Below are 225807 nucleotides of genomic sequence, written 5' to 3' on the forward strand. Positions count from 1 at the left end.
GCGCCGGGGGACACGGACTTGCGCAAGTTGTGCGAGGCCGATCGGATCGCCGAAGACGTGATGGCCGGCCGCGTCGGCATCGCCGAAGGCCATGCGCAACTGATCCAGCTCGATCGCCCGCCCGGTTGGCGCGGACGCGCGATGCAGGTGTTCGGTTTCGGTCTCGCCTCGGCCGCGGTCGCGGGCCTGCTGCGCTTGCCCTGGCTCGACATCGCAACGGCCGGCCTCATCGGCCTGATGATCGGCGCGCTCGAACTCGCATCGCAGACGCGACCGCGCCTGCAGGAGGCCGGCGATGCGGTCTCCGGTGTGATCGCGGGCTTCGTCGCGATCGCCGTCGCCAGCTTCATCGGTCCTCTGAACCTCAACACGGTGACGATCGCCGCGCTCATCGTGCTGCTGCCCGGCATGTCGCTCACCAATGCGGTGAACGAACTCACCAGCCGCCACCTCGTCTCGGGCACCGCGCGCTTCGCCGGCGCGCTCACGACGGTCCTCAAGCTCACCATCGGCACCGTCATCGCCTTCAAGGCCGCCGAAGTCATCGGCCTGCATCCGGAGATCCGCGGATCGCGACCGCAACCGGACTGGGTGGAAGCACTCGCGGTCGTGTGCGGCGCGTTTGCGTTCGCCGTGCTGTTCCGCGCGGCCCGCCGCGATTACTGGCTGGTGATGCTGGCGGCGGCCGGCGGTTACCTGATTTCGCGCTTCGGCGGACAGGCCGTGGGCGGGCCGGGCGGCGTGTTCCTCGCTGCGCTCGTCACCTCCGCCGCGGGCAACGCCTATGCGCGCTTCTCGCAGCGTCCCGGCGCGCTGATCCGCGTGCCGGGCATCATCATGCTGGTGCCGGGCAGCATCGCGCTGCGCGGCGTGATCAACCTGGTGCAGCAACAGGACATCGGCGCCGGAAGCGACGCCGCGATCGCGGTGATCAACACGCTGATGGCGCTGGTGGCAGGGCTGCTGTTCGGCAACCTGCTGGTCAGCGCGCGGCGCAACCTCTGATCACCGATCGGCGGTCACCTGATCAGGAAATCGTCGACCTTCTTCCCTGCGGCGATCTGCGTGGCCATCCATTTCGGTTGCTGGCCACGCCCGGCCCAAGTTTCCGACGGGTTCTGCGGGTTGCGGTACTTCGGCGCGACCTTGCCGAGCTTGTAACCCTTGGTCGACTTGCGCGCGGGCTTGGCCGCCGTTCCCTTCTTCGCGGGCGCCGACGCGGCGCCGCTGAAGAGTTCCGCCACCGTGTAGCCCTCGGCACGCGCGAGCGCCGTCAGCTTCTTCCGCACCTCCGCGATGGGCTTGCGCTTGTGCAACGTCGTGCGCCGCTTCTTCGCCTGCGCGATGAGCGAGTCGAGTTCCTTGGCCGACAAGCCATTGAGATCGATGGACATGCGGGGCGTGCTCCTTCGCGAGGGTGGGAAACCTGTCAGGCCGTCAGGCGCGCAAGGAGCGCGTCGCGGTCCAGCTGTTCCGATTCTGCCGCAGAACGCGCGCGATATTCGAAGGTCCCGGCGGCCAGGCCGCGTTCGGAGACCACCACGCGATGCGGCACGCCGGTCAGCTCGATGTCGGCGAACATCGCGCCCGGGCGCAGGCCGCGGTCGTCGAGCACCGTGTCGATGCCGGCGGCGTTGAGTTCGCGGTGCAGCGTTTCGGCGGCGGCGGCGACGTTGCCGTCGTTCTTCGGATTGATCACGCACACCGCCACCTGCCAGGGCGCCATCGCGGCCGGCCAGAGGATGCCGTTGGCGTCGTGGTTCTGCTCGATGGCCGCTGCCACTATCCGCGACACGCCGATGCCGTAGCAGCCCATCGCCGGCACGACGGCCTTGCCGTTCATGTCGAGCACGGTGCACTGCATCGCTTCGGCGTATTTGCGGCCGAGCTGGAACACGTGGCCCACCTCGATGCCGCGCGCGATGCCGAGCGTGCCCTGCCCGTCCGGCGAGGCGTCGCCGGCCACGACGTTGCGCACGTCGGCCACGGCATCGGGTTCGGGCAGGTCGCGCACCCAGTTCACGCCGGCGGTGTGGAAGCCGGCTTCGTTGGCGCCGACGACGAAGTCGTGCATCGCCGCGACGCTGCGGTCGGCCACGATGCGGATCGCCTTGCGCGGGCCGATCGGGCCGAGGAAGCCCGGTTCGGCGCCGAGGTGTTCGAGGATTTCCGCTTCGGTGGCCAGGCGGTAGTCCTGCAGGCCCGGCAACTTCGACAGTTTGATTTCGTTGACGACGTGGTCGCCGCGCACGAGCACGAGGACGAAGCCATCGTCGCCCCACACCGCCACCGACTTCACCGTGCGATCGAGCGGAATGCCCATCAACGCAGCGACGTCTTCGCAGGTCTTCTGCGTCGGCGTCTCGATCTTGCGCAGCGCTTCTCCCGCGGCACCGCGCGCGCCCGGCGACACGGCTTCGGCGAGTTCCACGTTGGCGGCGTACTCGGAGCCGTCGGAGAAAGCGATGGCGTCCTCGCCCGAGTCGGCGAGCACGTGGAATTCGTGCGAGGCGCTGCCGCCGATCGCGCCGGTGTCGGCGAACACCGCGCGGAACTTCAGGCCCAGGCGGGTGAAGATGCGCGTGTAGGTGTCGTACATGTTGCGGTATTCGTCGCCGAGCGAAGCATCGTCGACGTGGAAGGAGTACGCATCCTTCATCAGGAATTCGCGCGCGCGCATCACGCCGAAGCGCGGGCGGATCTCGTCGCGGAACTTCGTCTGGATCTGGTAGAAGTTGACCGGCAGTTGCTTGTAGCTGGCCAGCTCGTTGCGCGCGAAATCGGTGATGACTTCTTCGTGCGTCGGGCCGTAGCAGTACTCGGCTTCCTTGCGGTCCTTGATCTTCAGCAACTGGCCGCCGAACTTTTCCCAGCGCCCGGTTTCTTCCCACAGCTCGCGCGGCTGGATGGAGGGCATCAGCAGTTCGATCGCGCCGGCGCGGTTCATTTCGTCGCGCACCACGGCCTCCACCTTGCGCAGCACGCGCAGGCCGAGCGGCGACCAGGTGTACAGGCCCGCGGCGAGCTTGCGGATCATGCCGGCGCGCAGCATCAGCTGGTGGCTGACGACTTCGGCGTCGGCGGGCGTTTCCTTGACGGTGCGGAGGTGGAACTGCGACAGGCGCATCTGGGGGATTCGATCAGGCGGAAAGACGGGCATTTTGCCACGGGCGCGCGCGTCGCCCGGTGCGGGCGCTTGCGTGCGTGCTTATTCGCGGTCGCCGCGGACTTCGATGGCCGGTGCCGCGTCGCGCGGGATGCGCTCGTACTTGCGGCCCTTGGGCGGTTCCTCGGTAATCTGGGTGACGCCGTTGGCGTCGCGCCAGCGATAGAGGACGGGCTCGGCGTCGGCCGCGATCTCGGCGGCCGCCTGGTCCGCACGCGCCTGGCGTGCGCGATCGGCCGCCGGGTCGGCGGGGCCGCGGGCGGCGTACCAGGCCAGCCCCGCGACCGCCGCGAGGCCAAGGACGACCCAGCCCGCCCGCACCTGCATGGGTCAGGGCGCGCCGGGCGGCGGGCAGTTGGACTGGACCGCCGCCGTCATCTGCGCAGTCTGCGCCGTGCGCTCCTCGGGAGTCAGCACCGCGTCGTCCTTGCCGTCGCCGTCGCGGTCGACGCTGACGACGGCGTAGTCCTTCTTCAGCACGTCGAGGTTGTACTGGGCCTGCTTGCAGACCGCCGCGCGGCGCTCGGCGGCGACGGGGTCCTCGGCGGCCGCGCCCTTGGCCGTGCTGGCGGGCGTCGGGGTGGTCACCGGGGCGCGGGAGACCGTGGGCTGCGCGGTGGACACCGGCACCTCGCGGCTCTTGGCGCCCTTGGGCGGCGGCGAGTCGGAATAATGGGTCACGCCCTTGTCGTCCTTCCACGAATACACCGATTGCGCGGAGGCCGAGGCGAACACCGCGGCGGCGATGCAGCCGACACCGAGGGCAAGGCGGAGCGAGGCACGCATGGCATTTCTCCCGGAAGGACTGCGGCCGATTGCAGCACCGCCCCGGGGGCGACGCAAGGACCTGGGTCGCAAGCGCTAAACTCGACCACCATGGAGCCTCTCGAAACAACGCGCCCGCGCGCACGCGGCATCTACCTGCTGCCCAACCTGTTCACCACCGGCGGCCTGTTCGGTGGGTTCTACGCGATCATCGCGGCCTCCCAGGGCGATGTGGAACGGGCCTGCGTGGCGATCTTCATCGCCGCCGTCCTGGACGGCATCGACGGGCGCGTGGCGCGCATGACCAACACGCAGAGCGAGTTCGGCGTGCAGTACGACTCGCTCGCCGACCTCGTCAGCTTCGGCATGGCGCCTGCGCTGGTCATGTACCACTGGGCGCTGTCGTCGATGAAGCTCGACGGCGCGGTCTTCGGCAAGATCGGCTGGCTCGTCGCATTCCTCTATGCCGCCTGCGCGGCGCTGCGACTGGCGCGCTTCAACAGCCAGGTCGCGCAGGTCGACAAGCGATGGTTCATCGGGCTCCCCAGTCCCGCCGCGGCCGGCCTGATGGCGAGCTTTGCGTGGACATGTGACGACCTCGGCTTCAGCGGCCCCGAACTGCGCTACCTCGCCGCGGGCGTCGCCGTCGTGGCGGGCCTGCTGATGGTCAGTCGCGTGCGCTATTCCAGTTTCAAGGGCAGCGGACAAGGCATTCGCAGCGAACGCGTGCCCTTCGCCACCATCCTCATCGCCGTCGCGGCGCTCATCGCCTTGTGGATCGATCCGCCGCGCGTGCTGCTGGCGGCGACCGTGTTGTTCGCCCTGTCCGGTCCCGTGATGTGGTTGCGCCGCCGATGAGCGATCACCGACCTGCCTGGGACGCTTTCCAGCGCGACGTGCTCGACGCACTCGGGCACGTCATGTACGTCGCGCAAGCGCCGCGCGCGCCGGTGGAGTTCGATGCGCCGCCGCTGCTGCGCGCACTCGCGCAAGCCGCGAACGCCCGCGTCGCGCAACTGCCGGCGCTGCCGCCGATGGAACGCCTGCGCACGCCGTCTGCCAAGCGCGCGCTGTGGCCGCAGTTGCGCGCCCTGCGCAAGGGGTCGCGCGCATGAGCGCGATCGCCGTCGACGCCGCGCCCATCCTGCGCCCGATGCGCGAAGCCGACCTGCCTGCGGTCATGGCGATCGAGCAGCGTGCGTATGCCTTCCCGTGGACGCAGGGCGTGTTCCGCGACTGCCTGCTCGCCAACCATCCTGCGTGGGTGCTGGTCGAGAACGGGCACATCATCGGCTATGCGGTGCTGAGCGTCGCCGCCGACGAAGCGCACGTGCTCAACCTGTGTACGTCGCCCGAGATGCAGGGCCGCGGCCACGGGCGCCGTCTGCTCCGCGCGCTGCTGCAACTCGCGCGCGGCCGCGGTGCGCAGCGCGTTTTCCTGGAAGTGCGTCCGTCGAATGCGCCCGCCATCGCGCTGTACCACGACGAAGGCTTCAACGAGATCGGCCGGCGTCCGCGCTACTACCCTGCGCGCGACGGCCGCGAGGATGCGCTGGTCATGGCGCTGGAGTTGTTGCCCGCGGAGTGACGCGGCGGAACGTGAGGTTGATGCGCGGGCCGACGGCGCGCGCGGTGCCGGGAACGGCGTGCAGGTAATTGCGCTGCGTCGCGCCGGACATCACCAGCAGGCTCCCGTGCGTCAAGTCCAGGCCGAGGGACGCGTCGCCGTGGCTCGCGCGGAACCGGAACCGGCGCGTCGCGCCCAGGCTGAGGGAAGCGATCAGTGGTTCGGGCCCGAGTTCGGGCTCGGCGTCGCGATGGAAGCCCAGCCGATCCCGCCCGTCGCGGTACAGGTTCGCGAGCACGCTGTTGAACCCGGCGTGCAATTCGCGTTCGAGCCGCACGCGCACCGGCGCCAGCGCATCGGGCCAGGGATGCGGATCGAAGCGCGTGCCCGAATAGGTGTAGCTCGCATCGCCGATCCAGCAGCTGAGCCTCGGCGCATCCAGCGTGCGCCCGTACACGGTGATGCGGTGGCGTTCCCACGCAAGCCCCGCGTGAAGGGCCTCGAACAAGTCCCACGCCTCCGGCGCCCCGAGCCAGTGGGGATCCAGCAATACCGTCGCGCCCGGGAGATCGACCGCCTGCCCTGCCATGGGCCGTAGAATGGCGGCATTCCACGGAGGCTGCCATGAGTGAAACCGAACGCGACGTCATGGAATACGACGTCGTCACCGTTGGCGCGGGCCCGGCCGGCCTTGCGTTCGCGATCCGCCTCAAGCAGCTCGACCCGAACATTTCGGTCTGCGTGATCGAAAAGGCGTCGACCATCGGCGCGCACATCCTCTCCGGCGCGGTCATCGAACCCGCCCCGCTCGATGCGCTGCTGCCCGGTTGGCGCGACAACCCGCCGCCGATCTGCGTGCCGGCGGGCCACGACGAATTCCTGCTGCTGTCGAAGACCGGCGCAACGAAGCTGCCAGTGCCGCCGCAGATGCACAACAAGGGCAACTTCATCGTCAGCCTCGGTGCGCTGTGCGCGTGGCTCGCGCCGCAGGCCGAAGCGCTCGGCGTGGAGATCTACCCGGGCTTCGCCGCGAGCGAAACGCTGCACGATGCCGACGGCCGCGTGCTCGGCGTGCGCATCGGCGACATGGGCGTGGCGAAGAACGGCGAACACAAGCCCGGTTACACGCAGGGCATCGACATCCGCGCGAAGGTCACCGTGCTCGCCGAAGGTGCGCGCGGGCACCTCACCAAGCGATTGATCAAGCGTTTCGGCCTCGACGCCGGCAGCGATCCGCAGGGTTACTCGATCGGCATCAAGGAACTCTGGCAGGTGCCCGAGGACCGCGTGACGCCGGGCAAGATCGTGCATACGCTCGGCTGGCCCGCGGACAACAACACCTACGGTGGCAGCTTCCTGTACCACCTGGACAAGGGCCGCATCGCGCTGGGTTACATCAGCGGGCTCGATTACCACGATCCGGAATACAAGCCGTGGGAAGCCTTCCAGCAATGGAAGAACCATCCGTCGGTGAAGCCGCTGCTGGAAGGCGGCACGATCGTTTCGGCAGGTGCGCGCGCGATCGTGACGGGCGGTTACCAGTCGCTGCCGAAGGTGGAGATGCCGGGCGCGCTGTTGATCGGCGACACGGCGGGCACGCTCAACGTGCCGAAGATCAAGGGCACGCACCAGGCGATCCGCTCGGCGATGCACGCGGCCGAACATCTGGTCGCATCGCAGCTCGCACCGGAAGGCTTCGACGCGAAGCTGCGCAACTCCGACGTGATGGCCGAACTGCGCAAGGTCCGCAACATCAAGCCGGGCTTCAAGCGCGGCATGTGGTTCGGCCTGCTCAACGCCGCGTGGGAAACCGCAACGGCGGGCCTCTCGCCCTGGACGCTGAAGAACAAGGCGGACTGGAACTCGCTCGACAAGGTGGGCGCGCACGAGGCGCCGAAGCGCGATTACGCGCAGCGCGACCTTGCACCGCGCGACCGCCTCGCCGGCGTGTACTTCGCCGCCACCGAACACGACGAAGACCAGCCTGTGCATCTCGTGGTGTCGGATCCGTCGGTGTGCGTGACGCGCTGCGCCGCCGAATACGACAACCCCTGCACGCGCTTCTGCCCCGCCGGCGTCTATGAAATCGTCGCCGACCCCGACGGCCCGGCGAACACCGGCAAGCGCCTGCAGATCAATTCGGCGAACTGCGTGCACTGCAAGACCTGCGACATCAAGGATCCCTACGAGATCATCACGTGGGTGACGCCGGAAGGCGGTTCGGGGCCGAACTACCAGAACCTCTGACGATGATCCGCGCCCTCCGAAATCGACTTTTCCGGAGACCCACGGCGCCCCGCGTCTCGTTGCCGAGCGTCCGCGAGCGCTGGCTGCTGGTCTACAACTGCCAGGTGCTGGGCCTGGCCAACTGCCTGAACCTGCTCAGCGACGAAATCGAAGTCGAGCACCACGATCCGCACTCCTTCCGCCGCGAGGCCGTCGACATCGGCAAGCGCCTGTCCGGCTTCGATCGCGTGCTCGCATCGCCGCGGTTGCTGGAGCAATCGCCGATCGACCTGGATCGCCATGGCAAGGCCTGGGCCGTGCCGACGATCTCGTTCAACGCCTACCATCCGGACCTGTGCTACCTGCAGCACCGCGGCAACGAGTTGAAGGGACCGCTCGGCGACTACCACTCGCTCATCGCGTTCGCCGCGTTCCGCAGCGGGCTGGATGTCGACGCGACACTCGCGCTCTACGGCCCGGACACCTATGCGAGCCTGGGTTACTTCGCGCGCTGGGACCCTGCGCGCAACGCGCTGCTCGCCAACTTCAGGAAGCACGGCTTCGACCTCGACGCGCCCTTCCTGGAGTGGAGCCGCACCGGCGCCTTCATGTATTCGATCAACCATCCGCGCATCGCGTGCGTGCGCGACGTCGCGCGCAGTGTGCTCGCGCGAGCGGACATCAAGGCCCAGTACAACGACGCATTGCCGCAGGACAACCTCGCCAACGGTCCGATCTTCCCGATCTATCCGGAGGTCGCCAATCGCCTGGGCGTGGAAGGAAGTCGCATGTTCAAGATGGCGGGCGAGTACCGCTTCCTGCACCTGCGGGGCTTCGTGGAAGGAAGCTTCAAGCTGTATCGCGAACACGACGGCGACAACGGCGGCATCACCATCCGCTCCGAACAAGCCGGGCTCCTGGATGCGGCGATGACACTGATCGGGAGGCGCGCATGAGCGGCAATCCGTATTCCGGCCTGCCGGACCACCAGTTCTGGCGGCGCAGCGTCGCGGGCACCGAGCGTTTCCGCTTCGATCCGGTGGTGTCGACGCGCTTCGCCATCGGCCGCGAAGATCGCGTGGCGACCGCGGGCAGTTGCTTCGCGCAGCACATCGCGCGCCGTCTCGCGCGCGCGGGCTTCCGCTACTACGTGACCGAGGCCGGCGAAGCGTTGCCGGCCGCCGAACGCGAGGCGCGGCAGTTCGGCGTGTTCTCCGCGCGGTACGGCAACCTCTACACCGCGCGCCAACTGTTGCAGTTGTTCCAGGAATGCTTCGAAGGGCGGCAGGTCGCCGAACCGGCGTGGCAGCGCGCGGACGGACGCTGGGTCGATGCATTGCGCCCGCAGGTCGAACCCGACGGGTTCGCATCGCCTGCGCAGGTGCAGGCGGCACGCGAGGAGCACCTCGCCGCCACGCGCACGCTGTTCGAAACCTGCGATGTCTTCGTCTTCACCCTGGGCCTGACCGAAGCGTGGGCCTCGCGCACGGACGGCACGATCTATCCGGTCGCGCCCGGCGTGGTCGCCGGCACGCACGATCCGGCGCGGCATGCGTTCGTGAACCTCGGCGTGCACGAGGTGCTCGCCGACATGCAGGCCTTCCTCGCGGGGCTGAAGTCGGTGAATCCACGGGTGCGCGTCGTGCTCACCGTGTCCCCGGTGCCGCTGATCGCGACCTACGAGGCGGACCGCAGTGCGCTGGTGGCCACCACTTACAGCAAGTCCGTGCTGCGCGTCGTCGCGGAGATGCTGTTTCGCGAGCACGCGTGGGTGGACTACTTCCCGTCGTTCGAGATCATCAACGGGAACTACAACAACGGCGCGTACTTCGAGGCCGACTTCCGCAGCATCCGCCCGATCGGCGTGGACCACGTGATGCGCTGCTTCCTGCGCCACTACACCGATATCGGTGCGAAACCCGCCGCCGCACCCGCCCTCGCGGTCGTCCCCGTCGACATCGACGTGGTGTGCGACGAGGAAGCCATCGACCAGGTGCGCGGGCAGTAAGTCCCGGAAACGAAGAAGCCGGCGTCCTTCGACGCCGGCGCCTGCGAAGCACGCGTTCCGAAAACGTCAGCCCGAGATCACCCAGGACTGCGCGGTGACGGTCGTGACCGGCAGCGTCGTCGCGCCATTCGCCGCCTTCCAGATCAGGTTCTGGCCGCTGGCGCTGTTGCGCCACAGGATGTCGTCCTTGCCGTCGCCGTCGAAGTCGCCGATGCCGACCACGATCCATGCGCTGTTCGCGACCGTCGTCATCGCCTGCGTCGTCGCCGAGTTGCCGCCCTTCCAGATCACGTTCGTGCCGTTGGCGTTGCGCCACAGGATGTCGGACTTGCCGTCGCCGTCGAAGTCGCCCGCGCCCACCGCGGTCCACGTCTGCGACACGACATAGGCCAGGCCCTGCGAGGTCGCCGAGTTGCCGCCCTTCCAGATCACGTTGCGGCCGTCGTTGCGGTTGCGCCACAGGATGTCGGCGATGCCGTTACCGTCGAAGTCGCCGACACCGACCACCGTCCAGTCCAGCGCAACCGTCGTCACCGCCTGCGTTGTCGCCGCGTTGGCCGAACGCCAGATCAGGTTCGCGCCCGTGGAAATGTTGCGCCACAGGATGTCGTCCTTGTGGTCGCCGTTGAAGTCGCCGATGCCGGCGATCGTCCACGCCGAATCCGGCACGCCGGACACGGCCATCGCCGTCGACGCGTTGCCCGACAGCCACACCACGTTGGAGCCCATCGACGCATGGCGCCACAACAGGTCGGATTTGCCGTCGCCGTTGAAGTCGCCGGCGCCCGCAGGCACCCAGCCGCGATCGGCCACCGTCGCGGCGGCGATGGTCGTGGCGGAGTTGCCGTTCTTCCAGATCACGTTCGTACCGAAGAACGCGTTGTGCCAGAAGATGTCGGACTTGCCGTCGCCGTCGTAGTCGCCGCGATAGCCCACGCCCGCCACCGGGAAGCGCGGTGCGCGGAACGCCGCCACGACCGGGATCGTCTGGCCGAGTGCGAGCGCCGCGTCGGCCTGGCCTGCGATGCCGCAGCGCTGGCCGCCGCAGAAGGTCAGGCGCGGGTTGGAATAGATGCGGAAGCTGGTCTGGCCGAGATTCGGCACCGACATGACGTCGTAGAAATTCCCGCCCGCCGCGTCGGTCTTGTAACCGAAGGCGTAGGGATAACGACCGAACTCTTCCGGATCCAGGTTGTTGCCGTCGGTATTGCTGTCGTCGTTGTCCGCGGCGGTCGCGCGATCGTGCGCCAGGCCGAGGTTGTGGCCGAGTTCGTGCGCGAGCGTCTCGCTGCGGCACACGCTGCCGTTGCTCGGGAACATGCTGCCGCTCGAATCGCTGATGACCGACAGGCCCAGCGGCAATGCCGAAGCGCCAACGGCCGTCTGCGCACCACCGATCAGCCACGCCACGCCGCAGCTCTGTTGTTCCGGCTGGGTCAGGTTGCGCACGAGCACGGCCAGGTCGGCGCCCGACACATCGCGTGCAGTCAACAGGGCCTGCATCCCGGCGGGGACCGCCGCAGGGGTGCAATTGACACCGCTGTCGGGCAGGTACAGCTGGCCCGCCGCGGCGACGTTCGTGCAGGTCATGCCCGAGAGCTCCATCAGCGCCGCGCGGTTCTGGGTGTTGTCGGCGACATCCACCTGCACGGCGCGCACGAGGCGGAACTGGCCGGCGACGCGGCTGTTGAGCAGCGCCTGGTTGGCGATGTCCACGATGGCGTTCAAGCGCGTGACCGCCTGCGAAGCGCCGCCCAGGCGCGTGGCGAAGGCCGCCGTGTAACCCATCGCGAGATCGACGGTGCTGCCGCCGACCACGGAGGTCGCCCCGCTGCCGGAGAGCGGCGCGGCGGACGCGGTCAGCGCGGACGCCGTCAATGCCGACGACGTCATGCTCGATGACAGCGACGACGCAGCGGTGCGCAGTCCACTCGTGCGCGGCGCGCTGGACATCGGCGCACTCGACATCGGTGCGCTGATCGAATCCGGCGCGAAGACCTGCGGCTTCAGCGCCTGCTCCGCGGCAAGGCGCGCCGAGTCGGTCTGCACCATGTAGGTGTGGCCGCGGGCCGTCGCGATCTCGAGTTCGTCGGTGCCGTTGGGAATCGAACCGAACACGGCCTTCGGGCCGAAGGTCAGCATCGCTTCGGTGCCCGGCTTCGTGCCGGCAGGCCGGCCCACCCATGTCCAGTTGCCATCGCCATGGTCGACGTGGCGTGCGTAATCCAGGCGGATCGGACGCCCGTCGGGCGCCTGCACGACCATGCCGCCATCCTTGATGGCCTGGATGGCGTGCGCTTCGCTGAGCTGGATCTCGCGCCAGGTCGTCGCGCCTTCGCGACGCGGTGCGCGATCGCTGTAAGCGATGAGTTCGCCGCGGTCGGGCAGGTTGGCGATGGTGGATTGCGCACGCGGCAGCGGCGCAACTTGCATGCGCGCCGACGCGGGCGCGCGTTTGGAGTTCGCGGCGGCCGAAGCGGCCTCCTGGCCTGCATGCGACGAGCAACCCGCCGCAAGTCCGGCCAGCACCCCTACGAGGACAATCGAGCGCATGGAAAATCTCTCTGCAATCAGAATGGGGCGTCCTGATTAAGGCAGTGAAGATCACGGCGGCGTGAGGCGTCCGCGCCGGACGCCTGTGGTTTCGTCACGCGTCGTACACGACCCCGGCGAACTCAGCCGTTTTCGTCACGCGGAACAAACAAATCAATCGTCGAAGCGCGGATCGAGGTGCTTCAGGACCGTTGCGGCGAGCTGTTCGGGCGTGCCGGCGACCGTTTCCAGCGTGACTTCGGCCGCTTCCGGCCGTTCGTACGGCGAATCGATACCGGTGAAGTTCCTGATCTCCCCGGCGCGGGCCTTCGCGTACAAACCCTTGACGTCGCGCTCTTCCGCAACGGCCAACGGCGTGTCCACGAACACTTCGACGAACTCGCCTTCACCGAACATTTCGCGCGCCATCCGGCGCTCGGCGCGGAAGGGCGAGATGAAACTGACGAGTACGATCAGGCCCGCGTCCACCATGAGCCTGGCGACTTCGGCCACGCGGCGGATGTTCTCCACGCGATCTTCGTCGGTGAAGCCCAGGTCCTTGTTGAGTCCATGGCGCACGTTGTCGCCGTCGAGCAGGTAGGTGTGCATGCCCATCGCGAGCAGGCGCTTTTCGACGCGATTGGCGATCGTCGACTTGCCCGAACCCGACAGGCCGGTGAACCACACGCAGCGCGGTACCTGCCCCTTGATGCGCGCACGGGCGGCCTGGTCGACTTCCAGATGCTGCCAATGGATGTTCGCCGCGCGACGCAACGCGAAATCCAGCGTGCCTGCGCCGACGGTCGCGTTGCTCTGGCGATCGATCAGGATGAAACCGCCGAGCGCGCGATTGTCGGCGTATTTCTCGAACGCGATCGGCTGGTCGAGGTAGAGGTTGCAGTACGCGACTTCGTTGAGATCGACGTGTTTCGCCGCCAGGCGATCCTGCGTGTTGACGTCCACCTTGTGCTTGATTTCGGTGATCGTCGCGCCGACGGTGCGCGTGCCGATCTTCAGCCAGTACGGACGTCCGGGCAGCATCGGTTGGTCGCCGAGCCACAACAGGTGCGCGGCGAACTGGTCGGCGACTTCGGGCGGGTTCGACGCGGCGGCGATCACATCGCCACGACTCACGTCGACTTCGTCTTCCAGCGTGAACATGACCGCCTGGCCCGCCGTTGCGCGCGGCAGGTCGCCATCGGCAGTGACGATGCGCGCGATGCGGCTGCGCCGGCCCGAAGGCAGCACGGCCACGTCCGTGCCCGGCGCCGCTTCGCCGGCGACGAGCGTGCCGGCGAAACCGCGGAAATCCTGGTTCGGCCGGCATACCCACTGCACCGGCATGCGCAGGCCGATGTCGCGCTCGCCGCGATCGACCTGCACGGTTTCCAGGTGCTGCAGCAGGGGTTCGCCCCGGTACCACGGCATGTTCGGCGAGGGCGCGAGCATGTTGTCGCCCTTCAGCGCCGACAACGGAATGCAGGTGACGTGCGGGATGCCGAGTTGTTCGGCGAGCGCGCGATAGCCCGCGACGATCTCGTCGAACACGCCCTGGTCGTAACCGACCAGGTCCATCTTGTTCACGGCGAGCAGCACGTGGCGGATGCCGAGCAGGGAGACGATGTAGCTGTGGCGCCGCGTCTGTGTGAGCAGCCCCTTGCGCGCATCCACCAGCACGACCGCGAGTTCCGCGGTGGACGCGCCGGTGGCCATGTTGCGCGTGTACTGCTCGTGGCCCGGGCAGTCGGCCACGATGAACTTGCGTTTCTCGGTGCCGAAGAAGCGGTAGGCCACGTCGATCGTGATGCCCTGCTCGCGCTCGGCGGACAGTCCGTCGACGAGCAGCGCGAAATCGATGTCGTCGCCCTGCGTGCCGTGGCGGCGGCTGTCGGCCTCCAGCGCGGCGAGCTGGTCGTCGAACAGCAGGCGCGTGTCGTGCAGCAGGCGGCCGATCAGCGTGCTCTTGCCATCGTCCACGCTGCCGCAGGTGATGAAGCGCAGCAGGTCCTTGGTTTCGTGTTGCTGCAGGTAGGCGGCGACGTCCATCAGAAGTAGCCCTCCTGCTTCTTCTTTTCCATCGACGCCGTCGGATCGTGGTCGATCACGCGGCCCTGGCGTTCGGAGGTGGTGGCCACCAGCATCTCGGCGATGATTTTTTCCAGCGTGTCGGCATCCGATTCGATCGCGCCGGTGAGCGGGTAGCAGCCGAGCGTACGGAAGCGCACCTTGCGCATCGTCGGCACTTCACCGGCGTGCAGCGGGAAGCGTTCGTCGTCCACCATGATCAGCGCGCCATCGCGCTCCACCACGGGGCGCTCCGCGGCCAGATACAGCGACGGCACCGGGATCCGCTCCCGGTAGATGTAGAGCCACACGTCCAGCTCGGTCCAGTTGGAGATCGGGAACACGCGCACCGATTCGCCCTTGTGGATGCGCGTGTTGTAGAGGTCCCAGAGCTCGGGGCGCTGGTGCTTCGGATCCCAGCGGTGCTGGTCGTTGCGGAAGGAAAAGATGCGTTCCTTGGCGCGCGACTTCTCCTCGTCGCGGCGCGCGCCGCCGATGGCGGCGTCGAAGCCCCACTTGTCCAGCGCCTGCTTGAGGGCCTGGGTCTTCATCACGTCGGTGTGCACGGTGGCGCCATGCGTCACCGGGCCGATGCCCTGGGCCAGGCCCTCGGGATTGGTCCAGGTGCGCAGTTCGACGCCGGTCTCGGCGGCGCGGCGGTCGCGGAAGGCGATCATTTCGCGGAACTTCCAGCCGGTGTCCACGTGCATCAGCGGGATCGGCGGGCGCGCGGGATGGAAGGCCTTCACGAGCAGGTGCAGCAGCACCGAGCTGTCCTTGCCGACGGAATACAGCATCACCGGGTTGCGGAAACTGGCCGCCACTTCGCGGAGGATGTGGATGCTTTCGGCCTCGAGGCGGTCGAGGTGGGTGAGGTTGGGTGCTGGCATTCGCACCATTGTAGCCGTGGGCGGGTAAAATGCCGCGTTTTCGGCGGCGTCCTGCCGCGCCCGACTCCCCCAAGAGGAACGACCAGGCGATGAAAATCCTTGTCGGCTACAAGCGCGTCGTGGACTACAACGTCCGCATCCAGGTCAAACCCGACGGCTCCGGCGTCGTGACCGAGGGCGTCAAGCTCTCCGCCAATCCCTTCGACGAAATCGCGCTGGAAGAAGCCCTGCGCCTGCGCGACAAGGGCATCGCAACCGAAGTGGTCGTCGCCACCATCGCGCCCGCCGATGCCCAGGCCCACCTGCGCAACGGCCTGGCCATGGGCGCCAACCGCGCGATCCACGTGGTCGCCGACGGTCCGGTCTCGCCGCTGGCCGCGGCCCGCACCCTGCTCAAGCTGGTCGAGAAGGAGCAGCCGGACCTGGTGATCCTCGGCAAGCAGGCGATCGACGACGACGCCAACCAGACCGGCCAGATGCTCGCCACGCTGTGGGGCCGCCCGCAGGCCACCTTCGCGTCCAAGCTCGAAATCGCCGGCGGCAAGGCCACGGTGGTGCGCGAAGTCGATGCGGGCCTGGAAACGCTCGAAGTGGACCTGCCGGCCGTGGTCACCACCGACCTGCGCCTCAACGAGCCGCGCTTCATCAAGCTGCCCGACATCATGAAGGCGAAGAGCAAGCCGCTCGAATCGATTCCGTTCGCCGACCTCGGCGTCGACGCCGGTGGCGCACTCGAAACCACGCACTACGCCCCGCCCGCCAAGCGCAGCAAGGGCGTGATGGTGAAGGACGCGGCCGAACTGGTCGCCGCACTGAAAGCGAAGGGGTTGCTCTGATGTCCAAGGTCCTGATCGTTGCCGAGCACCTCGACGGCAAACTCAATGCGTCCACGGCGAAGTGCGTCTCCGCCGCGCAGGCGCTGAAGCCCGACTCCATCGACGTCGCCGTGTTCGCGGCCGACCCGTCGTCCATCGCCGCGGAAGCCGCGCAGATCGCCGGCGTCTCGCGCGTGCTTGCAGTGGCGAATGCCGCCAATGCGCATGCGCTCGCGCAGGTGCTCGCGCCGCAGGTAGCGAAGCTCGCCGCGGGCTACACGCATGTCTTCGGTCCCAGCACGACCTTCGGCAAGGACCTGATGCCGTGCGTCGCCGCGTTGCTCGGCGTGTCGCAGGTGTCCGATGTCATGACCGTGGAAGACGCGCACACGTTCAAGCGCCCGATCTATGCGGGCAACGCGATCGTCACGGTCAAGGCGCCGGCGGACAAACCGGTCGTCGCCACCGTGCGCACCGCGTCGTGGCCGGAAGCCGCGCGCGGCGGCAATGCGAACGTGGAAGCGGCCAACGCCGACGCGACGCTGCCTTCGCACACGCGCTTCGTCGGCCTGGCGGCCGGCAAGTCGGATCGCCCGGACCTGCAGAGCGCGAAGCGCGTGGTGTCCGGTGGCCGCGGCGTGGGCTCGGCCGAGAACTTCAAGATCGTCTACGACCTCGCCGACAAGCTCGGTGCAGCGGTGGGCGCCTCGCGTGCGGCGGTCGACGCCGGCTACGTGCCGAACGAACTGCAGGTCGGCCAGACCGGCAAGATCATCGCGCCGGAGCTCTACGTGGCGGTCGGCATCAGCGGAGCGATCCAGCACCTGACCGGCATCAAGGACGCGGGCACGATCGTGGCGATCAACAAGGACCCGGAAGCGCCGATCTTCGAGATCGCCGACATCGGCCTGGTCGGCGATTTGTTCAAGCTGCTGCCGGAACTCGAGCAAGCGCTGGGCTGAGCCGCGCACGCAAGCGTCGAAACCAAACGGGGCGGCCAATGGCCGCCCCGTTTGCATTCCGGACGTGCTGGCGAACGATCAGTTGCCGCCCACCACGTACACCGTCGCGGCGGCGCTGATGGCCTGCGTCGTGGAGACGTTCGCGGACAACCAGATCGCGTTGGAACCGGCCGTCGCGTGCCGCCACAGCACGTCCGAGCGTCCGTCGCCGTTGTAGTCGGCCACGCGCGCCACCTTCCAGTTCTGGTCGGGCACGGTGGCGACGGCGGTCGTCGTGGCGCCGTTGGCGGCACGCCAGACCAGGTTCGCGCCGGTGCTGGTGTTGCGCCAGAGGATGTCCGACGTGCCGTCGTTGTCGAAGTCGCCCACGCCCACGACCGTCCACGCCTGCGCGGCCACGGTCAGCATCGACTGCTGCGTCGCCGCGTTGCCCGAACGCCAGATCGTGTTCGCACCCGTGGTGCTGTTGCGCCACAGGATGTCGGCCGAACCGTCGGCGTTGAAGTCGCCCACGCCGACGATCTTCCACACGATGTTCGCCGTCGTGAGCGTCTGCGCGTTCGCACCGTTGCCGCTGCGCCAGATGATGCTCTGCCCGGTGTTGACGTTGTGCCAGAGGATGTCGGCGTGGCCGTCGTCGTCGAAATCGCCGACGCCCGACACCACCCACGCCTGGCTCGGCACCGCGGTCACCGCCAGCGCGGTGTTGCCGTTGCCCGAACGCCAGATCGTGTTCGCGCCGGTGCGCGTGTTGCGCCAGAGCAGGTCGGCGAAGCCATCGGCATCGAAGTCGCCCGAGCCGACGACCGTCCATCCCTGGTCGGTCACCGTCACCAGCTGCTGCGAGCTGGCCGAGCTCGCACCGCGCCACAGGTAGTTGGTGCCGTTGGCGGTGCTGCGCCACATGATGTCGGCGCGACCGCTGCCGTCGAAGTCGTCGCGCATCGCGCTCTGCGCGATCGACGGATAGAAGCCCGCGATGATCGGTGCGGTCTGGCCGAGGCTGCGCGCGTTGTCGTTGTCGGCCGTGCCGCACGCTTCGCCGCAATACGTGATGCGCGGGTTGGAGAACACGCGATAGCCGGCCTGCGGCGGATCGGCGTCCGGATCGCGGTACGCCATGATCGTGAAGAATCGGGCGTTCTTGTAGCCGAATGAATAATCGAACGCGCCGAATTCATCCTCGTCGAGCACGCCGTTGTCGCCCGCCGCCGTCGTGCGGTCGTGCGCCGAGCCCATGTTGTGGCCGACTTCATGCACGAAGGTTTCGTCGCGGCAGTAGTAGCCATCGTCGGGCAGGAGATCGCCGCTCGAATCGCTGACCACCGACACCGCGGCGTACGCATCGTCTTCCCGCGTGATCGGGACGCGGCCGCTGCCGAGCATCCAGGCGATGCCGCAGCTCTGGTTCTCGGGGTTGGTGAAGATGCGCACCAGGGACATCACGTCGGCGTGCTTGGCCGCGCGTTCGTTGAGCAGGGGCTGCAGCGTCGATGGCACGGGGGCTTCGGTGCAGGAGGTCGGCGCGCAGGTGACGCCGGTGGCTTCGTGCAGTGCGACTTCGTTGTCCGTGTTGTCCGGGTAGTTCAGCGCCACCGAGCCGACCAGGCGGAGCTTGGCGACGATCTGGCTGTTGTTGAACGCTGCGTTGGCGACGTCGACGAGGTAGGTCAGTCGCGTCTGCGTCGGCGAGGCGCCGCCCAGGCGCGCGGCGAAGGTGTTGGTGTAGCCGATCACGACATCGACGGTGGCCGATTCGGGCACGGCGCCGGAAGGCGTCAGCGCCTGCGGGGCGGCTGCAGCGCGCTTCAGCGCGACCTCGCGCGCACCGGCGAGTTCGGGCGGGAGCGCCATGTAGTCGCGACCGTGGGGAAGCTTGCCGGCGGCCTGCATGCGCGCGAGCGCCTTGCCGTCGGTTTCGAGCACGTACGTGCGGCCGCGCGCCGTGGTGATGCGCAACGCAGGCTTGTCGCCGTTGGGGATGGTGCCGAAGACGGCCTTCTCGCCGAAGGTGATGATCGCCTCGGTGCCCGGCTGGGCGCCGTCGGGGCGGCCGATCCAGGTCCAGTTGCCGTCCTTGTGCTCGATGTGCCGGGCATAGCGCAGGCGGATCGGCGTGCCGTCGGGCGCCTGCAGTTCCAGCGTGCCCGTCGCGATCGAACGCAGGGCGTGCGCTTCGCTGAGCGCCACCGGACGCAGCGTGTAGGCGCTGGCGTGGATGGGCTGGGCGTTGGCGTAGTCGAGGAAATGCCCGCGGTCCGGGAGCGACGCGATCGTGCGCGCGGCAGCCTGCGTGGCCGGGGCCGAGCCCTGGGCGCGCGGGCCGGAGGCCACGGACGCGGCGGTGCCGCCGGTCGGTGCATCGTGGGAAGTACAGGCCGCCAGGGCCATGGCGCTGGCGAAGAGAAGTGGCAGGCGCATTAGTTTCGTCCTTTGTATGCGTGTGATCGCTGCGAACCGACGGGTCCTTCCATCGATCCCCCTGTGCAGCCCAGGTCGCTCTCGTGCGGACAAGAGACGTCCCGGCTCGCTAACAGGATTATCCGCAGGGCACTCAAGAAGCAACCTGCATCATGATCACAATCGCCCGATTTGCGCCAAGTGGTTCAGATCGCCCTTCAGGCGGTAGCGATCCGGTTCAGGGAAGCGCCCCGGCCTGGCCCGCGCGCCACTCGGCGAGCATGGCCTCTTCCCATTCCTCGAGGCGGTTGGGGCGCCGGGACCAGGTCCGGCCTTGGCCGACCACCCGCGCGGGCACGCCCGCGACGATCGACAGCGCCGGAACATCCGCGGTCACCACGCTGCGCATGCCCACGATGGCGCCGTCGCCGATGCGCACGCCGGGAAGCACCGCACTGCCGCGACCGAGCCAGACATGCCGCCCCAGCACGGTGCGCTTGCGACCTTCGTTGACGATGCGACCCGTCTCCACGTCGACGATGCCGTGCTGGTCCGCCGTCTGCACGAGCACGTCGTCGGAGAACATGCAGTCCTCGCCGCATTCGAAGTCGGAGTCGTCGCACACGATGCGCGCGCCGTTGCCGCTGGTATGGGCGCCGACGACGACGTTCGACGTGCGCCACAGGTGCAGGTTGAATGCGCCGCGCGTGCCGCGCCCGAACGACACGTTCGCATCGTCGTGCCCGAGGTGGATGTGGACGCGGCCGCTCTCGCAGGCCAGTGCGATGTCGACGCGGTGCACGACGTCCTGGCCGCCGTGCCGCGCGATCTTCAGCTTCAGGCGCCCGGCCATGCCCGCGGCGTTGGCGTCGTCGGACAAGCGAAGGATGCAACCCTCGCCGAATCCGCGCGCATCGCATTCGACCCACGCGGGCAACGCGGAGAAGGCATGCGCGAACATGCCCGCGGGCGTCACAGCACCGGAACGCCGGTCTTCTGGCGAAGTTCGTCCATCGACACGCCAGGTGCCAGCTCCACGAGCTTCAGCCCCTGCGGGGTGATGTCCAGCACGCCCAGTTCGGTGATCACGCGATTGACCACGCCCACGCCCGTCAGGGGCAGCGTGCATTCGGGCAGCAGCTTGTGGTCGCCGCCCTTGGCGGTGTGCTCCATCAGCACGACCACGCGCTTCACGCCCGCGACGAGGTCCATCGCGCCGCCCATGCCCTTGACCATCTTGCCGGGCACCATCCAGTTTGCGAGGTCGCCCTTGTCGGTGACCTGCATCGCGCCGAGGATCGCCAGGTCGATGTGGCCGCCGCGGATCATCGCGAAGGAGTCGTGGCTGCCGAAGTAGCTCGCACCCGCACGCGCGGTGACGGTCTGCTTGCCGGCGTTGATCAGGTCCGCGTCGACTTCCGCATCGAGCGGGAACGGGCCGATGCCGAGCAGGCCGTTCTCCGATTGCAGCCACACGTCCATGCCGTCGGGGATGAAGTTCGCCACGAGGGTCGGCAGGCCGATGCCGAGGTTCACGTAGGCGCCGTCGGTGAGTTCCTGCGCGGCGCGTTGCGCCATCTGGTCGCGGGTCCAGGCCATTACGCGGCTCCCTGGCGCACGGTGCGCTGTTCGATGCGTTTTTCGGGCGTCGCGTTGACGACGATGCGGTCCACGTAGATGCCGGGCAGGTGCACGTGGTCGGGATCGATGTCGCCGACTTCCACGAGCTGCTCGACTTCGGCGATGCACACCTTGCCGGCCATCGCGCACGCGGGATTGAAGTTGCGCGCGGTCTTGCGGAAGACGAGGTTGCCGGCCTTGTCGGCCTTCCACGCCTTCACCAGCGAAACGTCGGCGCGCAGCGCGGTTTCCATCACGTAGTGGTGGCCGTCGAACTCGCGCGTTTCCTTGCCTTCCGCCACGATCGTGCCGAAGCCGGTGCGGGTGAAGAAGGCCGGGATGCCGGCGCCGCCGGCGCGCAGGCGCTCGGCCAGCGTGCCTTGCGGATTGAATTCGAGTTCGAGTTCGCCGGAGAGGTACTGGCGCTCGAATTCCTTGTTCTCGCCCACGTAGGACGAAATCATCTTGCGGATCTGGCGGGTAGTCAGCAGCAGGCCCAGGCCGAAGCCGTCCACGCCCGCGTTGTTGGAGATGACCGTCAGGTCCTTCACGCCCGAGTCGCGAAGGGCTTCGATCAGCGCCTCGGGAATGCCGCAGAGGCCGAAGCCGCCGACGGCGAGCGTCTGGCCGTTGGCCACGACCTCGCGCAGGGCATCGGCCGCGGTGGGATGGAGCTTGCCCGCCCCGGGGCTGCGCTGCGAAGTCGCCATATGGGTCTCTGCGTGGATGCGTTTATGCTACGGGACCGCGAACGACCCCTTTTCCACGATGCCTCCGAGCCCGGCCACCGCTCCAGTCGCCCTGAGCATCGTCTCGACACTTTACCATTCAGTCCGTTTCCTGCCGCGTTTCGTGGATGAGTGCCGCGCCGCGCTCGAGGCCGCCGGCATCGCCGACTACGAGATCGTGTTCGTCAACGACGGCTCGCCGGACGACTCGGCCGCATGGGTGCTCCAGGCGCGTGCGCAGGACCCGCGCATCAAGCTCGTCGACCTCTCGCGCAACTTCGGCCACCACCGCGCCGCGCTCGCCGGCCTGACCTATGCGCGCGGCGAACGGGTGTTCCTGATCGACTGCGACCTGGAAGTCTCGCCCGGCGAACTGCCGCACATGCTCGCGCTGATGGCGGAAACGCGCGCGGACGTGGTCTACGGCGTGCAGGAGATGCGCAAGGGCGGCGCGGTCGAACGCATCGGCGGCTCGCTGTTCTGGCGCCTGTTCAACCGCCTGAGCGACACCAAGGTGCCGGAGAACGTGCTCACCGAGCGCGTGATGAGCCGACGTTACGTCGATGCCCTGCTCGCGCTGGGCGACCGCAACATCTTCCTTGCGGGGATGATGTACTGGGCCGGCTTCTCGCAGGTCGCCATGCCGATCGCCAAGCGCCAGCGCGAAGGCCGTTCGACCTACAACTTCGCGCGTCGCTTCGGGCTGCTCGTGGAGGCGGTGACCTCGTTCTCCGCGCTTCCGCTGCGCCTCACGCTGGGGACGGGCCTGGTGTTCACCGCCATCAGCGCGCTGTTCGCCGCGGAGCTGATCGTCCGCAAGCTTCTGCATCCGGAAACGGTGCTGCTGGGCTTCACCTCGCTGATGATCGTGATCCTCGCCGTGGGCGGGGTCATAATCACGCTCATGGGGGTACTGGGGATCTACGTCTCCAAGCTGTTCGTACAGGCGCAAGGGCGCCCCGCATTCATCGTTCGCGACTACCAAGGCTGAGCAGGACATGCAGAAGGAAGACCTCAACGCTTACAAGGACGCATACCTGGAGTCCTTCCCGTTCTACTGGGACGAGACCGTGCTGCTGGATGCCTATGCCCGCAAGCTCGTCGCCGCGCTCAAGGACCGCAGGCAGGTCAAGGTGCTGAGCCTGGGGATCGGCCGCCAGATGGTCAGCAAGGCGATCTTCGAGAACGTCGACCTTGCGCAGTACCACGTGGTCGAAGGCGCCGAGGACATCATCGAGCGCTACAAGGCCGAAGCCAATCCGCCGCCGTTCGTGCACGTGCACCATGCGTGGTTCGAGAAGATCGAGTTCGACCAGAAGTTCGATGCGATCGAGATGGGCTTCGTGCTGGAGCACGTCGACGATCCGGCGCTGATCCTGCGCCGTTACCGGGAATTCCTCGCGCCGGGCGGCGTGCTGTTCGTCGCCGTGCCCAACGCGCGTTCGCTGCACCGCCTGCTCGGCCAGGCCGCCGGCCTGATGCAGGACGTCTACACGCTCAGCCCGTCGGACCTCGCGCTCGGCCACAAGCGTTATTTCGACACCGCGTCGATCACGGCGATGGTCCGCGACAGCGGGTATCGCGTCGACCAGGTGCATGGCCTGATGCTCAAGCCCCTGACCACCGGCCAGATCCAGTCGCTCAAGATGGGCCGGAACTTCGACGACGCATTGATCGAAGTGGGTTACGGGCTTCCCGAGATCACGAACGGAGTGCTGATCGAAGCCTCGCTCCCGTGAACCAGGCCGCGCCCGTGCGCTGCATCCTCCTGCTGAGCGCCGGCGGATTCCAGGGCCAGGGCCTGTTCGAAGCGGTGCGTCGCATCGATGGCGCGCGCGTCATCGTCGGCGACATCTACGCGGAAGGGGTCACGCGCTACCTGAGTGCGGACTATCGCCGCCTGCCGCCGCTGTCGAAGCGCGATGCGTTCGTCGCGTCGCTGGACGCGATGGTCGAGCAGGACAAGGTGACGGCGATCTTCCCGTCGACCGCGTTCGAACTACCCCTGCTCGCCGAACTGCGCGAGACGCTGGCAGCGCGCGGCGTCGCCGTGGCCGTCTCCTCGTCCGATGCGCTCGCCGTGCTGCTCGACAAGGGCGCCACTGCACGCTTCCTCGTCGAACACGACATTGCCACGCAGGTCCCGGTGGATGCGCGCACGCACGATTTCGCGACGCCCTTGTTCGGTCGACCGCACGGCGGCTGGGGCGGGCGAGATACGCGCCGCCTCGACGACAGCGCGGCGCGCGATCGCCTGCTGGCCGAAGGCGCGCTCGACGATTACGTGTGGACGGAGTTCCTGCCGTCGTTCGAAGAACTCTCCGTCGATTTCGCGATCCGCACCGACGGCACGCTCTCCCCGCTCGTGATGCGCAAGCGTTTGCGCACCTCGGGCGGGTTCGCGGTGATTTCGGAATCGGTGGACGATCCGGTCGCGCTTGCGCTGGCCGAACGCACGGCGCGCGCCATCGCCGCGATCGGCGGCGCGGGCCTGTTCAATATCCAGTTGCTGCACACGCAGCCGGACAACCGCCTGCTCGTGTCCGACATCAACCCGCGCTTCGGCACCTCCTCGGGCCATGCGCTCGGCGAAGGCCTGAACCTGCCGGCGTTCTTCCTCGGCGATGCCGCGCAATCGGGCGCGCGCCATGGGGTCAAGACGGTGCGCAAGCTGCAGGACATCACGGTCGCGCGACTGCCGTCGCGGCCGCAGGCGCTGGTGTTCGACCTGGACGACACGCTGCTCGACCACAAGCGCTGGTTCGCCGCGAAGGCGCTCGCCGCGGGCGATGCGGTCGCGCGCGACTGGGGCGACGCCGAGCTGTTCCGCGAAACGGCGCTCGGCCTGGTCGACGAAGGCGAGCGCAGGCTGTTCATCGACCAGCTCGCGTTGCGGCTGGGATGGACGCGCGCACAGCATGCGCAATTCCTGGACGCGTTCCGCGCCGCGCGCGTGGATGCGCCCTTGTTCGCGGACGTGCCCGATTCGCTTGCCGCCTTGCGCGCGATGGGCTTCATGCTCGCGCTGCTCACCGACAATCCGCCCGCGACGCAGAAGCAGAAACTCGAACGCGCACCGGCCCTCGGCGCCTTCGACGCGATCGTGTTTTCGCAGGACGTCGGCGCGGAAAAGCCCGACGAACGCGCGTTCCATGCCGTGTCCACCGCGCTCCGGTTGCCGCCCGCGCAGCTGTGCATGATCGGCGACAACCTCTTCCGCGACGGGCTCGGCGCGCTGCGCGCCGGCTACGGTGGCGCGATCGTGTTGCGCCGGCCCGGTGGCTTCATCCAACCGCACGAAGACCTCGCGCGCCTGTCCACCTTCGGCGCCGACCCGCGGCTGGTGCATGCCACCGACCTCGTGGTCGCGCGCGAAATCCTGCAAGGCAGCTGACGATGCATCGCGTCGCCATCATCCAGTCGTCCTACATTCCCTGGAAGGGCTTCTTCGACATCATCCACGACGTCGACGAATTCGTGTTCCTCGACCACGTGCAGTTCACCCCGCGCGACTGGCGCAGCCGCAACCGCATCAAGACGCGCGAAGGCCTGCTGTGGCTCACCGTGCCCGCCGGCAGCGACCGCAACCGCCGCATCTGCGACGTGCAGCTGCAGGATGCCTCGTGGCAGGACAAGCACTGGAAGACGCTGGTGCACAGCTACGGCAAGGCGCCGCACTTCGCCACGTACAAGGACTTCTTCGAAGCGCTGTACCTGGGCCGCAAGTGGGAGACGCTGTCGGACCTCAACCAGCACATGACGAAGGCGATCGCCAACGAGTTGCTGGGGCTGCATCCGCGTTTCCGCGATTCGCGCGAACTCGAACCCGAAGGCGCGAAGTTCGACCTGATCCTCGACCTGGTGCGCAAGACCGGCGCCACGCGCTACGTCAGCGGCCCCTCGGCCGCCGATTACATGGACCCGGCGCCGTTCGAAGCCGCGGGCGTGGAGCTGGTCTACAAGGATTACCGGGGCTACCCGGAGTACGCGCAGGCCTGGCCGCCGTTCGAACATGCGGTCAGCGTGCTGGACCTGCTGTTCGCCGTGGGCCCGCAGGCCCCGCACTACATCTGGGGTTGGCGCGAGGCCGCCTGAGCCGGGTACCGGGCGGGCCACGGCCGGGCTATCCTTGCGGCCCGAAAGGATTTCGACACCCGCATGCGAAGCTGGATCGCCTACTGCCTGGTGCTCACGACGGTGTTGCTCACCGTCTCCGGCCAGTTCCTGCTCAAGTGGCAGGTCCTGCGCGCGGGGGCGCTGCCGGCGGACGCGAGCGAACGGCTGCATTTCCTCCTGCGCCTGCTGCTCAATCCCTGGGTGCTGTCCGCCTTCGCCGCGGCCTTCCTCGCCTCGGTGACGTGGATGATGGCGATGACCAAGCTGCAGCTGAGCCACGCCTATCCGATGACCGCGCTGACCTTCGCGCTCGTGGTGTTCGGCAGCGCGGTGCTCTTCCATGAGCCGGTGACGCCGCTGAAGGTCGTGGGCCTGGTCCTGATCGTCGCGGGCATCGTCGTCGGAAGCCAGGGATGAGCACGGCCGGCGGCTTCAGGCCGGAATACTTCGCCGAACTCGCGCGCACGGAAGCGAACAACTTCTGGTTCCGCGCGCGCAACGACCTGATCGTGGACGCCATCCGGCGCAACTTCCCCGGTCGCCGCGACTTCCTCGAAATCGGCTGCGGCACGGGCTTCGTGCTGTCGGGCATCGCGCAGGCGTTCCCCGACATGGCCCTGTCGGGCAGCGAGCTGTTTCCCGAAGGCCTGCCCTTCGCGGCTGCGCGCGTGCCGCGCGCGCGCCTGATGCAGATGGATGCGCGGCAGATTCCGTACCGCGGCGCGTTCGACCTCATCGGCGCATTCGACGTCATCGAACACATCGACGACCACGTCGCGGTGCTGAAGTCGATGTTCGACGCCCTCGCGCCCGGCGGCGGCGCGATGTTCACCGTGCCGCAGCATCCGCAGTTGTGGAGCCGCGCGGACGACATCGCCTGCCACGTGCGCCGCTATCGCCCGGGCGAACTGGAAGCGCTTCTGCGCGACGCCGGTTTCCGCATCGTCGAGACCACCTCCTTCGTGACCCTGTTGCTCCCGATGCTCGCGGCCTCGCGCCTGCTCGGCGGACGCAACAAGGAAAGTCATGGCGCGGAACTCGAACTCCCGCGCCCCCTCAACGCGGCCCTGTACGGCGTGATGCAGTTCGAACGCGCCCTGATCCGGATGGGCCTCCGATTCCCCTGGGGCGGCACCCGCCTCGTGTGCGCAGAGAAACCCGCATGAAGATTCCCTTCAATCGCCCCTTCATGACCGGGCGCGAGCTTTGGTACATCGCGCAGGCGCACGCCAACGCGCACCTCTCCGGCGACGGCCCGTTCACCAAGCGCTGCCATGCCTGGCTCGAACAGGAAACACGGACGAAGAAGGCGCTGCTCACGCAGTCGTGCACCGCGGCGCTGGAAATGTCCGCGCTGATGCTCGACCTGCAACCGGGCGACGAAGTCATCATGCCGTCCTTCACCTTCGTCTCCACCGCGAACGCCTTCGTGCTGCGCGGCGCGGTGCCGGTCTTCGTCGACATCCGCAAGGACACGCTCAACATCGACGAGCGCCTCATCGAAGCGGCGATCACGCCGCGCACGAAGGCGATCTGCGTGGTGCACTACGCCGGCGTGTCCTGCGAGATGGATCCGATCATGGACATCGCCGCACGCCACGGCATCGCCGTGATCGAGGACGCCGCGCAGGGCATCTTCTCGCGCTACAACGGACGCCCGCTCGGCAGCATCGGCCAGTTCGGCGCGCTGAGCTTCCACGAAACCAAGAACGTGATCTCCGGCGAAGGCGGTGCGTTGCTGGTGAACGACCCGGCGGGCGTGGAGCGCGCGGAGATCATCCGCGAGAAGGGCACCAACCGCAGCAAGTTCTTCCGCGGCCAGGTGGACAAGTACACGTGGGTGGACGTCGGTTCGTCCTACCTCCCGGGCGAGATCATTGCGGCCTTCCTCGCCGCGCAGTTCGAAGAGGCTGAAGCGATCACCGCGCGCCGGCTGGCGATGTGGGACCGCTACCACGCGTGGGCCGAACCGCTGGAACGCGCCGGCCGCCTGCGCCGCCCGATCGTGCCCGACAACTGCACGCACAACGCGCACATGTACTACCTGTTGCTGGACGATCTCGCCGATCGCACGCATTTCATCGAAACGCTGAAGGCGAAGGACATCGGCGCGGTGTTCCACTACATCCCGCTGCACTCCTCGCCCGCCGGCATGAAGTACGGGCGCGCGCACGGCGGGATGTCGGTGACCGACTCGATCAGCGACCGCCTCGTGCGCATGCCGCTGTGGTGCGGACTGGAAGAGCACATGGACTTCGTGCTCGAGACCGCGAGCGCCGCGCTCGCACGTTGACGCAGGGATTCGAAGCGGTCAGTCCGCTTCGAAACCGTGGCGCTGGCGGAACGCCGGCGAATACACGTTGAGGTGGTGGTCGCGCAGGAAGACCACCACGCGCACGCGCACCGGCTCCGGCATGCGGCACACCGTGATCTGCGGCATGCACTTGTCGGGGGCGACCTCCGGCTTGTCGGCCAGCGCTTCCATCTGCACCGCCAGGCGCTGCACGTAGGCCTGCTGGTACGGCGCGCGGATCCAGGCCTGACGATCCAGCGGCGCCTGCAACAGCACCAGGCCGAGGCACGCGGCGATCATCGCGCCACCGACGCGCTTCGTGTTGGCGGGATCCAGCGACGGACGGCGCTCGACGTACCAGCACACCGCCATCAGCAGCAACGCGACGACGTGCAGCTGGTAGAACACGATGTAGCGCGGCTGCAGGAACGCGGCTTCGCCGTACTGCGGTACGCGGCCGATGAGCACGCCCGCGCACAGCCCGTAGAACAGCAGCATGGTCGCGACCGCGAGGAACCACGCCGCCGTCGGGCGACGACGCCACGCCTGCCACCAGAACACCGCGTGCGCGACGATGAAGCCCAGGCGCAGCGCCATGTCGACGGCATGCCCGAACGAATGGAAGACCTGCTGCGCCTGCATCGGATACAGCACGCCGGAGGACAGGGGCACGGTCATCGCCAACGCCAGTCGCGGCAACGACACCGCCGCGGCGTGCGGCCCGCCCGCCATCGGGATCGACTGCATGGGCGGCGCGAGCGCCCACGACACGAGCTTGACCGCGATGCACGCGAGCACCATCGCGCCGATCGCGCGCAGCGCGGGCTTCGTCTCGCCCGTGCGCAGGCCGTACAGGCCCGTCGCGAGCGCCGCGGCGATGACCGCGATGACACCGCCGCCGTCGGAGACCAGCGTCACGGCGAACACCGCCACCACGATCGGCCACGCGCGCGCGCCTTCCAGTGCGCGCCAGGCCGCCAGGTACAAGGCGAAGCAGCAGAACAGCGCGACGAAGGCCAAGGTCAGCAGGGGCCACTCGAAGATCTCGCTGGTGTTGAGCGAGACATACACGGCGCACATCGCCACCCATGCCAGCTGCACCGGCCAGTCCGCGAAATCGCGGGCCGGGGTGGCGCGCTTCAGCGCCACGCGGAACAGCCACAGCGTCGCGACGGCGAAGGCGAACCCGATCCATGCATCGACCGACAGGTCCACGCCGAACAGGCGATAGTTGAGCAGGAGCAGGAGCTTGTGGAAGGGCAGCGCGTGGTCCATCGCCGAACGCTTGGCGAAGAAATCGCCGAGGGTGAGCTGCCCGTCCACGTACTTGCGCAGGAAGACGTCGACGAAATACCACGCATCGCTGATCACCAGCGGATTGGCGACGGTGGCGATGAACACCACGGCATGCACGAGCGTGGCCGCCACCAGCGCCCACGCCACTGCGCGCGGCCAGTGCGACGGAAGGGCGCCGACGGCATCCCCCGGGGCGGGCGCGAGCGACGGGTTGCGCATGGCATTCGGGTCCAGGGTCCGGGGTGGCCGCGATTGTATAGGCGCGAGGTGGCGAGGGCCTCCCTGCACGCGCGGGCGATGCAGTGCCCGGTGGTAGACTTGCGCGCCGCATCCGCCTCGCCGCCCAATGGATTTTCCCGCGATGCGTTCATTCGCCCCGCCGCTCAAGGACTGGTCCCGCTCCTTCTCGCTGCACGGCCTGTGGGTGAACCTGGCGCTGGAAGACCTGCGCGACCGCTATCGGCGCACCGTGCTCGGGCTGACCTGGATCGTCTTTTCCTTCGCGCTGTTCGTCGGCGTGAAGATGTTCGTCTTCGGTCCGCTGAACGCGGCGTCGGTGTCCGAGTTCGGCGTGTACGTCACCCTCGGGTTCGGCCTGTGGACCTACATCAACGCGATGGTGACCGACGCCTGCACGGCGTACATGCATTCGCGCGCCTGGATCCTGGGCACGTCCACGCCCTACCCGGTCTACCTGCTGCAGGCCATCGCGCGGAACTGGATGATCTTCGGGATGATCCTGCTCGTGATGGCGGCCTCGCTGTACTGGAACCCGAAGCCGATCACCATGAACGCCCTGTGGGCGCTCCCCGCACTGGCGATGTACCTGGTGTCCTCGGTGTGGGTGTCGGCGATCCTCGCGCCGTTGTGCGCGCGCTGGCGCGACCTGTACCAGACCGTGCAGACCGGCCTGCGCCTGGTGTTCTTCGCCACGCCGATCCTGTGGATGCCGCGCAACTTCGATCGCCTGGCGACCATCGCCGAGCTCAATCCGATTTCGCATTTCATCGCGATCGTCCGCGACCCGCTGATGTACGGCCGCGTGCCCGTCGACAGTTGGACGCTCGTGCTGGTCACCAACGCCGTCGGCCTGCTGGCCGGCGCGGTGGTCTACGCCAGCACGCGACGCCGCCTGCCGCACTGGATCTGACATGCACCTGGAAGCCGACCACATCACGCTCGACTTCCCGCTCGCGCAGGGCGGTCACAGTCGCGGCGCCGTCGCGGGCGGACCGCCGCTCGGCGGACGCCTGCGCCAGGAAGGCCGCAGCACGTTCGTGCGCGCGCTCGACGACGTGTCGTTCAAGCTGGAAACCGGCGACCGCCTCGCGCTCGTCGGCCACAACGGTTCGGGCAAGTCGACCCTGCTGCGCGTGCTCGCCGGCATCTACCACCCGGATCGCGGGCACGTGTCGAGCAGCAGCCACGTCTCGGGCATCTTCAACATGTCGCTCGGTTTCCGGCAGGAAGCCACGGGCTATCGCAACCTCGTGCTCAAGGGCCTGATGGCCGGGCGCTCGCGTGCCGAGATCGAAGCGGCGCTGCCGGAGATCGCGGAGTTCACGGGCCTGGGGCCCTACCTCGACATGCCCCTGCACACCTACTCGCAAGGCATGGCGATGCGCCTGGCGTTCGCGGCGACGACCGCGTTCTCCAACGACATCCTGGTGATGGACGAATGGATCGGCGCGGGCGATGCCGGCTTCCAGGAAAAGATCATCGCGCGCATGACCGATTTCCTGCATGCGTCCACGATCGTCGTCGTCGCCTCGCACAGTGCAAGCCTGCTGCGCCGCCTGGCGAACAAGGCGATGTGGCTCGAACAGGGCCAGGTGCGTCGCGTCGGCGGGCCCGAGGTGATCGACGAATACGAAGCGGCGGCCAGCGTGGTGGAGCTTGCCGCGCCGCTGCGCACGCACGTCGCGTCGGGCAGTGGCCTGTGGGTCGCGCGCGAAGGCCTGGAGGCGCCGCACCTGCTTTGGAACTTGCGGGGCGACGTCAGCGGCCTGCAGTTGCGCGTGCAGGAACCGGGCCGCGAGGTGCTGGTGGTGCGTGCGTCGGTGGCGCGCTGCGGCGCGTGGCCGTTCGCGCCGTGGGTGCGTCCGGGCATGCGCTTCGAGATCGCGCGCCCGCACGAAGAGCCCGTGATCTCGCTCGTGACCGACGACGCCTGCGCGGCCTGATCCTGTCGCAGGCGCTCAGCGCGCCTCAAGCAATCCCTTCAACCGTTCGCGCGCACTGCCGCGCGAGGTGACGCGGCGCGCGTAAGCCAGGCCCGCGTCCGACAGGCGCTGCCACAAGGCATCGTCTCGCAGCAGCGCGATCACGTGCTCGGCCAACGCCTCCGGCGTATCGCCGACCAGCACGTCCTCGCCCGGCGACAGCAGCATCCCTTCAGCGGCCACCGGCGTGCACACCGCGGGCACGCCCTGCGCCAGGCTCGCGGCCACCTTGCCCTTCGCGCCGGCCCCGAAGCGCAACGGCGCGATGGTCATGCGGCGGCGTGCGAGGAATGCGTCGAGGTCTTCGACGAAGCCGACCGCGCGCACGCCTGGCACGTCGCCCAGGGCGCGGACGTCGGGCGTCATGTGGCTGCCGACGATATCGAGCCGCGCATCGGGCACCGCCGCGCGCACGAGGGGCCATGCGGTCTGGACGAACCAGCGGATCGCATCGGCGTTCGGCGGATGGCGGAAGCCACCGACGAAGCACACACCGTCGCGACCGGCGAGCGGCGCGATCGCATCGGAGGGCTCGCACACGAGCGGGAACAGGGCGATCTCGCGCCCCGGCAGCGCTTCCTGCAACAGCGTGCGCTCGTAATCCGAATGCACCAGCGCGACATCGACCTTGCCGACCACCTCGAGTTCGCGCTCGCGCGTCATCAGCGCCGTGGCGAGCGCATCGGCGCTGCCGGCGAGTTCGGCTTCGCGCATCTCGCGCAGCCAGTGCATGTCGGCGTTGAGGAACAGCACGCGCGCGTCCGGATAACGGCGGCGCAGCAGGTCCAGGTGTTTTTCGCCAACGCCGAAGCGGTGCAGGAAGATGACGTCGAACGGTTCCTTGCGCGCGACCACGAAGGAGGCCATGCGCGAATGCGCCGGATGGTAGATGGCTTCGATGCCGCGGCGCTGCAGCGCGCGCGTGGGCTCGCCGACGTGCGCGAAGTTGTCCTCCGGAACGAACGTCACCTTGCACCCGGCCGCCACCATGCCCTGCAGGATTTCGTCGGCGACCACCGAACCGGCATCCTCGTTGGGCGTCGGCGTGGTCTTGTCCACGAACAGCACGCGCCTTGCGACGGCGCGCTCCTTCTCGAGTTCCGGCTGGTCGGCGTTCTCGCGATGCGTGGCGAGCACATCCGCCCAGCGTTCGCGCAGCTTGCGCAGGTTCTCCACCTGGTAGGCCTTTACGCCGGAACCGAGGTCGGTGCCCGAGCTGATGCCTTCGAAGTGCAGCAGTTGCGAGAGCGGCTGCACGACGGTGCGCAAGCCGGCGGCGCGCACGCGGAACGCGAGGTCCGCGTCTTCGGCATAGGCCGGCACGAACAGTTCGTCGAAACCGCCCAGTCGTTCCCACAGCGCGCGCGGCAAGGCGATCGATGCGCCTGACACGTAGTCCACGTCGCGCCGGTAGCAGAATTCGGGGCGGCGCGGATCGGCCAGTCGCCCGTAGTTCCAGGCCGAGCCATCGCGCCAGACGATGCCGCCGCATTCCTGCAGGCGACCGTCGGGGAAGATCAGCTTCGACCCGGCCAGGCCGATGCGCGGGTCGGAATCCAGCGTGTCGACCAGTTCGTCGAGCCAGCCCGGCAGCACCAGCGTGTCGTTGTTGAGGAACACCACGTGGCGGCCGCGCGCCTGCGCCGCCGTCGCGTTGCAGTTGCGCACGAAGCCCAGGTTCTGCGCATGGCGGATGTGGCGCACGCCGGGCAATGGCAAGGCCAGCGCGGCGGCGGTCGCGTCGTTGGAACCGTCGTCGCCGACCAGGATCTCGATGCGATGGCGCGTTGCGTGCGACAGCAACGCATCGATGCACGCGAGCGTGAACGGCACCTGGTTGTAAACGGGCACCACGATGGAGACATCGGGAAGCGCGTCGTCGCCGGCGACCGGTGCGCGCGGCGTGCGCGCGGCGATGGCCTGCGCCCAGCCGACCGCTTCGGCTTCGCTGCACGCGAGGCGTTCGGCACGGCGCGTGGTGTCCGTCGAAATCGGCAGGTGGTAGCGCTCGATGCGCGCGATCGTGTCGGCCGTGGTGGCCGCATCGAACTCGGCGGAGAGGAAGCGGCGCAGGCCGGCATGCGATCGCTCGCCGGGCTGGGTGGGCTGTTCGCCGATCGCGCGCACGATGGCGCGCGGGAGGAGCGGCCGTCCGTCGTTTCCGCCTGCCGCATGCTGCGCGACGCGATTGGCGAAGCGCAACGGGCGCGTGATCTTCCAGCTTCGGCTGCCGAGGATGACGGCGAGTTCGCGCCGCAGTTCGTCGCCCTGGCGGACGAACTCCGCCAGCTCGGCGCGCAGGGTTTCGCATTCCAGGTCGCGCTCGGCGTAGTCCGACTGCGCCTTGTGCAGCATCGCGTTGATGCGGTCGATTTCGATGAGGTGCGCGTCGTCTTCGAGGCGAACCGTGTCGAATTCGCGGCGCAGCGCTGCCTCTTCCTCGCGGATCGCCAGGATCTCGTGGTTGAGGCGCGTGATCTCGCGTTGCGCCGCGGCCTGCGCGGCCTGCAGACGCGCGTCGGTTTCGCGGTACACCTGCAGCGCGGTGTTGCGTTCGTCCAGCGCGACCCGTTCTGCCTCCTGCGCGGCGAACAGGCGATGCGTGCGGTCCTGCAGCAGGGGACCGGCGAGGTTCGCCAGTGCGCCCAGCGCGTCGCGCACGGGAGCGAGTTCCGCGGTCGACGGGCGTTCGCCGCGCGCGGCGCGTTCGAACCACGTCCACACCGCATCCGCCCACGCAGCGACGGTGTCGGCCACCACGACGTCCCTGGCTTCGGCGCGGGTCTCGAGCAGGAAATCGCGGATCGCGTCTTCGTCGGGCGCCTGCGGCCACTGCACGTGCTGCTCGGCGGCGATGCGATCGGTGGTCGCGCGCCAGTCCTCGAGCAGCTCCGCGTAGGTCACGCAGGTCGCGCCTTGCGCCACCGCGTCCGCCGCGACGAGACCGTAGGACACGTAGAGCAGCGCCGCACCCTGCGCGCTGCATCCGTCGCGACGCACGAGCGAATCGACGACTTCGCGCCACGGCCGCATCATCACCACCCACGCCGGACGCACGCCCTGTGCCTGCAGCACGCCAGCCCAGAACGGTTGCAGCAGCGTGCAGCGCGGATCCTTCACGACGCTCAGCGGTGCGTCGCCGAAGTCCTCGTCCAGGATCCGGCGTGCGTCCTCCGCGAAGGCGGCGTAGGCCCCGGGCGCGGCAGGCAAGTGGAACGGCGCGAACGGGTCGTCCCAGGCCAGGTCGAACGCGGCCAGCACGCGGTCGTCGAGCGCGACCACCGCTTCGGGTTCCCAGTAGCCGCTCTGGTTGCCGGCGTTGGCGGGCAGCACCCGTTGCGGCAAGCGCGCGCCGCGCAGGGACAACACGCGCGCAAGCGCGGACGTGCCCGCGCGGTGCATGCCGAGGATGAAGAGCGAGGTGCGCGCCATGGAGGTGCGTTCCACGTCAGACGACCGATCGATCCGCACAGTAGTCCAGGAATCGTTGCTTCACGATGTCCCAGGCCTCCGCGTCCGCGTGCGCCCCTCCCGGCTGTGCCGCGACGAGTTCGTACACCGACTGCGCGCGCTGGAACTGCGCGTTGTCCTTCAGCAGCTCACGGTTGCGCGCGCGCTTGTCGTCCACTTCGGAAGAGTTGAGCTTCTCCCCCAGGGGCAGCAGGCAATCGGGCGACCATGCTTCACCGAGGAACTCGCATACCTGCCGGAACAAGGCTTCCGGATCGCCCGCGATGCGTTCGAACGGCAGGCGGAACACGCGATCGCCGCCCAGGCCGCGCTCGGCGTACCAGGCGTTTTCCGTGTGCTGGATCCAGGTGTCCAGGCCCTGCTCCAGCGCCTGCGGTTCGGCACCGACCTTGTCGAAACCTTCCAGCGACGTGGCCACGTCGTCGGGGCGACGCAGGTTATGGATGAAGCGCGCGTCCGGGAACATCTCCGAGAGCGCCCAGACGTAGTGGCTGTTCAGGGGCGTGCCGTCCACCCAGCGCCGCTTCGGATCGACGCCCGTGCGCTTGAGCTGCATCGGGTTGGCGGACAGGTTCTGCGGCACGCGCCACGCGGGATCCTGCGCGGCCGCGCCGTACAGGCGATCGACGCGCCGGGCGAAGGCGTCCTGCACGACGGCCTCCACGGTTTCGCCCACGCGCTGCATGAAACGATCCACCGGATAGTCGATGTTCGACAGGTGCGAGAAGCGACCGCGCTCGGAGCCCTTGCGATGCGAGAGGAACGCACCGACGCCCATGCTCGCGATCCACGCCGTTTCGGGCATCGGCTGGATGTTGGGGTGCTGGCCGAGCACCCACGTGGTGATCGACGTCCCCGAGCGGGGGGCGCCGATGATGAAGATGGGACGTGCCTGCTCCATGGCGTCGCGGACCATCAGGCGAGTGCTTGCGCCAGGTCGCGACGGAGGTCTTCGAGATCCTCCACGCCCACGCTCAGGCGCACGAGGTTGTCGAACAAGCCCAGTTGCGCGCGGCGTTCCGGCGGGATCGACGCGTGCGTCATGATCGCCGGATGGTTCACCAGGCTTTCCACGCCGCCGAGCGATTCGGCGAGCGTGAACAGCTTCGTGCGTTCGCAGAAACGCTTCGCGCCTTCCAGGCCGCCTTCGACGAACACGGTGACGATGCCGCCGAAGCCCTGCATCTGGCGCTTGGCCAGTGCGTGCTGCGGATGCTCCGGCAAACCCGGATACAGCACGCGCTCGATGCCCTTTTGCGTCTGCAGCCACTGCGCGAGCGCGAGTGCATTTTCGCAATGCGCGCGCATGCGCAGGTGCAGCGTCTTCAGGCCGCGCAGGGCGAGGAAGCTGTCGAACGGCCCCTGCACCGCACCGATGGAGTTCTGCAGGAAGGCGAGCTTCTCGCCGAGTTCGGCGTCGTCGCCGACCACGAGGATGCCGCCGACCATGTCCGAATGGCCGTTGAGGTACTTGGTGGCCGAATGCATGACGACGTCGGCGCCCAGTGCGATCGGGCGCTGCACGATCGGCGAGGCGAAGGTGTTGTCGACGACGACGAGCAGGCCGCGCTTCTTCGCGATCGCGGCGATGGCCGCGATGTCGACGATCTTCAGCAGCGGATTGGTGGGGGTCTCGATCCACACCATCTTCGTGTTCGGGCGAATGGCGGCTTCGAACGCGGCCGGATCGGTCAGGTCGACCCAGCTGAAGTCCAGGCCGGCGCTGCGGCGGCGCACGCGTTCGAACAGGCGGAACGTGCCGCCGTACACATCGTCCATCGCCACGACGTGGTCGCCGCTGTCGAGCAGCTCCAGCAGCGTGGAGGTCGCCGCCAGGCCCGAGCCGAAGGCGAAGCCGCGCGTGCCGCCTTCCAGGCCGGCGATGCAGCGCTCGTAGGCGAAGCGGGTCGGGTTGTGCGTGCGCGAGTACTCGAAGCCCTGGTGCACGCCAGGGCTGGACTGCGCATAGGTCGAGGTCGCGTAGATCGGCGGCATCACCGCGCCGGTCGTCGGGTCCGGCGACTGGCCGGCATGGATGGCCAGCGTGCCTTGACCGTAGTGCTTCGCGTCGCCTTCGACCTTCATCCGATCCGTCCCGATATGCTTGAAAACGAGCGGCAGTCTAGCATCGGGGCCGCTGGACGCAGCCTTACTGGACCCGCCTGCGGAGCCAGTTCAGCAGGTCGATCCGCGTGATCAGGCCGAGGAAATGCGGGCCATCCGTGACGATCGCCACGTGCCCCCGGTCGAAGACGGGCAACAGCGATTCCACCGGCGAGCGCACGTCCAGGATGTCCAGCTTGGAGACCATCGCCGTGGACACCGGGTCGCGGAAGCGGGCCTCGTCGCCGTACACATGCAGCAGCACGTCGGACTCGTCGACGATGCCGACGATCTTCTCGCCGTCCATCACCGGCAGCTGCGAGACGTCGTAGAGCTTCATGCGCTGGTAGGCGGTGACGAGCAGGTCCTTCGGGGCGACCACCACGGTGTCGCGGCGCGAATACGGACGCAGGATCAGGTCGCGCAGGTCGCCGTGCGATTCGCGTTCGAGGAAGCCGTTGTCCAGCATCCAGTAGTCGTTGTACATCTTCGACAGGTACTTGTTGCCCGTGTCGCAGACGAAGACGAGCACGCGCTTGGGCGTGGTCTGCTCGCGGCAGTACTTGAGCGCGGCGGCGAGCAGCGTGCCAGTGGAGGAGCCGCCGAGGATGCCTTCCTTCGACAACAGCTCGCGCGCGGTGAGGAAGCTTTCCTTGTCGGTGATGGCGTACGCCTTCTTCACGCGGGTGAAATCGGAAATCGGCGGCAGGAAGTCTTCGCCGATGCCTTCCACCATCCAGCTCGCCGACTTGTCCGAGAGCGTGCCGCGGTTGATGTATTCCTCGAGGATCGAGCCGACGGGATCGGCGAGGATCAGCTCGGTCTTCGGCGAGTGCTGCGCGAAGCAGCGCGACAGGCCGGTCATCGTGCCGGAGCTGCCGCAGCCGAAGACGATGGCGTCGAGGTCGCCGTCGAGCTGGCGCAGGATCTCCGGGCCCGTGCCGAATTCGTGCGCGGCGGGGTTGTCCGGGTTGCCGAACTGGTTGATGAAATACGCGCCGGGCGTTTCGCGCGCGATGCGTTCGGCCATGTCCTGGTAGTAGTCCGGATGGCCCTTCGCGACGTCGCTGCGCGTGAGCACCACCTGCGCGCCCATCGCCTTGAGGTTGAAGATCTTTTCGCGGCTCATCTTGTCGGGGACGACGAGGATGAGCTTGTAACCCTTCTGCTGCGCAACGAGCGCAAGGCCGATGCCGGTGTTGCCGGCGGTGCCTTCCACGAGCGTGTCGCCGGGCTTGATGTCGCCGCGCTTTTCCGCGGCTTCGATCATCGAGATGCCGATGCGGTCCTTGACCGAGCCGCCGGGGTTCTGGCTTTCGAGTTTCAGGAACAGCGTGCACGGGCCGGTGTCGAGATGCTGGGCCTGCACGATCGGCGTTTGTCCGATCAGTTCGAGCACGGATTGGTGGATCGGCATGGGACGTCCGGCGAATGCCGCCTTGCGCGGCAGGGACGCCCATTATCTTTCAAGTTCGATCTTCGGAGCTTCCGAAGATTTCCATCGCGGGCGACAGCGGGCGGACGAGGAACGCCCGCTGCCGCCCGCGACGGCTGGGCCGTTGCTAGTGGGCGGAAGCAGCGTACATCGTGGTCAATCGATCCTTCGCCGCGAGCTTCTCGCGTTTCATCCTCGACAGCGTGAGGTCGTCGATCGCAAGCACGCCGAGTTCGGCGTCCAGCACCTGCTTGTCGAGTTCCTTGTGCCGCTGGTACAGGGATTTGAACTCGGGATTGGTCTTCATCATCGCGTCGAGTTCTGCCTGCGGTTGCCCTTCGAACATGTCAGCCTCCTTCGGATCGCACACTCAGGGGTAAACAAAAACGCCCCGCGCAGTTGCCTGCGCAGGGCGTTCGTGGGTGCGGGGCCTGGGGTCGATATCGCGGGTTGCCGGGGCATCCTTCCGGTCGCCCGCCCGGAAGGATCTTCCGGCGGCGCGCTCCTCGGATGCGGGCGTTTGGGTCATCGGCCTCGGCTCTCGTGGGCCCGGGAACACAGGTCCCCGGGAAACCGACGCTACTCCTCCCGGTTGGCCGCGGCAAGGGCTCCGACGATGCCCGCACGGGCCTTGCCGACATTCGGCAAGGCACCGTCAAGCGATTGAAAACAAAAGGTTATTTGGACGAGACGATGATCTCGACGCGGCGGTTGCGCGCGCGTCCCGAAGCGGTGCTGTCGTCCGCAACCGGAGACGCTTCACCCAGCCCGGCGGACTGCATCTTCGACTTGGGGATGCCGCCCGCGGCCAGCGCATCGCGCACCGCATCGGCGCGACGCTGCGACAGCTTGAGGTTCGCATCGGCCTCGCCCTGCCCGTCGGTGTGGGCTTCGATCTTCACGCGCGGCACCGGGCCTGCCTTGAGGTAGGCGGCGAGCGCCTTGAGGCGGGTCTTGCCCGAACCGGACAACGTGGCGCCGGAGGCGAAGGCATCGCTGGCGAGCGTGAACACTTCCCCGCGCGAATCGCGCCTGGACGGCGGCAGCGAGGCGCCGGCGGTCAGCTCGGCCTCCTGGCGGGCGAGCGCGGCTTCCTTTTCGCGGGCGGCATTGAGCTTGGAGGTCTGGTCGCCCGTGACGTCGAGGATCACCTCCTCGGCCTGCTGGCGCGCGGCGGATTCGGCCTGCACCGAGTCGCGCAGGCGCTGGGCCTCCTCCATCTGCACCTGTGCCTCGAAGCGCAGGCGCTCGGCCTCCTGGCGGGCGCGTTCGGCATCCTGGCGGCTGGCTTCGACCAGCAGTTCGCTGCGCTCGCGGTCCAGGCGATCCACTTCCCGCTGCGTGGCCGCGGTGTGCGCGGCGGTTTCGGCGGTCTGCACGCGGGCCGTCGCGACCTGCTGGGCGTGGGCCCGGTCGCTCTTGCGCACGTTGGGCAGCGCATCCACCGACTGGCGCGCCTGCAGCCGTTCGTAGGCGGCCAGGCCCTGCAGCCGTGCATCCGCATCGAGGGCGACGAGCCGCTGCGAGAGCACGGCCGCGACATCCTGGCCCGGCCCCACGCCCGCCGCCTCGGGCCATTGCGGCGCGGAGGGGGCCGCGTCGTCCGCGCCCAGGTTCAGGCGCTGGCGCAGGCCCGCGATCTCGCTCCGGTGCTGTTCGTAGTCCGAGCCGGTGGTCGCGGCCCGGCTGCGGGCGAGCGCGAGTTCGGCATCGGCCGACGCGGTTTCCGCGAAACGCCGCGCGTCGTCGTCCTTGCCGCTGGACATCGCCGATTGCGCGGCCGTCAGTGCGTTGCGCGCCGATGCAAGCTCAGCCGATGCGTACTGGTCGGCGTCCGCGCTTTCGGCGCGCGACACGGCCTGCTGCGCGGCCGACAGTTCGCCCGTCGGCGGAGGCAGGCTGGCACAGCCCGACAACGCCGATGTGGCCAGCGCGACTGCGATCACAAGGCCGCGCAGGCGCGCGTGTTGCGTTACAGCGATATGTGCGAAGCTTGGACGCATAGGGGTGCCGTGTCGGTTCGAGGGGTTTGAACGCACGGCCATTGTGGAAATCCCGCGCCGCGCTTGCAAACGCCGGCTGCGGTCCTGTCGGAATAGAGGGGTACGCGCATGGACATCGGCTATTTCCTGAAGCTGATGACGGAGAAGAACGCTTCCGACATGTTCCTGACCACCGGCGCGCCGGTGTACATCAAGGTCGAAGGCAAGCTCTATCCGCTCGGGAACACCGGCCTGCCCACGGGCATGGTGAAGAAGATCGCGTACTCGCTGATGGACGAAGGCCAGGTGCCGCAGTTCGAGCGCGACCTGGAGCTGAACATGGCGATCGCGCTCCCGGAGTCGGGCCGCTTCCGCGTGAACGTGTTCAAGCAGCGCGGCGAAGTGGGCATGGTGATCCGCGCGATCCGCAGCGTGATCCCGTCCATCGAAGAGCTGCAGCTGCCGCAGGTGCTGAAGGAAATCATCATGGCCCCGCGCGGCCTGGTGCTGATCGTCGGCTCCACCGGTTCGGGCAAGTCGACCACGCTCGCTTCGATGATCGACTACCGCAACAGCACTTCGCCGGGCCACATCCTCACCATCGAGGATCCGATCGAATACCTGCACAAGCACAAGAAGTCGATCGTGAACCAGCGCGAAGTCGGCCTGGACACGCACGCCTTCCACAACGCGCTGAAGAACGCGATGCGCGAAGCGCCGGACGTGATCCTGATCGGCGAGATCCTGGACGCGACGACGATGGAAGCGGCGATCGCCTTCGCCGAAACCGGCCACATCTGCCTGGCGACGCTGCACTCCAACAACGCCGACCAGACCATCGAGCGCATCCTCAACTTCTTCCCGGAAGCCGCGCACAAGAACGTGCTGATGAACCTCGCGCTGAACCTCAAGGCGGTGGTCTCGCAGCGTTTGGTGATCGGCGTCGATGGCCGCCGCATCCCGGCGGCGGAAGTGCTGATCAACACGCCGATGATCCGCGACCTGCTGCGCCGCGGCCAGGTGCACGAGATCAAGCAGGCGATGGAAGAGTCGCTGGAAGCGGGCATGGAGTCCTTCGACCAGTGCCTGTTCCGCCTCGCGAAGGAAGGCAAGATCGACAAGGAAGCGGCGTTGCAGGCCGCGGACTCGCGCGACGGCCTCGCCCTCAAGTTCCGCCTGTCCGAAGGCGCGACCGGCGAACACGATCCCTACGCGGACGTCTTCGACACCCGCGTCGGCTGAAGCCTCAATGCTTCTCGGGTGCGTCCGGCTGGTTTTCCGGACGCGCCGCATCGAACGCCGGTAGCGCCAGGCACGCCGCTTCGATCCGCGAAATCGTCGGGAAGCGCGCGATGTCGATGCCGAACCGCCGCGCGTTGTAGAGCTGCGGCACCAGGCACACGTCCGCGAGCGTCGGCAGCGCGCCGTCGCAGAACTCGTCGGTGGACGGATGGTCCACGAGCATGGCTTCGAAGGCATCCAGCCCTTCGCAGATCCAATGGCGCACCCATTCGTCGCGCTCGGGCTGCGGCACGTGCCACTCCCGTTCGAAGTACTGCAGCACGCGCAGGTTGTTGAGCGGATGCACGTCGCACGCAATCACCTGCGCGAGCGCGCGCACGCGCTGGCGGTCGCGCGCGGTGGCGGGCAACAGCGCGGGCGCGGGCCACACTTCATCCAGGTATTCGAGGATGGCCATCGACTGCCGCATCATGCGCTGGCCGTGTTCGAGCACCGGGACCAGGCCTTGCGGATTGGCGGCGCGGAACTCGGCCCCGTGTTGTTCGCCGCCGTCGCGCAGCAGGTGCACGGGGGCGATCTCGTATTTCAGGCCCTTGAGGTTGAGGCCGATGCGTACGCGATACGCGGCGCTGGAGCGCCAGTACGAAAACAAACGCAACCGATCGTTCACTGCCCCACCGTCCCCACGGGCGCCGCTCGGACCGCGGCAGCGCCCACATTAACGGGAGGCCGGCGGGCACGGAAGCCCGCCGGTACCTTCGATCAGACCGCCGGGGTCTGCCGGTCGATGCGCTGGTCGATGGCGCCGAAGATGCTCTTGCCCGCGGCGTCGAACATCTCGATGCGCACGCTGTCACCGAAGGACAGGAAGGGGGTGACCGGCTTGCCCGTCTCGAGGGTTTCCACGGTGCGCTTCTCGGCGAAGCACGAGGCACCCTTGGAGGTGTCCTCGTTGGCGATCGTGCCGGAGCCGACGATGGTGCCCGCCGACAGCGGTCGCGTCTTCGCCGCGTGCGCGACGAGCTGGGCGAAGTCGAACTGCATGTCCACGCCCGCCTCCGGCGCACCGAACCACTGGCCGTTCACGTGCGTCACCAGGGGCAGGTGGACCTTGTTGCCTTCCCACGCGGCGTCGAGTTCGTCGGGCGTGACGAACACGGGCGAGAGCGCGGAGCGCGGCTTGGACTGCAGGAAGCCGAAGCCCTTGGCGAGTTCGCCGGGAATCAGGTTGCGCAGCGAGACGTCGTTGACCAGGCCGACCAGCTGGATGTGCATCGCCGCGCGTTCGGGCGAGACCGCCATCGGCACGTCGTCGGTGATCACCACGATTTCCGCTTCGAGGTCGATGCCGTAGGCCTCGTCGACCACCTTCACCGGATCGCGCGGGCCGAGGAAGCCGGCGCTGGTGGCCTGGTACATCAGCGGGTCGACGTAGAAGCTTTCCGGCACTTCGGCGCCGCGCGCGCGACGCACGCGTTCGACGTGCGGCAGGTAGGCGCTGCCGTCGACGAATTCATAGGCGCGCGGGAGCGGCGCGGCCAGCGCGGCGACATCCAGCTCGAAGGCATCTTCGGCCTCGCCTGCATTCAGTGCGTCGGACAAGGCATTGAGGCGGGGCGCGGCGTTCGACCAGTCTTCCAGCGCGCGCTGCAGCGTGGGCGCGATCGCGGTGGCGCGCACGGCGCGCGTGAGGTCGCGGGAGACGACGATGAGCGTGCCGTCGCGGCCGCCTTCCTTGAGGGAACCGAGCTTCATGCGGGGACTCTTCCGAACGCGTTGAGCCGCGCATTGTAATCGCGCAAAAGAAAACCCGCCGGCTTTCGCTGGCGGGTTTCCTGTTTGGCAGCCCCGGATGGATTCGAACCACCGAATGCCTGAGTCAGAGTCAGGTGCCTTACCGCTTGGCGACGGGGCTTTAGTGCTGCTTGTTGCTTCGGGCCGCGATTGTATCGCGGATTCGAATCAACGCTTCGAGAACTGCGTGGCGCGGCGGGCCTTGTGGAGGCCGACCTTCTTGCGCTCGACTTCGCGGGCGTCGCGGGTCATGAAACCGGCCTTGCGCAGGTCGGACTTCAGCGACTCGTCGTATTCCACGAGGGCGCGCGAGATGCCGAGGCGGATCGCGCCGGCCTGGCCGGTGGTGCCGCCGCCTTCGACCGTCACGATGACGTCGAACTTGTCGGTGGACTGCGTCAGCTCGAGCGGCTGGCGCACGATCATGCGGGCGGTTTCGCGACCGAAGAAGTCTTCGATCGAACGCTCGTTGATGGTGATGGTGCCCGTGCCCTTGCGCAGGAACACGCGGGCCGTGGAGGACTTGCGACGGCCGGTGCCGTAATTCTGCTGGATCGCCATGTCGTTACCTTAGATGTCCAGCGGCTGCGGCTGCTGGGCCGTGTGCGGATGGTTCGGGCCGGCGTACACCTTGAGCTTGCGGTACATGGCGCGGCCGAGCGGGTTCTTCGGGAGCATGCCCTTCACGGCAGTCTCCAGCACGCGCTCAGGATGGCGCTCCAGCGCCTGGGCGAGCGATTCGGTCTTCAGGTTGCCGATGTAACCGGTGAACCGGTGGTACATCTTGTCCTGCATCTTCTTGCCGGTCACGTGGACTTTCTCGGCGTTGATCACCACGAGGTAATCGCCGGTATCGACGTGCGGGGTATAGACGGGCTTGTGCTTGCCGCGCAGGCGGCGTGCAAGTTCGGAGGCGAGGCGACCGAGGGTCTTGCCTTCGGCATCGACCACGTACCAGTCACGCTGGACGGTCTCGTTCTTGGCGCTGAAAGTCTTCATGCGTAACTCGTTTGGGTACATGGTCGGGCTGGTTCAGGCCGTGCTGCCGTGGCCGGAACGTTGCCGCGCGATGTAGGGGCGGAGCGAAAAGAGGCGGAATGATAGCCGCGGGCCGGTTGGCCCGCAACCCTGGGGACCCTCGCCCTCAGGCGGCCGTGGTGGCGGCCGGCACCCGGCGGCCGCGTAGCGGCGCCGGGGCGAACAGGGTCGCGCCCGCGAAATAGAGGACCCGCAGCTGGTAACCGCGCGGGGAATAGCCGATGAACACGGCTCCCGTGCGCTCGCCCACCGCCTTGGAGAACTGGGCGTTCAGGCCCGGGTTCTCGATCTCCAGCAGCACGCCGAGGCTCTCGGGCTTCTCCCGGTTGCCCGCTTCCAGGATGGCGCAGGCCTCCTGGAAAAAGGGCAGCGCCTGCTGGTGGCCGCGCATTTCGGGCGCGAAGAACTGGCGGAACAGATACGTCGGCTGGCGCAGGCGCGGGATCACGCGCAGCACCGCGGTGGCCACGCCGCACAGCGCGCCCTCCGCGTTGCGCGCGATGCACACCGCCTGCGGCGCACGCAGCTTCGCGCGCTCGGCGTCGGGGATCGCGCCGTGGCGCATCCAGAATTCGACGAGCTCGGCCTGCAGTTCCGGCGTGACCTTGCGCCAGACCTGCGTGGTGGTGAAGTCCTTCGCCTGCTTGCGTGCCACGTCAGTTGGCCTTCGTCTTCGGGGCGGGCGTGGCGACGGCCTGCGCTTTCGCGGCGACGCGGATGAAGTCCACGTATTCCTTGAAGTCCAGGCTTTGGTTCTTGTCCTTGTCGAAGGCCGACAGCATCGGCGCGTTCTTGCCGGCGCGCTGCACGAGCGCGAGCTGTGCGTATTCGCCGGCGTCCAGGCGCCCATCGTGGTTGGCGTCGTGGCGCTGGAATTCGATGCGCAGGCGTTGCACGGCGATCGCTTCGCGCGTGTCGTCGTAACCGTCGCGGAATTCCTGCGGCGACAACACGCCGTTCTTGTCCTTGTCCCACGCGGCGAAGACCGCGTCGGGGTCGACCGGCTGCATGGCCTGCGCCGGACGCGCCGCCGGCTGCGCGGCATTCTGTGCAAAAGCGCTGGATGCCGCGATCAGTGCGATCGAAGCGAAGATGATGCGGGCCTTCATGCCACGACCTCCGGCTGCGTTTCGGGTTCGAACGTGATCAGCTCGCGGATCTCCGCCGTGCGCAATCCGATCATCATCGGATTCACCACGCCGGGCAGGAAGCTGATGTCGAAGATTTCGCTGATGTCGCCTTCGAAGCGGATCCAGTTGAGCACGTCGCCGTTGGCCAGCGACACGATCTGCACGCCGCACCACGGCTCGGCGTCGCGCTTCTTCAGTTCTTCGTCGAGCTGCAGGCCTTCGAAGCGCTGGTTGCGCGGCTTCGACAAGCCCACCGCGGCGACGTTGCCCACGATCGACAAACCACGCAGGAAGCCCGGGAACCACGCCGTCGGCACGAAGGACTTCGTCGCGAAATCCACGTAGCCCAGGTGCCCGGTGCCCGCGTTGAGCACCCACAGCTTGCCGTTGGCCCAGCGCGGCGAATGCGGCATCGACAGGCCTTCGCACACGATCTCGTCGGTGGTGACGTCGATCACCACGCCGCCGCTCATGCGGCGATCGCGCCAGCCATCGACGGCATCGGACTTGCACACCGCGGTGACGTACTTCGGCTGGCCATCGACCATCGCCAGGCCGTTGAGATGGCAACGATCCTCCGGCGCCAGCTTGCTGATGAAGGGCGGCTTCCAGATCGGCTTGAAGCTGTGCGTCTGGCTCAACTCGGCCAGGCAGGAATACTTGGTGTTGACGAACACCACGCGCCCGTCGCTGCGGATGCCGAGCTCGTGGATGTCGAGGTCGCCGATCGTCTGCGCATTGCGCGGGACGTAGCACTTGTCGAACTTGCCGTGGATGGTTTCGTTCGGGCGCAGCACGTTCTCGAAGCGCCACAACTGGTAGAGGCCGCCGAGGTAGATGCGCTGCGCGTTGCCGACGATGCCCATCGCGCGTTCGAAGATGCGTTCGAAGAACGACACGCGGCCTTCGCGATCGCTGCCGACCAGGTACACGCGGCCGGTCTGGTAGGAGGAGATGGCGAGCGAAACGCGATGGGTCGACAACCACGTCGCCAGGCCGCGCGAACAACTCTTGTCGACTTTCAGCTTGGTGAGATCGACCGGCGGCTTCTTCTGCGCCGCACCCTGCCCACCGCCCTGCCCTTCGGCGGGCGCCTGCTCTTGACTGCTCACTGACGTCTCCGGATTCCCCTGCCCTTTTCCGACACTATGGATCGGATCGCGGCTCCGGGGCCAGCGATTTTCGCCGGCATTTTGCTGAACGCGGGCCCGGTGGATGGTCCCTAGGTCACCACCCACCGGACCTGCGCATTACCAGGTGTAGCGAAGCCCGACCTGGCCGCCGATGACGCTGTCGACCGCGCCGCCGTCCATCCAGTTCAGCCCGCCGTACAGGTGCATGCGACCCATGTTCACGTCGGCGCCGAGTTCCAGCAGCGCGCTGGTGCCCTCGATGCTGGTGCCGCCAGTGAAGGTATTGGCGATGGCGAAGTCCGACTCGCCGTCGAACTCGCGGATCGCGCTGAGCGTGCCGTACGGGGTCCAGCTGCCCTTCTCGGTCTTGAAGGTCTGCTGCAGCGACAGGCCGGCGCGGAAGCGCGAGCTCGTCAGGCCGTCGGTGGTGAAGTCGCCGAGGTCGCCGTGCACCGCGTCGATGTTCTGCACCGTCATGCGCGTGTACTGCACCTGCGGCACGAGCTGCAGGCCGCCGCCGGAGGTCCAGACGTTCCAGCCGCCTTCGAAGTTCAGCGCACCGACGTCGCCGCCGATGTTGCGCTGGCCGCCGAAGGACTTCATGTCGGCCTCGAAGTGCATCCAGCGATACGACAGGTCGGCATACATGCCGTTGTCGCCGAGCCAGGTCAGGTAGCCGCCGATCGTGTCGCCGTCGAGGTCGTCCGAACCGATGCCGTTGGACAGCGACTGCTTGCCCTTGGCCGTCGCGAGGCTGCCGCCGATGAAGAAGTGATCGGTGACCAGTCGAGTGAAGCCCGCTTCGATGCCCGTGTTGGTCTGGTCGAAGCCGAAGTTGCCCTGCTGCGGCAGGTTGTCCAGGTGGAAGTCCGGATCGATCGAGCCCTTGTCGCGGAACACGCGCACCCAGGCGCCGACGTCGTTGTCGCCGACCTGCGTGAACACGCCCAGGCGCTGGCGGAACGTGCCCACCTGCGAGGCCATCAGGCTCTGCGCACCCGGGGCGATCGACGCGGCCGTCGTGCCCGTGTCGTTGATGCCGTCGAAGCTCAGGGCCAGCTCGAAGATGTCGGCCTGCGCGTTGTCGGTGCTCAGCCGCTCTACCACGTTGACGCCTAGGTTGAGGAAGTTGTTCGCCGAGAACAGGACGTTGTCGATCGAGAACGTGCCCTTGGTGAACTGGCCCGCCTGCGAGTCGCCCGTGACCATCACCACCGGGATCGCGATGTCGCCGCCGGTCGCCGGCAGGTCGAGCACGTTGACGTTGATCAGCTGGTGGCTGGCATTCAGCACGTTGCCTTCGACGTACAGCATGTCGGAGGTGCCGTGCAGCATGCTGACGTCGACGTTGATCGCACCGTCGCCGGCGAAGTCGCCGCTGACGGTGAGGATGTCGTCCGGCGCGCCGTCGAGGAAGGAGATGGTGCCGTCGTTGACGAAGGCGTTCGGGTTGAGCACGGCGATGGGCGCGTTCACCGCGAACATCTGCGCCGGCTGGGCGAAGGGCGTGACCACGCCGGTGCCCATGTCGATGCTGCTCTCGCCGTCCACCGCGAGCATGCCCGCGTTGTGGAAGCTGTTGCCCGCCGCCGAACTGCTGCCCAGCGAGATCGCGGTGTCGTGCATCACGATCGTGCCGCCGGCTTCGTTGACGATGCTGTCGTCGCCGTCGCCGAAGTCGGTCGAGTGGTCGAGCACCTGCCAGGTGCCGCCGTCGTGGTTGGTGAACACGTCGTCGCCGGCGCCGAGGAGCATCGCGCCGAGGACATTGCCGGTGTTGCCGATGTGTTCGATGCCGGCCCCGCCCACGATGGCGAAGCTGTTTTCCAGCGCGCCGTGGGCGATCAGGCTGCCCGCGTTGTCGACCGTCGAAGTGCCGCTGACCTGCAGGACGAGGGCGGCTGCCACTGCACCCGTCGCGGTGATCTGCCCGCCGTTGTCCACCGACACATCGCCGTCGGCTTCCAACAGCGCACCGAACGCGCTGCCGTCGGAGGTCGCCGAAATGTCGCCGCCGTTGCTCAATTGTGCGCGTCCGAGGGCGGCCACGCCCACGGCAGATTGGGCGGCCGTCGCGAACACATGGCCTGCGTTGTCGAGCGTGAGCGCGCCGTCGGTGCGCGCGACGATGCCGGCGGCGTAGTCGTTGCCCAGCGCGTGCACCGTGCCGCTGTTGCCGACCGCCAGGTCGCCCACGTTCGAGTACGCCGCGATGCCGTAGGCCGAGCCGGTGCCCGGCGTCGTCACGGTGATGTCGCCGCCGTTGTCGACCACCAGGCTCGCCGCGCCGTATGCGTAGATGCCCGACGCGTCTGCGTCGGCACCGGTGACCGAGACGTGCATCGTGCCGCCGCTGCTGACGTTGACGTCGTTGCCGACCGCGTCGATGCCGACGCCCCAGGCGTTGCCGGTGGCCGTGATCGCACCGTCGCCATGCACGTCGACCGTATCGCCCATCGCGAAGATGCCGCGCGCAGTGTTGGTGTCGCTGGTGGCCGTGATGCTGCCGTCGTGCGCCACGGTGATCGTGGGCGCCACCGAATCGTAGAAGCCGCGCGCGTCGATGCCGGTCGCATCGCCGTTCGCCGCGGCGACCGTGATGCCGCCGGTGTTGGACACGCCGAGCGCGCCGTCGTAACCGGAGAGCTGGATGCCGATGGCGGTGTCGTACGCGGTGACGGACATCGTGCCGCCGTTGGTGACGGTGGCGTCGCCCGACATCACGTAGGCCGCGATGCCGATGCCGGTGCCGCTGGCCACGTCGATCGGCTGCGGGGCATTCGCGCCCGCACCGGTCTGCACGACCGTGAGCGTGCCGCCGTTGTCCACGGTGAGCGCGCTGCCCGCCTGGGCGCCGATGCCGACCGCGGTCGCGCCGCCGTGCACGGTGATGTCGCCGCTGCTGGAGACGTCGGCGGTTGCGCCACCCACGTAGATGCCCATCGCGTTGCCATAGTGCGTGGAGACCGCGATGTCGCCCGTGTTGGTCGCGGTGGCGCTGCCGCCGGCCTCCGCGAGCACGCCGACGACGTTGCCGTATTCGTTGCCGCCGACCGTCACGTGGCCGCTGTTGTCGGCCAGCGCGTTGCCGTATTCGGCCGAGGCGCGGATGCCGAAGCCTTCCGCCTGTGCATCGATGCCGATGTCGTTGCCGCTGTGGACGGTCGCATCGCCGTTGTTCGACTGGGCCAGGATGCCCACGCCGTACTTGCCCGCGACCGTGATGTTGCCGCTGCCGTCCACCAGGACGTCGCCGTACTGCGACTGCGCGACGATGCCCGCGCCCTGGATGAAGGCGGAGACCGTGATGTCGCCGTCGTTGGTCACGTGCACGTCGCCGTGCTGCGAGTTCGCCTGGGTGCCGAGGCTGACGAGGCCGTCGCGCACGTCGATCAGGCCGCCGGCCGCGTTGCCGACGATGACGTTGCCATCGGCCTGCGCGATCACGCCGGCCGCCATGCCGTATTTCTGTTCGAAGTTCGCTGCCGCGTGGATGCTGCCGCTGTTCTGCACGTCGACCGTGGCGCCGTCGAAGCTGCCCTGCGCGTAGATGCCGATGGTCTGCGTGGTGCCCGAGACGTCGATGTCGCCGGCATTGGTCACGCCGATGGCGTAGCCGCCCGCGCCGATGCCGATCGCGTTGCCGTTGTACGACGTCGCCGTGATGCTGCCCGTGGCCGTGTTGGACGCGGCGGTGGTCGAGTAGCCGAACGCGTACACGCCGATGGCGGCGCCGTTGTAGGCGAGCGCGTCGACCAGGCCGTCGTTCGCCGCGATCGCTTGGTCGCCGTAGGCATACATGCCGATGGCGTCGCCGTTCAGGCTGGTCGCTTCGATCGAGGCGCAGTTGCAGTTGGTCACCGTCGTCGTGCCGTACGAGTAACCGTACACACCGAAGGCCACGCCACCCGCGGTCGCGTGGATGTCGCCGTCGTTGATGACCTTCGCGCTGTTCGCGCCGTAGGCGAAGATGCCGTTGGCGCGGCCGTTGGCCTGCGCGGTGATGTCGCCGTGGTTGGTCGCGTTGACCGCGTCGCCGGCGGTCGCTTCGATGCCTGCGGCCCAATTGTTGCCGTAGGCGGTGATCGTCCCGGTGGCGTTGTTGTCCACCGCAACGTCGTCGCCGGCACCGGCGAAGATGCCGTCCGCGATGCCGTATTCGCTCGCCGCGTACAACGCACCATTGTTGGTGACGAGCGCATCGACGCCCGCATCGACGGTGATCGCGAAGGCGTTGCCGTACATCGACTGGCCCTGGACCAGGCCCGTGCTTGCGTTGGTGACGGTGGCGGTGCCGACCCGGGCCGAGGCGCGGATGCCGAACACCTCGCCGTAGGACAGGCCCGAGCTTTCGCCGGCATTGGTGACGCTCGTGTCGCCGCCGTTCGAATACGCCAGGATGCCGCCGCCGGCGTAGCCGCCGAAGCCGCGGATGATGCCGGTCGCATCGTTGGTGACGCTCGAGCCCGTGAAGCCGCCCGAGATCACGCCGTAACCGTAGCCGTTGACGGAATGCGCGCTGATCGAACCGCTGTTGTGCACCACGGCCGCGCCGGAATCCGAACGCGACCACCCGCCGTAGGAGCTGGCGCCGCTGTACGTGTTCACGTCGCCGCTGTTGTCGATCGACGCGGTGCCGCCGTAGAGGGTGCGCGCGATCATGCCGCGGTCGAGCGCGCCGCCGAAGGTCTCGATGTCGCCGGTGTTGACGACGTTCGCGTCGCCGTACAGCGAGATGCCCCATGCACCGACCGCGGCGTAGGCGGCGTAGGCGCCCAGCAGGCCGTTGTTGGTGACGTTCGCTTCGCCGGTGTAGGTGATCGCCTGGATGCCCAGGGCCTGGTCGGCGTAGGCGACGGCGATCAGTTCGTGGTTGTTCGTGACCTCCACGTCGTTCCACTTCGTCGCGGCATAGATGCCCGTGGCGCTGTAGGTGCCGATCGCATGGATCACGTAGTCGTTGGTGACCGAGGCCAGGCCGTTGTTGGTCTGCATCGCCACGCCGTAGGCGATGCCGTCGCGCCCTTCGGCATAGGCCAGTATCGCGCCGGTGTTGGCGACGGTCGTGTCGCCGTCGGCCGAGATCACCAGCACGCCATAGGCGCTGCCGCCGCCCTGCGCGCGGACGAAGCCGTTGTTGAAGACGGAGGCTTCCAGGTCCGCGGCGGCGACGATGCCCTGCACGTCCGCATTCGCGCCCATCGCGTAGACCGCGCCATCGTTGGTGACGCTCGCCGTGCCCTGGTAGGCGCGCGCGATGGCTTCGATGCCGCTGGCGAAGACATCGCCGTAGGCGTAGGCCAGCCCTTCGTTGGTCACCGTGGCGGTGCCGCCCTCGCCCGAGTTGCGCGCGAGGATCGCGGAGGCGATGGTGCCCTCGGCGTAGATGGCGCCGCGGTCGTTGTCGACCGACAAGGTGCCCGTGCCTCGCGCGTCGACGCCCGTGGCGTACACGCCGTCCGCATTGATCGTGCCGCTGTTGTGCACGTCGACGTTCGCGCCGTTGGCGAACACGCCGAACGCGGTGCCGTAGCTGCCGCCCGCATGCGCGTCGATCGAGCCGCTGTTGTCGACCGTGAGGTCGCCGCCGAGCGTGAACACGCCCGCCGACAGATAGTTGGAATCGGAGGTCAGCGCACCGGCGTTGGTCAGGTCGACCACGTTGCCGGCGGCGAGGATGCCGGCCGCGTAATCGCCACCGGTGGCCGCATGGATCACGCCATCGACCTGGTTGTCGACGTGCACGTTGTCGCCCGTCGCGTAGATGCCGTACGCCGCGCCGTAGGTCCCGTAGGCGCCGACCGAACCGTCGTTGGCCACGCTCGTGCTCGTACCGCCTTCGGCGTGGATGCCGGTCGCGGTGAGGAAGACGGAGTTGGCCACGATGTCGCCGGTGTTCGTCGCATCGACCTTGTCGCCGAGCGCGAACATGCCGTAGGCGTTGCCCAGGGCCGAAGCCGCGAGGCTGCCGCTGTTGCTTGCGGTCGAGTCGCCACCGCCGAGCGAGCTCGCCACCAGGGCGTAGGCCCAGTAGTTGCCGTTGACGTTGATCGTGCCGCTGTTGTCGGCGGTCGCGTGGCCGTCGCCTGTCGAGATCGCCGACAGGCCGGTCGCGTAATAGGCATCGACCTTCATCGTGCCGTCGTTGGTGGCCGTGGCGTCGCCGCTGCTCGAGAGCGCGTATGCGCCGACGCCAAACCCGAAGCCGGCCGCGCTCACGGTGATGGAACCGGTGTTGTCCACGCTCGCGTTGCCGGCGTCGGCAATGGACCACGCGCCGAGCGCGCGACCGTCGATTCCGGTCGACGTTGCGGAGATGTCGCCCGAATTCGAGATCGCGCTGTCGCCGGTGCCATAGCTGTACAGCGCAATGGCGAGGCCGTTGTCACCCGTGGCCGTCGCGTTGACGATGCCCGTGTTGGCCATCGTCGAGTCGCCGTTGATCGCTTGGAAGTCGGCGCCGATGGCCAAGGTGTAGCCGACGGCATCGAGGTCCCAGCCGTTCGTGACGTCGATCGAATCGCCGACGATCAACAGGCCGATGGCGTAACCATCCGGCGAGTACGCCGAGTAGGAGAAGCCCGGGAACGTGACCCCCGAGACGGGGGAGCCGGGGAAGATGAAGGAACGCCCGATATCGTTCGCCGCGAGCTGCAGGCTCGGATCGGCGAGCGAGGCGTGCAGGTCGAACACGCCTGCAACCACGCTAGTCGGCATGTTCGCGTCGGAGACCGCGGTCAGGTCGACGACGGTCGAGGGAATCTGGTGGTTCGCCAGGTCCGCCAGGGTCGTGCGTTGTGCAGAGAGCAGCGGGGGCGCCGAGGGGGTTTTCGCCTGCGGGGTGCTCGCGAGTGCCGCGCCGGTGCCCGAGAACGCGAGGGCGGCTGCGGAGAGCGTCAGGACACTGCGGATTGCGCGAGAGACGGGCGAAACGTTGTAGCGACGAACCTGTTGCGAGCCGCTACGCGGCGCACGAATGCGATCGTTCTTCAAGTTGTTCCCCTGATTGTTTTACGGCCCGCCCGTTCGCAATTCCCCTGCGGTACGGACGGCCAACCCCTGCGGCCGGGGGGGCTGTCGACCCACCCGTTTGCCGAGTCTATACGCGGAGTGATTCACAACGGAATAGGGACGCGCTACCACCCGGAGCGTGACAGGGTTCATGGAACTGAATGTCCTCACCCCCGGGACCGATCTGCGCGGGCCGACTACACTGCCCGCCATGGAACGCCGCCTGAGCCTGATCGACCGCCTGCTGGCGGATACCCAGAACGCCCTCGGCACCGTCTTCGGCGCCCCGTCGGCCGAGCGCGACAACCCCGCCGGCGACCGCGCGGACGTGGTGCTCGACGACGCCGAACGCCGGCACGCCGCCGGCCTGATGCGCATCAACCATGTCGGCGAGGTCTGCGCGCAGGCGCTGTATGTCGGCCAGGCCGCCGTCGCCCGCGACCCGCAGACCCGCGCCGCGCTTCTCGCCGCCGCCTCGGAAGAAACCGACCACCTGGCCTGGTGCGCCGAGCGCCTGGCCGAACTCGATGCGCGCCCGAGCCTGTTCAACCCGCTCTGGTATGCCGGCAGCTACACCATCGGCGTGCTCGCCGGCCTGCGCGGGGACGGCTGGAACCTGGGCTTCGTGGTGGAAACCGAGCGCCAGGTGGAGGCGCACCTGCACGAGCACCTCGAAAAGCTCCCGGCCGCCGACCTGCGCAGCCGCGCGATCCTGGAGGTCATGAAGGAAGACGAGGCCCGCCACGCCGACAAGGCCGAAGCGCAGGGTGCGCGCGTGCTGCCGCAACCGGTGCCGACCCTGATGGCCGCCGCCTCGAACCTGATGAAGTCGATCGCCTACCGGATCTGAAGGAACCTGGTCACTCGACCAGGTTTCGCCCGTGGTAGAGCTCTTCGATCTCGCGCTTGAGCCGCGCCTCGATCTTCATGCGCTCCTTGAACGACAGGTTCTTCGCCTTCTCCTCGAACAGATAGTTGTCGAGGTCGAATTCCTTCAGGTGCATCTTCGTGTGGAAGATGTTTTCCTGGTAGACGTTCACGTCGAGCATCTCGTACCGCGAACGCACGTTCTTCGCCAGGTAATCCTGGATCGAATTGATCTTGTGGTCGATGTAGTGCTTCTTGCCCTTGATGTCGCGGGTGAAGCCGCGCACGCGGTAGTCCATCACCACGATGTCCGATTCCAGGCTTTCGATCAGGTAGTTCAGGGCCTTCAGCGGGGAGATCACGCCGCAGGTGGCCACGTCGATGTCGGCGCGGAAGGTCGCGATGCCGTTGTCCGGGTGGGTTTCCGGATAGGTGTGCACCGTGATGTGCGACTTGTCCATGTGCGCGACCACCGCTTCGGAGATCACGCCCTTGGCCAGGGCCTTCTCCACGACGGGCTGTTCGCTGATGAGGATCGTGACCGACGCGCCCTGCGGGTCGTAGTCCTGGCGCGCGACGTTGAGGATGTTCGCGCCGATGATCTCCGCCACGTCCGTGAGGATCTGGGTCAGGCGGTCGGCGTTGTATTCCTCGTCGATGTACTCGATGTAGCGCCCGCGCTGCTCTTCGGACACCGCGTAGCACACGTCGTAGATGTTGAACGACAGCGCCTTGGTGAGGTTGTTGAAGCCCTGGAGCTTCAGGCGCGGCAGCGGCTTGACCATCGGTCGGGATCCCATGGGTACGGCGAGGGGGTGCCGTCGAGGGGCGCGATTATGCGGCATGCGGCCCGGCAGGAGCATCGCGCCGCGTGCACGAAGTATTCCGCTGGCTGAGCTTTGGGCCTAAGCTCCGGCTGATCCCCCATCCCCCGAGTCCGACGCCAGCGCCCATGAGCCCATCCCTGACCGCGCACATCACGCCGCTCCGTCGCACCGCCAGCCCGCTTGCGCCGGATAGCCCGACGCTCGAGCGCTTCCTGGCCCAGTGCCACCGCCGCCGATATCCCACGCGCACCGACGTCTTCCGCCCCGGCGATCCGGCCGGCACCCTCTATTACGTGGTCAACGGCTCGGTCAGCATCATCACCGAGGAAGACGACGGCCGTGAATTGGTGCTCGGCTACCTCGGCACCGGCGAGTTCGTCGGCGAGATGGGCCTGTTCATCGAAACCGAGCGGCGGGAAGTCGCGCTGCGCACGCGCACGCCCTGCGAGCTCGCCGAGATCAGCTACGAGCGCCTGTATCAATTGCTGCTCGGCCCGCTGGTGCAGGACGCACCCAAGATCCTCTACATGATCGGCGCCCAGCTTTCGCGCCGGCTGCTGGACACCAGCCGCAAGGCCGGCCGCCTCGCCTTCCTCGACGTCACCGACCGCATCGTGCGCACGCTGCACGACCTGGCCCGCGAGCCCGAGTCGATGAGCCATCCGCAAGGCACCCAGTTGCGCGTCTCCCGCCAGGAGCTCGCGCGCCTGGTCGGCTGCTCGCGCGAAATGGCCGGCCGCGTCCTGAAGAAGCTGGAAGCCGAGGGCAAGCTGCACGCCCGCGGCAAGACCGTCGTCCTCTACGGGACGCGCTGAAATGGGCGGCGCCGTCGCATCCGAAAATTTCATCGGGGTGCGCGGCGTCGAACCGGACGACGCGGCCGCGGTGGCCGCCTTGCTCGACGTCCTCGGCTACCCGTGCACGGAAGCCGAGGCGCGCGAGCGCATCGCCCACTTCCGCGAGGACGCACGCCAGTTCCTGCTGCTGGCGATGTCCAACGGCACGCCCTGCGGCCTGGCCGCGATGAAGCTCAATTACTCGCTCACGCGCGGCGCCGACGTCGCGCGCATCACCGCGCTCGTGGTCTCGCCGGAATCGCACGGCCAGGGCATCGGCCGCCGCTTGCTGCGCGAGGTCGAAACGATCGCCCGCCGCAACGGCGCGATGCGGCTGGAAGTCACCAGCAATCCCTCGCGCACCGGCGCGCACGCCTTCTACCACGCGTGCGGTTACAGCGACGGCTCGCGGCATTTCTACAAACCGCTGGGCGAGTGACCCTCAGTCGCCGCCGCGGTCGGCGCAACCCCAGTTGAGGATCGGCGTCCCCGGCGGCAACACGCGCCGGAACATGTCCACGCGCCCGCGCTTCGGATTCACCACCACCGGCGCGCGCGCGGCGAGCAGCAGCGGCAGGTCGGCGGCGCTGTCGGAATAGGCGACGTCGATCGGACCGTGCCCGGCCGCGCGCACCATCCGCATCTTGTTGTCGTGGTGGCAGTGCTCGCGTGTCACGAGCCCGCCGAGGAACGGACGCGACAGGCTGCCGATCACCGGCAAATCCTGGTGCGCGACGAAATCCAGGATAGCGCGCGCGAGTTCGGGCGGTGCGCCCGTCGCCACCAGCACCTCGTCGCCTGCGTCTCGATGCTTCTGCAGCACGGTCAGCGCCTTCGGCAGCAGGCGCGCGCGGATGTTCGCCGCATCGTCGGTGACGTACTGGTCGATCAGCGCATCGAGGTCGTGCCGCGCATGCGTGCCCAGCGTGCCGATCCACAGGAAGCCGGAAATGCCGAAGCGTCGCGTCGGCAGGAAGGCGACCAGCGGCAGCAGGACCGGTGCGGCGAGGATCGCCGCCACGCTGCGCCACGCACTCCGCTTGAGCAGCCAGCCCACGAGATGGCTGCCGGAGTCGCCGTCGTAAAGCGTGTGGTCGAAGTCGAAGACAACGAGCTTCCCACTCACGCGAACAACTCCCGCAACGCCGTGCCCGGATCGCGCTGGCGCATCAGCGCTTCGCCGACGAGGAAGGCATGCACGCCCGCATCGCGCATCCTGGCGACGTCCGCACGCGTGGAGATCCCGCTTTCCGTCACGAGGATGCGATCGGCTGGCACCGCATCGCGCAGGGCGAGCGTGGTGTCGAGGGAGACATCGAAGGTGCGCAGGTTGCGGTTGTTGATGCCCAGCAGTGGCGCGGGCACTTGCAGCGCGCGCTCGAGTTCGTCCAGGTCGTGCACTTCGACCAGCACGTCCATGCCGAGGTCGAGCGCGAGCACCGTGAGCTCCGCCATGCGGCGGTCATCCAGCGCGGCCACGATGAGCAGGATGCAGTCGGCGCCCAGCGCGCGCGCCTCGTACACCTGGTATGCGTCGATCGTGAAGTCCTTGCGCAACACGGGCAACGCGCAGGCCGCACGTGCCTGTTGCAGGTAGGCGTCGCTGCCCTGGAAATGATCGACGTCGGTGAGCACCGACAGGCACGCGGCGCCGCCGGCTTCGTAGCTGCGCGCGATGGCGGCGGGATCGAAGTCGGCGCGGATCAGGCCCTTCGACGGGCTCGCCTTCTTCACCTCGGCGATCACGGCGGGGAGATCGAGCGCGCGCTTGGCCCGCAGCGCCTGCGCGAAGCCGCGCGCTTCCGCTTGTGCGAGCGCCGCTTCGCGCACCGCTTCCAAGGGTCGTTCGGCGCTGCGCTCGGCGATCTCGACCGTCTTGCGTGCGAGGATGGTGTTCAGCACGTCGCTCATGTCATCCCTTCGTCGGCTTGCCGTACGCGCGTTCCACGCGCGCCACACGCAATTCGAAATGCGCGTACCAATGCTTGCGACCATGCGCGCGCGTTGCGGCGTGCTCGGCCTGGTGTTTCCAACCTGCGATGGCGGCTTCGCTCGCCCAGTACGAAACGGTGATCCCGAATCCATCGGCGCCGCGCACGGTTTCCACACCGAGGTAGCCCGGCTGCTGCGCGGCGAGTTCGACCATGCGGTCGGCGGCGGCGGCGTAACCGGCTTCGTCCTCGCCGTTGCGCAGGGAGGAAAAGATCACCGCGTAGTACGGCGGTTCGGGGAGCGAGGCGAAGGGATTCATGCGGGCATGGAGAGCGTTTGCGTGGCGGCGATGAACTGATCGAGTTTGGCGCGCGCCGCACCCGACGCCAGCGTGCTGCGCGCGAGCGCGATGCCGTCGGCGATCGAATCGGCAAGGCCCGCGACATACAAGGCCGCGCCCGCGTTGAGCGCGACGATCTCGCGCGGCAAACCCGGCGTGTCGTCGAGCGCGGCGAGCAGCATCGCTTTGGATTCCAACGCATCTGCCACGCGCAGGTTGCGCGAGGCGGCCATCGCGATGCCGAAATCCTCCGGATGCACTTCGTATTCGCGCACCACGCCATCGCGCAGCTCGCCGACCAGCGTGGCGGCGCCGAGCGAGATCTCGTCCATGCCGTCGCGACCCCACACCACCAGCGCGCGTTCGGCGCCCAGTTCCTGCAGCACGCGCACCTGGATGCCGACGAGATCCGGATGGAACACGCCCATCAGGATGTTCGGCGCATCGGCCGGGTTCGTGAGCGGCCCGAGGATGTTGAAGATGGTGCGCACGCCCATCTCGCGGCGCACGGGCGAGACGACCTGCATGGCCGGATGGTGCAGCGGCGCGAACATGAAGCCGATGCCGGTGCGTTCGATGCTCGCGGCCACCTGCTCCGGCGCGAGTTCGATGTGCGCACCGAGCGCTTCGAGCACGTCGGCGCTGCCCGACTTCGACGACACGCCGCGCCCGCCATGCTTGGCCACGCGCGCGCCGGCCGCGGCGACGACGAACATCGACGCGGTGGAAATGTTGAACGTATTCGCGCCGTCGCCCCCCGTGCCGACGACGTCGACCAGGTGCGTGCGATCGCGCACTGGCACCTTGCGCGCGAATTCGCGCAGCACCGACGCCGCGCCCGCGATCTCGCCGACGGTCTCCTTCTTCACGCGCAGCCCGGTGAGGAGGGCCGCGGTCATCGTCGGCGACACCTCGCCGCGCATGATGGCGCGCATCAGCTCGACCATCTCGTCGTGGAAGATCTCGCGATGCTCGATCGTCCGTTGCAGCGCTTCCTGCGGCGTGATCGGCATGGTCGTCAGCGTTCCAGGAAGTTGCGCAGCAGCGCGTGGCCGTGCTCGGTCAGGATGGACTCGGGATGGAACTGCACGCCTTCCACCGGATGCTCGCGGTGGCGCAGCCCCATGATCTCTTCGAAGCTGCCGTCGGGATGCTCGGTCCATGCCGTGATCTCGAGGCAATCCGGGAGCGTGTCCTTCGCGACCACGAGCGAGTGGTAACGCGTGGCTTCGTAACCATCCGGCAGGCCGGCGAACACGCCCTGCCCTTCATGCCGGATGCGCGAGGTCTTGCCGTGCATGATCGTCTGCGCGCGCACCACGTCGCCGCCGTAGGCCTGGCCCAGACTCTGCAGGCCGAGGCACACGCCGAACACGGGGATGCGCGGGCCGAGCTCGCGGATGACGTCCAGCGACACGCCCGCGTCGTTCGGCGTGCCGGGACCCGGCGAAATCATGATCCGCTCAGGCGCGAGCCTGTCGATCTCCGCCACCGTGAGCGCATCGTTGCGCACGACCTTCACTTCCGCCCCCAACGTCTGCAGGTACTGCACGAGGTTGAAGGTGAAGCTGTCGTAGTTGTCGATCATCAACAGCATGGAGGAGGGACGAAGCCGCGGGCCGCCTGGGCCCTCCATGATGCCCGTTCGCCGCCCGGGCATCACGTTTCGCTCGCCCGACCGTCCTACCACGCCGCGCCGCGCGCCGGCCTCCCCCGGTTTGGGGGAGGTCCCTGACCAAAGATTCCGCTTCAACTCACCCTTCCAATGGGAGGGGGGAGGTTGCAGTGAGGTCTTTGAACAACACAACAAAAGCGCCGACGCGAATGTCGAAGCGCCTGCTGGGCACGGTGATCGCGGCATCGCTGGCGGCAATGGGGACTGCCGGTGCGGCCGAGATCAAGACCAGCAACCCGGACGTCACCATGCGCTGGGACAACACGCTCCGCTTCAACCTCGCCCAGCGCGTGGAAGGGCAGGACGCGAATATCCTGAATAGCGCGAACTACGACGACGGCGACCGCAATTTCGACAAGGGCCTGGTCTCGGCGCGCTTCGACCTGCTGTCCGAGTTCGACTTCATCTGGAAGGACCGCTACGGCTTCCGCATCAGCGGCGCGGGCTGGTACGACGCGGCCTACGAGGACCTGGACAACAACCACCTGGTCTCGTCCAACCACATCGTGCAGGACCGGCAGGCCCTGGGCCTGTCCCACCAGACCGACAACTACTTCCGCGGTCCGGGCGGCGAAATCCTCGACGCCTTCGCCTTCGCCAAGTTCGACATCGGCGACATGCCGGTCAACGTCAAGGCGGGCCGCCACACCGTGTTCTGGGGCGAAGCGATGCTCAGCCCCGTGCACAGCCTGAGCTACGGCCAGTCGGCGCTCGACCTGGGCAAGCAGTTCTCCGTGCCGGGCACCGAGGCCAAGGAACTGTTCCTCCCGCGCAATGCCGTCTCGATCCAGCTGCAGGCGACGCCCGAGCTGTCCTTCGCGGCGCAGTACTTCCTCGACTGGGAGCAGGCGCGCATCCCCGAAGCCGGTTCGTTCCTCGGCTTCAACGACTACCTGCTGCGCGGTGGCGAGTCCTTCATCTTCGGGCCGGCGGCCGTCACGCCCCGCAATCCCAACGGTGTGAACCTGCTGCGCCGCGGCGCGGACGTCACCCCGGACAAGACGGGCGATTGGGGTGTCAACGCCCGCTGGAGCCCGTCGTGGCTCGACGGCACGATCGGCCTGTACTACCGCGAGACCGCCGACATCCTGCCGCAGGGTTACGCCCTCCCGGCCGTGCGTCCGGGCACGCCGGCCGCCCTGTGCTCCGCGCTGGGCCTGACGCCGCTCGGCGCGACCACCTGCTACATCAATCCGTCGGCTGCCACCGTCCCGCAGATCCTCTCCGGCAACATCGGCCAGTACGGCACCGCCTACGCGGACGGCATCAAGATCTCGGGCCTGAGCCTGTCGAAGAACCTGTGGGGCACCAGCGTCGGCGCGGAAGTGAACTACCGCGAGAACATGCCGCTGCTCAGCGACACGTACAGCGTGTTGCCGGCTTCGCTGGCGCGACTGGCACCCGTCCTGCCGGCCGGCACGCTGTTCGGCATGCCCGAAAGCGGCAATTCCGGCGGCGCGCGCGGCAACACCTGGCACGGCGTGCTCAACACCTTCTCGACGTTCTCCGAGAACAGCGTGTGGGATTCGGCGAACCTGATCGTCGAACTGACCTGGAACCACTGGAGCGACGTCACCCAGAACGCCGGCGTGTTCAAGGGTCGCAGCAACTACACGGTGGTCGGCCCCAACGGCGCGCTCGTGACGCCGCAGGACAAGGTCACCAAGGACTTCTACGGCATCGCGTTCAACTTCACGCCGACGAAGTTCCAGATGTTCCCCGGTGCCGACATCTCGATGCCGATTTCCTTCTCGCGCGGCCTGAGCGGCAACTCCGCCGTGCTGCTGGGCGGCAACGAAGGCGCCGGCAGCTACTCGATCGGCGTGGCGATGGACCTGCAGTCCAAGTACCGCTTCGACCTGAAGTACGTCGACTTCATGGGCGACACCACGCTCAACACGGCCGGCGCCATCAGCTCCAACGCGGGCGCCAATTCCCTGCTGACCGACCGCGGCTTCCTGGCCTTCACCTTCAAGACCACGCTGTAAAGGAAACACACGATGACATTCACGAAAACTCTCCTGGCAGGCGCGCTGCTGACCGTGGTCGGCGCCGCCCATGCCGGCGTCGGAGCCGAGGAAGCCAAGCAGCTCGGCACCACGCTCACGCGCGTGGGCGCAGAACCGGGCGGCAACGCCGCCGGCACGATCCCGGCCTACACCGGTGGCCTCACCACGGCGCCGGCCGGTTTCAAGGCAGGCAGCGGCATCCGCGTCGATCCGTTCGCGAAGGAAAAGCCGCGCCTGGTGATCACGGGCAGCAACATGGCGCAGTACGCAGGCCAGCTGACCGTGGGCACGCAGGCGCTGCTGAAGAAGTACCCCGATTACAAGATCGAGGTCTATCCGACGCACCGCACCGTCGCCCTGCCCGATCGCGTGCTGGACAACACGCTCGCCAATGCGACGCGCGCCACCACCAGCAACGGCGGCCTGGGCATTTCCGGCGCCATCGGCGGTTATCCGTTCCCGATCCCGAAGACCGGCTTCGAAGCGATGTGGAACCACCTGCTGCGCTACGTCGGCGTGGCGAGCACCTTCAAGTACGACAACTGGAACGTGGACGCCTCCGGCACGCCGGCGCTGGCCACCAGCGGCAAGCTGTTCGTCGAGTACCCGTACTACGACCCGAAGAACACGCAGCCCGCGCAGGAAACCGACGTCTACTTCCGCACCAAGATCTTCTACAACGCCCCGGCGCGCCGCGCCGGCGAAGCGTTGATGGCGGTGGACGTGGTCAACCCGCTCAAGCGTCCGCGCCGCGCGTGGTTGTACCTGCCGGGCCAGCGTCGCGTGAAGCTCGCGCCGGACATCTCGTACGACACGCCGAACCCCGGTACCGCCGGTTCGGCGACGTACGACGATGCGTGGTTGTTCAACGGCGCGATGGACCGGTACGACTTCAAGCTCGTGGGCAAGAAGGAAATGCTGGTCCCGTACAACGACTATGCGCTGACCTACCACAACAAGGCCGCGGACGTGACGAAGCCGCACTTCGTCAACCCCGACCTCGTGCGTTGGGAACTGCACCGCGTGTGGGTGGTGGAAGCCACGCTCAAGCCGGGCAAGCGCCACATCTACCACAAGCGCACGTTCTATCTCGACGAAGACAGCTGGACCGCCCTGGCCGCCGACCAGTACGACGCCAACGGCAAGCTGTACCGCGCTTCCTTCGCGCACATGTCGCCGAGCTACGACACGAAGACGCCCAACGCCGAAACGCAGGTGTTCTACGACCTGACCTCGGGCGTCTACAACATCAGCTTCCTCATGGGTCCGTACGAAGGGATCCATTACAGCGATCCCATGCCGGCGAAGGAATGGTCGCCGGATGCGCTGGCGGGTGCCGGCATCCGCTGAAGCTGATCGCAACGCGCTAGACGTTCACGGCCTGCGGCGGCCATGCGCCGCCGCAGGCTCTCTTGCTCAAGAAGTCCTCCCATGCACACCCCCGCATTCCGACTGGCCGCACTGGCTGGCCTTGCGACCCTGCTGGTCGCCTCCATCGCGCCCGCGCACGGCTTCGTCGACGTCCTCGATCAACCTGCCGCCACCAGCGCGCTCGCATCGCAACGCTTGCTGCTCGCCACCGCAGTGGCAGGCAAGCGCCTGGTCGCCGCCGGTGCGCGCGGCCACATCATTTTTTCCGACGATCTCGGCCGGTCCTGGCAGCAGGCGAAAGTGCCCGTCAGCGCCGACCTGACTGCGCTGCATTTCGTCGATGCGAAGTCGGGCTGGGCCGTCGGCCATGAAGGCGTCGTGCTGCACACGCGCGACGGCGGTGCCACCTGGACGCTCCAGCTCGATGGCCGACGCGCCAACAAGCTCGTCCTGGATCGCGTGCAACACCTGCCCGCCGGGACCGATCCCACCGTCCTCGAAGCGCTGAAGTCCGAAGCCGATCGCGCGATGAGCGACGGCCCGAGCCGGCCGTTCCTCGATGTGTGGTTCGCCAATGCGCGCGAAGGCTACGTCGTCGGCGCCTACAACCTGATCTTCCACACGCGCGACGGCGGCGAGAGCTGGGAACCCTGGGTGGATCGCACCGAGAACCCGCGCTTCTACCACCTGTATGGCATCCGCGGCGGCAGCGACGGCGTGTACGTCGCCGGCGAGCTAGGCCTGATGCTGCACCTGGATCCCGCCACCGGCCGCTTCGCCGCGGTGCAGACGCCGTACGAGGGCAGCTACTTCGGCCTGCTCACCAAGCCCGGCCTCGTGCTCGCCTACGGCATGCGCGGCACGGCGTACCGCTCGCGCGACGGCGGCGCGCATTGGGAGCAGGTGGACACCGGCATCACCGCTTCGATCACCGGCAGCCAGGTGTTGCCGGACGGCCGCCTGCTGCTCTGTTCGCAGGCAGGCGATGTGCTGGTGAGCGATGACGACGGCGTGCACTTCCGCCGCGTCGCGACCAAACAACCGATGCCGTACACCGGCCTCGCCGTCGAAGGCGACGTGCTGGTCCTCAGCGGCCTGCGCGGCGTGCGCGTCGAATCGATCCGTCTTCCGAGGTAATGCGCTTGAACACGTCCCCTCCCCGGCTCGACGAGATGCCGGTCGTCCGCTCGATCGAGGACTTCGATCACCGCTCCGGCCACGTGTTCGAGCGCGCGATCTTCAACAACCGGCTGTGGATCGTCCTCGCCTGTGCGCTGCTGACACTGCTGCTTGGCTTCCAGGCCACGAAGCTGTCGGTCAACGCCGGCTTCGAGAAGATGATCCCTCACGGCCACCCATATATCCGGAACTACCTGGAAAGCCGTGACAGTTTGCGCGGTTTGGGCAACTCCGTCCGTGTGGTCGTGGAAAACACGCAGGGCGACATCTTCGACCCGCAGTACCTGGAGACGCTGAAGCAGGTCAACGACGAGTTGTTCCTGATGCCCGACGTCGACCGCGCGTGGATGAAGTCGATCTGGACGCCCGCGGTGCGCTGGAGCGAGGTGAACGAGGAGGGTTTCGTCGGCGGGCCGGTGATGCCCGACAACTACGACGGCACGCCGGACTCCGTGGATGCGCTCAAGCTCAACATCCGCCGCGCCAACATCGTGGGCAACCTCGTCGCCAACGACTTCCGTTCCAGCATGGTGTTCGTGCCCCTGCTCGACAAGAACGCCGACACCGGCAAGCCGCTCGACTACCACGCGTTCTCGAAGATGCTCGAGCAACGCGTGCGCGCCAAGTACGAAACCGCCGGCCACGGAAAGATCAAGATCCACGTGATCGGCTTCGCGAAGCTGGCGGGCGACCTGATCTCCGGCCTCGTAAAGGTCGCGAGCTTCTTCCTCGGCGCTGCGATCATCGCCGGGCTGATCATCTTCTGGTACACGCGCTGCGTGCGCAGCACGGTGCTGGTGGTCGCGTGCTCGATCGTCGCCGTGGCCTGGCAGCTCGGCCTCGTGCGCCTGCTCGGCTTCGACCTGGATCCGTTCTCCGTGCTCGTGCCGTTCCTGATCTTCGCGATCGGCGTGAGCCATGGCGCGCAGAAGATGAACGGCATCATGCAGGACATCGCGCGCGGCACGCATCGCCTCGTCGCGGCGCGCTACACGTTCCGTCGTCTGTTCCTCGCCGGCCTCACCGCGCTGCTCGCGGACGTGGTCGGGTTCGCCGTGCTCATGTCGATCGACATCCCGGTGATCAAGGAACTCGCGCTCACCGCCAGCATCGGTGTCGGCGTGCTGGTGTTCACCAACCTCATCCTGTTGCCGGTGTTGCTGTCCTACGTCGGCGTCAGCCCGAAGGCGGCCGCGCGCAGCCTGCGCGAAGACGACGAACAGGCGCAGGGTCGCGGACTCGGCAAGTTGTGGAACGTGCTGGATCGCTTCACCGAGCGCCGCTGGGCCACAGCCGCGATCGCCTGCGCGGTGGTGCTTGCCGTCGGCGGCCTGTGGGTCAGTCGCGGCCTGCAGGTCGGCGACCTCGATCCGGGCGCGCCGGAGCTGCGCAAGGATTCGGTGTACAACCAGGACAACGGCTACATCACGAAGAACTACGCGCTGTCGAGCGATCTGTTCGCCGTGATCGTGCGGACGAAGAAGGACGCCTGCCTCAACTACCGCACGCTCGTACAGGCCGATCGCCTGGGCTGGGCCTTGCAGCAGGATCCCTCGGTGCAGGCGACGGTCTCCCTCGCCGATGCCGTGCGCAACATCACCGCCGGTTCGTTCGAAGGCAATCCGAAGTGGATGACGATCAACCGCAACCAGGACGTCATCAACTACTCGGGCCAGCAGGCCACGGTGCTCAATCCCGATCTGTTCAACACCGAGTGCTCGGTGCTGCCCGTGATCGCGTTCCTGTCCGACCACAAGGCCGAATCGCTCAAGCGCGTGAGCGCCATCGCGGAGGATTTCGCCGCGCGCAACAACGACAAGGACGTGACGTTCAAGCTGGCCGCCGGTTCGGCGGGCATCGAGGCGGCGACCAACCAGGTCGTCAGTCGCGCCAGCCGTTCGATGTTGCTGTACGTGTACGGTGCGGTGGCGCTGCTGTGCTTCGTCGCCTTCCGCAGCTGGCGCGCGGTGATCGTCGCGGTGCTGCCGCTGGTGCTCACCTCGATCCTGTGCGAAGCGCTGATGGTCGGGCTCGGCATCGGCGTCAAGGTCGCCACGCTGCCCGTCATCGCGCTCGGCGCCGGCATCGGCGTGGACTACGCGCTGTACCTGCTCAGCGTGCAGCTGCGCAAACAGCGCGACGGCCTGCCGCTCGCCGCCGCCTATCGCAGCGCCGTGATGTTCACCGGCAAGGTCGTGGCGCTGGTGGGCATCACGTTGGCCGCGGGCGTCATCACGTGGGCGTTCTCGCCCATCAAGTTCCAGGCCGACATGGGCATCCTGCTGACCTTCATGTTCGTCTGGAACATGATCGGCGCCCTGGTCCTCATTCCCGCGCTCTCGCATTTCCTGCTGCGCAAGGTGGAGGCCTGACATGCTCGGACTGATGCAGGAACACAAGCTGCTGGTGTCCTCGCTGATCGAACATGCGGCGAGCTGCCACCCGGGTGCGGAGATCGTCTCGCGCACCGTCGAAGGCCCGATCCATCGCAGCACCTACGGCCAGGTCCGTCGCCGCGCGCAACGCCTCGCCAATGCGTTGGAGGCCCTGGGCGTGCAACGCGGCGAACGCGTCGCCACGCTGGCCTGGAACGGTTACCGGCACATGGAGTTGTATTTCGCCGTGTCGGGCATGGGCGCCGTGCTGCACACGGTCAACCCGCGCCTGTTCCCGGAGCAGCTCGAATACATCATCGGGCACGCCGAAGACGCGGTGCTGTGCTTCGACCTGGGCTTCCTCCCGCTGGTGGAAAGCCTGGCGCCGCGCCTGTCGAGCGTGCGCGCCTTCGTGGTGATGACGGATCGCGCGCACATGCCCGCGTCGTCCCTCCCCGATCTGCTGTGTTACGAAGACCTGCTCGCAGCGCAATCCGACGACTACGCCTGGCCCGACCTGGACGAAGGCACGGCCGCGTCGCTGTGCTACACCTCGGGCACCACCGGCATGCCCAAGGGCGTGTTGTATTCGCACCGTTCGACCGTGTTGCATGCCCTGGGCGCGTGCACGGTCGACAACCTGGCGCTCTCGCGCGACGAAACCGCATTGCTCGTCGTGCCGATGTTCCATGTCAACGCCTGGAGCATGCCGTACGCCGGCGCCATGAGCGGTGCCAAGCTCGTGCTGCCCGGGCCTGCGCTGGATGGTGCGAGCGTGTACCAGCTGCTGCGGGACGAAGGCGTCACGCTGGCATTGGGCGTGCCGACGGTGTGGATGATGTTGCTGCAGCACGCCGCGTCCAATGGACTGGCGCCGTCCGTCGAACTGGCGCTGCGTCGCGTCGTGATCGGCGGCGCCGCCGTACCGCACACGATGATCGAGTCGTTCGAACGCGATTTCGGTGCTTCGGTCGTGCACGCATGGGGCATGACCGAAACCTCGCCCGTGGGCACCGTGTGCAACCTGTTGGCCAAGCACCGCGCGCTCCCGCTGGAACAGCGCTTGCCGGCGCAGGCGAAGCAAGGGCGCGCGGTCTTCGGCGTCAGCCTGAAGCTCACCGACGACACGGGTCGCCGCCTGCCGCACGACGGCGAGGCCGCCGGTCACCTGAAGATCCGCGGACCGTGGGTCGCGCGTGCGTACTACCGCGAGGAAGACGCACCGATACTCGACGAGGAGGGCTACTTCGATACCGGGGACGTGGCCACCATCGATGCCGATGGCTACATGCAGATCACCGACCGCTCGAAGGACGTGATCAAGTCAGGCGGCGAATGGATCTCCTCCATCGCGCTGGAGAACGTCGCGATGGGCCATCCGCTGGTCGCCGAAGCCGCCGTCATCGGCATCGCGCATCCGAAATGGCAGGAACGCCCGTTGCTGGTCGTCATCACCAAGCCGGGCCAGGTGCTGGAGCGGGAGACCGTGCTGCGTTATCTCGATGGTCGCGTCGCGAAATGGTGGCTGCCCGACGATGTGGTGTTCGTGGCGCAACTGCCGCACACCGCGACCGGCAAGCTGCACAAGGCCAGGCTGCGCGAACAGTTCCGCGACTATCGATTCCCGGACGGATGAAGCGCGTCGAGCCTGGCGATCAGTTCCAGGGACCGTGACCACACGCCAAACCCCGCCGCCGGATTGAGATGGCCGACGGGGCCGAGGTCTTCCAGCACGCTGCCCCATGCGTTCGCGAGCGTCTGCGCGCGATCGAACGCACAGAGCGGATCGTTTGTGCTCGCCGCGAGGATGCTCGGAAACGGAAGCGGCGTGCGCGGGATCGGCAGCCAGCCGTGTTCGCGCAGGACGTCGGTCGTCGGATAGGCCGGCGGGAACGGGGACTCGACGTCCGCGGGCGTCGCGAGCAACGCGCCCTTGATCGGACGCCGTGACTGCAGCGCCCAGTGCGCCACCATCATCACGCCCGCACTGTGCGCGACGAAGAGGATCGGGCCCTCGATCGCACGCACCGCGCAGTCCAGGGCTTCAACGCGTGCGGCACGACTGAGCTTGTCCGTTTCCAGCGGCGGAACGGTGTGCACCTTCGACAGCTTGGCCGCCAGCAACGTCTGCCAGTGATCGGGCACGTGCTCGCGCAGGCCGGGAACGATGAGGACGGTGGCGTCGGTGATCATGCGGCGGCCTTGTGCATCGCCATCAGCAGGAGTCCGGGATCCTGCGCACCGGACACGGTCACTTGGCCGTTGAATGCGTAATGCGGTACGCCCGCGACCCCGGGCGGCGAGGAAGCACCAGCCGGCGTCGTGTCGTCACGCAGCACGGCGGGCACGCCGACCTCGGCGGCCAGCGTCCATAGCGTCGCGGCATCGCCGATATCTTCGCCCCGCTGGAAATACGCGGCAAACAGGCGCTCGAGCAACGCGTCGTACAGGGCCGGTTGGCGCAGGGATTCCACGCGGCGCAGCAATCGATGCGCACGCGCCGTGTTGGGCATGCGCCGGATCCGCGCGAAGTCGAGCGACAGGCCGACACGATGCGCGGCCGCGACGACTTGTTGCTGCCGCTGCTGCACCGCATCGGCGGAACCGAGTCGGCGCTGGTAGAACTCGGCGAAGGGCAGCCCCTGCTCCGGCACGTCGGGCAGCAACTGCATGGGATGCCACACCGACTCCACCGCGATGGCCGGCGCTTGTTCCGCGAATCGGCGCAAGGCCTCGGCGAGCTGGCGTTTACCGATGAAACACCAGGGACAGATCAGGTCGAAGTGGATGCCGATCGCGAGCCGGGCGGGATTGCGCGCTCCGCCATCGCTCACGTCGTGGCCTCCACGCCCACGCCAAACGTCTGCAGCGGACGCCCCACTTGCTGGACGTCGGCGAGGTAATGGCGCTTGGCGAAGAAGAACACCGATGCCGCAACCACGCTGATCAAAGGCACCAGCTGGAACGCAACCGACAGCCCGAACGCATCCGCGAGCACGCCGGTGACCAGCGGCCCCGCCGCGAGGCCGAGCAGATTGTTGACCAGGGTCAGCATCGCGAACGCGGTGCCGTGGATCGGCGTCGGCGTGAGGTTGGCGACCATCGCACCGGCCGGGCCACTCGTGCCGGCGGCCATGAACATCCCCAACGCGACCATCACCAACTGCAGCGTCCCGTGCGGCAGCGCGAACGCCAGCGACAGCAACACACAGCAGGACACGCTGCAGGCGATGGCCAGGCTGAACTTGCGCGACGGTGCATTGCGGCACAGGCGGTCGCTGAGCATGCCGCAGGCGACCATGCCCACGCCGCTCACCAGCACGATCATGGCCGACACCGCGCCTGCAGCATCCGTGGCCATCGCGTAGTAGCGATTGAGGTAACTCGGCATCCACACGATGACGGTGCCGCCGACGAACAACTGCAGACCGCTGCCGATGTACGCACCGATCACCGAGCGCGAGTTGACCAGGCTGCGCAAGGGAACGCGCGCCGCTGGCGTGGTCGTCGCGCGCGGTGCATCGGACGGTGCGATGCGCTTCTCGCGGACGATGATCGGATACAGCACCGCCAGCACGAGGCCGAACAACGCCATCGCCGCGAAGGCCCATCGCCAGCCAAGGTGCGCGGCCACGGTGCCGCCCAAGGCCATGCCGAGCACGGAACCGAACATGCCGCCGGCCATGAACGCACCGGTCAGCGTGGCCCGCATGTGCTTGGGGAACACCGACAACACCACCGCGACGCCGACGCTGCCGTACGCCGCTTCACCGACGCCGACGAAGAAGCGCGCCACCAGCAACTGCGGATACGCCTGCGCGAGCCCGCAGGCCAGCGTCGCCAGGCTCCAGACGATCGCCATCAGCGTCAGGCTCCTGACGCGCCCGAAGCGATCGGCGAGCAGCGACAAGGGGAACGTCAGCACGCCTACCATCAAGGCCACGATGCCGCTCAGCAATCCGAGCCGTGCATCGGACAACGCCCACTCGTGCTTGAGCAGCGGGAAGACGGCATTGAGCACCTGCCGCGACATGTAGTCCGACAACAGCAGGCCGAAGCTCAGCGCGAACACGACCCAGGCATAGCGGCGCGGAATGCGTGCGCCGGGATCGTCGTTGCCAGCGTCGGGAATGGAGTAGTGGGCCATGGGGTGCGACTCAGGCGGTCAACGGAACGCCCTTCCAGAAGGGCTTGCGGTTCGGGGCGAAGCCGTTCTCGGCCAGCGTTTCCTCGGCGCTCTTGTAGAAGGTGCCGATCTTGTAGATCTCGCGCGCTTCGTTCGGCGTGGCGATGTCGCGGCCGAACTCACGCGAGATGCGGACGAGCTGTTCGATCTGTTCGATGCTGCCCATCTTGCGGTCGCGGCGCTGCGTCCAGATGTTGTCCTCGTTGCCGCAACGCACGTGCAGGCCCATCGCGATCGCCATCATGTTCAGCGGCAGCACGTTGAGCATCGACGACTCCAGCGTGAGCACCGAACCATCCGGGCAGGCGCGGACGAAGTTCGCCAGGTTGTAGATGTTCGGCGCGTCGAAACCGCCGCCGATGGCCACCCACGTCAGGATCAGCGGCACGTTGCAGGAACCGCGGCGCATCATGCGCTCGACCGTTTCGATCTGCGTGATGTTGGCGAGCTGGAAGTGCGTCTGGATGCCCTTGGCGGACAGGCGGCGGATGTGTTCCTCCACCCATTCCGGGCCCGCGGGAATCGTCATCTCGCGATACGCGCGATAGCCTTCCGGCGTGCCGAGGCTCGTGCCCTTCAGGTCGGCTTCGCACATCTGCTCGACCACGTTCATTTGGTTCGTGTTGATGGCGATGGTGACCTGGTCCGGCGTCGGTTCCAGTTCCGCCAGCATGTGGCGCGTGTCGTCGGACAACCACTTCGCCACGGACCCGTCGCCTTCCGGCGAGAACGAAATCGAACCGCCGACCTGCAGGATCATGTCCGGCACGCGCGCGCGGATGCCCGCCAGCAGTTCGTTGAACTTCGACAGGCGCTTGGAGCCCTTGCCGTCGAGTTCGCGCACGTGCAGGTGCAGCACGGTGGCGCCGGCGTTGTAGCAGTCGACCGCCTTCTGGATCTGGTCTTCCATGGTCACCGGGATGTCTTCCGGGAAATCGGACGGCATCCACTCCGGGCCGTAGGGCGCGGCGGTGATCACGAGCTTCTGCTGGTTCTCGGGGAACAGCGATCCATCGAGGAAGTGCATGGTGTTTTTCCGTTGCGGGTCAGTAGGGCACGTCGCCGATGATTCCCGCGCGCTCCATCTTTCGATGGCAGGGCGGGTAATCCATGACGGCGTAGTGCTGCGTGCTGCGGTTGTCCCAGATGGCGACGCTGTCGGGCGACCAGCGCCAGCGCACCTGGTATTCGGGAACGTGGGCCTGGCTGATCAGGTACTGCAGCAGGTGCTGCGCACCGGGTGCGTATTCCTGGCCATGGCGCACGTTGTCGGGCGTGTGGAAGTTGGTGAAGTGCGTGGTGAAGGCGTTGACGAACAGGATCTTCTCGCCGGTGTCCGGATGCGTGCGCACCACCGGATGCTCCGCATCGGGGAACTGCGCCTTCAGCGCGAGGCGCTTTTCGATCGGCATCGCCGCGCCGAACGTCGCTTCGATGCTGTGCCGCGCACGCAGGCCCGCGATCTGTTGCTTGATGTGTTCGGGCAGGTTTTCGTAGGCGAGGGCCATGTTGGCCCACATCGTGTCGCCGCCGGACGGCGGACATTCCACGCAACGCAGCACGCAACCGAACGGCGGCGCGACGCGCCAGGTGGCGTCGGTGTGCCACGCGTTCTCGTAACGATCGTTGGGCTTGTCCGGCGACTTGTAGATCTGCACGAGACCCGGATGGTCCGGGTCGCTGCCTGCCACGGGGTGGTCTTCGAGTTCGCCGAAGCGGCGTGCGAAGGCCACGTGCTGGGCGCGCGTGATCTTCTGGTCGCGCAGGAACAACACCCGGTGCTTCACCAGCAACTGGCGAAGGAAATGGAACAGGTCGTCGTCGTGGATGGCGTCGGCCAGCCAGATGCCGGACACCTCGGCTCCGATCGCACAGGTCAACAAATCGATGCGCATGTCGGCGTTCCGGTCAGATGACGAAAATCGACGAGCCGGTCGTCTTGCGCGACTCCAGGTCGCGATGCGCCTGCACCGCATCCTGCAGCGCATAGCGCTGGTGGATCTCGATGCCGATGCGGCCCGCGGCGACGTGGTCGAACAGCTCGCCCGCCAGTGCGGCCTTCTCCGCCGGATCGGCGATGTAGTCGTGCAGTGCGGGGCGCGTCAGGTAGAGCGAGCCCTTCATCGCGAGCATTTGCGGATTGAACGGCGGGATCGGTCCCGACGCCGTGCCGACGCACACCATCAGCCCGCGGCGCTTCAGCGAATCCAGCGAGCCTTCGAACGTGCTCTTGCCGACGCTGTCGAACACCACCGACACGCCCGTGCCGTCGGTGATCTCGCGCACGCGCTTGGCGACGTCTTCATGCGTGTAGTGGATGACGTGGTCGCAGCCGTGCTGGCGCGCGAGTTCGGCTTTCGCTTCTGTGGAGACCGTGCCGATCACGTTGAGGCCGAGCAGCTTGGCCCACTGCGCGACGATCAGGCCGACACCGCCCGCGGCGGCGTGCAGCAGGATCCAGTCGCCCGGCTGGAAGGCATGGATGCGGCGCAGCAGATAGGCCGCGGTCAGGCCGCGCATCGTCATGGCGGCGGCGGTTTCGCAACCGATGGCCTCGGGCAGCTTGATCAGCGGCGCGGCCGGGACGAGGCGCTCGGTGCTGTAGGCGCCGAGCGTGTTCATGAAGCCGGTGTAGGTCACGCGGTCGCCCACGGCCACCTGGTCCACGCCCGGGCCCACCGCCTGCACCACGCCCGCCGCCTCCACGCCGATGCCCGCCGGGAGCGGAATCGGATAGGTGCCGTTGCGGAAGTAGGTGTCGGCATAGTTCAGGCCGACCGCGATGTGCCGCAGGCGCACCTGACCGACGCCGGGCTCGCCGACTTCGACCGGCTCGTAGCGCATCACTTCGGGCCCGCCGGCCTCGGAAAATCGTACTGCGTGGGGCATGCCTGTCGTCTCTCGCAAACCGCTTCGTTGCGATCGACTATAGGCAAGGGGGGTGCGCGGCTTTTACCAAACGGCGACAATTACTTGTCATTTCGTGACAGCCGACGAGGCCTCGAACCCATTCATGAGCACCCTCATCCGCGCGGCCACTTTGAAGAACTATTTCGAGGTGGCGCAGCAGCTCGACCTCAATCCGCAGCCCTTGTTGCAGGCCGCGGGCTTGAGCCGGGCGATGCTGGCCGATCCGGAACGCCGCATCCCGGCCGCCGCCGCAGTCAGGCTCCTGGAAGACTCCGCCCATGCGAGCGGATGCGACACCTTCGGCCTGCGCATGGCCGAGTCGCGGCAGTTGTCGGACTTCGGCGTGGTCAGCCTGCTGCTGATCCACCAGCCCACGCTGCGCGACGCGCTGCTGGCGACGATGAAGTATCGCCACCTGCTCAACGAGCTGTTGGCGATCCATGTCGAAGAGCGGGGGCGCACGGTCGTGATCCGCGAAGAGTTCGTGCCGGATGCGGGCACCGCGTCGCGCCAGGCGGTGGAACTCGCGCTCGGCGCGCTGCATCGCCTGTGCGGTGCGCTGTTGGGCGCGCACTGGAAGCCGCACGCGGTGACCTTCACCCACGCCGCGCCCGAGAACGCGCAGATCCATCGTCGCGTGTTCCGCTGCGCGCTCGAGTTCGATCGCGAGTTCAACGGCATCGTCTGCGAAACCGCCGACCTGAATTTCCGCAACCCGTCCGCCGATCCGACGATGGCGATGTACGTCAAACGCCTGGTGGAATCGCTGCCGGCGCCGGCGCACCGCTCCATCGCCGCCGACGTGCGCAAGGATCTCTACATCCTGATGCCGATGGGACAAGCGACGATCGAACAGGTCGCGCGCGGCTTGGGCATGAACGTGCGCACGCTGCAACGGCGGCTGGAAGATGCAGGCGACACCTTTTCGGGCACGCTGAACTCGGTGCGTCGCGAACTCGTGCTGCGTTACATGGAAAACCGACAGTACTCATTGCAGGTCGTCGGCCGGCTCCTGGGGTTTTCCACGCCCAGTTCGTTCACGCGGTGGTTCAGCGCCGAATTCGGCATGGCGCCGCGCGCGTGGCGCAACGCGGCGCGCTAGGGGGTTGGCCGGTCGCCTGCTGCCGCTTACGTTGCTTGGCATCGACGCCGCCATGCGAGACCGACCATGCGCCGCACCGCCCGCCTTCCGATCAGTGTCGCCCTCGCCGCCTTGCTGGCGATGCCGGCCTTCGCCCAGCACCAGGGCCACGATGCCGGCGCGATGCCACTGCCCGACGCCAGCGCGGAACGTGGACTCGGCACGCTGACCTTCCCGACGTCCACGCGCGTGCCGCAGGCACAGGCGGCCTTCGAGCGCGGCATGCGTTGGTTGCACTTGTTCGAATACGAACAGGCGCAGGCCGCCTTCCTCGAGGCACAGCGCCTGGATCCGGGATTCGCGCTCGCCTACTGGGGCGAGTCGATGACCTACACCAATGGCATCTGGCGCATGGATGACGTGGACGGCGGCCGCAAGGCGCTGGCAAAACTCGGCCCCACGCCGGCGGCGCGTGCCGCGAAGGCGCCGACGGCACGCGAGAAGGCGTTCCTCGACACGGGCGAACGCCTGTCCGGCCCCGGCACGCTCGACGAACGCCTGGCAGGCTTCCTCGCCTCCGCCACTGCACTCGCGCAAGCCTGGCCCGACGACGACGAAGCACAATTGCTCCGTGCGCTTGCACTCCTCGGCGCAGATCCGAAAGGCCGGAACGATACGAACTACGCCGAATCCGCAAAGCTCTCGCGCGCCGTGCTGACCCGCAACCCGCGCCACGCGGGGGCCGCGCATTACCTCATCCACGCCGTCGACGATCCCGCGCACGCCGCCGAAGGGCTCGATGCAGCACGGACGCTCGAGGACATCGGCCCGGCTTCCGCGCACGCGCAGCACATGACCTCGCACATCTTCTTCGCGCTCGGCCGCTGGGACGACGCGATCGCCGCGAACCGCGAAGCCAACCGCATCGACGAACAGGCCCGCGCGGCGGCGAAGTCCCTGCCCGTGCGATGTGGCCACACCTACGATTGGATCCAGTACGCCTATTACCAGGCAGGCCGCGTGCGCGAAGCGCGGCAGACGCTCGCCGATTGCATCCACGACATGGGCGCCGTCCTGGCGAAGATGGTGATGAAGACGGAGATCCCGGCCGAAGCCATCACGATGCACCAGTTCGAGCTGGGCGACTCGCTGCTCGGCCTGCACGCCACCGCGCTGGTCGAAGGCGGCAAGGACGGCACGCGCGACGCGGCGTATCGCGTCGACACCGGTGGCAACGGGCGGTTCGGCGCGCGCGATGTGTTCGCGCGCGGCTATGTGGCCGCACTGAATGCGGACTACGCAGGTGCGAAGGACCTCCTGGCGCAGTTGCGCGCCACGGCCGCGCAACCCGTGGCCGCCAACGAGTACGACCCCCACCTCGGCGAAACGCTCGGCGTGCAAGCCGACATGCTGGAGGCGCTGATCGACGCCGGCGAAGGCCGCATGGACGCCGCCATCGCCCGCGTGCGCGAAGCTGCGAAGCGGAACGATGCGATCCCCTTCCAGTTCGGCCCGCCGATGACCGTCAAGCCGCCGCATGAACTCGCCGGCGAACTGTTGCTGCGGCAAGGCAAGCCGGCCGAAGCGCTGGCCGAGTTCGACGCGTCGATGAAGACAGCACCGAATCGGGCGCAGACGCTGCTCGGGCGTGCAAATGCGCTGAAAGCGATGGGCGACACCGCGGGCGCCGACAAGGCATTCGCGCAACTCGCCGCGCAATGGCACGCGGCGGATGCCAAGCTGCCCCCGGAGCTCGGAACGCGCTAGGGCAACAACCCGAGCAACCGCGCCCGCTCCACCGCATGGTGGCGCGAGCCTGCGGACAGCTTCACGAACAGGCTTTTCAGGTGCGACTTCACGGTCTCGCCGCTCACGTCGAGATCGCGCGCGATCGCTTTGTTCGGCAAGCCCTTGCGCAGCAGCGCCAACACCTGGAATTCCTTCGCGGTCAGCAGGCCATCCTGCAGCGGCCGGTCGGGGATCGGCGGTGCGACGCGACCGGGAACGCCGCGCGACTGCGAGAGGAGCCCGACAGCAAGCGGATGCGTATCGGCCGCCAGGCGCGCGTGGCCCCCGATCGCCGCGAGTTCACGCGCTTCGCGCAACAACGAGGGCGCGCTCTTGTCGCCCCGCTTCGAGGCGACGATCGCGCGCAACACCTTGGTGCGTTGCACGTCCCCGTCGCGATTGAGGGATTGCGCGAGCGCGTCGGCCAGCGCGAGATGCGCGTCGGCCTCGTCCAGGCGATCCAGCGCAAGTGCGGCTTGTGCGCGCGAGAACATCACGACGAGGCGATAGCCGGCGCGCAGCGGCAGCCGGTCCGTCGCGTCGAATTCCGGCGCCATCGCTTCGAGCGCCACCAGCAGCCGTGCCATCGCATCCTTGCGGCCGCGCACGGCATGCAGGCGCAACTGCTCCGCCAAGGCGGCTACGCGCAGGCGCGGCCATCCGCGCCGGATCCCGATGGCATCCAGGGCCTGCAACGCAGCATGCGCGCGCGCCTCGTCGCCTTCCTCCGATGCGATGCTCGCCAGCGTGCGGTAGGCGCTGAGCACGTTGTCGGGGAAGCCGCAGCGCTCGATCACGTCGAGCCGGCCGCTGAGCAAGGTGCGCGCCTGCATGAGGTGGCCGCGCTCGTAGCACGCCAGCGCCACGAAGGAGGCATGCAGGCTCGCGATCATGCCGCGTCGCCCGTGTTGCTCCGCATGCAGCAACGCCGGCATCAATGCGACCTCTGCGCGCGCGGGATGCCCGTCCCACAGATGGCTCAGCGCGACCAGCATGCGGCCGAACGCAGCCGACAGTCGCACCGTGCCGCTTTCTCCGTATTGCGACTCCTGGGCGACCAGGGCGCGCACTTCCAGCGTGTCGCCCTCGTGCAGCGCGAGCACGGCGCGCGAGTTGAGCTCGGCCATCGCATGCAAGGGGCCGATGCCTTCCTCGGCGGGTTGCGGCCATTCGGCGAGGAACCGCGGCAGTTGCCCCACGCGGTCGGCGAACAAGGCCGACACGACGCCGATGCGCAAGGCCATCGCGCGTTCGCGTGGCGTGATGTCCGGCTCATCGAGCACCGCGTGCGCAATCGCCAGCGCCTGGTCGTTGCGCTCGCCAAGTGCGAGCACCGACGCCGCCACCAGGCGCAGCTCCGTGTCGCCTTCGATCATCGCCTCGGGAAGCCGTTCCAGCCACTCGCGCGCTTCGGACAGCATGCCGTTGGTCGCAAGCGCCCACAGTGCGCGTGCGGCGTATTCCTGCGCGAGGGCTTCGTTGCCCGCGGCCAATGCGTGCGTGGCGGCTTCATGGAAGCGGTCGCGTCCGGCATACCAACGCGACGCTCGGCCGTGGAGGGTCGCGCGCTCGCGCGGCGGCAAGGCCTCGAAGCGGCTGAGCAGGAAGTCGCGCGCGAGCGGTTGCAGGCGCATCCACTCGATGCCTTCGTCGACGACCATGAGGGGCGTTTCGCGCGCAAGACGATCGAGCATCGCGCGCGACTGCCTGCTGCCGGTCACCGTCTGGAACAGGTCCGCGTCGAAGTGTTCGAGGATGGACGCGCGAACCAGCGCATCTTCCATGTCCGACGGAAGATGCGCGAACAACGACGTGACGAAGTACTCTTGCAGCGCACCGCGTCGCGCGGACAACGCGCGCGCGGCGCGCGCCGGATCCGGCTCGCGTTCGATCGAGGAGATCGCGAGCTGCAGGCCGATGGCCCAGCCTTCCGTGGCATCGTGCAGCAGCGCGCGGTCGTCGATCGTCAGCCGATCGCCGAGGCGTGAGGCGAGGATGGCATCGGATTCGGCGAGGCGCAGGCGCAGGTCTTCGATCCCGAGCGTCGCGCACGCGCCTTTCGCCACCAGTTCGGACAGCAGCACCGGCAAGGCCACGCGCGAGCCGATCGCGACATGCAGGTTCGGCGGCGCGTTGAGCAGCAGGTATTGCAGCACGCCGCGCACGGTGTCTTCGGGCAGGCGCTCCGCATCGTCGATCACCAGGCCGACGGGGGCCCTGCGTTCTGCGATCGCGGCGAGCAGCAAGGTCATGCTGGCGTAGACATCGCCGCGGCCGGCCGCGCGTTCGTCATCCGCTTCGAGTTCGAGCACGCCACCCACACGCATCGCATGGCGGAGCGCCAGCAGGAATCGCACGGGGCGATCGGCATCGCTTGCCGAACACCATGCGACGTGGGCGCCGACCGCCAGCCAATCGCGCCGCCATTGCAGCAACACCGTCGTCTTGCCGAAGCCCGCGGGCGCGATCACCACCAAGGCCGTGCATTCGTGCTGGCGTTCGCGCAACAGATGCGCGCGCTGCAGCGTCGCGCCCGGCATCCGCGGCGGCGTGGCCTTCAGCACGAATTCGGACACGTTCATGCGGCGCGAGCGTACCGGTTCATCCCCAGGGCTGCACCTTCAGTCGCGCGGCAGCACCATCGTGAACGTCGTGGCCCCATCCGCGGAATCGGCGCGGATGCTGCCGCCATGCGCAGTGGCGATCTGGCTGACGATGAACAAGCCGAGGCCGAGGCTCAGGCGCTCGGTTTCGCCCTGCGCGACGCCACCGCGCCGGAGCGGTTCGAACATCAGGTCCAGCGTGTCGCGCGAGATCGGGGCGCCGACATTGCCGACGACGACTTCCGCATCGGTCCCGCGGTCGCGCACCTCGACGCGGATCTGTCCGCCGCGCGCGCCGTATTTCGATGCATTCACCACGAGGTTGGCGAGGGCTTCGCGGACCCGCGGACCGTCGAACTTCCCTTGCACGGCCGCCTCGGCGCGGTACTCGATGCGGGCCTCGGGCATGGAAGCCTGCAGCAGTTCGATTTCTTCCCGACAGCCGTTGGCCAAATCGACCTCGGTCCGTTCGATCTCGAAGCCGACCCCAAGTTGCGCGCGGTTGTAGACCAGCAGCTTGTCCAGCAACTCGCCCATGCGCCTGCCGCTGCGGATGAGGCGCTGCGCCGCCGTGGCGACCGGTGCATCCACGGCCATGCGCGCGATCAGCTCCGAGGTCATCAGGATGGCGCTCAGCGGACTGCGCAGATCGTGGCCGAGCACGCCCAGGAAGACATTCCGCCAACGCTCGACCTCTTCCGCGTAATGGCCGACGGACTCGGCGATGGCTTCGTCGATCGCCTCGTTGAAGCGGGTGACCTCTTCCGGCGATGCCGATGCGGCGCCGGGCGAATCCGCCCACAGCCGCAGCACCGAGGCGCGCAATGCGCGGTATTCCGACACGAGGTGGGAAATACTGAAGCCGCTGTGCGCGCGGAACAGCGCGTGGGTGCCTGCCGCGGTCCTGGGGGCACCCAACGCCGCCAACGCGCGCCCTTCGGATTTTTCGATTTCCTCGGCGCGCGTCTGCGGCATGCGCAGGTCCGTCACGATCGCCTCAACGATGTCCGGGAGGTGGTCGCGCAATGCGACCTCGTCCAACGGCGTGCCCACGTCGACGGACCTTGCGAACACCATCGCGTGGTCGACGATGGTGTCCGAATTGCGCTCGATGAAGTCCGCCAAGCCCGTGGTCATGTCATCGCCCCTGTGCCGGAAACCGCTGGCGCATCCTAGCCCCCTGTCCGGCGGGGCCTCGTCACGCGTCGCTTTGCGAGGCGTCGTCGCGCGCCGGTTCGTCGGGTTCGCGGCCTTGCGCCTGCGGCGCGGGGCTGCCGGTCGCCTGGATGTCGCGATCGATGTCGGCCTTGCGCTCGGCTTGCTGCGAGGGCGGCTGCGAATCCACTTCCTGCCCTTGTTGGCCCGGCGCGGTCTTCTGGTCCTGGCGGCCCTGGTCCTGGCTCTGGTTCTGTCCCATGTCCTGCTCCTGGTTGGATGCGATGTCGATGCGACGCCGCCCACCACGATTGCGCTTTGTCGCGTCGTCGCGATGCATGCGCGCGCGACCTGAATGGTCGCGCGACGCAACGCAGCCTGAACCCTTCGGCAGGAGGCGCGCGATGTGGCGCTAGCCGCCCGATTTCGCCGGCGCCTGCACCTCGTCGTACGTGCCCACGAGTTCGCCCTTGGCGATGACGTGGCCGGCCGCGGCCTTCAGCAACGCATCGCGGTCGGCGCCTGGCGGCAGATCGAGCGTCGTGTCGAGCGCGTAGATCTCGAAGTGATAGTGGTGCGGTCCATCCGACACCGGCGGACGCGGGCCGAAGTAACCCGCATTCCCGGTGCCCGCCCTGCCCTGTCGTCCTGCGCCTTTGCCTTCCGCCAACGACGTGGTCGTCGCGGGGATGTTCCAGGCCACCCAATGCACGAAGGGCGTGGGCGTCGGCGCATCGGGGTCTTCCACGATCAGCGCGTAGGACTTCGCACCTGCGACGGCCTCCCACTTCAGCGCGGGCGAGACATTCTCGTGGTACGCGCTGTACTTCGCGGGGATCGCCGCGCCAGCGCGGAACACGGGCGAGGTCACGGTGAGCGTGCCCTGCGCCCATGCGCCGGAACTCGCCAGCGCGCACACGATGAGGAGGATGCCTTTCCTAAACATGGTGCGCCTCATTCGGGGAGCGTTTCGCCGCTTCCGCCCAGGTCCGCGGGGAAGTCCTTCATCTTCGGCAACCCATCCTTCATCGGCAGGACCGTGTCGGCGTAGTTGACGTGCACCGCAGGCACGAACTTCAGCGTCGGCAGCGTGGCTGCATACACGTCGATCAGCTTGGCCGGCGGATGGTTGGTCATCAGATGCCCGCCGCACTTCGTGCAGTACTGGCGATCGCTGAAGTCGGTCTTGCTGAAGTGGCCGACGAACTCGGCGCCGCGCGTCACGCGCACCGCATCGGGCTGCCAGAGCGTGAAGGCATTGACCGGTGCCGCCGACCAGCTGCGACAAGAATTGCAGTGGCAGAAACCCATGGCCACCGGCGCACCGGTGGTTTCGACTTCGACAGCGCCGCAGAAACACGCGCCGCGATACGTATCGCTCATGACGATCTCCTGGGGGAAGGACGCCGTGTCGCCGGCGTCGTGCGGTTCGATTCGAGGGTCTGCATCGCGCTGTCGAAGGCGCGCAGCATCGTGGTCGGATCATCGAGCGCCCAGGCGACGAAGCTGCCGCCTTCGAGCGCGCCGAGCAGCAGGTGCGCGGCTTCGCGCGATGCGATCTGCGGCGACAGGGTGCCTGCCGCGATGCCTTCGTCGATCTGCGCGACCAGCCAGTCGAGATGCAGTTGGAAGAAGCGCTCGAGCACGGGCTTCATGCCTTCGGGCATGGCGTCGCGTTCGGCCGACAGCGCGCCGCACAGCGGCAGCAGTCCGCGCTCGATGCCTTCGAAGAACAGACGCGCGTACGCACGCAGTCGTGCGCGCACGTCGGGTTGCGTGGCCGTGAGATCCGCCAGCGTGGCGACGAACTTCGCGAGGTATTCGTCGACCAGCGCCGCCAGCAAGGCTTCCTTGGTCGGGAAGTGGTGGTGGATGCTCGCCTTGCGGATGGCGATGCGTTCGGCGAGGTCGGCGTAACTGAAGGCCGCATAGCCCCGGGTCCTCAGCAGGACCTCCGCTTCGGCGAGCAACCTGGCGCGCGTCTCGGGCATGCAGCTATTTGCCTACTAGTAGGTAGGCGCGCGCAAGTGCTTAAAAATGAGGGTTATGGCTGAGCCTGGCGCGCAAAAGGAAACCCGGCCGGAGCCGGGTTCCTTTCCAAAGGCGCGGGCCTCAGGCCGCCTTGCCATACCGCAGGTCGAACCGATCCAGTTCCATCACCTTCGTCCATGCGGCAACGAAGTCGTCGATGAAGTGCTTGTCGCCATCGCTGGCGGCGTACACCTCGGCCAAGGCGCGCAGTTGCGAATTGGAGCCGAACACCAGGTCGGCCATCGTCGCGGTCCACTTCACCTTGTCGGTCTTTCGATCGCGTCCCTCGAACACACCGGGCTCGGCCTCCGACGGCTTCCACGCAGTGCGCATGTCGAGCAGGTTCGTGAAGAAGTCCGTGGTCAGCGCGCCCGGGCGATCGGTGAACTGGCCGTGCTTCGTGTTGCCCGTGTTCGCACCGATGGCGCGCAGGCCGCCGACGAGCGCGGTCATCTGCGGTGCGGTCAGCGTGAGCAGGCTGGCGCGATCGATGAGCGCGACGGCGGCGAGTTTCTCGGCGCCCTTGCGCGCGTAGTTGCGGAAGCCATCGAGCGCGGGTTCGAGCACGCGGAAGGACTCGACATCGGTCTGTTCCAAGGTCGCGTCCGTGCGGCCCGGCTTGAACGGGACGTTGACGTCGTGGCCGCCCTGCTTCGCCGCCGCTTCCACCGCCGCGCTGCCACCGAGCACGATCAGATCGGCGAGCGAGACCTTCTTTCCGAATCCCTTCTGGATCTTCTCCAACGCGGACAACACCTTGTCCAACTCCGCCGGCTCGTTCGCTTCGAAATTGCGCTGCGGTTCCAGGCGGATGCGCCCACCGTTCGCGCCGCCGCGCAGGTCGCTGCCACGGAACGTCGACGCCGACGCCCAGGCCGCCTTCACCAACTGCGGCACCGTCAGGCCCGATTCGAGGATCTGTTGCTTCAAGGCCCTGATGTCGGCATCGTCGATCAGCGGATGATCGAGCGCGGGCACCGGGTCCTGCCAGATCAGGTCTTCTTTCGGCACGAGCTTGCCGAGGTAACGGATCTTCGGCCCCATGTCGCGATGCGTGAGCTTGAACCACGCGCGCGCGAAGGCATCGGCGAACTCCGCGGGATTGGCCATGAAGTGGCGCGAGATCTTTTCGTAGGCCGGATCCATGCGCATCGCCATGTCGGCGGTGGTCATCATCGGCTGGTGCAGCTTGCCCTTGACGTGTGCGTCGGGAACGTTGCGGCTGGCATCGCCCTTCGGCTTCCACTGGTTCGCGCCGGCGGGACTCTTGGTGAGTTCCCATTCGTTGCCGAACAGCGTTTCGAAGTAGCCCATGTCCCACTTCGTCGGCGTGGACTTCCACGCACCTTCGATGCCGCTGGTGATCGCATGCTCGGCCTTGCCGCTTTCGAAGGTGCTCGACCAGCCCAGGCCGAGTGCTTCGATGTTCGCGCCTTCCGGTTCGCGGCCCACGTGCTTCACGTCGCCCGCGCCGTGCGCCTTGCCGAAGGTGTGGCCGCCGGCGACGAGCGCCACGGTCTCGTAGTCGTTCATCGCCATGCGCGCGAAGGTTTCGCGGATGTCGATACCGGACTTCACCGGATCCGGATGGCCGTTCGGGCCTTCCGGGTTCACGTAGATCAGGCCCATCTGCACCGCGCCGAAGGGATTGGCGAGTTCGCGCACGCCGCTGTAACGCTCATCGCCGAGCCACGTGGATTCCGGGCCCCAGTCGATCGGTTGCGGTTCCCACACGTCTTCGCGGCCGCCGCCGAAACCGAAGGTCTTGAACCCCATCGAATCCAGCGCGACGTTGCCCGCCAGGATCATCAGGTCGGCCCACGACAGCTTGCGGCCGTACTTCTGCTTGATCGGCCACAGCAGGCGACGCGCCTTGTCGAGGTTGCCGTTGTCCGGCCAGCTGTTGAGCGGCGCGAAACGTTGTTCGCCCGAACGCGCACCGCCGCGACCATCGAAGATGCGATACGTGCCGGCGGCATGCCATGCCATGCGGATGAAGAACGGACCGTAGTGGCCGTAATCGGCGGGCCACCAGTCCTGCGAATCGGTCATCAGCGCAGTGAGGTCCTTCTGCACCGCGTCGAGGTCGAGCGTCTTGAATTCGGCCTTGTAGTCGAAGCCTTCGATCATCGGGTCCGACAGCGCGGCATGCTGGTGCAGGACATCGAGGTTCAACTGGTCCGGCCACCAATGGGAGTTGTTGCGGGTCTTGCGATGGGACATCACCGGGCACTTCGATTCGTCGTTCATTGGGGGAGCTCCTGACGTAGCCAGTGGATGGTCAACAGGTCGAAGTTAAGCCGCCGTCCGCGATCGGGAAAATCGAATGATCGAATCGAGGCGATAGGCCGGTTGAATCGCCGCGGCGACGCTAATGGCCGAGTTCGGCCGCCAGCGTTTGCACCAGGCGCTGCGTGGACATCGGGCGCACGCGCGGCGCGCCCTCGCCGGCCCATTGCGCGCCCCATCCGCTGGAACCGGCGGCCTTCGCGGCCGCGTGCAGGGCTTTGCCCGCGTCGTAGGCGATGGGGTAATCGGGGATCGCGTCGGGCGCGACGTCGTCGCCCAGGCGGGTGAAGTCGTTGCGCAGGCAGCGTGCGGGGCGGCCGGAGATCGCGCGTGTCATCTGCGTGTGGTGTGCGTCCTCACCCAGCAGGCGCGCGCGATAACCCGCATCGGCCAGCGACTCATCGGTGGCGACGAACGCCGTGCCGAGCTGCGCAGCGCTCGCGCCGAGGGCCAGCATCGCCGCGATGTCGGCGCCGTCCATCAAGCCACCCGCGGCGACGATGGGCAGCGACGCGCGTTGCGCCAGCGTGCGCACGAGGTCGGCGGTCGTCATCCGTGCGTCGTCTGCGTCGGGATCGAACACGCCGCGATGCCCGCCGGCTTCGAATCCCTGCGCCACGATCGCATCGAGCCCTGCCGTTTCGATCGCGCGCGCCTCGCGCAGGCAGGTCGCCGTGGCGAGCAGCACGATCCCCGCCCCGCGCAGGCGCACGATCTGGTCCGTGCGCGCCAGGCCGAAATGGAAACTCACCACGCGCGGGCGCTCCTCGCACAGCATCGCGCACATCGCATCGTCGACGAGGAAGGAGGTGTAGACCTCGCGGAGTTCTGCTGGGGGTTGCGCGTGGAAGCGTTCGAACTCGGGCTGCAGGCGCTGCAGCCAGGCCGCTTCCCTGTGCGGATCGACGCGCGCGGGCCGATGCGTGAACACGTTGACGTGTAATGGCCCTGCGCTTGCGGCCTTGAAGGCGCGGATCGCCTCGCGCGCCTGGTCCGCCGTCATCGCGCCGACGCCGAGCGAGCCCAGGGCGCCCGCGTTCGAAGCCGCCGCAGCCATGGCCGGCGTCGACACGCCCGCCATCGGCGCCTGCACGATCGGCAGGCCGATCCCGAGCCTGTCCAGCAAGGCCGCGTTCGCCATGGCCGCCATCATGCCCTGAAGTATGCTGGCCGCCCCATCACGCAGCGACGCCCCATGGACGCCACCGCCCTCATCCACGCCTATTACGACGCCTTCAATCGCGGCAACCGCGAAGGGATGCTGGCGCTGCTGACCGACGATGTCGTGCACGACCTCAACCAGGGCGCGCGGGAAACCGGGCGCGAGGCGTTCCGCGATTTCATGGCGCGCATGGACCGCTGCTACACGGAGCAGCTTCGCGCGATCACGGTGATGGTGAACCCCGACGGCAAGCGCGCCTCCGCCGAATACATCGTGCATGGCGTGTACAAGGCGGACGACGAAGGCCTGCCGAAGGCCACCGGCCAGATGTACGTATTGCCGGGCGGCGCGTTCTTCGACATCCGCGACGGCCGCATCGCGCGCGTCACCAACTATTACAACCTCGGCGACTGGATCGCGCAGGTGCAGGGCACTCGGTGAGTTCAGTGCGCGTCGACGCGATGCCGGGGCCCGCGATCGGCGAGCACATCGCCGACATCGCACAGCTGCGCATCGCGGTGTTCCGCGAGTGGCCGTACCTGTACGACGGCGACCTCGGGTACGAAGCGACGTACCTGTCGACCTACACGCGCGCGCCGGACAGCGTGGTCGTGTTGGCCTTCGACGGCGATCGCCTCGTCGGCGCCTCCACCGGCCTGCCGTTGGCCGACGAGGACGAGGAATACAAAGCGCCGTTCCTCGCGAACGGCCTCGACGTCGAGCGCGTGTTTTATTGCGGCGAATCCGTGTTGCTCCCCGCCTATCGCGGGCGCGGCCTCGGGCACGCCTTCTTCGACGCCCGCGAGGCGCATGCGCGCGCGCTCGGGCGTTTCGACACCATCGCGTTCGCGGCCGTGGATCGCGAAGCCGGCGATCCGCGCCGCCCCGCTGGCCATCGCGGCAACGAAGCGTTCTGGGACAAGCGCGGCTACGCGCGCCATCCGGGCATGACGATGCACCTGGCGTGGAAGGAAATCGGCGAGGCGGCCGAAAGCGAGAAGCCGCTGACCTTCTGGATGCACCCCTTGGAGGCGACCGCATGAAAGTGGCCGTCGCGAAATATGCGGTCGGGATGCCTGCGGACTTCGAGGCGTTCGCCGCGCGCCAGCGCGCGATGCTGTCGGAGGCCGCGCACGCGGGGGCACGCATTGCGGTGTTTCCGGAATACCTCGCGCTGGAACTGGCGGCGACGTTCGAAGAACGCATCCGCAGCGACCTCCGCGCCTCGCTCGCCGAACTGCAGGTCTTTCGCGATGCCTGGCTTGCGCTGTACGCGGATCTTGCGCGCGAGACGGGCATGTTCCTCCAACCGGGCACGTTCCTCGTCGACATCGGCGACGGGCACTATCGCAACCGCGCGTGGTGGTTCGCGCCCGACGGTCGCCGCGGCTTCCAGGACAAGCTGCAACTCACGGCGTTCGAGAAGGAGACGGGCGTGATCGAAGGCGGCGACGCGCTGCACGTGGTCGACGCGCATGGCCTTCGCCTCGGCATCAGCGTGTGCTACGACAGCGAATTCCCGTTGCCGGTGCGCGCGCAACGCGATGCGGGGGCGCGCTTGTTGCTCGTGCCCAGTTGCACGGATACGGAAGCCGGCGCGCGCAGGGTCGAAGTGGGCTGCCTGGCGCGCGCGCTCGAGAACCGCGTGTTCGTCGCGCAATCGGTGACCGCCGGCCTCGCGCCGTGGAGCCCGGCCCTGGACGTGAACACCGGCGAGGCCACGCTCTACGCGCCGATGGACCGCGGCCTGCCGGCGGACGGCATCGTCGCGCGCACGCGCGGGCACCAGGCCTGGGCGGTGGCGGACCTCGACTTCGATGCGCTGGAGGCGAGCCGGGCCGAGGCGCAGGTGGCCAACGACTTCGATTGGCCCGGGCAACTCGCACCGGGATTGCGGCAGGCGCGCATCGAGGACTAGAAGGCGTCCGGCCCGTAGAATACGCACGTGGCCACGCCCGTCCTCAATCTGAACGAACTGCGCCGCGGTTGCGCGCACTGTTCGCTCCAGCAACTGTGCTTGCCGGCCGGCATCGGTCCGGACGCACTGAAGCAACTCGATTCGATCGTGCGTCGGCGCCGGCCCGTTGCGCGCGGCGAATCGCTGTTCCGCACGGGCGATGCGCTGGAGTCGGTGTATGTCGCGCGCGACGGTGCGTTCAAGACGATCGCGATCAGCGAGGATGGCGAGGAGCGCGTGGTCGGCTTCCATCTGCCGGGCGAACTGATCGGCCTCGACGCGCTCGGTGCGGACCGCCATCGCTGCGACGCCATCGCGCTGACCACCGCGAATGTCTGCGAAGTCCCGTTCGACCAGCTGGCGGACATCGCGTCCCAAGTGCCCGGCCTGCAACAGCAGTTGCTGCGCGTGATCGGACGCAGCGTCGGCCGCGATCAGGACCACCTCGACATGCTCGTGCGCCGGCAGGCCTCCGAGCGCATCGCCCTGTTCCTGCACGGCCTGTCGGAACGCTTCCGCCACATCGGACAATCGGGCACGCAGTTCCGCCTGCCGATGAGCCGCGAAGACATCGCGCACTTCCTCGGCCTCGCGCTGGAAACGGTGAGCCGCGGATTCACGCGCCTTCAGGAAGACGCGGTGATCGCCGTCGACGGACGCCACGTGGAAATCCTCGACATCGCCGAACTGGATCGGCTCGCGCACCATCCGGAAGCGCCCGACGCGCGTCGCCGCGGCACCGCCTGATCAGACGACGCTGCGGCAACCGAGCGCCGCGAGCGCGCCGTGCACCAAGGGCACGTGCACCAGCCACGGCCCTGCGAGCGTTGCCAGTCCCGCGAACAGCACCAGCATGCCCGACGCCGTGCGCCACGCGCCGCGTTGCAAACGTTGCCCGAGCCGCGCGCCTGCCCAGGTGAGCGGCCACATGACCGGCAGCGTCGCCAGGCCGAACGCGGCCATCGTCAACGCGCCATGCCAGGCACTCGCCTGCAACCACGCGGCGAACAACAGCTGCGTGCTGAGCCCGCACGGCAACCACCCCCACAACACGCCGAGGGCGATGCGCTTGCCCGGCGTGTCCGCAGGCAACAGGCGCAACTGCAGCGGGCGCATGCGTTGCCACAACTTGCCGCCCGGCACGGAGAGGAATGCGAAGCGCCCGCTGCGATCGAGCAAGCGCAGTGCGGCGAGCACCAGCACGATGCCGACCGCGGCGCGCGACGCGACGATCAGCCACGGCATGCGCGCCACGCCGAGCAGGGCCTGTCCGAATCCGCCGACCAGCGCACCGGCGAGCACGTAGCCCCCGATGCGCCCGAGGTTGGGCTGCAACGCCGTCCACGCGCCGCCGCGCTGGCCCATCGACACGCTCGTTGCGATGCCACCGCACATCGCCGCGCAATGCGCGCCGCCGAGCAGGCCGGTGAGCATGGCGCCGACGAGCACGATCCAGTCAGGCGTCATCCTGATCGCTCCTTGCCGGAGGCGGAGGGGGTTCGTCGTCGTCGACGAGGATGGACAGCGCCGGCGTGTCGAGATCCTCGAACTGCCCGCGCTTCACCGCCCACGCGAAAGCCCAGATCGCCGCGATGAGCAGGACCAGGGCCAGCGGCACCAGCAGCAACAGCACGCTCATGCGGCCACGCCTTCGCGCACGCGCGCCAGGCGCAGCGCGTTCAAGGTGACGGTGAGCGAAGACAGCGCCATGCCGAGCGCCGCGATCCACGGTGTGACCAGGCCCATCGCCGCGATCGGCAAGGCCAGCAGGTTCCAGCCCACCGCCCAGGCGAGGTTCTGGCGCACGATGCGGCGCGTGCGGCGTGCGAGCGCGATGGCGTCGGGAATGCGATGCAATGCGGGCGTGGCGAGCACGAGATCGGCGGCGCGTTGCGCGAGCGCGGCGCCGTCGCCCACGGCGATGGACACGTCGGCGCCGGCCAGCACCGGCGCATCGTTGAGGCCATCGCCCACCATCGCGACGACGCGGCCTTCGGCCTGCAAGCTGCGCACGCGCGCGAGTTTGTCTTCCGGGGTTTGCCGCGCGTGGGCGTCGGGCAGGTCGAGCGTCGAGGCGAAACGCGCGACCGCGGCTTCGCCATCGCCGCTGCACAAGTGCAGGGACAAGCCCTGTGCACGCAACGATGCCAGCGCTTGCGCGGCATCGATGCGCGGGGCTTCGCGCACTTCGAATCGTGCGCGCGCGTGCGCGCCGTCGCCGAGCCACAGCGCGCCGTCATCGGTAGCACCCGCGGCGAAGCGCGCGTGGCCCAGGCACCATTCGCGGCCGTCGACCACGCCGCGCACGCCCTGCCCCGCAACGCTGCGGACCTCGGTGGCACGCAGGCCCTCATGCGCGAAGGGCGCGAACATCGCGGCCAGCGGATGGCGGCTGTCGCGTTCGAGCGCGGCGGCGATGCGCAATGCGTGCTCGCGTTCCATGTCGTCGAACGTGGCGACGTCGACCAGCGACGGCGTCGCGTCGCCCAAGGTGCCGGTCTTGTCGAACACCACGTCCGTGACGCGCGCGAGCCGCTCCAGCGCATCCGCGCCGACAGGCAACACGCCCATCCGCGCGAGCGATCCATTCGCCGCGGTCAGTGCCGCCGGGATCGCGAGCGACAACGCGCACGGGCAACTGATGACCAGCAGGGCGAGCGTCACGTCGAGCGCGCGGTCCGGTGCATGTGCGCGCCAGGTGAAATAGACGATGGCGGCGACCACGAGCAGCGCGGCAACGAATCCCATCGCCACGCGATCCGCGGTGCGCGCGATGGTCGGCCGATGCGCCTGTGCACGCTCCACCAGCGCCGCAAGCTGCGACAAGCGCGTTGCCGCGCCGATCGCGCCCACGCGCATCCGCGCAGGCACTTCACGACACGCCGTGCCCGCGAACACGGGATCGCCCGCCTTCTTGTGGACCGGCCGCGATTCGCCCGTCAGCAGCGATTCTTCGAACCAGGCTTCATCGGCGAGCAGCGTCCCGTCGGCCGGCACCGCATCGCCGGCCGCGACGCATGCGACATCGCCGGCCTCCAAAGCTTCCAGCGGAATCGCTTCGCGCGATCCATCCTCGCGCTCGCGCACCGCGAACGCCGGCCGCGCACGCGCCAACGCATCCACGCGCGCACTCGCCGCGCTGCGCGCGCGTTGCTCGAGCATGCGCGCCGTCAGCAGCAGGAAGACGAACATCACGGCCGCGTCGTACCAAACGTGCGGGCCGCCGGTCAGCGTTTCGAACAGGCTCGCCCCGTAGGCGAGCAAGGTCGATGTCGCCACCAGCGTATCTGCGCCCAGGCGGCGCTCGCGCAACTCGCGCAGGCAGCCGGCGATGAACGGCCAACCCGAATAGAACACCACGGGCGAGGAGATGAGGAACGCGATCCAGCGCAGGAAGTCGCGCATGGGGATCGACATCGTCGCGTTCGTATCCAGGTACAGCGCTTCGGTGAACATCATCGCCTGCACCGCGCCCAAGCCCGCGATGCCCAGGCGCAGCAGTGCGCGGTTGCGCTCGGTGATGCGTGCGCGCTCGCGCTCGGCGCCGGTCGCGAGCCACGGGCGATAGCCCAGCGACATCAAACGACGCAGCGGGCGTGACAAGGGCGTGCGCGCGGGGTCCCACGCGATGCGGATGCGACCGGTGACGGCGTTCGCCGAGACTTCGATGACGCCGGGCTCGCGCATGAGCGCGCGATCGATCAGCCAGGCGCAGGCGGCGCAGCGCATGCCGTCGGTGAGCAGCACCATCTCGCGCCCGCCGGGCACGTTGCGTGCGTGCGCGGCCAGGATGTCTTCGCGATCCCAGCAGGCGAGCGCCTCACCCGCCGGCTCGACGCGGCCCGCGTGCCCGCTGCGCAGCTTGTAGTAATCGGACAGGCGCGCATCGCGGATCCATTGCGCGGCGGCCGCGCAGCCGTCGCAGCAGAAGCCCCGTTCGACCCCATCGATGGCTACGCGCGGCGCGTGCGGCGCCAACGGTTCGCTGCAATGGAAACACGTGGCCTCGATGGACGGCGCCTGCGCGACGCTGGCGGCGACGGTGTTCATGGCGATGCGAGCGAGGGCCGCAGCGGCGCCTTGTTCGCGTGCGCAGGCCAACGTCCCAACAGGCGCCAGCGGCGATCCAGCGGCGCCAGTTCCAGATTCCAATCGTGCGTGGCATCGAGCGATGCAAGGTGGCCGCTCCATCCATCGGGCGTCGCGACGAGCGTGACGCTGCGATCCTCCGCTTCGCGCACGGGATGATGCAGGCGCAGTTCCAACCGTGCGCCGCGATCGAAGCCCGCGGTGCGCGGCACCACGACGATCCGATCGCCCATGCGTTCGACCGCCGCGGCCAGGCCCAGGCGTCGCGCTTCCAGGTCCGGCGACAGATCGGCCACCTGCACTTGCGCGACGTGCTGCACGGGATCGGCCACCGAGTCGATGGTGTCTTCGGCGAAGAACAGCAAGGCGAACGCCGCGACCACGGACAGCGCCGGCAGCGCAACCAGCAGCCACACCAGCGGTTCCCGCCAGGGCGAACGCGAGGGCGTGTTCATGGCGACACCGGACCGAAGAAGGTGCTGTCCGCATGCGCCGTCGCCGGACGCTCGCCGCCGACGGCGCTCACTTCGAAACGCAGGTTCTTGCGGCCGACCACGCTTGCGGGCGCGGCCACGGTCACCGGCACCGAGGCGACTTCGCCCGCCGGCACCTGGATGTCGGCGGCGTTGCGCAGCACCAGCTCGGGCGTCGCGGACACGATCCGCACGCGGAAGCGCTGCGCCGTCTCCTGCTTGTTGGCGATCTTCAGCGTGTAGCCGTTCTCGATCCCCTCGGCCGTGGTGCGATACAGCGTGTTGCGATCCCGCAGTGCTTCGACGGTGAACGGGCTACGCGTGGCGACGCCGAACACGAAGCCGGCCACCACCGCGAGCAGGAGCGTGGCATAGATGAACACGCGCGGCCGCGCCAGGCGCGTCTTCTTGCCGTCGACCGCGTGCTGCGTCGTATAGCGGATGAGCCCGTGCGGGAAGCCCATCTTGTCCATGACCTCGTCGCAGGCGTCCACGCACGCGCCGCAGGCGATGCACTCGTATTGCAGGCCGTTGCGGATGTCGATGCCGGTCGGGCACACCTGCACGCACATCGTGCAGTCGATGCAGTCGCCCAGTTGCTCCGGTTCGAACTTCGGCAGAGGTGCCACTTCGCCCGGTTCGAACTGGATCGTGCCGCGTGCGTGCAGGCTGGCGTTGGCCGCGGAAGGATGCGCGGCGGCGCGGTGCACGTAGTCGTAGGCCTGGGCGAGCGGCAACAGCCCGCGTGCGCGTTCCAACGCACTCTTCAGCCCGCGGCGACGCGGGCCGCGCGGTTCGCCGCGCATCGGGTCGTAGGCGATGAGCAACGTGTCGCGGTCGAACATCGCGCCCTGGAAGCGCGCGTAGGGGCACATGTACTTGCACACCTGCTCGCGCAGGAAGCCCGCATTGCCCCAGGTCGCGAAGGCATAGAACAGCACCCAGAAGGTTTCCCACCCGCCCCAGGCGAAGGGATACGCGCGCGCGGCGAGGTCGCGGATGGGCGTGAAGAAGCCGACGAAGGTGAACCCCGTCCACAGCGCGAACACGATCCACGCGATGTGCTTGGCGCCCTTGCGCACGAGCTTGCGCGAGGACCACGGTGCCGCGTCGAGCTTCATGCGCGCGCTGCGATCGCCTTCGATGCGGCGCTCGATCCACAGGAACACTTCCGTCCACACGGTCTGCGGGCATGCGTAGCCGCACCACAGCCGTCCCGCGATCGCAGTGAAGAAAAACAGGCCGATGCCCGCGACGATCAGCAACAAGGCGAGGAACAGGAAGTCCTGCGGCCAGAACGTCAGCCCGAACACATGGAACTTGCGCGCCGGCAGGTCGAACAGCACCGCCTGCCGCCCGCCCCAGCGCAGCCACGGGAACGCATAGAACATGCCCAGCAGCCAGAACACCGCCAGGATGCGCAGGCGCGAGAAGCGCCCGGACACATCGCGCGGATACACCTTGCGTTCGCTGACGTAGAACGCTCCCGCCTCTTCGACGAGCGCAAGGTCGATCGCCTTGGACATGGCTCAGGGCCCCGGCAGCGGTCGGTTGAAACGGCTTCCCGGCCGCAGCAGCCACCACGTGAACAGGCTCGACGACGCCGTCGCGATCCAGAACAGGAAGAACCCGATCGTGTAACCGAGCTCGCGCCCGATCGGCGCGTCGGGGAAGGTCATGTCCCGCAACTGGATGGGATCGACGAAGGCGAAGAAGACCATCGTCGCCACGCCCGCGGCGAAGAAGCTCGGCCAGGCGATCGCACCGATGCGATGCGCGAGCGGGCGCGGCGGATGGTCGAAGGTCGCGTTCATTGCGCGGCGCCCGCGCGCGCCGTCGTGGGCGGATGCGACAACGAGTACACGTACGCCGCGACCAGGCGTGCCCGCGTTTCACCAAGCAACGCGCGATGCGCCGGCATCGTGCCGTGGCGTCCCTTCGAGATCGTCGTGATCAGCGAGGCGGTGTCGCCGCCGTACAGCCAATAGTTGTCGGTGAGGTTCGGCGCACCGATCTCCTGGTTGCCCTTGCCATCCTTGCCGTGGCAACCCGCGCACACGTTCTCATACAGCGGCTTGCCTTGCGCGGCCGCATAGTTGTTCTGCATCAGCTTGTCGGGATCGGACATCGCGCGCACGTAGGCCGCGACGTCACTGACCGCATGATCGCCGCCCATGCCCGTCAGCACCTTGCCCCACTCGGGCATCACGCCTTCGCGGCCGTCGAGCACCGTCTGCAGGACGCGATCGGGCGAGCCGCCCCAATGCCAGATGTTGTCGGACAGGTTCGGATAGCCCACCGCGCCCTGCGCCGAGGAACCGTGGCAGGTCGCACACGTGTTGCTGAAGATCGCGCGCCCCAGGCGCCGCGCAGTCGCATCCTGCGCGAGCACGTCGATGGACTTGCCCTTGTACGGCGCGAAGGTCTCTTCGAGCTTCGCATCGTCGGCGGCCTTCTGCTGCTCGTACTCCGTCTTCGAAGACCACTTGCCGTAACCGGCCATCGCGCCCATGCCCGGGAACCAGAACAGGTACCCGATGCCGAAGGCGAGCGTGATCCAGAACAGATTGATCCACCACTTCGGCAGCGGCTTGTTGTACTCGGTGATGTCCTCGTCCCAGTAATGGCTGGTGTCTTCCGGCTTCGGGTCGCCGGGGCGGCGCTTGGCCGTCCACCACAACAGCCACGCACAGCCGACGAGGTTGAACACGACGATGGCGATCACGTACACCGACCAACCGGAGGTCATCACGGCGCATTCCCTCCCTCGTTGTCGTCCGAAAGCGGCACGCGTGCGGCCGCATCGAACGTCGCGCGGCGACGCGGGCTCCACGCCCACGCCCATCCGGCGAGGAACACCACCAGCAACAATGCAGTCACGATGCCGGCCACCATGTCAGTTGCCCCTCGGAGCGTGTTTGCCGAGGCCTTGCAGGTAGGCGACCACGGCATCGAGTTCGGTCTTTCCGCGCACATCGTTCGGCGCATTGGCGATCTCCGCATCGGTGTACGGATCGCCCAGCGTCTTCAGCGCCTGCATGTGCGACTTGATGCGATCACCATCGACCGGCGCGTCGGCGAGCCACGGGAAGGACGGCATGTTCGACTCGGGCACCACCGAACGCGGATCGATCAGGTGCACGCGATGCCAGTCGTCCGAGTAGCGGCCGCCCACGCGCGCCAGGTCGGGACCCGTGCGCTTGCTGCCCCACTGGAAGGGATGGTCGTACACCGATTCACCGGCCAGCGAGTAGTGGCCATAGCGTTCGGTTTCGAAGCGCAGCGTGCGTATCATCTGCGAATGGCAGTTGTAGCAACCTTCGCGGATGTACACGTCGCGGCCGGCGAGTTGCAGCGCCGGATAGGGCTTCACGCCCGGCAGCGGCTGGATGGTTTCGGCCTGGAACATCAACGGCACGATTTCCGCCAGGCCGCCGAAGGACACGACGACCGCGATGAGCACCGCCATCAGGCCGATGTTCTTCTCGATCCGCTCGTGCGGGTTGTGGGGCGCCGGGACGGAAGGCTCTTTGGTTTCCATGCATGCAGTCTCAGGCGGGGGCTTTGGCGGTGGCGGCGAGGTCGCCTGCGGGCGCCTTCGCCATGGCGTAGGTCTTCCAGACGTTGAAGGCCATCAGGAACATGCCGGAGAGCACGAGCGCGCCGCCGCCGAAGCGCACCAGGTAATAGGGATAGGTCGCCTGCAGGCCTTCCACGAAGCTGTAGGTCAGCGTGCCGTCGGGATTGGTGGCGCGCCACATCAGGCCCTGCATGACGCCGGCGATCCACATCGCGACGATGTAGAACACCACGCCCAGCGTGTGCAGCCAGAAGTGCGCGTCGATCCACTTGATCGAATACATGCGCGGCGCACCGAGCAGCTTTGGCAGCATCGCGTAGATGGAACCCACCGAGATCATCGCCACCCAGCCGAGCGCGCCGGCGTGCACGTGGCCGACCGTCCAGTCGGTGTAGTGCGAGAGCGAGTTGACCGTCTTGATCGACATCATCGGCCCCTCGAAGGTGGCGATCATGTAGAAGCTGATCGCGACGATGAGGAACTTCAGGATCGGGTCGGTGCGCAGCTTGTACCAGACGCCCGACAGCGTGAGGATGCCGTTCAACGCACCGCCCCACGAAGGCGCGAGCAGGATCAGCGAGAACACCATGCCCAGCGACTGCGCCCAGTCCGGCAGCGCCGTGTACTGCAGGTGGTGCGGGCCCGCCCACATGTACACCGCGATCAGCGCCCAGAAGTGCACGATCGACAGGCGATACGAATACACCGGGCGCCCGGCCTGCTTGGGCACGTAGTAGTACATCATCCCGAGGAAGCCCGCGGTCAGGAAGAAGCCGACCGCGTTGTGGCCGTACCACCACTGCACCATCGCATCCACCGCGCCGGTGTAGACGATGTAGGACTTGTCGAAGCTCACCGGGATCGCGACGTTGTTGACGATGTGCAACAGCGCGATGGCGATGATGAAGCTGCCGTAGAACCAGTTCGCCACGTAGATGTGCCGGCCCTGGCGCTTGGTGATCGTGCCGAAGAACAGCACCGCGTAGGCGACCCAGACGATCGTGATCAGGATGTCGATCGGCCACTCGAGCTCGGCGTATTCCTTGCCCTGCGTCATGCCCAGCGGCAAGGTGATCGCAGCCGAGACGATCACCGCCTGCCAGCCCCAGAACACGAAGCTGGCGAGCTTGTCGGAGATCAGGCGCGCATAACAGGTGCGTTGCACGACGTGCAGCGACGTGGCCATCAGCGCACTGCCGCCGAAGGCGAAGATCACCGCGTTGGTGTGCAGCGGACGCAGGCGACCATAGGACAGCCACGGAATGCCCTCGGCCAGCGTCGGCCAGTACAGCTGCGCGGCGATGAACAAGCCGACGCCCATGCCGACGATGCCCCAGAGGATCGTCGCGAGCGAGAACTGGAGGACGACCTTGTCGTTGTAGACCACGGGTCGCCGGACTTCGGCGGGCTGCACCACTCCGGCCGCTTGCACAACGTCGCTCATGATGCCCCCGCTTGTGAATGTGCGCAGTTTTCCGGTCTTACGGCCGCTTCGCCTTGATCCGAATCAAATTGGCCCCGCCGACTGGAGGGCGGAGCGATCGGGATACTGGATTCAACGAAAAAACGCGCCGGGGCGGACACGTTCTGGCACGGGCGTTGCTGGGCCTTTACAACTGCTTGCGCACCGCCTCCACGAAGGCGGGATCCGGCTTGGCGCCGACCTGCTCGGTGCGGGCGACGATCCGCCCGTCCGCGTCCAGCAGCACCAGCGCACTGGTGTGGTTGAAGTTGCCGTCCGCCAGCTCCCGATAGCGCACACCGAGAACACCGGCCACCTTGCGGACGTCGTCGGGCGCGGGCGCGGCGAGGGTCCATTGCGTGGGGTCGACGTGGCGCTCGGCGGCCATCGCGCGGAGCTTCTCCGGCGTGTCGTGCTTCGGGTCCAGGCTGATCAGTACGACGCCCACCTTCGCGCGCTCGGCAGGCGACAGCGCGTGTTCGACGGCCTTGCCGCCTTCCACGATCAGCGGGCACATGTAGGGGCAGGACGTGTAGAACATCGCGACCACGCGCGGCTTGCCGCGCAGTTGGCTCCAGTCGTTCTTCTTGCCCTGTGCGTCGGTCAGCGGCAGCGCGAGCCTGTAGACCGAATCGCTGGGCAAGGGTGCAGGCTTTGCAGCCAGTGCCAGCGTCGTCGCGCCGAACAGCAGCAGCGCGGCGACGACCGCGTTCATTCGCTTCATGGAGCGCTCCTCGCGCATCGGAATCCCAGGTTGGTGGTGGCGTCGTGGGCCTCGAGCGAGGACAGCATCGCCACGCGCATCAGCACGGCGTAGTTCTCGCGGTCGTCCATCGACAACGCACCCGCGCCGCAGAATTGCTTCTTGTCCGGATCGCCCTGGTCGCGGTTGTCGCCGGCGACCAGCAAGGACGAGAAATCGTCGGTCCATTCCCACACCAGGCCGTGCAGGTCCTGCACGCCGTAGACGTTCGGCGCCTGCAGGCCTGCGCGCGGCAACGCCTGGTTCGACGGACGCGAATACCAGGCGAGGATGCGCTCGCGCCACGCGGGATCCTTGCGCGCATCGCGATGCGTTTCGTCCGCGGCCGCCGCGAATTCCCATTCGAGCCACGTCGGCAGGCGCGCGCCGATGGAACGGCAATACGCATCGGCGGCGAACCAGCTCACCCAGGTGACGGGTTGGTCGGGCTTCGCATCCGGGCCGAGTGCATCGGGGGCTGCCCAGTGCTGCAGGTAGCGCGTTTCGGCGAAAACCTCCGGCACGCGATCGCGTCGCCATTCTGGATGCGCGCGCACGAACTCGAGGAACTGCCCGTTCGTCACCGGCGTGCGCATCAGCGCGAACGGCGCGACGCGCGCCGGCTTGCCCTTGTAGTCCTCGTACCGCAACGCAGTGCGGAACGATCCACCCGGCAGGCCGACATAACGCGGCGCCGTGGCGCCTGCGATCGCTGCCCCCGCAGCGATGCAGGCGAACACGAGGCAGCCGGCGAGCGTCGCGCGCATCTCAGTGCTCTTCGCCGCCCGTGCTGGCGGTCGCCTTCGCGCGGATCGCGGCGGCTTCTTCCTTGGTGACCTTGCCGCCCGGATTGCCCCAACTGTTGAGCACGTAGGTGGCGATGTTCGCGACCTCGTCGTCCGTGAGCTGGCTCATCGGCGGCATGACCGAGTTGTATTCCTTGCCGTTGACGGTGACCTTGCCGGTCACGCCATGCAGGATCGCGTTCGGCACGCGCTTGGGATCGCCTGCGATGTAATCCGACTTCGCCAGCGGCGGGAACACGCCCGGCATGCCCGCTCCATCCGGCTGGTGGCAGGTGGAACACGTGCCGGCGAACAAGGCCTGGCCCGCCTTCACCTGGTCGTCGACGGTCAGCGCACCGGTGGTGGATGCTTCGGATGCCTTTTCCACGGCCGCGAGGCTGGGCGCCGCGCGATCGCCGAGGTACACCGCATCGACTTCCTTGCCGGAATAGATGTCCTTGCGTTCCGGCCCGTCGGCCTTCAGCACCGCGAGTGCGCCCTTGTTGAAGGCGCGGAAGATCGAGTGGTCGACCAGCATGTAGCTGCCCGGCACTTCGAGGTGGAAGTCCATGATCGCCGCACCGCCCGCAGGGATCAGCGTGGTCTGCACGTTCTCCTGGAAGTGCGTACCGCCTTCCAGCCACACCTTGTCGAAGATTTCGCCGATGACATGGAAGCTGGACACGAGGTTCGGGCCGCCGTTGCCAACGTACAGGCGCACCGTTTCACCGGTCTTCGCCTTCAACGCCTGGTCGCCAGTGAGCGCACCTTCCTTGCCGTTGAACAGCACGTAAGTCGGGTTCTCCGCGATCGCCTTTTCCATGTCGAAGGGCTGCAATCCCTTCTCCCGATACGCGCCCTTCGTATAGAAGTCGCCCTGCATCACGTAGTACTCGCGGTCCACCGGCGGCATGCCTTCCGGTGGTTCGACGAGGATCAGGCCGTACATGCCGTTGGCGACGTGCATGCCCACCGGCGCGGTCGCGCAGTGGTAGACGAACAGGCCCGCGTTGAGCGCCTTGAACGTGAAGCGCGACACATGGCCCGGTGCAGTGAAACTGGAGGCAGCGCCGCCACCCGGACCCGTCACGCCGTGCAAGTCGATGTTGTGGGGCATCTTGCTGTCCGGCATGTTGCGCAAGTGCAACACCACGGTGTCGCCCTGGCGCACACGGATGAAATTGCCCGGCACGGTGCCGCCGAAGGTCCAGAAGGTGTAAGTCACGCCTTCCGAAATCGGCATTTCCTTTTCGACGACGTTGAGTTCGACGATCACGCGCGCCGGCGCTTTCCGCCCGGTCGGGGGAGGCACCATTGGTGGCGAGGTGAGTATTGCTTTCACGTCGGGGCCTTGCGGCGGGCCGAAGTCGCCTTTCAGCGAGCCGCCGGTGTCGGTGCTCGTCGCGACGGGCGTAGTCTCCTTACCGCCGCAGGCGACCAGCGCGAGCGCGCAGGACGCGGCCAGGATCAGGGTGCGGAAGCGTCGTGCCATGGTGGTTTCCCTTTTCGGGGCGAATGCCCGATGGATGAAGGATGCCGCCGCTTGGGGCGGCGTTTCCTGATCCAGATCAACCGCAGTTACGTTTCAAACCGGCCACCCGCGGCGAATTGATCAGCGTCAAGGCCGTGCTTGCGCGGGAGGCCGACCGTATGCGCATCCAGAACGGAGAGCCGTCATGCGCACCATGCGTTCCTGCCTCATCCTTGCCGCCTGCCTGCCGTGGTGCGCCCATGCGCAGGACGCCGGCAAGCCTTCCATGTTCTCCACCGAGTGGAACGTGCGCCTGCGCCACGAAGCGGTGGACGACGCCGCGTTCGCGCGCGACGCCGATGCCACGACGTTACGCCTGCGCCTGGGCCTGCGCGCGAACTTCACCGACCACTGGTCGGCGCTCGTCGAAGGCGAAGGCATTGCCGCAGGCGGCAGTTACGACAGCACCGCCAACGGACGCCGCGGTTATCCGGTGATCGCCGATGCCGAAGGCGCCGAACTCAACCAGGCACTCGTCGCGTGGAAGAACGATCGCCTGTTGGCGATGGTCGGGCGGCAGCGCGTGCAGTTCGGCAACCAGCGCTGGGTGGGCAACAGCGGCTGGCGCCAGAACGAACAGACCTTCGATGCGCTGTCTTTCGAAGGCAAGTTCGCCAACGACTGGAGCGTGCACTACGCCTACCTCGATCGCGTGCATCGCGTGAACGGCGACAAGGCGATCGATCCCCTGGCGCGCGAACGCAATCTGTCGACGCACGCCTTCGATCTCGCCTGGATGCCGAAGTCGATCCAGCTGCGCGGCTATGCCTTGCTGCACGACGACCAGGACGTGGCCGCCGCTTCGACGGCCACGTACGGCCTGCGCATGACGGCCAATCGCTTGCGCGATGGCCACGGCCCGTCGCTTGCGGCGGAATACGCGCACCAGAGCGACTGGGCCGACAACCCGCTGTCCTTCTCGCATGCGTACTGGCTGGTCGAACCGGCGTATGCGTGGGGCGAGACCAGCGTGCGCGCGGGTTGGGAACACCTGGGTGGCAACGGCCGGCACGCGCTGCAGACGCCGCTCGCGACACTGCACCCCTTCAACGGCTGGGCCGACAAGTTCGCCAACGCGACGCCGCCGGGCGGCCTCGACGACACCTATGCGAGCGTGACCACGAAGGCCGGCTGCGCGAAGTGCGAGTGGATCGTGGCGTGGCACGACTATCGTGCCGACAACAGCAGCGGCAACGTCGGCGGCCACTACGGCAGTGAATGGAACGCGTCCTTCGGCTTCCCCATCGTCGAGAAGCTCAAGGGCCTGATGAAGGTGGCCGACTACAACGCCGACACCTTCGCGCGCGACACCACCAAGCTGTGGTTCCAGCTCGAGTGGCAGCACTGAAGGTCAGCAGGGAATCGGCGGAAGCAATGCGTGCGCGGCCTTCGGATCCAGGCCGCGCGCCTGCAGCCACTTCGGATCGAACAGAGTCTGCGCATAGCGCTCGCCGCGGTCGCACAGCAGGCTGACGATGCTGCCCCGCTCGCCGCGCGCCTGCATGTCGGCCGCGATATGCAGGCAGGCCGCCAGATTGGTACCCGACGAACCGCCATAGCGGCGGCCGAGCCAACCTTCGAGCCACCACGCGCCCGCGATGGATTCGACGTCGTCGACTTCCACCACCGCATCCACAATGTCGAACAGGAAGCCCGGCTCCACGCGCGGGCGGCCGATACCTTCGATGACCGTGCCGCGCGAGGCGCGCACGGATGGATTGCGCGTCCGCCAGCCTTCGGCGAACGCACCGCCCGTGGGCTCGGCGACGCACAAGCGCGTCGAGAGTCCCTGGTAGCGCAGGTAACGCCCGATGGTGGCCGATGTGCCGCCGGTGCCGGCGCCGCACACGATCCACGCCGGTTCCGGGTCCGGTTCCAGCGCCATCTGTCGCAGGATCGATTCTGCGATGTTGTTGTTGCCGCGCCAGTCGGTCGCGCGCTCGGCGAGTGCGAACTGATCGAGATGGCAGGCGCCGTTCGCCGCATGCCAGGCGGCGCGCGCATGCACGTCGTTGGGATCGTCGACGAGATCGCAGGTCCCACCGAGCGCCTGCACATCCGCGATCTTGCGCGGCGCGGTGCAGGCGGGCATGACGGCGGTGAATGGCAGGCCGAGCATGCGCGCGAACCAGGCTTCGGAAATGGCGGTGCTGCCCGACGAGGCGTCGACGACGGCCTGCCCTTCGCGCAGGCGCCCGTTGCACAGGGCATACAGGAACAGGGAACGCGCCAGGCGATGCTTGAGGCTGCCCGTCGGGTGCGCGGCCTCGTCCTTGAAGTAGAACGCGATGTCCGGGAACGCCGGCAGGTCGAGCCGCAGCAGGTGCGTGTCGGCCGAACGCGTGGCTTCGCGGCGCAGGCGTTCCACCGCTTCGCGCACCCAGTCACGCTCCGGGCGCTTCATCCGAACCACCAATGTACGAGGCCGAGCGGTTGGTGGGAACGCGCGGTGGCGTAGATCGAAGCGAACACAGCGAGCGCGGCGAGGTAGGACAGCACGCGCATGCCCGTCGACTTCGCGCCCCGCATGGCGAACACACCGAGCACCACGTAGGACACCACGAGCCCGAGCTTCACCCACAACCACCCGTTCGCGAAGGTCGCGTGCGGCAGGATCGTGAGCAGCATGAGCGCCGCGGTGAGCAGCGCCGTGTCGATCGAATAGCTCAACCAGCGCACGGGCGCGGCATTCGGCCAACGCGCACCCGCGAGCGAAAAGCCACCGCGCAACGCGAACAGGCTGCCGCTGAGCAGCGCAACGAAGATATGAAAGAGCTTGATCTGGAGATAGAAGGCTTCCATCAGCCCGGCTTCCCGTCGATGCGCGGCGCGAGATAGATGCGGCCCAGGCGCACCACCCAGGGCCCCAGCGCAATCAGCCATCCGAGCGCGGCGATGGCCTGCCAGCGCATCGGATCGTCGGTGACCTCCGCGGCGATGCGCAGGATGGCCACGAGCTGCAGTGCTGCGAACGCGAACCACGCCACCGGCGGCATCACCAGCGGACGCCCGGAATGTCCCTGCGTCACGCGCGTCACCATCGCCACCAGCACGCTGCCGAAGAAGCCGATGAACAAGGCATGCGCCGGCGCGCGGCCGAGCATGTACACGCCGGTCAGCAGGTAAGCGACGCTCTGCGCGAAGTAAAGCGCGAAGGTCACCGGCAACCACGCCAGTCCGAGGAAAAGCACCAGCAGGATGCCCGGCGCGCGGCCACGCGGCCACCAGCGCCAGCACACGTACGTGGTGAGCACGAGCAAAGGCAGGTCCGCCGCCCACGACCACGCGTAGGCATGGAACAGTTCGAGCACCAGGTGCAGCAACACCAGTCCGAAAAACGCCGCAAGCAACCACAAGGGTCGCCACGGCGTGTATCCCTGCACCGCGTTGCCTGCGAAGAACGGAAACATGCGATGCGCGACCGTCAGATACATCGGCAACAGGAAACCGAAGGTCCCGAGCTTGATGCTCGCGAAGGCCCACATCGGCGAACCGCCCGCGATGAACATCGCCCACGCGCACAAGCCGATCCAACCGAGCGTGAGGGCCGCCAGCGCCGAGCGCGCATGCCACGTCGTCCCGCGTTCGCGCAGCACCAGCGAGGCAAGCAACACCAGTCCCCACGTCCATCCGGCGAGGGTCATCGCAAGCCCGACCACGATGCCCGGCGCCCAACCCAGCACGCCGCACAAGGTCGCGATCTGCCCGCCGAACACGCCGATGCCGACGGGCACGTAACGTACCCGCGGCAAGTCGGGCAAGCCCATCCAGCGCGGGAAGACCGTCAACAGGAAACCAAACACGAAACTCGCGAGCACCTGGTACTGCATGACGATGGCATGCAGCCAGCCCGCGTACTGGGCCGGCTGCACCATCTGCAAGACCTCGGGCCAGCGTGCCGAGACCAGCCACGCCGCCCACCAGGCCATCGCCAGGAGCACATTCCCCGCACCGATGAAGAACATCATGCGATGCGGGGCTTGCAGCACGTGTTGCATCAGCCTTCGACCTCGGGCGCACCGCCCTGCACGCGCGCCGGCTTCGGCGCGACCCACAGGCGGAACACGAACCAGCACAGCGCGAGCGCACCGACGCTGAAGATCGTGTCGCCCGGCACGCGCATCCACACCAGCATGTCGATGATCGGCTGCTGCATGAACGCTTCGGAGCGCGCGTAGGCGTAGCCGTGCTCGAGCGTGGCCAGCAACTGCAGGATGCCCAGCGGCAACAGCGTGAACAGCGCCATCATCGTCAGCCCGATGTTGAAGCACCAGAAGGCGACTTTCAGCGGGCGCGTGTTCCAGTGCATCTGCCCGCGCAGGCCGCGCATGCAGAACAGCATCAGCGCGATCCCGAGCATGCCGTATACGCCGAACAGCGCGGTATGGCCATGGAGCGGCGTGAGGTTCAGGCCCTGCATGTAGTACAGCGACAGCGGCGGATTGATGAGGAAGCCGAACAGGCCCGCGCCCACCAGGTTCCAGAACGACACCGCGACGAAGAACAGGATCGGCCAGCGATAGCGCGCCATCCACGGCGTGGCATGGCCGAGCTTGTACGAGTGATAGGCCTCGAAGCCGATGTAGGCCAGCGGCACCACTTCCAGCGCACTGAAGCTCGCACCGAGCGCCACCACCGCCGTCGGTGTGCCGACGAAGTACAGATGATGCAAGGTGCCCAGCACGCCACCGGACATGAACACGATGGTGGCGAACAGGGTGGCCGTCGTCGCCGACTTCGCTTCCACCAGGCCCAGGCGCGTGAAGATCAGCGCCATCACCGCGGTGGCGAACACTTCGAAGAAGCCTTCCACCCACAGGTGCACGAGCCACCAGCGCCAGTACTCCACTTCGGAGATGTGCGTGTGCTCGCCCCACATCAGCGCCGCGCCGAAGAACAGGCCGATGCACACGGTGGAGAGGAACAGCAGGCCGACGATCGCCTTGGTGTCGGTCTTCGGTCCACGCAGCACGGGCCACAGCGCGCGTCCGACGAGCGTGAGCCACAGCAGCAGGCCGATGAACAGGAACCACTGCCAGAAGCGGCCCATGTCCGCGTATTCCCAACCCTGGTGGCCCCACCAGAAGTTGTTCGCCAGGCCGAGCTTCTGCATCACCGCCAACCACTGGCCCGCGAAGGCGCCGACGACGATGACGAGCAAACACGCCCAGAGGAAGTTCACACCGAGTCGTTGGAACTTGGGTTCGTGCCCCGACAGCGCAGGCGCGATGTACAAGCCCGTGCCGAGCCACGCAACCGCAATCCACAACACTGCCAACTGTGTATGCCACGTGCGCGTGATCGAGTACGGCAGGATGTCCGACAACTGGAAGCCGTAGGCCTGCTGGCCTTCGACCTGGAAGTGCGCGGTCATCGCGCCGAGCAGGATCTGCACGAGGAACAGTGCGAGCACGGTCCAGAAGTACTTCGCGGTGGCGCGCATCGAAGGCGTCACGCGCAATGCCGCCAGCGGATCGCTGCTCGGGATCGTGTGCGGCTTCTCGTTCGCGTGCGAGCGCGCGTGGTGCCAGCCGAGCAGGCCGATGCCCGCGATCAGGAACAACACGCTGAACACCGACCACAGGAACAATGAAGGCGGCGGCGTGTTGCCCACCAGCGGTTCGCTGGGCCAGTTGTTGGTGTAGGTCACCGCCTTCGCACCCGGGAGTGCCACGGCGTCGGCGGGTCGCTCGGTGCCGGCGGCCCAGGCGGTCCACCAGAAGAACGCAGTGAGCGCGCGACGATGTTCCGCATCGGGCACCGTGTCGTTCTTCATCGCGTAGGCTTCGCGCAGCTTCTGCGTGGTCGGATCGTTGCCGAACAGGCTCTCGTAATGCGCCGCGACGTTCGAAATCGCGATCACGCGCTCTTCCGGCAGCAGGATCGTGCCGGTCTTCGCATCGAAAGTGTTGTGGCGGAACGATTCCTGCAAGCGCCCGCGCAACGCCGCCTGGCGCTCCGCCGGCAGCTTGTCGTACGACGGCGCATCTTCCTGTCGCGCCCACAGGTCGAGCACCGCGACCGCTTCGCGATGCAACCAGTCGGCGCTCCAGTCGGGCGCGACGTAACCGCCGTGTCCCCAGATCGAACCGAGCTGCATGCCGCCCATCGATTGCCAGACCTGGCGTCCGCGTTCGATGTCGGCACGCGTGTAGACCACCTGGCCGCTGGTGCTGGTCACCTGTTCGGGGATCGGTGGCGCGGTGCGGAAGATTTCCCCGCCCGCCCACAGCAACACCCCGAACGACACGACGAGCAATGCGGCCAGCCCCAACCACAACTTGCGGGTACTGCCCATGTCACTTCTCCCATTAGTGCACGCGTGCATGCTCCGCGCGCGCAGGGGGAAGCGCCTTGACCGGGATCAAGTCCGCAGAATGGGCGCCGCGAGGTTTTCCAGACCGGCGCGGTCGGCGATTTCGAGCTCGCGGCGCTCCACGCGCACCAGCCCGTCCTGCTGGAAGCGACGCAGCACGCGACTGACGGTTTCGGGCGCCAGGCGCAGGTAGTTCGCGATGTCGGTGCGCGGCATCGTCAGCTGGAAGCGGTTCGGCGAGAAGCCGCGCGCGGCGAGTCGCCGCGACAACCCGATGAGGAAGGCCGCCAGGCGCTGGTCCGCCGACCAGTCGCCGGCCAGCAGCGCCGCCCGCCCGATGTCGCGGCTCAGCAAACGGAAGAGTTGCCGCTGCAGGCCCGGCACCTGCGTGGCGAGCACGGCGATCTTCGGGAAGGAGAAGCGGCAGAGCATGACGGTGTCGAGCGCGATGGCATTGCACGGGTAGTGCTCGCCGTCGATCGCATCCAGCCCGATGACTTCGCCCGGCAGGTGGAAGCCGAGCACGTGTTCGTGGCCATCGCGGTCGACCACGTAGGTCTTCACCGTGCCCGCGCGCACCGCCGCGATCGCGTCGAAATGATCGCCCTCGCGGAACACATGCTCGCCCGCATGCAGCGGGCCCACGTGTTCGACGAGGACGTGCAGGTCCATCAGGGCGCTCTTGTCCATGCCCTGGTCGAGGCAGGCCTGCGAAAACGCGCAGGTCGAGCAGAAGCGGAGCGTATCGCCGTCGTCCGCGAGCACCCTGGCGTCGGTGCGCGGGAAGGCGACCCGGTTCGAATTCGAATCAGGGGTCGTGGTCACGGCGTTGCGCTCCGCCACGTCAGATCGCGCGCGAGAAGCGCGGCGTGGCCACGGGGTTCGGCTCGGCGAGGTATCGGTCGAAGCACATCGCGATATTACGCAGGAGCAGGCGGCCGCGGGACGTGGCGACGATCCGGTGGCGTTCCACCCGCACCAAGCCGTCCTTCTCGAGCGGCGCCAGCTTGCGCAGGGATTCGGCGAAATAGTCCGCGAACACGATGTCGTAGCGCCGCTCCAGCGCATCGATCGGAATCGTGCCGTGGCACATCAGGGCCTGGATGAGGTCGGCGCGCAGCTGGTCGTCTTCGCTCAGGCGCATGCCGCGGAATACCGGCAGGCGGCCTTCGTCCAGGGCGGCCTGCCAGCCCGCGAGGTCGCGCGGGTTCTGGCTGAAGGTCTCGCCGACGTGGCTGATGGCGCTCACGCCCACGCCGATGAGGTCGCTGTCGGCGTGCGTGGTGTAGCCCATGAAATTGCGGTGCAGCCCGCCGCGCGCCTGCGAGGTGGCGAGCTCGTCGTCGGGCAGCGCGAAGTGGTCCATGCCGATGTAGACATAGCCCGCGTCCGTCAGCTTGCGGATGGCGAGTTGCAGCAGCGCGAGCTTGCCTTCCGGATCCGGCAGGTCGGCGGCGATGATCTGGTTCTGCGCGCGGAACAGGTTCGGCATGTGCGCGTAACCGTAGACCGCGACGCGATCCGGGCGCATGGCCGCGACGATGTCGAGCGTGGTGCCGAAGCCTTCGAGCGTCTGCTTCGGCAGGCCATAGATGAGATCGACGTTGACCGAGCGGAAGCCGTTCGCACGGCACGCCTGGATCACGGCGTCCGTTTCCTCCACGCTCTGCTCGCGATTGACGGCCTTCTGCACCGCGATGTCGAAGTCCTGCACGCCCAGGCTGGCGCGGTTGAAGCCGATGTCGGCGAGCACGGCGATGTCGGCCGGCGTGACGTGGCGCGGATCGAGTTCGATCGACAGGTCCATTTCGCGCGCGTCGCCGAAACGGAAGTGGCCGCGCACCGTCTCCACCACTTCACGCAATTGCACGGGCGAGAGGAAGTTGGGCGTGCCGCCACCGAAATGCAGCTGGATCAGCTCGCGGTCGCGGTCGAAGCACTGCGAGACCAGGTCGATCTCGCGGAACAGGCGCGCCAGGTAGGCTTCGCCGCGCGCCTTGTCGCGCGTGATGATGCGGTTGCAGCCGCAGTAGAAGCACGGGCTTTCGCAGAACGGCACGTGCACGTACAGCGACAGGCGGCGCGGGATCGGATCGCCGTTGCTCGCCGCGGCCGCTTCGCGGAACTCGCGCTCGCCGAAGCCGCCGTGGAAATGCGGGGCCGTGGGATACGAGGTGTAACGCGGACCCGGCACGTCGTAGCGGCGCAGCAGGTCGGTGTCGCAGAGGGTCGGGGCGATGTCCATGGCGCCAGACTAGGCAGCGCGCGGGGCACCCGCCTTGATCCGGATCAAACGCATGCCGCGTTCATCCGGCCCCCTCATCCGCCACAGCCGCCGCAACATTCCGAGGCCAGGCGATGCACGCTCGCATGGGGTACGGCGACGCCGGCGCGGGCCAGGACGGTGACGATGTCGTCCTCGACGAGGGACGTGGAGAGTCGCAGGCGCCCCAGGTTGTCGACGTCCACCAGCGCGGCGGGATCGAGCATGCACAACACTTCGCCGATCGATTGCGCCGCGGCGCCGGCGGCGATGGAGGTCACGAGGTACTGCATGGGCGGGGCTCCACGGATGAGGTGGACGCACAGTGCGGATTCCCCTGCCCCGGCGCGCTGATGCAGGTCAAGCGCACATGACTTCGGGACCGATGACTTCTGCCCCTGTGTGCCACCTCGCGCGATTGCTTCAATGCCGCATTCGACACCGGGGATCCACCATGCGTCCTGCTTTCGCGCCGCTCTTCGCCGGCACGGTCCTGCTCGCCCTCGCAACGCCCGCCTTCGCCCAGGCGCAGCCCGACGGCCCGCCGCCGCAACCGGTGGTCACCACGGTGCCGCCCGCGAAGGATGCCGACGTCGCGACGCTCGATGGCCTCATGGCCGCGCTCTACGACGTGATCTCCGGCCCCGCCGGACAGGCGCGCGACTGGAACCGCATGCGTTCGCTGTTCATCCCCGGCGGCCGGATGATGCCGGTCGGCGGCAAGACGAAGGACGTCATCGGCATCCGCCTGATGACGGTGAACGACTACGTGGCGACGTCCGGTCCGCTGCTCCTCGAGAAGGGCTTCCAGGAACGCGAACTCGCGCGCAAGGTCGAGCGCTTCGGCAACATCGCCACCGTCTTCAGCACCTACGAAGCGTACATCCTGGCGGACGGCCACGTGCTGCGCGGCATCAACACGCTGCAGCTGATGTTCGACGGCAAGCGCTGGTGGATCGTCTCGCTGATGTGGCAGGCCGAGTCGCCCGACCTGCCACTGCCGAAGGCCTATCTTCCCGAAGGGAAGTGATTACCAGCGATAGACGAACCCGAGCTTCAGGCCCGCATCGATGAAGTCGACGTTGCCGACGAAGTGGCTCTTGCTGGCATCGGCGCTGATCTTGCTGCGCGTGTAATCGAGCGAGAAGCCCGCCTGTTCCCACGGGAAGTATTCGACGCCGATGCGGCCGAAGGTCACGTTGGCGTCGACATCGTTGATGTTCGCCTTGAAGTAGCCGACGTCGGCGCCGATGCGCCACGGACCGTGGCCGCCGGGCGTCCAGCGCCATGCGCCACCGAGCGTGATCGACGGCAGGTCCGCCGAGGCTTCTTCGCGGAAGCCGGCGCCGACCTGGTTGCCGTTGGCATCCACCACCATCTGCAGCGACAGATCGAGGCGATACCAGATCAGGCCGACGCGCGGGCCGAGCGCCCAGTTGTCGCGCTGCCCCGCCCACCAGACGTAGTACGCCTCGTAGGCGTCGATCCCCGCGTGCGCGTTGACCGTACTGTTGACCGGATATAGCGTGTCCTGGAACTCGATGTTGCGCGTGATCGTGCGCGTGGCCTTGGCATCGTCCGTGTAATAGGTGAGCCCGAATTCGTGGCTTTCCCACGGACGCCAGGTCAGTCCGACGTACGCGATGGTCCCGCTGTCGTCGAGGCCGAAGTCCTTGTGGATGTCCACGTCGGTCCCGCGCGCGGTGCGGCCGTCGGCGCGGACGTTGGTGTCCCACGAGGTGATGTAGCCGCCGATGCGGGCGCTGAAGACGTCGAGCGGCTCCACTGCGCGCGCCTTCGTCGGTGCGAGCGCGAGCAATGCCAGCGTGAGCGGTGCGAGAGCTGCTGCGGTCCTCATGACGCCTCCTTCGTAATCGGACATGGGAAACAACGTGGGGTCCGGCATTGCCCGGACAGGCCGGCCGCCCGTTTGCCATCGGTCATGGCGTCCGGTCCCGGGGTTCGGCCGCGATGTGCAGGCTGACCAGCCGCGCCACCATGACCGCCAGGTACAACTGGCCGAAGACCGCCTCGAAGACCGCGATACCGCGCGCCACGGGGGTGACCGGCACGATGTCGCCGTAGCCCAGGGTCGCCAGCGTCACGAAGCTGAAGTAGATGCCGTCGGGCACCGCCAGTCCGCCCGCGATCGGTGCACCCCCCGACAGCACCGACCCGGGCCATGCATGGTCCACCACGGCCCAGAGCGCACCGAGGAAGACGCCGACAAGCAGGTAGGCATTCAGCGCGGCCATCAGGTGCTGCATGTCCACGCGCCGGCTCGACATCGCGTAGCGCACCGCGCGCGCGGCGGCGAACAGGGCGATGGCCGACCACAGTGCGAGCGTCGCGGGCCCCGCGTCGCCGACGCCGCCGCCGATCGGCGCGAGCCCGACCAGGATCGTCGCCATGACGAAAACGAAGAACGCACGCGCCACGGTGCGGTCGCGCATCGGCGCGAGCGTGGTCGCCAGCAGCGTCAGGCCGAGGCAGATATTGAGGACGTGTCCGCTCTTGCCGGTCGCCGCGAGTACGGGCCCGAGCGCGATGGTGGCCACGAGCATGAAGAACAACACGACATGCCGGTTGCGCCCGAGCCAACGCAATGCAGTGGCGAAAGGCGTGCGCATGCGTCATTCCGGCGCGTGCGGCAATCCGCTCACCGCTGCGCCCCGGATGGCGCGGCCTCCGCGTTCGCCGCAGCATCGCCCTGCACGAAGTCGCCCCCGAGCGCGAGGTGCAGGTCGACGCGGCGCACGAGGCGTTCGCGGCGCACCGCCAGCAGCGCGACTTCCGCCGCGTTGGCGGAGAGCTGGCGGTTCATCACGTCGCGCAGGTCCGACTTGCCGATGCGATAGGAGGTCTCGGTGAGGCCCGCCGCGCGACGACTGTCTTCGGTCGCTTCGCGCAACAACTGCTCGCGGGTGGCGAGCGTGTTTTCGTTGTCGAGTGCGGTCTCCACTTCGTCCAGCGCCTGCAGCGCGAGGCGGCCGTAGTTGGCGATCGCTTCGTGTTGTTCGGCGGTGCGCAGGGCGACGTTGCCCGTCAACTGGCCGCCGAAGTAGATCGGGACGACGGTCGTTGCGCTGCCGCTCGCGGTGGTTTGATCGACCGAAGCCGCCACCCGCGACCGCCTCGAGACGCGACCGTAACCGGCGGAAATCCCCAGCGTCGGCCAGAACGAGGCCTTCGCTTCGCCGACCAGATCGAACGCGGCGGCGACGCGACGCTGTGCGGCGACCAGGTCGGGCCTGCGGTCGAGCGCGTCCATCGGCATGCCCGTCGGCACTGGGCCGGGGAACGCATCGAGGTCCTCGCGGGCTGCGATCGCGGCCGAGGGATAGCGTCCGACCAGGATCTCCAGCGCACGCAGCGCACTGCGGTGCGCAAGTTCCACCTGTTTCGCTGCGTCCTCGTAGTTCGCCTGGCTGGCGCGGGCCGCGAGCACATCGGTTTCGTTGCCGGCGCCCACGCGCAGGCGATCGTTGCTCAAGCCGACCAGGCGTTCCGCGTCGCCGGCCATCGTGTTCGCGAGCTTCACCTGTTGGGCCGTTTCCGTCGCGACGAACCACGCGCGCGCGACGGACGCCGCCAGCGATTGGCGCGCGAAGCGATAGTCCGCGCCCGACGCATCGCGTTGCGCGATCGCCGCGTAACGCGCGTAGCGCAGGCGACCCCAAAGATCGATTTCCCAGGTCAGTCGCAGCATCACGCCGCTGAGCATCGCGACGAGATCCGATACGGGCTTGGAGCCCGCACGTCCAAGGATGCCGATCGCAGGTTTGAGTTGCGCCGTGGCGAGGTCGACTTGTGCATCGGCCTGTTCGACGCGCGCGGCCGCAATGGCGAGGTCCGGGTTGTTCGCGAGCGCCTCGTTCACCAGCGCGTCGAGTTGCGGATCGCCGAAGGTCGCGAGCCAACCCGCTTCGACCGGCGCCGGGTTCGCCTGCATGGACCAGGCCTGCGGCACCGCTACATGCGGAATCGCCAGCGCGCGCACGTCTTCCGCCTTCGGTTCCGGCTTGGTCACGCATCCGACGAGCACGGTGGCCCCGAGCCCCAGGATCAACGATGCGCGGCATCGGCCCATGGCGATGGCCTCAGTGCAGCTTCAGCACGAGCAGGTCGAGCTTCGTGCCGACGCGCAGGATCACCTTGCGGATGATGTGGACCATGTGGCCGTGCTCGGTGTACACCGCGCCAACACCTTGCGCACCCATCGGCAGGAAGGTTTTCTCGTCGCGGCCCGATGGAATCAGGCGCACGGCGAACCGGCCCGGCGGGATCGGGTTCGTGCCCGTCTGCGGGACCGTGCCGGACAGCGGCAACTGCCCCGTGCCGGACGACCAGACGATCGAATCCACGGTGGCCTTGATGATGCGGTTGGGGAAGGTCTTCAGCGCGATCTCGGCATCGTTGCCCGGCTTGATGTTGCGCAGCTCGTTCTGCGTGTACATCGCCAGCACCATCTGCTCGTTCTCGACGTAGGACATCACCGGCACCAGCGGGATCTGCGCCGCGTAGGAACCGACACGCAGCTGCAGGTTCACGACCGTGCCGTCGGCGGGGGCGCGGAACACCGTCTGGTCCAGCTCCCACCGCGAATACGCGATCTGCGCCTTGAGCTGCTCGAGCGCGGCGCGCGCCTGCGCGACTTCCGACAACTCGCCCTGCTTCGTCTTCGCCGACAACTTCTGCTGGACCTGCGACGTGTTGGCGGCGGCCTGTGCGAGGTCGGCGCGCATGCTCTTCACGTCGGTCTGCGCCTGCTCGTAATCGAACTTCGTACCCGCCCCGGTGCCGGACAGATCGCGGGTCTGGCCCTCGCGCTTGATCGCAAGCTCCAGCTTGGCCGCCAACGCGGACTGCGTGGACCGCGCAGACTTCAGCTGGTCGCCCAGTTCACGCTGGTAGGCCTCAGCGGTGTCGAGCTTGGCGGTGAACTCGGGCACCTTCGATTCCAGTTCCGACAGCTTCTGCTTGAACGGCTCCGGATCGATGCGGAACAGCACCTGCCCTTTCTTGATCGGCCGATTGGGCTCGATCGGCACTTCGATCACGCGCCCCGTCACGCGCGGCGTGACCTGCACGACGTAGTTGAGCACGCGCACGTCGGAGGACGACGGCGCGACGACATTGAGGTACAGGATCAGCGCCGTCAGCGCGAAGATCGGCAGCGTGATGACGATGACCTGGCTGATGAAATTCCACGGCAGCCATTTGAACTTGAAGAAGATCAGCCAGACGATGCCGGAGTAGATGAGGAGGAGGATGATTTCCATCAGGCGCCTCCGTCCCGTGGCCCTTGCGTGCGGGCCTGCGCCTGCGCGCTCGCGGCGGCCAGCTGCATTTCGAGCGATGCGATGCGGCGGCGCAGTTCGGCAACATCGTCGGCAGGCGCGACGGGTGCGCGCGCGGCGACCGCGACGGGCGCGGGCTCGTCCTCGGGTTCCAGGTCCGGCGGCGAGAGCGACACCGCATCGCCACCGTGCCCATGCTCGTCGTGCTTGTCGGTGCCGTACGCGAGCTTGTGCAACACGGGTTTGGTGTAGGCCCACACCCATGCGATCGGCCACAACATGCCGCCGAACACCAGCGAAAGCAGGCACACGATCTTGATCGCCGCCAACTGCGGATGGTGGCGCTTCTCCGCGATCTTCTCCGGCATGATGTGGACCCACCAGAACGCCGCGATGAGCACCACGGGCACGATGATGATCGCGATCCACGCGATGACATTCGCCGCGGTGTCGAGCGCATCACCCGAGAGCAGCGAGGCATGCGCAGGCGATGGCAACGCTGCAGCGAGCAGCGCCATTGCGAGCAGCGGCGACGCAATGCGCCTTGTGTTCGCAGCCACGAATCTCTCCCTGCACGCAGGGCGGTGATGCCCAACGGACGGTCGGGATGCTAGGGCGGCGTTCCGCGCGCGGGATATTGCCCCTTGGGGAGGGGTGTCCTTCTGTCCGCCCTCACAATTGACCTCGTCCGTTCGGGTGAAGGGACGGCGTTGGCTTCTTTGCTATTGAGGAAACGGAATTTCGAACCAGCACGACCACGATACCGAGCGACACGTCGAGACGATGGGTCACATCAGAGATCGATTCGGAAAGTCGAGCGTGCAGGACCTCGCAGTGGATGCGGGGTCCGGCGTCGTGCACCCGGCGCGCAACAGCGTGAAGGCGTTGTTGACGGCGCCCGTGCGCGCGCCGGTGGTCTGCATCTTCCTTGCGATCGCCACCCTGGCCGTCCTCGGCTACGAGGCCGTGTCGACGCCAACCGGTGAATTCGAGCAGCGCTGGACCTGGCTCGTCATTGCCGTCCTCGCCGGCGCCTTCGTGTGGATGGCCTGGTTGCTTCGCGAACGCAGCCGCGCGCTGGAGCAAGCTCAGCGGTCGCTGGCGGTCACCGCCGGCAGTGCCAGCGTGCTGCGCGGCATGGTGCGCGAGGCCAGCGCCGATCGTGAAACCACCGAAGACCTGCATGCGCAGCTCGATGCAGAGCGCCGCCGCCACGAACGTGAATCGGCGATGCAGCGCGACGAGCTCGCCCATCTTTCGCGAGTGGCCATGCTGGGCGAGCTGTCGGGCGCGCTCGCGCATGAGCTCAACCAGCCGCTGTCGGCCATCCTCAGCAATGCGCAGGCCGCGCAGCGCCTGCTGCGCCTGGACCCGCCCGAGCTGACGGAGATCGGCGACATCCTCGCCGACATCGTCATCGACGATCGGCGTGCGGGCGAGGTCATCCAGCGCCTGCGCACCTGGCTGCGCAAGGAGCACGTGGAGCACGTGCCGCTGGCGGTGAACGACATCGTGCTCGACACGTTGCACTTGGTGCGCAGCGACCTGCTGCACCGCGGGATCGACGTGCAGCTGGAACTCGCCGGCGACCTGCCGCGCGTGGCGGGCGATCGGATCCAGTTGCAGCAGGTGCTGCTCAACCTGGTCCTGAATTCCTGCGATGCGATGGACACCGTGCCGCTGCCGCGCGTGCTGCGCGTAAGCACGAGCGAGACGGGCGGCGGCGCGCGCGTGGATGTCGTGGATCGCGGCGCGGGCATCGCCTCGACGATCCTGGCGACCATGTTCAATCCCTTCGAAAGCACGAAATCCAGCGGGCTGGGCATGGGCCTGGCGGTGTGCCGCACCATCGTCGACTCGCACGGCGGCCGCATCTGGGCAGACAACCTGCCCGGCGGCGGCGCGCGCGTGAGTTTCGAATTGCCGGAGATGCCGCGATGACCCAGATGACGTCCGCCCCGCCGATTCCGCTGGTGCGCCTGGTCGACAACGATCCGCAGCTGCTCAAGGCCGTCGCGCGCCTGCTCGGCGCCGCGGGACTGCGCACGCAGGCGAGCACGTCGCCCCAGGAATTCCTGTCGCATTACGACGCTTCGGTGCCTGGTTGCCTGGTCCTCGACCTTGCGATGCCGGAAGGCAGCGGCCTGGACCTGCAGCGCTCGTTGATCGAACGCCAGGTGGACCTGCCGATCGTCTTCCTCTCAGGCCATGCGGACGTGGCCGCCAGCGTGCGCGCCATGAAGGACGGTGCGCTCGACTTCCTCACCAAGCCCGTCGATGCCGACGACCTGCTGCTCGCCGTGGACCACGCGCTCGAACTCGACCGTTCGCGTCGCGCGCAGCTGCGTGAAGAACAAGCCCTGCAGGACCGCCTGGCGACACTGACGCCCCGCGAGCGCGAAGTGTTGCCCTACCTGGTCTCGGGCAAGCTCAACAAGCAGATCGCCGCCGAACTCGGCGTTGTCGAAAAGACCATCAAGGTCCATCGCGCGCGCGTCATGGAGAAGCTCGGCGTGCATTGCCTCGCGGATCTCGTTCGCCTCGCAGCGCGCTTGCGCGTTGGTCCAACGGCCAATTGAAGGACCCCCACCCGGGGTCTAGCGTCCCGCCAATGCCGGGGCGCACGCCAGTAGTCGCTGTGGTCGAGGACGAACAGCCCGTCCGGCGCGCATTGCAACGCCTGTTGCGCGCCTCGGGTTTCGACGTTCGCCTCTTCTCCACGGGAAGCGAGTTCATGGCGCACCTGGAAGGCATCGATTGCGTGATCCTCGACCTGCACCTGCCGGGCATGTCGGGTTTCGAAGTGCAGGAAGCGTTGAGCGCATTGGGCGCCTCGCTCCCCGTCGTGGTGCTCACCGGCAACGACACCCCCGCCAACCGCACGCGCAGCCTGGCCAATGGCGCACATGCGTACTTGTGCAAACCCGTGGACGACAAGGTGTTGCTGGACGCGCTCCGGCCACTGACGTCGACCGCCTCCATGCAGTGATGCGACCCCCTCGCGCATCACGCCCACCGAGGTTGCCATGAACGATATCGTCGAACCGAAATCCGCCACCCTGTCCACCGTGTTCGCCGCCGCGATTTCGCGCGAAGACCAATGGCGGCACCTGAATGCCTACGCGCGTGCATGGGCCGACGCGGCACCGGGCGAGGCGCGCGAGAAGATGCGCGGCAAGGCGCGCGAGCTCCTCGCCACCATCACGCGGCTGGAGCACTGCTGGGCCTATCCCGGCGCCCGCTTGCTGGATGGGATGCGCGATGCGCTCGCGGGCGGCGAAGCCAAGGCGTTCGCGCGGCTGGTCCAGAAGGTGTCTGGTGCATTGCTGAGCGGCGACTTCCGCCGCGACGAGCATGCATGGGAGTCCGGCGCCGACGGCGAAGGCCGCCTGCTCGACACGCTGCCGCCCGACCTGGAAGGCGGCGCGCAGGCCAAGCCCTACTTCGAAGTGCTGATCGTGACGCCGACGGATTCTTCGACCTGGCTACGCTCGAACGAAGAGCTGCGCCGCATGCATCGCCCGGACGATCCCTTTGATTACGCGCCGCTGCACGTGGGCAGCTTCGAGGACGCCGCGCTCGCGGTGATGGTGAATCCGAACATCCAGTCGGTCGTGCTGATCGACGGCTTCCAGTACGCCTCGCGCCACGACCTGCCGGACCTCAAGGACTTCCTGTCGCGCAATATGCATGTCGACCGCGATTCGGTGGAACCGGGCAAGCTCGCGACCTATCTCGCAGGCGCGATCAAGGACTTCCGCCCCGAACTCGACCTGTTCCTGCTCTCCGACCGCTCGCCCGAACACCTCGCCGCCAGCGACGAAGCCGCGCCGATCCGCCGTGTGTTCCACCATCTCGAAGAGCCGATGGAACTGCACCTGGCGATCCTCGACGGCATCAAGGACCGCTACGAGACGCCCTACTTCGACAACCTCAAGAAGTACGCGATGCGGCCGATCGGCACCTTCCACGCGCTGCCGATCGCACGCGGCAAGTCGGTGTTCGGATCGAATTGGATCCGCGACATGGGCACCTTCTACGGCACGAACATCCTGTTCGCCGAATCCTCGGCGACCACCGGCGGGCTCGACAGCCTGCTGGAGCCCACCGGCAACATCAAGAAGATGAACGAGGCCACCGCGCGCGCGTTCGGCGCGAAGCGCGCGTACCTGGGCACCAACGGCACGTCGACGTCGAACAAGATCGTCGTGCAGGCGATCTGCAAGCCGGGCGACATCGTCGTCGTCGACCGCAACTGCCACAAATCGCACCACTACGGCTTCGTGCTGACCGGCGCACAGCCGTACTACGTCGAAGCCTTCCCGCTCGTGCAGTACTCGATGTACGGCGCGGTGCCGCTGCGCACGATCAAGAAGGCGCTGCTGGACTGCAAGGCCGAGGGCACGCTCGATCGCGTCAAGGTCATCGACATGACCAACTGCACCTTCGACGGCCACATGTACAACCCGCGGCGCGTGATGGAGGAATGCCTGGGCATCAAGCCCGACCTGGTGTTCCTGTGGGACGAGGCCTGGTTCGGCTTCGCGCGCTTCAGTCCCTTGCACCGCACGCGCACCGCGATGGGCGCGGCGGCGGCGCTCACGCGGCGCTATCGCAGCGAGGCCTATCGCAAGGAATACGCGGCGTACAAGGAGAAGACCGCGAACCTCGACGACAAGGCACTGCTCGACACCAAGCTGATGCCCGACCCCGACAAGGTCCGCATCCGCGCCTACCAGACCAACTCGACGCACAAGTCGATGTCGGCCTTCCGCCAGGGTTCGATGATGCTGGTGTGGGACGAGGACTTCCATGAAGTCGAAGGTCCGTTCGAAGAGGCCTTCTTCGCGCACACCTCCACCTCGCCCAACCTGCAGCTCATCGCCTCGCTCGACCTGGCGCGGCGGCAGATGGAGCTGGAAGGCTTCGCGCTCACCATGCGCATGACGCAACTCGCGCTGCGCATCCGCGAGACGATCAACAACCATCCGTTGATCTCGAAGTATTTCCATGTGGCGACGCCCGCCGACATGATCCCGGCCGAGTTCCGCGAATCGGGCATCACCGATTACGGCCCGCCGCACGGCTCCTGGGCGGACATGATCGAGGCCTGGCGCAACGACGAGTTCGCACTCGACCCCACGCGCATCACGCTGGTCTGCGGCGCCGCCGGGTTCGACGGCACGCAGTTCAAGGGCATGCTTTCGGAGAAGTTCGACATCCAGATCAACAAGACCTCGCGCAACAGCATCCTGGTGCAGACCAACATCAACAACACGCACAGCGATGCGGCGTTGCTGATCAAGGCGCTGGCGGATGTCTCGCGCGACATCGAGTCGCGCCTGGCGCAGGAAGGCAAGTCGGGCCGCGACGTGTTCGATGCGCGCGTGAAGTCGCTGATGAAGGACGTCCCGGACCTGCCGAACTTCAGCCGCTTCCACGACGGCTTCCGCGACAACGCGAAGGCGAAGAGCAACGAGGGCCACATGCGCCCCGCGTTCTTCATGGCCTACGACGAGGACAACTGCGAGTTCGTGCGGTTGGCCAGCGACGAAGTCGACAAGCGGCTCAAGGAAGGTCCCGAAATGGTCTCGGCCAACTTCGTGATCCCGTATCCGCCCGGCTTCCCGATCATGGTGCCGGGCCAGGTGATCACCGGCGACACGATCACTTACATGCGCAAGCTCGATGTAAAGGAAATCCACGGCTACCACGCCGCGCAAGGCCTCAAGTTGATCAAGCCGTCCGCGCTTTCGGGACGAACCCACACCTCCAACCAGTAAGGAGGACGCGCCATGCAAGGCTTCTTCCAGTTCCTCGCGGACAACCCGTACATCCTGCTGTTCTTCACCGTCGGCATGGCGGTGTGGGTCGGCAAGTTCTCGGTCAAGGGCTACGGACTCGGCATGGTGGCCGCGGCCGTCGTCGTCGGCGCCGCGCTCGCCACGTGGGCCTCGACCTACGGTGTGAAGTTGCAACTCGACAACTTCGCCAAGTCGCTCTTCTACTATTTGTTCATGTACGGCGTGGGGTTGCGCGTCGGTCCGGCGTTCTTCAACAGCCTGAAGAAGGACGGCATCACCTTCACCATCCTCGCGGTGATCTGCGCGGTCCTGGGCCTCGGCCTGGTCGTGCTGACGTCGAAGTGGTTCGCACTGCCACCGGGCGCCGCGGGTGGCGTGCTCGCGGGGTCGCAAACGATGTCCGCGGCGATCGGTACCGCGGAGATGGCCGTGGAGCAAGGCGCGTACAAGATGCCGCCGGGGTCCACCGCTGAACAGATCTCCGGCATGATCGCGCTCGGTTACGGCGTGACCTACATCTGGGGCACGGTCGGCATCATCCTGGTGTGCAAGTACCTGCCGCGCTGGTGGGGCGTGGATGCGCGCAAGGCCGCGAAGGAATACGAAGCGGCGCACGGCGTCCGCAACGTCGACGATGCGGGCATCACCGGGTATCGCGCCGGTGGACTGCGTGCGTATCGCCTCGACAATCCTTCGACCTCCGGGCAGAGCATCGCGCAACTGCGCAAGGTGTATCCGCAGTATCGCGTCGCCAATGTCGTGCGCGACGGCGCGGCGCTCGGCGCCGATCCGGACATCGTCCTGCAGAAGGGCGACGTCATCGCGCTTGGTGGGCGTCTTGAAGACCTCACGGCGAACCTCGGATTGATCGGTGCGGAAGTCCCGGATGCCACGGCGCTGAACATCCCGCTCGACCAGGCTGAAGTGCTCGTCACCAACAAGGCGCTGGAAGGCAAGCCGCTGGTGTCGTTCGCGCAGGAAGCCTTCGCGGGACAAGTGGGCATCAGCCGAATGGAACGCAGTGGCGAACCCTTGCCGCTCGGCACGGACACCACGCTCAAGCGCTTCGACGTGCTGTACCTGACGGGCCTGAAGAGCGCGGTCGACAAGATCGCCGCCCAGTTCGGCCAGATCGCGCGGCCGAGCACGTCGACGGACCTGCTGACGCTGTCCGCGGGCATGGTGGTCGGCCTGCTGATCGGCAAGATCAACGTGCCGGTCGGCGACTTCTCCGTCGGTCTCGGCAACGCGGGTGGACTGCTGCTGTCGGGCATCCTGGTCTCCTCGGTCGTTTCGCGCCTGCGTTTCTTCGGCAGCACGCCGAATGCCGCGCGCAACATCCTCGAAGACCTCGGCCTGGTCACGTTCATCGCGATCGTGGGCATCAACGCCGGTGCCACGCTGCTCGAGCAGCTGACCGGTGCGGTCGCCCTGAAGATCTTCCTCGCCGGCTTCATCGCGAGCACGATCCCGCCGTTCGTGACCTGGGCGATCGGGTACCACTTCTTCAAGATCAACCCGGCGGTGCTGATGGGTGGCGTGGCGGGCTCGCGCTCGCACTCCGGCCCTGCCCGCGAGGCAGCGAAGGAGATCGACAGCACCGTGCCGTGGGTGGGCTTCCCGGTCGGTTACGCGGTGTCGGGCGTGCTCTACACCGTGTTCGGCTACTTCGCGATGGTGCTTTCGCAATGAGCGCGGCGCACGACAACGCGCGTCGCGTTGCGTGCGGACTGGCCGCGGCGGGCTTGCTCGCCACGGCCACCGCGGCCGCGCAGACGACCACGACAACGACGACCACCACGACGCCCCCGGGAGACCAGACCGAAGACTCCACCGAACAGGGCCACACCAACATCGACACCGCGTTCGGCACGCAAACCCACGACGAGTGGGTGCGCGAAACGCGCCGCAAGGCGTTCGAGGACACCGACTGGAACGTGCAGCTGCGCTCCTACTACCTGGACCGCAACAAGTACGACGACAGCGAAAGCGAGGCCTGGGCCATTGGTGGATCGGCAGGCTTCAAGACCGGTTACTTCCGCGAGCGCGTGTCCTTCGGTGCCACGGCCTATCTGTCCGCACCGCTCTACGCGCCGGACGACAAGGACGGCACGCTGCTGCTGAAGTCGGGACAGGACGGCTACGCGGTGCTCGGCGAGGCCTACGCCGAAGTGCTGTTCACCGACGACATCCGCCTCACCCTCGGCGCACGCACCTTCGACACGCCCTACATCAACAAGAACGACAGCCGCATGACGCCGAACACCTTCCTCGGCGCGGTTTTCCAAGGCCTGCACGGCGACAAGGAAACGGGTGAGTGGCGCTGGGGCGGTGGCTATATCGACAAGATCAAGGAGCGCAATTCCGACAAGTTCGTGTCGATGTCCAAGGACGCGGGCGCCGACATCGATCGCGGCGTGTACGCCGGCGGCGTGAACTACACGCGCGGCGAGGCCTCGATCGGCGCGGTGGAGTACTGGAGCAGCAATGTCATCAACATCTTCTACACGGAGGCCAAGTACGGCTTCCCGATCGTCGGCAACGCGAAGCTGAAGTTCGCTGCGCAGTTCTCCGACCAGCGCAGTGTCGGCGACAACCGCCTCAAGGGCTACGACTTCAGCGCGCAGCAATGGGGCGCGAAGGCGGAGTTCGCGGCGGGCGGTGCGTTGATCACCGCGGCCTACACGAACGCGCACGGCAACGCGGACATGCAGGCGCCCTGGAGCGGCTACCCGGGCTACACGAGCGTGCAGGTCGAGGACTTCAACCGCAACGGCGAAGATGCGTGGCTGATCCGCGGGCAATACACGTTCCCGAAGCACACCGGCATGAGCGCGTACGTGCTGTACGTGGCGGGCTCCGACCCCGACGCCGCGAGCGCTTACAAGCGTGGCGAGACGGACTACAACGTGCAGTGGTCACCGCCGGAAGGCACGCTGAAGGGATTGATGGTCCGCCTGCGCTATGCGCACGTCGCGCAAAGCGATCCCGGCGACACCGATCTCAATGATTTGCGCGTGATGGTCTTCTACGACCTTCCGCTTTGAAAAGGAGGACAGCCATGGAAACGGATCGAGTGCAGGCACCCGCGCGCCGGGACCGCAGGCTCGCGGCGATGCGCATGACCGCGCTGGCCGCCTGCGTGCTCGCGGCCATGCTCGCGCTGCAGGCGCGCGCCTCGCCGCAGACTGCGCCGCCGACGGAGTACACGTCGTCCTCGACGCAGGCGTCGTCCGCGCAGGCTTCGACCACGCAGGCATCGGCGACGAAGAACGAAGTGTTTTCCAAGGACGAGATCGCACAGATCGTCGCCCCCGTGGCGCTGTATCCCGATTCGCTGCTGGCGCAGGTGCTGATGGCGTCCACCTACCCCGGCGACATCGCCGATGCGGCGGCGTGGTCCAAGGCGCACGACAAGGTGAAGGGCGACGACGCGGTGAAGGCCGTCGCGCAGGAACCCTGGGATCCCAGCGTGCAATCGCTCGTCGCCTTCCCGCAGGCCCTGCAGATGCTCGGCTCGGACATCGCCTGGGTGCAGAAGCTCGGCGATGCCTTCCTCGCGCAACCCAACGACGTGATGGCGATGGCGCAGGAACTGCGCAGGAAAGCGCAGGATGCCGGCAACCTGAAGTCGAACGAATACCAGAAGGTCATGCAGGAGCCCACGACGGTGCCGGGATCGTCGGAGAAGACGATCGTCATCGAATCCACCAATCCCGATGTCATCTACGTGCCTTCGTACAATCCGACCACCGTGTACGGCACCTGGGGCTATCCGTATTACCCGCCGTACTACTACCCGCCGTCCGCGTATTGGTATCCGGGCGCGGCGTTCGGCGCCGGCCTCGCGTGGGGCATCGGCATCGGCATCTCGGTCGGGATCTGGGGCGACTGCAACTGGGGTGGCGGCGACATCAACATCAACAGCAGCCGCTACAACGAGTTCAATCGCAACATCAATCGCGGCGACCGTCAGATCGGAGACCGAGGCAACGGGAAGTGGCAGCACGATGGATCGCGCCGCGACGGCGTGCCCTACCGCGACCAGGCCAGCCGCGACAAATACGGCAATCGCCAGGCCGGCGGTGAAGGGCGCGATCGCTTCCGCGGCGAAGACGCCGGACGTTCGCAGCAACGCGACCAGGCACGATCGCAGATGGAACGCCAAGGCTTCGAGCCTGCGCGCAACAACCAGCAGGCGCGCGATCGCGCATCGACGGCGCAACGCGATCCGCGTTCATCGCAGATCGGCGGCGGCGGCGTGAATCGCGGGCCGGGCGGGTCGGCCTCGCCGTCATATCGCCAGAACGGCGCGAACAACATGGGCTCGCGCGATGCGGCGCGGGGTTCCGGTGGCGGCGGCTACAACGGGTCGTACAGCGGATCCCGCAACAACGCGTTCTCGGGCGCGAGCAATTCGGGTGCCTCGCGGCAGGCGGCCAGTCGCGGTCGTTCTTCGGGGTCCAGCATGTCGCGCGGCGGCGGCGGCGCCGGGCGATCGATGAGTCGTCCCTCGCGGGGCGGCGGTGGAGGGCGGCGTCGATGAACACGAAACGGACTCTTCGAATGGCCCTGCTCGCGGCGATGGCGTGCGCATTGCCCGCCTTCGCACAACAGGCCTATCCCACGCCGGAAGCCGCGGGCGATGCGCTCGTCGCCGCGCTGGGCACGACCAAGGCGGACGAAGCGAAACTCGCCAGCCTGCTCGGCAACGACTGGCACGACTACGTGCCCGAAAACAGCGTCGACCGCGAAGACGTCGATGCCTTCCTGAAGAAGTACCAGGAGTCGCACAAGTACCAGGCGGGCGCCAATGGCGAGATGACCCTCGTCGCCGGAAAGGACGACTGGGAACTCCCCGTGCCGCTGGCGAAGGGCAGCGACGGTTGGCATTTCGACATGAAGGCAGGCGCGAATGAAATCCGCCTGCGTCGCATCGGCCGCAACGAACTCGATGTCGAACAGGCCGTGCGCGCCTACCAGGATGCACAGCTGGATTACGCCGAATCCGACCACGACGGCGACGGCGTGCTCGAGTACGCGCAGCAATTGGTGAGCACCGACGGCAAGCACGACGGCTTGTACTGGGCCCCCGACGATAGCGGCGAGATCAGTCCTCTGGGTCCGCTGTTCGGCGACGACACGCCGAAGGGCGACTACCTCGGTTACCACTACCGCATCCTGAAAGCGCAGGGTCCGTCCGCACCGGGTGGTCAGTACGGCTACATGCTGGGCCAGAACATGAGCCGCGGCTTTGCGCTCGTCGCGTGGCCGGCCAAGTACGGCGATACCGGCGTGATGACCTTCATGATCGGCCACGACGGCCAGGTGTTCGAACGCGACCTGGGGCCGAAGACCGAAGACCTCGTGCGCGCGATGGCGAAGTACGACCCGGACAGCGCGTGGAAGGAAGTGCCGGATACGCCGCCGCTCGCGGCGCACTGAGTGGATCGGGCGGCCGTCCATGCGACGGCCGCTTCCTTTTAGGGCGAGCGCCCTTCCCAACGCGCCTTCGGCACGACCTTCGCCGACTCGGGATCGCCTTCGTAATGCGGCGTCATGATCTGCACGTTCGCATCGTTGAACGCATCCTGGATCTGCGCGTGCAACTCGCTCAGGATGGGCCAGCGCTGCTGCACGTCGGCGATGCGCACGCGCAAGCGATACTCGATGCCGAAATCCGAAAGCGCGGTCTGCAGCACCAGCGGCGGCGGGTCGGCCTGCACGCCCTGCGTGGCATTCGCGGCCTGCAGCAGCAAGCGCGTGACCTGTCGCCACGCTTCGTCGTAACCGATCACGACGACGGCCTGCAGCCACATCCCCGGGCCATCGGCGGCGCGCGAGAGATTCTCCAGCCGATCTCCGAGCAGCACGTTGTTGGGAAAGCTGACTTCCACGCCCATCGGCGTGCGGATGCGCGTGGTGAACAAGCCGATCTGCTGCACGATGCCTTCGACATCGCCCGCGCGCACGACATCGCCGACCGCCATCGTGCGTGAATACAACAACGTGAAGCCGCCCGCCGCCTGCCCCACGATGCTCGATGCACCGATCGACACCATCAGACCGACGAACACGCTCAGGCCCTTGAACGCATCCGTCCCCGCGCCCGGCAGGTAGGGATAGGCCATCGCGATCGCGAACAACCAGATGATGACGACCACGATCTTGCGCGTGGGCTCGGCCAGCTGCGAATCGATGCCGATGAACTGGAAGCGCCCGTGCTGCACGCCTTGGAAGGTGACGCTGATGGTCTGCGCGACGAGACGGCCGGCGAGCAGGATGACGAACGCGGTGATCAGGCCCGGAATCGAATGCAGGATGGCGCTGCCCCACCGGCCGAGGCGCCCGCTCATCCACTCGGTCATCGCACCCGCCCACGGCTGCGTGTACGAGAAGTGCGAGAAGCAGAAGCGCAGCCACTCCTCCATCACGACGATCACGAAGACCCAGGCGATGAAGCGCCCGAGCCCCCGTCCGCTCGCCGCGAACGCCATGGCCACCTGCCGCGTGTTCGGGCTGGCGATCTTCGACAGGCGTGCTTTCACATAGGCGTCGACCTGCCGGCGGATGCGCACGGCGATGAAGCGGAACAGCCACAGCACGACCAGCGCGATGAGCGTGGCGATCACCATCCAGCCGATGCCGCGCAGCACGCGCTGCGGTGCGCGCGCCGTTTCCGCGGCCTGCACCGCATCGTTGAGGTGCGTGAGGATTTCGGCGCGCGCTTGGTCCATCGTCTGGCCTTCCAGCGTGTCCAAGTCGCCGGGCGTCACGACGGCGACGAGTTGCCCGTCGAGCAGGACGATCAGGCCCTGCGGCGCCATCTGGTAGCTGGCCTTCGCAACGCCGGGTTCTTCGACGATGCGCTCGATGTTGTCCTCCGCCGCGCGGGCGCGCCGCTCGGGCGGGTTGCCGAGGAAGCGCGAACGGAAGGTGACGATGTCGCGGTTGAAGAAATGCGCGGTGGCGGTGGCGGCCGGCGCCTGCACCGTGGCGGGTGCAGCCATGGTCGTCGCCGGCGCGGCGGCATGCGCGAGGCCGCAGGCGAGCGCGAACACCGCGAGCACGCGGCGGACGAAAGCGATGGGGGCATGCACGGTCATGGCAAAGGAGCCAACGCGACCCGGCCGCTTTCACGGCCGACCGCCCGGCGCCTGCCGACCCGCGGGGTTACAAGCCTTTCGCCGCCTCCGCCACGGCGCGGAACAGCGCCCTGCCCTTGTTCATCGTCTCCTCCCATTCCTTTTGCGGATCGGAGTCGTGGACGATGCCCGCGCCGGCCTGCACGTGCAGGCGGCCGTCCTGGATGACGGCGGTGCGGATGGCGATGGCGGTGTCGGCATCGCCGTTCCAGCCGATGTAGCCGACGGCGCCGGAATACACGTTGCGCTTGATCGGCTCGAAGTCGCGGATCACTTCCAGCGCGCGCACCTTCGGCGCGCCGCTCACCGTGCCCGCGGGGAAGGTCGCGCGCAGCACGTCCGCGTAAGACAGGCCATCCAACAGTTCGCCCGTCACTTCGCTGACGATGTGCATCACGTGGCTGTAACGCTCGATCACGAACTGCTCGCCCACCACCACCGTGCCCGGCTTCGACACGCGACCGACATCGTTGCGGCCCAGGTCGATGAGCATCAGGTGTTCGGCGCGCTCCTTCGGATCGGCCAGCAACTCGGCTTCCAGCGCCGCGTCTTCTTCCTGCGTGCGGCCGCGCGGACGCGTGCCTGCGATCGGACGCACGGTGATCTCGCCGTGTTGCAGGCGCACGAGGATCTCGGGCGAGGAACCCACGACCTGCGTGCCGCCGACGTCGAGGAAATACATGTAGGGCGAGGGATTCAAGGCGCGCAGCGCGCGATACACATCCACCGGGCGCGCCTGGAACGGCACCGACAGGCGCTGCGAGAGCACGACCTGGAAGATATCGCCCGCGCGGATCAGCGCCTTGCTCTTCTCCACCGCGTCGATGAAGCCTTCGCGCGTGAAGCCGGAGACGAAGTGGCTTTCGTCCAGCGCCGCAGGCACCAGCGTTTCGGGATACGCCGTCCCGCCGTGGCGGAGGCGATGCGTGAGCGCATCCAGTCGGCGGTTCGCGCGCGCCCACGCCTGCGGCTCGGCCGGGTCCGCGTGCACGATCAGGTACAGGCGGCCCTTGAGGTTGTCGAACACCGCGAGCTCTTCGCTGAGCATCAGCAGGATGTCGGGTGTGCCCAGCTCGTCCGGCTTGTCGTTCGCATCGGCCAGGCGCTCTTCGATGTAACGCACGCATTCGAAACCGAACCAGCCCACCAGCCCACCGGTGAATCCCGGCAGCCCCTGCAATGCCGGCACGCGGTGCTCCGCACGCAGGCGCTCGACTTCGGCGAAGGGGTCCTCGACGTCGCGCATGCCCGCGAGTTCGCCGTGCTCGGTGACATACAAGGTGTTGCCCGCGAAGGCATACACGCGCCGCGCCGGCAGTCCGATGATCGAGTAACGCCCGAAGCGTTCGCCGCCTTCGACCGATTCGAACAGATAGGTATGCGGACCGTCCGCGAGCTTGAGGTACACGGACAAGGGCGTGTCGAGATCGGAGAACACCTCGCGCACCACGGGGATGCGCGTGTAACCCGCGTCGGCGAACTGCTGGAATTGTTCGAGGGAAATGGTCACGCGGGCGTCACACCGGTCCGGGAGAATCGAAGGCCATCGCAAGGACGACGGACGGAAGCAGGATCGCTTCCACGAGGGCCGATGCCGCAAGGCATCGGCCTTTGCTTTTTTACTTGCGCGTGGCGGCGACCGCGTCCTTCATGCGCTTCACGACATCGGCGTATTCGGCCTGGCCGAAGATCGCCGAACCGGCGACGAAGGTATCCGCGCCCGCACGGGCGATCTCCGCGATGTTGTCCGGCTTCACGCCGCCGTCGATTTCCAGGCGGATCGGCTTGCCGGTGGCATCGATGCGTTCGCGGATGCGGCGCAGTTTTTCCAGCGCCGAGGGAATGAAGGCCTGCCCGCCGAAGCCGGGATTCACCGACATCACCAGCACCATGTCGAGTTCTTCGAGGACATAGTCGAGCACGTCGATCGGCGTCGCCGGATTGAGCACCACGCCCGCCTGGCAGCCGTGCGACTTGATCAACTGGATCGTGCGGTGCACATGGCGACTTGCTTCGGGATGGAAGGTGATCATCGACGCGCCGGCCTTCGCGAAGTCCGGGACGATGCGGTCGACCGGTTCGATCATCAGGTGCACGTCGATCGGCGCGGTCACGCCATGCTTGCGCAGCGCTTCGCACACCAGCGGGCCGATGGTCAGGTTCGGCACGTAGTGGTTGTCCATGACGTCGAAGTGGACCCAGTCGGCGCCGGCGCGCAGGACGTTGTCGACCTCCTCGCCGAGCTTGGCGAAGTTCGCCGAGAGGATGGACGGGGCGATCACAGTCGATTGCATGGCGTCAGGGTCCGTAGCTTGGGGTCAGCGGCGCTTGCGCAGCGCCTGGATGCGGTCGTAGGCGGCATTGATCTCGCCGGCGCGGGCGGCGGCCTGGCGTTGCAGGTCGCTGGCCGCGTTGGCGAGGCGGTCGGGGTGGTACTGGGCGATCAGGCGGCGGTAGGCCAGGTCGATCTCCGAATCCGTGGCTTCCTCGGTGAGGCCGAGCACCCGGTACGGGTCCTCCTTCGGGCCGCTGAACCAGTCGCGATCCAGCGCATGGCCGATCAGCAGGCCGATGAGGAGCCCGAGCAGCGGGTTGGACCGCAGGAGCGCGGCCCCGGCGAAGGCGCCGAGCAGCTTTCCGTACCAACGATTCATGCGCGCAGTCTACAGGCGCGCAGCCGGGGGCCGGCGTACACTACGGCGCCCTGCGTCAGAGTGGCTGCGCTTGGCGATGTCCTTGTCGACCCGACCCTCCCTCCTCCAGGCCGACCTGCCCGGGCTCAAGCTCCGGCACCGCGGCAAGGTGCGCGACGTGTTCGAGCTGCCGGGCGACCGGCTGCTGATCGTGGCGACCGACCGCCTTTCGGCCTTCGATGTCGTGCTCCCCGATCCGATCCCGGGCAAGGGCGAGATGCTCTGCCAGATCAGCAACTTCTGGTTCGACAAGACCAGCGCGCTCATGCCGAACCATCTCACCGGCGTGGACGTGGCGAGCGTGCTGCCCGCGGGTGTCGATGCCTCGCTGTATGCGAAACGCGCCGTGGTCACCAAGCGCCTGAAGCCGGTGCCGGTGGAAGCGATCGCGCGCGGTTACCTGATCGGCAGCGGCTGGAAGGATTACCAGCGCACCGGGCGCGTCAGCGGCATCGCGCTGGCCGACGGCCTGCGCCAGGCGGAACAACTGCCGCAACCGATCTTCACCCCGTCGACCAAGGCCGCCGTGGGCGACCACGACGAGAACATCGACTTCGACACGATGGTGCGCATCGTCGGCGCCGACCTCGCCGAGCAGGTGCGCGACGCCACGCTGCGCCTGTACGAATATGCACGCGACCATGCCGCGGCGCGCGGCATCATCCTGGCCGACACCAAGTTCGAATTCGGCACCGATGAAGACGGTCGCCTGTACGTGATGGACGAAATGCTCACGCCGGATTCCTCGCGCTACTGGCCTGCCGACGAATACAAGGTGGGCATCAGCCCGCCGAGTTACGACAAGCAGTTCGTGCGCGATTACCTGGAACAGGTGGGCTGGGACAAGACGCCGCCGGGCCCGCGACTGCCGGCCGATGTCATCGAACGCACGCGCGCGAAGTACGCCGAGGCGCTGCAGCGCCTGGCCGGGATCTCGGTCGACTGATCACAACGGGAGGCGCCATGGACACCGTGCATGACGACAGCGCTTTGCAGGCGCGCCCCATCGACCGTTGGTTCGACAGTTATTCCGGCGACCACCGCAACACCATCAACCAACGCATCCACGTGATCGCCGTGCCGGCGATCCTGTGGAGCGTGATCGCGCTGCTGTGGTGCATCCCGGTTCCGCCGGGCGGCTGGTTCCGCCCCGGCATCTTCGCGGGCCTGGCGATGGTGGCCGCGGCGATGTTCTACCTGAAGGCCTCGCGGATGCTGGGGCTGTGGATGGTCGCGGTGTTCGTCGTCATGGGCGCGGTGACGTGGTGGCTGTATGCCGCCTTCGGTGCGCGCACGGTGTTGTCGCTGGCGATCGGCGTGTTCGTCGTCGCCTGGATCGCACAGTTCATCGGCCACAAGTTCGAAGGGCGCAAGCCCAGCTTCCTCACCGATCTCACCTACCTGCTGATCGGTCCCGCCTGGGTGGTCGCCAAGGGCCTGCGCAAGCTGGGCATCGCGTGGTAAACGGCGCGCAGGGCGGCGGCCTGCGCGGCCGCGATCTCGCGCTCGTGCTCGTGATCTGCGTTGCATGGGCCTGCAACTTCCTGACCTCCGCCTTCGCGCTGCGCGAGATTCCGCCGTTCCTGTTCACCGCGGTGCGACTGTCGATCCTCGCGCTCGCGCTCGTCTGGTTCGTGAAGGCACCGCCGGCCGGACAGTGGCCGCGACTGATCGCGGTGGCGCTGTGCAACGGCGTGCTGCATTTCGGATTGAGTTTCTGGTCCTTGCACTTGGCCGGCGATCTCGCCTCGCCTGCGATCGCGATGCAGAGTTACGTGCCCATGGCGGCCCTGCTCGCGTGGTGGTTGCTCGGCGAACGTTTTGGTTGGCGCACGGGCCTGGCGATCGCGATCAGCTTCGCGGGCGTGCTGGTGCTCGGCTTCGATCCGATCGTGCTCGATTCGCCGATCTCGCTCGTGCTGATGCTGGTGTCCGCGGTGTTCCTGGCGATCGGCACCGTGCTCATGCGCGGGCTGAGCGGCGTCAACATGATCAGCCAGCAAGGCTGGACGGCGATCATCAGCGTGGTGCCGCTGCTGTTGCTGAGCACCGTGTTCGAACCGGGCAACTGGCATGCGCTGCGCGAGGCCACGTGGATCGGCTGGGGCGGCGCGGTGTATTCCGCGGTGTTCGCCTCGATGCTCGGGCACGGCTTGTATTACGTGCTCGTGCAGCGCCATCCGGTCGCGCAGGTGACGCCGTGGCTATTGCTCGCGCCGATGCTCGCGGTCGTGCTCGGCCTGGTGTTCTGGGGCGACCATCCGGGCCCGCGCCTGTGGATCGGCGGCGCGATGGTGCTCGGCGGCGTGCTGATCATCGCGCTGCGCGCGCTGGCGAAGATGCGGCCCTTGCAGGTGCCGGAAGAGATCTGACGGGTCAGCGGCCCGTGCGGAGGTCGCGCAGCAATCCGTTGAGCCAGGTCGCGCTGTCCATCTCGCGGCCATCGGCCAGGCGCACGCGATAGGGCTTGCCGCTCATCGAGGATCGGGAACCGAGCACGTCGATGAACTGTTCCGGCGTGCGCACCTTGGCGCCCGCGGCCTCGCGCTTGCGCTGCAGGTGCGCGGCGGCTTCGGTCGCGGTGTATTCGCTGCCGTTGCGGATGAAGACGACGCCCTTTGCGTGGGCGACGCGATCGATCAGGGCATCGATCTCCGCGGCGGGCGTGCGCGCGCTGGTCGCAGCGGGTTGGGCGGCGTGCGACGCGAACGGCAGGCCGGCGAGGAGTGCGGCAATCAGGATGAAGGTGCGCATGCGGGGAGTCTGCGGGCGCGTGTTCAACGCTGCATGAACATCGCCGCGGTCGGACGGAAGGCGCGGGGCGCGTAGCCGAAATCCTGTTGCGCGGGCGCGAGGTCGAACACCAGGTCGCTGCGCATGCGGGCGACGGCGGCATCGCCGAAACCGCCGATGCGCCCCATCGCGTGGGCGCCGAGCAGGGCGAGGCCGAACAGGGGGCCGGGAACTTCGTACAAGGTCGGGGGCGGATCGAGGACCGCGAGCACGCGTTGCACCATGTCGCGGTAGGCGAGGCGTTCGCCCCCCGGCAAGGCATAGGCCTTCCCACCCGCGGCCGGCGCATCGCACGCGGCGAAGGCGGCCTGCGCGAGGTCGGCGACATGCACGGGCTGGCGCAGCCCCTTCGCACCGCGCGGCAGCACGAAGCGACCCCAGCGATGCGCGAGCGATGCGATGCGCGTGAGCGTGTGGTCGCGGCCGACGCCGTACACGAGCGTGGGGCGCAGCATCGTGGCCTGCGCGCCGACCGACGCAGCGCGATCGAACACGCGGCGCTCGCCCTCGCGCAGCCGTTCGGCGACTTCGCGTTCCTTCGGATCCGACGATCCGCGCTTCACGTCGATGCTCGTCGATCCGAAAGCCACCACGCGCGGGCATTCGATCGCGGCCCGCGCATACCACTGCGCGAATGCGTCCAGCGGCCCGCAACTGAAGATCGTATCGACCTCGCGCGGCGCGCCATCGAACGCAGGCAGGCTGCCTTCCAGCCAATGCAGGCCCGGGCGATCGCGCTGCGCGTGTCGCGACACGGCGGTGACGCGCCAGCCATCCGCTTCCAGCAGATCGATCAGCGGCTCGCCGATCTGTCCGGTCGCGCCGAAGACGAGGGCATGCCGCACCTCAGGGCTCCGCGCGCTCGGGCAGCACGGCGCGCAACCACGCGATGCCGAGCACGGCCGAGATGACCGAAGCGACGAAGATGCCGAGCACGGCTTCCTCGTAGCGCACCGCGTCCACGTAGGCCAGCGAACCGATGAACAGGCTCATCGTGAAGCCGATGCCGCACAACAGGCCCAGGCCGAGCATCGCGCGCACGTCCATGCCGCGCGGGAACGGCGCCCAACCCAGCGCGCGCAAGGCGAGCGCGGCGCCGACGATGCCGATCGGCTTGCCCACCAGCAGGCCGAGCGCGATGCCCAACGGCAACTTGTCGAACGCCTGCGAGACTTCCAGGTCGCCGAATTCGAGCCCGGCATTGAAGAACGCGAACACCGGCAGGATCGCGAAGGCGACCCACGGATGCAGCGCGTGCTCCAGCGTTTCCAGCGGCGAGTGCTCGGTGGCATCGTCGATCTTGTTGCGCTTGTCGACATGCGGAATGAGCAGGCCGGTGGCGACGCCGGCCAGCGTGGCGTGCACGCCGGATTTCAGCACGCACACCCACAGCACCGCGCCGATCGCCAGGTAGGGCACCAGCGATTTCACACCCAGGCGGTTCATCGCGAACATCGACACGATTGCCGCCACCGCGAGCGAGAGCGCCCACACCGACAGGCCATGCGAATAGAAGACCGCGATGATCACGATCGCGATCAGGTCGTCGACCACCGCGATCGTCGACAGCAACAGCTTCATCCCGATCGGCACGCGCGAGCCAAGCAGGGCGAGCACGCCCAGTGCGAACGCGATGTCGGTGGCCGTCGGCACGGCCCAGCCGCGCATGGCCGAGGAGTCTTCGCTGTTGAGCGCATAGAAGATCAGCGCCGGCACGGCGACGCCCGCCACGGCGCACACCATCGGCATGATGACCTGCGCGCGCCCGGCGAGTTGCCCGCCCACCATTTCGCGCTTGATCTCCAGCGCGACGAGCAGGAAGAAGATCGCCATCAGGCCGTCGTTGACCCACAACAGCAAGGGCTTGGCGATGCCCACGTTGCCCGCGCTGACTTCCACTGGCAGGTCGAGCAGCGCGTGGTAGGTCTCGCGCCAGGGCGAATTGACGAAGAGCAGCGCGACCACGGCCGCGACGATCAGGACGATGCCGCCCGCCGCCTCGTAGCGGAAGAATTCGGCGAACGCGCGCATGGCGCGTGCGAGGACGGGCGCGGGGACGTTCGATGCGGTCATGCGCGGGAGTCTAACCGCGACCCGACGCGATCAAAGCGACCTCGCTACCAGCACGAACGCAAGCCATGCCGCGTAGGCAACGACCAGGATGCCGCCTTCCAGCTTGCTGATGCGCAGGTCGCCGCGCAGCATCGGATACAGCGCGAGTGCGAAGACCACGGCCGCGGGCATTTCGAAGGCGACGAAGGACGCAGGCAGGGGCAAGGGACGAAACGCCGCCATGCCGCCGAGCACGAGCGTCAGGTTGCACAGGCTCGATCCGATCACGTGGCCGACGACCAGTTCACCCTGCCCGCGCCGCGCCGCGAGTACCGCCGCCGCGATTTCCGGCAGCGCCGTGCCGATGGCGACCGGCACCAGGCCCGTGAGGAGCGGTCCCATGCCGAGCGAGGCGCCGACTGCAGGCGCGCTGGACACGATCCACTTCGCGCCGTAGCAAAGCACGATCGCCGCGATGACGAATCGCGCGATGTTCATGCCGAGTCCGCCGCGCGTCTCGGAGTATTCGTCGAGCACCTTGCGCACTTCGTCGCTGTCGCTGCGCGAACGCGCGAAGGCGAAGGCCACGACGGCGACGAACGCGAGCAACAGCAGCATGCCGTCCATGCGCGACAGCACGCCGTCGTAGCCCAGCCCGATCGTCGCGATGCCGAGCACGATGAAACAGACGAGCAGCGGCGACAGCGCGCGCCAGCGCACGACCAGCGGCGCGGTGAGCGCGGCCAGGCCGAGGGTCAGGCCGAAGTTGACGAGGTTGCTGCCGACCGCGTTGCCCAGCGCCAGCGACTGCGCGCCGACGAAGGCCGCGCGTGCATTGACGACGAGTTCGGGAATGGAGGTCGCGAAGGCGACGAGGACCAGGCCGGTGGCGAACGGCGACAGCCCGTAGTGCTTCGCGAGCCCGTTGGCTCCCTTCACCACCGAATCGCCGCCCAGCATCAGGAACGCGAGGCCGAGCACGAAAAAACCCCAGACTTCGAACATCGGCATCCCTCCGGTGGACAAGGCGGTGCGAGTCTAACGTCAGGAACAACCTTCCACGTAATCCACCTGCGGAGGCACGCCGACGCGCCAGGCGGTCGCCTTCCCCTGCGCGTCGAGCTCGAACAGGATCACGCCCGGCCCGCCCTGCGGATCCATCGCGCGCAGGTTGAGCGCGCCTTCGACGTACTTGTGCTTCTGCTCGGTGATCGCCGGGTACAGGCGATGCAGCTCGGCCTTGTCCATGCCCACGCGACCACCGCCGGGCGCGGCGATCTCGGGAACGCGCACGTCGATGCGCCCGAGCTTCGATGTTTCCATCATGAAGGCGATGCGATATCCGCTTTCCGTGCGTGGCTGCGGGAAGAGGTAGTAGCAGCCGTTCGGTTCGGTCTGCGCGCCTTCCAGATCCCTGCCCCACGCCTGGCGGACCTGTTCTTCGCTCGCGCCCCAGGGCGCGGGGCCGAAGCCATTGAAGGTGATCGCGCCTTCGGCGGGCATGGGGCCGGTCGCGGGCGGCGCCACGGTGGTGGCTGCGGGCGCCGCGGTGGTGACGGCCGGGGGCGCGATGACCGTGGCGGCCGTGGGTGCGGCAGCGGTCGACGACGCAGGCGTCGTTGCGCTCGGGGCTTCGCGCCCCGTGCAGGCGGTGCAGGCGATGGCGAGGCTGGTCGTCAGCAGCAGGGCGCGCATTCGAATCTCCTTGGTCGAATGCGCGGAGCCTACAGGGCGCGTGTCAACGCGGCGCCACGAAGTGCTTCTTCAGACCGGTCCAGCAGTGCTGGTAGTCGCGCTGGCGGTGCGCAGCGTCCATGGCCTGTTGCGTCGGGCGGATCACCGCGCGCGTCTCGAACATGAAGGCCATCGTGTCCTTGATGACGTCGGGCTTGGCGAGGTCGGCGTTCGATGCTTTTTCGAACGTCGCCGCATCCGGCCCGTGGCCGCTCATGCTGTTGTGCAGCGAAGCGCCGCCCGGTGCGAACCCTTCTGCCTTCGCGTCGTACACGCCCGTCACCAGGCCCATGAATTCGCTCGCGACGTTGCGGTGGAACCACGGCGGGCGGAAGGTGTCCTGCGCGACGAGCCAGCGCGGCGGGAACACGACGAAATCCAGGTTCGCCGTGCCGGGCGTATCGCTCGGCGAGGTGAGCACGGTGAAGATCGACGGATCGGGATGGTCGTAGCTGATCGAGCCGATCGTGTTGAATCGGCGCAGGTCGTATTTGCACGGCGCGTAGTTGCCGTGCCAGGCCACGACGTCGAGCGGCGAATGGCCGATCGATGCGCGCCACAGGTGGCCCTGGAACTTGGCGATCAGTTCGAATTCGCCTTCGCGGTCTTCGAAGGCCGCGTTCGGCGTCATGAAGTCGCGTGGATTGGCCAGGCCGTTGCTGCCGATCGGACCGAGGTCCGGCAGGCGCACCAGCGCACCGAAGTTTTCGCACACATAACCGCGCGCTTCGCCATCGGGCAAGGCAACGCGGAAGCGGATGCCGCGCGGAATGAGCGCGATTTCCTGCGGCTCGATGTCCAGCACGCCGAGCTCGGTTTCGATGTGCAGGCGGCCCTGCTGCGGGACGATCAGCAGCTCCGCATCGGCGTCGTAGAAGTAACGATCGGCCATGTCGCGGTTGGCCGCGTACAGGTGGATGCCGACGCCATGCTGGCTCGCGGCCGAGCCATTGCCGGCCATCGTGAAGAGGCCTTCGATGAAGTCCGCCGACGCCGACGGCATCGGCAGCGGGCTCCAGCGCAACTGATCGGGGGACACCGGGCCATCGCCGAAATCATTGTGGAAGCGAGGCTGGACGAACGCTTCGAACGTTCCGTGCATCGCCGCCGGACGCATGCGATACAACCAGCTGCGGCGGTTCTCGCGACGCGGCGCGGTGAACGCCGTGCCGCTGACCTGTTCGGCATACAAGCCATGCGCCACCTTCTGCGGCGAGTTGCGCCCGACGGGCAAGGCGCCCGCGACCGCTTCGGTGGCGAACTCGTTGGCGAAGCCCGTCTGGTAACCGGTCGATTGCATCCTCGTCCCCTTCGAGTGCGTTCTTACAGCACGCCGCGGCGCATCTGGTCGCGTTCGATGCTCTCGAACAACGCCTGGAAGTTGCCTTCGCCGAAGCCTTCGTTGCCCTTGCGCTGGATGATCTCGAAGAAGATCGGGCCGATGGCGTTCTGCGTGAAGATCTGCAGCAGCTTGCGCTGCTTGGTTTCCGGGTCGGCGTCGATCAGGATCTTGTTTCGCGCCAGGCGCGGCACGTCTTCGCCGTGGTTCGGAACGCGCTGGTCGATCACGTCGAAATAGGTTTCGGGCGTGTCGAGGAATTCGACGCCCTGCGCGCGCATCGCTTCCACGGTGTCGTAGATGTTGTCCGTGAAGCACGCGATGTGCTGGATGCCCTCGCCCTTGTAGGCGTCGAGGTATTCGTTGATCTGCGACTTCGGATCGCTGGATTCGTTGAGCGGGATGCGCACGACGCCATCCGGCGCGGTCATCGCCTTGGACACCAGGCCGGTCTTCGCGCCCTTGATGTCGAAGTAGCGAATCTCGCGGAAGTTGAACAGGCGCTCGTAGTAATCCGACCACTTCTGCATGTTGCCGAAGAAGAGGTTGTGCGTGAGGTGGTCGATGAAGGTCAGGCCGAAGCCCTTCGGGTTTTGGTCCGCGCCCTGCACCGGCAGGAAGTCTTCGTACATCGAGCCCTTGTCGCCGTACTTGTCGACCAGGTACAGCATGCAATCGCCGATGCCCTTCACCACCGGCGCGTCGACGGCCTTGGACTGCGGCTTGTGCGAAATCGCTTCGCCGCCGTTGCCAAGCACGACCTTGCAGACTTCATCGGCCGGCTTCTTGAAGCGGATCGCGAAGCCGCAGGCGCTCGGGCCGTGCGCGGCCGCGAAATCGGCGGCGAAGGAATCGGGATCCTCGTTCACGAGGAAGTTGACGCCGCCCTGGCGGTACACCGTGATCGGGCGGGTCTTGTGGCGCAGCACGGCGGTGAACCCCATGCGGCGGAAGTAGTCGTGCAGCATGTCGCCCTGGCCCTGCGGCGCGGCGAACTCGACGAACTCGAACCCGTCGATCCCCATCGGGTTCTCGAAGGTGGTGACCTGCATGCCGAGGTTGGGCTGGGCGTTCATGGCATTGTTCCGGCTGAACTGAAAGGTGGCATCCTACACCCCCATAGTTTCAGATGAAACCATGAGCGCTGAACCGACCAAAACCAGCGTCCCACCCAGCCCGGAGGACCACGCCGAGCTCGACCTCGACCGGTTCCTGCCCTACCGGCTGAGCGTCCTGTCCAACCGCATCAGCCAGGCGATCGCCCGGCTTTACCAGGCGCGCTTCGGCTTCGGCATCACCGAGTGGCGGGTGATCGCGGTGCTCGGGCGTTACCCCGAGTTGAGCGCGAATGCGGTGGCCGAACGCACGGCGATGGACAAGGTGGCGGTGAGTCGTGCGGTGGCGCATTTGCTCGAGCGCGGGTTGCTGACGCGCGAGATGCACGGCGACGATCGCCGCCGTTCGGTGCTCACGTTGAGCGAGGCGGGCATTCGTATCTACGACGAGATCGTGCCACTCGCATTGGGCCGCGAGCGCAAGTTGCTCGCGACGCTGGATGCGGAGGAGCGTCGGCAGCTGGAGCGGATCCTGGAAAAACTCGCGAACGAAGGTTTGCCCGCGATGCTCGAATGACGCCGTTTTAAAAGCGTCATCGGCTCCGGGGAGGCCGGACCGACCCGCCCTCGGTTATCGCGCCTGTCGGAGCGCCTTCAAGCCGCATCCATGCAACCGGAGCTCCGCCCGGGTGGCCATCCATGGCCGCCCTGCAGTCGCGACAACCGAGTGCGTGCCGGTCCTCCACCGCGATTTGCGAGTGCGCTGCGTTAGATGCTTTTCACCGAAGCCGCAGAAGGTGAACTGCGGTGGAGGCCTGGCACACGCTCGATGGGCATGACTGCAGCCCCGCCATGGATGGCGAGGCGGGCGGAGCTCCGGTTGCATGGATGCGGCTTGGAGGCGCTCCGACAGGCGTGCCCATCGAGCGGGTGACAGGCCGTCCTTCCGAAGCCGAGGCTTTTGCTCTCCGCTACCACCGCCCCAAAACGTTCAACTCAGCCCCGGTGTAGATCACCTGGTATGCAAGCAAGCCGACTGCGAGCACCTGCTGGACGCGCCTGCTTTCCGAACGCATGCCGACGATCACGCCGACCGTCGTCGTCGTGAACCAGATCAGATACAAGGGACGAAACGCCCATGCACTGCTCTTCACCCAGGAATCGAGGATGTCCAGCACGTTGGCGACGATGATCATCGAGAAGAACCAACGCCTGTCGGCCATGAACCACGCGTAGGAATCGTCGAGGTCCTTCATGCCGCGCGGCACGAGGATCACCGCGAGCAGGAACAGCACCATCGCGTACACCAGGACGAACAGGTACAGCCCGTACGTCCAGGTCGTGCCGAGCTCGTCGAATTTGAACTCCCACCACCAGAACGACACGATCCACACGAGCACGTAAGCGGCCCACGAGAGGAAGACCACTTCCAGGTGGATCGGTTTGCCATGCCCGCGCAGCCGGTTCACCGCGACGCCGAGCGCAGCGAGGATGTGCCCGATCGCCAGGCCGACCACGATCGACACCGGCGCCATCACGTAGTCGAACTGGTTGTTCACCGCTGCCCCCGCGCAGGTCACTGCCGGGGGAACGTGATGCTCAGGCTTTCTCGGCCAACACCTTCGTTGCCGCGTTGCGCCCGGCCGCACCGCTGATGCCTGCGCCGCCATGCACGCCGTTGCCGCACAGGTACAGGCCATCGATCGGCGTGGCGTGGTTCGACCAGCCCGGCAACGGGCGCATGAAGAACATCTGGTCGAGGATCAGCTGGCCGTGGTTGAGGTCGCCTTCGGTCAGCGCGTACTCGCGTTCCAGGTCCACCGGCGTGAGCGTGCGGACTTCGCGGATCGAGGACTTCAGCGAAGGGAACTGCTCCGCCAGCGTTTCGATCGCGATGCGTTCGACTTCCGCGTGCGCGTCGTTCCAGTTGGTGCCGCGCAGTTTGTACGGCGCAGACTGCATGTGGATCGAAACGACGTCGCCTGCGGTCGTGACTTCCAGGTAGGGCTTCTGCGCGAGCTCGCCGTACTTCGCCGCGTCGAACGCGCGCTCCAGGTACTTGAGCGTCGGCGCCAATGCGAGCGTGCCCGCCGGAATGCCATGACTTCCGTCCGTGCGCAGGTGCACCTTCGCCAGCGAGCCGCGCATCTTGATCGACTGCACGTGCCAGACGAATTCGGTCGGCAGTTCGGGCGCGCCGACGAGCTTCAGCAGCGTGTTGCGCGGATCGGCGGCGGAAAACACGTTCGCCGCGCGGATCTCTTCACCGTTCTCGAGTTGCACGCCCGCCGCGCGCGAACGCTCGACGAGGATGCGCTTCACGCCCGTGGCCGTGCGCAGCTCGCCGCCGTTCGCCTTGAGCGCCGCAACCAGCGCGTTGGCGATCTGCGCGCTGCCGCCCGCGCGATGCGCCAGGCCGCCGCGGTTGAGCCAGTTGTGCATCAGCGTGTAGCCGGTGCCCGCCGACATCGAACCAAGCGTGAAGCCATGGATGCCGACCGCGGCGATGGCGGCCTTCAGTTCCTCGGATTCGAACCACTCTTCGGTGAACTCCACCGTCGACATCGACATCATGCGGATGACGCGGAACATGTCCTTGCCACCGAGGCGACGCAGGGTCCATGCGAGCTTCGCCAACGGCCAGCCCTCGGCCAGCGTGACGTGCGGCAGGCGCGGCATCGGCGTGCGATACGCAGCGTCGAGGAACGCGGCGGCGCGGTCCATGAAGGCGACGAACTCGGGCCAGCGCTGAGCGTCGTTGGCGGAGAACTGACGAATGGATTCGCGCGTGGCGGCTTCGTTCGCCGTGTCGAGCACGAGGCGGCGGCCATCGGGCAGCAGCGAGACGTAAGGCGCGGGCTTGCCGGTCGCGAGCCCGTGCTTCGCCAGGTCTAGGTCGCGCACGATGTCCGGGCGCAACTGTCCACCGGCATGCAGCGGATCGAAGGCGGCGCCGTCGAACGCTTCACCTGCGAGCTGTCCGCCCGCGCGATCGCGCCGTTCGAGCACCAGCACCTTCCTGCCGGCCTTCGCGAGGTAGTTCGCAGCGACCAGGCCGTTGTGGCCCGCGCCGACGATGATCGTGTCGTACTGCTTGTTCGCGCTCATCGTTTACTTCCAATCCTTGAGGACTTCCTGTGCGGCCAGCTTGCCGGCCGCGCCCATGACGCCACCGCCCGGATGCGCGCCGGACGCGCCGAAGTAGTAACCCGGCAGCGGCGTGCGGAAATCGGCCCATTGCGGCGCCGGGCGCAGGAAGAACAATTGGTGCAGCAGCAATTCGCCGTGGAAAATGTTGCCGCCCGTGATGCCGGCGATCATCTCGATGTCCTTCGGCGTGATCACCTGCTTGCCGACGATGGCGCGGCGGATGTTCGGCGCATAGCGCTCGATGGTGGAGATCACCGTCTCGCCGAAGGCATCGCGCTTGGCATCGTCCCAACCGCCTTCGATGTCGTAGGGCGCGTACTGCACGAAGCACGACATCACGTGGTGGCCCGGAGGCGCCATGTCGCGGTCGATCATCGAGGGGATGATCATGTCGATATAAGGGTTCTTCGCGAACTGGCCGTACTTCGCTTCATCGTAGGCGCGTTCGATGTATTCCATGCTCGGGCTGATCGAGATCGCACCGCGATGCAACGGGCCTTCGCCCGGCAGGCAGGTGAAGTCCGGCAGCTCGCTGAGCGCGATGTTGACCTTGCCGGACGAGCCGCGCACACGGAAGTTCTTGATCTGCTCGACGAACTCGCCGGGCAGGTGCTTCTGCTCGACGAACTGCAGGAAGCTGCGCTTCGGGTCGGCGGCGGAGATGACGACCTTCGCCTGCAGCTCATCGCCGTTGGCCAGCGCCACGCCCGCGGCGCGGCCGCCCTTGACGATGACCTGCTGCACGGAGGCATTGGTGCGGATCTCGACGCCGAGCGCACGCGCGGAACTCGCGATCGCCTGCGTCACGCCGCCGTTGCCGTTCTTGCAGAAACCCCAGGCGCGGAACGCGCCGTCGATCTCACCCATGTAATGGTGCAGCAGCACGTAGGCCGTGCCCGGCGAATTCGGACCGAGGAAGGTGCCGATGATGCCGCTCGCCGACTTGGTGCCCTTGAGCGGATCGAATTCGAACCAGTCGTTAAGCAGGTCCGCCGCCGACTGCGTGAGCAGCTTGGCGATCTGGTACAGCTCCTTTTCCGACAGGCTCTTCGCGTACTGGCCGACCTTGAGCATGCGCAGCATGTCGCGCGGGCTCATCGACGAGGGATCCGGCGGTACCAGGCCGAGGATCGGTTTGATCGCCTTCGCGGCGCGCGCCATCACGCGGCCGTATTCGTCGCTCGCTTCGGCATCGCGCGGCGAGTGGCGATACAGCTCCTGACGCGTCAGGTCATGGTCGTCCCATGCGGCGAGGTAATCACCGTTGTCCATCGGCGTGACCGTGCTCGGCAGCGGCAGGATCTTCAAGCCGTGCCGCGGCAGTTCGAGGTCGCGGATGATCTCCGGACGCAGCAGGCTGACGACGTAGGAGAACTGGCTGAAGCGATAGCCGGGGAACGGTTCGGCCGTGACCGCGGCGCCGCCGACGACTTCGCGGCGTTCGAGTACGCAGACCTTCTTGCCCGCGCGTGCGAGGTAGGCCGCTGCGATCAGACCGTTGTGGCCGGCGCCGATGACGATGGCGTCGTATTGGTTGCTGCTCATTTCTTCTTCCACTCCGGCTCATAGAACGGCAGCTTCACGACCTTGCCAGGCGCCTGCAGGCGCTTGTGCTCGACGGTGACTTCCATCGTCAGCGCCGTGCCGGGTTCGTAATACGGTTTCTGCAAATGCACCAGCGCGATGTAGGTCTTCAGCACCGGCGACCACGTGCTGGTCGATGCATAACCGACCTGCGTTTCACCCTGCTTCACCGGCAGGCTGCCGCGCACCGCCATCGCGGGAATCTGCGGCGGCAAACCGACCTTCGCGAACAGCGGCTCCATGCCTGCCCAATCGACTTCGAAGCCCATGAGCTTCCACGCCGAACCCGCCTTCTGTTCGCGCTCCAGCGCGCGGCGGCCGACGAAGTAACCGGGCTTGTCCAGATGCACGGCCCAATCCAGGCCCATCTCCAGCGGCGAGGATTTCTGGCCTTCGATCCACGCGTGGTTGGCCGCGGTGTAGTCGACGTCGATCATGAACAGACCAGCCTCGACGCGCGCCATGTCCATCGCGAGGATGCCGCAGGGCACGATGCCGTAGTCGCGGCCCGCTTCCATCAGCGCATCCCACACCGCCAATGCGTCGGCGACTTCCATCCAGATTTCGAAGCCGAGGTCGCCGGTGTAACCGGTGCGCGAGATCGTCACTTTCTTCCCGGCGAGCGTGTTCTCCATCACCCGGAAGTACTTCAGCTTGTCGAGCGTCTTGCCGCACACCTTGTTGAGCACGGTGCGCGCTTTCGGGCCCTGCAGGCTCAGCGCGCCCATCTTCTCGGTGACTTCGGTGATCGACACGTCCATGCCGACCGCGTTCATCGACAGCCAGCGCAACGAGGGCTCGGCCGACGTGAGCCGGAATGTCTGCTCGCCCAGGCGCGAGATCGTGCCGTCGTCGAGCAGCTTGCCTTCGTCGTCGCACCAACCGGTGTAACCGACCTGGCCGACGGCCATCTTGCCGATGTCGCGCGGCGTGAGCTTGTCGAGCAGGCGCGCGGCGTCGGGGCCTTCGATCATGTACTTCATCAAGGGCGAGACATCGATCAGCGCGACCGCGTCGCGAATCGCCCAGTACTCGCGTTCGACATGCAGGTCGTAGGAGCCGACCACGATGTGGCCGGCCCAGCGCCGCCAGTTCTGCGGCAGGCTGAGCTTCGACGTGCGCTCGTGGAAGGGCGTGTGTTTGAGCTGGAACATCGGGTTTTTGATTCCGGAATGGATCAGGGGTGTTCCGACATTTCGCAGGAACTGGTGCGGTGCGCGCGCACGGTGGGCGGCACCACGGTGAAATCGCCGGACAGCGCGTGCAGGTACCAATCGACGAAACGCTTGGGCGTGTCCTCGAATTCGGGATGTTGGGGGCCCGGCTCGAAGAAGCGCGAATTCACGCCCGCGGCATTGAGCGTCATGATCCGCTTGTCTTCCAGCGTGGTGACGTGCCACAGCCACACCAGCTTCTCGCGGTCGTAGTCGACGCCTTCCACCGCATCGCCGTTGACGAACCAAACGATCTCCATGTCCGTCTTGTCCTTCCCGAAGGGGACGTAGCGGAACAGGATGCAGTGGTCCGGGTAGTTGAGCATGTAGGTCAGCGGGCCGAGCTGGTAGTCGCCCGCGCCGCCGTCGTAACCCTTGAACTCGCCCATCAGCGGCGCGACCGGCGTGCCGTCGCGGCTGCCCGTCACGTAGCCGTCGAACAAGGCATAGCGGCTCGTGTAGACGCAGGACCCGAAGCCCGGCGCCTCGCGGAACATGCGATACAGCGCTTTTTCGATGTCGTGCACGCCGGTCTCGCGCTCGGCGCGTTCCCACATCGCACGGTTGATCGGCGCGACGACCGCTTCGCGTTCCTTGAAGGTGTGGAGCTTCGAGTACGCACGATGCGCGGTGTCGCAGTGGTAGCACTCGAGGTAGTTGCCCAGCGCGATCTTCCAGTTCGCGTCGACCGAATAGGTCTCGCGGTGCGCGATCTTCGCGTTCTCCAGGCGATACGGGCCAAGCTGCGCGTCGAGCTGCGCCAGCGCGACGTTGTAGTCGTAGGCGTCCGGATCGAAGTTGATGAAGATCAGGCCGAAGCGCACGGCCACGCGCGCCTGCTTCAGCCCGTGGTCTTCCTTGCGGAATTCCGGCATCGCATCCATGTGGCGCGCTGCGCGCAGGCTGCCGTCGGTGCCGTACACCCAACCGTGGTACGGGCAGACGAAGGTCTTGCAGCTGCCCTGTCGTTCTTCGCATACACGCGAACCGCGGTGGCGGCAGGAATTGATCAGCGCGCGGATCTCGCCATCGTTGCCGCGCGCGACGATCACCGACTCCTCGCCGATCTCGTACAGGAAGTAATCGCCCGGATTCGGGACCTGGCTGACATGCCCCGCCCACAACCAGCTCTTGAAGAACAGGTTGTCGAGCTCCTGCTGGTACACCACCGAGGAGCGGTAGAAGTACTGCATGAGGCCGGCGTCGCGGTCGCGCATCTGCACGGCCACCGCTTCGCCCATGCGGGCGTGGTTGTCTTCGCTGTCGGCGACGAAAGTGTTCATATCTTCAGGATTTTAAGCCACTGCGGCTTCGCGGCGGCGACGCAGGAGCATGAGCACGTAGAGCGGAAGGCCCGCCGCCGCGAGCACCAGGCCCAGCATGAAGGGCTCGTGGCCCAGGCCGACGAAGGCGAAGGTCGCGTAGCCGGCGCCCAGCAGCGCGATCGGCAACATCCCGCGCACGCCGGCCTTGTCGCCGCGATGCCACAGCACCGCCAGGGCGAGCGAGCAGCACAGGTACAGGGGCAGGTTCGCCGCCGTCACCACCTTGGTGAGGAAGGTGAAGCCCTCCACCAGCGACTTGCTGTAACTCATCAGGACCATGCCGGTGCCGAGCACACCGGTGACCAAAAGCGCGATCGCAGGGGCGCCGCGGCCGTTGTTGCGCGCCAGCACCTTCGGCATCACGCCGTTGACCGCCATCGTGCGCGTGAGCTCGCCGACCAGCAGCGTCCACCCGTTGAGCGCGCCGAGGCCGCTCACGACCACGAACAGCGCGAGCCAGCGCCCGACGCCCGCACCCGCGAAGCGGTCCATCACCATCGCGAACGGCGCCGTGGCGCTGGCGAGTTCTTCCTGCGGGATCAGCATCATCGGGACGGTCGACACGATGATGTAGACCACGGCGGTGAGCACCGTACCGGCGACCGTCGCGCGCGGAATGGTGCGTGCGGGGTCATGGACGCGCGAGGCCGGCACGGTGGCCGACTCCAGGCCGAGCATCGCGAACAAGGCGATCGTCGAGGCGGTGACGATATCGCCCAGGTGCACGGGCGCGGTCGGCGGATGCGCGGTGTAGACCGCCGGCTGCGTGAGCAGCAACCAGATGCCGAGCAACGCGACGGCCACCATCGGCACGAGCTTGAGCGCGGTGGTCACCACCTGCACGCGGCCGCCGGTGCGCACGCCGAACAGGTTGACGATGACGAAAAACCACAGCAGCGCCAGCGCGACCAACGCCGGCGACATCGTCGCCACGGCGGGAAACACCGAGCCGAGGTAACCGACCACGCCGGTGGCGATCGCCGCGTTGGTGATCCACAGCGACACCCAGTAACACCAGATCGACAGGAACGCGGGGATGTCGCCGAGCGTCGCGCGGATGTAACCGTAAGGCCCGTCGGACTGCGGCATCTCGCGCGCCAGGCGCGCGAAGACCCGCGCGAGCGCCACGCAACCGAGCACCGTGACCAGCCACCCGATCGTGGCATTGAACCCGTAGGGCGCCAGCGATGCCGGCAGGAGGAAGATGCCGATGCCGATCGTGTTGCCCACCACCAGCGCCGTGCACATCCAGAAGCCGAGCTTGCGCTGGCCGTTGTCGATCTCACTGCTCATTGCTTACTGCCCCTGTTGCGGCGGACCGCATTCATCCGGGCCGTCGCAGACCCGCTTGCCATTCTGGATCACGGCCTGCACGAAGCGCAGGGTCTCGATGTTGGAAAGCGGATCACCCGTGACTGCGATCACGTCCGCCGCCTTGCCCGGCGCGATGGAACCCAGCTCTTTTTCGCGCCCGAGCAGCCGCGCCCCGTTGATCGTCGCCGACTGGATGGCCTGCATGGGCGTCATGCCGTAGCGAACCATGTAGGCGAACTGGCGGCCGTTGTCGCCGTGGGGATACACGCCGCTGTCGGTGCCGTAGGCGATGTTGACGCCCGCGGCCACGGCCTTGCGGAAGCCGTCGCGCTGGGTCTGGGTGGTTTCGATGTTCTTGCGCAGCGTTTCTTCGGACCAGCCCTGCGCGCGTCCCACGGTGTCGATGTAGTCGCCGTTGTAGATGTCGGCGACGAGCCAGGTGCCGTGCTGCTTCATCAGCGCGATGCCTTCGTCGTCGATCAGCGAGCCGTGTTCGATCGAGCGAACGCCCGCGCGCACGGCGTTCTTGATGCCTTCCGCGCCATGCGCATGCGCGGCGACGAAGCTGCCGTGGCGCGCAGCCTCTTCCACGGCGGCGCGGATCTCGTCCTCGGTGTATTCCGGCGTGCCCGGTTCGGTGCCGGCGGTGAGCACTGCGCCCGTGGCGATGACCTTGATGAAGTCGGCGCCGTGGTCGAAGAGATAGTTCACCTTCGTGCGCACCTGGTCCGCGTTGTCGGCCACGCCGCGGCGGAACTCGTCCGGCACCACGGTGCCCTTCGGCAAGCCGGTGACTTCGCCGCCGCCTCCGGTACGCGTTATGTAGGCGCCCGCCACGAACATGCGCGGCCCGGGGATGTCCCCGGCCTTGATCGCATCGCGCAACGCCACGTCCGCGAAGCCGCGGTACACGCCGACATCGCGCACGGTGGTGAAGCCCGCGCGCACCGTGTCCCACGCGTTCTTCGCGCCGATGAAGGCATCGCGCACCGGCGTGCTTTTCAGGGGAAGACTTGGATCCTTGGTCTGGATCTCGTCGGCGATGTGCGTGTGCATGTCCATCAGGCCGGGCAGGACCGTGTACTTCGTCCAGTCGATGACCTTTGCGTCGCGGCCGGCGGCGTCGGACCACGGCGTCACGCTGACGAACTTCCCGTCTTCGATGCGGATGGCGCGATCAGTCAGCACCTCGCCCTTGTCGACATCGACCATGCGGCCGGCGTGGATGACGATCGGTTGCGCGGCGAAGGCGCTGGTGGACAGCGTGGCCGCGATGGCCAGCGCGAGCGTGGACAGCAGTCTGGTATTCATTTTTTCCCTGGAGAGTAACGGCCGTACTGCTTGAGGAGGCGCACCAGCGCATCGTGCGGGATCGCCTTGGCGTAATGCCCACCTTCGCCGCGCATGTCGCGGGCGGCGACCATCGCGTTGACGATGGCTTCCTCCGTTGCCTGCACGGTGCCTTCGAACAGGCCATCGAGGTGATCGTTCCCGATGAATTGGGCCTGGTTGATGTCGGCGCCCGCGGCCGCCGCGGTATTGGCGGTCGAGAACGCAACGAAGATGTCACCCGAACCGTTGCCCGCGTAGCTGCCCATGCGCGCCAGCCCCATGCCCGCGCGCTTGGCGATGCGCTTGAGCTGGTGCGGCAGCAACGGCGCGTCGGTGGCGACGACAATGATGATGGAGCCCGTGTCGCCGCCTGGAAGCGCGTGGCCCGCGCTCGCGAGCGCCGGATCGGTGTACACGCGATCCGCGCGCAGTTTCTGGCCGACCGGCACGCCGGCAATGCGCAGCGTGTCGCGCACGCCGTAATTGGCCTGCACGAGCACGCCGACGGTGTAAGTCGACTTGCCGTCTTCGGACGGGATGCGGCGCGAGGCCGTGCCGATGCCGCACTTGAACTCGTGGCAGATCATGCCGGTGCCGCCGCCGACGTTGCCTTCCGCCACGTCGCCATCGTTCGCCTCGCGCAGGGCCTGCGCGACGTGTTCGGGCTTCACGTGGAAGCCGTTGATGTCGTTGAGGTGCCCGTCCCAGGTTTCCGCGACCACGGGCAGCGACCACCAGTAGCCGCTCGCATCCGCACCGCCGGCTTTCACGCGCTCGGCGATCACGGCATCGCGCACCACGCCGACGCTGTGCGTGTTGGTCAGCATCACCGGGCCTTCGAGCTGCCCGGACTCCTCCAGCCATGCGGTGCCGGTCATCTCGCCGTTGCCGTTGAGCGCGAACCAGCCGCCGAAGACCGGCGTGTCGAAGCTGCCATGGCCGCGCGGCAGGATCGCGGTGACGCCGGTGCGCACCTTGTGCCCGTCGGCGAGATCCTCGATGAGCGTGACCTGCCCGACCGTGACGCCCGCGACATCCGTGATCGCATTGCGCGTGCCGGGCGTGCCTTCGAAGGGAACGCCGAGTGCGCGCGCGCGTTCGGCGGCGAACGCGGACATGCTCGCCGCAACGGCGATGGCCAGCGTGAGGACGCGCAGGCGCATGTGCATCACTGGGCTCCCTTCAGGAATCGCGAATACCAAGCGAGGTTCCGCATCATGCGGTCTTTCAGGTAGCTCGGCACGGTGAGGCCGTGGCTTTCGCCCGGATAGACGACCAGCTGCGTCGGCACGTTGCGCGAGCGCAAGGCCTGGTACATCTGCTCGGCGCCCAGGCAGGGGACGTTGGCATCGGCTTCGCCGCACTGGAACAGCGTGGGCGTGGTGATGCGATCGGAATGCAGGAAGGGGAAGCTGGCGCGATCGTACTGATCGCGGTTGCCCCAGGGCGTCCCGAGCTCGAGCTCGTATTCGCGGATGTACTGGTCGTGCCCGTACATGCCGTACATGTTGGAGGCGCCCGCGCCGCTGATCGCCGCCTTGAAGCGCGTGTCGGTGGCGATCACCGCATTGGTGAGGATCGCGCCGTAGCTCCACCCGCCGATGCCGAGGTGGTCCGGATCGGCGATGCCCATCCCGACGACGTGGTCCACGCCGGCCAGCACATCGCGCGCGTCGACGTTGCCCCAGTCGGCATAGATCGCCTTCGCGAAATCGAATCCGCGCCCCGAACTGCCGCGCGGATTGAGCGCGACGACGACGAAACCATTCGCCGCATAGACCTGCCAGTCGGGCATGAACTCGCGGGAGAACTGGTACACCGGGCCGCCGTGCAGCCGCACGATGGTGGGATAGCGGCGGCCTTCGACGTAGCCGATCGGCTTGACGATGAGGCCGTCGAGTTCGACGTCGCCGTTGCGATACGTGAAATGCTCGTATGGGGCGAGCGTGCGCTTCGCCAGGATTTCGTTGTGGTCGGCGAGCGTGCGCAGGCCCGAAGGTTCGACGGCCGAAATGCTGTACGGGTGCAGGTCATCGCCACCGAGGACCACGATGCGGCCGTCGTGCGACACGTCGAGGTCGTAATCGAAGCGCTGCCCGCTCGTCACCGCGGTGACCTTGCCGTCGGCGAGATCGATGCGCGAGAGCAAGGTCACGAAGTTCTGTTCGACCAGCGCGTACACGCTCTTGCCGTCCGGCGACCAGCGCGGCTTGGTGAAGCAACGGTCGATCGGCGCGGGAATGCGTTCCTGCCCCGTCGCGAGATCGACGATGGCCAGCTGCCACGGCGCGTAGTAGATCCACTTGTCCTCACCGCTGCGCAGGTAGGCGATCTGCTTGCTGTCGGGACTCCAGGTCGGGCGGGTTTCCCAGTACGGGTCGAGGTCGGAGCCGGTGAACGTGGTGAGCTGCCGTTCCTTTGCGCCGGCCTTGGGCTCGACGACGTAAATGTCGTAGTTGAGGTGACGATCGGGATCGACGCCGCGCTTGGTCACGTAGGCGAGCAGCTTGCCGTCCGGCGACCACGCGGGCAGTTGCTCGTCGTGCGCACCGGGCGTGAGCACGTCGGTCTTGCCGGTGGCGATGTCGAAGACGTAGAGATGATTGCGACGCTGGTCCAGGTAACCCACGCCGTCTTCGCGGAACTGGTAACGCTCGGTGACGATCGGCGGCGGCTGCTTCGGCTTCTTCGCACCGAAGGGCCGCTCCGGATCGCGCGCGATGAAGGCCAGGCGCTTGCCGTCCGGCGACCACACGAAGTCGGCGATGCTCTCGCCGAACTTCGTGAGCCGCTTCGGCTCCCCGCCACCGGCGGGCATCAGCCACACCTGCGTCGTCGCGTCTTCGCCGCCGCGATCGGACAGGAACGCGATCGACTTGCCATCGGGCGACCACTGCGGGCGCGATTCGTCGAACTTCGGCGTCTTCGTCAGACGGACGCGATGGCTTCCGTCGTAATCGACGCGCCACAGGTCGGACTGGCTCTGGTCGTCGGGCAGGTTCGCGGACGTGGCCGTGTACACGATCGTGCGGCCGTCCGGCGAGAACGCGGGCTCGGTGAGATCCACCAGGCGCGCGAGGTCGTCGGCGCCGAAGCGCGTGGGTGCGTCCGCCGCGTGCGCGGACCAGGCCAGCAAGCCGACGAGCAAGCCCCATGCACGCATCAATGTTCTCCGGCCATCTTGCGGAACTTGTCCTGCGCCTCGCGCAGGTACGCAAGTGTCGCGTCCTTCTCGGCGGCGTCGTTGTAATCGTCGCGGGCGGAGGCGGCTTCGATCACGCGATCGAGCCACGCGACGAAGTACGTCGCATCGGCGCGCGCGTCGGGCGCGGTGCCCTGCAGCCACACCGGATTGGTGGTCGCGTACGGATACAGGTCGAGCACGGCCGGATCGGCGATGTCGTTCCATGCGCGCAGCAACAGCCAGCCGCCGCGTGGCAGTTCGATTTCGCCTTGCGCGTCGAAGTGCGTGCGATCGCCGGTGAGATCGAAGCGCTGCACGACCTCGCCGTTGGACACGAGCTCCAGGTGATCCACCGACACCGGTGAACGCAGCGCCACGCGATACGGCACCTTGCGCCCCGCCGCGATCGATTCGCCTGGCTTATGGCCATCGAGCAGCAAACCCAGCAGCGGTCCATTGCTGGCAAACCCGTGGCCGGCCTTCAGCGCCGCGAGCACGTGGTCGTCGTCGAGCTTGCCGTCCGTGTCGAGGAACACACGCACCAGCCCCACCGGACCGCGCAGCGATGCGTAGTTCGCCATCGTGTCCGAACCTGCGCCGGCGGGCAGGTGGAAGCCGAGGTTCAACAGGCGATACCAGACGGTCGCCGTCGACTTGTGGTCGGAGAACCCGAGCACTTCGATGTAATCCACCTTGCCGTGCGCGACATCCGCCGGCAGTCCGTGGGTGATCACCGGATCCTTCGCGGGATCGGGCACGGTGTCGAACGGATGCACGTAACCGACCACGCCGCCCTGCGCGTGCGCGAGGTCGGCGATCGTGCCGTTGTGCGGGAACGGGCTCGCCATCGCCGTGTGGCGGTAGGCGGCGAAGTCCGGCGTGATGTAGTGGTCCTGCAGGTGCAGCAGGCCGAGGTGGCCCCAGAAGCTGGTGTGGAATTCCTGCGCGTGCGCGATGCGCGGCCGCGTGTCTGCAGTTGGCTGGCCGAAGTACGCGATGTCAGGGATGCGTTCTTCCTTGTTGACGATCAGGTTCTCGACCAGGTCCAGGTCTTCGGCCTGCGCCTGCCACGCCAGGTGCGTCGGCGTGTTGCGGTAGTGCCCGCCGTAGTTCATGTGCACGTGCAGGTCGGCGCTGACCCAGTGGCCGAAATCGCGCGGCAAGGGTTGCGCGACGAGCGCGACCTGCAGCGGCGTTTCGCGTCCTGCGGCAAGGGTGACGTGCTGCTTCCAGATCGCGTGTGCGAAGCCGTGCTGCACGGTGACGTCAGTGGCGCCCGCGGGCACGTCGAGCGTGCAGGGCGAGGCGCAGTGGAAGTAGTGCACTTCGGTCGCGAGTTTGTCGCGGTCGAAGCCATCATCGGCATGCATCCACGCCGCGTCGGGCGCATGCGCGCGTGCGTCGCTGCCCATCACGGAGACGCGCGCCGGCACGCGTTGGCCGGCCTCGTCCTTGATATCGAGCGTGAGGCGCGCGGTCGGCGCCAGCGTGCGCCGGCGCTTTGCTTCGATGACGCGGCTCGCGCCGCCGAGCGGCTCCATCACGACGAGCTCTGTATTGCCGTCCGCCCCTGCGTTACCGATGTAGGCGATGCGCTTGCCGTCGGGCGACCAGCGCGCATTGCGGCGTTCGCTGTCGCCGAAGGTGAGCGGCAGCGGCGCGGCGCCTTGCACGTTCGTCAGCCACAACTGGTGCGTCTGGCGCCCGTGGTAGCTGGCGAACAACACGCGCTTGCCGTCGGGCGCGAACTCCGGTCGCGCATCCCAACTCGTTTCCTCGGACAGCAGCTTGCGTCGCTGGTCCGGCGCATCGACCGGCACGACGAACAGATCGCCCGTGCCCCAGCCGATTTCCGGATTGGACACGTACAGCAGCGAGCGGCCATCCGGCGACCACGACGGATTGATGGCGTGGTCGAACGGCGAGTAGTAATACCGATCCAGCGTGGTGCGGCGTTCGCCGAGCAGCGGGTGCGGGTTGTGCAGGCCGTCTTCGCCGATGTCCGCAATGAACAGGTTGAAGTGACCCGTGCCTTCGGTGGACACCCAGGCGATGCGCTTGCCATCGGGCGACAGGCGCGGCTCGACGTTGACCGCGTTGCCCTGCGTCAGCGCATGCGCGCGGCCGCTGGCGAGGTCGAGTTGCCACAGCTCCGTTCCCTTGCCGTCGTAGCGCGAGAACACCACGCTGCGGCCATCGCGCGCGACGTCGGGCTGGTAGTCGTACGCACCGCTGGCATGCGTCAGTTCGACCGCCTCGTCGTCGCCGATGCGCTGGCGCCACAGCGATCCGGCCATGCTGTACACGAGCGTGTTGCTGTCCGGCAGGAAGCTCGCCGACGACGGTCCCGTGGTCAGCTGCGGCAGGTACAACTCGCGCCAGTAATAGTCGTGCGGCAGCTTGATCTGCTTGAGCACGGGCTCGCGGCCACTGGCCGCGGCCACGGCCGATGCCAGCAGAGCGACAACGACCGTCGCTCTCCGGATGCGCATCCCCCCAGTGCGCATCCCGTCAGGCCCTGCGGCCGTCGAGCGCTTCGGCGAGGCTCGTTCGCAAGAGCGCGAGCGCCTCGTCGATCTCCTCGCGCGTGACGTTGAGCGGCGGCATGAAGCGCACCGTGCTCGCACCGCAGGAGAGCAGCAGCAGTCCGTTGTGGAAGGCGCGGGTGATCACGTCGTCGCACAGCGCGCGGGCCGGCGTGTGGGCCGCATCGCTTTCCACGAGTTCCATGCCGATCATCAGGCCCTTGCCGCGCACCTCGCCGATGCACGGGAAGTCGCGCTGCAGTTCCTGCAAGCCCGCCAGGAAGTGCGCACCGACCGTGGCGGCGTTGCCGACCATGCCGCCTTCCACCAGGTCGATCGTCGCGTTGGCCGCGGCGCAGGTGATCGGATTGCCGCCGTACGTGTTGCCGTGCGCGCCGCGCTTCCACTGCGAGATCAAACGCCTCTTCGCGACCATCGCACCGATCGGCAGGCCCGAGCCCATGCCCTTCGCGAGCGTCATGATGTCCGGGGACACACCCCAGTGCTGGCTCGCGAACATGCGACCCGTGCGGCCGACGCCGGACTGCACTTCGTCGAAGATCAGCAGGATGCCGTGCTCGTCGCACAGCGCGCGCAGGCCGGCGAGGAAGCCGTCCGGCGGCACGATGTAACCGCCCTCGCCTTGCATCGGCTCGACCAGGATCGCCGCGACTTCCGACGGCGGCACCGAGCGTTCGAACAGCATGCGGATGTAATCCAGCACCGCGGCGCCCTGGTCGTCGCCGGCGAAGATCGGGCGATACGGATTCGGGTACGGCACGTGCGTCACGCCGGGCATCGTGGCGAAGAAGCCCTTCTGCTGCGTGTACTTGCTGGACGTGAACGCGAGCGAGCCCATCGTGCGCCCGTGGAAGCCGCCGAGGAAGCCGATGAAGCGCGAGCGCCCGGTGACGTAGCGCGCGAGCTTGATCGCCGCTTCCACCGCTTCGGTGCCCGACTGGCACAGGAAACTCATCGCCGGCTCGCCCATCGGCGCGATGCGCGCGAGGCGTTCGCCGAGGCCGACCATCTGCTCGTGCCAGTAATCGCTGGAGATGTGCAGGAATTTGTCCGCGGCGTCCTTCACCGCCGCGACGACCTGCGGATGCGCGTGGCCGGTGCTGCACACCGCGATGCCGGCAGCGAAATCGAGGAAGCGATTGCCGTCGACATCCCACACTTCGGTGCCGCGGCCATGCGACATCACGAAGGGATAGTCGCGCGGATACGACGGCGAAATCACTTCCGCGTCGCGTGCGATCAGCGCGCGCGCGTTCGGGCCAGGGAGTTCGGTGCGGATGTGCGGATTGGACATGGCGGGGGACATGCGGGTCATGGGGTCACTCTCGTCTTTGCGCCGGCCGGCAGGACGACGGGTTGTGCATGCGCCGCGCGCGTGCGGGCATGCAGCGCGCGCAGCGTGTTGAGTTCGTGGTCGGTCGGCGGCGCCAGCGTGTCGATGACGTCGGCGACGGCCAGCGGCCAGCCGACCGCGGCGCGCGCTTCTTCGACGGTGGCATCGGCGAACAGCGCAGTGAGTTGCAGCTCGTCGGTTTTCGGCCGCGGCGCGAGGATGCCGAAATCGGTGATCACCGCACGCGGGCCGCCGCCCCGCGCATTCGTGCGCGCGCGCGCGCCACCGCCGGTGCCGAAGCCGGCGCTCGTGCAGAAGTCGAGTTGCTCGACGAAGCTGCGCGGCGTGGCCTTCGCCATCACGAAGGTCTCGCGGGCGTGCGCGGCGATCTCGGGCGCACCGCCTGCGCCGGGCAGGCGCGTCGCCGGATGCACGTAGGGGCCGATCACGGTGCTGTTCAAGTTGCCGAAACGATCGACCTGCGCGGCACCGAGGAAGCCGACATCCACGCGCCCGCCCTGCAGGTAATGCGAGAACACTTCCGGCAAGGGCACGACGAACGCAGCGGTCTCGGCCAGTTCGCCGTCGCCGATCGACAAGGGCAGCACGTCCGGGCGCGTGCCGATCGTGCCGGATTCGTAGATCAGCACGATGTCCGGCGCATGCGTGAGCCGCGCCAGGTTGCACGCCGCACTCGGCAGGCCGATGCCGACGAAGCACACGCAGCGGTCGCGCAACATGCGCGCGGCAGCGACGGTCATCCATTCATCGCGGGTCGCCTGCATCATGCGGCCCTCTTCTCCAGGCTCGCGAGGAAGCCCGCGTGGTCGGCGGTCTCCAGCACGTGGCGTTGCATCCATGCCTGGAACACTTCGCGATTGCGGGCGATCGCATCCCACTGTTGGTAGAAGGCGTTGTCGCGTCCGTAGAAGCCATGCGCATACGAGGGGTAGGCGCCACCCGGGCAATGCACCACCGCGCTGACGATGAAGTGCGGCAGCACGATCGCGTTCATCGCCGGCGACAGCGTGTCGACGATTTCTTCGACGGTGACGATCACGCGCGAGGCCGCCATCGCAGCTTCGCGCAATGCACCGACGATGCCGTGCAGCGCGACGTTGCCCGCGCGGTCCGCGCGTTGCGCGTGCAGGATCGTGACATCGGGATTCAACGCGGGCACCGCGGCCAGGCGCTCGCCGGTGAAGGGACATTCGACGCGGCGGATGCGTGGATTGACGTGGTCCAGGTCGTTGTCCAGATACCCGCGCAGCGTGCCGAACGGCAGGTGCGCCGCGCCCGCGCAGAAGGCCGCGGCCATGCCGGCGTGGCTGTGTTCGTCCAGTTCCAGCGGACGCGGCCACGCGTGCTCCACCGCATCGCGCAAGCGATGCAGCGACCCCACGCCCGGATTGCCCCCCCACGAGAACGTCAGCTTGCGCGCGCAGCCCATGCCGATCAGCTGGTCGTAGATCAGGTCCGGCGTCATGCGGATCAGGTGCAGGTCGCGCTTGCCCTGGCGGATCAGCTCATGGCCGGCCGCGAATGGAATCAGGTGCGTGAAGCCTTCCAGCGCCACGCTGGCGCCGTCGGCGACATGGGTCTGGATCGCTTCGCGGAGCGAGGTCACAGGCATCGTTGCGCGCTCACTCCACCACGGTGCGCGACTGCTCGCGCAGGTATTGCTGCAGGTAGTAGAACGAGGCGATCGCCTTGCCCGTCGAACCCGATCCCTTCCATCCACCGAAGGGTTGGTAGCCGGGCCATGCGCCCGTGGTCGCGCCCTGCGGGCGATTGGCGTAGGTCACGCCCGCTTCGATGTGGTCCTGGAACCACGGCACTTCGCCTGCGTCGCCGTAGAAGCCGGCGGTCAGGCCCATGTCGGTGTCGTTGGCCAGGCGCATCGCGTCGTCGCGATCGCGGTAGCGATGCAGCATCACGATGGGCAGGAACATCTCCTGCTTCCACAGCGGATGCGCAAGATCGGCCTCCGCAAGGACCGGCTCGACGTAGTACCCGCGCGCGGCATCGGCATTGCGCAGTTGCTTGCCGCCGCGCAACAGCTTCGCGCCGCCGGCTTCGAGGTCGAGCACGAAGCGCGCGTAGTTGGCATACGCGGAGGCGTTGACCACCGGGCCCAGCCAGTGCTCGCGCTTGCGCGCATCGCCGATGTTGATCGCGTCGATCTGCGCCGTGAGTTTTTCGATGAGCGCGTCGGCGACCTTTTCATGCACGTACAGGCGGGAAAGCGCCGAACATTTCTGCCCGCCCATGCCGAAGGCCGAACGCGCGATGCCGGCGGCGGCGCGATCCAGGTCGGCGTGTTCGGTGACGATGCAGGGATTCTTGCCGCCCATCTCGGCGATGCACGGGCGCGGATACGCACCGCCCGCCATCTTCTGCAGCAACTGGCGGCCGACCGGCACCGATCCGGTGAAGGTGATGCCGGCCGTCAGCGGATGCTTGGCCAGCGCTTCGCCGGCTTCGCTGCCGGCGCCCGACAGGTAATTGAAGGTCCCGACCGGGAAGCCCGCATCGCGCAGCACTTCGGCCAGCAGGCGCCCGGACCACGGCGTATCGGTCGCCGACTTGAAGACCACCGTGTTGCCCGTGACCAGCGCCGCTGCGACGGGACCGCCGGCGAGCGCGAACGGAAAGTTGAACGGCGCGATCACGACCCACGCGCCATAGGGGCGCATGACGCTGCGATTGTGCGAGGCCACGCCTTCGATCGGATCGTCGGGCAGCGGATGGTCGAAGCCGGAATGCTTTTCGAAGTCGTCGGCGTAGTGATGGAAGAAGTCGACGGTTTCCTGCGCTTCGCCCAGCGCCTCCATGCGGTTCTTGCCGACTTCCAGCGTGAGCGCCGCGGCGATGTCGTACACGCGCTGCTGCATGAGGTCGCCGGCTTTGCGCAGCAATGCGGCGCGTTCGGCGACGGGCAGCGCGCGCCATGCGGGATACGCCGCGTTTGCGGCGCGCATCGCGGCATCCACGTCGCCGGCATCAGCCAGCGGGAATTCGCCGAGTGCCACGTTCGTGTCGATGGGGCTGTGCTTGGTCGCCCAGGCAGCGGGCTGGCGATCCGCGCCGCCCACGAACAACGGATGGCGCTGGCCGAACATGGCTTCGAGCCTGGCCAGGGCCGCCTCGAACTGCACGTGCATTTCCGCCGGCGGGTTGAACATCGTGGCGTAAGTCAGGCGAAAGCTCATGTCGGCGCCTCTGCGGAACGTGTTTCGGGGGATGGGGTGAAGTGGCGCGCCAGCAGGCGGTCGAGCAGCGCGATCGCATCGGCGAGTTCGGCGTCTTCGATGACCAGGGGCGGCGCCAGCAGGATCAGGTTGCCGCGCGTGGCGAAGGACACGCCCGCGGCCATCGCTTCGTCCACCAGCGCCTTGAGCGCAGGCGGCGTCTGCGGCCACGGGGCCAGCGGTGCGCGCGTGGCGCGGTCGGTGACCAGTTCGATGACCGCGAACAGGCCGTGGCCGCCGCGCACGTCGCCGATCACCGGGTGTTTGGATTGCAGGCGCTGCACGGCGGTGAGCAGGTCCGCGCCGCGCGAACGCGAGCGTTCGATCAAACCTTCGTCGGCGTAGGCCTGCATCGCGGCGACACCGGCCGCGCAGGCGAGCGGATGCCCGCAATACGTCAGGCCCGTGTAGAGCATTTCGTGTTCGATGCGCGCGGCGACATCGCGGCTCAGCACCACGGCGCCGAGCGGCAATGCCGCACCGGTCAGGCCTTTCGCCAGCGTCATCATGTCCGGACGCCCGGCCTCGCCATGGCGTTGCCAGGCGAACCACTCGCCGCAACGACCGAAGGCGCTCATCACTTCATCGGCAATCAGATACACGCCGCGCTCCGCCGTGGCACGACGCAACGCAGGCCAGTACGTGTCCGGCGCGACGATGCCATTGGTGCCCGCATTGGGTTCCATGAGCACCGCGGCGACCGTGTCGGCGCCGAGGATGTCGATGCGATCGGCGACGGCCTGCGCCGCGCGATGGCCGCATTCGTCCGCATCGCGCGTGCCGAACGGGCAGCGGTACGCATACGGCGGCGGCACGTGCTGCACGCCGAAGGCACTGGCATCGACCTGCGCCTGCGTGCGCGAATCCCCCGACAACGCCATCGCCAGATGCGTCGCCCCGTGGTACGAGCGATCGCGTGCGAGCACCGTGCCGCGCGGCCTGCGCGAGGCCTGGCGCGCGATCTTGACGGCGTTCTCGTTGGCATCGGCGCCGCCGAGCGTGAAGAACACGCGGCCGCCTTCGAAGCCCGAACGTTCGAGCAGCATCGCGGCAAGTTCGGCCCGCGGTTTCGCGCCCCAGGCATTGCTGACGAAGCACAGGCGCTCGGCCTGTTCGCGGATCGCCGCGACCAGGCGCGGATGCTGGTGCCCGAGGTTGCTGCACTCGGCCAAGCTGCTCATGTCCAGGATCGAGCGCCCATCGGCCAGGTGCAGCCGGGCGCCCTGGCCGCCGACCACGGTCGGCGCATTCCAGTCGGCCTGGACCGACCAGCTATGCAGCACCGACGCGCGTTCGTTGATGGTCATCGACCGGAACACCTCGTATGGCGACTACGTGGGCATTTGTGCGCTATGCGCACTCACTGTGCGTATTGCGCACCACTCTATGGAGCCCTTACCCTCGGCGTCAATCCACCGCAAACAGGGATGCCAGGGACCAGCATGGCCAAGGCAGTGCGCAACGACCCGACGTTCGAGGACAGCCGCGATTACGTGCAGTCCCTGGCCCGCGGCTTGTCCGTGCTGCGTGCGTTCGATGCGGAGAACACACGCCTGAGCCTGGCCGACATCGCCGCACGCACCTCAATGTCGCGCGCCGCTGCGCGTCGGCTGGTGATGACGCTGGAACACCTGGGCTACGTGCGCAGCGGCGGCCGCGAATACGTGCTGAGCCCCAGCGTGCTCGAGCTCGGCTTCGGCTACCTCGGCTCGCTCAACCTCACCGACCTCGCCCAGCCCCTGCTGGAAGATCTCGCGCGCACCGTCAACCAGAGCAGTTCGATGGCGGTGCTGGAAGGCCAGTCGATCGTGTACGTGCTGCGCGTGCCGGGCCGCCGGATCATGAGCGTGACGCTCGGGGTCGGCGCACGCTTGCCGGCGTTTTCCGCTTCGATGGGGCGCGTGCTGCTGTCGGGCCTGGACAATGCCGCGCTCGACCAGTGGATGGGCGACTGCCGGCCGATCGCGCACACGCCGCATACCGTCACCGATACGCGCCGGCTGCGTCGCATCGTCGACGAGGTGCGCGCACAGGGGTACGCCTACGTCGAACAGGAACTCGAACTCGGGTTGTGCTCGGTCGCCGTGCCGGTGCACAACGCCGATGGCCGCATCGCCACGGCGATCAACGTGAGCATGCCCTACCACCCGGATGCCGGGCGCGAGGCGCTGGCCACGGTCCTGCCGCAACTGAAGCTCACTGCATCCGCCATCGAGCACTGCATGCCGTCGCATCGCCTGCCCGCCGTGAGCCCGTGAGCCGGGCCGCATGAAGGGGGCGCGCGCGGTCTATCTCTGCGACGGCGTGCGCACGCCGTTCGGCCGCTATCGCGGCGGCCTGTCTTCGATCCGCACCGACGATCTCGCGGCACTTCCGCTGCGGCAGTTGATGGAACGCCATCCGGGGCTTGCCGAGAAGATCGACGAGGTCATCCTCGGGTGCGCCAACCAATCCGGCGAGGACAACCGCAACGTCGCCCGCATGGCGGCGTTGCTCGCGGGGCTGCCCGTGTCGGTGCCTGGCGTGACGGTGAATCGCCTGTGCGCCTCGGGCCTGGAAGCGGTGGGCCAGGCGGCGCGCGCGATTGCGCTCGGCGAGGCGGAGCTGGTGCTGGCCGGCGGCGTGGAAGGCATGTCGCGCGCGCCCTACGTGATGGGCAAGGCCGACGTGCCGTTCGGGCGCGAGCAGAAACTCGAGGACACCACGCTGGGCTGGCGCTTCGTCAATCCGGCGATGGCGGCGCTGCACGGCGTGGATTCGATGGCGCAGACCGCGGAAAACCTCGCGCGCGAACACGGCATCGCCCGCGCCGACCAGGATGCATTCGCATGGCGGTCGCAGCAGCGCGCCGCGCGCGCGATCGCCAGCGGTCGCCTCGCCGAAGAACTCATGTCCGTGGGCAAGTGCGTCGCCGACGAACAACCGCGCCCCGACTCCACGCCGGACAAGCTCGCCACGCTCTCGCCCCTGCTCGGCGCTGACGGCACGATCACCGCAGGCAACGCCTCCGGCCTCAACGACGGCGCCTGCGCGCTGTTGCTCGCCTCCGAAGAGGCCGTGGCACGTTTTGGCCTGGTGCCCCGTGTCCGCGTGCTCGGCATGGCGGCCGCCGGCGTGCCGCCGCGCACCATGGGCATCGGTCCGGTCCCGGCCATCGGGCGATTGTTCAAACGCCTGGATTGCAACCTGGAGGCCTTCGATCGCATCGAGATCAATGAAGCATTCGCCGCGCAGGTGCTGGCCTGCACGCGCGCCCTGGGGCTGGCCGACGACGCCGATCGGGTCAATCCGAACGGCGGCGCGCTGGCCCTCGGGCATCCGCTCGGCGCAAGCGGTGCACGATTGGTGCTGACAGCGATGCACGATCTACAGCATGCTGCACGCGACCGGGCCCTGGTCGCGATGTGTGTCGGCGTGGGCCAGGGGGTGGCTTTCGCCATGGAGCGCGTGCGATGAACACGGTGTCCGAAACGACTGCTTCGCTCGATGTCGCGCTGGCGCATACCTCGCGCCTGCTCGGCACGGACCCTGCGCTTGCCGCTGAACAGGCCAACGAGATCCTGCGTGTCGTCGGTGCGCATCCCACGGCCACGCTGTTGCTCGGGCTTGCCCTGGATCGGACGGGTCGCGCGGACGAAGCCCTGGTGGCGCTCAAGCGCGCGGTCTCGCTCGATCCTGCGCAGCCGGGCGCCTGGCTCGCCCTGGCCGACCACCTGGCCGCGACCGGCGACGCCGCCGGCGCCGATGACGCCTACGTCCGCTACGTGGCCCGCGCCAATCGCGACCCCGCCCTCATGCAGGCCGGCGCCGCGCTCGCCGCCAATCGCCTGCCGGAAGCCGAGTCGCTGCTGCGCGCGCGCCTGGAGCGCCTGCCCACCGACGTCGCCGCGATGCGCATGCTCGCCGAACTCGCCGCGCGCCTGGGCCGCAGCGAAGATGCCGAACACCTGCTCGCGCGCGCACTGGAACTCGCACCGGGCTTCCACGCCGCGCGCCAGCACTACGCGCTGGTCCTGTACCGCGGCAACAAGCCGACCGAAGCGCTGGCGGAAGTCGACACGCTGCTGCGCCTGGACCCGAACAACCCCGGCTATCGCAACCTGAAGGCCGTGGTGCTGTGCCGCATCGGCGACTTCGCGCCCGCGCTCGAGATCTACGCCGACATCCTGCGCCAGCATCCGGGCCAGACGAAGATCTGGATGAGTTACGGGCACGCGCTCAAGACCGCCGGACGCCAGGACGACGCGATCGCCGCCTATCGTCGTTGCATCGCGCTCGATGCGTCCTTCGGCGAAGCGTGGTGGAGCCTGGCGAACCTGAAGACCTTCCGCTTCGAAGCGGACGATCTCGCGCTGATGCGCCGCCAGCTCGCGAACGAATCGCTCGCCGTCGAACACCGCCTGCACCTCGGCTTCGCGCTGGGCAAGGCGCTGGAGGACACGGAAGCGTTCGCCGAATCCTTCGCGCATTACGACAAGGGCAATGCGCTGCGCCGCGGCCAGCTCATGTACACGCCCGAAGACAACACCTCGCGCGTGCGCAAGATCAAGCGCAGCTACACGCGCGAGTTCTTTGCCGAACGTGCAGGCAGCGGCTGCCAGGCCGCCGATCCGATCTTCATCGTCGGCATGCCGCGCGCCGGCTCCACGCTGATCGAACAGATCCTCTCGAGCCATTCGGCGGTCGAGGGCACGATGGAACTGCCCGAGATCATTTCGATGACGCGCGACCTGCGCCGCCAGGTCGACGCCGGGCAGGCACATCCGTACCACGACGCGCTCGCCGCGCTCGACGGCGACGCGCTGCGCGCGCTCGGCGAGCATTACCTGGAACGCACGCGCATCCACCGCAAGACCGGTGCGCCGCGTTTCATCGACAAGATGCCGAACAACTTTGCGCACATCGGCCTGATCCAGCTGGTGCTGCCCAACGCGAAGATCATCGACGCACGCCGGCACCCGCTCGCGTGCTGCTTCTCGAACTTCAAGCAGCACTTCGCCCGCGGGCAGGCCTTCAGCTACGGGCTCGACGACCTCGGCCGCTATTACGCCGACTACGTCGAGCTCATGGCGCACTTCGACGCCGTGCTGCCCGGCCGCGTCCATCGCGTGGTGTACGAGCGCATGGTCGAGGACACCGAGGCCGAAGTGCGCCGCCTGCTCGACTACTGCGGCCTGCCGTTCGAAGAGCAGTGCCTGCGCTTCTACGAAAACGACCGCCCTGTGCGCACCGCGAGTTCCGAACAGGTGCGCCGGCCCATCTATCGCGACGGCGTCGACCAATGGCGCCATTACGAACCCTGGCTCGAACCGCTGAAGGCGGCGCTGGGCCCCGTGTTGGAGGCATACCCCGAAGCACCGTTCTGAGCCACTTCGTTTTGTTCAACTATCTGGGAGGGAGTTGGATGCATCGTTCACGTCAGACACCGCAGCGCAACCGGGCGAACCTGACCCGTTTGCCACTCGCGGCCGCGATCTACCTCGCCTTCGGCACTGCGTTCGCGCAGGACGCCGCGGCGCAGCAGGATCCGGCACAACAGTCCACGCAACCGGCGACCACCACGCAGACCGCGCCGGCGCAAAAACAGGCGGTGCTCGAAACCGTCACCGTCACGGCGCAGAAGCGTACGGAAGACGTCCAGAAGGTGCCGATCAGCATCCAGGTGCTCGGCCAGCAGAAGCTCAACGAGCTCGACCTCCAGGACTTCAGCGACTACGCGCCCTTCATCCCGGCCTTGTCGTTCGACACGGGTGAAGGCGGCGGCTCGGTGCCGTACTTCCGCGCGGTCGCCAGCGGCGAAAACAGCAACCACTCCGGCCCGCAGCCGAGCGTGGGCGTGTACCTCGACGAACAACCGGTGACGACCATCGGCGGCGTGCTCGACGTGCACCTGTACGACATCGACCGCGTCGAAGCACTCGCCGGCCCGCAGGGCACGCTGTACGGCGCAAGCTCGCAGGCCGGTACGCTGCGCATCATCACCCGCAAGCCCGATCCGACCGGCTTCTCCGCCGGCTATGCGATCGGCGCGAACGGCATGACGGGCGGCGACATGGGCTGGGGCCTGGATGCCTTCGTCAACGTTCCCTTCTCCAAGGACATCGCGCTGCGCGTCGTCGCCTGGGACAAGAAGGACTCCGGTTACGTCGACAACGTCCCCGCCACGCGCACCTTCCCGTCCTGGAACGCCGATTCCGGCGGCAATGGCACCATCACCAACGTCGGCACGGTGGCGGAAAGCAACTACAACGACGTGTTCACCCGTGGCGCCCGCGCCGCGCTGCGCTTCAACATCGGTGAGAACTGGACCATCACGCCCGGCGTGATGACGCAGAAGCAGGACTCCTACGGCAACTTCTCCAGCGACGACCACCTCGGCCGGTACAAGGTCAACAAGTACTACCCCGAGTTCGCGCACGACGACTGGACGCAGGCCTCGCTGACGGTCGAAGGCAAGATCGGCAACTTCGACCTGACCTACGCCTACGCCCACCTCAAGCGCGACATCGATTCGGCCGCGGACTACTCCGACTACTCGTTCTGGTACGACACGCTGGACGGGTCCGGCGCGTACTTCTACGACGACTCCGGCGCGCTGATCAATCCGTCGCAGGTCATCTGGGGCGACGACCGCTTCACCCTGTCGAGCCACGAACTGCGCATCGCATCGCCCGCCGACCAGCCGTTCCGCTTCGTCGCCGGCCTGTTCTGGCAGAAGCAGACGCACGACATCCTGCAGCGCTACCTGACAGTCGGCGACCTGGCCACGCCCCTGGAAGTGGCAGGCTGGACCGACACCATCTGGCTGACGCAGCAGGGCCGCCGCGACCAGGACGACGCGATCTTCGGTGAAATGTCGTACGACTTCACCGATCACTGGACCGGTACCGTCGGCGCGCGCCACTTCAGCTACGACAACAACCTGCGTGGCTTCTTCGGCTACAGCGATGGCTACAGCAGCCACTACGGCGTGGCGCTGTGCTTCAACGACATGCAGTTCCGCGGCGCGCCGTGTGTGAACCTGGACAACACGGTCAAGAAGAGCGACACGGTCTATCGCGCGAACCTGACCTACAAGTTCGACGACCACAAGCTGGTGTACGGCACCTGGTCGGAGGGCTACCGTCCCGGCGGCCTGAACCGCAACGGCACCGTTCCGCCGTACCTGCCCGACTACCTGACCAACTGGGAACTCGGTTGGAAGACGACCTGGCAGGACAATCGCCTGGCCTTCAACGGCGCGATCTTCCAGGAGAACTGGGACGACATCCAATACTCGTTCCTGCCTCCGAGCGGCTCGGGCCTGACGGTGATCCGCAATGCAGGCAACGCACGCATCCGCGGCATCGAAATGGATGCGAACTGGGCGGCGACCTACAACCTGCTGCTCAGTGGCGGCATGGCGTTCTACAAGGCGGAGCTCACGAAGCCTTACTGCGGTTTCAACGACCTCGCCGGCAATCCGGTGAAGGAGTGCCCGGCCGGCACGGTCAACCCGAACGACCCGAACGATCCGGATGACGATGAGATCGTCGACGGGCCGCAGGCGCCGGTCGGGACGCGACTGCCGGTGACGCCGCGCTACAAGGGCAACCTGACGGCGCGCTACTCGTTCGACATCGGCGAGTACGAGTCCTACGTGCAGGGTGCCGGGGTGTATGTCGGCGATCGCCGTGCGGCGTTGATCCGCGAGGACTTCGACGCCTACGGCAACCTCGCTGCGTACACGCAGGTCGACTTCGCGGCGGGCATCCGCCGCGGCAACTGGTCGATCGATTTCTTCCTGAAGAATGCGTTCAACGAAGCGGCCCAGCTGTCGCGCTTCTCGCAGTGCGCCACGGACACTTGCGGCTTCCAGCCGTACACGGTCCACAGCGCACCGCGTTCGTTCGGCCTCCGCTTCTCGCAGGAATTCTGAGTCGCACCATCGCCGGCGGCGGCTTCGGCCGCCGCCGGTTTTTTTCAGCCTGAAGGAACCACCCCATGTCCCGAACGTTGTTGAGCGCGCTGATCGCGCTCGCGATCGCCGCGCCCTGCGCCGCCGCCACCAATGCGAAGACGACCCTCACGCCGGAACAGGCGCGCGGGCGCGAGATCTACAGCAAGCTGATTTCCTACAAGACCTCCGAAGGCAACGGCCAGGTGCCGGTGATGGCGGCGTGGCTCGCGCAGCAGTTCCGCGACGCCGGCATTCCCGATGCCGACATCCACCTGTTGCCGGTCGGCGAGACCGCGTCGCTCGTCGTGCGTTATCGCGGCGACGGCACGGGCGGAAAACCCATCCTGCTGATGGCACACATGGACGTCGTGGCCGCCGATCCGAAGGACTGGACGCGCGATCCGTTCACGCTCATCGAAGAGAACGGCTACTTCTTCGGTCGCGGCACCAGCGACGTGAAGGATGGCGTGGCCACGTTGTCGTCCACTTTCCTGCGCCTGAAGAAAGAGAAGTTCGTGCCCACGCGCGACCTCGTCATCGTCTTCACGGGCGACGAGGAAACGCAGATGGCCACCACGCAGGACCTGGTGAACAACCACAAGGACCTGCTCGACGCCGACTACGCGCTCAACTACGACGGCGGCGGCGGCACGCTCGAAGAGACCGGCCAACCGCGCACCTACAGCATCCAGACGGCCGAGAAGACCTACGCCGACTACGAGCTCACCGTGCACAACCCCGGCGGCCACAGCTCCTGGCCGCGGCCCGACAACGCGATCTACCAGCTCGCCGATGCGCTGAAGAAGGTGCAGGCCTACAAGTTCCCGACGATGTGGAACGACACGACGCTGGCGGAGTTCACGGCCGAGGGCAAGGTCGCGCCGGGCGAACTCGGTGCGGCGATGCGCGACTTCGCGAAGAACCCGCGCGACGAAGCGGCGGTCGAACGCCTCACGCGCGACACCTCGCAGATCGGCCGCACGCGCACCACGTGCGTGGCGACGATGCTGCGCGGCGGCCATGCGAAGAACGCGTTGCCGCAGTCGGCCGTGGCGAACATCAATTGCCGCATCTTCCCGGGCGTGGCGATCGAGGACGTGCGCAAGACACTGCAGGAACAGGTCGGCCCCGGCGTGGAAGTCACGACCACCGACCATCCGACCGCGAGCGACGCCTCGCCGCTGCGTCCGGACGTGATGGAAGCGGTGACCCGCGCGATCCACAAGATCCACCCGGGCGTGCAGGTCGTGCCGAACCAGGCGTCCGGCGCGAGCGACGGCCTGTACTTCCGCGCGGCCGGCATCCCGACCTACGGCGTCGGCGGCATGTTCATCAAGGACAGCGACTCCTTCGCGCACGGCCTCAACGAACGCGTGCCGGTGAAGGGCTTCTACGATGGGCTGGATTACTGGTACGCGCTGATGAAGGACCTGGGCGGCAAGCACTGATCCCCGCTTCGATCCGGAAAAGAAAAACGGCGGCCAATGGCCGCCGTTTTTTTGTTGCGCGTTTGCCGCTGCGTTACTTCACGCCGTGCATCAGCTTCTGGATCAGCGGAGCCACCAGGAACAGCGACACGCCACCGATCATCAGGATGATGAAGCCCTGCGTGTAGCTCGCGTTCGCCGAGGCGACGGTCATGCCCGTCTCGCCGCTCGCGTGGCTGGCGAAGATGCCCGACAGGTTGTTGCCGATGCCCGTGGACAGGAACCAGCCGCCCATGCCGAAGCCGACCAGGCGCACCGGAGCGAGCTTGGTGGTCATCGACAGACCGATCGGCGACAGGCACAGCTCACCCACCGACTGGATGACGTAGACCATGAACAGCGTCCAGAACGGAATCTTGCCGGCCGCATCCACCATGCCCGACAGCGCCGCCATCAGCAGCAGGAAGGCCAGGCCGTTGAAGATGATGCCGATGCCGAACTTGCGCGGGATGGACGGGTTGTTGCGGCCCATCTTGATCCACGTCCAGGCCACGATCGGCGCGAGCGTGATGATCGCCAGCGAGTTCACCGACTGGAACCAGCCCACCGGGAAGATCCAGTTGAACATCTCGCGGTCGACGATCTTGTCGGCGAGGAAGTTGAAGGAGCTGCCGGCCTGTTCGAAGAAGCACCAGAACAGGATGTTGAAGGTGAAGATGATCAGCATCGCGATGGCGCGGTCACGGGCCACGGGGCCTTCGCGGAAGCCTTCGACCAGCAGCATGCCGCACAGCGCCAGGAACATCACGGTCAGCACGTACTGCAGGTTGCTGGCGTCGATCGCCAGCAGGAAGTAGTACACCGGCACGGAGAGGATGCAGAACAGCAGCACCCACAGCACCTTGCCCTTGCCGCCGTCGCCTTCCGGCGGACGGCCGATGCCACCGAGCTGGCGGCGGCCGAACCAGAACCACACCAGGCTGATCAGCATGCCGATGCCCGAGGCGATGAACACCGACTTGTACTGCGGCATCGCGGCAGTGCCGAACACCATGTCGGAGAGGATGCCGGTCAGGATCGGCGCGATGAACGCACCGGCGTTGATGCCCATGTAGAACAGGGTGAAGCCCGAGTCGCGGCGTTCGTCGCCCTGCGCGTACAACTTGCCCACCATCGTGGAGATGTTCGGCTTGAACAGGCCGTTGCCCGCGATCACCGTGGCCAGGCCGATCTTGAAGATCGTCTGGTCGGGCCACGCGATCATGAACAAGCCGGCCGACATGACGACCGCGCCGAGCAGGATCGATCGCTGGTAACCGATGATGCGGTCGGCGATGTAACCGCCGAAGATCGCCGCGGCGTACACGAGCGCGAGGTAGGCGCCGTAGATCTTGCTGGCCGGGGCTTCACCCTCGCCGGCGCCGCCGTAGAACTGCTGCACGATGTACAGCGTGAGCGCCCAGCGGATGCCGTAGAACGCGAAGCGCTCCCAGAACTCCGTCATGAACAACATCCACAACGGCCTGGGGTGCCCCAGGACCTGTCGGAATTCCGGAATAGGCGCGGGTGCGCCCGTCGTCGCCGCTGTACTCATGCGGTGGCCCCTGTAGTTCGAATCGTGCGGTCGCTAGCCGGGATGGCAGGACATCCGGGCGAGCATCACCGACCCGCCGCGCGCGCGTCAAACCTCTGCAATGGCTTGCTGCATTGCAGCAGGAAGCTGAATTGGGGTCAGTAAGGCTTTTCGCCGGGCGGAAGGCCAATGACGGTGCGCACTTCGAACAGCTCCGGGAAGAACGTGAGTTCCAGCGCCTGCTTGAGGAACCCCACGCCGCTCGACCCGCCCGTGCCCTTCTTGAACCCGATGATGCGCATCACCGTGCGCATGTGGCGGAAGCGCCAGAGCTGGAACTGCGACTCCAGGTCCACCAGGTCCTCGCACAGGTGGTAGGCCTCCCAGTGCTCGCGCGTGTTCTCGTAGATGCGCTCGAACACCGGGACCAGATCGGGCGAGAAGGCATGCGGCTGCGACCAGTCGCGGTCGAGGTGGTGCGCCGGCACCGCGTGGCCGCGGCGCGCGAGGAAACGCAGCACCTCGTCGTACAGCGCCGGCGCTTCCAGCACGTTGCGCAGCTCGGCCTGCCCCTGCGGATCGTGCGCGAACACGCGCAGCATCGAGGCGTTCTTGTTGCCGAGCAGGAATTCGATGGTGCGGTACTGCAGCGACTGGAAACCCGACGAAGGCCCGAGGATTTCGCGGAATTCCATGTATTCCGACGGCGTGAGCGTCTCCAGCACCGACCACATCTCGGTGAGCTGGCGGATCACCTGCTTGCAGCGCGCGAAGATCTTCTGGCACGGGTCGAGGCGGTCGGCGCGCAGGTGTTCCAGCGCCGCGCTCAGTTCGTGAATGAGGAGCTTCATCCACAGCTCCGAGACCTGGTGCTGCACGATGAAGAGCATTTCGTCGTGGTGCGGCGGCGACGACAGGGGCTTCTGCGCATCGAGCAGGCGCCCGAGCTGCAGGTAGCCGCCGTAGGTCATGCGGCCTTCGAGGTCGGTGTGGATGCCCGCTTCGAGCGGGCGCAGGTTGTCTTCGGTGCTCATGCGGAAAGGGTAGCGCACCGACGCCCCGGCCGGCCCCCCACGTCATCCGCTTGCAGCGGCAGCGGGTATCATGCGGGGCTCTGAGTCGCCCAGGGATCGAAGTCCGCATGACCCTCGCCGCACAGTTCCAGATCGAGTACCTGCAGTACCTCGGGCCCGACGGTAAACCCGTCGCCGAACTGCCGCAGGCGTTCCGCGACCCGGCGGCGCTGGTGCCGCTGTTCAAGCAGATGTTGTACGTGCGCACCTTCGATGCGAAGGCCATCGCGCTGCAACGCACCGGCAAGCTCGGCACCTATGCCGCGTGCCTGGGCCACGAGGCCACGCACGTGGGCATCGGCGCTTCGATGCAGCCCGACGACGTCTTCGCCCCCAGCTATCGCGAATACGGCGCGCAGTTCATGCGCGGCGTCAAACCGCGTGAAGTGCTGATGTACTGGGGCGGCGACGAACGCGGCAACGATTTCTCCGGCCCGAAGCACGACTACCCGTGGTGCGTGCCGATCGCCACGCAGTGCCTGCACGCCGCAGGCGCCGCGCTCGCGTTCAAGCTGCGCGGCGAGAAGCGCGTGGCCGTCACCTGTTGCGGCGACGGCGGTTCTTCGAAGACGGATACGTACGCGGCGATCAACTCCGCCGGCGCGTACACGCTCCCCTTCATCCAATGCATCATCAACAACGGCTGGGCGATCTCGGTACCGCGCAATGCGCAGACCGGCGCGCAGACGCTCGCGCAGAAGGGCCTGGCCGGCGGCCTGCATTGCCTGCAGGTGGACGGCAACGACCTCATCGCCGTGCTCGAAGGCATGCGCCGGGCCATCACCCGCGCGCGCAACGGCGAAGGCGGCAGCTGCATCGAGTTCATGACCTACCGCCTGCACGACCACACCACCGCCGACGACGCCCGCCGCTACCGCGGCGAGGACGAAGTGAAGGCGGCCTGGGCCCGCGAACCGGTGATGCGCCTGCGCAATTACCTCGTGTCCGCCGGCGCCTGGAACGAAGCGACCGAAGCGGCGTGGATCGAGGAGTGCGCCAAGCTGGTCGACGTGGAAATCAACGCCTACCTCGAGAGCAAGGTGCAGCCGGTGACGGCGATGTTCGATTACCTCTACGCCGAGCTGCCGCCGGATTTGCAGGCGCAGCGCGACGCGGCCATCGCTTTGGAGGGTCGCGGCCATGGCTGAGCCCGCAGCAATCACCCTGATCGAAGCGATCACGCAGGCGCTCGCGTATGAAATGCGCAACGACGACACCGTCGTCGTGCTCGGCGAGGACGTCGGCGTCAACGGCGGCGTGTTCCGCGCCACCGCCGGCCTGCAGGCGACGTTCGGTTCGCAGCGCGTGCTGGACACGCCGCTGGACGAGACCACCATCGCCGGCCTCACCGTCGGCCTGGCCTCGCAGGGCATGAAGCCCGTCGCCGAAGCGCAGTTCGACGGCTTCGTGTATCCGATGGTCGACCACATCATCTGCCACGCGGCGCGCTTCCGTTACCGCACGCGCGGCCGCCTCACCTGCCCGATGGTGCTGCGCGTGCCGTGGGGCGGTGGCATCCGCGCACCGGAGCATCACTCCGAAGCGAACGAATCGATCTTCACCAACGTGCCCGGCCTGCGCGTCGTGCTGCCGTCCTCGCCCGCGCGCGCCTATGGCCTGCTGCTGGCCGCGATCCGCGATCCGGATCCGGTCATCTTCATGGAGCCCAAGCGCATCTATCGCCAGTACAAGGAACTCGTGCCGGACGATGGCGAGGCGCTGCCGCTCGACGTCTGTTACGTGCTGCGCGACGGCACCGACGTGACCCTGGTGACCTGGGGCGCGCAGGTGAAGGAGTGCCTGGAAGCCGCCGAAGCGCTCGCGAAGGACGGCATCAGCGCCGAAGTCATCGACGTCGCCACGCTGCGTCCGCTCGACTTCGCCACGATCGCCGAATCGGTGAGCAAGACCGGCCGCTGCGTCATCGTGCACGAAGCCCCGAAGACCGCGGGCTTCGGCGCGGAGATCGCCGCGCGCCTGGCCGAGGAATCGATGTTCGACCTCGTCGCGCCCGTCGAACGCGTCACCGGCTACGACACCCACATCCCGCTGTTCCGCCTCGAGATGAAGTACCTGCCGAGCGTGGACAAGATCGTCGCCGCTGCCAAGCGCGCGATGGCGCATTGAGGAAGCCCATGGCCACGAAACAGTTCCTGCTCCCCGACCTCGGCGAAGGCCTGCCCGACGCGACCATCGTCGAGTGGTACGTGAAGGTCGGCGACACGATCAAGCTCGACGACAACCTGGTGTCGATGGAAACGGCGAAGGCCGTCGTCGACGTGCCCTCGCCGGTGTCGGGCAAGGTGCTCAAGCTCGCCGGGGGCGCAGGCGACGTGATCGTCACCGGTTCGATGCTCGCCGAATTCGAAATCGATCCGTCGATGCCGCAGCGCGCGGAAGGCCAGGACACTGGCCACCACCACGGTCCCGCGAAGGGCGCCGGTGCGCACGTGTCGAACGACAAGGTGGTCGCCTCCGACGAAGGCGGCGTGATCACCGAAACCGACAAGCCCGCGCCGAAAGCCGAGCGCGAAGACAGCGGCACCGTCGTCGGTGCGATGCAGTCGTCCGATGCGGTGCGCAGTGAAGCGGCCGTGGCCGTCGGCGGCGTCAAGGCGATGCCGGCCGTGCGTGCGCAGGCGCGCAAGCTCGGCGTGGACATCGCGCGCGTGCGCGCCACCGGGCCCGATGGCACGGTGACGATGCAGGACGTGAAGAACGCCGCCGCCGATGGTTCGGCGAAGATCGGTGCGGCCGCGCCGGCACAGCGCGCTGCCGCGCCTGCACCTGCCGCCGCGCCCGCGCCCGTCGCTGCACAGCGCTCGACGATGTCGATGGGCGGCAAGCCCATGCGCACGCAGCCGCCGGGCGTGCAGGCCACCGGCCAGCCGGAACAGCTCAAGGGCGTGCGCCGCAACATGGCGCGCGTGATGGCCGACGCGCACGCGAAGGTCGTCCCCACCACGCTCAGCGACGACGCGGATATCCACGCCTGGGCGCCGGGCAACGACATCACCGGGCGTCTCGTGCGCTCGATCGTCGCCGCCGCCAAGGCCGTGCCCGCGCTCAACGCGTGGTTCGACGGCGAGAACCTGACCCGCACGCTGCATCCGCACGTGGACATCGGCATCGCGGTGGACACCGACGACGGCCTGTTCGTCCCCGCGCTCCGCAACGCGGACATGCTCGATGCGCGCGGCGTGCGCGAAGCGGTCAATCGCCTGCGCACGCAGGTGGAAGACCGCACGATCCCGATGTCGGAACTCACCGGCTACACGATCTCGCTGTCGAACTTCGGCATGTTCGCCGGCCGCTACGCGACGCCGGTGATCGTGCCGCCGTGCGTGGCGATCGTCGCCGCGGGCAAGGGGCGCCACCAGATGACGCCCGTGATGGGCGGCTTCGAATCGCACCGCGTCATCCCGCTGTCGGTCACCTTCGACCACCGCGCCTGCACGGGCGGCGAAGCCGCGCGCTTCCTGAAGGCCATGCTGGACGACCTGGCGAAGCCGAACTGACGGAGACACCGCGATGGCGCACCGCAGCCGCCTTGCCGGATTCATCATCGATTGCAACACCGACGACCACGCTGCGGCCGCCGACTTCTGGAGCCGGGCACTCGGCTACCCGGTCGGCGAGCACGAGATCGAGGGCGATGCGGAATACACGTCGCTCTCGGCCACGCCCGCCGATCTGTACATCTCGGTGCAGAAGGTCACGCATCCCGCGCGCGTGCACCTGGACATCGAAGCCGACGACCAGGACGCGGAAGCCGCGCGCCTGGAAGCGCTCGGCGCCAAACGCATCGGCTGGGTGAAGCGCTGGTGGGTGATGGAAGCGCCGACGGGACAGCGCTTCTGCGTGGTGAAAATGCATCACCCCGAAAAGGGCGCGACGCCGAACGACTGGTGAGCCGCTAGCGCGGCCTGCCGTTAGCGAGGAGTGTCGTCGGCGACGACGCGATTGCGCCCGCCTTTCTTCGCGCGATACAGCGCCTGGTCCGCGCGTTCGAACACTTCTTCCGGCGTATCGCGCGCCGTGCCGTCGGCGATGCCGACCGACACCGTGACCGGCACCGGCAACTTCAGCGCTTCGACTTGTGCACGAATGCGCTCGGCGATTTCCGCGCCGCCATCCAGGCGCGTGTTCGGCAGCACCACGAGGAATTCTTCGCCGCCGTAACGCGCGGTGACGTCCGTCGTGCGCACCGAACGCGACACCGCGTCGGCGACCGCAGCCAGGGTCCGGTCACCGAACAGGTGGCCCTGCCGGTCGTTGATCTGCTTGAAGTGATCGATGTCCAGCACCGCCAGCACGTAGGGCGATTCGGCGATCTGCCGCTGCGTTTCCGGATGCGCGCGGAAGCGCGCCAGGCCGGCGCGGTTGAGCAGGCCGGTGAGGGTGTCGTGCGTGGCGGCGTATTCGAGGTCGTCGTGGCGGCGCTGCAGCGCATCGCGCGCGTGTTCGGCGCGGCGCGCGACGGCGTCGCGTTCGTCGAGCAGGCGGCCCTGTTCGAGCATGTAACGGCGCAGCTCGATCAGGTGCTGCACCTGGCGCGCGAGCAGGCGCAGGCCATCGATCTGTTGTTCGGTGAGCGTGCGCGGCACGGTGTCGCCGACGCTCACCACGCCGAGCGGATGGCCCTCGGGGCTGAGCAGGGGCACGCCGGCGTAGAAGCGCGGGCGCTTGCCGTACAGGCGACGGCGTCGTGCGAATTCGCGATGCATCGCGAGGTCTTCGATCACGCAGGTCGCGCGCGGCGCCTCGATGGCGTGTTCGCACACCGAGCCTGCGCGCGCGATCTGTTGCTGGTCGATGCCGACGCTCGCCTTGAACCACAGGCGGTCGCGGTCGATGAAGGAAATGGCGGCCGCCGGCACGTCGCACAACATGGCCGCCAGTCGGACGATGTCGTCGAAGGCCTGTTCCGGCGCAGTGTCGAGGATCGCGTAGCGGTCGAGCGCCGCCTGGCGCTCCGCTTCACGGGCATCGAACTGGATCATGGAAGGAACGGCGGACATGGGGGGACGCAGGGCCTGGGGGTCTCAGGCATCCTGCCGAGGCGGTTGGGGGGGAACCGAGGGGCGCGATTTTACGGACGCCCTCCCCGTGAAAAGGCGCTCAGCGTCGCAACAAACGGTGCCGGAGCCAGAACGCCAGCCCCAGGACCGTGAGGAATGCCCCGTACGAGACGGACGTGCCGAAAATCTGCTGCCACATCTTCCCGTAGCCCCGGTCGGCCCAGCCCATCCCCCAGTGCAGGACCATCACGAAGACGGCCACGGAGATGCCGAGCGCGGCCGCGTCGAAGGTCCGGCGCCACGGCGGGCGCGGCTGGCGCGGGTACAGCCAGTAGAGCACCGCGAGGATGGCGAACCAGGGGGCGAACAGCAGCGCCGCCAGGTTCCCTTCGAAGAAAGAATTCATGCCGGCGCGCGTGGTGTCAGGCGCTTTCCTCGGCGAACTGCGCGAGGGCCGCGCGCAGCTCGTCGAAACTGCCGCCGGCGGGGATGCGCCCGATGACGCCGTCGCCGAAGCGCACCGTGCCCTGGTCGGCATCGAGCACGAAGCTCGCGCCGGCATCCTGCTTCGCCTTCGCGACGAGCTGGCCTGCGTCGCGCGCGGACTCGAAGCCTTCGCTCTGCAGCAGCACGCGCTCGCCATCGACGAGCTTGAAGTAGAAGCGACCATCGGCTTCGCGATACTGCTTGAACGTCGGCGCCGTGCGCTTGCTCGCACGCGCGTCCTTCGCGTCGCGCGGCTGCGCGGACAAGTCGCGCAGGCCCACGGCTTCGCGCAGTTGCTTCAGCAACGGCGTGGCGTATGCGGCCCGCAAGCGTTGCGCACCATCGCGCAGCAGGTGCTCGATGTGCGCGGGATTCGCCATCAGCGCTTCGTAACGTTCGCGCAGCGGCGCGACTTCGCGGTCGATGCGTTCGAACAGCATCGTCTTCGCGTCGCCCCAGGCAATGCCGTCGGCAAATGCCTTGCGCATCGCGGCCACTTCGTCCGCGGACGCGAACGCCTGGTAGAGCTGGAACAGCGCCGAATCCTGCGTGTCCTTCGCCTCGCCCGGTGCGCGCGAGTCCGTCTTGATCGCGAAGATCAGCTTCTTCAACTGCTCGCGCGGGGCGAACAGCGGGATCGTGTTGTCGTAGCTCTTGCTCATCTTGCGGCCGTCGAGGCCGGGCAGCGTGGCCACGTGCTCTTCGATCGCCGCTTCCGGCAGGGTGAAGTGCTCACCGTACAGATGGTTGAAGCGCTGGCCGAAGTCGCGCGCCATTTCGATGTGCTGCACCTGGTCGCGGCCCACCGGCACCTTGTTGGCGTTGAACAGCAGGATGTCGGCGGCCATCAGCACCGGATACATGAAGAGGCCGGCAGTGACGCCTGCATCGTCGTCCAGTTGCTCGACGCGATTGCGGTCGACCGACGCCTTGTACGCATGCGCGCGATTGAGGATGCCCTTGCCCGCAACACACGTGAGCAACCACGTCAGCTCCGGGATCTCCGGGATGTCGCTCTGCCGGTAGAACCACACTTTGTCGGGCTCGAGGCCGCACGCGAGCCAGGCCGCGGCGATCTCGAGCGTGGAGCGCTGCACGCGCGCCGGTTCCTGCACCTTGATCAGCGCGTGGTAGTCGGCGAGGAAATAGAAACTTTCCACGTCGGCCGCGCGGCTCTCCGCGATCGCCGGGCGGATCGCGCCGACGTAGTTGCCGAGGTGGGGCGTGCCCGAGGTGGTGATGCCGGTCAGGACGCGGGTGCGGGGGGCTTGCTGGGTCATGCGTGCAGTTTACCCGTGCGCCCAACCCCGCCGCGCGCGGCCGCGCGTTGGACTCGGCACCCTCCACGAGGACCACCGCCATGTTGCGCCGCCTGCTGCTGCTCTCCGCCCTCATCGCCGTCGCCGGATGCCCGTCGGGGGCCTGGGGTCGCTCCCTCGTCGACATCGACATCGTCGACCGCGACACCGGCCAATGGCTGCCGGAAACGCCCTTCCGCGGCGACACCTGGGTGGCCGGCGCGCCCGGCCATCGCTATTCGGTGCGGCTGACCAACACGACCGGCGAGCGCGTCCTCGTGGTGCTGTCGGTCGATGGCGTCAACGCAGTCACCGGGCAGACCGCCAATCCTTCGCAGACCGGCTATGTGCTCGCGCCTTGGCAGAGCACCGAGATCTCGGGCTGGCGCAAATCGATGGACGACGTGGCGCAGTTCGTCTTCACCGACCTGCCCGATTCCTACGCGGCGCGCACGGGGCGCCCGCGCAATGTCGGCGTCGTGGGGATCGCGGTGTTCCGCGAGAAGCAGCCCGTTGCGTACTACGAGCCGCAGCCGATGCCGCCTCCGTCTCCGTATCCGCGCGATGAAGCCGGCGCTGCACGCGAGTCTGCGAAAGCCGCCGCACCCGCGGCACAGGGTCGCAACGAATCCGATGCGCTCGCACGCCAACTCGGCACCGGCCACGGCCAGCGCGAATGGGCGCCGGTGAGCCACACCGATTTCGAACGCGCGTCGCGTTCGCCCAGCCAGGTCACACAACTGCGCTATGACGACACCGAGTCGCTGATCGCGATGGGCGTGCTGCCGCGACCGTATCCGTATTACTCGTGGCGTCGCGAACCGCGTGCGTTCCCGGAAGGCTTCGTCGCGGATCCCCCGGGCGGCTGATGCAAAAAAGAAACGGGCCGGTGGCAGAACCGGCCCGTTTCCCCTCTCCGCGTCCTTGCCGGCGGCGAACTCCCGGACACCGCCCTGCTCCTGTTGGAACTCCTCGTCGTCAGGCCATCAGCAATGGCTGTCCTTGCAATCCTCGGCCTTTTGCTCGACCTTTTCGCCCGCCTTCGAGACGTCCTTGCCCGCACCCGCGACGGTGTTGCACGCGGTCAGGGCATGCATGGAAAACAGAGCGAACAGCATCAGCGCGAAGCCGCGCTTGAGTGAAGAAGTACGCTTCATTCGAATCTCCTTGGCATTCGTCCGGACGACACTCCGCCGTCCTTGCGAACCATGGAAACAAAGGGGGGCGTGAAGCCCGCGTCGAATCGCCGCTTGCGGGTCGTGAACCGTTCAGTCGCGCATCAGCGTCGATTTACCGAACAGGCTTTCGACAAGGTCGACCGCGAGTTGCGCCGTCGCGTTGCGCGCATCGAGCAACGGATTGAGCTCGACGATGTCGAGCGAACCCACGCGCCCGCTGTCGGCGATCATCTCCATCACCAGCTGCGCTTCGCGATAGTTCGGGCCGCCAGGCACGGTGGTGCCGACGCCGGGGGCGATGCTCGGATCGAGGAAGTCGACGTCGAAGCTCACGTGCACGTGCGTATCGGCATCCACGCCATCGAGTGCTTCTTCCATCGCGCGCTTCATGCCGACTTCGTCGATGTAGCGCATGTCGTACACATCGAGCCCGTGTTCCTTGACCAGGCGCTTCTCGCCTTCGTCGACGGAACGGATGCCGATCTGGCGGATCTCGCTGGGCTGCAGGGCGGGCGCGCTGCCGCCCAGGTGCGTGAGTTCGCGCGGGCCGAGGCCGCACAGGCACGCGACCGGCATGCCGTGGATGTTGCCCGAGGGCGTGACGTTGTGCGTGTTGAAGTCCGCGTGCGCGTCGAGCCACAGCACGCGCAGCTTCTTGCCCGTCTTGCGGCAATGGTTGGCCACGGCGGTGATCGAACCGACGCCGAGGCAATGGTCGCCGCCGAGCAGGATCGGCATGCGCCCCGCCTCGAGCTCCGCCGACACGGCCTCCATCACCACGCGGTTCCAGTCGGTGACCTCGCGCAGATGGCGATACCCGTCGTTCGGCGGCTGCCAGGGATTGCGCGGACCGTCGAGGTTGCCGCGATCGACGACATCGATGCCGCGCGCGACGAGGGCGTCGCCGAGGCCTGCGATGCGCAGCGCTTCCGGCCCGAGGCCGGCGCCGCGATGACCAGCGCCGATATCGGTCGGCGCGCCCAACAGCGTCACGGGGGGATAGGTGCGGCTCATGCCGCGGATGTTACTGCGATTCGCGGATGGGCTGCGTCAGGCCCGGAGGCGGCCGCACGCATTGCAGCGGCCCGATGTGCGCGTCGGGTAGGTGGCACCGACGAGGAGGAACATCAGCACGACGCGCACGCGTTCGCGCCAGGGAATCTGGAACTGGTGCGTGCCGCAGGCACAGGTTTCGTCGGGGGCCGACGGTGTCAGGTAGCCCTCGTCGACGAGGTCCTGCTCGAAGTCGCCGCGATGGTAGGCGGCGAGCACGTCGCGCGCGCGCGGCGCGTCTTCGTCGGGCACCTGCAGCGCCGTGCCGCCGAGGGCGAAGGCCATCGGCCAGTCGACCATCGAGAGCTGGTCGTTGGAGACCGACGCATCGATGCCTTCGGCGATCAGGCGCCCCTTCACCACGTGGGCTTCCCACGGGTCCAGGAAACGTTCGATGGTGACGGTCATGCGTCGCCTCCGAATGGTGCCGGCAGTCAGAATCGAACTGACGACCTACCGCTTACAAGGCGGTTGCTCTACCAACTGAGCTATGCCGGCGTTGCGCGGCATCTTAGCGCAGCGTCGTGCAGTCCAGCGGTTTGGTCTGCCGGGCCGCGATGTCCTGCGCGATGCGCGCTGCGTCGAACGTGCCCACGGCGCCGACATCGATCCAGCCTTCCGTCGCCACGTCCCCGACGGGCGCGACCTGCGACGGGAAGCCCGCGGCCTGCAACTGCGCCTGGCGGCGCTTCGCGCTGTCTTCGCTGCCGAATCGGCCCAGGGCGACGCCGTTCTGGTCCGGCCCGCTCGGCATGACCAGCAGGTCGTTGATGCCGGCTGCAACCATGCGGTCGACCAGGGCCTGCGCTTCATCGTGTGTCGGAAACGGCGGGACGAAGACGCGCCATGCGCGGGGTGTTCCCACGGCCACCTCGCGCACGCGCGCCACGGCGACCTGCGATTGCAGGCGTTCGTGTGCACGGCGGAGCAACGCAGGATTCGTGTACGGCCCGAAGGAGACGCATTGCGTCGGGCCCTGCTGCGCCGCGGCCGCGGTTTCGGCGCGCACGAGCGTCGAGGCTTCCGGCAGCTTTGCAGCGCGCGCGACGGCCGGCGCTTCCTTCAGCAGTTGCAGGCGCGGCACGCCTTGCGGCATTTCGATGCGTGTTTCGTGCGCCGGCGGCGCGCGCAGCGCCCACCACGCGGCAACACCGAGGTTGATCACGACCAGGAACACGAGCAGCGCGCGATACATCATGCGGGCTGCTCCAGTGTCGCCCAGCGCGCGAGGCCGTCGAGGACGAGCGAAGGGTGGAGTTCCACGTGCGGAACGAACGCGCGCAATGCGTCCGCACCGCCGCCATGCAGCAACACGCGCGGGCGCACGCCGAGCAGGCGTTCGGCTTCGTGCGTGCTGCGTTCGATCAGCGCGACGGCCGCGCCTTCGCAACCGGAGGCCAGGGCGTCTTCGGTGTCCTCTGCGAATTCGGCGTACGCGCCGCCGCTCGGCGGAAGCTGCGCGGCGCGCGCGTGCAGCGCCTCGCGCATCAGCGTGGGCGACGGCGCGATGCGACCGCCGCGATGGCGCCCTCCGTGGTCCACCAGGTCCAGCGTGAGTGCGGTGCCGACGCCGACGATCAGCGCGGGCCACGCGTTGCGCGCCCCGACCATCGCGAGGAAGCGGTCGACGCCCAGCTTGTGCGGGTGCGCATAGGCGATGTGCAGGCCGTCGAAGCTGGCCGTCGTGCGTGCGATGGCGATGCGGCGGAAGCGTTGTTCCAGGGCTTCGATCAGCGCCACGCGCGAGGCTTCCGGCGCGACGCTCGCCACGTAGGCGACATCGCCCCGTGGCAGGTCGTCGAAATCATGGGGTGCCAGCGCATGCACGTCGCCCGCGTCGCCGCCACGCCGCAGCGGCGCGCACTTCAGGCGCGTGTTGCCGAAATCGAAAAGCCAGGCCTGCGTCATGCGCCGCGCATCCGAACGCTCACTTCGCCGGAGTGGAGCACACGCACCGCGCCGCCGTCGAGGCGCACGCGCAAGGCACCGTCGGGCGCGAGGCCTTCCGCGACGGCGGTCGCGGTGCCGTCGTGCAGATGGACGTCGATCGCGCGTCCGGCCAGTGCATCCAGGGGTGCGTAGCGCGCGAGGAAGGGCTCGAGTCCCTCGCGATCGAAATCCGCGAGCGCGGGCAACAGGCGCGAGAGCACCGCCGATGCGATCGCGTTGCGCGCATGCGTTCCGCCGAGCGCGTCCAGATCGCACCAAGGTTGGTCGATGTCGCGCGCGAAGGCCTCGGGCATGTGCACGTTGAGGCCGATGCCGATCACCGCGCGCACCGGGCCGCCGTGTTCGCCGCCGCCTTCCACCAGCAAACCGCCGAGCTTGCGCAGCCCGCCCGGTTGCTCGACGACGAGATCGTTCGGCCACTTCAGCCGCACGTCGCGATGGCCGCAGGCATGCAGCGCTTCGGCCACGACCACGCCGGCAACGAGGCTCAGGCCGCCGAGGCGTGCCAGGCCACCGCCAAAGTGGCGGGCGACCGACAGATACAGATGGGCCGCCAACGGCGATGCCCAGGTGCGACCCCGTCGGCCGCGGCCGCCGGTTTGGCGCTCGGCCAGCAGGACTTCGGCGCCTTCGCGGCGCAGATCCTTGTTGCGCCGCAGCAGTTCGGTATTGGTGGAGTCCAGTGACCAGGCCACTTCCAACAGGGCCAATTCTTGGGTCGCAGCGGGCGTGAGATGCGCGCGGATGGCGTCGGCGTCGAGCAGGTCCAGCGGGCGCTCGAGTGAATAGCCCACGCCGGCCTGCGCCGAGATGCCCACGCCGGCTGCGCGAAGCGCCTCGATGCGCTTCCAGACCGCGGTCCTGCTCGTCCCTGCCTCGCGCGCGAGCAGGTCGCCGCTTGCGGGACCGGCGGCCAGTCGAACCAGGAGCGCGCGGTCGTCCATGCGGTCGCTTCGAACGTGATGGATGTGGGGATGCCCGATTATGACGGACCGGCTCCCCCGGCCGGGTTGCAACTTTCTGCGCCCGGGGCGCATCCACGCTATAGTCCGGGGCGCAGTGCCCCTGGCATCGCACCCCACCCAGGACCTCCTCCATGTCCCGTCGTCTCGCACTCTGCTTCCTGTTGCTGCTCGCCAGCACGAGCGTCTCCGCGCGCGACTACCGCATGGCCGGGCCGAACGGTGGCGGCGGCAGCGGTACCGGCAGTTGCTCGGAAGCCACGGCCGACGACACGTCGGACGTCACCAACGCCATGGCCGACGCCACCAAGAAGCCCGCCGCGAAGCCGCAGGTCACCGCGACCACGACGCGCAAGCCGGTCAAGGTCACGCCCGCCGCGCGTGCCGAAGCCGACAGCGCATCGCGCCTGACCGCCCCGCGTTGGCACAGCTTCCTGCCGGGCATGTTCCGCTGATCGACTGATCAGCCTTGCGCGACTGGTTCCGGCGCTTACTGCGCCCACCTGCCCTCGATGACGCCCCGTGGCAACGCGCGATTGCGCGCGTGCCTTTCGTTGCGGCGCTCGATGCCGAACGACAGACCAAGCTGCGCGCGCTCGTCTCGCGCTTCCTGCACGAGAAAGCGATCACGCCGATCGGCGAACTCGCGCTCGACGACGTGCAGCGCATCGAACTCGCGGCCCTGTGCTGCCTGCCGCTCATCGAATTCGGCGAGGAAGGCCTGCACGGCTGGTCGCAATTGCTCGTGTACCCCGATGCGTTCCGCGTCAATCGCACGCACGAAGACGCGGCCGGCGTGCTGCACGAGTGGGACGACGAACTGATCGGCGAAGCCTGGGAAACCGGTCCGGTGATCGTGTCGTGGGCCGACGTGCAAGCCGACCTGGCCTCGCCACGCGATGGCTTCTGCGTCGTCGTCCATGAAATCGCGCACAAGCTCGATGCGCTCGATGGCGCGCTCGATGGCACCCCGCCGCTGCCGCGCGCATGGCAACGGCAGTGGGCCTCCGATTTCCAGCGCGCGTTCGACGACTTCGGCAAGCAGGTCGATCGTCGCAGGAAGACCGCGATCGATCCCTACGCGGCCGAAGCGCCGGAAGAATTCTTCGCGGTCTGCAGCGAATACCACTTCAGCGATCCGAAGGCGCTGCGTGCGTCGTTTCCCGATGTCGCGTCGCACCTGGCCCGGTTCTACGGGCCGTCTCCCTTCGCCTGATCAGAGCCCCGGCGGCAGGCGCACTTCGAAGCGCGCACCGCCCAGTTCTTCCGAACGTTTGACGTCCAGCTCGCCGCGATAGCCGCGCACGATGTCCTGCACGATGGCCAGGCCGATGCCGTGGCCCTGCACGCGTTCATCGCCGCGCACGCCGCGCTGCAGGAGCGCGGCGACGCGATCGGAGGCGATGCCCGGGCCGTCGTCGTCCACCGCGAGCAACAGGCCGTCGCGACGCCCCGGCGTGCGTTCGCCCACGCGCACGGTGAGCAGCACGCGCGAGTGCGCCCACTTGAACGCGTTCTCCAGCAGGTTACCGAGCAGTTCCTGCAGGTCGCCCGGTTCGCCGTGGAAGCGCGCTTCCGGGTCGAAGTCGAATTCGCACAGCACCTTGCGCTGCGAATACACCTTTTCCAAACCGCGCACGATCGACTCCGCGTGCGATTCCACTTCGATCGGCGCGGCGAACAAGGGATGGCCGCTCGAAGCCGCGCGCGCGAGCTGGTAGGACACCATGTCATTCATGCGCCGCAGCTGCGTGGAGACTTCTTCGCGCAGCTCGTTTTCCGGCGTCGGGTTGTCCAGGCGCGCGCGCAGCACGGCGAGCGGTGTCTTCAGGCTGTGCGCGAGGTCGGCGAGCGTGTTGCGCTGGCGGTCGAGGTTCTCGCGCTCGCTTTCGATGAAGGCGTTGATGCTTTCGGTGAGCGGTTCGAGTTCGCGCGGATGGCGTGCGCTCATGCGCGCGAGCTGGCCGCGCTGCACTTTCTTCAACTCGGTCTCCACCAGGCGCAGGGGCCGCAGGCTCCAGCGCACGATCAATGCCTGCAACAACAACAGCACCAGGCCCGCGCCGCCGAGGTAGCCCCACAGCGCGCGGCGGAACACGAGGATCTGCTGCGAGAGCGCACTCGTGTCCTCGGAGATGTAGACGGTGTAGGGGAATTCGGCCTGGGGGCCGTTCTCCGCCCAGACCAGGCCACGGCCGTAGCGATAGATCTCGCCGGCTTCGCCGTTGCTGCGCGTCATGCGCAGGGGGCCTTCGAAGCGCTGCACGGCCGGCGCGAGCATCGTGCCCATCGGCAACTCGGGGCCCTGCGCGGACGGCGAATCCCAATGCCCGGCGGGCAGGATCACTTCGGCATACAGGCCGCTGCCGGGGCGTTCGAAGCGCGGTTCGGGCGGTGTGTCGGGCACGTAGAGCGAGCCGTCGCGCAGGAACTCGATGCGGCGCGTGTATTCCAGCGCGTAGCTTTCCAGGCGCGTGCGCAGGTTGCTTTCGGCGGTCTCCAGGAACGCGCGGTCGAGCGCATAACCGGCGAGCGCGAGGAAGGCGACGAGGCCCAGGCTGGCCGCGAGCAACTGGCGGGACTGCAGGGAACGCGCGCGCCAGCGATCGTCGAACAGCCGGCCTTCGCTGGGCCTGCGCTCAGACGCCATCAATCGATCCCCTCGAAGTGGACGCGCCGGCGCTGGCGCGGGCAGCGTCCATGGTACGCGCAGGCGTCAGTCCCCGGTGCGGGGAATGGCGAAACGATAGCCGCGGCCGCGCACGGTCTCGATCGGCTTGAGCTCGCCCTCGGGGTCGAGCTTCTTGCGCAGCCGGCCGATGAAGACCTCGAGCACGTTGGAGTCGCGGTCGAAGTCCTGCTGGTAGATGTGCTCGGTGAGGTCGGCCTTCGAGACCAGTTCGCCGGCATGCATCATCAGGTACTCGAGCACCTTGTATTCGTAGCTGGTGAGGTCGACGTTGGCGCCGTTGACGGTGACCGTCTGCGCGGCGAGGTCGAGCACCACCGGGCCGCATTCCAGCGTCGGCTTGCTCCAGCCCGCGGCGCGGCGCACGAGCGCATTGATGCGCGCGAGCAGTTCTTCGACGTGGAAGGGCTTGACCAGGTAGTCGTCGGCGCCCTGCTTCAGGCCTTCGACCTTGTCCTGCCAGCTCGAACGCGCGGTGAGGATGAGCACCGGGAATTTCTTGCCCTCGTCGCGCAGCGCCTTGATCAGCTCCATGCCGGACATCTTGGGCAGGCCGAGGTCGATGATGCCGAGGTCGAAGGGGACTTCGCGGCCCATGTACAGGCCTTCCTCGCCGTCCTGGGCGGAATCGACGGCGAAGCCTTCGCGCTTCAGGCGCGCAGAGAGGGTTTCGCGAAGCGGTGCTTCGTCTTCGACGAGCAGGATGCGCATGGTGACTCCGTGTCTGCGTGGTCGTTGCGACCGTTGGTTCAGAGGTTGGGGTCGCCGTCGTCGTCGGAGCGTGTACGGCCGCCTTGCGGTGGCTTGCCGTTGCGCTTGCCCTGGCTGCGCTGCTGCGTTTGCTGCTGCTGGCCCTGGCCCTGCGTCGCCGGATCATCCCAGTACACGCGGACGCGACCCTTGTCGTCCACGATCTTCACACGATTGACGTCGCGCCCGTCGTACTGCACCTGCTCGGCGCTGAGCACCTGACCGCTGCGTTCGGCGCGGCGCACCGACTCGGACAGGCCCTGCTGGTCCTGCTGCGCATGCGGCGGCGCCTGCTGGGGCCGCTGCCGCTGCGGTTGCGGCGGGGGCGGTTGCGGATGCGGCTTCGGCTTCGCCCACGCGACGGTGCTGGCCATGGCGAGCGCCAGGGCCAACGACAGCGGCGGCAGGGAACGCGACAGCGACATGCGGCAAGGCCCTCGGGATGCGGTGGGGTCTGCCGGAAGCAGACTCTGCCAAAGCGGCGCCATTCTTTGAATCAGGCGGTGAATTGGGTCTGAACTTTTCCTTCACCTCAAGGGGGCGTTCATGGCCGGTCACGCCCCGGTTCGCGTTTGCCGGCCTCAGAAGACCTCGCCGACGCAGCAGCGGAGGGAGCCGCCCGCCGCTTCGATCGCGGCCATCGGCACGGTTTTCAGGGCGAACCCCGCATGGGTGATCGCCGCGCGCGTGGCCGGCGACAGGGTATTGGCGGCCCCTTCGCTCATCCATGCGACGTCGTGGGACAGCGCGATGGCGTTGCCGGCGAACCCGGCATGCTCGGCATCCGACAACACGATCGCGTGCGGCGCATAGGCGACGGCGATCGCCTCCACGACCCGCTCGTCGGCAAAGCCGCGCGGACACACCAGCGCCGCACGGCCGGCCAGGACCGCGAGCACGACATTGGTGTGGTACTCGCCCGGGGCGAGGTCGAACATCAAGGTCGCGCGCAGGCCGAAGGCCTCGTGCATCGCACGCGCGCCGTCCTCGTCGCAACGTTCCGACAGGCCGCACCAACCGATGCCGCGCGCGCGGTCGATCACCAGCGCGCCGGTGAGTTCGCACGCGTGCGGCTGCAGCGACAGGTCGATCTCCGCGTAATCGAGCACGCCGGCGAAGAAGGCGCGGATGTCCTCGCGCTGCGCTTCGCGCTGGCGCACGGGGTGGCGCATGCGCCCGACGATGTAACGCCCGTTCGCCGCGGTGGCGAAGACGTTGTTGGGGAACAGCGCGTCCGGCGCTTCCGGATCACCGGGGAAGCAGATGGTCGGTACGACCTGCGCGAGCGCGCGATGCAGTTCGCGATGTTCGTGCGAGGCACGGGCGGGGTCGAATGCGGCGTGCGAGGCCATGTAGCGATTGTCGGTCGCGGACTCGGAGGCCAGGCGGAAACCGTCCGGCGCGACGAGGAACGCGGCGCGCGCGGTCGGCGGCCCGAAATCGTGCGCGAGCGTGCGCACGTGGCGGGAAAAGGCGTCGATGTCGCGCGTGATCATGCGGCGACCACCGGTGCCTGCGTCAGCGCGATCGCACGCTCGACCAGGGACCAATCCGCGCCGGGCTTGTGCGCGCCCTCGCTCAGCACCTGGCGGAAGGCGCGACCGCCGCGTTCCGCCGAGAACAGGCCCAGCAGGTGCCGTGTGATGTGCTTGAGGAAGACGCCGCGCGCGAGTTCTGTTTCGACGTAGGGCCGCAGCGCGCGCAACAGGTCCGCACGCGTGCGCAACTCGCCGCCAAACCAGGCGACATCCAGGCGATGCAGCAGCCAAGGGTCATGGTATGCCGCGCGACCGAGCATCGCACCGTCGACATGCGACAGGTGCGTCGTCGCTTCGCTCTCCGTGGCGATGCCCCCGTTGACGATCACCTGCAACGCGGGGCGCTCCTGCTTCAGGCGATACGCCCAGTCGTAACGCAGCGGCGGCACTTCGCGATTCTCCTTCGGCGACAGTCCTTGCAACCACGCATTGCGCGCATGCACGACGAACATCCCGCAGCCTGCGGACGCGACGGTGTCGATGAAGGCGATGAAACGATCGAAGTCGTGGTCGTCGTCCACGCCGAGGCGGCACTTCACCGTCACCGGCACATCGCACGCTGCAATCATCGCCGCGACGCTATCGGCGACCAGCGCCGGTTCGCGCATCAGGCATGCGCCGAAACGACCGGCCTGCACGCGATCGGACGGACACCCGCAGTTGAGGTTGATCTCGTCGAAGCCGTGTTCCGCGCCGATGCGCGCGGCCTGCGCGAGCAGTTCCGGCTCACTGCCGCCCAGCTGCAACGCGACCGGATGCTCGATCGGATCCATCGCCAGCAATCGCGCACGATCGCCATGGATCACCGCGTTGGCATGGACCATCTCCGTGTACAGCCGCGCATGCGGCGCGAGCACGCGGTGGAACACGCGGCAATGCGTGTCCGTCCAATCCATCATCGGCGCGACGGAGAGGCGGAGCTGCTCGGCGGGGATGGCGGCTGCGTCCATGGGAGGCGCAGTTTACCGCGCGAACGCGAATTGACGCGTCGATGCAGTATTTCTCCTATGAACCATGGGGCAGATGCCCTCGCGGACAATTGTTCGCCCGTTCCGCACTGCGGTTTTCTGGACGCACGACAAATCCCTGTCGCGGAGAAAACACACCATGGGTCTCGATCTCGAGTACTTCGAAAAACGCGTGCGCAGCCTCGAGGCGGCGCTTCATCGACTGCAGGCCGACCTGGAGGATGCGCACCGCATCGCCGGCGGCATCGTCAGCGAATACAAGACGTGGCGGCAGAACGAAACACCCACGCGCGAGCTGATGTACCGCCGCCTGGACGAGCTGAAGGAGATCGGCCGGCCGCGCTGTGTGTTCGCGAAGACGCTGATCTTCGAATACGGCGTTTCGCGCACGAAGGCCTACCAGATGGTGCGCGATTACCTGCACCCGGCCACCACGCACATCGCAATGCCGTGAGCACGCGTGGCGCCACGTGCATCGTCCCGGTCCGGCGTCGGCACGCCGTCGCCCCTGGGGACAATGTCGCGGCCCGCGCGCCCTGTGGTGTCCTGCACTCGCCCGGTCGCATCCCCAAGGTGTCCTCCGGGCGGGAGCCGAAGACGCGCAGAGCGGGCCACGCGCCCGAAGCCCGTCGGCCGGCGCAGACCCCTCTCTCTCCCTGAACTGCGCCGGCGGCTCTCTCTTGTTTCCTCGCAACGCACAGCACGAACTACCGGTGGATCGCGTGATCCAGGCGACGATCCACCGGTGGCTGCGCAAGGCCTGCATCGACAAGCACGATCATCCGCTGCGTTTCGTCTCGCTCACCAACGGCGGCTTCTATCTCGCGCCTTGCGTGGGCGCACTGCGGATCCGCATCGACGCGCAACGCAACGACGTGACGATGTCCGGCGACGCTGCCGGCATCGTCGCCACGCTGCTTGCGCTGTGCGCGCTGGGCCATGGTGATCATTACCGTCGATTGCGCGCCTATGCGGGCGACCACGTGGAGTCCACGACGATCCTTGCCGCAGTCGACTGACTCAGTCGGATTCCCACACCATGTAGACGTCCGCGGGCGCGTAATGCGAGCCGGGCCGCGGTGCGGGCCGATGGCGGAAGCCCACGCTTTCGTACAAGGCCAGGGCCGGCGCGAGCTTGCTGCTCGATTCCAGGAACAGTTCGCGCCCCTCGAGCGTGCGATAGGCGTGCAGCGCGCCGTCCATCAGCAGGCGGCCGATACCGCGCCCCTGGAACGCGGGGTCAACGGCCATCTTCGTCAACTCGTACACGCCCTCGCCTTCATGCTTGAGCGCGACCGTGCCGATGGCGCGGTCGCCTTCATCGATGGCGAACAGCACGCGGCCACCGTCGGCGAGGATGTGCGTCTCCGGATCGGACAACACTTCGCGGTCGATCGCTTCGACGACGAACCAGCGTTCGAGCCAATCGATGTTCAGGCGTGCGAAATCCGCGCGCCAGCGCGGATCGAAATCGACGATGCGGATCATTCGTGGGTCAGGTGCGCAAACGCGGCAGTGGCGGCATCGCGATCATTGTCGTCGAAAGGCACGAGGCGGAGCGCCTCCACGGTCCCCGCGTCCAGGCAACGCACGTTGACGTCCACGCCATCGGGATGGCTGCGCGGGATGTAGAAGCTCTTCACGCCGCAGACCTTGCAGAAGCGGTGCTTCGCCGCGCCCGTGTTGAAGGTGTATTCGGTGAGCGCGTCCTCGCCCGAGACCAGGCGGAAGCGCGCGGCCGGCACGATCAGGTGCAGGAAGCCGGTCATGCGGCAGATCGAGCAGTTGCAGTCGAGCGCTTCGATGTGGGCCGGTGCCTCGACTTCGAAGCGCACGCGGCGACAATGGCAGCCGCCGCGATGCACCACCCGATCGGGGGAAGCGGGGTTCATTTCTTGCCGTGGCCCTTGCCGTTGCCGTTGCCATGACCCTTGTCATTGCCATGGCCGTGACCGTTGCCGTGGTCTTCGCCCTGGTCGTTATCGCGACCGTGGTCGTCGTGGTCGTAACCCTTGTACTTGTGCTTGTCCTTGCCGTGGTTCGGATACACGCGCTGCAGTTCGGTATCCAGCACGATCGGGCGCGACCAGCGGTCGTACACCGGCACGAAGCCCTGCTTCAGGCGATGGAACTCCGGCGAGCCGGGCTTGATGCCCATCTGCTTGGCGATGTTGCCCCAGCCGTTGCCGCGGTCGCGGTCGTAGGCGTCCACGACGTAGCGGCACGGGCGCCCGATGATCGACGCGATGCTGCACGCCATGTAGACGTCGCCCGGCGTCCAGCGGCGCGGGCCGAGCAGTTCGACCACGAGGTCGCGCGGCGCGCCGTGGTAGCGCACGAGTTCGTCGACGAAGGGATCGCGGTAACGCGAGCCGTAGCGATTCATGTCGCCCAGCGTGTTGTCGATCCAGATGTCCCCGGTGCGCGGATTCCACCCGACGGTCTGGGCGTGCGCGGCGCCGGCGGCGCCGGCCAACGCGAGCGCGAGTGCGAGTGCGACACCCTGCAAGGTGCGGTGCGACATGGTCCCCTCTCCGATGTGTCCCTGTGTGGCGCCTAGTCTGTGCGCCCTCGATGAATGCGCTCTGAAATCGGCGTCACGGAACCGGCGATGCGGTCACAGGTTCGGAGGCCCGACGGGCGACAGCGTCCGGCCCGCCCCCGCCGCGTGGCCGCGACGATCGACGACGACCAGGTTGCCCGCACCGTCAATGGCATACAGGCGCTCGCCGCCCGTGCTCGATTGCAGGCGCAGGATCCGGCCGTCGCGGCGCCAGCGTCCCTGTTCGCGAAAGTACTCGGTGCCCTCGCCCGCGAGGAAGGCTTCGACCAGTTCGTACTGCGCCACCACGCCGTTGCCGTGCTGCAGGCGCAGGCGCGTTTCGATGCCGTCGCAATCCGCGCAGGCGAGCGTGCCTTCCCATGCGAGTTCGGTATCGGGGGTGTCGAAGCGCGGCGCGGGGCCGGCGGACGTGGACGGATCGGCACGTTCACCGCAACCGGCTGCCGCCGCGGCGACGAGCGCGGCGAGAAGGAAGGACCAGCGGCGCGGAGCGGCAGTCACGGGGCCATTGTGCCGCACATCGCGTGCACGCCGCCGTGACCGGGGCGGGCACAGCATGGTGCCGTCACAGGGGGTGTCCCATGCGCCTGCATCTCTCGCCGCTTCCGTTCCTCCGCCGACATGCGTGGGGACTGGCGGTGTTGTGCGTGTTGATCACGGTGTACTTCGCCGCCGTCGGCTACGTCGGCGAGCGCTTGCGCAACGATCTCGGGCGCGCGTACAAGGCCGTGCCCTCGGTGGAGGATCACGGCCATCGTTCCGATTGATGCGGCGTCGCTTACTTCTTCTTCGAGCTGCCCGCGGCCGAAATCGTGAACTTGCCGAAGGAGATGCCGAGGTCCCAGCCCTTGCCGGTGCCGGCGAGCGCGAGTTGCACTTCGCCCTTGGTCATCACGTTGGCCGCCGAGGACTTGGACGCGCCCGCGCTGGCTTCCGCCTGCGCATAGCTGCCCAACAGTTCATGGATGTCCTTGACGCCGGAGAACTCACCGGTGCCGTTGATGCTCGACTTGCCGAACGCCAGGCCACCGCCCTTGGCGCTGATGGACACGTTCAATTTCTGGCCGTTGTCGCAGGTGATCACGCCCGTGCCGGAGGCCGTCTTGTAGAACGCGGACCAGCCCGACGTCGAGAAGTGCATCTTGCAATCGGTCTTCTTCTGCGCAAACGCAGCCGGCGACGCAAGGGCGAGGGCGAGCGCGGCGCAGGCGAGGAGGCGGGTCATGGTGCGGACTCCTGTCGAGGGGAGTTGGAGGCTAGCACTACGGCCGTTGAGGCGGCACGAAGGCCAGCTCAGCCGTGGGGTCAGTCGTCGTCCCGGTCGTGGTCGTGGTCGCGGTCATGGCCGTGCCCGCGGCCGTCCCAGCGGCGGCCGTCGTAACGGGTGACGTAACCGCGGTTGTCGTAGCGCGGGTCGTAGTACTTCACCGTGCAGTTGCCGCTGTGGCTGCAGGTGACGCGGCGCGCGGTATTCGCGTAATCCGGATCCCGGTAATAGACATTCCCGTAGTACGGGACGCGACCGCCCTCCACGCGCACGAGGCGGTAATACACGGGGCGACCATAGCGATCGCGCACGACGACCAGGCGGTCGTCATCGCGATAGTTGCCGTAACGGTAATAGGGCTGGCCACCGCGCAAGGCGACATCGGCGGCATCGACCAGCACGCGCGTCCACGTATTGTCCTGGGCGTGCGCGGGAATCGCAGCACCACCGAGGCCCAAACCCGCCGCGAGCACGGCGGGTGCCATCCAGCGGGACAACGTGATCATGGTGTCTCTCCCTGTTTCGTCGGCCCGCCCTCATGGTGGGCCCGTGGCCGACGATGCGGCGGGCGCGGTGAACGAGATTGCAACCGAAGCGGGGTCCCACACGCGTGGCAAAGGCCGCGCTAGCTCCCGTTCATCGAAGCGGCGGCGCGCACGATGTCGGCCACCGCGGCGGGGAGTCCCGCGGCATCGTCGACCTTGCGAAGGCGCGGCGCATCGTGCGCCACGTCGGCCTCGGCTTCGTGCGCCCAGGTCACGTGGTAGGGCATGTACACGCCCCACCCGCCCAGTTCGAGCACGGGCGCGATGTCGCTGCGCAGGGAGTTGCCGATCATCGCGAACTGCGAAGGCGCCAGGTCGAACTCGCGCAGCACGCGCGCATAGGTCGGCGCATCCTTCTCGCTCACGATCTCGATGCGGCGGAACAGATCCGCCAGGCCCGACTGCTTCACCTTCGCTTCCTGGTGGAACAGGTCGCCCTTGGTGATCAGCACGATGTCGTGGTGTTGGCCGATCGCTTCCACTGCTTCGCGGATGCCGGGCAGCAACTCCACCGGGTGCTGCAACAAGGTCTTGCCCATCGCGACGATGCGATGCAGGTCGTGTGCGGTGATGCGACCGTCGGTGATCTCCACCGCGGCTTCGATCATCGACAGCACCATGCCTTTGACGCCGTAGCCGAACGAAGCGAGGTTGCGCTTCTCCACTGCGTACAGGCGCTCGTGCACGCGTGCGTCGTGGAGGTCGACGTAATGGCCGACGATGCGTTCGAAGTCGCCTTGCGCGCCGCGGTAATAGTCTTCGCTGCGCCAGAGGGTGTCGTCGCCGTCGAAGCCGACGAGGCGGATGGAGGCGTCTTCCATGGACGATGCGCGCGTGTGGGCGCGCCAGTTTACGCGCGTGGCGCGGGCGAAAAAAACGCAGGACGGGCGAGCCGTCCTGCGTCCTGGACCAAGGTCCGCGGTCTGCCGGTATTACGGTGTGGACGGCGGCGTCGCGGCCGTCGTCGCCGCAGGCGGCGCGGTCGAATCGGCCGGCATCGACGAGCTGGACGTCGACTCGGTCGAATCCTTGGACTTGCCCGAGGCGCAGGCCGCCAGGGACATCGTTGCAACCACGAAAGCCGTGGCGGTGAGGGTGCGAAGCGTAGCGTTCATGGAAGTCCTCTAGCCTGGTGAGCGGATGTCATGCGGATGTACCTGGTGCATGGATCCGGCCGGCCCCCAACGGGAACCGACCGGATGTGCGCCGCTTGTGCGAGCCGCAAACATTCGCGCGGCCCGGCCGGAGGGTCGACGCGATGCGTCAACCGCCCGAACGCGGAGTGGCTGCCTTGCCGTTCGCGGCGAGGTACGCCTTGTATTCGTCCTGCGTCAGCTGCCCGTCGGCATTGGCGTCCGCTTCGGTAAACGCCTTCGCCAGGCTCTGCACCGCCGCAGCCTCGGTCACGCTGAGCGTGCCGTTCTTGTCGGTGTCGAGGTCGGACCAATTCTTCTTCTGCGGCTCCGCAGAGGAGGACGGGGTCGCCGGGGTGGCCGGGGTCTGGGCGGTCGACTGGTCCTTCGACCAGGCATCACCCGACTGCGAGGCGTCGCCCTGCGTGCCCGTGGGCTGTTCGGTGGTGGTGGACGTCGTCGTCGTCGACTGCGTCTGCGTCGTCGGCTGCGGCGTGGCGCTCTGCGGGGTCGCGCTCTGCGCGAAGGCGAGCGGGGCGGCGAACGTCAGCGCGAGGGCGAGGAAGAGGGGCTTGCGATTGATCATGTCGTCGGTCTCCATGGGGGATGTCGCGCATCGCTGCCGGTGCCTCGATGCGACGGCGCCCACCATGCAACGCTCCGTCTGAATCTCCACGAGGGCGCAAAACGCGCCTCCACGCGGCATTAACCAACGGCCGCCCGAATTGCGTTAGCGGGCGCACTTTCGCCCGATTCATGTCGTCGTGGCGCGAATTCACATTTCCCTTCGTGCGCTTACGAAAGTTTCACCAGCGGCATGCACGGCCGTTAATGGACCGCCCCCAAAGATGGTCGCCAAACCCCGCCCCCACCGCCCATCCGAGGACGCCGCCATGACCACCCCGCGACAGACGCCGCGCAGCAAATCCCGCAACATCGCTGCGCGCCGCGGTGCCCAGCCGGCGGAACCGCAGAGTTCGACACCGCCGCTGGAACGTCCGGGCGACGCGGATCGCCAACGCACCGCGACCGAGTCGCCGTCGCGGCACATCCGTCTGTCGTTGCGCGAGGAGGAAGGCGACGACACGGCCACCCGGCATTGAAAGCGGGTTCATGAAAAAGGCGCCGGGGGGCGCCTTTTCTCATTCACTCACTGCGTCGCGGGCTTGCCCTCGTCCATCCTGCCTGCCGCTTTGGACTGCGCGCGATATTCCGCATCGCTGACGAAGCCGTCGCCGTTCGTATCCATCGCCTCGAAGTCGCTCGCGTTCTTGCCGGATTCGGCGGCGCTCACGCGGCCATCCTTGTCGGTGTCCAGGCCGGAGAAGGATTCATGCGTGTCGACCTGCGGCACGTCCGCCTTGGTCGCGCCTTGTGCGGTCGTCGGCGGTGCAGGCTTGCGCGGCGCGTTGAACTCGGCGCTGGTGACGCTGCCATCGTGGTCGGTGTCCATGCCGTGGAAAGCGAGCGCGAACGCAGTATCGGCGTTGGCTTCCGCGGCGCTGATGCGTCCGTCGCGATCGGCATCCAGTCGCACGAACGCAGGATCCTGCGTCCGCATGGTCTTCTGCTCCTCGACCGTGCGTTCCTGCGGCGGCGTTTCCTGTTGTGCGAGCACGCCCGCGGGCAAGGCCAGCAGGCATGCAACCAAAGCGGATGTCCCGTTCATCGCCGCGCTCCTCGGAAAGCACGTGCGCGGTGTAGCGCCGCGCGCGTGGAGGGCGGGTCAAGTGGCGTCGTCTTCCGCGGAGGCGGTGACGATGGGATCGCCGTCGACGTCGAAGCTCACGGCGATCGAGATGGGCCGGCAACACACCTGGCAGTCTTCGATGTAGTGCTGTTCGACGGGGCCGCCCTCGTCGAACGGCACGTCGAGGAGGATCGTGATGACCTCCCCGCAGTACGGACACGCGATGTCGGTGCTCGGCAGCATCGAATCAGCGGCCGGCGCCGCCCAGGAAGTCGTTCTTGCCTAGCGGCGCGCCCGCTTCGCGCAGGATCGCGTAGGCGATCGAGGCGTGGAAGAACAGGTTCGGCAGCACGAAGCTCGTCAGGTAGCCGAAGCCGTCGAAGTTCAGATCGCCGGCGCGGGTCTTGAACGAGATCGCGCGCGAGGCCGCGTCTTCGAACTGATCCGCCGCGAAGCCTTCGATGTAGTCGATGCAGCGATCGATGCGGGCGTACAGGTCCTCGAACGTCTTCTCGTCGTCGGGGAAGGGCATGGGCTCGGTCGCGGTGAGTCGCGCGCAGCAATTCTTCGCCATGTCCGTGGCGATCTGCACTTGGCGCACGAGCGGCAGCATGTCCGGCATCAGCCGCGTGGCGAGCATCACCTCGGGTGCGATGCCTTTCTCCACGATGAACTTCTCGCCGATCTGCAGGACGCCGCGCAGGTTGCGCAGCGCGCGCACGAACACGGGCACGGAAAACTGATGCATCGAATGGACCATCACGGGGCTCCCGGGGGGCCACCATGGCCCCGAAGCCGCACAGCCTACGCGCGCGTTACGAAAGCGCCAGTCACGATCCTGGGTTTGTCTGTCCCAACCAATGGCCGGCCGGCTGCGGTCGCGCGAAGTGGTAGCCCTGCCCGTAGAGGCAGCCCATGCTCCGCAATACGGCGGACTGCGCTTCGCTTTCGATGCCTTCGGCCACGATCTCCACGCCGAGCGCATTGCCCAGCGCCAGGATGGCCTCGACCAGCGCCGAGCTGCGCGGCGCGGTGCCGTGCGCAAAGGGGGCGACGAAGCTCTGGTCGATCTTGATCATGCGCAGCGGGAACCGATGCACGTGGCCGAGCGAGGAATAGCCCGTGCCGAAATCGTCCAGCGCCGCTTCCACGCCCGCCTCGCGCAGGCGATGCAACGTGCGGACCACGGTTTCCGGATCGCCGAGCAGCGTGCCTTCGGTGACTTCCAGGCGCAGCGCATCGGCCGGGAATCCGATCTCGCCCACCAGGTCCAGCAAACGGCCGGCGAAGTCTTCGTGCTGGAACAGGCGCGGCGAAACATTGAGCGTGAGGTAGCGTCCTTCGTCGACCAGCAATCGCCCGCTCTCCAGCGCCAGGCGGAACATGCGCCAGTCGATCGCGCCGATCAGTCCGCTGTCCTCGGCCACCTTCAGGAAAGCGCCCGGGTTCAGCACGCCGCGTTGCGGATGGTGCCAGCGCAGCAGCGCTTCGTAGCCGACCACGGCTTCATCGTGCAGCTGCACGATGGGCTGGAACCAGGGTTCGAACTCGTCGTGCAACAACGCATCGCGCAGGGCCTGCTCGAGATCCAGGACGTCCATGGCGCTCTGGTGCATCGCATCGTCGAAGAGCACGAAACGATTGCGGCCCGCTTCCTTCGCGCGGTACAGCGCGACGTCGGCATCGTGCAGCACGGCATCGGCGTTGGCGTAGCGACCCGGCATCGCGATCGCGATGCCGATGCTGCAGGACAGCTGCAGCTCGCGACCGGCCACGCTCACCGCCGGCTGCAGCGCGCGCAGCACGCGTTGCGCCACCTTGGACGCGGTCTCCGGTTGCTGCACGTGCTCCAGCAGCAGGATGAACTCGTCGCCCGCAAGGCGCGCCACCACGTCGGGCTCGCGCACGCAGGCCGCCAGGCGTTCGGCCACCTGCTTGAGCAGGACGTCGCCCGCGCTGTGGCCCAGGCTGTCGTTGACCACCTTGAAGCGGTCGACGTCGATGTAGAGCAGGCCGAAGCCATGGCCGCCTTCGCGGCGCAGCCCGGCCACCGCGCGCTCGATGCGATCGCGCAGGTAGATGCGGTTGGGCAGGCCGGTCAGCACGTCGTGCATGACCTGGTGCTGCAGTTGCGCTTCGATCTGTTCGCGCACGGCGATCTGCTCGCGCAGCTCGAGGGTGCGCGCTTCCACGCGATGCTCGAGTTCGGCGTTCGCCTGGCGCAGCAGCTCCGCCGCGCGCCGGCGCTGCAGCGAGCTGCCGATCTGGTAGGAGACGAAGGTCAGCAGTTCGGCGTCGCGTTCGGTGTAGGCGTTGGTGTCTTCGTAGCTTTGCACGGCCACCACGCCGATCGCGCCTTCGGTGCTCAGCAAGGGCGCGCCAAGCCACACCTGCGTGGGGGCGCCCATGATGAAGGCATCGGCCTCGCCCGCATCGACCATCGCCTGTGCGGCCGCGCGGGTGATCAGTTGCGGCTTCTGCGTGGCGAGCACGTGTTCGGTGAGTCCGCGGCTGTAGGTGCGCGCGTCCCAGTCGTGCTCGTGTTCGTCGGCCGCGTAAGGGAAGGACACGGTGGCGCCGTCCTCGGAGAGCAGCGCGATGTAGAAGTTCTTCGCGTCGATCAGCTCGCCGACGATCGTATGCACGTGGCGGTAGAAGCTCTCGCTCGACTCGTCCAGGCTGGCCAGCGCGGCGATGCGGTACAGGGCGGCCTGCAGGCGCTCGCTGCGTTTACGTTCGGCGATCTCGTGGCGCAGGCTCTGGTTGGCCACCTGCAACTGCTGCGTGCGCTCGACGACATGCTGCTCCAGCTCCGCGCGTCCGCGCTTGCGCTCCAGAGCCGTGAGGATGTGCTCGGCCACGAAGGCGAGCAGCGACATCTCCGCGGTCGTATAGCAACGCTCGCCCGTGTAGCTCTGCACCACCACCACGCCCTTGACCTCGCCATCGCGCAGCATCGGCACGCCCAGCCAGTCGCTGCTGTCGGCGCCGTGGATCTGCAGCGGGCCGGAGACCTGTTCGCGCAGTTCCTCGGTCACGCCCATCAACGGGCGCTTGTCGCGGGTGAGGTACCAGGTCAGGCCCTGCTCGATGCGCGCGAGCGGGATTTCCATGCCGGCCGTCAGGTTGAGCTCTTCGTCCACGACGTCGGCGAAGTACAGGAAGCGCAGCGTGTCGCGCTCGCGGTCGTGCATCGCGATGTAGAAGTTCTCCGCGTACATCAGGTCGGAGACGATGCGGTGCAGCCCGCGCAGCATGTCGGGCATGTCCAGGTCGGAGCCGGCCATGTCGGCGATGGCGTACAGCGAGCGCTGCAGCTTCTCCGCCTGCTCCAGGCGCGAGACGCTTTCCTCCATGCGCTGGCGGTCGAGCAGCTCGGCCAGGCGGACGCCGACCGCGGGATGCGGCGCATCGTCGCCGGGGCAATGCACGATCGCGACGACGCTTTCGCCATCGTCGTGCAGCACGCGCGGGTGCACGTCGTCGCCGCCCACGCGATGGTGCGCGAGCGCGATGTTGGCTTCCGCCAGGATGCGCGCGTCCGCCACGCCTTCGGGCCACGTCGCGATGTCGCGGGGCCAGCGGGTCGACCACAGCACGCAGGCCCCGCGGGCCTGCCAATGGGGATGGGCCTCGAACCAGGCCGCCACGGCTTCGGCCGGCGAACGCGCACGCAGCAGCGCACCGGCGAGGACAGCGTCCTCACCGGGCAGGGTCGAAACGGATCCGCCGAACTTCGCGGTCATGTGTGTGGTTGCTTCCCCCCGAAAGCCTGCCACTCGTGGACCGTCACGCGAGCGCGCCCTTATCGGGCTTGCCCCGGTGTCGAACTGTGGACGAAGTCACTTCCCCCCTGCAACCCACCGCACGGCAGCGGAAGGCCCCAGGACGCATCGTCACACCCTACAGACCGGGGGGAGGCGAGCGTGCCCCCCACGGTGGGGAGGGCGCATGGACCGGAAGGCGAACGACGCGGAACCCTCGGGCATTGCACTGGGCGTCGCCCTGGATATCGCCCTCGAATCGGAACTCGAGTCGCTGGATCGCGAAATGCCGCGCATCCAGTCGACCGCCACCGACCTGTTTGCGCTGGCCACGGCGTGGGCCGAACGCCATGCCGCGATCCTGGCCCGCACGCCCCCGTCGATGCGCGTGGAGATGGAAGCCCGCCTGCACCGCATCGGCATTCGCTGGGGCGTGGTGAGCGGTCCCCGCATGACCGCGCAGTTCCCCGCGCTCGGCTTGCCCAGGAAGCGCATCGTGCCGCGCGACGACGAGGCAGCCTAGTCGGCGCGCATAGCCGCGCTCAGATGTTGCGCGGCACCGGCTTCTTCAGCGCGCTGCGATAGCGCGCATACAGCGCCTGCACCTTCTCGACGTAATCCTCGGTCTCCGCGTACGGCGGAACCCCGCCGTAACGCGCCACCGCACCGGTGCCCGCGTTGTAGGCGGCGGCGACGAGCGCAAGGTCGCCCTTGTACAGGCGCATCAATTCGCGGATATGGCGCGCGGCGCAATCGATGGACTGCGCCGAGGAATACGGGTCGGTCACGCCATACGCGCGCGACAACGCCGGCATCAGCTGCATCACGCCCTGCGCACCCTTCGGCGAGAGTGCGCGCGGATTGAAGTCGCTCTCCGCGTGCGCGATCGCGCGCAGCCATGCCTCTTCCACGCCGGTTTTCTTCGCCGCCGCGATGAACTGCGCGGCGAACACGTCCAATCGCGGCGTCCCGAGTTCACCGAGGCCTTCGTGCGCCCATGAATCTCGCGGCGCGTGCAGGCGATACGGCTCGGCGACTTCCTTCCACCCGGGCATCCTGCGCGTGCTGTAGACCGTTACGCCGTTGAGGTTCTTCGCGTAGACGTTGCCGCGCACGGGCCCTTGGTCGCCCCAGAAGTTCGGGACCTTGGCCTTGCGGTCGTTGACGCGCTTGGGCTTGCAGCGCGAACCCGGCTCCGGCGCGGTCGACAGGCTCAGGCGGTTGTCGCGCAGGCACTCGTACACGGTGCGCGCTTGCGCGCCGCCGAGCGGCAGCAGGCAAAGCAGTCCGGCGAGGGCAAGGCGGACGTGCATGGCCCGCCATCAGAGCGGGGAAGCGTTCAGCGTCGCGTGAAGGCCGTGTGTGCGGCGCAGCATCCGCCTTCAGCGGGCTGCGCAGCGTTCGCATTGCGAGGGCACCACGAGCGGCGGCTTGCCCGGCGCGGAGAGGCTGGCGGAATAACGGCGGTGCACCGGATCCGACAGGTCTGCCGTTTCGAGGAAGTGCTGGCGCGCATCGCCCTTGGCGCGATCGCCCTTGCGTGCGAGCCACCAGGCGCGCAGGTACCACGCATCGGCCCACGTGGACCATTGGGTCACGAGCCCCTGCGTGCACTTGTCGGATTCCGCCTTGTCCCCTGCACGCAGCGCGACCTGGCACAGGCCCAGCACGGGCCACGCATCGAGCGGATCGTGCAGCATGGCGCTGCGGTAGGCCGTGCGTGCATCGTCCCAGCGCGAAGTCCTTTGCGCGAGGTCACCGCGCAGGAACCAGGCTTGCGCATCCGTGTCGTCGTGCGCCAATGCGAAGTCGAGGTCTTCGCCCGCGCCCGCGAGATCTCCCGCCGCCATGCGCAGTCGTACGCGCGCAAGGCGATAGCGCGATTCGAGCGGGGCGAAGCGCAGGGCCTGCGACGACCACGCGAGTGCGTCTTTCGGATACTCGTACTGAAGACGCAAGGCGAGCGCCTGCATGAGATCCGTGTCGGGTGCGAGATCCAGCGCCGCGCGCAGGCTCCTGGCATCGCCTTCGATCCGCGCACGGTTGATCGCGGGGGTGTTGCGCAACACGCCGAGCAAGGGATTGTCCTTTTCGTGCGCTGCCGCGGCATCGGCCACGTCGTTCCAGTCCTTCGGACGACCACCCCATTGCGGCATCACCGTGCCTGCCCAGGCCCAGAGCACGCGATAGGACGCAGGATCGAGGTCGCGGCAACGCGCGACTTCCTTCTCCTGCAGCGCCGCGTCGCCCGTCATCTGCGCGACGTGCATCAGGCCTTTGCACGCGGGGCTGAGCCGGGGATTGAGCGCGAGTGCGCGTTCCAGTTCCTCGCGAGCCTTGCCGGCGAGATAGCGCATCTCCCGGGTGCGCTGCTCGTCGGCGAAGTTGGACACGCGCCAGGCCGCAGCGACGAACCGCAGTCCCGCGGCGGTGTGCGCGAAGGCGCTGTCGGGTGCCGCATCGATCCACAGCTCCGCGGCGAGGCGGGCATTGTCGCGCGCGTCGAAGACATCGAATTGCGCGAAGAGCTGGTCGCGTTGCGCAGGATCTGCGTACTGCGCCGCCAGCAACGCAGCGAAATCCTTCTCGAGCGTGGCGACCTCGCCGAACTCGGCCAATTGCGTGATGTCCTCGAGGGAATGTTGCGGACGACGATCGAGCGCGCAACGCGCGACGACCTGTTCCCGCGGCCAATGCGTCCCGGCGGGATCGGATTGTGCGAGGCAACGCTGCTCGAAATCGATCCCACCGATGTCCGGCGTCGGTGTCTCCGCCGCGCCCGCCGTCGTCCAGGCGAGCGCGAGCCCGAAGCACATCCCCATGCGCATCCTGCGATCCATGTCCCTTCCCCTTGGTGGCAGCGCCGTCAGCGGCGCGACTTGCATGGCTTTTCCAGCGCCTGCTTGTAGCGATCGTACAAGGCCTGCACCTTCGCGACGTACTCGATGGTCTCACGATACGGCGGGATGCCGTTGTACTGCGCCACCGTCCCGATGCCCGCGTTGTAGGCCGCGGCGACGAGTTCGAGGTCGCCGTTGTAGCGGCGGACCAGTTGCCTGAGATGACGCGCGCCGCCGTCGATGGACTGCGCGGGCGAGAACGGATCGAGCACCGCGTACTCGCGCGCGACTTCGGGCATCAGCTGCATCACGCCCTGCGCGCCCTTGCTCGAAACCGCCTTGGCATCGAAGCCGCTTTCGGCGTGCGCGAATGCGCGCAGCATCGCGTCTTCCACGCCGGTGCGCTTCGCGGCGGCGCGGAACTCCGCGGAATACGGCTTCAGTTGCGGAGGACCCAGTTGGCCGAGGCCCACGTGCGCAGGCGAGCCCGGCGGCGTTTGCACGGTGAAGGCGAGCACGGGGACCGCGCCGGGTAACTTGCGCGTGCCGTACACCGTCCTGCCGTCCTGCTGGCGCTCGTACAGCGTGCCCTTCACCACGCCCAGGTTGCCCCAGAGATTCGGCACTTTCGCCGGATCGTCCTCGAAGTGCCTGGCGACGCACTTCGAACCGGGCTCCGGCGCCGTGGAGAGGCTGACGGTGCCGTTGCGCGTGCAGCGATAGACGGTGCGCGCGTGCGCGGGCACGCTCAGCGTGGCGGCGAGGACGACGACCAGGCAGGCGGTGGAACGCATGGCGCGGAGACTAGCGCATGCGAAGGTGTGGCGATGTTACGAGCCCTCCGCCTTCGCCGGCGCGCCGGCGTCCGCGGTCTCCTCGTCCCGCCAGTAGTGCTCATGTTGTCCATCGAGCAAGCGCATGCGATGGCGCTCCACCTTCTTCAACTGTCCGGGCAATTGCGTCGTGCGCGTGGACTCGTACATCTCCACCACGCCCGTCGGGCGGTGGACGACGATCAGGCCTTCGTCGGCGATGTCGAGCGAAGTGACTGCGTCCTTGCCGGTGTTATCGAGCTTCTTCCCCGCGAGCTTCTCGCTGATCGCGAGCGCGGCGACCGCGGCCTTCTCGGGATCGATCTGCATATCCCACGCAACGAACAGATCCTCCGGATCGTCCGGCGACACCGACATGGAGAACGTGAGCTTGGCCGGGAACGCGGGCCCGCCGAACGGGTTGGGCAGCGCCGTCTGCACCTCGTAGGACTGGTCGGGCTCGATCTCCAGCCCGTGGAAGCCGTCGTAATCCTGGATCTGGCGCGTGAGCAGCGCTTCGACGTAAGCGGGCGTCAGCATGCGATCGAGCGCAGCGTCCGTGTTCGCCTTGGCGGTGGCACGGGCTTTCTCGCGCGCCTTCGGGTCTTCGATCTGCGCCATCTGCGATTCGATGGCCACGAGCAGCGTCGGCGCCGTCACGGCGCGGATCTTCGCGATCAGCGTGTCCAGGTTGCGCACGCCGGCATAGGTGCCGTCCGTGGCGAGCTTCACTTCCAGCGGCACGCCGGAAAGCGCCGCGATGGTGGCGCGCTGTTGGATCGCCTGCGCCTGGAGGGCCGGCGGACCTTCGAGCACGTCGTAGGTACCGTTCTCGCTCGACCACACCTGCACGAATCCCGCGTCCGACGCCTCCGCAATGCGAACGTGCGTGGTGTCCGTCGCGCGCGTCCGCGACGTGGCGCCGTCCTTCACTTCGGTGGCCGTGTCCTCGGTCTGGTAGGACAGCGCGACGCCTTGCTTCCACGGCAGCACCCATTTCACCTTGGGCGCAGCCTGCGCAGGTTCATCGGCAAAGGCGGGCGTTGCGAGCACGCACAGCAGTGCGAGCGCGAGGGTGTGAAGACGCATTCGAAATTCCCCGGATAGCGCAGCGGCGACAGGCCGGTGCCCGCGTATTTTACCTTTCTTCAAGCCCCCTTCATGCGCGACGCGGCAAACAGGGATGCATCGACAAGGGAGATCGCACGTGCCACGCATCGCCATCGCGCTCCTGCTGGCCCTGTTGTCCACGGCCTGTGCCACGCGCCCGGCCAGGGAAGCCACGCCGCCGCCCGAGCCCATTGCGCTGCCGCCGCCCACCGAGACCCGCGGCAAGTTCACGCTGGAGGCCGACAAGCTCGATACCTGGAACGCCGTCGGCCAGATCCTCGTGAACACGCCCGGCGTGAGCTACGAAGGCCGCTCGCAGATGATGGATCTGTACACGGTGCGTTACCGCGACGTGCCCTTCCTGATCCTCACGCGCGCGTTGCTGCTCTCCGACACGATCAAGAAGACAACGACTTTGGTGACGGCAACGACGCTGCAAGGGGCGCCGATCGACAGCGACGCCGTGGTGGAGTTGCTGGCGAAGCTGCAGCGCGACCTGCCCGCGGAGATCGTCAGCGTGCAGGAGCGGCAGAAAGCGGAAGCGCGCGCGAAGAAGGCGCAGAAATCCAAGGCACACAAGAAGAAGGCGAAGAAGACCTGAGGTTACTGCGCCTTGTCGTCCACTTCATGCAGGAACTTCAACAACCCGGCGAAGTACGCCTCCTGGTCGTCGTAGTAGGCGCAGTGGCTTCCGTTCGGCAGGTAGAGGTATTCGCCGTGCGGCAGCTTCTTGCTCATCATCTCCATGAACTTCGGATCCATGGTGTCGTAACGCGCGCCGATGACCAGCGTGGGCACGGTGATCTGCTTCAGGTCTTCCGTGCGATCCCAGTCCACCAGGAGGCCGCTGGCGCCGAGTTCGCTCGGTCCCTGCATCGGCACGTACACCTTCTTGTTGAGGTGCTTGGCGAAGCCGCGCAGCACGGGCTCCGGCCATTCGGCCATCGAACGGCGCAGGACATGGTGTTCGTAATGCGGCTGCAGCAGTTCTTCGAAACGCGGGTTGTCGTAGTCCTTCGCCGCGTCGAGCTTCTTCAGTTCCGCGAGCGCCTCGGGGCCGAGCTCCGGCATCAGCACCTTGCTCGCGTATTCGTTGTACGCGGGGATGCTGGACATCATGTTCGAGATGATCAGGCCCTTCAGGTGATCCTGGTGCTTGAGCGCGTATTCGATGGCGAGCATGCCGCCCCACGAATGCCCGTAGAGGTAGAAGTTGTCCTTGTCCAGGCCGAGCGCCTTGCGCACCTGCTCCACTTCATCGACGAAGCGGTCGATCGTGAGCAGGCGCGGATCGTCGGGCTGGTCGCTGTAATACGAGCCGAGCTGGTCGTAGTAGTAGTACTCCACGCCGTCGGCAGGCAGGAAGGAATCGAACACCTCGAAGGGCTCGTGCGTCGCACCCGGGCCGCCATGCAGCAGCAACACCTTGATGCGCGGGTTGTTGCCCGTGCGCTTGGTCCACACCTTGAAGTCGCCCGCCGGCGTGTGGATGGGGATCATGCGCACGCCGCCCTGCCACGCGTCGGGGTGCCCGGCGCGGTCGTGGTACTGCTGGAGGGTCGGCGTCTCGCCGGCGAACGCCGACGCGGAAAGCAGGAGCATCAACGCGAACAGGAAGCGGCGCATGGCGGATCCTTCGGGCGTCGGCGGGGTGTGGGTCGGTTCGGGGGGATTCTAGTCAGCTCGCTGCGGTGCAGCAGGCAGGATGACCGAGTACGCGAGCGTCGTGATCTTCCACCCTGCTTTGGTCCGCACCATCAGCCAGCACTCCTTGCCCCAATTGGTCTTCTTGCCATTGGAGAGGAAGCTGTAGTCGAAGGTGACCGTGGCGACCTCGCCATCGGTGTCGATCGTGATGTTGTCGAAGGTCTCTTCGCTCGCGTCCTTGCTGTTGGCGATGCCGTCGATGAACTTGGTCGGATTGTTGTCCGGCGAGAACTTCGCCTTCATCGCCCCGGGTCGCTTGGCCGCACCTGCGCCAGGCTCTTGTCGTCCAGCACGCTTTGCCACGGCTGGTCCGGCTGCACGAACAGCGCGAGGAAGCGCTCGCGGTCCTTCTGGATGATCGAGATGCGGAAGGATTCGACGACGGCGTGGATGTCCGGGTGGTCGTCTGCTGCGCGCGCGGGAGAGAAGCAGAGCGCGGCCGCGAGCGAAATGACATGCAGGGGATGGCGCTTCATAGCGATTTGAGCAGCCAGTACAAGGCGGCGCAGTTGAACACGACCGTCGCCCAGAACGCCAACTGGAAGGAACGCTTGCTCGACTTGTGGCGAAACACATCCTGCGCGACCAACGCGCCGGGCCAGCCGCCGACCAGGCTCATCGCATGCAGCGTGTTCTCCGGCGTGCGCCATTCGCCGCGCAGCGCCGACACCTTGTCGCGCCAGTACATGGAATACGCCGCCAGGCTCGTGGCGGCATAGAGCACGGGCACGAACGCCGGGACCTTCGCGAACCACCAAGCCACGCCCAGCGCCAGCGCGAACACGAGCGCCACGGTCTTGCGCGGGAACACGCCGGAGGCTTTCGGCATCGCCCGCCTCGACGGCGCAATCGCGAACCGCACCGCCACGGCATTGGCACGCCGCTGCGCATCCCGCTCGACCTTGTACGAGATCAGGTCGCCTTCGTTCGGCCTGCGCGGCAGCCGTCCGAACGCCTTGACGTGGACGAAGGCGCGATCGCCGCCGCCATTGGGCTCGACGAAGCCGTAGCCCTTCTGGTCGTTCCAGTTGGTAAGGCGTCCTACGTAGCGCATGGGAATCCGTCGGCATCAGGCCGGGGTCGGATTCTAGTCGGGCGCCGCCGGGGCGCCATTCGAAAAAGTCGCGGGCTTTCAGAAGCCCCAGCCCGCGATCAACCAGACTGCCAAGCGCGGCGGAGGGGGTCACTTCCGCGGCGCTTGCCGGATCACTGCCTCGCGACGATCGTCAGCCCGCTGTAGGACATGGTGCCGACCAACTTGATGTAGTACGTCCCCGCCTGCGGGGCGGTGATGCGGATCGTTTCCGAATTGCCGGTGCGCACCGAGCGGAACTGGTACGCGGCGGCGCTCGGCGCGGCGTTGAGACTGGCGTACATCGAGGCGTCGCCGATGCCGCCGAAGGTCATGAACGTCACGGGCACGCCGGCTTGGGCGACGAACTTGTAGAGCACCTCGCCTCCGGTCGGGGCACCCTGTGCCGCGAGGTTGGTGTTGTTGAACAACTCGGTCGCGTCCAGGCAGGTCTGCGTCTGCGGATTGCACGGCGGCAGCAGGGCCTTGGCCAGGGCATTACTCGCGTCGAGGATGCCGACACCGATCGTCTGCGTGGCCGGGATCGACACCGGGAACGCGCGGGCACTGCGCTTGAGCAAGGCTTCCATCTCGGCCGGCGTCATGGGCGCACGGCCTGCATTGGCGAGCGCGCTCTGCACCAGCGCCACCGTAGCGCTGACGTGCGGCGCCGCCATCGACGTGCCCGCCATGTAGTAGTACGCGGGGCCCGTGATCGGATCGAGGTTGGGCGCTGTCGTGCTGCTGTTGCCCGCCTGCAGGATGTAGCCGTTGGGCAGGCCGTCCGCGGTGGGATCGCCACCCGGTGCTGCGATATCGACGTTGGCACCGTAGTTCGAATACGACGCCTTGCCGCCGTTGATGCGCGACGCGCCCACCGTGACGACGTTCTGGCAGTTGGCCGGCGAATACAGCGAAGCATCGGCGGAGGAATTGCCCGCGGCCACCACCACCACGGTGCCGCGCGCGACGGCGCCGTTGATCGCGTCCTGCGTATAGGTTTCGCAGGGGCCGTAGCCGCCGAGGCTGAGGTTGATCACCTCTGCAGGCGTCGGATTGTTCGGCACGCCGGTAACGGTTCCGCCGGAAGCCCAGGTGATCGCATCGGCGATGTCGGAGGTGTAGCCACCACAGCGGCCGAGCACGCGCACTGGCAACACCTTGGCGTTGTGCGCAACACCGACGACGCCGATGCCGTTGTTGCCCACTTCCGCGATGGTGCCCGCGGTATGGCTGCCGTGCCAGCTGCTGTCCTTCGGGCCGGTGTAGGGGCCGCAGTCGTCGGTTTCCGTGTAGTTGCCGTTCGCGTAGTCGCCGTAGTCGAGGGCGCCCGGCACGCGGTCGTTCGTGGCGCGGCGCGACACGAAGCTGTCGGTGATGAAGTCGTAACCCTGCAACAGGTTCGCGCTGAGGTCCGGATGCGGCACCACGCCGGTGTCGAGGTCGGCGACGATCACGCCATCGCCCTTCGACGTATCCCAAGCCACGTCGGCGCGAATGCCGCCGTTGGCGTTGTACAGGTTCCATTGCTGCGTGATGTAGGGATCGTTGAAATCCCACCACGCGGTGGGCCGCATCATGCGGTCGACTTCGACGGCCTGCACGGTCGCGTCGGCCTTGAGCTGGGCGACGATCTTGTCCAGTTCCGCCTGGGTGAGCTGGCGCTCGAGCTTCATGAGGTCGCGGCCGCCCTTCAGCGCGCGCACTTTCGTGGCGCGCATCGGCGTGGTCGTCTTCGCGGCGGTGGACACGCGCAGGTTCGCGCGCGCGGCGGCGGCCTCGACGATGGAGCGCTTGCGCGCATCGTCGGTGGGCGCGACCACGCTCGCGCGGTAGGTGACGATCAGGCGCGCCGAGCTGCGATTGGTGGCCGTGCCCGCGTTCTGCATCGGCATGACCTTGGGCTTGTTGACCACGCCCGCGGCGAATGCGGGCGTGAGCACGGCGATGGCCATCAGGCCGCCGGTCAGGGCCTGGGTGAGTTGCTTCTTCTGCATGACTGCTGGATTCCCCGAAAATGTGTGTGGTTACCAACCGAAGCCGGCGCCGACGCCGACCGACGTGTCGTCGCCGCTCACCGCGCCACCGAAGGTGACCGTGGCGCGATCGCTGATGGCGCGCTGGTAACCGATCGCCAATGCGGCCTGGCCGCGTTGCGCGCCGATGCCGACGCCTACGCGGTTCTGCGTGCGCACGCCTGCGGCACTGGTGGCCATCGTCAACATCGCCGCGCCCATCGCGCCCTGGCGGTCGATGCGCTTGTCCTGTTCGCCGAGGCGATGGTCGACATCGGTGCGGATCTGGTTGAGGTTGTCGTCCCACGCGGCGAAGCGCGCATCCGTGTAAGCGTTGGCAGAGTGCAGGGTCTGCGTCGACTTGGTGTCGGTGTAGGTGTGCGACGACGCCAGCGTGGCGGCATCGCCTGCATCGGCGACCGCCTTGGCTTCGGTGACCGCCGTATCGACCACGCCCGCGACCTGTTGGTCGGTGTAGGCGTTGGACTGGGAGACCGCGGTGCCGATGGCGTTGTTGGCAGTGGCCAACGCGGTGTCTGCAGTCGCCTGCGCCGTGCCTGCGGCGTTCAACGCGGCATCCGCCGTGGCCTGTGCGTTGTCGGCCTTGGTCTCCACCGTCGTGAGCTGATCGAGGTTCACCGCATCGGTGCCCTGCGTGCCGGCGGCGACGTTTGTGATCTGGCGCGCGATGGCCGTGTGCGGTGCGCCCGTGACTTCGTCGCTCCAGTCCGCGGATGCGCCGACCGACACGGTGTTCGCGCGATCCGCGACGGACCCGGCGCCGATCGCAACGCTGTTGGTCCCGGTGCTCGTGACTTGCGCGAAGTGACCGATCGCGACGCCGTAGTCCGACTGCGCCCAGGCATTCGCACCAAACGCCACGCTGCCCATGTTGCGCGCCCACGCGTTGTAACCGACCGCCGCGCCTTCCCAGTTCGCTCCGGATTCGCTCCCGACCGCCGTGCCGTTGACGACGATGTTGCCGAGGTCGGCGTGTTCGTCGTTCCAGTCGGTGACCGTCGAGTGATAGCCCACCGCGGTGTTGCCATCGCCATTGGCGAAGGAATACGAGCCCAGCGCGGTGGCCGCCACGCCGGTGGCATTGGCGGTGGAACCGAGCGCCGTGCCGAAGAAGTCGGTCGCGAGTGCAGCGTTGCCGAAAGCAGCGCTTTCCCAACCGTTGGCCGCGCTGAAGGAACCGATAGCCATCGCGAACGGCGAACCGGTGGAGGCGTTGCCGCCGATTGCCATGCTGAAGAAGCCCGCGGCGTGCGAGTTGCTGCCGATGGCGACGGCGCCGGAGCCTTCGGACCAGCTCATCGCGCCGAGCGCCACGCCGAACCCGTAGTCGGAGCGCGCGCCGGCGCCCACCGATGTCGTGGCGGCGTCGTTGGCCTGTGTGTAGTAGGTCGTGCCGTCCCAATTGACGTAGGCCCCGCCGATCGCGGTCGCCCCGGCCGCACCCGCATAGCTTTGCGACCCCACGGCCAGCGCGTTCTCGCCGACGGCGGTCGCGTTGAAGCCGAAGGCGCTGGCCCAATTGGCGAAGGACAACGCACCGGCGCCGAAGGCCGAAGCGCCGTCGCCGATCGCGTTGGAGGACTCGCCGGCCGAGGTGGCTTCTTCGCCTTCCGCGTAGGCGCCGGCGTCGTCAGCCGGATCGGGCCGGCCGGTGGCCTCGAATTTGGACTGCGCCAGCGCCGGCAGCGCGGTCGCCGACAGGATGGTCGCCAGGGCCATGGCCAGCGCCCTCATCGGAAGGGGACCGGATGGCACGGCGCGGATCGGCGCACTCCCCTGCGCCGGGTGGACAGACTTGTTCATCAACGTGGTTTCCCCAGGTGTGTTCGAGACGCGCGGGCAGGGCCGCGGCCCGCCGAACTCTGGGCAAGCCCCGCATTCAAGTCATCCACACTTCCTTCGCAAAATTTCGCGAAGTTTTGCGCCAGAATCGGCTTGGGGATTCGGGGGAAGTGAAAGCATGGTGCGTCGTACCTGGACTGCCGCGTCCGCGTGGCTCAACCGCGTGCCGATCCGCGACCCGGTCGATCGCAAGAACGCGCCCTTCATGCAGCTGGTCCTGCTGTTCTTCGGTGTGTACCTGCCGATCAACCTGTACTACTACCTGGTCGTGTCCGACTTCATCAGTCGCGCGCCTGCCGTGTCGACGGCGCTCAACGCGGCCACCGATCTTGCGATCATCGCGTCGGCGTGGACGGGTTTCTATTTGATCCGCCGCGGCCAGTTGCGGAAGGGGGTGATGCTCTTCCTCGGTACCGTGCTCGTTTCGTTGACCGTGGTGTTCCTCCAAACCGGGCTGCGCGGGTTGGTGATCGACACCACTTATCCCGTGTTGTCGCTAGCCATCGGCGGTTTGGTGCTGGGGCGTGGTGCGTTGTGGAAGGTGTTCGGTTCCCTCGTGTTGATGCTGGCCCTTGGCGCATTGACGGATCTGTTCCGTCACGCCGAACCGGCCCACGCGTATGCGCCGAACTGGGCGATGTCCGCGTTCCTGCTGTACGGGATGATCACGATCGTGCTCGACCGCACCATCCTGGCGCTGCGCAGCAGCCTGGATGAAAGCGTGTCGAAGGGGCGCGCGCTTGCAGATGCGAACCTGCGCTTGCAGCGCGAGATGGCCGAGCGCGAGCGCGCGCAGTCGCAGCTGATCCATGCGCAGAAGATGGAAGCGGTGGGGCGCGTGGCGAGCGGTGTTGCGCACGATTTCGACAATGTGCTCAACGTCGCGCTGGGATACGCGGTGGGACGCGAGCGCATCGCCGATCGGGGAACGTCGGCGTTGATCGATGCGCTGGAAGGCGTCGAGTTGTCGGTGCGTCGCGCCTTGTCGATCAGTCGCAAGCTGCTCAACTTCGGACGCCAGGACACCAGCCGGCCCGAAGTGTTCGATGCGGTGGCTGCGCTGCGCGAACTGCAGCCGATGTTGCGGCAGTTGTTCGGTGCTGGAACGCGTGTGTCGCTCGACGTGGGCGACGACGTCCTGCTCGTGCGCATGGATCGCGGGCAGTTCGAACTGATGGCATTGAACATCGCAGCGAATGCGCGCGATGCGATGCCGGAGGGTGGGCGCTTCATTGTGGGTGCGCAGCGCGCACAGGACGGCACGATTGAACTGACGTTCGGCGACACCGGCTGCGGCATGCCGGAATCGGTGCGGATGCGTGCGTTCGAGCCGTTCTATACGACCAAGTCGATGGGCAGCGGCACCGGCCTGGGCCTGGCGGTGACGCAGGACCTGGTCAGGGAGATGGGCGGTTCGATCGATGTGGCGAGCACGAGCGAGGCAGGGACGACCTTCGCCGTGCGATTGCCGCTGGTGGCCGCAGCCGCCTGATCAAGCCGCGAACAGGAAGCCGATGCCGCGTGTGGCGACCAGCGGCAGCGTTGTATCCGTCTGCACTTCGGCCTTCTTGCGCAAGCGATGCACGAGGGCATCCAGGCGGCGTGCATCGAAGTCGCGGTCGTTGCCTGCCAACGCGTTCACCAGCGTTTCGCGCTCCACGGGCTGTCCGCCGGCGGCGAACAAGAGCTGCAGCACGCAGCGTTCAGGCGCCGTCAACGCCATCAACGCGCCATTGGGCGCGACCAGGCACCAGTCGTTGGTTTCGAGCTTCCAGCGCCCGGATGCGGCGGGAGCAGCGTCGGCGCTCGCCGGCATGGCGCGCGCCGACAACCGGCGCGCGAGGCTGTGCAACGTGGCGGCGAGGATTTCGCCATCGACTGGCTTGGCGAGGAACGCATCCGCACCATCCGACAGCGCGCGCACATGCTTGTCGGCACCGCTGTTGGCGGTGAGCATGACGATGCCGAGTCCCGGCAGCGACGCGCGCAGGTGGCGGATGACATCGAGCCCGTTCTCGTCGGGCAGGCCCATGTCGACGAGCACGATATCGAATGTTTGCCCGACCATCCGGCGATAGAGTTCCGCCGCGGTTCCCGCGCCCACCGCATCGAGCCCGTAGTCGCGCAGCGTGGGCAGAAGGAACGATTCCCGCACGAGGTCGTCGTCTTCGAGCACTGCGACGCGGAAGACGGCGCGGGTGGGATCAGGCGGGGACATAGAGGCAGGGCCGGCAAGCGGGTTTACCCAAATTGGGTAACAAGATACCCAATTTGGGTAAGCACCCCCACGCGGCCAGGCTGTGGCTACCCTTCCCCGATCGTCCCCGTCCGCACCTCGCCGCTGCGCTCGAAGCGGGTGATCAGCACGCCTTTGTCCGTCGTGGACGAGTGCGCCAGCGTAAACGCCGATGCTTGCGCGTCCTCGCCGAACAAGCGCTTCCCGTGTCCCAGGACCACCGGAAGGATGATGAGCCGCAGCTCGTCCACCAACCCGGCCGCGAGCAGTTGCCGCACCACTTCGCCGCTGCCTTGCGTCAACAGGTTGGCACCGTCCTTCTGCTTGAGCGCGCGAATCGCATCGGCGATCCCGCCTTCCAGCGCACGACTGTTCTGCCAATCCAGCGTGCCGGGGCGATGCGTCGCCACGTGCTTGCACACCTTGTTGAACTTGTCGGCGACGAAGTTCTTCGACTCCGGCGGCACGCGCGGCCAGTACGACGCGAAGATGTCGTAGGTGTGGCGACCCAACACCAGTTCGAACGGTTGCGAGAACAGGTCACGGATCGCCTGGGCCGACGCATCGTCCCAGTAAGGCGCGGTCCATCCACCGAAATGGAAGTCGCCGCTGATGTCCTCCTCGGGTCCGCCGGGCGCTTGCATGACGCCGTCGAGGCTGACGAACGCGGCAACGATGAGCTTGCGCATGGTGTTGTCAGGCGGCAGCGCCACCTTCCTCCGGCGGCGGCTGCAGCGTCACCGCGAGTGCTTCCAACTCGGCGATCGCGGCTTCCAGGCCGTCGTAGAACTGGCCCTGCCTCGTCATCAGGTCTTCGAACTTCCCGGCCTGCTTCAGCTTGGAAAGCTCGCCGTCGAACAGCAGCCACTGCGTCGTCAGCAGCTCCACGTTGTTCTTGGAGTAGTGCCGCATCTCCTTGAGCTGCAGCACCGTGTCGTTCACGTGATCCAGCGGGGTCTTGGTGTCCGCGGTCATGGCGGCCTCCTGGGTGGATCGATTGCCCCGCAGGGTAACCATGGGCGGCGGTATGCCCGGTGAAACGGTGGTTGCCGCGCGTCTAGACCCGCTCGACTGCAGCCTTGATGTCGTTCAAGTCCTGCAGGATCGCGTTCCTCGCAACGCCCTTGAACAGGAGCCCCATCGGGATCGACATCAGTCGTGCTGCGAATCCTTGCGGCTGCGAGTCGTGGGCGCTGGTCAATGTCATGATGCCGTCGCGCTCCGTGATCGCAACCGTGGTCAGGAACACGAAGCCGCCATCTTCCGCGCGCGTTCGGTAGTACGAGTTCTCGACGGCCTCGGTGATCCACTTTTCCGCCGTCGCAGGCTTGCCGAACAACATGCGGGTCTCTCGCCACCGCATTCCAACGAGTCCGCTTGCGGGCGTTTCGAGCATCTCGATGCGCTCGATTCCTTTCATGAGTCGAGCGGCATTCGCAATGTCGGTAATCGCGACCTGGATCCGTCGATGCTGAGCTTGGCTTCAACGCGCATGTGAGTCCCCCGTGGTACGGCTCAGCTTAAGCAAAGCGGCGGATGCGCAACAAGCGTGTAGTCGACTAGTCTTTGCGGTCGCGTTGTCGAAAGGGAGCACCCCCCATGCGCCCGCGTCCTGTTGTGCTCTTCGCGCTTGCCGCAATCGGCACGCACTTCCCTGCAACGTCCGCATCGGCTGCCCCGATGCAGATCTACGGCGCATGGCACTGCTCCAACGATACCTGCGACTGGGCCACGCCGCGCTCGGTGACCGAGTTCGATGCGATGAACCACTGGCTGATCGATCGCGGCGATGGGCGTCCATCTGTCAACGTCATCGTGCTCAGCTTCGTGCATCCGCTGAAGCTGCTGAACCAGACAACGGATGCCGCCACGCTCAATGGCGTGCCCCGCGGCATGACGCCGTCGATCGTCAACTACTTCGCCAGCCGGAACATCCGCGTGATGGTGTCGATCGGCGGCAGCAACTACGCCGACGCGTGGAGCCAGGCCCTGGCGCAGGACGCCACGATGCTCGGATTGCGCGCCGCGCAACTGGCGACGCAACTGGGCGTCGGCATCGAGATCGATTACGAAGAGGACAACAATCCGGACCTCGCAGGGCTGCAGGACTTCATCACCGCGTATCGCTCCGTGATTCCGTACGACGCCACGGGCCGCAACAAGACGGCGCGACTCACCATCGACCTGGCGGCCGGCGACCAGTGGCTGATCGATCTCGGTCGCAAGGCCGCCACCGACTGGCTGCGCACGAACAGGCCCGTGCTCGATTACGCCAACGCCATGGTCCCGGACAAGCAACCGACCGCGGCCAACGCCATCGCGAACTGGAAGGAGCATGTCGTCGGCAAGCCGCTTTACGTGCCGGCCTATCCGCCGGTAGCGCCGGCCAAGCTCACCGCGGGGCTCTACCTGGCAGGCAGCACCCGAGTCCGCCCGGAGTGCAATCGGTTCTCCAAGTCGCTGCAGAAGTCGACGGGTAATTTCGTGCAGACGGTGGCGCCCAACGGCGCCGGAACGACAGCGGGACTCTTGGGCTTCATGTTCTGGGCGGCCGAACGTCCCTCGGGCGGCGTGACGACGCAGCCGCCCAACAGCTGCGAAGGCGGGATGGGTGTCGGGGCCAGGACCTACAACATTCCGATTCCGATGCCGGCGTTGCGGCAACAGTGAGCTAGCGGGGCGTCGATGCGCCTTGCGACCGCGGCGTCAAAATCGCCAATGCCACTGCCACGATGAAAAGCGCCGGCACGTCGCCTGCCATGTGCCCCATCTGCCCGGGCTGCGTGAACGACTGCACCGCCATGACGGCGCCGTGCACCACGCTGGACCAGATCGCAAACCAGATCAGGCTGAGGTTGGCCAACGGATCGCGTGCGGCGCGGATCAGGAACACGCCGAGCGTGGCGTACACACCCACGATCATCATCGGATAGGGCGAATACCCGACGTGCCAGGCCCAACCGGAGGGCCAGAACAGCATCAGTGGATAGAGCGCGAGGCACGCAAGGCCCGCCAATACCAGCGCAATGCGCAAATACCTGAGTCGATCGACTGCGGTCATGGCGAACTCCTCTCCGGCGTGGCCAGGGTAGCAAGACTAGAATGCACGTCCCCGTTTCCCGCAAAGTCCCCGCATATGGCGCTCAAGGCGACCGTGATCAAAGCCGAGCTCCAGCTCAGCGACCTGGATCGGCATCACTACGCGACCTACCCGCTCACCCTGGCCCAGCATCCGTCGGAGACGGACCAGCGGCTGATGGTGCGCCTGGTCGCGTTCGCGCTGTTCGCCAGCGAGCGCCTCGAATTCGGGAAGGGCCTGAGCAACGAGGAAGACCCCGATCTCTGGCGGCGCGATTACACGGGCGACATCGAGCTGTGGATCGACCTCGGGCAACCCGACGAGTCGCGCATTCGCAAGGCCTGCGGTCGCGCGCGCCAGGTCGTCGTCATCAACTACGGCGGTCGCGCCGCCGACTTGTGGTGGGACAAAAATGCCTCCGCGCTCGCGCGACTTGGCAACCTCACCGTCATCGACATCGACGCGGCTGCAGTCGACGCGCTGGCGGCGACCATGCAACGCAGCATGCAGATCAACGCGCTCATCCAGGACGGCGAGCTGCAGTTGATGGGCGACACCGGCACGGTGGTCGTGCACGCGCGCAAGCGCATGGCTTCGTCCACGCAAGCGACCTGATCGCGGGCCTCGGGCATGAGCGCGCATTTCGACGCCTTGATCGTCGGCGGCGGCGCCGCCGGACTGATGTGCGCGATCTCCGCAGGCCAGCGCGGCAAGCGCGTGTTGGTGGTCGAACATGCCAACCGCGTCGGCAAGAAGATCCTGATGTCGGGCGGCGGGCGCTGCAATTTCACCAACACCGGCGCGACGCCCGCCAACTACCTTTCCGCCAACCCGCATTTCTGCAAGTCCGCGCTCGCGCGCTACACGCCGTGGCATTTCATCGACATGGTCGAACGCCATGGCATCGCGTACCACGAGAAAGAGCTGGGCCAGTTGTTCTGCGACGAATCGTCCAAACTGATCGTGAAGATGCTGCTGGACGAGTGCGCAGCCGCGGGCGTGCGCGTGGAGACCAGTTGCAGCATCGAACGCGTGAGCCACGGCGATAGCGACGAGGCGCGGTTCCGTCTGCACACGACGCATGGTGTGTTTTCCGCGCCTGCGTTGGTCGTGGCGAGTGGTGGCCTGTCGATCCCGAGTATGGGCGCCAGCGGCTTCGGCTATGAACTCGCGCGGCAGTTCGGCCATGCGGTGTTGCCCACGCGCGCGGGCCTCGTGCCGCTCACGCTGAGCGGCAAACACCAGGAGCGCCTGGCCGATCTCAGCGGCGTTGCGTTCCCGGTGACTGCGCAATGCAATGGCACCAGTTTCAGCAACTATCTTCTGATCACGCACCGCGGCGTCAGCGGACCGGCGATCCTGCAGATCTCTTCGTTCTGGCAAGCGGGCGACGACCTGCGCCTGGATCTGCTGCCGGGGCAAGACGCGTTGGACACATTGCAGCAGTGGCAACGCGATCGCCCGGCCGCGGAACTCAAGACGGTACTCGGCGACGTGATCCCAAAGCGCTTCGCGCAACGCCTGTGCGAGCACTGGCTGCCCAATCGACCGATGAAGCAGTTCAGTGCCCCGCAGTTGCGCGAGATTGCGCAGGTGCTGAGCGACTGGGCGTTGGTGGCGAGCGGCACCGAGGGCTATCGCACCGCGGAGGTGACGCTCGGCGGCGTGGATACCGACGAACTGTCGTCGAGCACGATGCAGTCCAAGCGCGTGGCCGGGCTGTATTTCATCGGCGAGGTGGTCGACGTGACCGGGTGGCTCGGGGGTTACAACTTCCAGTGGGCCTGGGCGTCGGGGCGCGCGGCGGGCAACGCGCTGTAGTCGTCGGTAGCCGAACGCTTCTTCGAACGCACGGGCCGAGCCCCTCCGTAGTTTTACTTAGCCCCGCTCCGTGAAAGCCCCGAGGCGTGGCCCCGAGTGCTTACGCATGATGGCGCTCTGACCAACGACGTTGTCGGAGCAGGCCATGACCCGCATCGCTTTGTTGTCTTGCCTTGTCGCGCTGGCCTTCGGCCCGGCCGCCTGCAATCGCAGTTCGACTGAAGCAACGCCGGCCACTGCGTCGACGGCTGCGTCGGCACCGTCCACCGCGCAAGCGAAGACACCCGCCTACACCGACCAGGACATCAGCGACGCCTGGATCTATCTGCTCGGCCGCCTGCTCGTCCTGCGCCAGCAGAAGGCGGACCTGGCCGAAGGCTGGAAGTGGAACACGATGGTTCATCGCAAACCCGGCGCCGTGGATTGGCCGAACCCCAATCTCGATGTCGCCTACTCCGAAGCCTGGGTCGCCGTCGACGAGAACAGCTGCACCATCGTCACCGTGCCGAAGATCACCGGGCGCTACTACACCGTGCAGTTCCTCAACGGTTGGGGCGAGACGGTCGCGAACATCAACGAGCGCACGCAGGCGGCGCATCCGTCGGGCGACTTCGCGGTCTGCCTGAAAGGTGCAAACGTCACTTTGCCGCCGAACACGACGCGCATCGACGTGCCAGTGAAGTACATGCGCGTGCTGGCGCGTGTCGAACTGGGCGACCACTGGGACGAAGCCACGGCGTTGCAACACAAGTTCGGGATGCGCGCGACAGGCACGCCCACGCCGCCAACGCTGCCCGCCAGTCCCGACTTCGACGTGCAGCACCTGCCCGGCGTGGAAGCGTTCGAGAACGCGCCCGCGATCCTCGACAGCGAACAGGACATCAACGCCGGCATGGAAGGCGTTGCCGCGAAAGTGCGCGCCATCGCCGAAGGCATCCGTGATCCGGCCGAACGCGCACGCGTGGACAAGGTGGTGCGCGAGAAGGCGATGGCTGATCTCGGCAAGGCCGGGGCGCTCATCGGCCATGGCACCACCAGGGACGGATGGGTGCGCCCTGCCGTCGCCGGCACTTACAACGACGATTGGCCCGGCCGCACGCTGGTCAACATGGGCGGCATCTGGGCGAACCGGATGGACGAGGTCATCTATTACAAGTCGAGCATGGATGGCACCGGCGCGCAGCTCAACGGCGACCACGTTTACACGCTGACCTTCCCGAAGGATGCGCTGCCGCCGAAGTTCGCGGACTACTTCTGGTCGGTCATCGCGGTCGATCCGGTCCACGCACGCGTGCTGCCGAATCCGAAGAACCGGTTCCTGCTCAACCGCGAGACGAACCCGAAGCCCAATGCCGACGGCTCGCTGACACTGTTCTTCGCAGCAGACAAACCTGCGGACGCGCCCGATGGAAACTGGCTGCCCACGCCGAAGGGCCAGGACTATCGGCTGACATTCCGCTTCTACGGGCCGAAGGGTGGCGTCGCGGATGGCACCTACTACCCGCCGCCGCTGGTGAAGCGTTCCTGATGAAGCCGCTCGCGTCGATGGCGTCGTGTGCGCTCGCTGCCGCATTGGCGGCGTGCGCTGGCAGCGCGGTCGAACGCAGCGCGCCACCTCCCGCCGTCGCGCCGGTGCCCGAGTTGAAGCCCGGCGTGCCTGCGGGCTACCTGGGACGTGCGCTGCCCGACAGCCTCGCGCTGGTACCGCCACCACCTGCCGCGGGTTCGCCTGCATTCGCGCAGGACGAAGCAATCCACGCTGCCGCGCAAAAGCTGCGCGACGGACCACGCGGCGCGCTGGCGACTTCCGACGCCGACCTGCATTTTCCTCATGCGCCCGGCGCCTTCGACTGCGCACTCGGCACATCGATCACGCAGGAGGCGACGCCGCGCCTCTACCTGCTCATGCAACGCACGATGGTGGACGCCGGCATCGCGACGTATCGCGCGAAGGACCATTACAAACGCGAGCGCCCGTTCGTGCATTACAACGAAGGCACGTGCGCGCCGGGCGACGAGGCAGCGTTGCGCAACGATGGCTCCTATCCGTCGGGCCACACCTCGATCGGATGGGCCTGGGGCCTGATCCTCGTGGAGATCGCGCCCGACCGCGCCGATGCTTTGCTCGCGCGGGCGCGTGCGTTCGGCGAGAGCCGCTTGGTGTGCAACGCGCACTGGCAGAGCGATGTCCTCGCGGGGCGCACGGTGGCCGCCGCCGCGGTGGCGCGCCTGCATGCGGATCCCACCTTCGTTGCCGACGTCGCGGCGGCACGTGAAGAGGTGCAACGTGCCGCGCCCATCGATCCATCGAAGTGCACCGGCGAGGCAGCGCTCGACGCGCCGATCGCGGGCGTGCTTTAGCAAACCAGGAGCGAACACATGCCCCGGAACTCCGTCCTCGCCTGCGGCGCCGCCCTGGCCCTGCTCGCCGCCGCCACCTTCGCTGCCGACAAGGTGCCTTCCGTTCCCGTGCATTTCGAGAAGGGATCGAGCAGCGCGTCGATGAAGGGCAGCCTCTCCGGCTACGACAGCGTCGAGTATTCGCTGGGCGCGAAGGCCGGGCAGACGATGACGGTCAAGATCACCGGCAGCAGCAATGCCAACTTCAACGTCTTCGCGCCGGGCGAAAAGCCGGGCGCGTCCACCGCGATCGGGACGGGTTCCGTCGGCACGGATTGGTCCGGGACACTGCCGAAGTCGGGCGACTACACCATCCAGGTCTTCCAGATGCGCGCCTCCGCGCGTCGCGCGGAGGCGGTGCCGTTCACGATTGCGTTCGAGGTTCGATGAAGCTGCGGCGTGGCTAGTGCAAAGCCTTGAACGCCGCACGCATCTCCGATGCGAAGACCAGCGGCTCTTCCCACGCCGCGAAGTGCCCGCCCTTCTTCGCTTCGTTGAAGTAGACGAGGTTCGGGTAACCGCCCTCCGCCCAGCGCCGTGAGGGCTGGTAGATCTCGCCGGGGAAGACGGTGAACGCCGCGGGGATGGAGAACTTCTTCGGACCGAAGTACGGCGGCTTGTTGTCCCAATAGCTGCGGGCCGAGGAGACACCGGTGTTCGTCAGCCAATAGAGGGTGATGTTGTCGAGCACGTCGTCCCGCGTCAGCCGCTCCGGCGGCTGCCCTTCGGTCGGCGTGCGCATTGCCGCGAGGACCGCGGCTGCTGGTTGATCGTCGCCGTCGCCATGGTCGATCAGCCAGGCTGCGAGTGCGACCGGAGAATCCGCGAGTCCGTAGAGCGTTTGCGGACGCGTCGCCATTTCGATCGCGTAGCCCGCGTTCTTGACGAAGAAGCCCTGCAGCTTCTGGAGCGCGGCTTTCTCCTGGTCGGTTATGTCGGACGGCGGCGGTGCGCCGGTCTGGATCGTGTTCGACACGTTATCCGGAAGCGCGAACAGGAAGTTGGTGTGCACGCCCACGAGTTCCGCGGGCGCTGCGACCGCCATCGCGTCCGTGATCTGTCCGCCGACATCGCCGCCCTGCGCGACGAAGCGCGTGTATCCCAGGCGCTTCATCAATTCGACCCACGCGCGCGCCATGCGCGCATGATCCCAAGTCACCGTCGGCTTGGAGGAGAACCCATAGCCGGGGATCGACGGGATCACGACGTCGAAGGCGTCCTCCGCAGTGCCACCGAAGGCCGTGGGATCGGTGAGCGGGCCGATCAACTTGATCTGCTCGATGATCGAGCCGGGCCATCCGTGCGAGATGATCACGGGCAGCGCGCCCTTGTGCTTCGAACGCACGTGGATGAAGTGGATGTCGAGGCCGTCGATCTCGGTGACGAACTGCGGCAAGGCATTGAGCTTCGCTTCGCACTTGCGCCAGTCGTAGTCCGTGGCCCAGTAGCGCGCGAGTTCCTGCAGCGGGCCGAGCTGTACTCCCTGCGAAGTGTCCGTGACGTTTTCCTTTTCCGGCCACCTGGTCGCATTGATGCGACGCTTCATGTCGACCAGCTGTGTGTCGGGCGCTTTGAAGTGAAACGGACGAATGGCGCTACCGGCACTGGTTGTTGTTGCTTGTTGACTCATGGCTGCGTGTCCTCGCCGGGAAGGCGAAGACGCCGCGCGACGACACTAGGCCGCGCGCCGCACGGTCTGCGTCGCACCGGTGATGGTGGGGGGTCCATGCAGGGTCTGCCTTCAGGCGTGCGGCAGATATCACCTGCTTGGGTCGCAATCGGCTGTCTGACGGATTAGCTCACTTCGGCAAGTAATCGTTTGCCTCGACCAACTCCACCCCCGGCGCCTCGACGATGCACTGCCGCAACAAATACGCGTGCCCCTCACCGTAGAACACCACCGCGCGCCCACCCGCCGGCAGCGACTGCAGCAACCTGGCGCAGATCGCAAGATTGCGCGCATACCACGCACCGACCAGGCGCGCACCCGGCTGCGTGTCGCCATCGCCATAGCGCAGCATGTCCACGTAGAACCCATGGTTCTTGAGCGCGCGCTCTGGTGAGTTCATGTAGCGAAGCACCGATCCGATGCTGCCCTCGCGCACGCGCTCGCTGAGGTTCTGCACTTCGTGCCCCGCTCCCGCCAGCGCCGCATCCAATCGCGGTGCCATGCCGTGGCTGCTGGCGTAGGCCTTCACCGGATCGAACGGAAATTCCCCTTGCACGTCGATGCCGTGCACGCGCTCCAGCTCACGCAACTTCGCCAAGCGGAATCCCAACTGCACGACCTCGTTGCGCGAAGGCGGCAGCTTGCCGGCGCGGAAGCTCGCGTACTGCTCGTCCGTCTGCGCCTGCGGCCACTCCACCATGACCTCGGTCGGCGCGAACTTCGCAAGCGATGCGGCAACGGCGGCCAGTTCCTTCTGGCGTTTGTCCGTCAGCACGTCGTCGACCTGGACGTTGAAGACGTCGCGTCCCGGGTTGTCCAGGTGGAAGGTGCCGACGATCATGACTTTCGTCGGCGCCGGGTTCGCGGCCGTCTGTGCCGACGCATCGCCAGCGGCGATCAGCGCGCAAAGCAGCACCACCATCCTTGCGAACATGCGGGCACTCCTGCCAGGCGAGCGCGGGATTCTACTCGCCGAGCGACACGATGACATTGCCGACGGCCTTGCCGCCTTCCACCAGCGCATGGGCATCGGCGATCCGTTCCAGCGGAAGTTCGGCCGCGATGTTGTGCTGCAGGGCTCCGCTGGCGAGCAGGGCGGTCAACCCATCGATGGCACGCCGCCTGTCGCGCTCGGACAGGTGGTACACGATGAAGAAGTGGCACGAGATGTTCTTCAGGATGCCGGGCACGAAGGGCACCTCGACCATGGGGTGGCCGCTGCCGTAGATGACCACGTCACCATCGCGCGCCAGGAGGTCGAAATCGAGGGTGGCGTTCGCCGCGAAGTCGACTTCGATGATGCGATCAACCCCCCGCCCGTCCGTTGCCACGCGGATTGCTTCGCGCACGTCGGCGCGACGGTAGTCGATCGTCGCGTCGGCACCGGCGTCGCGCGCGAGTGTCGCCTTGGCTTCATTGCTGACGGTCGCGATCACCTGGGCAGCGCCCGTCAGGCGCGCCATCTGCACCGCGTAGTGCCCGACCGCGCCTGCGCCGCCGGCCACGAGCACGCGTTTTCCCTCCACGCCGCCGTGCATGTGCACGGCGTGGTACGCCGTCAACGCCGGAATACCGAGCAGCGCACCGACCTTGAGGTCCACGCCATCAGGCAACCTGACCGCCTGTTCGGCGGGCACGACGACGAACTCGGCCGCAGTGCCATCGGGCCGTCCCCAGGCCGCATTCCACAGCCACACGCGCTCCCCGACGCGCGCGGGATCGACGTCCTCGCCGACGGCATCGATGTGCCCCGCGCCATCGCTGTGCGGCGTGATCCGTGGAAACGGAAGCACGGCAGAGCGCGTGCCGGCGCGCGACTTCGTGTCGGACGGGTTCACGCCGGACCATTGCACGCGAACGCGCACGCAGCCGCGATCTGGCTCCGGTCGCGCAAGCTCTGCAATCGACAACACCTCGTGTGCAGGTCCTGTGCGTGTGTAGATGGCTGCGCGCATGTCGCAGGAATCGTACGCGCCGCTGCAGATGTCGCAACAGCCCCTTGTCGGTGATGGAACGACGCGTTAGCGTTCCGAACATGACGTGGGCGCGCGCACTGTCGCTTGGCTCTGCCCTGTGCGCGGTCGCCTGCACCGCGCACGCGCAGGACGCGCTCCTGGGCACCGTGCTGGAAGAACCCGGCAACGCCGGACTGGGCTTCCTCTTCCGCACCGAGACGTCCCCGTACATCGGTGCCGACCACCGCGACGACTTCCTGCCGCTATACCTCTACGAAGGCGAGCGCTTCTTCCTGCGTGCGAACCAAGTCGGCGTGCGCGTGTGGCACAACGACACGATGGGCTTCGAAGGATTCGCGGAGCGGCGCCTGGAAGGCTATCCGGAAGACG

218 protein-coding genes and 2 tRNA genes (2 of these 220 only partly in view) are annotated in these 225807 nt (G+C 67.4%); 74 read left to right on the top strand and 146 right to left on the bottom strand.

Going from position 1 to position 225807, the window contains the following annotated elements; translation table 11 throughout:
* On the top strand, positions 1-1005 hold the 3' portion of the coding sequence (locus LVB87_RS02150; RefSeq protein ID WP_232899276.1) for a threonine/serine exporter family protein. The gene continues 282 nt to the left of window position 1, outside the view; 1005 of the gene's 1287 nt are visible here — the last part of the coding sequence; its start codon lies beyond the left edge, outside the window; its stop codon occupies positions 1003-1005.
* A gap of 14 nt (positions 1006-1019) precedes the next feature.
* On the opposite strand, the gene LVB87_RS02155 is transcribed toward LVB87_RS02150, so the two are convergent.
* The 4 genes from LVB87_RS02155 to LVB87_RS02170 form a co-directional block, all read right to left on the bottom strand.
* On the bottom strand, positions 1020-1394 hold the full coding sequence (locus tag LVB87_RS02155; RefSeq protein WP_232899277.1) for an H-NS histone family protein: 375 nt from the start codon (positions 1392-1394) through the stop codon (positions 1020-1022).
* A gap of 35 nt (positions 1395-1429) precedes the next feature.
* Positions 1430-3127 carry a proline--tRNA ligase gene (locus LVB87_RS02160; protein WP_232899278.1) on the bottom strand — a complete coding sequence of 566 codons (1698 nt, stop codon included), beginning with the start codon at positions 3125-3127 and terminating at the stop codon, positions 1430-1432.
* A gap of 81 nt (positions 3128-3208) precedes the next feature.
* Entirely contained in the window at positions 3209-3493 is a 285-nt protein-coding gene (locus LVB87_RS02165; RefSeq protein WP_232899279.1) for a DUF4124 domain-containing protein, read from the bottom strand.
* 3 nt (positions 3494-3496) lie between these two features.
* Positions 3497-3952, bottom strand: a complete 456-nt coding sequence (locus LVB87_RS02170) for a DUF4124 domain-containing protein (protein ID WP_232899280.1) — start codon at positions 3950-3952, stop codon at positions 3497-3499.
* A 90-nt stretch (positions 3953-4042) separates the two neighbouring features.
* On the opposite strand from LVB87_RS02170, the gene pssA reads away from it, so the two are divergent.
* The 3 genes from pssA to rimI are packed head-to-tail and all read left to right on the top strand — an operon-like array spanning position 4043 to position 5519.
* Positions 4043-4789 (top strand): CDP-diacylglycerol--serine O-phosphatidyltransferase, encoded by a 747-nt coding sequence (gene pssA, locus LVB87_RS02175; protein ID WP_232899281.1) that lies wholly within the window; start codon positions 4043-4045, stop codon positions 4787-4789.
* Positions 4786-5046, top strand: coding sequence for a hypothetical protein (locus LVB87_RS02180; RefSeq protein WP_232899282.1), 261 nt, complete (start codon positions 4786-4788; stop codon positions 5044-5046). Before pssA ends, LVB87_RS02180 begins: the two co-directional genes overlap by 4 nt.
* Complete coding sequence (gene rimI / locus LVB87_RS02185) at positions 5043-5519, top strand: ribosomal protein S18-alanine N-acetyltransferase (RefSeq protein ID WP_232899283.1); 477 nt, start codon at positions 5043-5045, stop codon at positions 5517-5519. The genes LVB87_RS02180 and rimI overlap by 4 nt, the downstream gene beginning before the upstream one ends.
* On the opposite strand, the gene LVB87_RS02190 is transcribed toward rimI, so the two are convergent.
* A complete protein-coding gene (locus tag LVB87_RS02190) occupies positions 5488-6087 on the bottom strand; it encodes an alpha-ketoglutarate-dependent dioxygenase AlkB (RefSeq protein ID WP_232899284.1) in 600 nt (199 codons plus the stop codon). The genes rimI and LVB87_RS02190 overlap by 32 nt on opposite strands.
* Positions 6088-6122: 35 nt before the next feature.
* Between LVB87_RS02190 and LVB87_RS02195 the strand changes: the two genes are divergently transcribed.
* Genes LVB87_RS02195 through LVB87_RS02205 form a run of 3 tightly spaced genes read left to right on the top strand, consistent with a single transcriptional unit; the run spans position 6123 to position 9732 of the window.
* Positions 6123-7745, top strand: coding sequence for an electron transfer flavoprotein-ubiquinone oxidoreductase (locus LVB87_RS02195; RefSeq protein ID WP_232899285.1), 1623 nt, complete (start codon positions 6123-6125; stop codon positions 7743-7745).
* Positions 7746-7804: 59 nt separating this feature from the next.
* On the top strand, positions 7805-8680 hold the full coding sequence (locus LVB87_RS02200) for a WcbI family polysaccharide biosynthesis putative acetyltransferase (protein WP_232899286.1): 876 nt from the start codon (positions 7805-7807) through the stop codon (positions 8678-8680).
* Complete coding sequence (locus LVB87_RS02205; protein WP_232899287.1) at positions 8677-9732, top strand: GSCFA domain-containing protein; 1056 nt, start codon at positions 8677-8679, stop codon at positions 9730-9732. Before LVB87_RS02200 ends, LVB87_RS02205 begins: the two co-directional genes overlap by 4 nt.
* 66 nt (positions 9733-9798) lie before the next feature.
* Here the strand turns inward: LVB87_RS02205 and LVB87_RS02210 are convergent, their stop codons facing one another.
* From LVB87_RS02210 to cysD, 3 genes are all read right to left on the bottom strand, one after another.
* Positions 9799-12165 (bottom strand): FG-GAP-like repeat-containing protein, encoded by a 2367-nt coding sequence (locus LVB87_RS02210; protein WP_232899288.1) that lies wholly within the window; start codon positions 12163-12165, stop codon positions 9799-9801.
* 273 nt (positions 12166-12438) lie between these two features.
* Entirely contained in the window at positions 12439-14310 is a 1872-nt protein-coding gene (cysN, locus tag LVB87_RS02215) for a sulfate adenylyltransferase subunit CysN (protein ID WP_232899289.1), read from the bottom strand.
* A complete protein-coding gene (gene cysD, locus LVB87_RS02220; protein ID WP_232899290.1) occupies positions 14310-15218 on the bottom strand; it encodes a sulfate adenylyltransferase subunit CysD in 909 nt (302 codons plus the stop codon). The genes cysN and cysD overlap by 1 nt, the downstream gene beginning before the upstream one ends.
* Positions 15219-15307: 89 nt before the next feature.
* On the opposite strand from cysD, the gene LVB87_RS02225 reads away from it, so the two are divergent.
* Positions 15308-16054, top strand: a complete 747-nt coding sequence (locus tag LVB87_RS02225; RefSeq protein ID WP_232899291.1) for an electron transfer flavoprotein subunit beta/FixA family protein — start codon at positions 15308-15310, stop codon at positions 16052-16054.
* The gene (locus LVB87_RS02230) at positions 16054-16995 is read left to right on the top strand and encodes an electron transfer flavoprotein subunit alpha/FixB family protein (protein ID WP_232899292.1); all 942 of its coding nucleotides are present in this window, start codon (positions 16054-16056) and stop codon (positions 16993-16995) included. The genes LVB87_RS02225 and LVB87_RS02230 overlap by 1 nt, the downstream gene beginning before the upstream one ends.
* Before the next feature lie 78 nt (positions 16996-17073).
* Here LVB87_RS02230 and LVB87_RS02235 read toward each other — a convergent pair whose 3' ends face one another.
* From LVB87_RS02235 to LVB87_RS02250, 4 genes are all read right to left on the bottom strand, one after another.
* Complete coding sequence (locus tag LVB87_RS02235) at positions 17074-19416, bottom strand: FG-GAP-like repeat-containing protein (RefSeq protein WP_232899293.1); 2343 nt, start codon at positions 19414-19416, stop codon at positions 17074-17076.
* 217 nt (positions 19417-19633) lie between these two features.
* A complete protein-coding gene (locus LVB87_RS15650; protein ID WP_305067749.1) occupies positions 19634-20356 on the bottom strand; it encodes an acyltransferase in 723 nt (240 codons plus the stop codon).
* An 11-nt stretch (positions 20357-20367) separates the two neighbouring features.
* Positions 20368-20994, bottom strand: coding sequence for a CoA transferase subunit B (locus LVB87_RS02245; protein ID WP_232899294.1), 627 nt, complete (start codon positions 20992-20994; stop codon positions 20368-20370).
* Complete coding sequence (locus LVB87_RS02250; protein ID WP_232899295.1) at positions 20994-21725, bottom strand: CoA transferase subunit A; 732 nt, start codon at positions 21723-21725, stop codon at positions 20994-20996. Before LVB87_RS02250 ends, LVB87_RS02245 begins: the two co-directional genes overlap by 1 nt.
* A 142-nt stretch (positions 21726-21867) precedes the next feature.
* Here LVB87_RS02250 and LVB87_RS02255 point away from each other — a divergent pair, with 142 nt between their 5' ends.
* The 7 genes from LVB87_RS02255 (at position 21868) to rffA (ending at position 28152) form a co-directional block, all read left to right on the top strand.
* Positions 21868-22734: a glycosyltransferase family 2 protein gene (locus LVB87_RS02255; protein ID WP_232899296.1), complete on the top strand. Its 867-nt coding sequence runs from the start codon at positions 21868-21870 to the stop codon at positions 22732-22734.
* 7 nt (positions 22735-22741) lie between these two features.
* Positions 22742-23482 carry a class I SAM-dependent methyltransferase gene (locus tag LVB87_RS02260; RefSeq protein WP_232899297.1) on the top strand — a complete coding sequence of 247 codons (741 nt, stop codon included), beginning with the start codon at positions 22742-22744 and terminating at the stop codon, positions 23480-23482.
* Positions 23479-25137 carry an HAD-IA family hydrolase gene (locus LVB87_RS02265; RefSeq protein ID WP_232899298.1) on the top strand — a complete coding sequence of 553 codons (1659 nt, stop codon included), beginning with the start codon at positions 23479-23481 and terminating at the stop codon, positions 25135-25137. Before LVB87_RS02260 ends, LVB87_RS02265 begins: the two co-directional genes overlap by 4 nt.
* Before the next feature lie 2 nt (positions 25138-25139).
* Positions 25140-25838, top strand: coding sequence for a WbqC family protein (locus LVB87_RS02270; protein ID WP_232899299.1), 699 nt, complete (start codon positions 25140-25142; stop codon positions 25836-25838).
* 63 nt (positions 25839-25901) lie between these two features.
* Positions 25902-26276, top strand: a complete 375-nt coding sequence (locus LVB87_RS02275; RefSeq protein WP_232899300.1) for an EamA family transporter — start codon at positions 25902-25904, stop codon at positions 26274-26276.
* Positions 26273-27025, top strand: coding sequence for a class I SAM-dependent methyltransferase (locus LVB87_RS02280; RefSeq protein WP_232899301.1), 753 nt, complete (start codon positions 26273-26275; stop codon positions 27023-27025). The genes LVB87_RS02275 and LVB87_RS02280 overlap by 4 nt, the downstream gene beginning before the upstream one ends.
* Positions 27022-28152, top strand: a complete 1131-nt coding sequence (gene rffA, locus LVB87_RS02285; RefSeq protein ID WP_232899302.1) for a dTDP-4-amino-4,6-dideoxygalactose transaminase — start codon at positions 27022-27024, stop codon at positions 28150-28152. Before LVB87_RS02280 ends, rffA begins: the two co-directional genes overlap by 4 nt.
* A gap of 18 nt (positions 28153-28170) precedes the next feature.
* On the opposite strand, the gene LVB87_RS02290 is transcribed toward rffA, so the two are convergent.
* Entirely contained in the window at positions 28171-29667 is a 1497-nt protein-coding gene (locus LVB87_RS02290) for a hypothetical protein (protein WP_232899303.1), read from the bottom strand.
* A gap of 142 nt (positions 29668-29809) precedes the next feature.
* On the opposite strand from LVB87_RS02290, the gene LVB87_RS02295 reads away from it, so the two are divergent.
* Positions 29810-30598, top strand: a complete 789-nt coding sequence (locus LVB87_RS02295) for a hypothetical protein (RefSeq protein ID WP_232899304.1) — start codon at positions 29810-29812, stop codon at positions 30596-30598.
* Position 30599: 1 nt separating this feature from the next.
* Positions 30600-31631, top strand: a complete 1032-nt coding sequence (locus LVB87_RS02300; RefSeq protein ID WP_232899305.1) for an ATP-binding cassette domain-containing protein — start codon at positions 30600-30602, stop codon at positions 31629-31631.
* 15 nt (positions 31632-31646) lie between these two features.
* On the opposite strand, the gene LVB87_RS02305 is transcribed toward LVB87_RS02300, so the two are convergent.
* The 6 genes from LVB87_RS02305 to LVB87_RS02330 form a co-directional block, all read right to left on the bottom strand.
* Complete coding sequence (locus LVB87_RS02305; protein ID WP_232899306.1) at positions 31647-35117, bottom strand: glycosyltransferase; 3471 nt, start codon at positions 35115-35117, stop codon at positions 31647-31649.
* A 1-nt stretch (position 35118) separates the two neighbouring features.
* The gene (locus LVB87_RS02310; RefSeq protein WP_232899307.1) at positions 35119-36057 is read right to left on the bottom strand and encodes a sulfotransferase; all 939 of its coding nucleotides are present in this window, start codon (positions 36055-36057) and stop codon (positions 35119-35121) included.
* Positions 36057-37226 carry a cystathionine gamma-synthase gene (locus tag LVB87_RS02315; RefSeq protein ID WP_232899308.1) on the bottom strand — a complete coding sequence of 390 codons (1170 nt, stop codon included), beginning with the start codon at positions 37224-37226 and terminating at the stop codon, positions 36057-36059. Before LVB87_RS02315 ends, LVB87_RS02310 begins: the two co-directional genes overlap by 1 nt.
* Before the next feature lie 64 nt (positions 37227-37290).
* Positions 37291-38661 carry a pyridoxal-phosphate dependent enzyme gene (locus LVB87_RS02320; protein WP_232899309.1) on the bottom strand — a complete coding sequence of 457 codons (1371 nt, stop codon included), beginning with the start codon at positions 38659-38661 and terminating at the stop codon, positions 37291-37293.
* 145 nt (positions 38662-38806) lie between these two features.
* Positions 38807-39025, bottom strand: coding sequence for a YdcH family protein (locus LVB87_RS02325; protein WP_232899310.1), 219 nt, complete (start codon positions 39023-39025; stop codon positions 38807-38809).
* A gap of 331 nt (positions 39026-39356) precedes the next feature.
* On the bottom strand, positions 39357-40682 hold the full coding sequence (locus tag LVB87_RS02330; protein WP_232899311.1) for an OmpA family protein: 1326 nt from the start codon (positions 40680-40682) through the stop codon (positions 39357-39359).
* Positions 40683-40790: 108 nt separating this feature from the next.
* Between LVB87_RS02330 and LVB87_RS02335 the strand changes: the two genes are divergently transcribed.
* Entirely contained in the window at positions 40791-41903 is a 1113-nt protein-coding gene (locus tag LVB87_RS02335) for a PilT/PilU family type 4a pilus ATPase (RefSeq protein ID WP_232899312.1), read from the top strand.
* Between the two features lie 4 nt (positions 41904-41907).
* On the opposite strand, the gene maiA is transcribed toward LVB87_RS02335, so the two are convergent.
* The 9 genes from maiA to LVB87_RS02380 all read right to left on the bottom strand — a co-directional run bounded on the left by maiA (position 41908) and on the right by LVB87_RS02380 (position 53991).
* Positions 41908-42573: a maleylacetoacetate isomerase gene (gene maiA / locus LVB87_RS02340; RefSeq protein ID WP_232899313.1), complete on the bottom strand. Its 666-nt coding sequence runs from the start codon at positions 42571-42573 to the stop codon at positions 41908-41910.
* Positions 42574-42665: 92 nt separating this feature from the next.
* Positions 42666-43658 carry a fumarylacetoacetate hydrolase family protein gene (locus LVB87_RS02345; RefSeq protein WP_232899314.1) on the bottom strand — a complete coding sequence of 331 codons (993 nt, stop codon included), beginning with the start codon at positions 43656-43658 and terminating at the stop codon, positions 42666-42668.
* Between the two features lie 85 nt (positions 43659-43743).
* Positions 43744-43818, bottom strand: a tRNA-Gln gene (locus tag LVB87_RS02350).
* A gap of 47 nt (positions 43819-43865) precedes the next feature.
* Positions 43866-44258 (bottom strand): 30S ribosomal protein S9, encoded by a 393-nt coding sequence (gene rpsI / locus LVB87_RS02355; RefSeq protein ID WP_232899315.1) that lies wholly within the window; start codon positions 44256-44258, stop codon positions 43866-43868.
* A 9-nt stretch (positions 44259-44267) separates the two neighbouring features.
* Entirely contained in the window at positions 44268-44696 is a 429-nt protein-coding gene (rplM, locus tag LVB87_RS02360; protein ID WP_232899316.1) for a 50S ribosomal protein L13, read from the bottom strand.
* A gap of 145 nt (positions 44697-44841) precedes the next feature.
* Positions 44842-45390 (bottom strand): hypothetical protein, encoded by a 549-nt coding sequence (locus tag LVB87_RS02365; RefSeq protein ID WP_232899317.1) that lies wholly within the window; start codon positions 45388-45390, stop codon positions 44842-44844.
* 1 nt (position 45391) lies between these two features.
* A complete protein-coding gene (locus LVB87_RS02370; RefSeq protein ID WP_232899318.1) occupies positions 45392-45844 on the bottom strand; it encodes an EF-hand domain-containing protein in 453 nt (150 codons plus the stop codon).
* Positions 45841-46977 (bottom strand): TIGR03032 family protein, encoded by a 1137-nt coding sequence (locus tag LVB87_RS02375; RefSeq protein ID WP_232899319.1) that lies wholly within the window; start codon positions 46975-46977, stop codon positions 45841-45843. The genes LVB87_RS02370 and LVB87_RS02375 overlap by 4 nt, the downstream gene beginning before the upstream one ends.
* Before the next feature lie 138 nt (positions 46978-47115).
* A complete protein-coding gene (locus LVB87_RS02380) occupies positions 47116-53991 on the bottom strand; it encodes a hypothetical protein (protein ID WP_232899320.1) in 6876 nt (2291 codons plus the stop codon).
* A gap of 229 nt (positions 53992-54220) precedes the next feature.
* Here LVB87_RS02380 and coq7 point away from each other — a divergent pair, with 229 nt between their 5' ends.
* Positions 54221-54859, top strand: coding sequence for a 2-polyprenyl-3-methyl-6-methoxy-1,4-benzoquinone monooxygenase (gene coq7, locus LVB87_RS02385; RefSeq protein WP_232899321.1), 639 nt, complete (start codon positions 54221-54223; stop codon positions 54857-54859).
* Positions 54860-54869: 10 nt separating this feature from the next.
* On the opposite strand, the gene speD is transcribed toward coq7, so the two are convergent.
* A complete protein-coding gene (speD, locus tag LVB87_RS02390; protein ID WP_232899322.1) occupies positions 54870-55661 on the bottom strand; it encodes an adenosylmethionine decarboxylase in 792 nt (263 codons plus the stop codon).
* Positions 55662-55828: 167 nt separating this feature from the next.
* Between speD and crp the strand changes: the two genes are divergently transcribed.
* Complete coding sequence (crp, locus tag LVB87_RS02395; protein ID WP_232899323.1) at positions 55829-56518, top strand: cAMP-activated global transcriptional regulator CRP; 690 nt, start codon at positions 55829-55831, stop codon at positions 56516-56518.
* Position 56519: 1 nt separating this feature from the next.
* Complete coding sequence (locus LVB87_RS02400; RefSeq protein WP_232899324.1) at positions 56520-56978, top strand: GNAT family N-acetyltransferase; 459 nt, start codon at positions 56520-56522, stop codon at positions 56976-56978.
* A gap of 3 nt (positions 56979-56981) precedes the next feature.
* Here the strand turns inward: LVB87_RS02400 and LVB87_RS02405 are convergent, their stop codons facing one another.
* Genes LVB87_RS02405 through LVB87_RS02425 form a run of 5 tightly spaced genes read right to left on the bottom strand, consistent with a single transcriptional unit; the run spans position 56982 to position 60408 of the window.
* Positions 56982-57665, bottom strand: coding sequence for a haloacid dehalogenase-like hydrolase (locus tag LVB87_RS02405; RefSeq protein ID WP_232899325.1), 684 nt, complete (start codon positions 57663-57665; stop codon positions 56982-56984).
* Complete coding sequence (gene trpC, locus LVB87_RS02410; protein ID WP_232899326.1) at positions 57662-58450, bottom strand: indole-3-glycerol phosphate synthase TrpC; 789 nt, start codon at positions 58448-58450, stop codon at positions 57662-57664. The genes LVB87_RS02405 and trpC overlap by 4 nt, the downstream gene beginning before the upstream one ends.
* A 1-nt stretch (position 58451) precedes the next feature.
* On the bottom strand, positions 58452-58790 hold the full coding sequence (locus LVB87_RS02415) for an antibiotic biosynthesis monooxygenase (protein WP_232899327.1): 339 nt from the start codon (positions 58788-58790) through the stop codon (positions 58452-58454).
* Entirely contained in the window at positions 58787-59824 is a 1038-nt protein-coding gene (gene trpD / locus LVB87_RS02420; protein WP_232899328.1) for an anthranilate phosphoribosyltransferase, read from the bottom strand. The genes LVB87_RS02415 and trpD overlap by 4 nt, the downstream gene beginning before the upstream one ends.
* Before the next feature lie 5 nt (positions 59825-59829).
* A complete protein-coding gene (locus LVB87_RS02425; protein ID WP_232899329.1) occupies positions 59830-60408 on the bottom strand; it encodes an aminodeoxychorismate/anthranilate synthase component II in 579 nt (192 codons plus the stop codon).
* Positions 60409-60635: 227 nt separating this feature from the next.
* Here LVB87_RS02425 and LVB87_RS02430 point away from each other — a divergent pair, with 227 nt between their 5' ends.
* The 5 genes from LVB87_RS02430 (at position 60636) to LVB87_RS02450 (ending at position 69056) form a co-directional block, all read left to right on the top strand.
* The gene (locus LVB87_RS02430; RefSeq protein ID WP_232899330.1) at positions 60636-62474 is read left to right on the top strand and encodes a DUF1302 domain-containing protein; all 1839 of its coding nucleotides are present in this window, start codon (positions 60636-60638) and stop codon (positions 62472-62474) included.
* 12 nt (positions 62475-62486) lie between these two features.
* Positions 62487-63845, top strand: a complete 1359-nt coding sequence (locus LVB87_RS02435; protein ID WP_232899331.1) for a DUF1329 domain-containing protein — start codon at positions 62487-62489, stop codon at positions 63843-63845.
* 81 nt (positions 63846-63926) lie between these two features.
* Entirely contained in the window at positions 63927-65003 is a 1077-nt protein-coding gene (locus LVB87_RS02440) for a YCF48-related protein (RefSeq protein WP_232899332.1), read from the top strand.
* A 5-nt stretch (positions 65004-65008) separates the two neighbouring features.
* Positions 65009-67417 (top strand): MMPL family transporter, encoded by a 2409-nt coding sequence (locus LVB87_RS02445; RefSeq protein WP_232899333.1) that lies wholly within the window; start codon positions 65009-65011, stop codon positions 67415-67417.
* Position 67418: 1 nt separating this feature from the next.
* Positions 67419-69056, top strand: a complete 1638-nt coding sequence (locus LVB87_RS02450; RefSeq protein ID WP_232899334.1) for a 3-(methylthio)propionyl-CoA ligase — start codon at positions 67419-67421, stop codon at positions 69054-69056.
* Here the strand turns inward: LVB87_RS02450 and LVB87_RS02455 are convergent.
* The 6 genes from LVB87_RS02455 to LVB87_RS02480 are packed head-to-tail and all read right to left on the bottom strand — an operon-like array spanning position 69035 to position 74495.
* Positions 69035-69613, bottom strand: a complete 579-nt coding sequence (locus tag LVB87_RS02455; protein WP_232899335.1) for an alpha/beta hydrolase — start codon at positions 69611-69613, stop codon at positions 69035-69037. The genes LVB87_RS02450 and LVB87_RS02455 overlap by 22 nt on opposite strands.
* Positions 69610-70254 carry a DsbA family oxidoreductase gene (locus tag LVB87_RS02460; RefSeq protein WP_232899336.1) on the bottom strand — a complete coding sequence of 215 codons (645 nt, stop codon included), beginning with the start codon at positions 70252-70254 and terminating at the stop codon, positions 69610-69612. Before LVB87_RS02460 ends, LVB87_RS02455 begins: the two co-directional genes overlap by 4 nt.
* Positions 70251-71567: an MFS transporter gene (locus LVB87_RS02465; RefSeq protein WP_232899337.1), complete on the bottom strand. Its 1317-nt coding sequence runs from the start codon at positions 71565-71567 to the stop codon at positions 70251-70253. The genes LVB87_RS02460 and LVB87_RS02465 overlap by 4 nt, the downstream gene beginning before the upstream one ends.
* Positions 71568-71577: 10 nt before the next feature.
* Positions 71578-72633, bottom strand: coding sequence for a 3-keto-5-aminohexanoate cleavage protein (locus LVB87_RS02470; protein WP_232899338.1), 1056 nt, complete (start codon positions 72631-72633; stop codon positions 71578-71580).
* Positions 72634-72652: 19 nt separating this feature from the next.
* Positions 72653-73501, bottom strand: coding sequence for a TauD/TfdA family dioxygenase (locus LVB87_RS02475; protein WP_232899339.1), 849 nt, complete (start codon positions 73499-73501; stop codon positions 72653-72655).
* A gap of 13 nt (positions 73502-73514) precedes the next feature.
* Positions 73515-74495 (bottom strand): quinone oxidoreductase, encoded by a 981-nt coding sequence (locus tag LVB87_RS02480; protein WP_232899340.1) that lies wholly within the window; start codon positions 74493-74495, stop codon positions 73515-73517.
* A gap of 124 nt (positions 74496-74619) precedes the next feature.
* On the opposite strand from LVB87_RS02480, the gene LVB87_RS02485 reads away from it, so the two are divergent.
* Positions 74620-75618 (top strand): AraC family transcriptional regulator, encoded by a 999-nt coding sequence (locus LVB87_RS02485; RefSeq protein WP_232899341.1) that lies wholly within the window; start codon positions 74620-74622, stop codon positions 75616-75618.
* 66 nt (positions 75619-75684) lie between these two features.
* Positions 75685-77364 (top strand): hypothetical protein, encoded by a 1680-nt coding sequence (locus tag LVB87_RS02490; RefSeq protein WP_232899342.1) that lies wholly within the window; start codon positions 75685-75687, stop codon positions 77362-77364.
* Here LVB87_RS02490 and LVB87_RS02495 read toward each other — a convergent pair.
* From LVB87_RS02495 to LVB87_RS02530, 8 genes are all read right to left on the bottom strand, one after another.
* Positions 77361-79967 carry a LuxR C-terminal-related transcriptional regulator gene (locus LVB87_RS02495; RefSeq protein WP_232899343.1) on the bottom strand — a complete coding sequence of 869 codons (2607 nt, stop codon included), beginning with the start codon at positions 79965-79967 and terminating at the stop codon, positions 77361-77363. The two genes, LVB87_RS02490 and LVB87_RS02495, sit on opposite strands and share 4 nt — an antisense overlap.
* A gap of 39 nt (positions 79968-80006) precedes the next feature.
* On the bottom strand, positions 80007-81125 hold the full coding sequence (locus LVB87_RS02500; protein WP_232899344.1) for a sensor histidine kinase: 1119 nt from the start codon (positions 81123-81125) through the stop codon (positions 80007-80009).
* 61 nt (positions 81126-81186) lie between these two features.
* Complete coding sequence (locus LVB87_RS02505; RefSeq protein WP_232899345.1) at positions 81187-81483, bottom strand: hypothetical protein; 297 nt, start codon at positions 81481-81483, stop codon at positions 81187-81189.
* 72 nt (positions 81484-81555) lie between these two features.
* Entirely contained in the window at positions 81556-82089 is a 534-nt protein-coding gene (locus tag LVB87_RS02510) for a YbhB/YbcL family Raf kinase inhibitor-like protein (RefSeq protein WP_232899346.1), read from the bottom strand.
* An 8-nt stretch (positions 82090-82097) separates the two neighbouring features.
* Positions 82098-82526 carry a GFA family protein gene (locus LVB87_RS02515; protein WP_232899347.1) on the bottom strand — a complete coding sequence of 143 codons (429 nt, stop codon included), beginning with the start codon at positions 82524-82526 and terminating at the stop codon, positions 82098-82100.
* Positions 82523-83134, bottom strand: coding sequence for a TetR/AcrR family transcriptional regulator (locus LVB87_RS02520; protein WP_232899348.1), 612 nt, complete (start codon positions 83132-83134; stop codon positions 82523-82525). The genes LVB87_RS02515 and LVB87_RS02520 overlap by 4 nt, the downstream gene beginning before the upstream one ends.
* Positions 83135-83255: 121 nt before the next feature.
* Positions 83256-85424, bottom strand: coding sequence for a catalase/peroxidase HPI (katG, locus tag LVB87_RS02525; protein ID WP_232899349.1), 2169 nt, complete (start codon positions 85422-85424; stop codon positions 83256-83258).
* Between the two features lie 121 nt (positions 85425-85545).
* Positions 85546-86616, bottom strand: a complete 1071-nt coding sequence (locus LVB87_RS02530) for a nitronate monooxygenase (RefSeq protein ID WP_232899350.1) — start codon at positions 86614-86616, stop codon at positions 85546-85548.
* A 24-nt stretch (positions 86617-86640) separates the two neighbouring features.
* Here LVB87_RS02530 and LVB87_RS02535 point away from each other — a divergent pair, with 24 nt between their 5' ends.
* From LVB87_RS02535 to fnr, 4 genes are read left to right on the top strand one after another with little or no spacing between them, the layout of a single operon-like run.
* Positions 86641-87066 (top strand): ketosteroid isomerase-related protein, encoded by a 426-nt coding sequence (locus LVB87_RS02535; RefSeq protein WP_232900427.1) that lies wholly within the window; start codon positions 86641-86643, stop codon positions 87064-87066.
* A 20-nt stretch (positions 87067-87086) separates the two neighbouring features.
* Positions 87087-87668, top strand: a complete 582-nt coding sequence (locus LVB87_RS02540) for a GNAT family N-acetyltransferase (protein ID WP_232900429.1) — start codon at positions 87087-87089, stop codon at positions 87666-87668.
* Complete coding sequence (locus tag LVB87_RS02545) at positions 87665-88543, top strand: carbon-nitrogen hydrolase family protein (RefSeq protein WP_232899351.1); 879 nt, start codon at positions 87665-87667, stop codon at positions 88541-88543. The genes LVB87_RS02540 and LVB87_RS02545 overlap by 4 nt, the downstream gene beginning before the upstream one ends.
* A 27-nt stretch (positions 88544-88570) precedes the next feature.
* Positions 88571-89329, top strand: coding sequence for a fumarate/nitrate reduction transcriptional regulator Fnr (gene fnr, locus LVB87_RS02550; protein ID WP_232899352.1), 759 nt, complete (start codon positions 88571-88573; stop codon positions 89327-89329).
* Here fnr and LVB87_RS02555 read toward each other — a convergent pair whose 3' ends face one another.
* The 13 genes from LVB87_RS02555 to nirK form a co-directional block, all read right to left on the bottom strand.
* Complete coding sequence (locus tag LVB87_RS02555) at positions 89330-90049, bottom strand: sulfite exporter TauE/SafE family protein (RefSeq protein ID WP_232899353.1); 720 nt, start codon at positions 90047-90049, stop codon at positions 89330-89332. It abuts the gene before it with no gap.
* Complete coding sequence (gene ccoS, locus LVB87_RS02560) at positions 90039-90221, bottom strand: cbb3-type cytochrome oxidase assembly protein CcoS (RefSeq protein ID WP_232899354.1); 183 nt, start codon at positions 90219-90221, stop codon at positions 90039-90041. The genes LVB87_RS02555 and ccoS overlap by 11 nt, the downstream gene beginning before the upstream one ends.
* Positions 90218-92632, bottom strand: coding sequence for a heavy metal translocating P-type ATPase (locus LVB87_RS02565; RefSeq protein ID WP_232899355.1), 2415 nt, complete (start codon positions 92630-92632; stop codon positions 90218-90220). Before LVB87_RS02565 ends, ccoS begins: the two co-directional genes overlap by 4 nt.
* Positions 92629-93126 carry a FixH family protein gene (locus LVB87_RS02570; protein ID WP_232899356.1) on the bottom strand — a complete coding sequence of 166 codons (498 nt, stop codon included), beginning with the start codon at positions 93124-93126 and terminating at the stop codon, positions 92629-92631. Before LVB87_RS02570 ends, LVB87_RS02565 begins: the two co-directional genes overlap by 4 nt.
* Positions 93123-94670 (bottom strand): 4Fe-4S dicluster domain-containing protein, encoded by a 1548-nt coding sequence (locus LVB87_RS02575; protein ID WP_232899357.1) that lies wholly within the window; start codon positions 94668-94670, stop codon positions 93123-93125. The genes LVB87_RS02570 and LVB87_RS02575 overlap by 4 nt, the downstream gene beginning before the upstream one ends.
* Positions 94671-94673: 3 nt before the next feature.
* Entirely contained in the window at positions 94674-94958 is a 285-nt protein-coding gene (locus tag LVB87_RS02580; RefSeq protein ID WP_232899358.1) for a hypothetical protein, read from the bottom strand.
* Positions 94955-95893 carry a cytochrome-c oxidase, cbb3-type subunit III gene (gene ccoP / locus LVB87_RS02585; protein WP_232899359.1) on the bottom strand — a complete coding sequence of 313 codons (939 nt, stop codon included), beginning with the start codon at positions 95891-95893 and terminating at the stop codon, positions 94955-94957. The genes LVB87_RS02580 and ccoP overlap by 4 nt, the downstream gene beginning before the upstream one ends.
* Entirely contained in the window at positions 95893-96039 is a 147-nt protein-coding gene (locus LVB87_RS02590) for a cbb3-type cytochrome c oxidase subunit 3 (protein ID WP_232899360.1), read from the bottom strand. Before LVB87_RS02590 ends, ccoP begins: the two co-directional genes overlap by 1 nt.
* Before the next feature lies 1 nt (position 96040).
* Positions 96041-96685 carry a cytochrome-c oxidase, cbb3-type subunit II gene (gene ccoO, locus LVB87_RS02595; protein ID WP_232899361.1) on the bottom strand — a complete coding sequence of 215 codons (645 nt, stop codon included), beginning with the start codon at positions 96683-96685 and terminating at the stop codon, positions 96041-96043.
* 10 nt (positions 96686-96695) lie between these two features.
* On the bottom strand, positions 96696-98045 hold the full coding sequence (gene ccoN, locus LVB87_RS02600; protein WP_232900431.1) for a cytochrome-c oxidase, cbb3-type subunit I: 1350 nt from the start codon (positions 98043-98045) through the stop codon (positions 96696-96698).
* A gap of 289 nt (positions 98046-98334) precedes the next feature.
* A complete protein-coding gene (locus LVB87_RS02605) occupies positions 98335-98910 on the bottom strand; it encodes an SCO family protein (RefSeq protein ID WP_232899362.1) in 576 nt (191 codons plus the stop codon).
* Positions 98907-99695: a formylglycine-generating enzyme family protein gene (locus LVB87_RS02610; protein ID WP_232899363.1), complete on the bottom strand. Its 789-nt coding sequence runs from the start codon at positions 99693-99695 to the stop codon at positions 98907-98909. The genes LVB87_RS02605 and LVB87_RS02610 overlap by 4 nt, the downstream gene beginning before the upstream one ends.
* A 1-nt stretch (position 99696) precedes the next feature.
* On the bottom strand, positions 99697-101205 hold the full coding sequence (gene nirK / locus LVB87_RS02615) for a copper-containing nitrite reductase (protein WP_232899364.1): 1509 nt from the start codon (positions 101203-101205) through the stop codon (positions 99697-99699).
* A gap of 184 nt (positions 101206-101389) precedes the next feature.
* Between nirK and LVB87_RS02620 the strand changes: the two genes are divergently transcribed.
* Positions 101390-102592 carry an alginate export family protein gene (locus LVB87_RS02620; protein WP_232899365.1) on the top strand — a complete coding sequence of 401 codons (1203 nt, stop codon included), beginning with the start codon at positions 101390-101392 and terminating at the stop codon, positions 102590-102592.
* A gap of 3 nt (positions 102593-102595) precedes the next feature.
* Here LVB87_RS02620 and LVB87_RS02625 read toward each other — a convergent pair whose 3' ends face one another.
* The 7 genes from LVB87_RS02625 to LVB87_RS02655 form a co-directional block, all read right to left on the bottom strand.
* The gene (locus LVB87_RS02625; protein ID WP_232899366.1) at positions 102596-103648 is read right to left on the bottom strand and encodes a pyridoxal-phosphate dependent enzyme; all 1053 of its coding nucleotides are present in this window, start codon (positions 103646-103648) and stop codon (positions 102596-102598) included.
* Positions 103645-104046 (bottom strand): SirB2 family protein, encoded by a 402-nt coding sequence (locus LVB87_RS02630; protein WP_232899367.1) that lies wholly within the window; start codon positions 104044-104046, stop codon positions 103645-103647. The genes LVB87_RS02625 and LVB87_RS02630 overlap by 4 nt, the downstream gene beginning before the upstream one ends.
* Entirely contained in the window at positions 104046-105242 is a 1197-nt protein-coding gene (locus LVB87_RS02635; RefSeq protein WP_232899368.1) for an NnrS family protein, read from the bottom strand. The genes LVB87_RS02630 and LVB87_RS02635 overlap by 1 nt, the downstream gene beginning before the upstream one ends.
* Entirely contained in the window at positions 105242-107542 is a 2301-nt protein-coding gene (locus tag LVB87_RS02640) for a nitric-oxide reductase large subunit (protein ID WP_232899369.1), read from the bottom strand. The genes LVB87_RS02635 and LVB87_RS02640 overlap by 1 nt, the downstream gene beginning before the upstream one ends.
* Before the next feature lie 66 nt (positions 107543-107608).
* Entirely contained in the window at positions 107609-108325 is a 717-nt protein-coding gene (locus LVB87_RS02645; protein ID WP_232900432.1) for a helix-turn-helix domain-containing protein, read from the bottom strand.
* Positions 108326-108404: 79 nt separating this feature from the next.
* Positions 108405-109805, bottom strand: a complete 1401-nt coding sequence (hemN, locus tag LVB87_RS02650) for an oxygen-independent coproporphyrinogen III oxidase (RefSeq protein ID WP_232899370.1) — start codon at positions 109803-109805, stop codon at positions 108405-108407.
* Positions 109806-109879: 74 nt separating this feature from the next.
* The gene (locus LVB87_RS02655) at positions 109880-110116 is read right to left on the bottom strand and encodes a hypothetical protein (RefSeq protein WP_232899371.1); all 237 of its coding nucleotides are present in this window, start codon (positions 110114-110116) and stop codon (positions 109880-109882) included.
* 161 nt (positions 110117-110277) lie between these two features.
* Between LVB87_RS02655 and LVB87_RS02660 the strand changes: the two genes are divergently transcribed.
* Positions 110278-110853 carry a hypothetical protein gene (locus tag LVB87_RS02660; protein ID WP_232899372.1) on the top strand — a complete coding sequence of 192 codons (576 nt, stop codon included), beginning with the start codon at positions 110278-110280 and terminating at the stop codon, positions 110851-110853.
* Here LVB87_RS02660 and LVB87_RS02665 read toward each other — a convergent pair whose 3' ends face one another.
* From LVB87_RS02665 to LVB87_RS02685, 5 genes are all read right to left on the bottom strand, one after another.
* Positions 110854-111681, bottom strand: coding sequence for a hypothetical protein (locus LVB87_RS02665; RefSeq protein WP_232899373.1), 828 nt, complete (start codon positions 111679-111681; stop codon positions 110854-110856).
* Between the two features lie 82 nt (positions 111682-111763).
* Entirely contained in the window at positions 111764-112453 is a 690-nt protein-coding gene (locus LVB87_RS02670) for a potassium channel family protein (protein WP_232899374.1), read from the bottom strand.
* 29 nt (positions 112454-112482) lie between these two features.
* On the bottom strand, positions 112483-113913 hold the full coding sequence (locus LVB87_RS02675; RefSeq protein WP_232899375.1) for a TolC family protein: 1431 nt from the start codon (positions 113911-113913) through the stop codon (positions 112483-112485).
* 10 nt (positions 113914-113923) lie between these two features.
* Entirely contained in the window at positions 113924-115105 is a 1182-nt protein-coding gene (locus LVB87_RS02680; RefSeq protein WP_232899376.1) for an HlyD family secretion protein, read from the bottom strand.
* On the bottom strand, positions 115105-115683 hold the full coding sequence (locus LVB87_RS02685) for a DUF3302 domain-containing protein (RefSeq protein ID WP_232899377.1): 579 nt from the start codon (positions 115681-115683) through the stop codon (positions 115105-115107). The genes LVB87_RS02680 and LVB87_RS02685 overlap by 1 nt, the downstream gene beginning before the upstream one ends.
* Before the next feature lie 259 nt (positions 115684-115942).
* Here LVB87_RS02685 and LVB87_RS02690 point away from each other — a divergent pair, with 259 nt between their 5' ends.
* Genes LVB87_RS02690 through LVB87_RS02725 form a run of 8 tightly spaced genes read left to right on the top strand, consistent with a single transcriptional unit; the run spans position 115943 to position 126372 of the window.
* Entirely contained in the window at positions 115943-117064 is a 1122-nt protein-coding gene (locus LVB87_RS02690) for an ATP-binding protein (RefSeq protein WP_232899378.1), read from the top strand.
* Positions 117061-117702 carry a response regulator gene (locus tag LVB87_RS02695; RefSeq protein ID WP_232899379.1) on the top strand — a complete coding sequence of 214 codons (642 nt, stop codon included), beginning with the start codon at positions 117061-117063 and terminating at the stop codon, positions 117700-117702. The genes LVB87_RS02690 and LVB87_RS02695 overlap by 4 nt, the downstream gene beginning before the upstream one ends.
* A gap of 32 nt (positions 117703-117734) precedes the next feature.
* Positions 117735-118112 (top strand): response regulator, encoded by a 378-nt coding sequence (locus tag LVB87_RS02700; RefSeq protein WP_232899380.1) that lies wholly within the window; start codon positions 117735-117737, stop codon positions 118110-118112.
* A gap of 37 nt (positions 118113-118149) precedes the next feature.
* Complete coding sequence (locus LVB87_RS02705) at positions 118150-120906, top strand: hypothetical protein (protein WP_232899381.1); 2757 nt, start codon at positions 118150-118152, stop codon at positions 120904-120906.
* A gap of 12 nt (positions 120907-120918) precedes the next feature.
* Positions 120919-122619: a hypothetical protein gene (locus LVB87_RS02710; RefSeq protein WP_232899382.1), complete on the top strand. Its 1701-nt coding sequence runs from the start codon at positions 120919-120921 to the stop codon at positions 122617-122619.
* Positions 122616-123974 (top strand): OprD family outer membrane porin, encoded by a 1359-nt coding sequence (locus tag LVB87_RS02715; protein ID WP_232899383.1) that lies wholly within the window; start codon positions 122616-122618, stop codon positions 123972-123974. The genes LVB87_RS02710 and LVB87_RS02715 overlap by 4 nt, the downstream gene beginning before the upstream one ends.
* Before the next feature lie 14 nt (positions 123975-123988).
* Positions 123989-125473, top strand: coding sequence for a DUF3300 domain-containing protein (locus LVB87_RS02720; protein ID WP_232899384.1), 1485 nt, complete (start codon positions 123989-123991; stop codon positions 125471-125473).
* Positions 125474-125493: 20 nt separating this feature from the next.
* On the top strand, positions 125494-126372 hold the full coding sequence (locus tag LVB87_RS02725) for a DUF2950 domain-containing protein (protein WP_232899385.1): 879 nt from the start codon (positions 125494-125496) through the stop codon (positions 126370-126372).
* 38 nt (positions 126373-126410) lie between these two features.
* Here the strand turns inward: LVB87_RS02725 and LVB87_RS02730 are convergent, their stop codons facing one another.
* From LVB87_RS02730 to LVB87_RS02745, 4 genes are all read right to left on the bottom strand, one after another.
* On the bottom strand, positions 126411-128033 hold the full coding sequence (locus LVB87_RS02730; RefSeq protein ID WP_232899386.1) for a mechanosensitive ion channel family protein: 1623 nt from the start codon (positions 128031-128033) through the stop codon (positions 126411-126413).
* A gap of 67 nt (positions 128034-128100) precedes the next feature.
* A complete protein-coding gene (gene trpE, locus LVB87_RS02735; RefSeq protein WP_232900434.1) occupies positions 128101-129576 on the bottom strand; it encodes an anthranilate synthase component I in 1476 nt (491 codons plus the stop codon).
* A 115-nt stretch (positions 129577-129691) separates the two neighbouring features.
* Positions 129692-130366: a ribulose-phosphate 3-epimerase gene (rpe, locus tag LVB87_RS02740; RefSeq protein WP_232899387.1), complete on the bottom strand. Its 675-nt coding sequence runs from the start codon at positions 130364-130366 to the stop codon at positions 129692-129694.
* A 24-nt stretch (positions 130367-130390) separates the two neighbouring features.
* Complete coding sequence (locus LVB87_RS02745) at positions 130391-130726, bottom strand: DnaJ domain-containing protein (protein WP_232899388.1); 336 nt, start codon at positions 130724-130726, stop codon at positions 130391-130393.
* Positions 130727-130808: 82 nt separating this feature from the next.
* Here LVB87_RS02745 and LVB87_RS02750 point away from each other — a divergent pair, with 82 nt between their 5' ends.
* The 3 genes from LVB87_RS02750 to LVB87_RS02760 are packed head-to-tail and all read left to right on the top strand — an operon-like array spanning position 130809 to position 133137.
* Complete coding sequence (locus tag LVB87_RS02750) at positions 130809-131711, top strand: phosphoribosylaminoimidazolesuccinocarboxamide synthase (RefSeq protein WP_232900436.1); 903 nt, start codon at positions 130809-130811, stop codon at positions 131709-131711.
* A 17-nt stretch (positions 131712-131728) separates the two neighbouring features.
* Positions 131729-132229: an Mpo1-like protein gene (locus LVB87_RS02755; RefSeq protein ID WP_232899389.1), complete on the top strand. Its 501-nt coding sequence runs from the start codon at positions 131729-131731 to the stop codon at positions 132227-132229.
* On the top strand, positions 132223-133137 hold the full coding sequence (locus LVB87_RS02760) for a DMT family transporter (protein ID WP_232899390.1): 915 nt from the start codon (positions 132223-132225) through the stop codon (positions 133135-133137). The genes LVB87_RS02755 and LVB87_RS02760 overlap by 7 nt, the downstream gene beginning before the upstream one ends.
* Before the next feature lie 4 nt (positions 133138-133141).
* Here LVB87_RS02760 and LVB87_RS02765 read toward each other — a convergent pair whose 3' ends face one another.
* Genes LVB87_RS02765 through hppD form a run of 7 tightly spaced genes read right to left on the bottom strand, consistent with a single transcriptional unit; the run spans position 133142 to position 139759 of the window.
* Positions 133142-133519, bottom strand: a complete 378-nt coding sequence (locus LVB87_RS02765; protein WP_232899391.1) for a DUF5329 domain-containing protein — start codon at positions 133517-133519, stop codon at positions 133142-133144.
* 23 nt (positions 133520-133542) lie between these two features.
* Positions 133543-134403: an NAD-dependent epimerase/dehydratase family protein gene (locus tag LVB87_RS02770; protein WP_232899392.1), complete on the bottom strand. Its 861-nt coding sequence runs from the start codon at positions 134401-134403 to the stop codon at positions 133543-133545.
* Between the two features lies 1 nt (position 134404).
* Positions 134405-135631: a Na+/H+ antiporter NhaA gene (gene nhaA / locus LVB87_RS02775; RefSeq protein ID WP_232899393.1), complete on the bottom strand. Its 1227-nt coding sequence runs from the start codon at positions 135629-135631 to the stop codon at positions 134405-134407.
* Between the two features lie 30 nt (positions 135632-135661).
* On the bottom strand, positions 135662-136615 hold the full coding sequence (locus LVB87_RS02780) for a sodium:calcium antiporter (protein ID WP_232899394.1): 954 nt from the start codon (positions 136613-136615) through the stop codon (positions 135662-135664).
* Between the two features lie 39 nt (positions 136616-136654).
* On the bottom strand, positions 136655-137305 hold the full coding sequence (locus LVB87_RS02785) for a hypothetical protein (protein WP_232899395.1): 651 nt from the start codon (positions 137303-137305) through the stop codon (positions 136655-136657).
* Between the two features lie 43 nt (positions 137306-137348).
* The gene (hmgA, locus tag LVB87_RS02790; RefSeq protein WP_232899396.1) at positions 137349-138644 is read right to left on the bottom strand and encodes a homogentisate 1,2-dioxygenase; all 1296 of its coding nucleotides are present in this window, start codon (positions 138642-138644) and stop codon (positions 137349-137351) included.
* A gap of 23 nt (positions 138645-138667) precedes the next feature.
* A complete protein-coding gene (gene hppD, locus LVB87_RS02795) occupies positions 138668-139759 on the bottom strand; it encodes a 4-hydroxyphenylpyruvate dioxygenase (RefSeq protein WP_232899397.1) in 1092 nt (363 codons plus the stop codon).
* A 61-nt stretch (positions 139760-139820) separates the two neighbouring features.
* On the opposite strand from hppD, the gene LVB87_RS02800 reads away from it, so the two are divergent.
* Positions 139821-140315: a MarR family winged helix-turn-helix transcriptional regulator gene (locus LVB87_RS02800; RefSeq protein ID WP_232899398.1), complete on the top strand. Its 495-nt coding sequence runs from the start codon at positions 139821-139823 to the stop codon at positions 140313-140315.
* Between the two features lie 394 nt (positions 140316-140709).
* On the opposite strand, the gene LVB87_RS02805 is transcribed toward LVB87_RS02800, so the two are convergent.
* From LVB87_RS02805 to LVB87_RS02875, 15 genes are all read right to left on the bottom strand, one after another.
* The gene (locus LVB87_RS02805; RefSeq protein WP_232899399.1) at positions 140710-141297 is read right to left on the bottom strand and encodes a hypothetical protein; all 588 of its coding nucleotides are present in this window, start codon (positions 141295-141297) and stop codon (positions 140710-140712) included.
* 40 nt (positions 141298-141337) lie between these two features.
* Positions 141338-142846, bottom strand: coding sequence for an NAD(P)/FAD-dependent oxidoreductase (locus LVB87_RS02810; protein ID WP_232899400.1), 1509 nt, complete (start codon positions 142844-142846; stop codon positions 141338-141340).
* A 3-nt stretch (positions 142847-142849) separates the two neighbouring features.
* Entirely contained in the window at positions 142850-144433 is a 1584-nt protein-coding gene (locus tag LVB87_RS02815; RefSeq protein WP_232899401.1) for an NAD(P)/FAD-dependent oxidoreductase, read from the bottom strand.
* Complete coding sequence (locus LVB87_RS02820; protein ID WP_232899402.1) at positions 144430-145626, bottom strand: aminomethyltransferase family protein; 1197 nt, start codon at positions 145624-145626, stop codon at positions 144430-144432. Before LVB87_RS02820 ends, LVB87_RS02815 begins: the two co-directional genes overlap by 4 nt.
* A gap of 23 nt (positions 145627-145649) precedes the next feature.
* Complete coding sequence (locus LVB87_RS02825) at positions 145650-146969, bottom strand: aromatic ring-hydroxylating dioxygenase subunit alpha (RefSeq protein ID WP_232899403.1); 1320 nt, start codon at positions 146967-146969, stop codon at positions 145650-145652.
* 12 nt (positions 146970-146981) lie between these two features.
* Entirely contained in the window at positions 146982-148304 is a 1323-nt protein-coding gene (locus LVB87_RS02830; protein ID WP_232899404.1) for an amino acid permease, read from the bottom strand.
* A 3-nt stretch (positions 148305-148307) separates the two neighbouring features.
* Positions 148308-149636 carry an amidohydrolase family protein gene (locus LVB87_RS02835; protein ID WP_232899405.1) on the bottom strand — a complete coding sequence of 443 codons (1329 nt, stop codon included), beginning with the start codon at positions 149634-149636 and terminating at the stop codon, positions 148308-148310.
* Positions 149633-150826 (bottom strand): P1 family peptidase, encoded by a 1194-nt coding sequence (locus tag LVB87_RS02840; protein WP_232899406.1) that lies wholly within the window; start codon positions 150824-150826, stop codon positions 149633-149635. The genes LVB87_RS02835 and LVB87_RS02840 overlap by 4 nt, the downstream gene beginning before the upstream one ends.
* Positions 150826-152820: a S9 family peptidase gene (locus LVB87_RS02845; protein WP_232899407.1), complete on the bottom strand. Its 1995-nt coding sequence runs from the start codon at positions 152818-152820 to the stop codon at positions 150826-150828. The genes LVB87_RS02840 and LVB87_RS02845 overlap by 1 nt, the downstream gene beginning before the upstream one ends.
* Positions 152820-155285 carry a CehA/McbA family metallohydrolase gene (locus tag LVB87_RS02850; RefSeq protein ID WP_232899408.1) on the bottom strand — a complete coding sequence of 822 codons (2466 nt, stop codon included), beginning with the start codon at positions 155283-155285 and terminating at the stop codon, positions 152820-152822. Before LVB87_RS02850 ends, LVB87_RS02845 begins: the two co-directional genes overlap by 1 nt.
* Positions 155286-155352: 67 nt before the next feature.
* Positions 155353-156702, bottom strand: coding sequence for an acetyl ornithine aminotransferase family protein (locus LVB87_RS02855; RefSeq protein WP_232899409.1), 1350 nt, complete (start codon positions 156700-156702; stop codon positions 155353-155355).
* The gene (locus LVB87_RS02860; RefSeq protein ID WP_232899410.1) at positions 156699-157508 is read right to left on the bottom strand and encodes a CoA-transferase; all 810 of its coding nucleotides are present in this window, start codon (positions 157506-157508) and stop codon (positions 156699-156701) included. Before LVB87_RS02860 ends, LVB87_RS02855 begins: the two co-directional genes overlap by 4 nt.
* Positions 157505-158353, bottom strand: a complete 849-nt coding sequence (locus LVB87_RS02865; RefSeq protein ID WP_232899411.1) for a CoA-transferase — start codon at positions 158351-158353, stop codon at positions 157505-157507. The genes LVB87_RS02860 and LVB87_RS02865 overlap by 4 nt, the downstream gene beginning before the upstream one ends.
* A gap of 10 nt (positions 158354-158363) precedes the next feature.
* Positions 158364-159932, bottom strand: a complete 1569-nt coding sequence (locus LVB87_RS02870) for an aldehyde dehydrogenase family protein (RefSeq protein ID WP_232899412.1) — start codon at positions 159930-159932, stop codon at positions 158364-158366.
* Positions 159929-161278, bottom strand: a complete 1350-nt coding sequence (locus LVB87_RS02875; RefSeq protein WP_232899413.1) for an aminotransferase class III-fold pyridoxal phosphate-dependent enzyme — start codon at positions 161276-161278, stop codon at positions 159929-159931. Before LVB87_RS02875 ends, LVB87_RS02870 begins: the two co-directional genes overlap by 4 nt.
* 135 nt (positions 161279-161413) lie before the next feature.
* Between LVB87_RS02875 and LVB87_RS02880 the strand changes: the two genes are divergently transcribed.
* From LVB87_RS02880 to LVB87_RS02900, 5 genes are all read left to right on the top strand, one after another.
* Positions 161414-162229 (top strand): IclR family transcriptional regulator C-terminal domain-containing protein, encoded by an 816-nt coding sequence (locus LVB87_RS02880; RefSeq protein ID WP_232899414.1) that lies wholly within the window; start codon positions 161414-161416, stop codon positions 162227-162229.
* A 10-nt stretch (positions 162230-162239) separates the two neighbouring features.
* Positions 162240-163427, top strand: a complete 1188-nt coding sequence (gene pcaF, locus LVB87_RS02885) for a 3-oxoadipyl-CoA thiolase (RefSeq protein ID WP_232899415.1) — start codon at positions 162240-162242, stop codon at positions 163425-163427.
* A complete protein-coding gene (locus LVB87_RS02890; RefSeq protein ID WP_232899416.1) occupies positions 163424-165337 on the top strand; it encodes a tetratricopeptide repeat-containing sulfotransferase family protein in 1914 nt (637 codons plus the stop codon). Before pcaF ends, LVB87_RS02890 begins: the two co-directional genes overlap by 4 nt.
* Before the next feature lie 38 nt (positions 165338-165375).
* The gene (locus LVB87_RS02895; protein ID WP_232899417.1) at positions 165376-167889 is read left to right on the top strand and encodes a TonB-dependent receptor; all 2514 of its coding nucleotides are present in this window, start codon (positions 165376-165378) and stop codon (positions 167887-167889) included.
* Between the two features lie 65 nt (positions 167890-167954).
* A complete protein-coding gene (locus LVB87_RS02900; protein WP_232899418.1) occupies positions 167955-169358 on the top strand; it encodes a M20/M25/M40 family metallo-hydrolase in 1404 nt (467 codons plus the stop codon).
* Positions 169359-169431: 73 nt separating this feature from the next.
* Here LVB87_RS02900 and LVB87_RS02905 read toward each other — a convergent pair whose 3' ends face one another.
* Both LVB87_RS02905 and LVB87_RS02910 read right to left on the bottom strand, forming a co-directional pair.
* Positions 169432-170931, bottom strand: a complete 1500-nt coding sequence (locus LVB87_RS02905; RefSeq protein ID WP_232899419.1) for an oligopeptide:H+ symporter — start codon at positions 170929-170931, stop codon at positions 169432-169434.
* Between the two features lie 137 nt (positions 170932-171068).
* Positions 171069-171944, bottom strand: a complete 876-nt coding sequence (locus tag LVB87_RS02910) for a tryptophan 2,3-dioxygenase family protein (protein WP_232899420.1) — start codon at positions 171942-171944, stop codon at positions 171069-171071.
* A 107-nt stretch (positions 171945-172051) separates the two neighbouring features.
* On the opposite strand from LVB87_RS02910, the gene pdhA reads away from it, so the two are divergent.
* From pdhA to LVB87_RS02930, 4 genes are read left to right on the top strand one after another with little or no spacing between them, the layout of a single operon-like run.
* Entirely contained in the window at positions 172052-173131 is a 1080-nt protein-coding gene (pdhA, locus tag LVB87_RS02915) for a pyruvate dehydrogenase (acetyl-transferring) E1 component subunit alpha (RefSeq protein WP_232899421.1), read from the top strand.
* Positions 173124-174110, top strand: coding sequence for an alpha-ketoacid dehydrogenase subunit beta (locus LVB87_RS02920; RefSeq protein WP_232899422.1), 987 nt, complete (start codon positions 173124-173126; stop codon positions 174108-174110). Before pdhA ends, LVB87_RS02920 begins: the two co-directional genes overlap by 8 nt.
* 8 nt (positions 174111-174118) lie before the next feature.
* On the top strand, positions 174119-175501 hold the full coding sequence (locus LVB87_RS02925) for a dihydrolipoamide acetyltransferase family protein (protein ID WP_232899423.1): 1383 nt from the start codon (positions 174119-174121) through the stop codon (positions 175499-175501).
* 13 nt (positions 175502-175514) lie between these two features.
* Positions 175515-175895, top strand: a complete 381-nt coding sequence (locus LVB87_RS02930; RefSeq protein ID WP_232899424.1) for a VOC family protein — start codon at positions 175515-175517, stop codon at positions 175893-175895.
* Positions 175896-175915: 20 nt separating this feature from the next.
* Here the strand turns inward: LVB87_RS02930 and LVB87_RS02935 are convergent, their stop codons facing one another.
* The 3 genes from LVB87_RS02935 to LVB87_RS02945 all read right to left on the bottom strand — a co-directional run bounded on the left by LVB87_RS02935 (position 175916) and on the right by LVB87_RS02945 (position 178770).
* On the bottom strand, positions 175916-176986 hold the full coding sequence (locus LVB87_RS02935) for a sensor domain-containing diguanylate cyclase (RefSeq protein WP_232899425.1): 1071 nt from the start codon (positions 176984-176986) through the stop codon (positions 175916-175918).
* A 118-nt stretch (positions 176987-177104) separates the two neighbouring features.
* Positions 177105-177410: a hypothetical protein gene (locus LVB87_RS02940; protein WP_232899426.1), complete on the bottom strand. Its 306-nt coding sequence runs from the start codon at positions 177408-177410 to the stop codon at positions 177105-177107.
* 16 nt (positions 177411-177426) lie between these two features.
* Entirely contained in the window at positions 177427-178770 is a 1344-nt protein-coding gene (locus LVB87_RS02945; protein WP_232899427.1) for a tryptophan--tRNA ligase, read from the bottom strand.
* A gap of 83 nt (positions 178771-178853) precedes the next feature.
* On the opposite strand from LVB87_RS02945, the gene LVB87_RS02950 reads away from it, so the two are divergent.
* On the top strand, positions 178854-179657 hold the full coding sequence (locus LVB87_RS02950; protein WP_232900438.1) for a hypothetical protein: 804 nt from the start codon (positions 178854-178856) through the stop codon (positions 179655-179657).
* Between the two features lie 117 nt (positions 179658-179774).
* On the opposite strand, the gene LVB87_RS02955 is transcribed toward LVB87_RS02950, so the two are convergent.
* From LVB87_RS02955 to birA, 7 genes are all read right to left on the bottom strand, one after another.
* Positions 179775-179945 carry an entericidin A/B family lipoprotein gene (locus tag LVB87_RS02955; protein ID WP_232899428.1) on the bottom strand — a complete coding sequence of 57 codons (171 nt, stop codon included), beginning with the start codon at positions 179943-179945 and terminating at the stop codon, positions 179775-179777.
* A gap of 111 nt (positions 179946-180056) precedes the next feature.
* Positions 180057-180980, bottom strand: a complete 924-nt coding sequence (gene rocF / locus LVB87_RS02960; protein WP_232899429.1) for an arginase — start codon at positions 180978-180980, stop codon at positions 180057-180059.
* Between the two features lie 36 nt (positions 180981-181016).
* On the bottom strand, positions 181017-181427 hold the full coding sequence (locus LVB87_RS02965; protein WP_232899430.1) for a DUF2007 domain-containing protein: 411 nt from the start codon (positions 181425-181427) through the stop codon (positions 181017-181019).
* Positions 181428-181441: 14 nt separating this feature from the next.
* Positions 181442-181517, bottom strand: a tRNA-Thr gene (locus tag LVB87_RS02970).
* Positions 181518-181530: 13 nt separating this feature from the next.
* Positions 181531-182217 carry an SPOR domain-containing protein gene (locus tag LVB87_RS02975; protein ID WP_232899431.1) on the bottom strand — a complete coding sequence of 229 codons (687 nt, stop codon included), beginning with the start codon at positions 182215-182217 and terminating at the stop codon, positions 181531-181533.
* Positions 182214-182927: a type III pantothenate kinase gene (locus LVB87_RS02980; RefSeq protein WP_232899432.1), complete on the bottom strand. Its 714-nt coding sequence runs from the start codon at positions 182925-182927 to the stop codon at positions 182214-182216. Before LVB87_RS02980 ends, LVB87_RS02975 begins: the two co-directional genes overlap by 4 nt.
* On the bottom strand, positions 182924-183913 hold the full coding sequence (gene birA, locus LVB87_RS02985) for a bifunctional biotin--[acetyl-CoA-carboxylase] ligase/biotin operon repressor BirA (RefSeq protein WP_232899433.1): 990 nt from the start codon (positions 183911-183913) through the stop codon (positions 182924-182926). The genes LVB87_RS02980 and birA overlap by 4 nt, the downstream gene beginning before the upstream one ends.
* Before the next feature lie 152 nt (positions 183914-184065).
* Between birA and LVB87_RS02990 the strand changes: the two genes are divergently transcribed.
* Positions 184066-184386 (top strand): hypothetical protein, encoded by a 321-nt coding sequence (locus LVB87_RS02990; RefSeq protein WP_232899434.1) that lies wholly within the window; start codon positions 184066-184068, stop codon positions 184384-184386.
* A 14-nt stretch (positions 184387-184400) separates the two neighbouring features.
* Positions 184401-185147 (top strand): M90 family metallopeptidase, encoded by a 747-nt coding sequence (locus LVB87_RS02995; protein ID WP_232899435.1) that lies wholly within the window; start codon positions 184401-184403, stop codon positions 185145-185147.
* On the opposite strand, the gene LVB87_RS03000 is transcribed toward LVB87_RS02995, so the two are convergent.
* The 5 genes from LVB87_RS03000 to dusA all read right to left on the bottom strand — a co-directional run bounded on the left by LVB87_RS03000 (position 185148) and on the right by dusA (position 189858).
* Positions 185148-186581, bottom strand: a complete 1434-nt coding sequence (locus LVB87_RS03000; protein WP_232899436.1) for a sensor histidine kinase — start codon at positions 186579-186581, stop codon at positions 185148-185150.
* A gap of 66 nt (positions 186582-186647) precedes the next feature.
* Positions 186648-187331, bottom strand: a complete 684-nt coding sequence (locus LVB87_RS03005; RefSeq protein ID WP_232899437.1) for a response regulator transcription factor — start codon at positions 187329-187331, stop codon at positions 186648-186650.
* 38 nt (positions 187332-187369) lie between these two features.
* On the bottom strand, positions 187370-187795 hold the full coding sequence (locus tag LVB87_RS03010) for a hypothetical protein (RefSeq protein WP_232899438.1): 426 nt from the start codon (positions 187793-187795) through the stop codon (positions 187370-187372).
* 156 nt (positions 187796-187951) lie between these two features.
* The gene (locus LVB87_RS03015) at positions 187952-188866 is read right to left on the bottom strand and encodes an arginine deiminase-related protein (protein WP_232899439.1); all 915 of its coding nucleotides are present in this window, start codon (positions 188864-188866) and stop codon (positions 187952-187954) included.
* Positions 188863-189858, bottom strand: a complete 996-nt coding sequence (gene dusA, locus LVB87_RS03020) for a tRNA dihydrouridine(20/20a) synthase DusA (protein WP_232899440.1) — start codon at positions 189856-189858, stop codon at positions 188863-188865. The genes LVB87_RS03015 and dusA overlap by 4 nt, the downstream gene beginning before the upstream one ends.
* Before the next feature lie 157 nt (positions 189859-190015).
* Here dusA and LVB87_RS03025 point away from each other — a divergent pair, with 157 nt between their 5' ends.
* Both LVB87_RS03025 and LVB87_RS03030 read left to right on the top strand, forming a co-directional pair.
* Positions 190016-190330 carry a hypothetical protein gene (locus LVB87_RS03025; protein ID WP_232899441.1) on the top strand — a complete coding sequence of 105 codons (315 nt, stop codon included), beginning with the start codon at positions 190016-190018 and terminating at the stop codon, positions 190328-190330.
* A gap of 259 nt (positions 190331-190589) precedes the next feature.
* Entirely contained in the window at positions 190590-190895 is a 306-nt protein-coding gene (locus LVB87_RS03030; RefSeq protein ID WP_232899442.1) for an antirestriction protein, read from the top strand.
* Between the two features lies 1 nt (position 190896).
* Here the strand turns inward: LVB87_RS03030 and LVB87_RS03035 are convergent, their stop codons facing one another.
* From LVB87_RS03035 to LVB87_RS03050, 4 genes are all read right to left on the bottom strand, one after another.
* Positions 190897-191364 (bottom strand): GNAT family N-acetyltransferase, encoded by a 468-nt coding sequence (locus tag LVB87_RS03035; protein WP_232899443.1) that lies wholly within the window; start codon positions 191362-191364, stop codon positions 190897-190899.
* Positions 191361-191768, bottom strand: a complete 408-nt coding sequence (locus LVB87_RS03040; protein WP_232899444.1) for a GFA family protein — start codon at positions 191766-191768, stop codon at positions 191361-191363. The genes LVB87_RS03035 and LVB87_RS03040 overlap by 4 nt, the downstream gene beginning before the upstream one ends.
* Positions 191765-192400 (bottom strand): hypothetical protein, encoded by a 636-nt coding sequence (locus tag LVB87_RS03045; protein WP_232899445.1) that lies wholly within the window; start codon positions 192398-192400, stop codon positions 191765-191767. The genes LVB87_RS03040 and LVB87_RS03045 overlap by 4 nt, the downstream gene beginning before the upstream one ends.
* A 93-nt stretch (positions 192401-192493) precedes the next feature.
* The gene (locus tag LVB87_RS03050; protein WP_232899446.1) at positions 192494-192940 is read right to left on the bottom strand and encodes a copper resistance protein NlpE N-terminal domain-containing protein; all 447 of its coding nucleotides are present in this window, start codon (positions 192938-192940) and stop codon (positions 192494-192496) included.
* A gap of 80 nt (positions 192941-193020) precedes the next feature.
* On the opposite strand from LVB87_RS03050, the gene LVB87_RS03055 reads away from it, so the two are divergent.
* A complete protein-coding gene (locus tag LVB87_RS03055; RefSeq protein WP_232899447.1) occupies positions 193021-193206 on the top strand; it encodes a hypothetical protein in 186 nt (61 codons plus the stop codon).
* An 11-nt stretch (positions 193207-193217) separates the two neighbouring features.
* On the opposite strand, the gene LVB87_RS03060 is transcribed toward LVB87_RS03055, so the two are convergent.
* The 3 genes from LVB87_RS03060 to LVB87_RS03070 all read right to left on the bottom strand — a co-directional run bounded on the left by LVB87_RS03060 (position 193218) and on the right by LVB87_RS03070 (position 195072).
* Positions 193218-193664: a hypothetical protein gene (locus tag LVB87_RS03060; protein ID WP_232899448.1), complete on the bottom strand. Its 447-nt coding sequence runs from the start codon at positions 193662-193664 to the stop codon at positions 193218-193220.
* A gap of 80 nt (positions 193665-193744) precedes the next feature.
* Positions 193745-194212, bottom strand: a complete 468-nt coding sequence (locus LVB87_RS03065; protein WP_232899449.1) for a hypothetical protein — start codon at positions 194210-194212, stop codon at positions 193745-193747.
* A gap of 119 nt (positions 194213-194331) precedes the next feature.
* Positions 194332-195072, bottom strand: a complete 741-nt coding sequence (locus LVB87_RS03070; protein WP_232899450.1) for an HAD family hydrolase — start codon at positions 195070-195072, stop codon at positions 194332-194334.
* Between LVB87_RS03070 and LVB87_RS03075 the strand changes: the two genes are divergently transcribed.
* Positions 195071-195379, top strand: a complete 309-nt coding sequence (locus LVB87_RS03075; protein ID WP_232899451.1) for a hypothetical protein — start codon at positions 195071-195073, stop codon at positions 195377-195379. The two genes, LVB87_RS03070 and LVB87_RS03075, sit on opposite strands and share 2 nt — an antisense overlap.
* A gap of 135 nt (positions 195380-195514) precedes the next feature.
* On the opposite strand, the gene LVB87_RS03080 is transcribed toward LVB87_RS03075, so the two are convergent.
* The gene (locus LVB87_RS03080) at positions 195515-195985 is read right to left on the bottom strand and encodes a hypothetical protein (protein ID WP_232899452.1); all 471 of its coding nucleotides are present in this window, start codon (positions 195983-195985) and stop codon (positions 195515-195517) included.
* Between the two features lie 292 nt (positions 195986-196277).
* Here LVB87_RS03080 and LVB87_RS03085 point away from each other — a divergent pair, with 292 nt between their 5' ends.
* Positions 196278-196487, top strand: a complete 210-nt coding sequence (locus LVB87_RS03085; protein ID WP_232899453.1) for a hypothetical protein — start codon at positions 196278-196280, stop codon at positions 196485-196487.
* A gap of 47 nt (positions 196488-196534) precedes the next feature.
* Here the strand turns inward: LVB87_RS03085 and LVB87_RS03090 are convergent, their stop codons facing one another.
* From LVB87_RS03090 to LVB87_RS03105, 4 genes are all read right to left on the bottom strand, one after another.
* A complete protein-coding gene (locus LVB87_RS03090) occupies positions 196535-197053 on the bottom strand; it encodes a hypothetical protein (protein ID WP_232899454.1) in 519 nt (172 codons plus the stop codon).
* A 57-nt stretch (positions 197054-197110) separates the two neighbouring features.
* Positions 197111-197317 carry a CPXCG motif-containing cysteine-rich protein gene (locus LVB87_RS03095; protein WP_232899455.1) on the bottom strand — a complete coding sequence of 69 codons (207 nt, stop codon included), beginning with the start codon at positions 197315-197317 and terminating at the stop codon, positions 197111-197113.
* A 4-nt stretch (positions 197318-197321) separates the two neighbouring features.
* Complete coding sequence (locus LVB87_RS03100; RefSeq protein WP_232899456.1) at positions 197322-197834, bottom strand: DUF1993 domain-containing protein; 513 nt, start codon at positions 197832-197834, stop codon at positions 197322-197324.
* A gap of 70 nt (positions 197835-197904) precedes the next feature.
* The gene (locus tag LVB87_RS03105; RefSeq protein ID WP_232899457.1) at positions 197905-200820 is read right to left on the bottom strand and encodes an EAL domain-containing protein; all 2916 of its coding nucleotides are present in this window, start codon (positions 200818-200820) and stop codon (positions 197905-197907) included.
* A gap of 205 nt (positions 200821-201025) precedes the next feature.
* Between LVB87_RS03105 and LVB87_RS03110 the strand changes: the two genes are divergently transcribed.
* Positions 201026-201361: a hypothetical protein gene (locus tag LVB87_RS03110; protein WP_232899458.1), complete on the top strand. Its 336-nt coding sequence runs from the start codon at positions 201026-201028 to the stop codon at positions 201359-201361.
* Between the two features lie 19 nt (positions 201362-201380).
* Here LVB87_RS03110 and LVB87_RS03115 read toward each other — a convergent pair whose 3' ends face one another.
* The 4 genes from LVB87_RS03115 to LVB87_RS03130 form a co-directional block, all read right to left on the bottom strand.
* Positions 201381-202151 carry a lytic transglycosylase domain-containing protein gene (locus LVB87_RS03115; protein ID WP_232899459.1) on the bottom strand — a complete coding sequence of 257 codons (771 nt, stop codon included), beginning with the start codon at positions 202149-202151 and terminating at the stop codon, positions 201381-201383.
* 69 nt (positions 202152-202220) lie between these two features.
* Positions 202221-203678, bottom strand: a complete 1458-nt coding sequence (locus tag LVB87_RS03120) for a DUF4034 domain-containing protein (RefSeq protein ID WP_232899460.1) — start codon at positions 203676-203678, stop codon at positions 202221-202223.
* Positions 203679-203704: 26 nt separating this feature from the next.
* Positions 203705-204472: a lytic transglycosylase domain-containing protein gene (locus tag LVB87_RS03125; protein ID WP_232899461.1), complete on the bottom strand. Its 768-nt coding sequence runs from the start codon at positions 204470-204472 to the stop codon at positions 203705-203707.
* A gap of 36 nt (positions 204473-204508) precedes the next feature.
* Positions 204509-205579 (bottom strand): hypothetical protein, encoded by a 1071-nt coding sequence (locus LVB87_RS03130; RefSeq protein ID WP_232899462.1) that lies wholly within the window; start codon positions 205577-205579, stop codon positions 204509-204511.
* 118 nt (positions 205580-205697) lie between these two features.
* Between LVB87_RS03130 and LVB87_RS03135 the strand changes: the two genes are divergently transcribed.
* Complete coding sequence (locus tag LVB87_RS03135; protein ID WP_232899463.1) at positions 205698-206201, top strand: hypothetical protein; 504 nt, start codon at positions 205698-205700, stop codon at positions 206199-206201.
* Positions 206202-206203: 2 nt separating this feature from the next.
* Here the strand turns inward: LVB87_RS03135 and LVB87_RS03140 are convergent, their stop codons facing one another.
* The 6 genes from LVB87_RS03140 to LVB87_RS03165 all read right to left on the bottom strand — a co-directional run bounded on the left by LVB87_RS03140 (position 206204) and on the right by LVB87_RS03165 (position 212134).
* Complete coding sequence (locus LVB87_RS03140; protein ID WP_232899464.1) at positions 206204-207226, bottom strand: proline iminopeptidase-family hydrolase; 1023 nt, start codon at positions 207224-207226, stop codon at positions 206204-206206.
* A 48-nt stretch (positions 207227-207274) separates the two neighbouring features.
* The gene (locus tag LVB87_RS03145) at positions 207275-207550 is read right to left on the bottom strand and encodes a hypothetical protein (protein WP_232899465.1); all 276 of its coding nucleotides are present in this window, start codon (positions 207548-207550) and stop codon (positions 207275-207277) included.
* A complete protein-coding gene (locus LVB87_RS03150; RefSeq protein ID WP_232899466.1) occupies positions 207547-207783 on the bottom strand; it encodes a hypothetical protein in 237 nt (78 codons plus the stop codon). The genes LVB87_RS03145 and LVB87_RS03150 overlap by 4 nt, the downstream gene beginning before the upstream one ends.
* Positions 207780-208361, bottom strand: a complete 582-nt coding sequence (locus LVB87_RS03155; protein WP_232899467.1) for a cold shock and DUF1294 domain-containing protein — start codon at positions 208359-208361, stop codon at positions 207780-207782. The genes LVB87_RS03150 and LVB87_RS03155 overlap by 4 nt, the downstream gene beginning before the upstream one ends.
* A 152-nt stretch (positions 208362-208513) precedes the next feature.
* Positions 208514-210376 (bottom strand): S8 family peptidase, encoded by a 1863-nt coding sequence (locus tag LVB87_RS03160; protein WP_232899468.1) that lies wholly within the window; start codon positions 210374-210376, stop codon positions 208514-208516.
* A gap of 30 nt (positions 210377-210406) precedes the next feature.
* Positions 210407-212134: a YadA-like family protein gene (locus LVB87_RS03165; protein WP_232899469.1), complete on the bottom strand. Its 1728-nt coding sequence runs from the start codon at positions 212132-212134 to the stop codon at positions 210407-210409.
* Between the two features lie 241 nt (positions 212135-212375).
* On the opposite strand from LVB87_RS03165, the gene LVB87_RS03170 reads away from it, so the two are divergent.
* A complete protein-coding gene (locus LVB87_RS03170) occupies positions 212376-213749 on the top strand; it encodes an ATP-binding protein (RefSeq protein WP_232899470.1) in 1374 nt (457 codons plus the stop codon).
* Here LVB87_RS03170 and LVB87_RS03175 read toward each other — a convergent pair whose 3' ends face one another.
* The 4 genes from LVB87_RS03175 to LVB87_RS03190 all read right to left on the bottom strand — a co-directional run bounded on the left by LVB87_RS03175 (position 213750) and on the right by LVB87_RS03190 (position 215835).
* The gene (locus LVB87_RS03175; RefSeq protein WP_232899471.1) at positions 213750-214475 is read right to left on the bottom strand and encodes a response regulator transcription factor; all 726 of its coding nucleotides are present in this window, start codon (positions 214473-214475) and stop codon (positions 213750-213752) included.
* 86 nt (positions 214476-214561) lie between these two features.
* Complete coding sequence (locus tag LVB87_RS03180) at positions 214562-215182, bottom strand: dihydrofolate reductase family protein (protein WP_232899472.1); 621 nt, start codon at positions 215180-215182, stop codon at positions 214562-214564.
* A 7-nt stretch (positions 215183-215189) separates the two neighbouring features.
* Positions 215190-215468, bottom strand: a complete 279-nt coding sequence (locus tag LVB87_RS03185; protein WP_232899473.1) for a hypothetical protein — start codon at positions 215466-215468, stop codon at positions 215190-215192.
* A gap of 82 nt (positions 215469-215550) precedes the next feature.
* Positions 215551-215835: a hypothetical protein gene (locus LVB87_RS03190; protein ID WP_232899474.1), complete on the bottom strand. Its 285-nt coding sequence runs from the start codon at positions 215833-215835 to the stop codon at positions 215551-215553.
* A 257-nt stretch (positions 215836-216092) separates the two neighbouring features.
* Between LVB87_RS03190 and LVB87_RS03195 the strand changes: the two genes are divergently transcribed.
* Positions 216093-217163, top strand: coding sequence for a hypothetical protein (locus LVB87_RS03195; protein WP_232899475.1), 1071 nt, complete (start codon positions 216093-216095; stop codon positions 217161-217163).
* Between the two features lies 1 nt (position 217164).
* Here the strand turns inward: LVB87_RS03195 and LVB87_RS03200 are convergent, their stop codons facing one another.
* A complete protein-coding gene (locus LVB87_RS03200; protein WP_232899476.1) occupies positions 217165-217554 on the bottom strand; it encodes a DUF6632 domain-containing protein in 390 nt (129 codons plus the stop codon).
* A gap of 75 nt (positions 217555-217629) precedes the next feature.
* On the opposite strand from LVB87_RS03200, the gene LVB87_RS03205 reads away from it, so the two are divergent.
* The 5 genes from LVB87_RS03205 to LVB87_RS03225 all read left to right on the top strand — a co-directional run bounded on the left by LVB87_RS03205 (position 217630) and on the right by LVB87_RS03225 (position 222183).
* On the top strand, positions 217630-218187 hold the full coding sequence (locus LVB87_RS03205; RefSeq protein ID WP_232899477.1) for a YaeQ family protein: 558 nt from the start codon (positions 217630-217632) through the stop codon (positions 218185-218187).
* Positions 218188-218202: 15 nt separating this feature from the next.
* Positions 218203-219393, top strand: coding sequence for an NAD(P)/FAD-dependent oxidoreductase (locus LVB87_RS03210; protein WP_232899478.1), 1191 nt, complete (start codon positions 218203-218205; stop codon positions 219391-219393).
* A gap of 145 nt (positions 219394-219538) precedes the next feature.
* Positions 219539-220921 carry a DUF1214 domain-containing protein gene (locus tag LVB87_RS03215; protein ID WP_232899479.1) on the top strand — a complete coding sequence of 461 codons (1383 nt, stop codon included), beginning with the start codon at positions 219539-219541 and terminating at the stop codon, positions 220919-220921.
* Positions 220921-221754 carry a phosphatase PAP2 family protein gene (locus LVB87_RS03220; protein WP_232899480.1) on the top strand — a complete coding sequence of 278 codons (834 nt, stop codon included), beginning with the start codon at positions 220921-220923 and terminating at the stop codon, positions 221752-221754. The genes LVB87_RS03215 and LVB87_RS03220 overlap by 1 nt, the downstream gene beginning before the upstream one ends.
* Positions 221755-221772: 18 nt before the next feature.
* Positions 221773-222183: a g-type lysozyme inhibitor gene (locus LVB87_RS03225; protein WP_232899481.1), complete on the top strand. Its 411-nt coding sequence runs from the start codon at positions 221773-221775 to the stop codon at positions 222181-222183.
* Positions 222184-222196: 13 nt separating this feature from the next.
* On the opposite strand, the gene LVB87_RS03230 is transcribed toward LVB87_RS03225, so the two are convergent.
* From LVB87_RS03230 to LVB87_RS03240, 3 genes are all read right to left on the bottom strand, one after another.
* Positions 222197-223339: an epoxide hydrolase gene (locus LVB87_RS03230; RefSeq protein WP_232899482.1), complete on the bottom strand. Its 1143-nt coding sequence runs from the start codon at positions 223337-223339 to the stop codon at positions 222197-222199.
* A gap of 253 nt (positions 223340-223592) precedes the next feature.
* A complete protein-coding gene (locus LVB87_RS03235) occupies positions 223593-224396 on the bottom strand; it encodes a DUF5694 domain-containing protein (RefSeq protein ID WP_232899483.1) in 804 nt (267 codons plus the stop codon).
* A 31-nt stretch (positions 224397-224427) separates the two neighbouring features.
* Positions 224428-225417 (bottom strand): NADPH:quinone reductase, encoded by a 990-nt coding sequence (locus LVB87_RS03240; RefSeq protein WP_232899484.1) that lies wholly within the window; start codon positions 225415-225417, stop codon positions 224428-224430.
* An 80-nt stretch (positions 225418-225497) separates the two neighbouring features.
* Between LVB87_RS03240 and LVB87_RS03245 the strand changes: the two genes are divergently transcribed.
* On the top strand, positions 225498-225807 hold the 5' portion of the coding sequence (locus LVB87_RS03245; protein WP_232899485.1) for a MipA/OmpV family protein. The gene runs 1070 nt beyond the window's last position; 310 of the gene's 1380 nt are visible here — the first part of the coding sequence; the start codon lies at positions 225498-225500; its stop codon lies off the right edge, out of view.

This window comes from Lysobacter sp. KIS68-7, assembly GCF_021284745.1.
Lineage (GTDB): Bacteria > Pseudomonadota > Gammaproteobacteria > Xanthomonadales > Xanthomonadaceae > Noviluteimonas.

Bases quoted from the DNA above. Each gene is read 5' to 3' on its own strand.
- LVB87_RS02155 (WP_232899277.1), bottom strand. From the start codon at position 1,394: ATGTCCATCGATCTCAATGGCTTGTCGGCCAAGGAACTCGACTCGCTC.
- LVB87_RS02160 (WP_232899278.1), bottom strand. From the start codon at position 3,127: ATGCGCCTGTCGCAGTTCCACCTCCGCACCGTCAAGGAAACGCCCGCC.
- LVB87_RS02165 (WP_232899279.1), bottom strand. From the start codon at position 3,493: ATGCAGGTGCGGGCGGGCTGGGTCGTCCTTGGCCTCGCGGCGGTCGCG.
- LVB87_RS02170 (WP_232899280.1), bottom strand. From the start codon at position 3,952: ATGCGTGCCTCGCTCCGCCTTGCCCTCGGTGTCGGCTGCATCGCCGCC.
- pssA (WP_232899281.1), top strand. From the start codon at position 4,043: ATGGAGCCTCTCGAAACAACGCGCCCGCGCGCACGCGGCATCTACCTG.
- LVB87_RS02180 (WP_232899282.1), top strand. From the start codon at position 4,786: ATGAGCGATCACCGACCTGCCTGGGACGCTTTCCAGCGCGACGTGCTC.
- rimI (WP_232899283.1), top strand. From the start codon at position 5,043: ATGAGCGCGATCGCCGTCGACGCCGCGCCCATCCTGCGCCCGATGCGC.
- LVB87_RS02190 (WP_232899284.1), bottom strand. From the start codon at position 6,087: ATGGCAGGGCAGGCGGTCGATCTCCCGGGCGCGACGGTATTGCTGGAT.
- LVB87_RS02195 (WP_232899285.1), top strand. From the start codon at position 6,123: ATGAGTGAAACCGAACGCGACGTCATGGAATACGACGTCGTCACCGTT.
- LVB87_RS02205 (WP_232899287.1), top strand. From the start codon at position 8,677: ATGAGCGGCAATCCGTATTCCGGCCTGCCGGACCACCAGTTCTGGCGG.
- LVB87_RS02210 (WP_232899288.1), bottom strand. From the start codon at position 12,165: ATGCAAGTTGCGCCGCTGCCGCGTGCGCAATCCACCATCGCCAACCTG.
- cysN (WP_232899289.1), bottom strand. From the start codon at position 14,310: ATGGACGTCGCCGCCTACCTGCAGCAACACGAAACCAAGGACCTGCTG.
- cysD (WP_232899290.1), bottom strand. From the start codon at position 15,218: ATGCCAGCACCCAACCTCACCCACCTCGACCGCCTCGAGGCCGAAAGC.
- LVB87_RS02225 (WP_232899291.1), top strand. From the start codon at position 15,308: ATGAAAATCCTTGTCGGCTACAAGCGCGTCGTGGACTACAACGTCCGC.
- LVB87_RS02230 (WP_232899292.1), top strand. From the start codon at position 16,054: ATGTCCAAGGTCCTGATCGTTGCCGAGCACCTCGACGGCAAACTCAAT.
- LVB87_RS02235 (WP_232899293.1), bottom strand. From the start codon at position 19,416: ATGCGCCTGCCACTTCTCTTCGCCAGCGCCATGGCCCTGGCGGCCTGT.
- LVB87_RS15650 (WP_305067749.1), bottom strand. From the start codon at position 20,356: ATGTTCGCGCATGCCTTCTCCGCGTTGCCCGCGTGGGTCGAATGCGAT.
- LVB87_RS02245 (WP_232899294.1), bottom strand. From the start codon at position 20,994: ATGGCCTGGACCCGCGACCAGATGGCGCAACGCGCCGCGCAGGAACTC.
- LVB87_RS02250 (WP_232899295.1), bottom strand. From the start codon at position 21,725: ATGGCGACTTCGCAGCGCAGCCCCGGGGCGGGCAAGCTCCATCCCACC.
- LVB87_RS02260 (WP_232899297.1), top strand. From the start codon at position 22,742: ATGCAGAAGGAAGACCTCAACGCTTACAAGGACGCATACCTGGAGTCC.
- LVB87_RS02270 (WP_232899299.1), top strand. From the start codon at position 25,140: ATGCATCGCGTCGCCATCATCCAGTCGTCCTACATTCCCTGGAAGGGC.
- LVB87_RS02275 (WP_232899300.1), top strand. From the start codon at position 25,902: ATGCGAAGCTGGATCGCCTACTGCCTGGTGCTCACGACGGTGTTGCTC.
- LVB87_RS02280 (WP_232899301.1), top strand. From the start codon at position 26,273: ATGAGCACGGCCGGCGGCTTCAGGCCGGAATACTTCGCCGAACTCGCG.
- rffA (WP_232899302.1), top strand. From the start codon at position 27,022: ATGAAGATTCCCTTCAATCGCCCCTTCATGACCGGGCGCGAGCTTTGG.
- LVB87_RS02290 (WP_232899303.1), bottom strand. From the start codon at position 29,667: ATGCGCAACCCGTCGCTCGCGCCCGCCCCGGGGGATGCCGTCGGCGCC.
- LVB87_RS02295 (WP_232899304.1), top strand. From the start codon at position 29,810: ATGCGTTCATTCGCCCCGCCGCTCAAGGACTGGTCCCGCTCCTTCTCG.
- LVB87_RS02300 (WP_232899305.1), top strand. From the start codon at position 30,600: ATGCACCTGGAAGCCGACCACATCACGCTCGACTTCCCGCTCGCGCAG.
- LVB87_RS02310 (WP_232899307.1), bottom strand. From the start codon at position 36,057: ATGGTCCGCGACGCCATGGAGCAGGCACGTCCCATCTTCATCATCGGC.
- LVB87_RS02315 (WP_232899308.1), bottom strand. From the start codon at position 37,226: ATGAAGGTCGAAGGCGACGCGAAGCACTACGGTCAAGGCACGCTGGCC.
- LVB87_RS02320 (WP_232899309.1), bottom strand. From the start codon at position 38,661: ATGCCGATCCACCAATCCGTGCTCGAACTGATCGGACAAACGCCGATC.
- LVB87_RS02325 (WP_232899310.1), bottom strand. From the start codon at position 39,025: ATGTTCGAAGGGCAACCGCAGGCAGAACTCGACGCGATGATGAAGACC.
- LVB87_RS02330 (WP_232899311.1), bottom strand. From the start codon at position 40,682: ATGCGTCCAAGCTTCGCACATATCGCTGTAACGCAACACGCGCGCCTG.
- LVB87_RS02335 (WP_232899312.1), top strand. From the start codon at position 40,791: ATGGACATCGGCTATTTCCTGAAGCTGATGACGGAGAAGAACGCTTCC.
- LVB87_RS02345 (WP_232899314.1), bottom strand. From the start codon at position 43,658: ATGAAGCTCGGTTCCCTCAAGGAAGGCGGCCGCGACGGCACGCTCATC.
- rpsI (WP_232899315.1), bottom strand. From the start codon at position 44,258: ATGGCGATCCAGCAGAATTACGGCACCGGCCGTCGCAAGTCCTCCACG.
- rplM (WP_232899316.1), bottom strand. From the start codon at position 44,696: ATGAAGACTTTCAGCGCCAAGAACGAGACCGTCCAGCGTGACTGGTAC.
- LVB87_RS02370 (WP_232899318.1), bottom strand. From the start codon at position 45,844: ATGAAGGCCCGCATCATCTTCGCTTCGATCGCACTGATCGCGGCATCC.
- coq7 (WP_232899321.1), top strand. From the start codon at position 54,221: ATGGAACGCCGCCTGAGCCTGATCGACCGCCTGCTGGCGGATACCCAG.
- speD (WP_232899322.1), bottom strand. From the start codon at position 55,661: ATGGTCAAGCCGCTGCCGCGCCTGAAGCTCCAGGGCTTCAACAACCTC.
- crp (WP_232899323.1), top strand. From the start codon at position 55,829: ATGAGCCCATCCCTGACCGCGCACATCACGCCGCTCCGTCGCACCGCC.
- LVB87_RS02400 (WP_232899324.1), top strand. From the start codon at position 56,520: ATGGGCGGCGCCGTCGCATCCGAAAATTTCATCGGGGTGCGCGGCGTC.
- trpC (WP_232899326.1), bottom strand. From the start codon at position 58,450: ATGAGCGACGTGCTGAACACCATCCTCGCACGCAAGACGGTCGAGATC.
- LVB87_RS02415 (WP_232899327.1), bottom strand. From the start codon at position 58,790: ATGAATCCCTTCGCCTCGCTCCCCGAACCGCCGTACTACGCGGTGATC.
- trpD (WP_232899328.1), bottom strand. From the start codon at position 59,824: ATGCCGATCACGCCGCAGGAAGCGCTGCAACGGACGATCGAGCATCGC.
- LVB87_RS02425 (WP_232899329.1), bottom strand. From the start codon at position 60,408: ATGCTGTTGATGATCGACAACTACGACAGCTTCACCTTCAACCTCGTG.
- LVB87_RS02430 (WP_232899330.1), top strand. From the start codon at position 60,636: ATGTCGAAGCGCCTGCTGGGCACGGTGATCGCGGCATCGCTGGCGGCA.
- LVB87_RS02435 (WP_232899331.1), top strand. From the start codon at position 62,487: ATGACATTCACGAAAACTCTCCTGGCAGGCGCGCTGCTGACCGTGGTC.
- LVB87_RS02440 (WP_232899332.1), top strand. From the start codon at position 63,927: ATGCACACCCCCGCATTCCGACTGGCCGCACTGGCTGGCCTTGCGACC.
- LVB87_RS02450 (WP_232899334.1), top strand. From the start codon at position 67,419: ATGCTCGGACTGATGCAGGAACACAAGCTGCTGGTGTCCTCGCTGATC.
- LVB87_RS02455 (WP_232899335.1), bottom strand. From the start codon at position 69,613: ATGATCACCGACGCCACCGTCCTCATCGTTCCCGGCCTGCGCGAGCAC.
- LVB87_RS02465 (WP_232899337.1), bottom strand. From the start codon at position 71,567: ATGGCCCACTACTCCATTCCCGACGCTGGCAACGACGATCCCGGCGCA.
- LVB87_RS02470 (WP_232899338.1), bottom strand. From the start codon at position 72,633: ATGCACTTCCTCGATGGATCGCTGTTCCCCGAGAACCAGCAGAAGCTC.
- LVB87_RS02475 (WP_232899339.1), bottom strand. From the start codon at position 73,501: ATGCGCATCGATTTGTTGACCTGTGCGATCGGAGCCGAGGTGTCCGGC.
- LVB87_RS02480 (WP_232899340.1), bottom strand. From the start codon at position 74,495: ATGCCCCACGCAGTACGATTTTCCGAGGCCGGCGGGCCCGAAGTGATG.
- LVB87_RS02485 (WP_232899341.1), top strand. From the start codon at position 74,620: ATGAGCACCCTCATCCGCGCGGCCACTTTGAAGAACTATTTCGAGGTG.
- LVB87_RS02490 (WP_232899342.1), top strand. From the start codon at position 75,685: ATGCGCCGCACCGCCCGCCTTCCGATCAGTGTCGCCCTCGCCGCCTTG.
- LVB87_RS02495 (WP_232899343.1), bottom strand. From the start codon at position 79,967: ATGAACGTGTCCGAATTCGTGCTGAAGGCCACGCCGCCGCGGATGCCG.
- LVB87_RS02500 (WP_232899344.1), bottom strand. From the start codon at position 81,125: ATGACCACGGGCTTGGCGGACTTCATCGAGCGCAATTCGGACACCATC.
- LVB87_RS02505 (WP_232899345.1), bottom strand. From the start codon at position 81,483: ATGCATCGCGACGACGCGACAAAGCGCAATCGTGGTGGGCGGCGTCGC.
- LVB87_RS02510 (WP_232899346.1), bottom strand. From the start codon at position 82,089: ATGTTTAGGAAAGGCATCCTCCTCATCGTGTGCGCGCTGGCGAGTTCC.
- LVB87_RS02515 (WP_232899347.1), bottom strand. From the start codon at position 82,526: ATGAGCGATACGTATCGCGGCGCGTGTTTCTGCGGCGCTGTCGAAGTC.
- LVB87_RS02520 (WP_232899348.1), bottom strand. From the start codon at position 83,134: ATGCCCGAGACGCGCGCCAGGTTGCTCGCCGAAGCGGAGGTCCTGCTG.
- katG (WP_232899349.1), bottom strand. From the start codon at position 85,424: ATGAACGACGAATCGAAGTGCCCGGTGATGTCCCATCGCAAGACCCGC.
- LVB87_RS02530 (WP_232899350.1), bottom strand. From the start codon at position 86,616: ATGATGGCGGCCATGGCGAACGCGGCCTTGCTGGACAGGCTCGGGATC.
- LVB87_RS02540 (WP_232900429.1), top strand. From the start codon at position 87,087: ATGCCGGGGCCCGCGATCGGCGAGCACATCGCCGACATCGCACAGCTG.
- LVB87_RS02545 (WP_232899351.1), top strand. From the start codon at position 87,665: ATGAAAGTGGCCGTCGCGAAATATGCGGTCGGGATGCCTGCGGACTTC.
- LVB87_RS02555 (WP_232899353.1), bottom strand. From the start codon at position 90,049: ATGACGCCTGACTGGATCGTGCTCGTCGGCGCCATGCTCACCGGCCTG.
- ccoS (WP_232899354.1), bottom strand. From the start codon at position 90,221: ATGAGCGTGCTGTTGCTGCTGGTGCCGCTGGCCCTGGTCCTGCTCATC.
- LVB87_RS02565 (WP_232899355.1), bottom strand. From the start codon at position 92,632: ATGAACACCGTCGCCGCCAGCGTCGCGCAGGCGCCGTCCATCGAGGCC.
- LVB87_RS02570 (WP_232899356.1), bottom strand. From the start codon at position 93,126: ATGAACACGCCCTCGCGTTCGCCCTGGCGGGAACCGCTGGTGTGGCTG.
- LVB87_RS02575 (WP_232899357.1), bottom strand. From the start codon at position 94,670: ATGTCCAAGGCGATCGACCTTGCGCTCGTCGAAGAGGCGGGAGCGTTC.
- LVB87_RS02580 (WP_232899358.1), bottom strand. From the start codon at position 94,958: ATGAACGCGACCTTCGACCATCCGCCGCGCCCGCTCGCGCATCGCATC.
- ccoP (WP_232899359.1), bottom strand. From the start codon at position 95,893: ATGACCTCCGGTTGGTCGGTGTACGTGATCGCCATCGTCGTGTTCAAC.
- LVB87_RS02590 (WP_232899360.1), bottom strand. From the start codon at position 96,039: ATGGTGGCCGGCATCGTGACTGCATTGTTGCTGGTGGTGTTCCTCGCC.
- ccoO (WP_232899361.1), bottom strand. From the start codon at position 96,685: ATGGAAACCAAAGAGCCTTCCGTCCCGGCGCCCCACAACCCGCACGAG.
- ccoN (WP_232900431.1), bottom strand. From the start codon at position 98,045: ATGGGCGTCGGCTTGTTCATCGCCGCGCAGCTGTACTGGCCGACGCTG.
- LVB87_RS02605 (WP_232899362.1), bottom strand. From the start codon at position 98,910: ATGAAGCGAATGAACGCGGTCGTCGCCGCGCTGCTGCTGTTCGGCGCG.
- LVB87_RS02610 (WP_232899363.1), bottom strand. From the start codon at position 99,695: ATGCGCGCGACGCTCGCCGGCTGCCTCGTGTTCGCCTGCATCGCTGCG.
- nirK (WP_232899364.1), bottom strand. From the start codon at position 101,205: ATGGCACGACGCTTCCGCACCCTGATCCTGGCCGCGTCCTGCGCGCTC.
- LVB87_RS02620 (WP_232899365.1), top strand. From the start codon at position 101,390: ATGCGCACCATGCGTTCCTGCCTCATCCTTGCCGCCTGCCTGCCGTGG.
- LVB87_RS02625 (WP_232899366.1), bottom strand. From the start codon at position 103,648: ATGAAGCGCCCGGAGCGTGACTGGGTGCGCGAAGCGGTGGAACGCCTG.
- LVB87_RS02630 (WP_232899367.1), bottom strand. From the start codon at position 104,046: ATGGAAGCCTTCTATCTCCAGATCAAGCTCTTTCATATCTTCGTTGCG.
- LVB87_RS02635 (WP_232899368.1), bottom strand. From the start codon at position 105,242: ATGCAACACGTGCTGCAAGCCCCGCATCGCATGATGTTCTTCATCGGT.
- LVB87_RS02640 (WP_232899369.1), bottom strand. From the start codon at position 107,542: ATGGGCAGTACCCGCAAGTTGTGGTTGGGGCTGGCCGCATTGCTCGTC.
- hemN (WP_232899370.1), bottom strand. From the start codon at position 109,805: ATGGACATCGCCCCGACCCTCTGCGACACCGACCTGCTGCGCCGCTAC.
- LVB87_RS02655 (WP_232899371.1), bottom strand. From the start codon at position 110,116: ATGCAGTACCTCGTGACCTCCATCGCCGCCGGCGCCGCGGCGCAATCG.
- LVB87_RS02660 (WP_232899372.1), top strand. From the start codon at position 110,278: ATGCGTCCTGCTTTCGCGCCGCTCTTCGCCGGCACGGTCCTGCTCGCC.
- LVB87_RS02665 (WP_232899373.1), bottom strand. From the start codon at position 111,681: ATGAGGACCGCAGCAGCTCTCGCACCGCTCACGCTGGCATTGCTCGCG.
- LVB87_RS02670 (WP_232899374.1), bottom strand. From the start codon at position 112,453: ATGCGCACGCCTTTCGCCACTGCATTGCGTTGGCTCGGGCGCAACCGG.
- LVB87_RS02675 (WP_232899375.1), bottom strand. From the start codon at position 113,913: ATGGGCCGATGCCGCGCATCGTTGATCCTGGGGCTCGGGGCCACCGTG.
- LVB87_RS02680 (WP_232899376.1), bottom strand. From the start codon at position 115,105: ATGGAAATCATCCTCCTCCTCATCTACTCCGGCATCGTCTGGCTGATC.
- LVB87_RS02695 (WP_232899379.1), top strand. From the start codon at position 117,061: ATGACCCAGATGACGTCCGCCCCGCCGATTCCGCTGGTGCGCCTGGTC.
- LVB87_RS02700 (WP_232899380.1), top strand. From the start codon at position 117,735: ATGCCGGGGCGCACGCCAGTAGTCGCTGTGGTCGAGGACGAACAGCCC.
- LVB87_RS02705 (WP_232899381.1), top strand. From the start codon at position 118,150: ATGAACGATATCGTCGAACCGAAATCCGCCACCCTGTCCACCGTGTTC.
- LVB87_RS02710 (WP_232899382.1), top strand. From the start codon at position 120,919: ATGCAAGGCTTCTTCCAGTTCCTCGCGGACAACCCGTACATCCTGCTG.
- LVB87_RS02715 (WP_232899383.1), top strand. From the start codon at position 122,616: ATGAGCGCGGCGCACGACAACGCGCGTCGCGTTGCGTGCGGACTGGCC.
- LVB87_RS02720 (WP_232899384.1), top strand. From the start codon at position 123,989: ATGGAAACGGATCGAGTGCAGGCACCCGCGCGCCGGGACCGCAGGCTC.
- LVB87_RS02725 (WP_232899385.1), top strand. From the start codon at position 125,494: ATGGCCCTGCTCGCGGCGATGGCGTGCGCATTGCCCGCCTTCGCACAA.
- LVB87_RS02730 (WP_232899386.1), bottom strand. From the start codon at position 128,033: ATGACCGTGCATGCCCCCATCGCTTTCGTCCGCCGCGTGCTCGCGGTG.
- rpe (WP_232899387.1), bottom strand. From the start codon at position 130,366: ATGCAATCGACTGTGATCGCCCCGTCCATCCTCTCGGCGAACTTCGCC.
- LVB87_RS02745 (WP_232899388.1), bottom strand. From the start codon at position 130,726: ATGAATCGTTGGTACGGAAAGCTGCTCGGCGCCTTCGCCGGGGCCGCG.
- LVB87_RS02755 (WP_232899389.1), top strand. From the start codon at position 131,729: ATGGACACCGTGCATGACGACAGCGCTTTGCAGGCGCGCCCCATCGAC.
- LVB87_RS02765 (WP_232899391.1), bottom strand. From the start codon at position 133,519: ATGCGCACCTTCATCCTGATTGCCGCACTCCTCGCCGGCCTGCCGTTC.
- nhaA (WP_232899393.1), bottom strand. From the start codon at position 135,631: ATGACCGCATCGAACGTCCCCGCGCCCGTCCTCGCACGCGCCATGCGC.
- LVB87_RS02780 (WP_232899394.1), bottom strand. From the start codon at position 136,615: ATGTTCGAAGTCTGGGGTTTTTTCGTGCTCGGCCTCGCGTTCCTGATG.
- LVB87_RS02785 (WP_232899395.1), bottom strand. From the start codon at position 137,305: ATGCGCGCCCTGCTGCTGACGACCAGCCTCGCCATCGCCTGCACCGCC.
- hmgA (WP_232899396.1), bottom strand. From the start codon at position 138,644: ATGCAATCGACCGGTTACCAGACGGGCTTCGCCAACGAGTTCGCCACC.
- hppD (WP_232899397.1), bottom strand. From the start codon at position 139,759: ATGAACGCCCAGCCCAACCTCGGCATGCAGGTCACCACCTTCGAGAAC.
- LVB87_RS02800 (WP_232899398.1), top strand. From the start codon at position 139,821: ATGAGCGCTGAACCGACCAAAACCAGCGTCCCACCCAGCCCGGAGGAC.
- LVB87_RS02810 (WP_232899400.1), bottom strand. From the start codon at position 142,846: ATGAGCGCGAACAAGCAGTACGACACGATCATCGTCGGCGCGGGCCAC.
- LVB87_RS02815 (WP_232899401.1), bottom strand. From the start codon at position 144,433: ATGAGCAGCAACCAATACGACGCCATCGTCATCGGCGCCGGCCACAAC.
- LVB87_RS02820 (WP_232899402.1), bottom strand. From the start codon at position 145,626: ATGTTCCAGCTCAAACACACGCCCTTCCACGAGCGCACGTCGAAGCTC.
- LVB87_RS02825 (WP_232899403.1), bottom strand. From the start codon at position 146,969: ATGAACACTTTCGTCGCCGACAGCGAAGACAACCACGCCCGCATGGGC.
- LVB87_RS02830 (WP_232899404.1), bottom strand. From the start codon at position 148,304: ATGAGCAGTGAGATCGACAACGGCCAGCGCAAGCTCGGCTTCTGGATG.
- LVB87_RS02835 (WP_232899405.1), bottom strand. From the start codon at position 149,636: ATGAATACCAGACTGCTGTCCACGCTCGCGCTGGCCATCGCGGCCACG.
- LVB87_RS02840 (WP_232899406.1), bottom strand. From the start codon at position 150,826: ATGCACATGCGCCTGCGCGTCCTCACGCTGGCCATCGCCGTTGCGGCG.
- LVB87_RS02845 (WP_232899407.1), bottom strand. From the start codon at position 152,820: ATGCGTGCATGGGGCTTGCTCGTCGGCTTGCTGGCCTGGTCCGCGCAC.
- LVB87_RS02855 (WP_232899409.1), bottom strand. From the start codon at position 156,702: ATGACCCGCATGTCCCCCGCCATGTCCAATCCGCACATCCGCACCGAA.
- LVB87_RS02860 (WP_232899410.1), bottom strand. From the start codon at position 157,508: ATGATGCAGGCGACCCGCGATGAATGGATGACCGTCGCTGCCGCGCGC.
- LVB87_RS02865 (WP_232899411.1), bottom strand. From the start codon at position 158,353: ATGCCTGTGACCTCGCTCCGCGAAGCGATCCAGACCCATGTCGCCGAC.
- LVB87_RS02870 (WP_232899412.1), bottom strand. From the start codon at position 159,932: ATGAGCTTTCGCCTGACTTACGCCACGATGTTCAACCCGCCGGCGGAA.
- LVB87_RS02875 (WP_232899413.1), bottom strand. From the start codon at position 161,278: ATGACCATCAACGAACGCGCGTCGGTGCTGCATAGCTGGTCGGTCCAG.
- LVB87_RS02880 (WP_232899414.1), top strand. From the start codon at position 161,414: ATGGCCAAGGCAGTGCGCAACGACCCGACGTTCGAGGACAGCCGCGAT.
- pcaF (WP_232899415.1), top strand. From the start codon at position 162,240: ATGAAGGGGGCGCGCGCGGTCTATCTCTGCGACGGCGTGCGCACGCCG.
- LVB87_RS02890 (WP_232899416.1), top strand. From the start codon at position 163,424: ATGAACACGGTGTCCGAAACGACTGCTTCGCTCGATGTCGCGCTGGCG.
- LVB87_RS02895 (WP_232899417.1), top strand. From the start codon at position 165,376: ATGCATCGTTCACGTCAGACACCGCAGCGCAACCGGGCGAACCTGACC.
- LVB87_RS02900 (WP_232899418.1), top strand. From the start codon at position 167,955: ATGTCCCGAACGTTGTTGAGCGCGCTGATCGCGCTCGCGATCGCCGCG.
- LVB87_RS02905 (WP_232899419.1), bottom strand. From the start codon at position 170,931: ATGAGTACAGCGGCGACGACGGGCGCACCCGCGCCTATTCCGGAATTC.
- LVB87_RS02910 (WP_232899420.1), bottom strand. From the start codon at position 171,944: ATGAGCACCGAAGACAACCTGCGCCCGCTCGAAGCGGGCATCCACACC.
- pdhA (WP_232899421.1), top strand. From the start codon at position 172,052: ATGACCCTCGCCGCACAGTTCCAGATCGAGTACCTGCAGTACCTCGGG.
- LVB87_RS02920 (WP_232899422.1), top strand. From the start codon at position 173,124: ATGGCTGAGCCCGCAGCAATCACCCTGATCGAAGCGATCACGCAGGCG.
- LVB87_RS02925 (WP_232899423.1), top strand. From the start codon at position 174,119: ATGGCCACGAAACAGTTCCTGCTCCCCGACCTCGGCGAAGGCCTGCCC.
- LVB87_RS02930 (WP_232899424.1), top strand. From the start codon at position 175,515: ATGGCGCACCGCAGCCGCCTTGCCGGATTCATCATCGATTGCAACACC.
- LVB87_RS02935 (WP_232899425.1), bottom strand. From the start codon at position 176,986: ATGATCCAGTTCGATGCCCGTGAAGCGGAGCGCCAGGCGGCGCTCGAC.
- LVB87_RS02940 (WP_232899426.1), bottom strand. From the start codon at position 177,410: ATGAATTCTTTCTTCGAAGGGAACCTGGCGGCGCTGCTGTTCGCCCCC.
- LVB87_RS02945 (WP_232899427.1), bottom strand. From the start codon at position 178,770: ATGACCCAGCAAGCCCCCCGCACCCGCGTCCTGACCGGCATCACCACC.
- LVB87_RS02955 (WP_232899428.1), bottom strand. From the start codon at position 179,945: ATGAAGCGTACTTCTTCACTCAAGCGCGGCTTCGCGCTGATGCTGTTC.
- rocF (WP_232899429.1), bottom strand. From the start codon at position 180,980: ATGAGCCGCACCTATCCCCCCGTGACGCTGTTGGGCGCGCCGACCGAT.
- LVB87_RS02965 (WP_232899430.1), bottom strand. From the start codon at position 181,427: ATGACCGTCACCATCGAACGTTTCCTGGACCCGTGGGAAGCCCACGTG.
- LVB87_RS02975 (WP_232899431.1), bottom strand. From the start codon at position 182,217: ATGATGTATCGCGCGCTGCTCGTGTTCCTGGTCGTGATCAACCTCGGT.
- LVB87_RS02980 (WP_232899432.1), bottom strand. From the start codon at position 182,927: ATGACGCAGGCCTGGCTTTTCGATTTCGGCAACACGCGCCTGAAGTGC.
- birA (WP_232899433.1), bottom strand. From the start codon at position 183,913: ATGGACGACCGCGCGCTCCTGGTTCGACTGGCCGCCGGTCCCGCAAGC.
- LVB87_RS02990 (WP_232899434.1), top strand. From the start codon at position 184,066: ATGTCCCGTCGTCTCGCACTCTGCTTCCTGTTGCTGCTCGCCAGCACG.
- LVB87_RS03000 (WP_232899436.1), bottom strand. From the start codon at position 186,581: ATGGCGTCTGAGCGCAGGCCCAGCGAAGGCCGGCTGTTCGACGATCGC.
- LVB87_RS03005 (WP_232899437.1), bottom strand. From the start codon at position 187,331: ATGCGCATCCTGCTCGTCGAAGACGAAGCACCGCTTCGCGAAACCCTC.
- LVB87_RS03010 (WP_232899438.1), bottom strand. From the start codon at position 187,795: ATGTCGCTGTCGCGTTCCCTGCCGCCGCTGTCGTTGGCCCTGGCGCTC.
- LVB87_RS03015 (WP_232899439.1), bottom strand. From the start codon at position 188,866: ATGATCACGCGCGACATCGACGCCTTTTCCCGCCACGTGCGCACGCTC.
- dusA (WP_232899440.1), bottom strand. From the start codon at position 189,858: ATGGACGCAGCCGCCATCCCCGCCGAGCAGCTCCGCCTCTCCGTCGCG.
- LVB87_RS03025 (WP_232899441.1), top strand. From the start codon at position 190,016: ATGGGTCTCGATCTCGAGTACTTCGAAAAACGCGTGCGCAGCCTCGAG.
- LVB87_RS03035 (WP_232899443.1), bottom strand. From the start codon at position 191,364: ATGATCCGCATCGTCGATTTCGATCCGCGCTGGCGCGCGGATTTCGCA.
- LVB87_RS03040 (WP_232899444.1), bottom strand. From the start codon at position 191,768: ATGAACCCCGCTTCCCCCGATCGGGTGGTGCATCGCGGCGGCTGCCAT.
- LVB87_RS03045 (WP_232899445.1), bottom strand. From the start codon at position 192,400: ATGTCGCACCGCACCTTGCAGGGTGTCGCACTCGCACTCGCGCTCGCG.
- LVB87_RS03055 (WP_232899447.1), top strand. From the start codon at position 193,021: ATGCGCCTGCATCTCTCGCCGCTTCCGTTCCTCCGCCGACATGCGTGG.
- LVB87_RS03060 (WP_232899448.1), bottom strand. From the start codon at position 193,664: ATGACCCGCCTCCTCGCCTGCGCCGCGCTCGCCCTCGCCCTTGCGTCG.
- LVB87_RS03065 (WP_232899449.1), bottom strand. From the start codon at position 194,212: ATGATCACGTTGTCCCGCTGGATGGCACCCGCCGTGCTCGCGGCGGGT.
- LVB87_RS03075 (WP_232899451.1), top strand. From the start codon at position 195,071: ATGGACGATGCGCGCGTGTGGGCGCGCCAGTTTACGCGCGTGGCGCGG.
- LVB87_RS03070 (WP_232899450.1), bottom strand. From the start codon at position 195,072: ATGGAAGACGCCTCCATCCGCCTCGTCGGCTTCGACGGCGACGACACC.
- LVB87_RS03080 (WP_232899452.1), bottom strand. From the start codon at position 195,985: ATGGAGACCGACGACATGATCAATCGCAAGCCCCTCTTCCTCGCCCTC.
- LVB87_RS03085 (WP_232899453.1), top strand. From the start codon at position 196,278: ATGACCACCCCGCGACAGACGCCGCGCAGCAAATCCCGCAACATCGCT.
- LVB87_RS03090 (WP_232899454.1), bottom strand. From the start codon at position 197,053: ATGAACGGGACATCCGCTTTGGTTGCATGCCTGCTGGCCTTGCCCGCG.
- LVB87_RS03095 (WP_232899455.1), bottom strand. From the start codon at position 197,317: ATGCTGCCGAGCACCGACATCGCGTGTCCGTACTGCGGGGAGGTCATC.
- LVB87_RS03100 (WP_232899456.1), bottom strand. From the start codon at position 197,834: ATGGTCCATTCGATGCATCAGTTTTCCGTGCCCGTGTTCGTGCGCGCG.
- LVB87_RS03105 (WP_232899457.1), bottom strand. From the start codon at position 200,820: ATGACCGCGAAGTTCGGCGGATCCGTTTCGACCCTGCCCGGTGAGGAC.
- LVB87_RS03110 (WP_232899458.1), top strand. From the start codon at position 201,026: ATGGACCGGAAGGCGAACGACGCGGAACCCTCGGGCATTGCACTGGGC.
- LVB87_RS03115 (WP_232899459.1), bottom strand. From the start codon at position 202,151: ATGCACGTCCGCCTTGCCCTCGCCGGACTGCTTTGCCTGCTGCCGCTC.
- LVB87_RS03120 (WP_232899460.1), bottom strand. From the start codon at position 203,678: ATGGATCGCAGGATGCGCATGGGGATGTGCTTCGGGCTCGCGCTCGCC.
- LVB87_RS03125 (WP_232899461.1), bottom strand. From the start codon at position 204,472: ATGCGTTCCACCGCCTGCCTGGTCGTCGTCCTCGCCGCCACGCTGAGC.
- LVB87_RS03130 (WP_232899462.1), bottom strand. From the start codon at position 205,579: ATGCGTCTTCACACCCTCGCGCTCGCACTGCTGTGCGTGCTCGCAACG.
- LVB87_RS03140 (WP_232899464.1), bottom strand. From the start codon at position 207,226: ATGCGCCGCTTCCTGTTCGCGTTGATGCTCCTGCTTTCCGCGTCGGCG.
- LVB87_RS03145 (WP_232899465.1), bottom strand. From the start codon at position 207,550: ATGAAGGCGAAGTTCTCGCCGGACAACAATCCGACCAAGTTCATCGAC.
- LVB87_RS03150 (WP_232899466.1), bottom strand. From the start codon at position 207,783: ATGAAGCGCCATCCCCTGCATGTCATTTCGCTCGCGGCCGCGCTCTGC.
- LVB87_RS03155 (WP_232899467.1), bottom strand. From the start codon at position 208,361: ATGCGCTACGTAGGACGCCTTACCAACTGGAACGACCAGAAGGGCTAC.
- LVB87_RS03160 (WP_232899468.1), bottom strand. From the start codon at position 210,376: ATGCAGAAGAAGCAACTCACCCAGGCCCTGACCGGCGGCCTGATGGCC.
- LVB87_RS03165 (WP_232899469.1), bottom strand. From the start codon at position 212,134: ATGGCCCTGGCGACCATCCTGTCGGCGACCGCGCTGCCGGCGCTGGCG.
- LVB87_RS03170 (WP_232899470.1), top strand. From the start codon at position 212,376: ATGGTGCGTCGTACCTGGACTGCCGCGTCCGCGTGGCTCAACCGCGTG.
- LVB87_RS03175 (WP_232899471.1), bottom strand. From the start codon at position 214,475: ATGTCCCCGCCTGATCCCACCCGCGCCGTCTTCCGCGTCGCAGTGCTC.
- LVB87_RS03180 (WP_232899472.1), bottom strand. From the start codon at position 215,182: ATGCGCAAGCTCATCGTTGCCGCGTTCGTCAGCCTCGACGGCGTCATG.
- LVB87_RS03185 (WP_232899473.1), bottom strand. From the start codon at position 215,468: ATGACCGCGGACACCAAGACCCCGCTGGATCACGTGAACGACACGGTG.
- LVB87_RS03190 (WP_232899474.1), bottom strand. From the start codon at position 215,835: ATGTTGTTCGGCAAGCCTGCGACGGCGGAAAAGTGGATCACCGAGGCC.
- LVB87_RS03195 (WP_232899475.1), top strand. From the start codon at position 216,093: ATGCGCCCGCGTCCTGTTGTGCTCTTCGCGCTTGCCGCAATCGGCACG.
- LVB87_RS03200 (WP_232899476.1), bottom strand. From the start codon at position 217,554: ATGACCGCAGTCGATCGACTCAGGTATTTGCGCATTGCGCTGGTATTG.
- LVB87_RS03205 (WP_232899477.1), top strand. From the start codon at position 217,630: ATGGCGCTCAAGGCGACCGTGATCAAAGCCGAGCTCCAGCTCAGCGAC.
- LVB87_RS03210 (WP_232899478.1), top strand. From the start codon at position 218,203: ATGAGCGCGCATTTCGACGCCTTGATCGTCGGCGGCGGCGCCGCCGGA.
- LVB87_RS03215 (WP_232899479.1), top strand. From the start codon at position 219,539: ATGACCCGCATCGCTTTGTTGTCTTGCCTTGTCGCGCTGGCCTTCGGC.
- LVB87_RS03220 (WP_232899480.1), top strand. From the start codon at position 220,921: ATGAAGCCGCTCGCGTCGATGGCGTCGTGTGCGCTCGCTGCCGCATTG.
- LVB87_RS03225 (WP_232899481.1), top strand. From the start codon at position 221,773: ATGCCCCGGAACTCCGTCCTCGCCTGCGGCGCCGCCCTGGCCCTGCTC.
- LVB87_RS03230 (WP_232899482.1), bottom strand. From the start codon at position 223,339: ATGAAGCGTCGCATCAATGCGACCAGGTGGCCGGAAAAGGAAAACGTC.
- LVB87_RS03235 (WP_232899483.1), bottom strand. From the start codon at position 224,396: ATGTTCGCAAGGATGGTGGTGCTGCTTTGCGCGCTGATCGCCGCTGGC.
- LVB87_RS03240 (WP_232899484.1), bottom strand. From the start codon at position 225,417: ATGCGCGCAGCCATCTACACACGCACAGGACCTGCACACGAGGTGTTG.